Raw genomic sequence first — 228,986 nt, forward strand, 5'->3', positions numbered from 1 at the left:
TCGTCCTGACGCTGTTCTTCGCCTTCGGCGTGGCCTTCGAGATTCCGGTGGCCACGGTGCTGCTGATCTGGATCGGCGTGGTCGACGTCGCCTACCTGCGCAAGATCCGCCCCTATGTGGTGATCGGCTGCTTCGTGGTCGGCATGGTGCTGACCCCGCCGGATATCTTCTCGCAGACCCTACTGGCGGTGCCGATGTGGCTGCTGTTCGAGATCGGCCTGTTCTTCGGCGGCATGATCCGCAAACGCGGCGAGCACCCGGATGATGCCCCAGTCAGCCCCGACGACGGCGACCAACCGCCCGCGACCCAGCCGTGAATCTGCTGCTGCTGGAGGATGCCGACTTCGTCGCGGCGGATCGCGTGATTCTGCAGGGCCGCCGCCTCAAGCACCTGCAGGAAGTGCATCGCGCCGAGTCCGGCGACAACCTGCGGGTTGGCCGCCTCAACGGTTTGATGGGCCGAGGCCAACTGCTGCGCCTCGAGGCCCAGGAGGCCGAGCTGCAGATCAGCCTGGACCAGCCGCCGCCGGCCAAATTACCGCTAACCCTGCTGCTCGCCCTGCCACGGCCGAAGATGCTCCGCCGGGTGCTGCAAACCGTCGCCAGCATGGGCGTGCCGCGGCTGATCCTGCTGAACAGCTACCGGGTGGAAAAGAGCTTCTGGCAGACGCCGTTTCTCGAACCGGCTGCGATCCATGAACAACTGATCCTCGGCCTCGAGCAGGCGCGCGATACGGTGTTGCCGCAAGTGCTGATCGAGAAACGCTTCAAGCCCTTCGTCGAAGATCGCCTGCCGCAACTGGCGGCGGGCAGTCTCGGGCTGGTCGGCCACCCTGGCGACTATCCATCCTGTCCGCGCGCCGTCGAACAGCCGGTGACCCTGGCCATCGGCCCGGAGGGCGGCTGGATTCCCTACGAAGTCGAGAAGCTGCACGCGGCGGGCTTGCAGCCGGTACAGCTCGGCGAGCGCATCCTGCGGGTGGAAACCGCCGTCACCGCGCTCCTCGCCCGGCTGTTCTAATCCACCAAATCGGGCAAACGCGAGACACTCAAGCGATCCGAAGCCCTAGCGGCCAGTTGGTTGGGGCAGGCGGTGGAAGCCCCTCCGGGGATTCCACCCTACTCATCTAATCCGGCAGCGGATCGTGAACAGGTGCTAAGCCCGCGACTTGGCGTGCCAGTGCGCCGGCAGCAACTGGCCCCGCAAGGTCGGCGCCTCGTGCAAATCCACATCCCGCGACGCCAACGGCTCACCACACTCGGAGCACACCAGCACGCCGTGCATGGCCTGCCCGCAGGCCTTGTGCACATGCCGAAGCGGCGCCCCCTCGACACCGCTCATATGCCGGTCGCCCCAGTTCACCAGCGCCAGCACCGCCGGGTACAGCTCGTGGCCCTTGTCGGTCAGCCGATATTCCTCGCGCAGTGGCCGCTGCTGGTACGCCTGTTTGACCAGCACCGCAGCCTCGGTCAGCTTCTTCAGCCGGTCGGCGAGCACATGCCGGGTGATGCCCAGGCGCTTTTCGAAATCATCGAAGCGCCGCACCCCGAGAAAACATTCCCGCAGCACCAGCAGGGTCCAACGGTCCCCCACCACCGACAAGGTGCGCGCCAAAGAGCAGGGTTGTTGATCGAGTTCTTCCCAACGCATGACGAAACCTCTGTAAGCCGGTGGCTCACAATAACTTGACAGGTTCTAAAAAGGAACTGACTATCCGACAAGGTTCCAAAATAGAACTTGGGAGAAAGCCATGACTGAACGCAAAGCGATACTAGTGATGGGCGCCGGCGATGCGACCGGTGGGGCGATAGCGAAACGCTTTGCTCGCGAGGGCTATGTCGCCTGCGTGGCGCGACGCCATGCCGAGAAACTCGAGCCTTTGGTCGATGAAATCGTCGCCGCCGGCGGTACGGCGCGCGCCTTTGGCTGCGATGCGCGGGTGGAAGAACAGGTGCTCAACCTGTTCGAAACCATTGAGCGGGAGATCGGCCCGCTGGAAGTGGTGGTGTTCAACATCGGCGCCAACGTGCAGTTTTCGATCAGCGAAACCACCGAGCGGGTCTACCGCAAAGTCTGGGAAATGGCTGCATTAGCCGGTTTTCTCACCGGCCGCGAAGCCGCACGGGTGATGCTGCCTCGCAAGCGCGGCAGCATTATTTTCACCGGCGCCACCGCCTCCCTGCGCGGCCGCGCGAATTTCTCCGCGTTTGCCGGCGCCAAGTTCGCCCTGCGCGCCCTGGCCCAGAGCATGGCCCGCGAGCTTGGGCCGCAGGGCATTCATGTCGCCCACCCGATCATCGATGGTGCCATCGACACTGCCTTTATTCGCGAGACCTTCCCCGAACTGTATCGGCTCAAGGAACAGGACGGCATCCTCAACCCCGAGCATATCGCCGAGACCTACTGGCAAATCCATTGCCAGCCTCGCGACTGCTGGGTGCATGAAATGGATCTGCGACCCTGGCTGGAAACCTTCTAAACAGCGGCTGCCCGTTTAACCATCCGAGACCAATAAGATGAGCAGATCCGTAGAGTTCTTTTTCGATTTCGGTAGCCCGACCACCTACCTGGCCTGGACCCAGTTGCCGAAAATCGCCGCCGACGCGGGCGCCGAGATCACTTGGCGGCCGATGCTGCTCGGTGGCGTGTTCAAAGCCACCGGCAACCAATCGCCGGTATCCATTCCGGCCAAAGGTCGCTACATGTTGCAAGACCTGGCGCGCTTCGCTCAGCGCTACGGCGTGCCCATGGCCTTTAACCCGCACTTTCCGATCAACACCCTGACGCTGATGCGCGGTGCCGCCGGCTACCTCGGTACGGCGCAGTTCCAGCCTTATCTGAAGGCGGTGTTCGAGGCCCTGTGGGTCGAGCAGAAAAACCTCGGCAAACCCGAGGTGGTGGCCGAGGTGCTGAGTGCGGCGGGGCTGGACCCGGCGGAGTTCGAACGGCTGGTGAATGACGAGGCAGTCAAGCAAAGGCTGAAAAGCATCACCGAAGAAGCGATCCGGCGCGGCGCGTTCGGCGCACCAACCTTCTTCGTCGGCAACGAAATGCACTTCGGCCAGGATCGCCTCGACTTTGTCGCAGAGGCACTGAATAAGACCTGAGATGACCAGTAAGGCCTCGCAGATCAACGCCGCGAGGCCTTACGCATGACCTACAGCACCTGCTTGAGAAACGCCTGCGCCCGCGGGTCTTTCGGCTGGGCGAAGAATTGCGCGGGAGCGGCATCTTCCAGCAGCTTGCCGTGGTCGAAGAACAGCACGCGATCCGCCACCTCACGGGCGAAGCCCATCTCATGGGTGACGCAGACCATGGTCATGCCTTCCAGCGCCAGGGTCTTCATCACGTCGAGCACCTCGCCGACCATTTCCGGGTCGAGCGCCGAGGTCGGCTCGTCGAACAGCATCACCTTCGGCTCCATGCACAGCGCCCGGGCGATGGCCACGCGCTGTTGCTGGCCGCCGGACAGGCGCGAGGGAAACTCGTCGGCCTTCTGCGCGATGCCGACCTTGGCCAGCAGCGCCCGCGCCTTCTCCTCGCGTTCGGCCTTGCCGCGCTTGCGCACCACCTTCTGCGCCAGGCAGAGGTTCTCCAGCACGGTCATGTGCGGGAACAGGTTGAAATGCTGGAAGACCATGCCGACTTCGCGGCGGTAGGCGTTGACGTCGGTCTTCGGGTCGGCCAGGTCGAGGCCGTCGATGCTGACCGAGCCGGAATCGAGCTCCTCCAGGCCGTTCAGGCAGCGCAGGAAGGTCGACTTGCCGGAGCCGGACGGGCCGATCACCACCAGCACCTCGCCCTTGTCCACCCGCGTGCTGACGTTATCCACCGCGCGCACCACCTGCCCACGGGTATCGAAGACTTTTACCAGATCGCGAACTTCAATCACTTTGCGCGAGCCTCCGTTCGAGCCGGCTGGCGATTTGCGACAGCGGCAGGTTGATAACCAGGTACAGCGCGGCCACGCAGAACCAGATCTCGAAAGTCGAGAACGAGGTGGTGATCGCCTCGCGACCGCTCTTGGTCAGCTCGGTGATGGCGATCACCGAGACCAGCGAGGTGTCCTTGACCAGGCTGATGAACTGCCCGGCCAGCGGCGGCAGCACGCGTTTGAACGCCTGCGGCAGGATCACATGGCGCATCGACTGCGGTGCGGTCAGGCCCAGCGAACGGGCCGCCTCGCCCTGGCCCTTGGCGATCGACTGCACTCCGGCGCGCACTATCTCGGCCACATAGGCACCGGTGAACAGCGCCAGCGCCGCGACCCCGGCGAACTCGCGGGAGAGGTTGAGCACGGTGCCGATGAAGAAGTAGAAGATGAAGATCTGCACCAGCAGCGGCGTGCCGCGCACCAGCTCGACATAGACGGTCGACAGGTCGCGCAGAGTCGGGTTGCTCGACAGCCGGCAAAGCCCGGTGAACAGCCCCATCAGCAACCCCAGCGCACCGGAGGCGACGGAAATCCAGAGGGTGGTCCACAGCCCCCACAGCAGCGGCCCGGCCGCCCAGTGCCGGGTCACGCCGATCACATCGCCTTCGGCCACCTCGTCGCCAGCCGCGACCAGCAGGCTGTCCTTGGCCACCTCGAGCAACTGTTTGCCACCGGCGCTATCGAGTAGCGTCACGCGGGCCCGCTCGCCGTCCAGGTCGACCGCCTCGACCTGGGCAAGGTCAGCGGCCCGCTGGGCCTGCTCGGCCTGGTAGGCAAAGTACTGTGGCACGCGACTCCAGCGCCACTCGTAGGAAATCAGGGAGGTGGCGTACCAGAGGCTGCACGCCAGGCCGATCAGAATCAGCCCGGTCAGTACATGCCAGGGCCACAGTGGTTTTTTCCGTTTAGCCACGAGCTTGTTCCACGAAAAGTGTTTCCAAATAACCAACGCGCAGGACAAGCCTGCGCGTTGGGAGTCCAGCTAACAGCGAGCGTAGGCCCTGTTTAAGATCGTCGCGAGCGCAGGTCAGGCAAGGCGAAAATAGGCGAGGAAGCGGAGTTGACTGTAGTCAATGAGCATGACTCCCTTCGGTCGCCCCTCCGGGGCCGCGCTAAAGCGCGTTAGCCGCAAGCGGCTTGCCGACCCCTCAACGCAGCATCACGCGCGAAGCCCGCAGCAGATATTAAGCAGGGACTTACTCCATGTCTTTCAACCAAGCCGTGTTCTTAAACCACTTGGCATGGATACGCTCGTAGGTGCCGTCTTCACGAATCTGGTGCAGGTAGTTGTTGATCCAGTTGAGGCTGTCGTAGTCGCCCTTCTTCAGACCAAACGCCAGCGGCTCGTAGGTGAACGGTTCAGGCAGATACACCAGCTTGCCGGCGCCGGCCTTGTTCACCGCCACCACGTTGTAGGGTGCGTCGTAGATGAAGGCATCGGCCTTGCCGTTGACCACGTCCATCACCGCTTCCTGCTCGTTGTCGAAGCCGTTGTACTTGGCCTGGCTGATCAGCTTCTTGGCGACCATCTCGCCGGTGGTACCGATCTTGGAGGTGATGCGGTACTGCGGATCGTTGAGGTCCTTGTAGGACTTGATCTTGCCTTCCAGTTCCTTGCGGATCAGCAGGGTCTGGCCGACCACGATGAAGGGCTCGGAGAAATTCAGGCGCAGGTTGCGCTCCTGGGTCAGGGTCATGCCGGAGCCGATCATGTCGAACTTGTCGGTCAGCAGGGCCGGGATGATCCCGTCGTAACCGGTGGAAACCAGCTCCAGTTTGACGCCCATGGCTTTCGCCATGTTCTTCAACAGATCGACCTCGAAGCCGATGATCTCACCGCGCTTGTTGGTCATCTCGAACGGCATGTAGGTCGGGTCCATGCCGACCCGCAAGGTGCCGCTCTTCACCGCGTCATCAATGGCACCGGCGTTGGCGCCGAGACCGGTCAGGGCGCAGGCGGAAAACAGCAGTGTCGCGAGAAACTTTTTCATTCGCTCTCCTAGCAATTGGCAGATTGTCTGGGGTGATGCCCAAGCCCGCAGGCCTTGGGCGCTCATGCTAACCGCCGTAAGCGTGGCTGGCGAGTCTGTACTGCGCAAGCAGCAAGCCAGAGATTGGCCCTGTGCCATCAGGTTTCCAGCAGGAAAGTCACCGGCCCATCGTTGATTAGATGCACCTGCATATCCGCACCGAGTTGTCCGCTCGCGACCTGCGGATGCTTGTGCCGCGCCTGCGTGACCAGGTAATCGAACAAGGCCGCGCCTTGCGCCGGTGGTGTCGCACTGGAGTCGCCGGTAACCATTGCGGCCAAAGGTCGTTATATGTTGCAAGACCTGGCGCGCTTCGCTCAGCGCTACGGCGTGCCCATGGCCTTTAACCCGCACTTTCCGCTCAACACCCTGATGCTGATGCGCGGCGCCGCCGGTTACCTCGATACGCCGCAGTTGCAGCCCTATCTGAAGGCGGTGTTCGAAGCCCTGTGGGTCGAGCAGAAAAACCTCGGCAAGCCCGAGGTGGTGGCCGAGGTGCTGAGTGCGGCGGGGCTGGACCCGGCGGAGTTCGAACGGCTGGTGAATGACGAGGCGGTCAAGGAACGGCTGAAAAGCATCACCGAAGAGGCGATCCAGCGCGGCGCGTTCGGCGCACCGACCTTCTTCGTCGGCAACCAAATGCACTTCGGCCAGGACCGTCTCGACTTCGTCGCCGAGGCGTTGGCTCAGCAAGTCTGATAACTGACCTGTAGGAGCGAGCTCTGCTCGCGATTCCGGTCAACGCAGATACCGCCGATCGCCAGCAGAGCTGGCTCCTACAAAAATCCGCCCCATAGCGACGTTGAGGGCAGGCTCTACAGCCCTTCGGCAAACAACTGGGTGACCCGCTCGGTCAGTTCGAGCGCGCTCATTCCGGCCTGGGCCGCCTCGCTCAGCTGGCGATCCAGCAGCAGCTGGGCGAGGCCATGCACCAGACTCCAGGCTCGCCGAGAACATCAGGGCGAAGCGCCCGGGTTGCTCCAGGGCAAAGCGCACATAGCACTGGCCGACCGCCTCGGCGCGCCCGGAGTCGCCAACTGGCCGGCGCGCTGCTGTTCGCCGGCAGCGACCACCTGCTGACGCCGGAACGCTATCTGCCGATGATGCCGGGCTTTCTGCCCTATCCCCTGGAGCTCGTGCTGCTCACCGGCCTCTGCGAGCTGGCCGGCGCCATCGGCCTGCTGCTGCCGCGCTGGCGGCGCTGGGCGGCCATGGCCCTAGCGCTGTATTTCGTCTGCGTGTTTCCGGCCAATATCAAGAACGCCCTGAACGGCCTGAGCGTCGACGGCCTGCCTAGCACCCGGTGGTACTACTGGCTGCGTCCGCCGTTCCAGCTGCTGATCCTGCTCTGGGCGCTGTGTGCCGGCGAGCTGATCGGCCGGCGGACCGCCGGAGAGGCGGCGTCCAAGCCTCGCGAACAAGGGACGCCGGCCCCTAGTTGAGCGGCTGCAGCCGTAAGGCTGGCCGGGCCGAACCGCCGCTAAAAGTCTTGGCACCCGACTGGCTGGCTGTGGTCAGATCAGCAAAGCCTGCCCACGGAGTCGAACGCCATGCGCCCCTTGACCATCGACCTGCTGCGCCTCGAACAGGCCCTGGACAGCCGGGAAGAGCTCGAGCATTACCTTGATCTGGAAACCGGCGCCATTATGGCCATTCCCCCGGGCGAACCCGCGCCGGGGGCCGCCGAGAAGTACGAGGTGCAGCCGGACCGCTACCTGCTGATCGAGCCCCTGGCGCCCGGCCAAGCCCTGGCCATGCGCGAGGCCTTTCTCTTCACCCAGCACGACCCGCATGCCCATGCCGCGCTCAGCCATGCCTTGGCCGGGCGCAAGCCGCTGCGGACCTTTGGCTATGCGCTGGAAACCTTTCCCCAGGCGCGCCAGGCCTGGCTCGAGTACCAGGCCGAGCAACTGCGTGAGTATGCGCTGGAATGGCTGCAGGCCAATGGCCTGGAGGCGACGGCGCGGGACTAGCGCGGCCTGTCCCGCCAGCGGCTGGCGCCGCGCGGGAATGCCGGAGTGGCGTGGCCTCAAGGGCTCAGCCAGCCGCGCTCCAGCGCATATTTCACCAGCCCGGCCGGGGTATCCACGCCCAGCTTGCGGCGGATGCTCAGGCGGTGGGTCTCGACGGTGCGCACGCTAATGTCGAGCGCGCGGGCGATGGCCTTGTTGCTCAGGCCCTGGGCGAGCATCCGCAGCACCTCGCGCTCGCGCGGGGTCAGCTCGCCGTCCTCGGCGGCGGGACTGGCCATTTTGCGCAGGAGATCGGCGCTGTAGTAGCTGCCGCCGGCGGCAATAGCGTCGATAGCCGCGACTATTTCCCGCGAGGCGGCATCCTTCAGCACATAGCCGCGTGCGCCGGCGCGGATCGAGCTGGTCACGTATTCGGGGTGGTCGTACATGCTCAGGATCAGGATCTGGATGCCGGGATACTGGCGACAGAGCGTCTCGGTCAGTTGCAGGCCGGTCATGTCTTTCATGCCGATATCGACCAGCAGCAGGTCGGGCCGGATCTTGCTGACCAGGTTGAGCGCCTCGGCTCCGCTGCCGGCTTCGCCCACCACTTCCAGCTGCGGCATGGCCGCTAGCAGGGCGCGCAGGCCATCGCGCACCAGCGCGTGGTCATCGACGAGGGCGACACGGATGCGCGCGGGATATGGGGCGGTGCTGGACATGGCTAAGGCTCTGTTGACGTATTTTTGCGATCCGCGTTGCTGCGTCAAAACCCGCCAGGCTAGGCGCGGGACGCCGATAATGGTTATCCCTTATCAAGTCCCGCAACGCCGCATGGCGGGTTTTGCCGCGCAACCCGAAGGGACGGGGTCCTCTTGTCGCAGGCCTGCGTTACTCGTCGTTCATTTGGAGCGACCAAACCTCTCTCCTCGCGCCTTGCCCTGCGACAAGAGGGCCGCCGTCGCGGCCGCAGAAATACGTCAACAGAGCCTAATCTGGTAGCGGCAGAATCACCATGAGCTCGGTGCGGCCGGGTGCCGACGATAGCGTAAAACGGCCGCCCAGATGCTCGATTCTTTCCCGGATATTGCGCAGGCCGATGCCACCGCTGTGGGCCTGCTCGATCCGCGCGAGGTCGAAGCCGATGCCGTCGTCGCAGACCCTGAGCTGCACGGCCGGGCCGCTCTGGGCCAGCGCTATGCTGACGCTCTGGGCCTGGGCGTGGCGTTCGATATTGGTCAGCGCCTCCTGCACTATGCGAAACAGCGCGACCGACTCGCGGTCCGGCAGGCGCGCGCCGGCCAGCCGTTCCTGGTACTCGACCGCCAGCCCGCTGCGCCGCTCGAACTCGGCCGCCAGCTGGCCGATGGCGGCCGCCAGGCCGAAGCTGTCGAGCAGCGAGGGGCGCAGGTCGTGGGAGATGCGCCGGACCTCGGCGATGGCCTCGCCGAGGCGCGCCAGCCCGCCGCGCAGCGTGCCCAGCGCCTGGGCCCGGCCGGCCTCCAGCTCGTGGCAGGCCAGTTCCAGCTGGAACTTCACCGAGACCAGCAGCTGGCTGATGCCGTCGTGCAGCTCGCGCGAGACCCGCGAGCGCTCCTCCTCCTGCGAGCTGACGATGCGCTGGGCCAGCAGCTGCAGCTTGCGGTCGGCCAGGCGGTGCTCGCTGAGGTTGAGCGTCAGCCCGCCGGCGAACACCAGCAGCACCGCCACCAGCGCCACCCCGGCGATCGCCCACATGGTGCCGCGGATGTTCGCCGCCACCTCGGCCCGCGCCTGGCCGGTGGCCTGCTCGACGTCGTCGAGGTAGAGGCCGGTGCCGAGCATCCAGCCCCAGCGGTCGAGCATCACCACGTAGGCGAGTTTCTCGGTCAGCTGGCCGGTGGAGGGCTTCTGCCAGTGGTAGCGCTGGAAGCCATCGCCGCTGCGGGCGCTGGTCAGCAGCGCCTGGATCGCGTGCACGCCGTAGGGGTCGGTCATGGTCAACAGGTTACGGCCCACCAGTTCCGGCTGGCGCGGGTGCATCAGGTTGCGACCGGTGCCGTCGTAGACGAAGAAGTAGCCGTCGCTGCCGTAGTCGAGGCCGGCCAGCGTGGCCAGCACCTGCTGCTGGATGGCGGGGTCGTCGCGGCCGCTGCCGTAGAGCGGCGTGATCGCGCTCAGGGCCAGTTCGACGTAGTGCTTCAGTTCGGTCTGCTTGCTGGCGATGATGCTGGTCTCGATCAGCCGCGCCTGCTGTTCGCCCAGCCGCTGGGCATGCAGCAGCACCAGCGCGCCGATCACGGCGCTGGCCAGCAGGAGCGGCAGGATGGCGAGGGCGACGATCTTGTGTTTGAGCTGCATGGGGGGCCGTTAGCGGCGGCGCGGACTATGTAGTTTTACGTAGGCGCTGGCCGGTAGTTCTGCGAATTCTAACAAAGCGGGCGCGGAGTGATAGTGGCCGGGCTCCCCACCCTGGGGATCAGTCCTTATAAAAATTACCGCCGCAGGCCACGCAGCCGACGGCAGGAGACAGCAATGACCCGACTGGCCAGCCATCTCGCTTGGTTTGCCGTCGCAGTGCTCGGCGCATTCGCGCTGGGCACCGTGGCGCTGCACCGTGGCGAAACCATCAATGCCTTGTGGATAGTGGTCGCCGCCGTGGCGGTCTACCTGATTGCCTACCGTTACTACGCGCGCTTCATCGCCACCCGAGTGCTGCAGCTCGACCCGCAGCGCATGACCCCGGCGGTGCGCCACAACGACGGCCTCGACTACGTGCCGACCAACAAGCACGTGCTGTTCGGCCATCACTTCGCCGCCATCGCCGGTGCCGGGCCGTTGGTCGGGCCGGTGCTGGCCGCCCAGCTGGGCTACCTGCCCGGCATGCTGTGGATCCTGGCCGGCGCGGTCGTGGCCGGGGCGGTGCAGGACTTCATGATCTTGTTCATCTCCACCCGCCGCGATGGCCGCTCGCTGGGTGATCTGATCAAATCCGAGCTGGGCCCGGTGCCCGGCGTGATCGCCCTGTTCGGCACCTTCATGATCATGGTGATCATCCTCGCGGTGCTGGCGCTGATCGTGGTTAAGGCGCTGGCCGAAAGCCCCTGGGGCACCTTCACGGTGGCGGCCACCCTGCCCATCGCGGTGTTTATGGGCATCTATAGCCGCTATCTGCGACCCGGCCGCATCGGCGAGGTGTCGATCATCGGCTTCGCCCTGCTGATGCTGGCCATAGTCGGCGGCGGCCAGGTCGGCGCCAGCCCGTACTGGGCACCGCTGTTCACCTTCACCGGCGTGCAACTGACCTGGGCCCTGATCGGCTACGGTTTCATCGCCTCGGTGCTGCCGGTGTGGCTGGTGCTTGCGCCGCGCGATTACCTCTCCACCTTCCTCAAGATCGGCACCATCCTCGGCCTCGCCATCGGCATCCTGATAGTCGCCCCGGAGCTGAAGATGCCGGCGCTGACCCAGTTCATCGACGGCAGCGGCCCGGTCTGGTCCGGCAGCGTCTTCCCCTTCCTGTTCATCACCATCGCCTGCGGCGCGGTGTCGGGCTTCCATTCGCTGATCTCCTCGGGCACCACGCCCAAGCTGCTGGAAAACGAGGCGCACGCGCCCTTTATCGGCTACGGCGGCATGCTGATGGAGTCCTTCGTCGCCATCATGGCGCTGGTGGCGGCCGCCTGCGTCGAGCCTGGGGTGTATTTCGCCATGAACAGCCCGGCCGCGGTGCTCGGCACCAGCGCCGAATCGGCCGCCCAGGCGATCGCCCAGTTCGGCTTCGTGGTGACCCCGGAGATGCTGACCCAGACCGCCCACTCGCTGGGCGAGACCAGCATCATCTCGCGGGCCGGCGGCGCCCCGACGCTGGCGGTGGGCATGGCCGAGATCCTCTCCCAGGTGATCGGCGGCGACGGCATGAAGGCCTTCTGGTACCACTTCGCCATCCTGTTCGAGGCCCTGTTCATCCTCACCGCGGTGGACGCCGGCACCCGCGCCGGGCGCTTCATGCTGCAGGACCTGCTCGGCAGCTTCGTGCCGCGCCTCAAGCGCACCGACTCCTGGGCCAGCAACCTGATCGCCACCGGCCTGTGCGTCTCGGCCTGGGGCTATTTCCTCTACCAGGGGGTGGTCGATCCGTTCGGCGGCATCAACACCCTGTGGCCGCTGTTCGGCATCTCCAACCAGATGCTGGCGGCCGTGGCGCTGATCCTGGCGACCGTGGTGCTGTTCAAGCTCAAGCGCCAGCGCTATGCCTGGGTCACCGTGGTGCCGGCCAGCTGGTTGCTGGTCTGCACCCTGTATGCCGGCTGGCTGAAGGTGTTCTCCGACAATCCCAAGGTCGGCTTCCTCGCCCATGCCGCCAAGTACCGCGCCGCGCTCTCCGAGGGCATGCTGCTGGCGCCGGCCAAGAGCCTGGAGCAGATGCAGCGGGTGGTGTTCAACGACTACCTGGATGCCGGCCTGGCGCTGCTGTTCATGCTGGTGGTGCTGAGCGTGCTGAGCTATGGCATCCGCGCCTGCCGGCAGGCCTGGCAAAGCGCGCATCCGACCGCCCGGGAAACCCCATTCCAGAGCGTGCCGGTTGGCACCGAGGCCTGAGGCGTGTTCGAACAGCTGGAAAAGCTGGGCAAGTACCTGGGGCAGGCCGCCAACCTGATGGTGGGCCTGCCCGATTATGATGCCTATGTCCTGCATATGCAGAGCACCCACCCCGAGCGGGCGCCGATGAGCTACGAGGCGTTCTTCCGCGACCGGCAGGAAGCCCGCTACGGCGGCGGCGAAGGCCGCTGCTGCTAGCGGCCTGGCTGCCGACTACCCACGGTTTTTTAGAACCTGTTCAAGATCATTGAACGGGTTCTTAGGAGTGGCCCGCATGACGACTGCACTTCCCCCCATCCCGGTCACCCTGCTGACCGGTTTTCTCGGCGCCGGCAAGACCACCCTGCTCAACCGGCTGCTGAGCGCGCCCCATGGCCTGCGCATCGCGGTGATCGAGAACGAGTTCGGCCCGGTCAATATCGACAGCGCCCTGCTGGTGCGCGAGACCGCCGAAGTGATAGAGATGACCAACGGCTGCCTGTGCTGCACCATCCGCGGCGACCTGGTCGGCCACCTCCAGGCACTGCAGCGCCGCCGCGCCGCCGGCGAGCTGGCGTTCGACCGCCTGGTGATCGAGACCACCGGGCTGGCCGACCCGACGCCCCTGGTGCAGACCTTTTTCGGCGAGCCGACGCTGCTCGAGGCCTACCAGCTCGACGGCATCCTCACCCTGGTCGACGCCCTGCACGCCGGCCAGCAGTTGGACCGCCACCCGCTGCTGCGCAAGCAGATCGGCTTCGCCGACCGCCTGCTGATCAGCAAGGCCGACCTGGTGTCGAGCGCGGCCCTGGCCGCCCTGGGCGAGCGGCTGGCGGCGATGAACCCGCTGGCCCCACAACTGGTGCTGCGCCCGGGTGAGCTGCCGCTCGCCCAGCTGTTCGAGCTGCGCGGCTTCCATCTCGACGCCGCCGCGCCCGGCCCGGCGCTGGCGGCCGCGACGGGGCGATTCCAGCCGCTCGGGCGCTCCTTCGCCGACGACATCGCCGCGCTGCACTGGCAGCACCAGGGCTGGGTCGACCGCCAGCGGGTCGGCGCGGTGGTGCAGGGCGTGCTGGCCGTGCGTGACGACCCGTGCCGGCTGATCTTCCAGGGCGTACACCGGATCGCCGGCTTCGATTACGGCCAGGCCTGGGCAGCGGACGAGGCGGCCCGCTGCGATATAGTGCTGATCGGCCGCCAGTTGCCGACGGCGCGACTGCAAGCCGAATTGACCGCCTGCGCAGTCATCTGAGCCGGCTGCTTGGGCTGCCGCGCCGCAACAAGCCGGCCGGGCGAGCAAAGGGCGTTCAGACTTCCAGCAGAAAAGTCACCGGCCCATCGTTGATTAGATGCACCTGCATATCCGCACCGAATTGTCCGCTCGCGACCTGCGGATGCTTGTGCCGCGCCTGGGTGACCAGGTAATCGAACAAGGCTGCGCCTTGCACCGGCGATGCCGCACTGGAAAAGCTTGGGCGCAGACCACTGTTGGTGTCGGCGGCCAGGGTGAATTGCGAAACCAGCAGCAAACCGCCGCCGATATCGCTGAGCGACAGGTTCATCTTGCCTTCGGCGTCGCCGAACACCCGGTAGTTGAGCAGCTTGTGCAGCAGCTTGTCGGTACTCGCCTGGGTGTCCTGCGGCTCGACCCCGACCAGCACCAGCAGGCCCTGGTCGATGGCGCCGACGGTCTCGCCAGCCACTTCGACCCGCGCGCCGCGCACGCGTTGAATCAGCCCTTTCATGCTTCTTCGGGCGGCAGGTTGAGCAGACGGCGGGCGATCTGGTTGGCCGCGCGCACCAACGCATCGGTGATGCCCGGCTCGGAGGCCGCATGGCCGGCGTCGCGGATCATCTGCAACTCGCTGTTCGGCCAGGCCTGGTGCAGCTCCCAGGCGTTGTCCAAGGGACAGACCACGTCGTAGCGGCCATGCACGATGATACCCGGCAGATGGGCGATCTTCGGCATGTCGCGGATCAGTTGATCCGGCTCGAGGAAGGCATTGTGGATGAAGTAGTGGCACTCGATCCGGGCAATCGACAGCGCGCGCTGCGGCTCGGAGAAACGGTCGACTACCAGCGGATTGGGCCGCAGCGTCGCGGTGCGCCCCTCCCAGGTCGACCAGGCCTTGGCCGCGTGCATCTGGGCGATCTGATCCGCGCCGGTCAGGCGCTTATAGAAGGCCTGCACCAGCTCGCCGCGCTCTTCCAGCGGAATCGGCGCCAGGTAGTCCTGCCAGTAATCCGGGAACAGCCGGCTGGCGCCCTCCTGGTAGAACCAGTGAATCTCCTGCGGGCGGCAGAGGAAGATGCCGCGCAGGATCAACGCATGCACACGCTCGGGATGGGTCTGCGCGTAGGCCAGCGACAGAGTCGACCCCCAGGAGCCGCCGAACAGCACCCATTTGTCGATGCCCAGGTGCTCGCGGATGCGCTCCAGATCCGCCACCAGATGCCAGGTGCTGTTGTTCTCCAGGCTGGCGTGCGGGCTGGAACGGCCGCAACCGCGCTGATCGAAGGTGATGATGCGATACAGGTTGGGATCGAAGAAGCGTCGGCTCAGCGCGTCACAGCCCGCGCCTGGGCCACCGTGGATAAAGACTACGGGCAAACCATCCGGCGAGCCGCTCTCGTCGACGTAGAGTACATGCGGCGCCTCCACGGCCAACTCGTGGCGGGCGTGGGGCTTAATCTCCGGATACAAAGTCTGCATGGTGCGCTCCCCTGTCTTTGCCTACGGTCCCTGCTGGGCGCCGCTCTGATGCTCTGCCGGGCATCATAACCATGAAAAGGGCGTTCAGCATGTCGGCACGGATATTTAGCCTGCCCCTGTTACTGATTTTCGCCCTGTTGGCCGGCCGCGACGCTCCGCAAGCGGCGCTGGACGCTGCGGTGCAGCCACTGCAGGCCAAGCTCGAGGCGAAACAACCCGGCGCCGCCGGGCGCTCAGCGATGCCCCGGATGGGCTTCCTGGCCCCATGCCAGGTAGGTTTCCAGCAATTTGCGCAGGACCACGCGGGCATCGGCAGCGAGGTCTTCACGGAAGGCGAAGGGCTCGGCCTCGTCCATATAGATGCACTGCGCCAGCTCCAGCTGGACCGCATGGATATGGTTGTCGGGTTTGCCGTAATGGCGGGTGATATGGCCGCCCTTGAAACGCCCATTAAGCACATTGGTGTAGGCCGGCGCTGCGGCGCAGACCTGCTTGAGCCGTTGCGCCAGTTGCGGGTCGCAGCTGGCGCCGTCATGGGTCCCGAGGTTGAAGTCCGGCAGGCGGCCGTCGAACAGGTGCGGCACTCGTGAGCAGATCGAATGGGCATCGAACAGCAAGGCGTAGCCGAACTCGTCACGCAGCCGTGCCAGCTCAGCGGCCAGAGTATGGTGATAGGGCGTCCAGACCTCGGCCAGGTAGCGGGCCCGCTCTTCGCTCGACGGCACGCCCCCTTCGCGAAACAAGGGTGCGCCATCGAACAGCGTCGAGGGATAGAGCCCGGTGGTCGCGCCGGCGTACAAGGGCTGGTCGTCGGCCGGCCGATTGAGGTCGACCACATAGCGCGAATAGCCGGCCGCCAATGTGCTGGCGCCCAGTTCGGCGGCAAAGTCGTAGAGCCTGGGGATGTTCCAGTCGGTGTCCGGCAGGCTGCGCGCCTGCGCAACCAGCCCCGCCTCGACGGCCGGGGTCAGGCGGGTGCCGGCGTGCGGCATGCTGATCAGCAGCGGCACGCGACCACGGCGGAATTCGAAGGCATTGTTGATCTCAGACATCAGTAATTTCCTTGCCATGGCGAACCACGCGTTTGGACAGCTCGCCACCGAGCCAGTAGGACAGTTCCGCCGGCCGGGCGATGTCCCAGGCGACGAAGTCAGCGACCTTGCCCACCTCCAGGCTGCCGTGGCTAGCGGCCAGGCCCAGGGCCTTGGCGGCGTGCAGGGTGACGCCAGCCAATGCCTCCTCCGGGGTCATGCGAAACAGCGTGCAGGCCATGTTCAACATCAACCGCAAGGACAGCGCCGGAGAGGTTCCGGGGTTGAGGTCGCTGGCAATCGCCAAGGTAACGCCGTGTTTGCGCAGCGCCGCCATCGGCGGCAGCTGGGTCTCACGCAGGAAGTAGAACGCCCCGGGCAGCAGCACTGCCACTGTGCCGGCAGCAGCCATGGCCTGGGCGTCTGCCTCGGTCATGAATTCCAGGTGATCGGCCGACAACGCCTGATAGCGTGCCGCCAGGCTGGAGCCACCGAGGGACGACAGTTGCTCGGCATGCAGCTTGACCGGCAGGCCCAGCGCGCGGGCGGCGATAAACACCCGCTCGACCTGCGCCGGCGAGAACGCCAGGTATTCGCAGAAGGCATCGACCGCATCGACCAGCCCTTCCGCCGCCAGGGCCGGGAGCATCTCGGCGCAGATATGCGCGATATAGTCGTCGGCGCGTTCGGCGTATTCCGGCGGCAGTGCATGGGCCGCCAGGCAGGTGCTGCGCACGGTGAGCGGCACGGTCGCGCCGAGGCGGCGGATCACCCGCAGCATCTTGCGCTCGCTGGCCAGGTCGAGGCCGTAGCCGGACTTGATCTCCACGCTGGTCACGCCGTCACGCAGCAGGCTGCGCAGGCGCTGGCTCGCACTGGCCAGCAGCTCGGCCTCGCTGGCCGCACGGGTGGCGCGTACGGTGCTGGCGATGCCGCCACCGGCCGCGGCGATCTCGGCATAGCTGACGCCTTCGAGGCGCTGCTCGAATTCGCCGCTGCGGTTACCGCCGAACACCAGGTGGGTGTGGCAGTCGATCAGCCCGGGGGTGACCCAGGCGCCGCCGAGATCGACGGTCTCGGCATAGTCGCCGGCCGGCAGCTCGGCGCGCGGGCCTATCCATTCGATGCGCTCGCCGCGGGTGACCAGCGCCGCATCCTCGATGCTCGAATAACGCCCGCCGACCATGGTCGCGGCGTGGCAGTGCTGCCAGAGTTTCTTCATTGCAGGCCTCTGATTCATTGCAGCCCTCCAATGCTCGCGCCGAGCGCGGCCAGTGCGGCATCGTCGCGCAACAGCGCGGCGGCGCTGGCGATATCCGGCGCCAGCCAGCGGTCCTGGTCATAGGCCGGCACGCGTTGGCGCAGCAAGCTCCAGGCGCAATCGGTGCCGACGCCAAAACGTTGGCCCTTGAGGAACTCGAAGGCCTGGGCGGCCAGCAGGTACTCGATGGCGAGAATCTGCGTGCAGTTGTCCAGCACCCGGTGCAGCTTCAAGGCGGCGCCGGTGCCCAGGCTCAGGTGATCCTCCTGCAGCCCGGAGGTGACGAAGTTGTCGAGCACCGCCGGCTGGGCCAACTGCCGGTTTTCAGCGCAGAGCGCAGCCGCCACGTACTGCACGATCATCATCCCCGAGTTGACGCCCGGCTGGCTGACCAGAAACGCCGGCAAGCCACTGACCAGCGGATTGATCAGGCGATCCAGGCGGCGCTCGGCGATGCCGCCGAGTTCAGCCACGGCAATCGCCAGCAGGTCGGCCGCCATCGCTACCGATTCGCCATGGGGGTTGGCCTGCGAGACGACCCGGTAGTCGTCCGGAGTCCCCAGCACCATCGGGTTGTCGGTGACCGAGTTGAGTTCGGTCTCGATCTGCAGCGCGGCATGGGCCAGTTGATCGCGGCAGGCGCCATGCACCTGCGGAATCGAGCGGATGCTCAAGGCGTCCTGAGTGCGGATGCCGCGGCTGCTGGCCACCACTTCGCTGCCTTCGAGCAGGGCGCGCAGGTTGCCGCCGACCCGTTGCATGCCCGGGTGCGGTTTCAGCGCGATGATCTCCGCGTCATAGGCGGCGATCTGCCCACGCAGGGCCTCGAAACTCATGGCGCCGATCACGTCGGCCCACTGTGTCAGGCGGGTCGCGTCGGCCAGGGCCAGGCAGCTCAAGCCGGTCATGCACGGCGTGCCATTGACCAGGCAGAGCCCATCCTTGGCACCCAGTTGCAGCGGTTCCAGCCCCTCGGCCGCCAGCGCCTGACTGGCCGGCACGATCTGGCCGCGATAGCTCACCTCACCGACGCCGAGCAGGCAGATGCCGACGTGCGCCATGTGCGTCAGGTAGCCCACCGAGCCCTGCGACGGTACGCGCGGGGTGATGCCGCGGTTGAGCAGGGCCAGCAGTGCTTCGACCACCCGCCGCTGCAAGCCGGACTTGCCGTGGCTGTAGTTGGTGATCGCGGCGCAGATGATCGCGCGGGTCTGTTCGTTCGCCAGCGGCGCACCCACGCCGCAGGCATGGCTGAGCAGGGTATTGCGCGACAACTGGCTGAGCTGCTCGCCCTGCAAGACGACGTTGCACAGCGCACCCAGCCCGGTGTTGATCCCGTAGGCGCGCTCACCACTGGCGACGATGCGCTCGACGATGCCACGGGCGTTGTCGATCCGTGCCCAGGCCGCAGGCGACAGCTCGAGCTGGGCACCGTAGCGGGCCACCGCGACCACGTCCTGCCAGCGCCACGGGCCATTGCCCAGGACGACTTTTTCAACAGACGCCATCTAGCGCTCCTTTAGATTGTGGCCACGCGACGCTGGACGAAACGATCGACGTACTCGTCGGCGGGCTGGTAGAGGATTTCTTTCGGGGTACCGACCTGGATCAGCCGGCCGTCCTTGAGGATGGCGATGCGGTTGCCGATGCGCACGGCTTCGTCGAGGTCGTGGGTGATGAAGACGATGGTCTTGTGCAGAGCCTTCTGCAGTTCGAGCAACTGGTCTTGCATCTCCGCGCGGATCAACGGATCGAGGGCGCTGAAGGCTTCGTCCATGAGGATGATGTCGGTGTCCGCCGCCAATGCGCGGGCCAGGCCAACCCGCTGGCGCATGCCGCCGGAGAGCTGGTGCGGGTAGGATTTTTCATAGCCCTTGAGGCCGACGGTGTTGATCCAGTGCAGCGCCCGCTCGGCGCAATGCGCCTTGCTCTCGCCGCGGACCTTGAGGCCATAGGCCACGTTATCCAGCACGCTCTTGTGCGGCAGCAGGCCGAAGCTCTGGAACACCATGCTGATCTTGCGTCGGCGGAAGTTGCGCAGTGCCTCCATGTCGTAGCGCAGGATGTCCTCGCCATCGACCAGGATTTCACCGCTGGTCGGATCGATCAGGCGGTTGAAGTGGCGCACCAGGGTCGACTTGCCCGAACCGGACAGGCCCATGATGACGAAGATTTCGCCGGCGCCGATGCTCAGCGACAGATCGTTGACCCCGACCACGCAGTCGGTCTCGGCGAGCACCTGATCCTTGCTCTTGCCTTGCTGGATCATCGCCAGCGCGGCATCCGAGCGGGCGCCGAAGATCTTGAAGACGTTCTTGACGACGATCTTGCTCATTTGCTCACCTCGTGCCGCGAACGGCCGTAGGCCTGGGTGATGCGGTCGATGACCACGGCCAGGATGACGATGGCCAGACCGGCTTCGAGGCCGCGTCCGACGTTGAGGGTCTGGATGCCGATCAGTACATCCTCGCCAAGGCCACGGGCGCCGATCATCGAGGCGATCACCACCATCGACAGGGCCATCATGGTGGTCTGGTTGATACCGGCCATGATGCTCGGCATCGCCAGCGGCAGCTGCACGCCGAACAGTTGTTGCCAGCGGTTGGCACCAAAGGCGTTGACCGCTTCCATCACCTCGCGGTCGACCTGGCGGATGCCCAGGTCGGTCAGGCGGATCAGCGGCGGCGCGGCATAGATCACAGTGGCGAAAATCGCCGGAACCTTGCCCAGGCCGAACAGCATCAGCACCGGGATCAGGTACACGAAGCTGGGCATGGTTTGCATGATGTCCAGGAGCGGCATCAACACCGCTCGCAAGCGGTTGCTGCGGGCGGAAAGAATCCCCAGCGGAATGCCGATCAGGACCGAGATCAGGGTCGCCACCAGCATCAGCGCCAGGGTCTGCATCAATTTGTCCCAGAGCCCCACGGCGCCGACCAGGAACAGCAGGCCGACGATCACCAGGGTCGGCAGCGCACGCCGCGTGGCGTGCCAGGCGATACCGGCGACAATCGCCAGCATCAGCCACCAGGGAGTAGCGCGGAGCAGGCCTTCGAGGTTGACGATGGCCCACAGCAGGGTGTCGGAAATCTGCCGGAACACATCGCCGTAATTGGTCACCAGATCATCGACCCAGCCATTGACCCAGTCGGCGATGGAGAAAGTGAAGCGTTCGGGGAACATAGGTTGCTCTCGGTTAAATGGCTCACGCTGTTACGTCCCTTCTCCCTCCGGGAGAAGGTGGCCCGAAGGGTCGGATGAGGGATACGGCGAGCTTATGTCGGCTCGCTGTTTCCCTCACCCCACCCCTCTCCCGGAGGGAGAGGGTGCTAGAGCGCGGCGTCGATCTTCTTCGCCGCATCCTCGCTGACCCAGGCGTGCCAGACTTCCGGGTGCTCCTTGAGGAAGACCTTGGCCAACTTGGGCGAATCGATGCGCTCCTTGGCCATCCGTGCCAGGTTCTGGTTCAGCAGGTCGATCGGCAGGTTGACCTTCTCCAGTACCGCAACCAGTTCCGGCGCCTGCTCATGGAAGACCTTGGACAGGCCGACCTTGATGGTGATGCGCTTGTCGACGCCGGGCTTCTCTTCCAGCTTGACCAGATCGACCTGACCCATCAGCGGCGTCGGCGACCAGTAATAGAACAGGATAGGCTCGCCGCGCTTGTAGCTCGACAGTACGGCGGCATCCAGTGCCGGGCCGGTGCCAGGACGGAAGTTGGTGAACTTGTCTTCCAGGTCGTAGCTTTTCAGCATCGCGCTGTTGTCCAGCTCGCAGGTCCAGCCGGCCGGGCAATTGTAGAAGCGGCCTTTACCCGGCTCTTCCGGGTCACTGAATACTTCGCGGTACTGAGCCAGGTCGGTAATCGCCTTGAGGTTTGGCGCCTTGGCTTCGAGCTTGCGCTTGGCATCGCCTTCGACCACATAACGCGGCACGTACCAGCCTTCGGCCGCGCCGACTATCGGCGAACCGACACCGACGACCTTGCCGGCAGCCGCGGCCTTGTTCCAGACCTCGCTACGCCCCACCCACTCCTCGGCGAACACTTGAATGTCGTTGCTGCTCAAGGCGTTCTCCATGGTGATCGAGTTACCCGGCAGGCTGTCGGTTTCACAACCGTAGCCATTCTTGAGAACGATCTGCAGCACGTCGGTGAGCAGCATGCCGCTCTCCCAGTTGAGCCCGGCGAATTTCACCGATTTACCCGACTCGCACCAACCAGCGGCTTGGCTCGAAGCGCTACCAGCCAGCAGGCCGAGGGAGAGCAGCGAGGTCAGCAGGGTCTTCTTGTATTTCATTATCGGACGCTCCTAAACAGTGAACAGGGTTGTGGTAGTGCAAGTGGCCGCGTACGGCAATTGGGTCACGCCGGGAGTCAGGCTTCCCGGCTTAGGCGCCTGTTTAGAGGCTCGGCAACAGCTGGGCCGGCACTAGCCCGTTCAGGCAGCGCGACACCAGCAGTTGGCTGGCCGCCTCGATATCCGGGGCGAAGAAGCGGTCCTGCTCGTAGTGGGACACCCGCTCGCGCAGCGCCTGCCGCGCCTGCTCCAGCTTCGGCGAGGTCTTGCGGCCTTCGCGGAAGTCCAGCCCCTGGCAGGCGCCGAGCCACTCCACGGCGAGAATGCCGCGCACGTTGTCGGCCATCTCCCACAGGCGTTTGCCGGCAGCCGGCGCCATCGACACATGGTCTTCCTGGTTGGCCGAGGTCGGCAGGCTGTCGACGCTGTGCGGATGGGCCAGCGCCTTGTTCTCGCTGGCCAGGGCGGCGGCGGTGACCTGGGCGATCATGAAGCCGGAGTTGACGCCGCCATTGGCCACCAGGAACGGCGGCAGTTGCGACATGTGTTTGTCCATCATCAGCGAGATGCGCCGCTCGCTCAGCGAGCCGATCTCGGCGATGGCCAGCGCCAGGTTGTCGGCGGCCATGGCCACCGGCTCGGCGTGGAAGTTGCCGCCGGAGATCACATCGCCCTCGGCGGCGAACACCAGCGGGTTGTCGGACACCGCGTTGGCCTCGACGCTCAAGACTTCGGCGACCTGACGGATCTGGGTCAGGCAGGCGCCCATCACCTGCGGCTGGCAGCGCAGGGAATAGGGGTCCTGCACCTTGTCGCAGTCCGCGTGGGACTGGGAGATCTCGCTGCTCGCGGTGAGCAGATCGCGGTAGGCCGCGGCGGCATCGATCTGCCCGCGCTGGCCGCGTGCCGCGTGGATGCGCGGATCGAAGGGCGCCCGCGAACCGAGCATGGCTTCGACGCTGAGGCCGCCACAGACGGTCGCGGCGGCGAACAGGTCTTCGGCCGCGAACAGGCCGCGCAGGGTGTAGGCGGTGGAGACCTGGGTGCCATTGAGCAGCGCCAGGCCCTCCTTGGCCGCCAGGGTCAGCGGCTCGAGCCCGGCCTTGGCCAGCGCCTCGGTGGCCGGCAGCCATTCGCCGCGATAACGCGCCTGGCCCTCGCCGAGCAGCACCAGCGACATATGCGCCAGCGGTGCCAGGTCGCCGGAGGCACCGACCGAGCCCTTGAGCGGGATACGCGGGTAGACCTCGGCGTTGATCATCGCGATCAGCGCATCGATCACCACCCGGCGAATCCCGGAGAAGCCGCGGGCCAGGCTGTTGACCTTGAGCACCATGACCAGGCGCACCAGCGCATCGTCGATCGGCTGACCGACACCGGCGGCATGGGACAGCACCAGGGAACGCTGCAGATTTTCCAGGTCCTCGGTGGCGATGCGGGTCTGCGCCAGCAGGCCGAAACCGGTGTTGATGCCGTAAGCCGTGCGACCTTCGGCCAGGATCTGCTCGACACAGGCCACGCTCCGCTCGATGGCGTCCGCGGCGCTGTCATCCAAGCGGATCTGCACCGGGCCCTGATGGATAAGGCGCAGTTGGGCCAGAGTCAGTTGGCCGGGCAATAGGTTCAGCGTGTTCATGTTTAGGCTCCTTTAACCGAGTTGATCATCGGCAGGTTGAGGCCCTGCTCGCGGGCGCAGTCGATGGCTATTGGGTAACCGGCATCGGCATGGCGCATCACCCCGGTGCCTGGGTCGTTGGTCAGCACGCGGGCGATGCGCGCGGCGGCCTCATCCGTGCCGTCGGCGACTATGACCATCCCCGAATGCTGGGAGAAGCCCATGCCGACGCCGCCACCGTGATGCAGCGAGACCCAGGTGGCGCCGCTGGCGGTGTTCAGCAGGGCGTTCAGCAGCGGCCAGTCGGAGACCGCATCGGAACCGTCGCGCATGGCCTCGGTCTCGCGGTTGGGGCTGGCCACCGAGCCGGAGTCGAGGTGGTCGCGGCCGATCACGATCGGTGCGGACAACTCGCCGCTGCGCACCATCTCGTTGAAGGCCAGGCCGAGCTTGGCGCGCAGGCCCAGGCCGACCCAGCAGATGCGCGCCGGCAGGCCCTGGAAGCTGATGCGCTCGCGGGCCATGTCCAACCAGCGGTGCAGGTGCTCGTCGTCGGCGATCAGTTCCTTGACCTTGGCGTCGGTCTTGTAGATGTCCTGCGGGTCGCCGGACAAGGCGGCCCAGCGGAACGGGCCGATGCCGCGGCAGAACAGCGGACGGATATAGGCCGGAACGAAGCCGGGGAAGTCGAAGGCATTGGCGACGCCTTCGTCCTTGGCCATCTGGCGGATGTTGTTGCCGTAGTCGAAGGTCGGCACGCCCATCTGCTGGAACGCCAGCATGGCTTCGACGTGCACCGCCATGGACTGCTTGGCGGCCTTGACCACCGCGGCCGGCTGCAACTGCGCCTTGGCGCGGTACTCGTCCCAGCTCCAGCCCTTGGGCAGGTAGCCGTTGAGCGGATCGTGGGCGCTGGTCTGGTCGGTGACCAGATCCGGGCGCACGCCACGACGGACCAGTTCCGGGAGAACTTCGGCGGCGTTGCCGCACAGGGCGATGGAGATCGCCTGGCCTGCGGCGCAGTACTTGGCGATGCGCGCCAGGGCGTCGTCGAGGTCGTTGGCCTGCTCATCGACGTAGCGGGTCTTCAGGCGGAAATCGATGCGGCTCTGCTGGCACTCGATGTTCAGCGAGCAGGCCCCGGCCAGGGTGGCCGCTAGCGGCTGGGCGCCGCCCATACCACCGAGGCCGGCGGTCAGCACCCAGCGGCCCTTGAGGCTGCCGGCGTAATGTTGGCGGCCGGCTTCGACGAAGGTTTCATAGGTGCCCTGAACGATGCCCTGGCTGCCGATGTAGATCCAGCTGCCGGCGGTCATCTGGCCGTACATGGCCAGGCCCTTGGCATCCAGTTCGTTGAAGTGTTCCCAGGTCGCCCAGTGCGGCACCAGGTTGGAGTTGGCGATCAACACCCGCGGTGCATTGCTGTGGGTCTTGAACACGCCGACCGGCTTGCCCGACTGCACCAGCAGGGTCTCGTCGTCATTCAGTTCCTTGAGGCTCGCGACTATCTGGTCGTAGCACTCCCAATCGCGCGCGGCGCGGCCGATGCCGCCGTATACCACCAGCTCCTTGGGGTTCTCCGCCACTTCCGGGTCGAGGTTGTTCATCAGCATGCGCAGCGGCGCTTCGGTCAGCCAGCTCTTGGTGTTCAGCTGGGTGCCGCGCGGGGCACGGATTTCGACGTCGCGGTATTTGGTGTGGGTGGTCACGGCAAACTCCTTGGGAAGGTTTGGACTGAGGGCGCGGACGTTATGGCGCCAGAGACAGGCAAGCCTGCGCAGCGCCCTGCAACGCCCGAGCGGGGCTTGGGGCGATCACGGCAAGCAGTTCTTTACTCATGGTGCCCTCCGGCTGGTGAGAGGTTTCCCGCGGAAACACTCGCACATATCTTTACTTGTACATACAAGAGAATGCAAGCGAGAGGCCAAAATTCTTCAAATCTCTTAAGTCGCACTCGCCAAAAACAATAAAGTCGATATATATCAATGATATAAATTTACTTAAGCACTTCCAGTGCAACCGTTTGCGCGCAGCGCTCGCGGCCCAAAAACGCACAGTCATGCAGCAGCCCGCTCGCAATTGAGGCAGAAAGTAACGCCTCTCGCCGCCGCGGCAGCGCAAAACGGAGCAAACCCGCAGCATGGTTTGGGCGTTACCGGCGAGGAATACGCAGGGGCCTGCGGGCCAGCCAGCGACAGACCCTGCGGCCCAAGGCTGGTGCCGCGCGCGGTAACCGGCGGTAACAACGGGCAGCTTGCGCGGCCGCAAGCGCCGCAGTTGAGCGCCGTCGTCGGGTTACTTCACGGCGGCATCGATACGCGCGGCAACGTCCTTCGGCACCCACTGCGACCACAGCTCACGGTGTTCGCGGAAGAACGCCGCGCGCACCACCGCAACATCCGTGTGCTGCTCCGCCATCTTGGCGAGGATGCCGTTGAACAATGGCAGGGGAATCTCCACCCGCTGGAACAGCTCGATCAACTGCGGCGCCTGGTCGTGCAAGGCGCGCGAGACGCCGATGCTGATCTTCGCCGGGAGCGAGCGCGAGCCGATCGGGTTCGGGTTACTCGGGTCGACCAGGGTTGCCCAGGCCTGCTCACTGAACGGCGGCTCTTCCAGCTGAATCAGTGGGTAGCGGCCCATCAGCGGAGTCGGCGACCAGTAGTAGAACAGCACCGGCTGGTGACGGCGGATCGCCGAGCTGATCGCGGCATCCAGCGCCGCGCCAGCGCCGGTGCGGAAGTTGGTGTAGTGGTCCAGCAGGCCATAGGCCTTGAGCTTCTGGCTGTTGACGATCTCGCAGGTCCAGCCGCTCGGGCAGTTGTAGAAGCGGCCTTTACTCGGCTCTTCCGGGTCGCTGAACAGCTGCTTGTAGCGTGGCAGATCGGCGACCGACCTTAGTCCCGGCGCCAGCGGCTTGAGCCCATGCAGCGGATCGCCCTTGATCACATAGGCGGGCACCCACCAGCCTTCGGTAGCCCCCTTGACCGTCTCGCCCACCGCGAAGACTTCCCCGGCCGCTTCCGCATCGCGCCAGATCGGGCTGCGCCCGGCCCACTGCTCGCCGGTGACCTGGATGTCGTTCTGCCGCAGGGCGTTTTCCATGGTCACCGTGTTGCCCGGCAGGGCATCGGTCTGGCAGCCATAGCCCTTCTCCAGCACGAAGCGCAGCACCTCGGTGGTGAACATGCCGCTTTCCCAGTTGAGGCCAGCGAACACCACGGGTTGCGGATACGGGCAGGTGACGGGTGCGGCACCGGCACCCTGCGCGAGCAGCGCGCCGGACAGCGCCAGCGCGGCAAGATTCAGACGATGAAGTGACATGCGGACCTCCAAGCCAACGAGCATTGGCATCGAGAAAGACTAGTCCGCAAATCTGCGCAGGCATTAGAAAGTTAAGGCTCCTCACGGATTAGCGGGGGGCATGACGGCTTAACACCGCCCCGGAATTCCGTGAAGAACCCGAGTTAAGGCTTACTCCTAGCCACACCTTCAGCGGCGCGGCTGCAGCTCGATCAACGCGCAGGCGCCGGCCACTTCGGCCTGCAGGCGCAACTCGCTCAACAGCGGCTTATCACGCTCCAGCACCAGGCAGTCGAAACGATTCAACTCGGCCACGTGCTCGCCCTCGACCTGAACCCGCAACCCGTCCAGCGCACTGAACAGCAACACAACAGAAGCCGAGCTGAACAGCTGCAGTGCCTGTGGCACCGGCTGCAACCACTGCAGGCGAGCGGAGTAACGCGAGGGGGCGTAGATCAGGTTGAAATCGCGGATAGGCCCATCGAGCAAGCGGCACTCGACCCGACTGTCACCGGAGAAAGCAAAAGCATCCAGCGCCAGCAAGGGCCGCGACAGCTGGCCATCGACCGTCAACTGCATGCCGGCACCCTCGAGCACCGTGATGATGCGCTGGTAGCCGTTGAATGCAGAGAACCCGTCGGACTCGCCGACATCGGCGATCGACAGGCGCCAGCCGAAGCCCTCCAGGCCTTCGCCGGCATCGCGGGCAATTTCCAGGGTGCTGCCGGCGCCATTCTTCCAGGGCATGCGCGGGTAATCGGCGGCGCGCAGGATGCGTAACTGAGTCATGAACTGAAACGTCCCTCCAGGCGATGGCGCGAGCCCGGATAAAGCAGGCGCGCGTTGGTGACCGTGTTGCGTCCCGACCACGTGCGTCGACGGATCAACAAGCACGGCTCGCCGCGCTCGATCTGCAGCAGCTTGCACTCGCTGGCATCGGCCAGGATCGCCTCGACCACATGCTCGCCCTCGCTCAGCGGCGCGACCTGGGACAGGTAGGCATAGGGCGTCTGCAGGGTGAAGTTCTGCTTGAGATAATCCGGCGCCACCGCCGCGTTGACGTAACGATCCTCGATCTGCACCGGCACATCATTCTCGTAATGCACGATGATCGAATGGAAAACCCGCTGGCCTTCACGAACATCCAACGCCAGCGCACGCTCGGAACCGGCCTGCTCTTCCTGCAGGCTGACCACCACGCAGTGATGGCGATGACCGCGCGCGGCGATCTCATCGGCGATGTTATGCACCTCGAACAAGGCCGACTGACCCTTGGGTTCGGCAACGAAGGTACCGACCCCCTGCATACGCACCAGCAGACCTTCGGCGGTCAGCTCACGCAGCGCGCGGTTGATGGTCATGCGGCTGAAGCCGAGCTGGCTGACCAGTTCGCTTTCCGAGGGTACGCGGTGATGCGGCGGCCAGGCGCCGGTCTGGATCTGGCCGCTGATCATCTGTTTGACGCGTGCATAGAGCGGCGCGGGGACATCCCCCAACTGCGAGGCCAGCGAAGCGATCTCGGTGTGCGAGGTGGACACGGGGTTCTCCTGGTCATGGCGACGGCGCCGATAAAACACTGCAGTGGTCCAGCGTTGAAGAGGGACATTAAAGAGTCCCGCCAGCGGCATATCAGGCTGTGTGAAAACGTAGCGAGCAAAGGTTAGACAAGGCAAAAACAGGCGAAAAAGCGCAGTTTACGAGTTGTAAATGAGCATTTTTAGCCTGTTTTTAACGCCGTATAACCGAGCGCAGTAGTTCTCACGCAGCCTGATGTCGCGGATTCGACAACACTGGACACGTCCAGTCTGCCAAGAGTTTACGACGCCGCCAAACATCTGTATATGTATATACAAATAATTCAACACCCGCGAGGACCCGGATCATGCCTGTTTTTTTCGCTGAACGTGCGCTGTTGCCACAGGGCTGGGCACGCGACGTGCGCTTCGAAGTCTCGGCCAGCGGGCAGCTCGAACGGGTCAGCAGCAACGCCAGCAGCGCGGGTGCCGAACGCCTGAACGGCCCGGTGCTGCCGGGCATGCCCAACCTGCACTCGCACGCATTCCAGCGCGCCATGGCCGGGCTGGCCGAGGTGGCGGGCAACCCGAACGACAGCTTCTGGACCTGGCGCGAGCTGATGTACCGCCTGGTCGGCCAGCTCGACCCCGAGCAGATCGAAGTCATCGCCCGCCAGCTGTATATCGAGATGCTCAAGGCCGGCTACACCAGCGTTGCCGAGTTCCACTACGTGCATCACGATAGCGCCGGCCGCCCCTACAGCGACCCGGCGGAACTGGCGCTACGCATCAGCCAGGCCGCGGCGGAGGCGGGTATCGGCCTGTGCCTGCTGCCGGTGCTGTATTCCCACGCCGGCTTCGGCGGGCAGCCGCCGAGCGAAGGGCAACGACGCTTTATCCACAGCACCGACAGCTACCTGGCCCTGCAACAACGCCTGCGCCCGCTGCTGGCACAACGGCCGGCGCAGCGACTGGGCCTGTGTTTCCACTCACTGCGCGCGGTCACCCCCGAACAGATTGTCGCGGTGCTGGCCGCAGACGACAGCGATTGCCCGATCCATATCCACATTGCCGAGCAGCAGAAGGAAGTCGAGGACTGCCTGGCCTGGAGCGGCCGCCGACCTTTGCAGTGGCTGTATGAGCATGCGCCGGTGGATCGACGCTGGTGCCTGGTGCATGCGACCCACGCCAGCGCCGACGAGGTCGGCCGCATGGCGCAAAGCGGCGCCGTGGCCGGGCTGTGCCTGACCACCGAGGCCAACCTGGGCGATGGCATCTTCCCGGCCGTGGATTACCTCGCCCAGGGCGGGCGCCTGGGTATCGGCTCGGACAGCCATGTTTCGGTCAGCGTGGCCGAAGAGTTGCGCTGGCTCGAATACGGCCAGCGCCTGCGCGATCAGAAGCGCAACCGCCTGTACCGCAGCGACCAGCCGATGATCGGCCGCACCCTGTACGACGCCGCCCTCGCCGGTGGCGCCCAGGCGCTGGGTCAGCCGATCGGCGCACTCGAAGTCGGCAAACGCGCCGACCTGCTGGTACTGGATGGCAACGATCCGTATATCGCCACAGCCGAGGCAGACGCGATCCTCAACCGCTGGCTGTTCGCCGGCGGCGACCGGCAGATACGCGATGTCATGGTTGGCGGCCGCTGGGTGATCCGCGAAGGCCGGCACGCCGCCCAGGAGCAGACCGGCAGAGCCTTCGCCCAGGTGTTGCGCCAGCTATTGGGTTGAGAGCGGCACGCGCTTCTGTGCGGGGGCTTTAGCCGCGACGGCCTTGTACGGCCCGAGAGGCCAATCGCGGATAAATCCGCTCCTACAAGCGGCGTGTCCGGTCTGGAAAATCGCTGCGGAGCAGGGCTTGTGTAGGAGCGGATTTATCCGCGAAGCGCCGCCGAAGACGGCTCCGCCCCCGAGGAAAGCACAGCGTTCGTGGGCAGGGTCTTAGCCGCGACCGCGGGGTTGGCTGGAGGGTCCCATCGCGGAGCAATCCACCTTACTTCAGCCCTTGCCCGGAAAACATCAGCACCTTGTCGCCGGCGTATTGAATGCTGATAAAGCTCTTCTGATCGCCCCAGGTGCAGCTGGAGAAACCCAGTGCGCCGGAGCAATCGGTCGGGGCTCCGAGCAGGCTTTCCACTTCGGCCTTGGTCATGCCGGTTTTGATCTTCGAGTAGTTTTCCTGATTGATCTTGCTGCACGCAGCTAACAGCACGCAGAACGACAACAGGGCGAAGCGACGCAGGGACATGAAGCGACTCCTAGACGGGACATTGGCGGCAAGCTTGGCACAGCGAACCGCGGGTTGCCCGGTTGGACGTCAGAAGCGCGAGCCCGGTTCCCGCAGGAATGCAACTTCCTCGGCGGTGGAAACCCGGCCGAGGATGCTGTTGCGATGGGGAAAACGGCCGAAGCGGGCGATCACCCGCCGATGCCGCTCGGCGTAATCCAGGTAACCGGCGAAGAGTGCGTCCTCCGAGGCGGCCGCGCCGGCGCGCAACGCGGCAAACCGCGCCAGCGCCTGGGTCTGGCTGGGCAGGTCTTCGGCATGTTCGAGCACCAGGTAGATAAAGACCTGTTGGATCGGCGTTAACGCGGCCTCCCAGCCATGTGCCAAGCCTTCGCGAACCAATTGCTGCGCACGGTGATCGCCGGCAAAGGCCTGCGGCCTGTCGCGATGGATCATCCGCGGCAGCTGATCCAGCAGCAGGATCAGCGCCAACCAGCCCGCGGGCTCGGCCAGCCAGTCCGCCAGACCGCCGCTCAGCGCCTGCTCCACCTGCTCGGCGAAGCGCTCACGCGCCTGGTCATCCTGACTGTCCTGCTTGCCGAACCAGAGCCCGGTGCGCGCGGCAGCCACCTCGGCGGCCGTAGTGGCCGAACCGAACCACCAGTCCAGCAACGGCTGCCAAGGCGCGCCCATGGCTTACTCCTGGTGGTAGGCGGTAACCCGTTCGACTTCCTCTTTCGAACCGAGGAACACCGCGACCCGCTGGTGCAGGGAGGTCGGTTGGATATCGAGAATCCGCTGCGAACCATTGGTCGCCGCACCGCCCGCCTGCTCGACGATGAACGACATCGGGTTGGCTTCGTACATCAGGCGCAGCTTGCCCGGCTTCTCCGGCTCGCGGGAATCGCGCGGGTACATGAACAGCCCACCACGGGTGAGAATACGGTGTACGTCAGCCACCATCGCGGCGACCCAGCGCATGTTGTAATCCTTGCCCAGCGGCCCGGTCTTGCCGGCCAGCAATTCGCCGACATAGCGGCTCACCGGCGCCTCCCAGTGGCGCTGGTTGGACATGTTGATGGCGAATTCCTTGGTCTGCTCCGGCACGCGAATGTTGTCGTGGGTCAGCACGAAGCTACCCAGCTCGCGGTCCAGGGTGAAGCCTTTGACGCCGTCGCCCAGGGTCAGCATCAGCATGGTCTGCGGGCCGTAGATCGCGTAACCGGCAGCGACCTGCTGGGTACCCGGCTGGAGGAACGCCTCTTCGCCGAGGTCGCCGTCGTCGCCATTGCGCTCCGGGCAACGCAGCACCGAGAAAATGGTGCCGACCGAGACGTTCACGTCGATGTTCGAGGAGCCGTCCAGCGGGTCGAACACCAGCAGGTAAGCCCCTTTCGGGTACTTGCCGGGGATCTGGTAGGCGTTATCCATTTCCTCGGAAGCCATGCCGGCCAGGTGACCGCCCCATTCGTTGGCTTCCAGCAGGATTTCGTTGGAGAGGACGTCGAGCTTCTTTTGCACCTCGCCCTGCACGTTCTCGGTTTCCATGCTGCCGAGCACGCCGCCCAGCGCGCCTTTGGAAACCGCATAGCTAATTTCCTTGCACGCGCGCGCCACCACTTCGATAAGGAAACGCAGATCGGCCGGGGTATTATTGCAACGGGTCTGCTCGATCAGATAGCGGCTCAGGGTAACGCGGGACATGGACAGGCTCCGGAGGATGGAAAAACTCGCGCGCAGTTTAACCTGTAACCCGGGTCGGCGCCTCCCGGCACCGACAACCGCGCGCGAGTTCCTGACCGCTACCAGTCCCAGACCAACGACAGGCTGGCGCCTTGCTGGGTTTCGTCCTCGCCCTTATGCAAACTGTAACCACCGCGCAAGGCCAGATCGGCGGCGAGTTTCTGATTGAAGCCGATGCTGGCGCGGGTCAGGCTGTCCTCGGGGGTATAACCCTGCAAGCTAAAGTCGAGACCCGGCAGGCTGTTGAGGGCGATGGTCAGCTCGCTGGCGTCGTCCTCGTACTCCCTCTCGCGGCTCACCTCGACGAACACCTGGGTCGCCGGAGTCACTTCGATACGCCCTTGCAGGCCGGCACCGAGGCGCTTGGAGGAACGCTTCTGATCGTCGAAGCGCAAGGACGTGGCACTGCTGCCCTGCTCCCCATAGCCGTCGACTTCCACCCGCGCGTAATCGGCGCTGATAAAGGGGCTCAGGTGCCAGGTGCTGCCGGGCTGCGCGATGTCGTAGCCGAGCCGGCCGCTCAGCGCCCACAGGTAACCGTCGGTATCGCCTTGCTCGCTGCGCTCGCTGATGCCGAGCTCGAACTTACGCTTGAGGCTGTCGTAGTCGAGGTAGCCGGCGCTCAGCGCGCCATCGGCCCACCAGCGGTTTTGCTGGTATTGGACAAAGGCGCTGCCCAGGTAGCTGCGCAGGTCGTAGTCGGAATCCGCCACCCCCGCCTCGAGCTCTTGCTCGTAGAGGCCCAGGGCGACGCCGGCGCGCCAGGCTTCGTTCAGGCGATAACTGCCGCCCAGGTTCAGGCTGTAGCCATTGCCGTCGGCATTGGCGGAGCTGTCCTGCTCGTCGAAATCCAGACGCTGGCCGCCGCCACTGACGAAGGCGCGCCACTGGCCCTGCGCTTGCCAGGACTCCCAGTCGGCCTGGAACTGGTTACGCAACTGATCCTGATGCGAGCGCAGCGTGCCATGGGCCATTTCCGGCAGCAGGGTCAGCTCCCAGGGCGCGGCCAGCAGAGAAGCGGCATAGTCGGCGAATAGCTGCTGGCCGGTGCTGGTCGGGTGCACGCTGTCGTTGAACAGCAGCCGGGTCGGATCCGCGTTGCCGCTGGTCAGGCCATAGGTGGCGTTTTCCACGCAACCGCCACCGCTCGCATCGAAACAGGTGCCCAGCAAGTTCTGGGTCGGGTCCAACCCGTAGGTTGCCGGGTCGGCAACGACTTCACCGACCAGCAACGGCACGTTCAGCGGAATGATTTCCGCATTCAGACCTTCCAGCTGGCTGACCAACTCCTGATTGAAGTCCCCCACCAGCCCGGAGACTGTCGCAGGCAAGCTCGGGATAAATGTCCCCAAGAAGGCGGCGTTAGGCGTCTTGCCCACATCCCCCAGGAGGGACACCACGATGTAGCGGGCACCGGCGGCTTCCAGCGCACGGACCCCATCCGCCAGGCGGATCGCCGCATCCTGTGCCTGCTGGGTGGCCACGGCGGGAGGCGCGAACGGATTGATGATCACATCGAGAAAGTCGTTACCGCCACCGTTCACATAGAACAGGGTATTGGGGTCGACGCTCAAGCCGCGACTGGCCAGGTCCGCCAGGTAGCCGGGGCGCGTCCGCAGGTTGGTGCCATCGGTCAGTTCGACGACCGAGCCCTCACCTGTGCCTAGGATGGAGTCGGCAATCTGTGCGGTGGTATTGCCACCCACCGCATAGTTGGTGCCATCCGGCAGCCCCAACGCGGCATTCACCGGTGAGGTCGAGCCGGTCAGCGCGCCCAGGCCGAGCTGCTGGCTGAGTAGCTGGGTGGCATTCGAGGCATAAATTTCCCCGCTGCCTCCCTGATAGGTCGGGCCGACCCTGTTGGTAAAGCGCCGGGTCGAACCAGCAGGGCCGCCGGTATCGGGAAACTGCCCGGCATCGCTCAGGCTGTCGCCGAAGACCACCAGGTTGGAATAGGGAGAGGCGGACAGGGGGGCCGCGGCGATTGCCAACAGGCAAGCCGCCGCCAGCGGGGTGAGCGCTCGCATCATCGGGTGAGTCCTTATCGTTGTTATTGGCTCAGGTACGAAGTTGGGACTTTAGCTCTATTTTACCGATACCGCAGCAAGCGCTTGCTGCAAACAGACCGTGACTGCCAGCGCGGGCCTGCATTCAGGGCGTAGAGGTATCCGCTAACGCGCAGACTCGGTTGCGCCCGCTGCGTTTGGCCACATAGAGCGCCGCATCGGCGGCTTGCATCAGCTCGTCCAGCACCTGCCCTTGGGCTGGCCAGAAGGCCAGGCCGGCAGACAGGGTCACCGTCTGTGGGCCACTGCGGGTGGGCAGCGGGCTACCGGCCAATTGCCGGCAAATGAGCGACAGGCGTTGCTGCGCCTCTTGCGTACCAGCACCCGGCAGGATCAGCAGGAACTCCTCGCCGCCGATGCGAAACACCGCATCCGAGCTGCGCAGGCTGTCGGTCAGGTGCTGCGCCACCACCTTGAGCACGTCATCGCCGACCAAATGGCCGTGCGTGTCGTTGAGCCGCTTGAAGTGATCCAGATCGATCAACGCCAAGGCAATAGGCATCTGTTCGCGTTGTGCGCGGGCCAGTTCCCGAGCGAAGAATTCGTCCAGATAACGGCGGTTATAGAGCCCGGTCAACGGATCGCGCAGCGCCTGCTCCTGCAACTGCTCATGCAGGCTGGAGATGGTGCGCAGACGTTCCTCACTGGTCGCCAGGGCCTCGGCCAGCTTGAGTTCGCTGAGGTGGCGCTGGGTCACGTCGCGCAGATAGAGCATCTGCCCGAGGACGAAGGTGTCGTTGCGCGTGACGCGCTCGATGGCGCGGGTGCGCAGCTCGAAATAGCGCGCCGGGCTGGCCAGCGTCAGCAGTCGATCCGGTTCGCTGCTCGGCGATCCCTGGAGCAAGGCGTGCACGTCCACGCCAAATACCGGCCACTCGGCCAGCGCCAGCCCCTGCCAGTCGCCGGGCTGGCCGGCCAGTTGCAGCGCCGCCGGGTTGGCCTCGATCACCCGCTGCTGCGGGTCAAGCACCAGCACCGGATCGGGCAAGGCCTCCAGCAGCAGGTGACGCGCCACCGGCAGCAGGTCGAACAGGCGCACCCCGACTATCAGCCAGGCGAAGGCCATCTGGGTGAAGGCAAAGCTGAAGGGGGTGGGGTCGAAGCCGAAAATGGTCTTATCGAACAGCACATAGCCGATATTCGCCGTCCAGGGCACGCAGGTGACTAGCGCGAAGGCCAGGTAATGCCGCCGGTGCAGGCCCCGGCTGAGCAGCGCCGCGCGAATCACGATAGCCAGGCAGAACGCCATAAAGAGGTAGACGTAGACCGCCGTGGCGTAGAACAGCGGGCCATGCTGGTAATGCACCGGCGCCCCCAGTTCGGCCGAGATCGGTGCGGTGTCCCCCCCATAGAACAGGCCATGCCAGGGATTGCTCAGGGCCAGCAGCCAGACCAGCAGCGGCACCACAGTCAGATCGAGGACGCGGCGCAGCGGCAGCGGCTGGCGCACGCTGTTGACGTATTGCCAGAGGAAGACGGCCCAGAAGGTCGGCACCCCGACTATGCCCGGCCAGGCCATGCTGGCCCAGAACACCTTGCAACTGGCGCCCTGCGCGGCCATCTCGACGCTCGCCGCGAGCATCCACCAGAGACTGGCCAGATGCAGCAGGATAAAACTGTCGCGCCCCGGAAAATAACGCTGGCGGGTGACCCAGCGCGCCAGCAGGATGACGCCGATGCAGACCACGCCGGTGAGGAGGACCGGCGCGCTCAGCGCCCAGCCCGAATTACTGCAGGCGCTCATGACTGCACGCCTGCAGGCGCCTGGGGGCTATCAGAGCCACATGCAAAGTACTCGAAAGGTAGTTACGCAAAAGACTTCCCGACCTGACACCAGGCTGACGAATTGCACAGGGCTGCGTGCCGAGCCAAGGATATGCCAAGGCTTTCAGTGGCCTGATGACTTTCTGCATCTCAGTTGGCCATCAGGGCTTGGCCGCCGGCGCGCGCAGCAGGCTCCAGGCCATCAGCACCAGCAGAGCGACCCCGAGTAACAGCACGCTCCACAATCCGAGACGCTTCCAGTCGAAACTGGCCGCCTGCACCGCACTGGACTCGACGGCCGCCTGCACCTGCGGCTCGGCGCCAGCTTGCGCCACCCCCAGTTTGGCCAAGCGCTCATCGTCATAGCCAGGAATCAGGGTCGTTAGCGGCAGATTAGCCGCTTGCGCCGCCGCATTGCCGATCGCCAGCACATAGGGCGGCGTGCCGCGGGCGAGGAACACCACTTGCGTCGCCCGCAACCCGACCCTCAGCTGCGGCACGGCACTGCCCAACCCGCCACCGCGCTCGTCGACCTGCAAACGCAATTGCTGTACCCGTTGCGCAGGCAGCTCCAGTTCATTGCGGGTCACCTCTGCGCCGTTCTGCGGCAGGCGATAGAGCAGGCCGCGCGCCAGCGGTTGCCACTGCACCTTGCCATCGCGACGGCCACTGAGAATCACCGGCGCCAGGGTATTGGGCTGTGTCAGTTCGACCCGCACACGCTCCAGCGGCAACGCCAGGGGCAAGTCCCAGCGGTACTCGCCCGCTTTCACGCGGCTCGGAGCCAGCGCCGCCGACCAGGCCATCGGCGCCGGCGCGCTGCTACTGGCGCTGAGCAAACGGGCTGCGGTCAGTGCCGGCGCTTGTTGCGGCGCCAGCCAGAGCAGGCGCAGGTAACGCGCGCGCTGCCCCGGCAGGCTGACTTCACGCTGGTCAATGCGCTCATCGGCGAAGGCCAGCCGGGCAATCTGCCCATCGCCCCAGGCTTGCCAGTGCTGCAGGTCATCGCTGGCCTCGATGGAAAAGCGCTGGAAACCGTCACGCTCGGCACTCCAATCGAGGATCAGCTTGTGCAGCGGCGCCTGGATCGCACTGGCGTCCAGCAGCCAGCCACGCAGCACCTCCTCGGCGTTGGCGGTTGCGCCTTCCGGCGTTACCTCCACCAAGGTGCCGCCGGTACTGCGCTGCACCCGAATGCTCGGCAGCGCCTGCGCCGCGTCGGCCTGGCTATACAGCGGGAACCATTTGACCGCGGTTTCCGTGCGCGTCTCGCTGTGCTGGGCACTCCCGAGGGTCAAGGCATAGGCCTGGGCCTCGCCCTCGGCGTTGAACACCCGCAAGTCGCGCAGATCGCCGAAGCGCGCGGCGAAATGCAGCGCCATCGGCAACTCCAGGCGATACCACGGCCCCTCACCGCTGAGCGTCAGCGGCACCTGTGCGGCATAGTCGCCGCGCTGCTCCTGGGCGCCGGCCAGCGCCGTGACCAGCAGCCCGGCAGCCACGAACAGCACCTGCAAACACCGAAAAGAAGAAAAACCACTCATGTACGGCCCTGCTCTGCTTCAGATGCCGGCTGCCGGGGTGGCAACGGGGCGAAATAGCCGACGATCAACAACAACACGCCGACTCCAATAAACGACACGATACGTTCCAGACCGCCGCGATTGCCCAGCTCGACGAAGAACAGTTTGGCCACCACCACGGCAATCAGCACCGCACCCACCAGCCAGAACTCGCGGCGACTGCGCAGATGGCCGGCGATCATCAAGGCCAGGGCGATCAGCGTCCAGACGATGGACAAACCCGCCTGCACCAGCATCGACTCGAGCAGCGCCGCCAGTTGATAAGGCACGCCACCCCAGTGATGCGCCGTGCGGAACACCGCGGCGGTGCACAAGGCAAACAACGAGGCGCCCGCCACCAGTTGTGGCAGCCAGCTCAGCTGGCCGGCGGCGAAGCCCAATTGCGGCAAGCCGCTGCGCAGCCAGTTGCACACGCCGAGCAAGGCGAACAGCAAGCCCAGTTCCAGCGGGTTGATCAGCGGTAGATACGGCAGCGGCTCGGCGCCGCCATCGCTGGCGCTATTCGCCAGCCAGAACCACGCCAGCATCAACAGTGCCAAGGGCCCGGCGGCGAGCACTCGATACTCGCGCGGGTAGGCCCGCACCGGCCACGGCAAGCTACGCGCCGCGGCCATCGGCAGTGGAGCCTTCAGCGGCTGAGCCATCAGCAATAGATAGCCACTTGGCAGCAACGCCCAGCCCAGCCAACGCCAAGCGTTGTAATGCTCGGACAAGACATACAGCAGGTAGCGCAACTCCAACGCCAGCACGCCGATGATCAGCCAGCAGCCAAGCACATGGGCCGCACTCAAGGCGCCCGCGGGCAGCAGCGTGGCCAGGCGCTGCAAGGAGCCTAGATGCACGGCAAACAACAGCCCCCAAGCCAGCCAGCCGAAATTCGCCGCCGGGTGGTAGTCCGCCTGCCAGGCATACAGCAGCGCCACGCCGGCGGCCGGCACCAGCAATGGGCAGAGCAACGCCAGCGCCGGCCAGCGCACCCGCACGGCCAGCAAGGTCCAGAGCGCCACCGTGCCAGCCGCGACCAGCAACAGCAGCGGCACCTGCAAGTCCGCTGCAGCAAAGCGCAGCACCTCGCCGACCAGCGCCAGCGTCCACCAGCCCGCACCCCAGACCAGCAGCAACTGCGACAGCCGCTCCAGGCTCAGCGCGCCCATCGACTCGTCGTCACGCCTGGTCGCCAGGAACAGCCGCCAGGCGCCGATCAGCGCGGCTAGCGCCAGCACCGCTGGGGTCCAGAATCCGGCATGCGCCAGCGGCCGCAGGCCTTGCGCACTCAACTGGCCGAGCAACAGCGGGCTCGCCGCCAGGAAGGCCACCCCACCCAATGCTTGCAGCAGCAGACCGAAGACAAAACTCGCGCGCTGTTGCAGATGCAAACTGAGCCAGATGATCAACAGACCGCTGCCCGCCCACACCGCGCTGGCGGTCTGCCAAGGCAGCACGAACAGCACCGCCAGGTTGATAAACACCAGACCGACCAGCAGCACCAGCGACAAGCCGCGCATCAAGCGCGCATCGCTGCTGACTTGCTTGTCGCGCGCGGCGATCAGCATGCCGCCGATCAGCGCCAGGCCGATCAGCGAGGCAGTGACCAAGCCACGCCAACCGGCGCTGAATACACCGGTCTCGGTCCCCGAGGCGGTTTTCAGCTGCAGCAGGAACAGCGCCCCGCCGAGCAACTGCACGGCAAAGGCGCTAAACAGGAAGCTGCGCGAATGGATGCGCAGCCCGACGAACAAGGTCGCCAAACCGGCCAGCGCCCAGCAAATCGCAGTGGCCTCGGCCAACAGGTTCAACGGCGCCAGGAGATAGAGGAAGGCCAGCCCGGCACAGGCCAGGACCGGCAAGCCACGCCGCTCCCAACTCGTCGCCTGTTCCGGTGCAGCACGACGCAACCGCTCATGGCTGAACAGCAAGGCCGCGCCGAGCAGCAGCGCCCCCAGCGGCGCACCGCTCAGCAAGGTCTCCACGCCCGAGTCCAGCTCGGCCAGGAAGGCCAGCGCCGCCCCCAGTTGCAACAGCAAGGCAAAAGCGCGGGCCAGGGTGCGCTGCTGACGCAGGCCCAGCCAGTAGATGCCCGCACCCTCCACCGCCCAGGCCGCCGCCGTCCAACGCGCATCCAGACCCAAGGGGATCGCCAGCGTGCCAAACACCACCCCCAGCGCCAGGCAGGTTTCCACCAGCAGCAAGGCGCGCCCCGGCGCTCGCCCGGCCAGCAGTCGAGCCAGGCCCAGGTAGAACAGACCCAGCGCCAGCGCACTGAAGGCGGCGGCGAACTCGAGGTGCTGCACCAGCGCGAACTGCAGGCCGAAACCGACTATGGGCGGGCCGAACAGCACGGTGCCATCGACATAGTCGCCCTGGCGCGCCGACCAGCGCAGCAGCGCGGCGCGACTGCCGTCCTCCGGCCCGGTGCCCGCTTCACGCAACCGGCGCCGGGCGAACAACAGGCCGATGGCCAGGTACATCAGGAAGAACAGGATCAGGAACGGCTCGGTGCTCCACAACAGCTCAGGCGTGTAGGAGCGCAGCCCCCAGGCGAAGCCGAGGCCGAAGGTGCCGACGAAGCCGATCAGGTTGAGCAGGTGCCAGGCCTTGAACCAGGCGATAACAAAGATGCCGGCATTCAACAGCGCGAAATAGGCGAACAGCGCGACATGGTTGCCACTGCCGGTCGAGGTCAGGATCGGTGCGGCAAACCCGCCCAAAGCCGCCACCGTCGCCAGGCCCATGGCGTTCTGCGCCACCGCCAGGATCGCCGAACAGAGCGTCACCACCACCAACAGCGACAGCGCCATTCCCGGCGACAGCAGCGGATGCAGGCGCATGGCGGCGAACACCGTCAGGTACAACACGGCAATCCCGGTGCCTTGCAGCATCAGCGCATAGTTCGGATTACGCAGGCGCAACCACCACCCCAGGCCAAGCAAGGCGATCGCACTCGCGGCCACCCCGGCGTAACGCATCTCCACCGGCACCAGCATGCCTTCGGTGGCGTAACGCAGGAGGAAGGCCAGGCCGAGGAACAACAGCAGCACCCCGATCCGCAACACGGTATTGCCACCGAACAGCCAGGCTTGCGCCACGTCGATCGCCCGTTCGATCGGCGAAGGCTCGCGCGGCTGTGGCGGAATAGGTGCGGCGGCTGGGCGCGGCGGCTCGGCGCCCTGGGCTTCGGCGGTCCAGGCACTGGCCGCGGCGGCACGCGGCGCGGGTGCGGGTTCAGCCGGCTCGGCCAGCAATTCGGCAGGCAGCTCCCAACTCAGTTCGGCTTCAGCAAGCGGCTCGGGCTCGACCCTCGCGGTGACCGGCGCCTCGGCGGCCGCCTGCGGCGGCGCTGCCGGCTCGACCGGCGCGGCGGCTTGCGCCGCTTCGGGCGCCTGACCCTGCTCGACCTTGAGCAAGCGCTGATGCATCGCCTCGGTACCGCGCTCGAAGCGCTCGGCGAAGCGCTTCAACTCCTGGCGCAGCTCGGCGTTCTGCGCTTGCAGGCGCTGCAGCTTGAGCGCCTGACCGAGACCCAGACCGAGCAATCCGCCCAAGAACCCGCCAGTAACCGACTCACCCACCGAGGCGCCGACCAGCAGACCGACCAGCATGAAGATCCATTGCATGCACTGATTTCCCCATCGGGTTACGAACACACCACCGGCGGCCCTGCGCTGCAGCCCGCAAGGCCGGCGCAATTAAGCTGCCGGCCAGTATATCGGCCCCGCCACCTCAGCTTATAGCGGCGAATGCGCTGCGCCGCACAGGTTCAAAACAATCCAGCCAGTGCAACCAGCCGGCAGATGGTTGTTCACAAATTCGCCAGCCCCGCTATCATGCCGCGCCCAGAACGCCCTGCAGGTGTGGATAAATGACCAAGCTGTTGATCGTCGGTGCCGAGCTCGATCGCACGGACACCTGGATCAAATACGAAAGAACCATGTGCAGCAGTTGCGTTTCCAGCTGCTGCACCATGCCGGTGGAAGTGCGCTTCACCGATTTGCTGCGCATCGGACTGGTGCAGGAGTTCGAACGCGGCGAGCCGCCCAAGCAGATTGCCAAGCGCCTGATGAAAGAGGGTGTGGTCGAGCGCTTCAACCAGAAATATGGCATCTACACCCTGACCCGCATGGGCAATAACGACTGCCTCTATCTGGATCGCAAGACGCGCCTGTGCAGCATCTACGACCAGCGCCCAGACACCTGCCGCAATCACCCGAAGATTGGCCCACGGCCTGGCTATTGCGCCTACAAGCCGAAGGCCTGAGGACCTGTTCATGATCTGCTGTGCGTCGGCCCTGCGCGATGCCCAGCTCGGCTGAACATCGCGCAGGGCCGCTGGCGGTTTCAGCCTTTGCCGGCCGGGATCAACCGCTTCACCAGGCTCACGCCCGCCAGCACCAGCGCACCCGCGGCGATCCCCACCAGGGCATTCAACAGAGTCGGCAGTACGACTTTCAGCACACCCCCTATCCCCGGCACGGCGCCGGCCATCTGAGCCAGATGCTGGAGCGGCTCATGGGCGCCCGGCATGCCGTGGGTCAGGATGCCGCCGCCGACCAGGAACATGGCCGCCGTGCCGACGACGGACAGGCCCTTCATCAGGTAAGGCGCCGCGCGCAGTAGGCCGCCCCCGATGGCCCGGGCCAGCCCGCTGCCCTTTTGGCTGAGATACAGCCCCAGATCGTCCAGCTTGACGATGCCGGCCACCAGGCCATAGACGCCGACCGTCATGCTCGCGGCGATGCCCACCAGCACCGCCACCTGGGTGCCGAAGGCGGCGCCCGCCACAGTCCCCAGGGCGATCACTATGATCTCGGCGGAGAGGATGAAGTCGGTACGGATCGCGCCCTTGATCTTGTCCTTCTCGAAGGCGAGCAGATCGACCTCGGGGTCGGCCAGCGCCTCGGCATGCGCCGCATGCTCGGTCTGATCCTCCGCTTCGCTGTGCAGCCACTTGTGCGCCAGCTTCTCGAAGCCCTCGAAACAGAGGTAGGCACCGCCCAGCATCAGCAGCGGCGTCACCGCCCAGGGTGCGAATGCGCTGATGAGCAACGCCGCCGGCAGCAGAATCAGCTTGTTCAACGCCGAGCCCTTGGCCACCGCCCAGACCACCGGCAGCTCGCGGTCGGCCTTGACGCCGGCAACCTGTTGGGCATTCAGCGCGAGGTCATCGCCCAGCACTCCCGCGGTTTTCTTCGCGGCCACCTTGGTCATCGCCGCCACGTCGTCCAGCACGCCGGCAATATCGTCAATCAGGGTCAGCAGGCTGACTCCAGCCATGTCGGGATTCCTTGGAAAAGTTGAGGGATGCCATCGGGCATCGACAGGATGCTGGATAGTACACGGCTGCCAAAACGCCAGGGGCACGCCTCAGCGACTATTCGCTTAGCCAAAAAAAATCCCCGCCATCAAGGATGGCGGGGATTCTTACTCACGCGTGCAGCGAGCTAAGGCTTAGCCTTTGCTCGAACGCTTGCGCAGGTTCTCGTCGAGGATCTTCTTACGCAGACGGATCGATTTTGGCGTGATTTCAGCCAATTCGTCGTCTTCGATGAACTCCAGCGACTGCTCCAGGGTGTAGCGGATAGGCGGAACCAGAGCGATGGTTTCGTCTTTACCGGAAGCACGCATGTTGTCGAGCTTCTTGCCTTTGGTGGGGTTGACGCCCAGGTCGTTGTCGCGGCTGTTGATGCCGACCAACATGCCTTCGTACACGTCATCGCCATGGCCGAGGAACAACTTGCCACGCGCTTGCAGAGTTTCCAACGAGTAAGTCAGTGCCTTGCCGGTCGCAGTCGAAACCAGCACGCCATTCTGACGGCTGGACATGTCGCCAGACTTCATCGGGCCGTAGTGGCTGAAGATGCTGGTCAGGATGCCGGAACCGGAAGTCATGGTCAGGAACTGGTTACGGAAACCGATCAAGCCACGGGCCGGAATGGTGTACTCGAGACGAACGCGGCCCTTGCCATCCGGAACCATGTTGCTCAGGTCGCCTTTACGCAGACCCATTTGCTCCATCATGGAACCCTGGTGCTGCTCTTCCAGGTCGATGGTGACGTTCTCGAAGGGTTCCTGCTTGACGCCGTCAACAGTCTTGATGATCACTTCAGGACGGGAAACACCCAGCTCGAAGCCTTCGCGACGCATGGTTTCGATCAGTACCGAGAGGTGCAGCTCGCCACGACCGGAGACCTTGAACTTGTCAGCGCTATCGCCTTCTTCAACGCGCAGGGCCACGTTGTAGAGCAGCTCCTTGTCCAGACGCTCCTTGATGTTACGGCTGGTGACGAACTTGCCTTCCTTGCCGCAGAACGGCGAGTCGTTGACCTGGAAGGTCATGCTCACGGTCGGCTCGTCAACGGACAGCGGGGTCATGGCTTCGACGTTGAGCGGATCGCACAGGGTGTCGGAGATGAACAGTTGGTCGAAACCGCTGATGCAGACGATATCGCCAGCCGCTGCTTCTTCAACGTCAACGCGGTGCAGACCGTGGTGCCCCATCAACTTGAGGATACGGCCGTTACGGCGCTTGCCATCGACGTCGATGGCCACCACCTGGGTGTTCGGCTTGATGCGACCACGAGCGATACGGCCGATGCCGATAACGCCGAGGTAGCTGTTGTAGTCCAGTGCGGAGATTTGCATCTGGAACGGACCGTCACGGTCGACTTTTGGAGCCGGAACGTTGTCGACGATGGCCTGGAACAGCGGAGTCAGGTCTTCAGCCAGATTGTCGTGCTCAAGACCGGCCAGGCCGTTGATCGCCGAGGCGAAGACGACCGGGAAGTCCAGTTGCTCTTCGGTCGCGCCGAGGTTGTCGAACAGGTCGAGCATTTGATCGACGACCCAGTCCGGACGTGCGCCCGGACGGTCGACCTTGTTCACCACCACGATCGGCCGCAGGCCGGCCTGGAAGGCCTTCTGGGTCACGAAACGGGTTTGCGGCATCGGGCCATCAACGGCGTCGACCAGCAGCAGAACCGAGTCGACCATGGACATCACGCGCTCGACTTCGCCACCGAAGTCGGCGTGGCCGGGGGTGTCGACGATGTTGATGTGGTGGCCATTCCAGTTGATCGCGGTGTTCTTCGCGAGAATGGTGATACCGCGCTCTTTTTCCTGGTCGTTGGAGTCCATCAGGCGCTCGGTGTCGAGTTCGTTACGCTCGAGGGTGCCGGACTGGCGCAGAAGCTTGTCGACCAGGGTGGTTTTGCCATGGTCAACGTGGGCGATGATGGCGATGTTGCGTAGATTTTCGATCACTTTTGCATCTCGATCAGAGGATTCGGTTCGCCGCTAAGTTTAGGCGGCCAGTATGAAGAATGAGTGGCTCAACAGCCCCGTCGGTCGGGGGGGCGGTGGCGGATACTGCCGCCAAACAGACCCGGCGTCTTATGCCGGACGATAAACGCGCACATTGGCATGCCCCTCGCTGAGCAAATGGTGGGCATGCAGGCGGCTCATCACGCCTTTGTCGCAATACAGCAGGTACTGGCGGGTATCATCCAGTTCCTTAAAGCGACTGTTGAGTGCGAAGAACGGCAAAGGTTGGACCTCGATACCGTTCAGCTCCAGCGGCAGGTCTTCCTGAGCATCCGGATGACGGATGTCCAGGACGATCTGCCCAGGCAAGGCTTCACTCACTTCCTCAACCTGGATGTCTTCGCCCAACTCGTCGATCACCCGGTCGATCGGCACCAGGCGAGCGCGCTCCAAGGCGCGCTCCAACACGGCCATATCGAACTGGGCCTCTTCATAGACGACGCGTTCGGGCTTGGCGCGGGTGGTCGGGTTCACCGAAATCACCCCGCAATATTCCGGCATATGCTTGGCAAACTCGGCGGTACCGATCTGCGTCGCCATGTCGATGATGTCTTGCTTGTGGCTGGCGATCAGCGGGCGGATCACCAACTTGTCGGTGGCCCGGTCGATCACCGCGAGATTCGGCAGGGTCTGGCTGGACACCTGGGAAATCGCCTCGCCGGTGACCAGCGCGTCGATATCCAGGCGATCGGCGATAGTACTGGCGGCGCGCAGCATCATACGCTTGAGCACCACCCCCATATGGCTATTATCGACCTTGCCGAGAATCTCGCCGAGCACTTCCTCGAACGGCACGCTGACGAACAGCACCCGCTGCGAGCGGCCGTACTTGTCCCAGAGGTAGTGCGCCACCTCCATCACCCCCAGTTCATGGGCACGGCCACCGAGGTTGAAGAAGCAGAAGTGGCTGACCAGCCCGCGGCGCATCATCTGATAGGCCGCTACCGTCGAGTCGAAACCGCCGGACATCAGCACCAGCGCGTGCTCGATGGCGCCCAGCGGATAACCGCCGATGCACTCATGCTGATGATGGATGACGAACAGCCGCTGGTCGCGAATCTCCAGGCGCACCACGACTTCCGGCGCTTTCAGGGAAATCCCGGCCGCCCCGCACTGCTGACGCAGCTGGCTGCCGACATAACGCTCGACATCCATCGAGCTGAAGCTGTGCTTGCCGGCGCGTTTGCAGCGCACGGCAAAGACTTTGCCCGGCAGCAGGTCGGCGTAATGCGCCTTGCATTTCTGCACCATGTCATCAAAATCAGCCAGCGGGTATTCGTTCACCTCGAGGAACTGGCCGATACCCGGGGTACGGGTCAGGCGCTCGATCATCTCGCGCAGCACTTTCGGCTCGGTCAGTTGGGTCTCGACGTCGAGATTGTCCCACACGCCGTCCACCACCAGGTCTGGGTCCAGGTCGCGCAGCACCATGCGAATGTTCTTCGCCAGCTGGCGGATAAAGCGCTTACGCACCGGCCGGCTTTTGATGGTGATTTCAGGGAAGACTTTAACGATAAGTTTCATGAAAACAGCGCGCGTGAGGCCAGCCGAAAAAGAGGGGGCAGGATTATAGCGGAAATTGCTCAAGGTTTAACCAGCTATCGAGCACAAAGATCTGCTGCGCACCAAAACAACGCATAGCGATTCTTTATCGCTCCATATCAGTGCACAAGCCCGGCCGAATTGGCCACACAGCCCCCGTCACGCCTGACTTTCACGGACCAAGCCCACTTCAGGGCACTGGCATGCAATTTGCTCCCTTGTGAGGCAGGTTGCCCTGGCGGAGTATGCCCGCCCGGCTTCACCCGTTTATTTTTGGGGGCTAACCCTGACCCAGCCCCCATCCATCTGGAGGACACCATGTCGAAGTCGCTTCAACTCATCAAAGAACACGACGTGAAGTGGATTGATCTGCGCTTCACCGACACCAAAGGCAAACAGCACCACGTGACCATGCCGGCCCGTGATGCGGACGACGATTTCTTTGAAATCGGCAAGATGTTCGACGGCTCCTCCATCTCCGGCTGGAAAGGCATCGAAGCCTCCGACATGATTCTGCTGCCGGACGACAGCACTGCCGTGCTCGACCCGTTCACCGAAGAGCCGACCCTGATTCTGGTCTGCGACATCATCGAACCCTCGACCATGCAAGGCTACGACCGCGACCCGCGCGCCATCGCCCACCGCGCCGAGGAATACCTGAAGAGCACCGGTATCGGCGACACCGTATTCGTTGGCCCGGAACCTGAATTCTTCATCTTCGACGAAGTGAAATTCAAATCCGACATTTCCGGTTCCATGTTCAAGATCTACTCCGAACAAGGCTCCTGGATGTCCGACGCCGACATCGAAACCGGCAACAAAGGTCACCGCCCAGGCGTTAAAGGCGGCTACTTCCCGGTTCCGCCGTTCGACCATGACCACGAAATCCGTACTGCCATGTGTAATGCCATGGAAGAAATGGGCCTGGTCATCGAAGTTCACCACCACGAAGTGGCGACTGCCGGTCAGAACGAAATCGGCGTGAAGTTCAACACCCTGGTAGCCAAGGCTGACGAAGTTCAGACCCTCAAGTACTGCGTGCACAACGTCGCCGACGCCTATGGCAAAACCGCGACCTTCATGCCGAAGCCGCTGTACGGCGACAACGGTTCGGGTATGCACGTGCACCTGTCCATCGCCAAAGATGGCAAGAACACCTTCGCCGGCGAAGGCTATGCCGGCCTGTCCGATACCGCCCTGTACTTCATCGGCGGCATCATCAAGCACGGTAAGGCCCTGAACGGCTTCACCAACCCGGCCACCAACTCCTACAAGCGTCTGGTTCCGGGCTTCGAAGCGCCGGTCATGCTGGCCTACTCGGCACGCAACCGCTCCGCCTCGATCCGTATCCCCTACGTTTCCAGCCCGAAAGCCCGCCGCATCGAAGCGCGCTTCCCGGACCCGGCCGCCAACCCCTACCTGTGCTTCGCCGCGCTGCTGATGGCGGGCCTGGACGGCATCCAGAACAAGATCCACCCCGGCGATGCCGCCGACAAGAACCTCTACGACCTGCCACCAGAAGAAAGCAAGCTGATCCCGCAAGTCTGCGGCAGCCTGAAAGAAGCGCTGGAAGAACTGGACAAGGGCCGTGCGTTCTTGACCAAGGGCGGCGTATTCAGCGACGACTTCATCGATGCCTACATCGAACTGAAGAACGAAGAAGAAATCAAGGTGCGCACCTTCGTGCACCCGCTGGAATACGACCTGTACTACAGCGTCTAAGCCAGTAGCACCTGCGCAAGCAGCGTGGTTAGAGGCCTCCTTCGGGAGGCCTTTTTTATTTGGCAATTTTTATTTGCTTGGGCGCACAGCTATAGAGGTATGAACTTGCCAGCGCCGCCCGCCAATGCAAGGCTAAGCAACACACCCTCAACGGGAAACCAGCCATGCGCCTCACGCTTACCTGTCTGCTGCTTGCCTTGGCCTTGCCGGCCGCCGCGCAGATCTACAAATACACCGACGCCAACGGCAACACGGTGTACACCAACCAGCCGCCTGACGGCGCCCCGAGCGAGACCGTCAAACTGCCGCCCACCAATAGCGTGGAAATGCAGGCCCCGAGCGCGTCCACCGCCGACACGGCGAATACCCAGGCGCCGAAAGCCGCTTACAGCCTGCTACAGCTGACCGACCTGCCTTCCGAGGAGGCCCTGCGCGCCAATAACGGCACCTTCAGCGTCGGCGTGCAGCTGCAACCGCGCCTGAGCCCAGGCCACCGTCTGCGCCTGCTCCTGGACGGCAAACCCTATGGCCAGGCGAGCAATCTGCCGCGCCTGCAACTGAGTAATATCCCGCGCGGCGAACACAGCCTGGCGGTGGAAGTCCTCAGCGGCGAGCAGTCGCTGCAACAAAGCGCCACCGCGACCTTTACCGTGCAACGCGTCAACACCAGCAGCCCAGCGCTGCGCCCCCCCGTACCCACACCGAAGCCAGCCCCCTAAAACATGCGATTTCTCCTGCTTTGCCTACTGCTGATCGGCCTGCCGGTTGCCGCCGAGGTCTACACCTATATCGACAACGAGGGTAATCGGGTCTTCACCGACCGCCCCAAGCCAGGCAATGCCAAGCGCATCGAACTGGCCCCGTCCAACGCCATGTCGGCCAGCCCTGCCCCTTCGCCACCCGCGCCGGTGCAGGCCGCTCCAGCCGCCGCGCCGCCGGCCTATCAGCTCCTGCGCATCCTGGTCCCCGAGCCGGATGCGACGGTCCGCGACGGCGCCTCCGGCGACCTGATCGTCACCGCCACCAGCGAGCCCAGCCTGCTAGCCGGGCATAACTACCGCCTGCTGCTCGATGGCCAGACGGTGGGCGAACCCAGCCGCAGTCCGGTCTTCCCGTTGAGCAATCTGCCACGCGGCACCCACCAATTGGCCGTGGAAATCCTCGACGGCAACGGCCGCACCCTGGAGCGCACGCCGACCCAACCGGTGCATGTCCTGCGCATTTCCCTGGAACAAAAACGCAGGGTCAAACCCTGCCAGAAAGACGAGTACGGCGTGCGCCCCGAGTGTCCGCTGAAGGACAAGCCGGCGGAGAAGAAGGACATTCCGTACGTCCCCTTCATCTAATCCCACAGGCGATCGCACTGATTTGGTGCGATAGCCCGCACCACTTTCTATACACTCCCCATTTTGGTTCGCCAACCGGCCTGGTTGGCGCAGGAAAGTAGCCCAAGGCCCCCGCCCGGCAGTGTTCGCGCGTCTTTTCGGGGCTTTGGTTTGCTTTTTGCATTTTCAGATCCATTCCTGGGATCCCTACGATGACCATCAACGACGCCCTGCACCGACTGCTGCTGGATAACCTGACCACCGCGACCCTGCTGCTCAACGCCGAACTGCGCCTCGAGTACATGAATCCGGCGGCCGAGATGCTGCTGGCCGTCAGCGGCCAACGCAGCCATGGCCAATTCATCAGCGAACTGTTCACCGAGTCGCCGGAGGCCTTGGCCTCGTTGCGCCAGGCGGTGGAACAGGCGCACCCGTTCAACAAGCGCGAAGCGGTGCTGACGGCCCTGACCGGGCAAACCCTGACCGTCGACTATGCGGTGACGCCGATTCTCAATCGCGGCGAAACCCTGCTGCTGCTGGAGGTCCATCCGCGTGACCGGCTGCTGCGGATCACCAAGGAAGAGGCGCAGCTGTCCAAGCAGGAAACCACCAAACTGCTGGTGCGCGGCCTCGCCCATGAGATCAAGAACCCGCTCGGCGGCATCCGCGGCGCCGCCCAACTGCTGGCCCGCGAGCTGCCGGAAGAGAGCCTCAAGGACTACACCAACGTCATCATCGAAGAGGCCGATCGTTTAAGGAACCTGGTGGACCGCATGCTCGGCTCGAACAAGCTGCCGAGCCTCGCCATGACCAACGTGCACGAGGTGCTGGAGCGCGTCGGCAGCCTGGTCGAGGCGGAAAGCCAGGGCAGCATCACCCTGGTGCGTGATTACGACCCGAGCATCCCGGACCTGCTGATCGACCGCGAACAGATGATCCAGGCGGTGCTGAATATCGTGCGCAACGCCATGCAGGCCATTGGCACGCAGAACGAACTGCGCCTCGGCCGCATCACTCTGCGCACCCGCACCCTGCGGCAATTCACCATCGGCCACACCCGCCATCGCCTGGTGACCAAGGTCGAGATCATCGACAACGGCCCCGGCATCCCCGCGGAGCTGCAAGACACCATCTTCTACCCCATGGTCAGCGGCCGCCCGGACGGTACCGGGCTGGGCCTGGCCATCACCCAGAACATCATTAGTCAGCACCAGGGCCTGATCGAGTGCGAGAGCCATCCCGGCCACACCGTGTTCTCGATCTTCCTGCCGTTGGAACAAGGAGTTACTTCGTCATGAGCCGCAGTGAAACCGTCTGGATCGTCGACGACGACCGCTCCATTCGCTGGGTGCTGGAAAAAGCCCTGCAACAGGAAGGCATGACCACCACCAGCTTCGACAGCGCCGACGGCGTCCTCGGCCGCCTGACGCGGCAACAGCCGGACGTGATCATCTCGGACATCCGCATGCCCGGCGCCAGCGGCCTGGAACTGCTGGCCAAGATTCGCGAGCTGCACCCGCGCCTGCCGGTGATCATCATGACCGCCCATTCCGACCTGGAAAGCGCGGTGGCGTCTTACCAGGGCGGCGCCTTCGAGTACCTGCCCAAGCCCTTCGATGTCGACGAGGCCGTGTCCCTGGTCAAGCGCGCCTTCCAGCACGCCCAGGAGCAGCAGGGGTTCGAAGCCCCGGTCATATTGGCCCGCACCCCGGAGATCATCGGTGAGGCGCCGGCGATGCAGGAGGTGTTCCGCGCCATCGGCCGCCTCAGCCATTCGAATATCACCGTGCTGATCAATGGCGAATCCGGCACCGGCAAGGAGCTGGTCGCCCATGCCCTGCACCGCCATAGCCCGCGCGCAGCCTCACCCTTCATCGCGCTGAACATGGCGGCGATTCCGAAAGACCTGATGGAATCCGAGCTGTTCGGTCACGAGAAAGGCGCCTTCACCGGCGCCGTCAACCAGCGCCGTGGACGCTTCGAACAGGCCGACGGCGGCACCCTGTTCCTCGACGAAATCGGCGATATGCCGGCCGACACCCAGACCCGCCTGTTGCGGGTGCTGGCCGACGGCGAGTTCTACCGGGTCGGCGGCCACACGCCGGTCAAGGTCGACGTGCGCATCATCGCCGCCACCCACCAGAACCTGGAAACCCTGGTGCAGGCCGGAAAATTCCGCGAAGACCTGTTCCACCGCCTCAACGTCATCCGCATCCATATCCCGCGGATGTCCGACCGCCGTGAAGACATCCCCACGCTGGCCCGCCACTTCCTCAACCGCGCCGCCCAGGAGCTGGCGGTCGAGCCGAAGCTGCTCAAAAGCGAGACCGAGGACTACCTGAAGAACCTGCCGTGGCCGGGCAACGTGCGCCAGCTGGAGAACACCTGCCGCTGGATCACCGTGATGGCTTCCGGGCGCGAAGTGCATATCGACGATCTGCCGCCGGAGCTGCTGACCCAGCCGCACGATAGCGCGCCGGCGACCAACTGGGAGCAGGCCCTGCGCCAGTGGGCCGACCAGTCCCTGGCGCGTGGCCAATCGAGCCTGCTCGACAGCGCCGTGCCGGCCTTCGAACGGATCATGATCGAGACCGCCCTCAAGCACACCGCCGGCCGCCGCCGCGACGCCGCCGTGCTGCTCGGCTGGGGGCGCAACACCCTGACGCGCAAGATCAAGGAACTCGGCATGAAGGTGGCCGGCGACGACGACGAAGGCGACGATGCGTAGGCCGCAGACCGTAACCCAGCACCCGGCCCAAAGGGCCGGCCAACAGCTGCGGTAATAAAACTGGCACACCTCATGCTTAGTATCAGGTGACTCCAGTTTCGGGGACCTTGGTACAGGCAGGCCGGGGATTCCCCTCTTTTATTCCGCGCGCAGGCTGATCGTCAGCCGCCACCGCCCCTCCATCGCTGCGCCGTGCCACTCGCCACGCAGCGGGCGGGCAGCGACCAGATTCAACAGCAAACCCCGCTCACTATGAATCAACCGCCAATTCACGCCCTTTCCAGCTAACTGCAGCTGCCCATGCTGGGCGCGTCCTTCTGCCTCAAACAGCAGCATCAGTGCACCATGCAAGTGCTCACCGGACACTTTTGGTTCAGCACTGAACCAAAGTTGCAGGCCATCGGGCAGCACTTAAACCTGCTCCAGGGTTACCGGCTCGGGTGCAGTCAAGCGGCCAAGCATCAGCCCGACCAACAAGCCAAGCAGTACCAACGCCGCGAGGAAGCGCCGCCATAACTTCGGCCGCGGATCCTCTTCAGGAGTAGAATCCTGCCCGTCCTCACGCTCGGAGCCGTGCATGTTTCACGTGATCCTCTTTCAACCGGAAATTCCACCCAATACGGGCAACATTATCAGGCTGTGCGCCAACAGCGGCTGCAGCCTACATCTGATCGAACCACTCGGCTTCGAGCTGGACGACAAGCGCCTGCGCCGCGCCGGGCTGGACTATCACGAGTACGCCAGCTTGAGCCGCCACACCGACCTGGCCAGCTGCCTGGCGAGCCTCGGCCAGCCGCGGCTGTTCGCCTTTACCACCAAGGCCTCACAGCCCTATCACGAAGCCCGCTTTCAACACGGCGACGCCTTGTTGTTTGGCCCGGAAAGCCGCGGACTACCGGCCGAGGTGCTGGAAAGCCTGCCGCCCGAACAGCGCCTGCGCCTGCCGATGCGCCCTGGCTGTCGCAGCCTGAACCTCTCCAACACCGTCGCAGTCGCCGTCTATGAAGGCTGGCGCCAGCTCGGCTTCAGTCTCGACTGAAGCCTGTGTCGAAACCATGGCCCGCTCCTACGGGTTTTGCGCACGCCTGAAAAATACCGTGAATGAAAAAGCGCCCCGCAGGGCGCTTTTTTTTGTGCGGCAATGACTCAGTGCTGAGCCGCAACAGGGGCTTCGCCGGCCGCCTGCATGCGGCTCAGTTCCTGGGCGTAGAGCGCGTCGAAATTCACCGGCGCCAGCATCAACGCCGGGAACGAACCGCGCACGACCAGGCTGTCGAGGGTCTCGCGAGCATACGGGAACAGAATGTTCGGGCAGAACGCGCCGAGGGTGTGGCTCATCGAGGCAGCGTCCAGCCCCTGGATCAGGAAGATCCCGGCCTGCTGCACTTCGGCGATGAAGGCGATCTCTTCGCCGGTCTTGACGGTCACGGAGAGGGTCAGCACCACTTCGTGGAAGTCGCCTTCCAGAGACTTCTGCCGGGTATTCAGGTCCAGCGCCACGCTCGGGCTCCACTCCTGACGGAAGATTTCCGGGCTCTTCGGCGCCTCGAAGGACAGGTCACGCACATAGATGCGCTGCAGGGAAAACTGCGGGTTCTGGTCGCCTTGGGCGGCGCCGTTGGTCACTTGTTCGGTCATGGCAGAGCCTTCTTATCGTTAGGTTTCTACAAAGGTTCAAGCCTTGAGCAACGCATCCAGCTTGCCGGCGCGCTCCAAGGCATAGAGGTCATCACAGCCGCCCACATGGGTGCTGCCGATCCAGATTTGCGGCACCGAGGTGGCGCGCGCCTTGCGGGTCATTTCCGCGCGCACCTCGGGCTTGCCGTCGACGCTGATCTCCTCGAAGGGCACACCCTTTTGCACCAGCAACTGCTTGGCGCGAGTGCAGTAAGAGCACCAATCGCTGGAATAAATGACGACGGACGGCATCTCACTTCACCAAGGGCAGGTTGTCGCCACGCCAGCTGGCAATCCCGCCAGACAACTTGGCTGCGTTGAAACCGGCTTTCTTCAGCTCGCGGCTGACGGTACCGGCATGCTGGCCCAGGGCGTCGACCACGATCAGGGTCTTGGCCTTGTGCTTGTCCAGTTCCGCGACACGGCTGGCGACTTTTTCGTAAGGAATATTCAGCGCACCGACTATATGGCCGCCGGCAAAGTCCTTGTTCGAGCGCACGTCGAGCACCAGGCCCTGCTCGCCATTGACCAGCGCCGTCAGCTCGCGAGTGCTCAGGCTTTGACCGCCTTTTTGCAGTTCGGTGAAGATCAGCAAGGCCAGCAGCACCGCGAACACACCGCTGAGCACATAGTGGGTAGTGGTAAATTCAATCAGGTGAGCGAGCATCAATAGGTTCCAGGACGGTAAAATGTCGGCCAGTATACACAGCCCCAAAGGTCGGCCAAACCCCGCCCGGCGGTGACGCCGCCGAGACTTGGCTTTAAAATGCCCAGCCTTTTTGACCACCACGCCACAAGCGAGCCGGATCTATGACTGCCACGCCCAAACCCCTGGTTCTGATCATCTTGGACGGCTTCGGTCACAGTGACAGCCCCGAATACAACGCCATCTACGCCGCCAACACGCCGGTCTACGACCACCTGCGCGCCACCCAGCCGAACGGCCTGATCTCCGGCAGCGGCATGGACGTTGGCCTGCCGGACGGGCAAATGGGCAACTCCGAGGTCGGCCATATGAACCTCGGCGCGGGCCGCGTGGTGTACCAGGACTTCACCCGGGTGACCAAGGCGATCCGCGATGGCGAGTTCTTCGACAACCCGGCGATCACCCGCGCGGTCGATCAAGCCGTCGGCGCCGGCAAGGCCGTGCATATCCTCGGTCTGTTGTCCGACGGCGGCGTGCACAGCCATCAGGATCATCTGGTGGCCATGGCCGAACTGGCAGCCCAGCGCGGCGCCGAGAAGATTTACCTGCACGCCTTCCTCGACGGCCGCGACACCCCGCCGAAAAGCGCCCAGCCGTCGCTGGAACTGCTCGACAACACCTTCGCCAGGCTCGGCAGAGGCCGCACCGCCTCGATCATCGGCCGCTACTTCGCGATGGATCGCGACAACCGCTGGGATCGCGTCGAAGCCGCCTACAAGCTGATCGTCGACGGCCAGGCCCAGTTCCAGGCGGACAGCGCCCTCGCCGCCCTGGAAGCCGCTTACGCCCGCGGCGAGAGCGACGAATTCGTCAAAGCCACCGGCATCGGCGCCCCGGTAACAGTCGAAGACGGCGACGCCGTGGTCTTCATGAACTTCCGTGCCGACCGTGCCCGCGAGCTGACCCGGGCGTTCGTCGAGGCGGACTTCAAGGAGTTTGCCCGCGCGCGCCAGCCCCAGCTGGCCGACTTCATCATGCTCACCCAGTACGCCGCCAGCATCCCAGCGCCCAGCGCCTTCGCCCCGGCCAGCCTGGACAACGTGCTCGGCGAATACCTGGCGAAACACGGCAAGACCCAACTGCGCATCGCCGAAACCGAGAAGTACGCCCACGTCACCTTCTTCTTCTCCGGCGGCCGTGAAGAGCCGTTCGAAGGAGAAGAGCGCATCCTCATCCCCTCGCCGCAAGTCGCCACCTACGACCTGCAACCGGAAATGAACGCGCCGCTAGTCACCGACCGCATAGTCGAGGCCATCGAACAGCAGCGTTATGACGTGATCATCGTCAACTACGCCAACGGCGACATGGTCGGCCATACCGGCGTGTTCGAGGCTGCGGTCAAGGCCGTGGAATGCCTGGACAGCTGCGTCGGCCGCATAGTCACGGCGCTGGACAAAGTGGGCGGCGAAGCGCTGATCACCGCCGACCACGGCAACGTCGAACAGATGGAGGACGAATGCACCGGCCAGGTGCACACCGCGCATACCTGTGAGCCGGTGCCGTTCATCTATGTCGGCAAGCGTTCGCTGAGCATCCGCACAGGCGGCGTGCTAGCCGACGTGGCGCCGACCATGCTGCATCTGCTGGGCCTGGAACAGCCGGCAGAAATGACCGGCCGCACGATTCTGAATCTGCAGTCCAACGGCGGCTAAAGCGCCGCGCCGTTTATTCGCCCTAGGCCAACTCCAGCTCTAGGGCGAATAACCCACGGCGTTCTGCGCCGCGACCTTTCCCGCGCCAAAAAACCTCCGCCCGCTCAGGCTTGCGGGCGTTTTTTTTGCAGCCCGCCGCGGGCATACTAGGGCGTCGCCCTCCCCCGGTATCGCCCACCCCATGCTCCGCACCTTGATTGCCGTCTTCCTTGCTTGCCTGCTCAGCCCGGTAATGGCCGATCAACGCGCCGAGACCCAGAAGCAGCTGGAGGCTGCGCAGCAGGATATCGGCGAGCTGAAGAAGCTGCTTAAGCAGCTGGCGCAGGAAAAATCCGGCGTGCAGAAAGAACTGCGCGGCACGGAAACCGAGATGGGCCAGCTGGAAAAGCAGGTCGAAGCCCTGCAGGAAGAGCTAGAAAAAAGTGAAGCCGAGATCCAGCGCCTGGATCGCGAGAAAAAAAAACTCGACGGCGCACGCCTTGAACAGCAACGCCTGATTGGCATTCAGGCACGGGCCGCCTACCAGAGTGGCCGCCAGGAATACCTCAAACTGCTGCTGAACCAACAAAACCCGGAAAAATTCTCCCGCACCCTGAGCTATTATGATTACGTCAATCAGGCGCGCCTGGAACAGCTCGACGCCTTCAACGAAACCCTCCGGCAACTGGCCAATGTCGAGCGCGATAGCGCCGCCCAACAAACCCAACTGGCCGAGCAGAAAAGCGCGCTGGAGGGGCGCCGCGAACAACTGGCGCAAGCCCGCAAGGAGCGCCACGTGGCGCTGGCCAAGCTGAACCAGGAATCCAGCGCACGCGGCCAGAAGCTTAAGGCCCGCGAGCAGGCGCACGCCGAGCTCGGCCGCGTGCTGAAAACCATCGAAGAGACCCTCGCCCGCCAGGCCCGCGAAGCCAAAGCCGCCGAAGAGGCGCGCCAACGCGCACTGGCGCAGCAGCAACTGGCGGCACAACAGGCGCGCCCTATGGCCAACAAATCCGTCAGCGGCCCCTTGGTTTCCAGCGCCGGCGCCATCCACGGCGGCCCTTTCGCCAAGAGCCGCGGCCAATTGCCCTGGCCAGTCGATGGCCGCTTGGTCGCCCGTTATGGAACCCCACGCGGCGGCGACGCTCGGACAAGCTGGGATGGTGTGCTGATTGGCGCCTCTGCCGGCAGTCAAGTACGCGCCGTACACGCTGGCCGCGTGGTATTTGCCGACTGGTTGCGTGGCGCCGGGCTTCTGGTCATTCTCGACCATGGCAACGGTTATCTGAGCCTCTATGGCCACAACCAAAGTTTATTGAAAGACGCCGGCGACCTTGTCAAAGCCGGCGAGCCGATCGCGACCGTCGGCACCAGCGGCGGCCAAGACACGCCGGCGCTGTATTTTGCGATCCGTCAGCAGGGTCGCCCTAGCGATCCGGCACAATGGTGTCGCGCGCAAGGATAAGCGCTACGCCACCTATTACTGGAGTCAGTTCGACATGCCGCATTTGTCCCGCCCTATGTTTCCGGCTTTGGCTCTGGCCCTGGCTATCGCGCTGGTGATCGGCGCGCCGTTGCTGCATGCCGCTCAAGCCGACGAGGCCGCCGCGCCAGCAGCTGCGACGAACGGCAAAGCGCCGCTGCCGCTCGATGAGCTGCGCACCTTCGCCGAGGTCCTGGACCGAATCAAGGCGGCCTATGTCGAACCGGTAGACGACAAGACCCTGCTGGAAAATGCCATCAAGGGCATGCTCAGCAACCTCGACCCGCACTCGGCCTACCTCGGCCCGGAGGATTTCGCCGAGCTCCAGGAAAGTACCAGCGGCGAATTCGGTGGCCTCGGCATCGAAGTCGGCCTGGAAGATGGCTTCGTCAAAGTGGTTTCGCCGATCGACGACACGCCCGCCTCCAAGGCCGGCATCCAGCCCGGCGACCTGATCGTGAAGATCGATGGCGAGCCGACCAAGGGCCTGTCGATGATGGAGGCCGTGGACAAGATGCGCGGCAAAGCCGGCGCAAAGATCGTCCTGACCCTGGTACGCGAAGGCGGCCAGCCGTTTGACGTGGAACTGACCCGAGCGGTGATCAAGGTCAAGAGCGTGAAAAGTCTGACGCTCGAGCCGGGCTACGGCTACCTGCGCATCACCCAGTTCCAGGTCAACAGCGGCGATGAGGTGGGCAAGGCCCTGACCAAGCTGAGGAAAGACAATGGCAACAAGAAACTCCGCGGCCTGGTTCTCGACCTGCGCAACAACCCCGGTGGGGTGCTGCAGGCGGCGGTGGAAGTCACCGATCACTTCCTCAAGAAGGGCCTGATCGTCTACACCAAAGGCCGCATCGCCAACTCCGAACTGCGCTTCTCCGCCGACCCGGTCGATGCCAGCGAAGCTGTGCCACTGGTGGTGCTGATCAACGGCGGCAGCGCTTCGGCCTCGGAAATTGTCGCCGGCGCCCTGCAGGATCATAAGCGCGGCATCCTGATGGGCACCGACAGCTTCGGCAAAGGCTCGGTGCAAACCGTGCTGCCGCTGAGTAACGAGCGCGCCCTGAAGATCACCACCGCGCTGTACTTCACCCCGAACGGCCGTTCGATCCAGGCCCAGGGCATAGTGCCGGATATCGAAGTGACGCGCGCCAAGATTACCCGCGAGCAGGATGGCGAAAGCTTCAAGGAAGCCGATCTCGCCGGGCATCTGGGCAATGGCAACGGCGGCGCGGACAAACCGAGCAGCAAGGACAAAGCGCAGAGCAAACAGCCACGCCCGCAGGACGATGACTTCCAGCTGGGCCAAGCGCTCAACCTGCTGAAAGGCCTGAGCGTGACCCGCGGCGAGTAAAGCGGCTCCCCTGTAGGAGCGGATTTATCCGCGATTGGGCCTCTCGCCCCACACAGCTGTCGCGGCCAAAGCCGCTCCTAGCAAAAGCCGCCCTCCGCTTTTGCTAGGAGCTCGCTCTGCTGGCGATCCGCGCGCCACCGCCACCAACACCGACACCATCGCGAGTAGAACTCGCTCCTACGGCGCGGCGCCTTAGGAGCCTGTTCAAGATCGTGCGAGCCACAGCTCAGTGCGGCGCCCGCAGCGGATCGTGAACAGGTTCTTACAGATAGTTGCCGGTGACGCCTTCGATAAAGCCCTCGGCACGTAGCTCGTCCAGGGCCTTCTGCAGGCGCTGCACCACCTCGTCCGGGGTGTCCTTGTTGAGCGCCAGATACAGCTCGGCCTCGTTGAAGCGCAACACCGTGGTCAGGCCACTGACGCCTTCCTGCTTGGCCAGATAGTGACCCACCGGGTTGGTGGTGGCCCACAGGTCGATCTTGCCGCTGGTCAGCTTCTTCACGTTTTCCTGATCACGCAGGGCGTTGATCGGTTGCAACCCCTGGCTTTCCAGGTATTGGCTGACCGCATCGTTCTTGTAGGCGCCGATCCGGTACTGCCCGGCCTCCTTCAGACTAGGCACGCTCAGCGTCTTACCCGGCGCGGCCAGCAGCACCGATTCGGTCTTGGTCAGCGGCCCGACCCATTTGAACAACGGCTGCCGCTCGGGGGTGAGGGTGGTGGAGAACAGCCCGTAGTTGGCCTTGTCCTGGGTCAGCCGATACAGGCGGTCCCAGGGGAAGCGCAGGCTCAGGGTGTAGCCGATCCCGGCGCGCTTGAACATCTCGCGGACGATGTCGGCGTTGATGCCGTCGATACCCTCGTCACGGGCGAAGTTCTTGTCATCCACCGCCATGTTGTACGGCGGTAAATTCTCGGTCAGCAGCACCATCTTGTAGTCGGCCGGCAACTCGGCTCGAGCCGTTGCCGCCGCCAGGATCAGGCCCAGCAACAGGGTGCGTTTGAATAGTTTCAGCATGGTTAGGAGTGCCCGCATGATTTGTTATTGTGGTCGGGGGCATTCCTGCGGGAGCCAAGGCTCAGCCACGGAATGCTCGTCGCGTTGCCATCCTTGGCCATGGCCGCTGCTAAGCCGGCCCGGTGCCGCGTCTAGCTGGCATTACAGATAACTGCTGAGAATTTCGTCGACGAAACCTTCGCCGCGCATCTTGTCCAGCGCACCCTGCAGCTTCTGTACCACTTCATCCGGGACTTCTTTGTTCAGGGCCAGATACAGCTCGGCCTTATTGAAGCGCAGCACCGTCTTCAGCCCGACAACCCCTTCCTGCTTGGCCAGATAACGCCCGGCCGGATCGCCGGTGGCCCACAGGTCGATCTGCCCGCTCTCGAGCTTCTTGGCGTTTTCCTGATCGCGCAGCGCGGTCAGCGGCTCGAGCTTTTGCTGTACCAGGTACTCGGCAATGGCGTCACCCTTGTAGGCACCGACCTTGTACTGCTTCACGTCTTCCAGGCTGCTCAAGGCAATCTTGCTGTCAGACTTGGCCAGCATGATCCAGTCGTCCGGGCCGATCGGCCCGACCCATTTGAACGCTTGCTCACGCTCCGGCAGACGGGCGGTGACGAACACCCCATAGCCCGGCTTTTCCAGCGCCAGTTTGTAGATCCGATCCCAAGGAAAGCGCAGCGTCAGGCTGTACTTGATGCCCGCGCGCTTGAACATCTCCTTGACGATATCCACGGCGATGCCGTCGATATTGTCTTCTTGGGCGAAGTTCTTGCCGTTGATCGACATGTTGTACGGCGGGAAGTTTTCGGTCAGCAGGACGACGCTGTAGCTGGGATCCACTTCGGCGCGGGCGCCGGCGGACAGCACCATCAGGGTTCCGGTGAGCGCAAGTAACAGGCGTTTAAACATAGCGGCTCTCTTCTTTTTTATAGGGTGGACAGACCGTCGCAGCATACCCAACGCCGCTGCCGACGCCCAGCCTTGGCTGGAAAAATGCGACCGACCAGTCAGATACAGACTTGGCGGCAGTCTGCATCGAGCGCCGGCGCCGGCCCTGGGTTTTGCCTGTGCAATTAGCGCACCACAATGCCTCGACTGGCCAGATAGGCCTTGGCTTCCGGCACGGTGTATTCGCCGAAATGGAAGATGCTCGCCGCCAGTACCGCCGAGGCTTTGCCCTCGAGGATGCCCGCCGCCAGATGTTCCAGATTGCCGACGCCGCCGGAGGCGATCACCGGAATCCCGACGCTCTCGCTGACGGCGCGGGTGACGCCGAGGTCGAAACCGTTCTTCATGCCGTCCTGATCCATGCTGGTCAGGAGGATCTCGCCGGCGCCGAGCTCTTCCATCTTCTTCGCCCAGAGCACGGCATCCAGGCCGGTGGGTTTGCGCCCGCCGTGGGTGAAGATTTCCCAGCGCGGGGTCTCGCCAGGTAGCGAAACCTTCTTCGCGTCGATGGCGACGACTATGCACTGCGAGCCGAAACGCTGCGCCGCCTCGCCGACGAACTCCGGATTGAACACCGCCGCGGTGTTGATCGAGACCTTGTCCGCCCCGGCATTCAGCAGATTGCGGATGTCCTGCACGGTTCTCACCCCGCCGCCCACGGTCAGCGGGATAAACACCTGGCTGGCCATGCGCTCGACGGTATGCAGCGTGGTGTCGCGGCCGTCGACGCTGGCGGTGATGTCGAGGAAGGTAATCTCGTCGGCGCCCTGCTCGTCGTAACGGCGGGCGATCTCGACCGGGTCGCCGGCATCGCGGATGTTCTCGAACTTGACGCCCTTGACCACGCGACCGTTGTCGACGTCGAGGCAGGGGATGATGCGTTTTGCCAGTGCCATAAAAAAGCCCTCGTAGGGCGGACTCAGGAGCGAAGCGAACAGTCCGCCGGTTGGCGGGCTCAGCAACGCAGCGAACAGTCCGCCGGTTGGCTATGGCGTACTGCCTGCGGCGAGTACGCCCTACGTATTATTTACCGAAGTTGTCGCAGAATGCCTGCGCCTCGGCCACATCCAGCGTGCCTTCGTAGATCGCCCGGCCGGTGATGGCGCCGATGATCCCGGGCGCCTTGGCCGCCAGCAGGGCGCGGATATCGCCGAGGTTATGGATGCCACCGGAGGCGATCACCGGAATCTGGGTCGCCGCGGCCAGGGCGGCGGTGAAGGGCACGTTACAGCCCTGCATCATGCCGTCTTTGGCGATGTCGGTGTAAACGATGGCGGCCACGCCATCGGCCTCGAAACGCCTGGCCAGGTCGATGACCTGCACGGCGCTGACTTCGGCCCAGCCGTCGGTGGCGACGAAACCGTCCTTGGCGTCCAGCCCGACTATCACCTTGCCCGGAAACGCGCGGCAGGCTTCGGCGACGAACTCCGGCTGCTTCACCGCCTTGGTGCCGATGATCACGTAGCTGACGCCGGCCTTGACGTAGGCTTCGATGGTTTCCAGCGAACGAATGCCGCCGCCGATCTGGATCGGCAGCTGCGGATAGCGCCGGGCTATGGCGTTGACCACTTCACCGTTGACCGGCTGGCCTTCGAAGGCGCCGTTCAGGTCGACCAGATGCAGACGCCGGCAACCGGCGTCGACCCACTTGGCGGCCATGCTCACCGGGTCATCGGAGAACACCGTGGAGTCGTCCATGCGGCCCTGGCGCAGACGCACGCAGGCGCCGTCTTTGAGATCGATAGCGGGAATAATCAGCATCAGTCGAACCTGCTCAAGTCTTGGAATTCAGTTCTTGGAACGGTGAAGGGTCAGCTCTTCTCGAGCGCCCACAAGTCGCTTTCGATGCTCAGGAACCTGTCGGCCAGGTGCGCCTGCACATCGCTAATCGCCTTGTTGTAGAAGTGCGGCGCCACTTCGCGGGTGAACAGCTCGAGCACTTCCTGCGCCTCGAAGGAGCCCAGTTGCAGCTCGAAGCGCTCTTCCAGGAAAGCCTTGATCGCCGCCACCGCCGCAGCCTCCTGCGCGGTGTCGAGGCTCAGGCTGGGCGCCTTGTGCTTGGCCCGGCTCATTACCAGCGACCATCCCAGGCGGCGAAGTTCTGCAGCAGCTGCAGGCCGTGGGTATGGCTCTTCTCCGGGTGGAACTGCACGGCGAAGCGCGGACCATCGGCCAGGGCCGCGGCGAAGTCGACGCCATAGTGACCACGCCCGGCGATCTGCCGTGGGTTGCCCGCCTGGATGTAGTAGCTGTGCACGAAGTAGAAACGCGCCAGGTCCGGAATGTTGTGCCAGAGTGGGTGATCCAGCGTCTGCGCGACCTCGTTCCAGCCCATGTGCGGCACTTTCAACTGCTCGCCATCCTCGACCATGTCCTTGCCGAAGAACCGCACCTGGCCGGGGAACTGACCGATACAGTCGACCCCGCCATTCTCCTCGCTGCGCTCGAGCAACGCCTGCATGCCGACGCAGATGCCGAGGAACGGCCGATCCTGGCTGACTTCGCGCACCAGCTCATCGAAACCGAGACGCCGGATCTCCGCCATGCAGTCGCGAATCGCCCCGACGCCGGGGAACACCACGCGATCGGCTTCGCGAATCACGTTGGCGTCACTGGTGATCTGCACCCGCCCGGCCCCGACGTGTTCGAGGGCCTTGGCCACCGAATGCAGGTTGCCCATGCCGTAATCGATAACCGCCACCGTCTGCATTACAGGCAACCCTTGGTCGACGGCATCTGCCCGGCCATCCGCTCGTCCAGTTCGACGGCCATGCGCAGCGCACGACCGAACGCCTTGAAGACGGTCTCGATCTGGTGATGGGTGTTGTGCCCGCGCAGATTGTCGATGTGCAGGCTGACCTGGGCGTGATTGACGAAGCCCTGGAAGAACTCCTGGAACAGGTCGACATCGAAGCCGCCGACGCTGGCGCGGGTGAACGGCACATGCATCTGCAACCCGGGGCGGCCGGAGAAGTCGATCACCACGCGCGACAAGGCTTCATCCAGCGGCACATAAGCGTGGCCGTAGCGGACTATGCCTTTCTTGTCGCCGATGGCCTTGGCAAAGGCCTGGCCGAGGGTGATACCGACGTCTTCCACCATGTGGTGGTCATCGATATGCAGGTCGCCCTCGGCTTCGATATCCAGGTCGATCAGCCCATGCCGGGCGATCTGGTCGAGCATGTGCTCAAGGAACGGCACGCCAATCGCAAAGCGCGCTTTGCCAGTGCCATCCAGATTGATCGAGGCCTTGATCTGGGTTTCCAAGGTGTTGCGCTCGACGGACGCCGTACGTTCGGCCATCACCAGCTCCACAAAATGCTCACGGAAAAGGCGCCCATTATAGGGCGGCGAGGCTCGATGCGGCTACCGGCGGCGGTCGCTGCGGTTTACACTCGCGCCCGCCCACCCGAACCGCCACCTGGAGCCGCGCCATGCCCGTATTCGTCGAAGTCGTCAGCGCACCGTCGGCCCAGGACAAAAGCGATCTGGTGAAGATCTACGCCGACGCGCCGGCCTGGCTATTGACCCCCTACCGCGATGCCGAGACGCTGCTCGAGAGCGCGATCGAACAGGGCACCTTGATTGCCGGGCGCTTCAATGACCGCCTGCTCGGCGCCGCCCTGCTGGAAAAACGCGACGACTGCTGGCGCCTGTCGCACCTCTGCGTACGCACCATCACCCGCCAGCGCGGGGTTGGCCGGCGCCTGCTCGACGAGGCCCGGCGCCTGGCCCACGAAGCCGGCAAGCCGCTGCATCTGGCGGCACCGCAAGAGCAGCTGGAGTGCCAAGCCCTGGCGGCACGTGCCCATCTGCCACTGGAGCCGCTGTAAGCCTCCAGCTCAGTGCGAGCTGGACACAACAGGCCGACAGCCGGGAACTGCACCCCGACTTCCCCGTCCAACCCTCTGCACGCCTAGCCGCAGAGCCGGCGGCTCGCCAACCGCGCAGCAAACGCAGTAATTTTCGGCCAGTCTGTATACTCGCTACCCACACCTGTATCGCACTCACTACAAGGACTCGTCCATGAAAGCGCTCGGCAAAATCCTGGGTCTGGTTTTCCTCGGGCTGTTGCTGATCCTCGTGGCGTTGGGCTTCGCCCTGACCCACCTGTTCGATCCCAACGACTACAAAGACGAAATCCGCCAGCTCGCCCGCGACAAGGCCAACCTGGAACTGACGCTGAACGGCGATATCGGCTGGAGCCTGTTCCCCTGGCTGGGCCTGGAGCTGCACGAGGCCACCCTGGCCAGCGCCGCCAGCCCCGACCAACCCTTTGCCGACCTGCGCATGCTCGGCCTGTCGGTACGGGTACTGCCGCTACTGCGCCGCCAAGTGCAGATGAGCGACATCAAGGTCGATGGCCTGAACCTGACCCTCAGCCGTGACGAGCAAGGCCGCGGTAACTGGCAAGACATCGGCCATCCGGCCAAACTGGCGGCGCCACCTGCGGCAATTAACCAACCCGCTCCGAGCGCAGCGCCTGCCGGCACCGAGCCCGGCGAAGCGCCGAAGGCACAGCCGCTCAAGCTGGATATCGACAGCCTGACGCTGAACAATGCCCGCATCGACTATCGCGACGCCAAGAGCGGCCAGCAGTTCAGCGCCGAAGGCATTGAGCTGAGCACCGGCGCGATCCGTGAAGGCGCCAGCATACCGCTGAAGCTGAGCGCCCTCTTCGGCACCAATCAGCCGGTACTGCGCGCCAAGACCGAACTGCAAGGGCAACTGCGCTTCGATCGGACGCTCAAGCGCTACCAGTTCGAAGACCTGAAACTGTCGGGCGAGGCGTCCGGCGAACCGCTCAAGGGCAAGACCCTGACCTTCGCCGCCCAGGGCCAACTGCTCCTCGACCAAGCGGCCCAGGTCGCCGAATGGAACGGCCTGAAATTTTCCGCCAACCAGCTACGCGCCCTCGGCGAGTTGAACGTTCGCGACCTGAACAACCAGCCGAAACTGACCGGCGGCCTGTCCATCGCCCAGCTCAACCTGCGCGACTTCCTCGCCGGCCTGGGCCAGGAGCTGCCCGCCAGCGCCGATCCCAGCAGCCTCGGCAAATTCGAGCTGGTCACCCGCCTCAAAGGCAGCCCCACCAGCCTGACCCTGGATGAACTGCACCTGAAACTCGACGACAGCAGCTTCAGCGGCACCATCGCCGTCACCGACTTCGCCAAACAGGCGCTGCGCGCGCAGCTCAAAGGCGACCGTCTGGATCTCGACCGCTACCTGCCACCGCAGACCAAGGCTGCCTCGGCAGCCAGCAGCAGCCGCCAAGCCGAAGTGAAAAGCACCGTCGCGACCGCCAGCCAAAGCGGCAGCAACGAACTGCCCAACGCCCCGACCCAGCAAGCCTGGAGCGAAACCCCGGTGCTGCCGATCGACCAGCTGCGCAAGCTGGATCTGCAACTTAGCCTCGGCCTCGGTCAACTGACCCTCGACAAGCTGCCGATCGAAAACGCCAGCCTGAAAGCCCAGGGCAGAGACGGCCTGCTGACCCTGGAAAATCTGCGCGGCGAGCTCTACGACGGCAACTTCGCCGTCAATGCCACGCTCGACGTACGCCCGACCATCCCGCTACTGAGCGCGCAGAAACGCATCAGCCGCATACCGGTCGAGCAACTGCTCGAGAGCCAAGGGCAAAAACCACCGCTCAAGGGCCTGCTCGACCTGAACGCGGATCTCAGCACCAGCGGCAACAGCCAGAAAGCCTGGGTGGAAGGCCTCAACGGCACCGCCAGCTTTGCCCTGAGCGACGGCGTGCTGCTCGAGGCCAATCTCGAACAACAGCTTTGCCAAGGCATCGCCACGCTTAACCGCAAGTCGCTCAGCGGCCCGGCACGCGGCAAAGACACTCCGTTCGAAGAGCTCAAGGGCAACCTGAGTTTCCGCAACGGCGTCGCCAGCAACCCCGACCTGAAGGCCCGCATCCCCGGCCTGAGCGTGAAGGGCAACGGCGACGTCGACCTGCGCGTGCTCGGCATGGACTACCGCCTGGGCATCGTCATCGACGGCGACAAGAGCGCAATGCCCGACCCGGCCTGCCAAGTGAACCCACGCTACGTCGGCATCGAGTGGCCACTGCGCTGCCGCGGCCCGCTGGAGCTGGGCGCCAAAGCCTGCCGCCTGGACAAGGACGGCATGGGCAAGGTCGCCGGCAAACTGGCCGGCGACAAGCTCAACGAAAAGATCGAAGAGAAACTCGGCGACAAGGTCAGTCCGGAACTGAAAGACGCACTCAAGGGCCTGTTCAAACGATGAGTCCCGAGCAATTCAGTGGCGCCGTGCTGGACTGGTACGACCGCCACGGCCGCAAGGACCTGCCCTGGCAACAAGAGATCAGTCCGTACCGCGTATGGGTCTCCGAGATCATGCTGCAGCAGACCCAGGTCGGCACCGTACTCGGCTACTTCGACCGCTTCATGGACGCCCTGCCCAGCGTTCAGGCGCTGGCCGAGGCGCCGGAAGACGAGGTGCTGCACCTGTGGACCGGTCTCGGCTACTACACCCGCGCGCGCAACCTGCAGAAAGCCGCGATAACGCTGATGGCCGAGCATGGCGGCGAGTTTCCCCGGGATGTCGAGCACCTCACCGCACTGCCGGGCATTGGCCGCTCCACCGCCGGCGCCATCGCCAGCCTGTCGATGGGCCTGCGCGCGCCGATTCTGGACGGCAACGTCAAACGCGTGCTGGCCCGCTACACCGCCCAGGACGGCTACCCCGGCGAGCCGAGAGTCGCCAAGCAACTGTGGGACGCCGCCGAACACTTCACCCCGCACGAACGGGTCAACCATTACACCCAGGCGATGATGGATCTCGGCGCCACCCTCTGCACCCGCAGCAAACCCAGCTGCCTGCTCTGCCCGCTGCAGAGCGGCTGCCGGGCGCACCAGCTGGGCCGCGAAAGCGCCTACCCGACGCCCAAGCCGCGCAAGGCGTTGCCGCAGAAGCGCACCCTGATGCCCATCCTGGCCAACCGCGAAGGCGCCATCCTGCTTTATCGCCGCCCCTCCAGCGGGCTCTGGGGCGGGCTCTGGAGCCTGCCGGAAGTGCCCGCCGCCGATGCGCTGGACGATCTCGCCGCACGCCACGGCCTGACCCTCGGCAACCGCCGTGAACTGCCCGGGCTGACCCACAGCTTCAGCCACTTCCAACTGGCCATCGAACCCTGGCTGATCCAGGTCGAGGCCGCCACCAGTAACGTGGCCGAGGCCGACTGGCTCTGGTATAACCTCGCCACCCCGCCGCGCCTGGGCCTCGCCGCCCCGGTGAAAAAGCTGCTGAAGCGCGCGGCCGACGTATTAAATGCAGGAGAGCCGTCATGACCCGCACCGTACTGTGCCGTAAGCACAAGCAACAACTGCCCGGCCTGGATCGCCCGCCTTACCCGGGCGCCAAAGGCGAAGACATCTTCACCAACGTCTCCAAGCAAGCCTGGGACGAATGGCAGAAACACCAGACCCTGCTGATCAACGAACGCCGCCTGAACATGATGAACGCCGAGGACCGCAAGTTCCTCCAAGCCGAGATGGATAAGTTCCTCTCCGGCGAGGATTACGCCCAGGCGGAAGGCTACGTACCCCCCAGCGATTCCGGCAAAAATCCGTAAGCGCCCGTTATAGCTAAATATTTTTCTGGTTCGCGCTTGACAGGCATAAGCCAAATCCGTCTAATAGCGCCCCGTTGGCCCAGGTAGCTCAGTCGGTAGAGCAGGGGATTGAAAATCCCCGTGTCGGCGGTTCGATTCCGTCCCTGGGCACCATTATTTAAAAGGCTCGCAGCAATGCGGGCCTTTTTTCTATGTGCGGAAAAAGCGCCGGCCCTTGCCGCAGTGGCGGCCGGTCATGCTCAGCAACGTCAGCCCAGGGACGCCCGCTGCCATGCGCGATTTGATTCTCTACACCAGCGACGACGGCCAGGTTTCCCTGCAGTTGCGCGCCGCCGACGGCACTGTCTGGTTGACCCAGCTGGAAATCGCCGAGCTGTTCGCCAACAGCAAGCAAAACATCAGCCTGCATATCCGCAACATCCTCGCCGAAGGCGAGCTGAGCGAGGCAACTGTCAAGGACTCCTTGACAGTTCAAACCGAAGGCAGCCGCCAGGTCAAACGGCTCGTCCAACTCTACAACCTCGACATGACCCTCGCCGTTGGCTACCGCGTGCGTTCGCCACGCGGAATGCAATTCCGCCAGTGGGCCACCACCCAACTGCGCGAGCTGTTGGTCAAGGGCTTTGTCATGGATGACCAGCGCCTGAAGAACCCCGGCGGCTGGGACTATTTCGACGAGCTACTGGAGCGCATCCGTGAGATCCGCGCCAGCGAGAAACGCTTCTACCAGAAGATCCGCGACCTCTACACCACCGCCGTGGACTACCAAGGCAGCAGCGAAGCCGCCCGGCTGTTCTTCCAGAAGGTGCAGAACAAGATGCTCTGGGCCGTTACCGGGCACACCGCTGCCGAGCTGATCAGCCAGCGCGCCAACCCTGATCTGCCCAATATGGGCCTGACCACCTGGGAGGGCGGCCGGGTACGCAAGAAAGACGTCAGCACCGCCAAGAACTACCTCAGCACCGACGAAGTCCGCGAGTTGGACCGCATCGTCGTGATGTACCTGGACTACGCCGACGACCAAGCCCGCCGCGGCAAAACCATGACCATGCAGGACTGGGCCAGCAAGCTCGACGCCTTTCTCAGCTTCAACGAGCGCGACCTGCTCAGCCATGCCGGCAAAGTCAGCGCCAGCGTTGCCGAGCGGTTAGTCGAAGCACTCTACGAGCAGTTCGACGCCAACCGCCGTGAAGCCGAGCGCCAAGCTGCCGACAACGCCGACCTGCACAGCATCGAACAACTGCAGCAGCAACTGCCACGCAAACGCCCCGAATAACCCCACTGAAGCCACCCGCCTTAGCAGCAGACAGAGCCCATGAGCCAGAGCCCGATCAACCAGGACGACATCAACGCCATCATCTGGAAGTCCTGCGATACCTTTCGCGGCAGCGTCGACGCCAGCGACTACAAGAACTACGTGCTGACCATGCTGTTTCTCAAGTACCTCAGCGACGTCTGGCAGGATCACTACGAAGGCTACGTCACCAAGTACGGCAACGAACCGGCGCTGATCGCCGCGATGATGAAGACCGAGCGCTTCGTGCTGCCGCCCATGGCCAACTTCTACACCTTGCACGAGCGGCGCCATCTGCCCGGCAACGGCGAGCGCATCGACGAAGCCCTGCACGCCATCGAAGACGCCAACAGCGCCAAGCTGCGCGGCGTGTTCCAGGACATCAGCTTCAACGCCAACAAGCTCGGCGAGGAAAAGAGCAAGAACAACCTGCTGCGCCACCTGCTGGAAGACTTCGCCCAGGCGGACATGAACCTGCGCCCCTCGCGCATCGGCAGCCAGGACATCATCGGCAACGCCTACGAATTCCTGATTTCGCGCTTCGCCGCCGGGGCCGGCAAGACCGCCGGCGAGTTCTACACCCCGGCCCAGGTCAGCGACCTGCTGGCCGAACTGCTCGACCCGCAACCCGGCGAGCAGATCTGCGATCCGGCCTGCGGCTCGGCATCGCTGCTGATGAAGTGCGGGCGCAAGGTGCTGGAGAAGACCGGCTCGCGCAATTACGCCCTGTTCGGCCAGGAATCCATAGGCGCCACCTGGGCCTTGGCGAAGATGAACCTGTTTCTGCACGGCGAGGAAAACCACGACCTGCGCTGGGGCGACAGCATCCGCCACCCGCAACTGCTGGACGCCAGCGGCGGCCTGATGCACTTCGACGTGGTCACCGCCAACCCGCCCTTCTCCCTGGAGAAATGGGGCATCGAGCAGGCGGAACACGACAGGTACGGGCGCTTCCAGCGCGGCATCCCGCCGAAGACCAAGGGCGACTACGCCTTTATCCTGCATATGATCGAAACCCTGAAACCCGGCACGGGCCGTATGGGCGTGGTGGTGCCCCACGGCGTGCTGTTCCGCGGCGGCAGCGAGGGCAAGATCCGCCAGGCGCTGATCGAGGAAAACCTGCTGGACGCGGTGATCGGCCTGCCGGAAAAACTGTTCTTCGGCACCGGCATCCCGGCGGCGATCCTGCTGTTTCGCAAGACCAAGAGCACCGACGACGTCATCTTTATCGACGCCTCCCGCGACTTCGTCGCCGGCAAAAACCAGAACCAGCTCGGCCCAGAGCAGCTGCAACGCATAGTCCACGCCTACCGCGCCCGCCAGCACCAGGCCCGCTATGCCGAGCCGGTCAGCCTGCAGCGTATTCGCGATAACGACTACAACCTGAATATCCCGCGCTATGTGGATACCTTCGAGGCCGAAGACGAGATCGATCTACTGGCGATCAAGGCCGAGCGCGAGGTGCTGGAGTTGGAGTTGCTGGAGTTAAAGCGGCAGATGGATGGGTATTTGCGGGAGCTTGGTTATGAGTAACGCCGCAAGCATTCTGCCTACTGGTTGGAAGCTTCTCTCGGTCAAAGAGGCTTTCACAATCAGGAACAACCTGAGAAAGCCGATCAACCAAGAAGAGCGAGAAAAAATCAAAGGCGAATACCCTTATTACGGCCCAACCAAGGCGCAGGGTTACATTTCAAGCTACGAGCAAGACGGAAAGTTCGCACTTATCGGAGAAGACGGCGACCATTTCCTGAAATACCAAGACATTTCAATGACCCAGCTGATTACTGGAAAGTGCACTGTAAATAATCATGCTCACGTAATTGAAGGCACAAGCATTTGCACCGCCGAGTGGTTTTACTACTTTTCATGTACAAAGAGCTAACCAGCTTTCTTACTCGACAAGGTGCCGGCAGATTCAAGCTAAACAAAGCTGCGCTAGAAAAGATCCCCGTACTAGCTCCGCCAGCCGCCGAGCAAACCAAGATCGCCCAAATCCTTTCCACCTGGGACAAAGCCATCGCCACCAGCGAGCGCCTGCTTGCCAATAGCCAGCAGCAGAAGCAGGCGCTGATGCAGCAGTTGCTAACGGGGCAAAAGCGCTTTGCAAGGTTCACCGCGGACTGGAAACACTACGCTCTTGGTCAATTATTCAATGAGCGCAATGAAACCAATCGTCCCGATCTGTCGCTGCTTTCCATAACCACGGAGCAAGGCGTAATTGATCGCGCAGACTCCGGCAAGAAAGACACTTCCAGCGAAGACAAAAGCAAATACCGGCGAATCTGCCCAGGCGATATTGGCTACAACACCATGCGCATGTGGCAGGGCGTAAGCGGCCTATCGGACAAAGAAGGCATTGTCAGCCCTGCATACACGATCCTGCAGCCGACTAACTTGACTGACTCAAAATTTGCTTCATACCTTTTCAAGACACCCACTTTGATTCATGTATTTATGCGTCACTCTCAGGGGCTGGTGTCCGACACCTGGAATCTGAAATACGAACACTTTGCCAAAATCAAAGTGCTTGTACCCTCGCTCCCCGAACAACAAAAAATCGCCCAGGTACTCACCACCGCCGATGCCGAAATCGCCAATCTGCAGGCCCAGCTGGCCAAGCTCAAACTGGAGAAAAAGGCCCTGATGCAACAACTGCTCACCGGCCAGCGCCGGGTGCGGGTCGCGGCAGCGGCGGAACAAGAACAGGCCGTGCCGGCGTAGGCTGGGTAGAGGCGGCTTTTTACCGAAACCCAGCGCGGTTATGCACTGGGGCTGGGTTTCGCTGCGCTCTACCCAGCCTACGCATGGCATGGCTGGATAACCCCCCGGGAGGCCCATCCCCCATGCTGATCTTCAACTGCTCGAAAGACGCCGCCCGCCTGCTGGCCGACCCGCCGCAGCAGCCGATAGCGCGGCCCGCCGCCGACACGCCCGTGCCGGAAGATGCGCTGCACTGGCACCTGAGCGCGGTAGCGATCAACGGCATACCCTGCGTGCTGGCCATGGAGGCGCGCAGCCGCTACTGCATGGTGTTTACCGATGTGCCCGAGGGCGGCTGGCGCTATTTATTCGAAGAATTCCACCAACGCTGGTTCAACCAGATGATCGAGATGGCCCTGCACGGCGGCTTTCTCAGCGAGACAGAAATCCCCCCGATGCTTGAGCGCCTGCATCAGGCCCACGGCGAATTCTGCTTTGTGCAGCGCCACGACAACAGCGTCAACACCCACCTCAACCATGCGCTGGATAGCTTCTGCTACTGGTGCGAAGACCTCGGCGACCTACCCTTCGGCCATGGCCAATGCAGCGCCTTCGACGAGCACGTCAACGACACCCTGCGCAAAACCCGCGTACACAAAGATTACTTCGTTCCCATAGAGGAAATGAGCCATTACTGGCTGACCACCTGGCTGGGCGTCAGCGACCAAACCGCCCGCAGCTATATACGGGCCAGCTACCGCGAACGCATGCAACAGCGTTTTGCCGATGCCCCAGGACTGAACATCCCCGCCACTGAAGCCACCTCGGCCGCTCCACCGCCAGCCAACAAAACCCGCCACTGAGGCTGTAGGGTGGATGACGCTTCACCCATCCACCACTACGCGCCGGGCAGTACGCCGCCACTGCGCATTGGCCAAAAATGGCGGACTGTTCGCTGCGCTGTCGAGTCCGCCCTGCACTGCCGGCCGGCTTGCCGGGTGAACGTTTGCCGGATAGACTCACTCCCAAAATGGGAGAATTAAGCAGTGCGAGTGATTGCGCGAGGCACCTTGCGGGCCTTCTGGGAAAGCAGTCCGGCTTATTCGGACGCCATGACACCTTTGGTGGAATGGTATCGGCATATGGAAAAAGCCGTTTATCCCACGCCGCAAGCCGTCAAGGCTGAGCTGCGCACGGCCAGTATCCTGAAAGGCAGCCGGGTGGTGTTCAACATCGCCGGCAACAAGTACCGGGTCATTCTGGCCATCGACTATGAGCGCCAACTGGCGTTCATTCGCTTTGTCGGCACTCACGCCCAGTACGACCTGATCGACGCGGAGACTGTGTGATGAACATCAAACCGATTCGTAATGACGACGACCTGGCCAACGCGCTTGCCCGTATGGAGCAGCTATGGGGGGCGCCAATGGGTTCGCCAGCAGGCGATGAGCTGGAGATATTGGCCGTGTTGATTGAGAAGTACGAAGAGCAGCACCAGCCGCTGCCGGCTTCCGACCCCATCGACGCGATCAAATTTCGCATGGACCAGCAAGGCTTGGTACCTCGTGATTTGGAGCCTTTTATTGGCTCCAGTGGCCGCGTTTCGGAAGTGTTGAACCGCAAGCGCAAGCTGAGCCTGGCCATGATCAAACGCCTGCACGATGGCCTGCGTATTCCCTATGAGAGCCTGCTGGCTGGCGCGGCCTGATAATCTGACGGACCGTTGCGAAATCCTGCGAGTGACGCCCTATTAAGCTCAACACCGATTTAAAGCAGTGCCCCACCCATTGAAGGAAGATCCGTGCAGCTCGCCAAATTTCAGGAAGGAACCTACCCAAGGCTGCACCATCAGCGCCGCCTGCTGGTAAAGGGCGGGGCCGGCCCGTCGACCTACTACCAGCTCGCCGATGCGTCTGCCCTGACATTCTTCGCCAGCCTTGAGGCAAATACAGGTGAGCTCGCGACAAATACGGGTGACCTCAGGACAAATACGGGTGACCTCGACACAAATACGGGTGACCTCCCCATGGCCTTGCGCGACGCGCTGGCGGCGCTGTCACCCAAGGCCCGCAGGGACGCACTCTGGCCGCTGATCCTGTGGCTGTGCGCCATTCGCCCGCACAGTGCCGAGCAACTGGCGCAACAGTTGGGCCGGCAGATGAAAACCTTGAAAAGCAGCCATTTGAATCCGCTACGCGAACAAACCGGGCGCCTGGAATATCTGTACCCCGAAGTAGTCAACCACCCACAACAGGCTTATCGGACGACCGAGGCTGGCCGCACCTGGCTGGCAGAAAAAGGACTTACCCTGTGACCACTCCCACGCCCGTTGAACAACCCACGTTTCAGCACCCCAAGTTCCAAGAAGAGTACAGCGCCAAGATCCCCGCGCTGGCGCTGTTGGCCAACCTGGGGTTTCGCTATCTGAGCCCGAGCGAGGCGCTAGAGCTGCGCGGCAGCAAGGAGCGCGTGGTGCTGGCCCCGGTGCTGCGGGCCGAGCTGGGCAAGCGGCGCTTTTTCAGCAATGGCGTGGAACATGGCCTGAGCGAGGCGGCGCTGAGCAAGCTGGTCGGCGAGATCAGCCATCCGCCGCTGAACGAGGGTTTGCAGGCGGCCAACCAGCGCCTGTCCGATCAGTTGCTGTATGGGGTGAGCGTCGGCGACTTCGTGGCCGGCAGCAAGCTCAACCCGACCATCCCGTTGATCGACTGGCAGAACCCGGCCAATAACAGTTTTCACCTGACCGAGGAGCTGGGCGTGGGCTGCGCCAGCGGCATCGGCCAGCGCATCCCGGATATCGTGCTGTATGTGAACGGCCTGCCGCTGGTGGTGATCGAGGCCAAGCGGCCGGATGCCAATAGCGGCAAGGACCTGATCAAGCAAGGCATCTCGCAGATGCTGCGCAACCAGCGCGCGGATGAAATCCCCCTGCTGTTCACCTTCAGCCAGTTGCTGCTGGTGATCGACGGCAGCAGCGGGCGCTATGGCACGGTGGGCACCACGGAAAAGTTCTGGGCGGCCTGGCGTGAGGAGGAAATCAGCGAGGTCGAGTTCGCTGAATTGAAGAATCGCCCGCTGGACGCCGACCAGGAACAGGCGATTTTCGCCAGCCGCCCGGCGGCCAGCCTGGCCTGGTACCGCAGCTGGCTGGGCGGCGGCCTGGTTGCCAGCCAGCAGGACAAGTTGCTGGCCAGCCTGTGCCGGCCGGATCGCCTGCTGGAGCTGGTGCACTTCTATACCTTCAGCGACAGCAAGCACGGCAAGATTGTCGCGCGTTACCAGCAGGTGTTCGGCATCCGCGCGCTGATCGAGCGGATCAAGCAGCGCGACGCCACAGGCGCGCGCCAGGGCGGGGTGATCTGGCACACCACCGGCTCGGGCAAATCGATCACCATGCTGTTGCTGACCCAGGCGCTGATCTTCCACCCGGATTTGCAGAACTGCCGGGTGCTGGTGATCACCGACCGCACCGACCTGGAAGCGCAGCTGAGCAAGACCTTCGCCAGCGGTGGCGCAATGACCACACGCGATCAGGACGAGGCGCTGACTCAGTCCGGCCGGCATCTGGCGCAGCAGATCGGCAAGGGCACGGCGCGGGTGATGTTCAGCCTGATCCAGAAATTCAATTCGGCGGCCAAGCTGCCGGAATGCCGCAACGATAGCGCCGATTTCATCGTACTGGTGGACGAGGGCCACCGCTCGCAGGGCGGCGAAAACCATGTGCAGATGCGTCTGGCCCTGCCCAACGCAGCCTTCGTCGCCTTTACCGGTACACCGCTACTGCAGGATGAGAAAACCCAGAACAAATTCGGCCCCATAGTGCATGCCTACACCATGCAGCGCGCGGTGGAAGACGGCACGGTGACGCCGCTGCTGTACGAGGAACGGCGCCTGGAGCTGGAGGTGAACGACCGCGCCATCGACAGCTGGTTCGAGCGCCACACCCAGGGCTTGAGCGAGGCGCAGCAGGCCGACCTGAAGAAGAAATTCGCCAAGAAGGGCGAGCTGTACAAGGCCGAGGGGCGGCTGGAGCTGATCGCCCATGACATCAGCGAGCACTTCAGCAAGAGCGTGCTGGATGGGCTGAAGGGCCAGGTGGCCTGTGACAGCCGGGTCTCGGCGATTCGCCTGAAGGGCTATCTGGATGAGATCGGCGAGGTCAGCTCGGCGCTGGTGATGTCCGCCCCGGACAGCCGTGAGGGCAACACCGACAGCGACGAGAACAGCAAGTCGGTGGTGCAGGCCTGGTGGGACAAGCATGTCGGCAAGGAAGACGGCACGCTCTACAAGCAGCGCATGATCGAGGCCTTTGCCAAGGAGGATGGGCCACAGCTGTTGATCGTCATCGACCAGTTGCTGACCGGCTTCGATGAGCCGCGCAACGCGGTGCTGTATATCGACAAGAACCTCAAGCAGCACAACCTGATCCAGGCCATCGCGCGGGTCAACCGCCTGCACCCGCTGAAGAAGCACGGCCTGCTGATCGACTATCGCGGCATTCTCGGCGAGCTGGATACCACCATCGCCCAGTATCAGGACCTGGCCACCCGTACCCAGGGCGGCTACAGCATCGAAGACCTCGCCGGGCTCTACAGCCCGATGAGCACCGAATACAAGAAGTTGCCGGGGCTGTATCGGCAGCTGTGGGCGATGTTCGCCGAGGTGAAGAACACCCAGGACATCGAGCAGATGCTGGCGGTACTGCTGCCCCGGCTGCAGGAGATGAACGGCGAGCAGGTGGATAGCCGGCAGAAGGCCCGCGATGACTTCTATGGGTTGCTCAGCGAGTTCGCCGCCTGCCTGGCGATTGCGCTGCAGTCCCAGGCGTTTTTCCAGGACAAGAGCGTCAGCGAGACCACCCGCCGGCAGTACAAGGAGACCGTCAAGCAACTGTCCAACCTGCGCCAGCGCTTGAAGCAGGCCACCGGCGATACGGTGGATTACGACGAGTACGCCGCGCAGGTGAAGAAGCTGATGGACAAGCACGTGGTCGGTGTGGGCGTGAAGGAGTCCAAGGGCGCCTACCTGGTCGGTGAGATGGGCAAGCATCAGCCGGAGGCCTGGAGCGAGGAGAAAGCCCGCAACGAGAAGGACATCATCCAGACCCGCGTAACCAAGGAGATCGAGCAACTGCTGGATGACCCTTACGCGCAGAAGGCCTTCTCCGAGCTGCTGCGCCAGGTGATCGCCGAGGCCGATGCGCTGTTCGATCACCCGCTCAAGCAGTTCCTGCTGTTCAAGGAGTTTGAGGAGCAGGTGCAGCAGCGCCAGCTCGACGAACTGCCGGACGCGGTGCGCGGCAACCCGCATGTGCAGTCCTATTTCGGCGCATTCAAACTGCTGCTCGATGAGCATGGCGTGCAACCGAGCGAGGCCGATACGACGCAGTGGGTGGAGCTGGCCATGCAGACCGATAGCATCGTCAATACCGCAGTGGCGGAGTTTTCCATCAACCCGCTGAATATCGAGGCGGCAGTGCGGCAGAAACTGCTACCGCTGTACTTCATGGCGCTCAAAGCGCTGGGCCTGGGCATGGATCAGGTGCAGGCGACGGTCGAGCAGGTGGTGCAGATCGTCCGCCGCGGCGTGCATAAACGCTGATGGCCACCCTGCATTACGGCAGCGAACCGATCAGCTATGAACTGCGCACCGCGCGCGGCAGTAGGCGCAAGCTGACCATCAAGGTGCAACCGAACGGCCAGGTGCTGGTGCTGGCGCCGGCAGATGCCAGCACCGAACAGATCAGCGCGGGGGTCAACAAGCGTGCGCGCTGGATCTGGGAGCAGTTGCAGCCGATCCGCGAGCGCCTGGCCGACGTGCGGCCGCGCCAGTACATCAGCGGCGAAACCCATTTCTATCTGGGCAAGCGTTACCCGTTGAAGGTGATCGAGGAGGCTAGCGCACCGCCGCAGGTGAAGCTGCTGCGCGGCATGCTGTGCATCAGCCTGCGCCAGGCCAAGGCCGAAAAGGTCCGTGAGCTGTTATTCGACTGGTACAAGGCGCGCGCCCGCGAGCAGTTCAGCCGACGCCTGGCCAACCTGCTGGCGCAGACTCCCTGGCTCAAAAACCAGCCACCGCTGCGCCTGCTGACCATGCAGACGCAGTGGGGCAGTTGCTCACATTCCGGCACCCTGACGCTCAACCCGCACCTGGTCAAAGCCCCGCCGGAGTGCATCGACTATGTGCTGCTGCACGAGCTTTGCCACCTGGCCGAGCACAACCACTCCGAGGCGTTCTGGCGCCTGCTCGGGCAGGTGATGCCGGACTGGCAGCCGATCAAGGAACGCCTGGACGCCATGGTGGAGTTATACCTGAACGATGTGGGGTAATAGCTGAAGACTGCGTTGCAGGAGGCGGTTCGCCAGCGATCAGCCCAGACCACCTGACCCAAAGTCGCTTATCTGCCCCACCCTTATCAGAGCAGAGATAATCCTTTGCGGGGCTGCATTGAATGTCCACCTGCCGGGTTTCGCTTCGCTCTACACCAGCCGACAGATACCAGAGCGAATCAACAGGCTTTGTAGCGCACGCGCACCATCATCAAACAATATTGTGTCTGCGCGACAGGCAGCTGTAGCGATGCGACAACCTCGCCATCGTGCCCCATTTACCCGTGTTCGCCTGCTTGGCGCCCATCTAAGCGCTATGCTAGCTTGGCGCCTCGCCAGGAAGGCCACCCTAAAGCCTGAGCGCATTCGAATAAGAAAGAGGACACCCCATGGCCGAGGCCACGCCCGCGCTGGAAATTCGCAATCTGCACAAACGCTACGGCGACCTTGAGGTGCTCAAGGGCATTTCCCTCACCGCCCACGACGGCGATGTGATCTCGATCCTCGGCTCTTCCGGTTCCGGCAAGTCCACCTTCCTGCGCTGCATCAACCTGCTGGAAAACCCGCACCAGGGCCAGATCCTGGTGGCCGGCGAAGAACTCAAGCTGAAGCCGCGCAAGAACGGCGAATTGGTCGCCGCCGATAACAAGCAGATCAATCGCCTGCGTAGCCAGATCGGCTTTGTCTTCCAGAACTTCAATCTATGGCCGCATATGAGCGTGCTCGACAACATCATCGAGGCACCGCGCCGCGTGCTCGGCCAGAGCAAAGCCGAAGCCACCGAGGTGGCCGAGGCGCTGCTGGCCAAGGTCGGCATCGCCGACAAACGTCACGTCTACCCGGCCCAACTGTCCGGCGGCCAGCAGCAGCGTGCCGCCATCGCCCGCACGTTAGCCATGCAGCCCAAGGTCATCCTGTTCGACGAGCCCACTTCGGCCCTCGACCCGGAGATGGTACAAGAAGTGCTTAACGTGATCCGCGCGCTCGCCGACGAAGGTCGCACTATGCTGCTGGTCACCCATGAGATGAACTTCGCCCGCCAGGTTTCCAGTGAAGTGGTTTTCCTCCATCAGGGCCTGGTGGAAGAGCAAGGGTCGCCCGCGCAGGTATTTGACAACCCGCAGTCGGCGCGCTGTAAACAATTCATGTCCAGCAATCGCTAATCACGGAGCAACACCGCATGAAGAACTACAAGAAGATCCTGCTAGCCGCCGCTGCCACTTTGGCTTTCGGCACCGGCGCCGTTGCCGCTGACAAACTGAAGATCGGCACCGAAGGCGCCTACCCGCCCTTCAACCTGATCGACGCCAGCGGCCAAGTGGTTGGCTTCGACGTCGAGATCGCCAAGGCCCTGTGCGCCAAGATGAAGGCCGAGTGCGAAGTGGTCACCTCCGACTGGGACGGCATCATCCCGGCGCTGAACGCCAAGAAGTTCGACTTCCTCGCCGCGTCCATGTCGATCACCGATGAACGCAAGCAGGCGGTGGATTTCACCGAGCCCTACTACACCAACAAGCTGCAGTTCGTCGCCCCGAAAGCCGGTGACTTCAAGACCGACAAGGCCAGCCTGAAAGGCAAGGTGATCGGCGCCCAGCGCGCCACCATCGCCGGCACCTGGCTGGAAGACAACCTGGCCGACGTGATCGATATCAAGCTCTACGACACCCAAGAAAACGCCTACCTCGACCTGACCTCGGGCCGCGTCGACGGCGTGCTGGCCGACAAGTTCGTCAACTGGGAATGGCTGAAGAGCGACGCCGGCAAAGGCTTCGAATTCAAAGGCGAACCGGTGTTCGACAACGACAAGATCGGTATCGCCGTGCGCAAAGGCGACCCGCTGCGCGAGAAACTGAATACCGCGCTGAAGGAAATCGTCGCCGACGGTACCTACAAGAAGATCAACGACAAATACTTCCCGTTCAGCATCTACTGACCCGCCTGAGCGGCGGCGCCCATCCGGGCGGCGCCGCTCCTTAGTAGTAGTCTCTCATGACCCTCGATCTCTACGGATTCGGCCCGGCCCTAGCCGCCGGCACCCTGATGACCATCAAGCTGGCGCTTTCGGCGCTCTCGGTGGGGCTGGTGCTCGGCCTGCTCGGCGCGCTCGCCAAGACTTCCCCACAAAAGCCGTTGCAATGGCTCGGCGGCACTTATTCGACCCTGGTGCGCGGCATTCCCGAACTGCTCTGGGTACTGCTGATCTATTTCGGCACCGTCAACCTGATGCGCAGCCTCGGCGAGGTAATCGGCTACCCGGAACTGGAACTGAAGGCCTTTGCCGCCGGCACCATCGCCCTCGGCCTGTGTTTTGGTGCCTACGCCACCGAGGTATTCCGCGGCGCCATCCTGGCCATCCCTCGCGGCCACCGCGAAGCGGGGCAAGCGCTGGGCATGTCCAAACCGCGGATCTTCTGGCGGATCATCCTGCCGCAGATGTGGCGCATCGCCCTGCCCGGCCTGGGCAACCTGTTTATGATCCTGATGAAGGACACCGCCCTGGTTTCGGTGATCGGCTTGGAAGAGTTGATGCGCCGCTCGCAGATCGCCGTGACCGCGAGCAAGGAGCCCTTTACCTTTTTCCTGGTCGCCGCCTTTATCTACCTCGGCCTGACGATCATCGCCATGATCGGCATGCACTTTCTTGAGAAGCGCGCCGGCCGCGGCTTTACCCGGAGCGCGTCATGAACTGGGAAGTCATCCTCAAACACCTGCCTCGCCTACTGGATGGCGCGGCCCTGACTCTCGAGCTGGTCGCCATTGCGGTGGCCGCCGGCCTGATTCTCGCCCTGCCCATGGGTATCGCCCGCGCCTCGCGCCACTGGTATGTGCGCGCCGTGCCTTACGGCTATATCTTTTTCTTCCGCGGCACACCGCTGCTGGTGCAGCTGTTTCTGGTGTATTACGGCGTGGCGCAGTTCGAATCGATTCGCCAGGGCCCGCTCTGGCCTTACCTGCGCGACCCGTACTGGTGCGCGATCCTGACCATGACCATGCACACCGCCGCCTATATCGCCGAAATTCTGCGCGGCGCGATTCAGGCCGTGCCACCGGGCGAGGTGGAAGCCGCACGGGCGCTGGGCATGGCGCGCTGGCAGGCGATGTTCTACATCATCCTGCCCCGGGCCGCGCGTATCGGCCTACCGGCCTACAGCAATGAGGTGATACTGATGCTCAAGGCCAGCGCCCTGGCCAGCACCATCACCCTGCTGGAACTGACCGGCATGGCCCGCACCATCATCGCCCGCACCTACCTGCCGGTGGAGATCTTCTTCGCCGCTGGGATGTTCTACCTGCTGATCGCCTTCCTGCTGGTCAGAGGCTTCAAGCTGCTGGAACGCTGGCTGCGGGTCGACGCTACCCAGGCTCGTTAAACCCTGACCGCCCCTCTCTCCCGCGAGAGAGGGGCGGTCAGGAATCACCGACGCCAGCGCTATAATCGGCAGCCGTTTTCACAGCTACAAAGCCCAGTGCCTAACCCTATCCCACTCCATGGCCCCCAACTGCTAGAGCGCTTCCAGGCACTGGATAGCTTTCTGCTGGCCCATCAATATCTCTGGCGCCCCAGACCCTTCACCCATCTAGATTTGCCGTGGGAAGCCCAGCATCCACAACTGGCGACCTGGCTACGACACCGCTCCCTGGCCGACGCCGAGGCCGCGCACAACCAGCCCGAGCGACTCCAGGCGCCGCCACCCTTTCCCGAGTTGGCCGCACAATCCGCCGCACTCAGCGCCATTGGCGACCTGCCGCATAAGGTTCTGGCGAAGCTGCCCGCACGTTTTGCCGTGGATGTACCGGGACGTAAGTGGGAGCAAATCCAAGCCTTTGCCAGCCGCCTGCAGTTTCGCCAGCAACCGCAGCACTGGCTCGATTGGTGCGCAGGCAAAGGCCACCTCGGCCACCTGCTGGCCCATGACGGTAACGCCCTCACCTGCCTGGAATACAACCCGGCGCTAGTACAAGCCGGCCAGCACCTGAGCCAGCGCCGCGGCCTGCAGACCCAGCACCTGCAGCAGGATGTGCTGGCCATCGATGCCGGGACACAACTGAGCGCCGTGCACACCCCCGTAGCCCTGCATGCCTGCGGCGACCTGCATGTCCGCCTCATCCAACTGGCCAGCGCCGCCGGTTGCGCGCAACTGGCCATCGCACCCTGCTGCTACAACCGGATCAGCACGCTCAGCTATCAACCGCTCTCAGCGGCTGCCCAGGCTTCAACCCTCGCGCTGTCAGTGGACGACCTCGCTCTGCCCCTCAGCGAAACCGTCACCGCTGGCGCACGTGTGCGCCGCCAACGCGACAGCTCAATGGCGCGCCGTCTAGCCTTCGACCTGTTGCAACGCGAGCTGCGCGGGGCCGACGACTACCTGCCCACGCTCTCACTGCCCCCAGCCTGGCTGAACAAAGAGTTCGCCACTTACTGCACCGATTTGGCCGCACTGAAGAACCTGGCAACCCCCACTCCGCGCGACTGGCTACAATTGGAGGCCCACGGCTGGCAGCGCCTGGCCGCGGTGCGCAATCTCGAATTGGTTCGAGGCCTGTTTCGCCGCCCACTGGAACTCTGGCTGCTACTGGATCGCGCCCTCTACCTGGAGCAGCAGGGCTACCAGGTGCAGCTAGGCAGCTTTTGCCCCAGCCAACTCACCCCACGCAACCTCATGCTGCTCGCCGAACGCAATCAAGTTGCCCACACAAACTGTGGATAACTGTGTTGATAGTTTCTGGGCAATCCCACACAAAGCCGGCACAGCAAGGCTCAGCGGCAGTTGATGATTTTTTAACCAGAAGTAAAAATGCAATAAAACCATATAGTTACGAATAACCGAGAAGTACCGCACAAAATTTGAGCACGCCCGTCCTACACACCTCCCCATTGTGCATAAACCTTTTGCTGCTGATGCCAAAGCCCTGCTCAAACTGCTCTGCGCAGGGCCTTTACTCGCGCGAACTAATGGATATAATGGCGGCCCTGAAATGCCGGTATAGCTCAGCTGGTAGAGCAACTGACTTGTAATCAGTAGGTCCCGAGTTCGATTCTTGGTGCCGGCACCATACAAAACAACGACTTAGGCTCACCTCGCGGTGGGCCTTTTTCGTTTCTGGGTAATCCAAGGCAATTTAGTCACAGCTTTGGTCACGGCTTCTCGCGTCGTTGAGCCCTGCACCCGCGGCTCTGGCCATAAGGACCACGCTACTGGTGGCGGCGATTAGCCTCTCGGCAGATCGATACTGGAATCGGCTGCCCTAGCCGAGCCGCTTGACCAAGGAACGCAGTATCGCGACTACCGTAAAAACACCTTTCGGCACTGGGTAAACGGTCCTCCACAAGACGCGCTGGGCGTTCAAGCGGCCGCGCTGCTCGACTGCTTACCAACCCCCGCTAAACACTGAACGTGCATAATGCACCTGACCCACAGGCGCCTTGCACTATGACTCGATCCTCTCCCCATCGCCCGCGCTGGCGCAGCTTGCTGCTGCTGGCCCTGCTGCTGACGCCCTTGCTCTGGCCAGTGCAACAACTGGCCGAGCGTTACTACAGCAGCGAACTGCTCGAACAAAACCGTCAGACCCTCGACCTCTACGCCGCCAACCTGCTCGGCACCCTGCACCGCTTCGAGGTGCTGCCGCAGATTCTCGGCGACCTGCCCGCCCTGCGCGGCATGCTGCTCCAGCCGCAAGAGCCCGCCGCGCTGAACGGCGCCAACCGTTTGCTGAAACGGATGCGCGAGCAGACCGGCGCCGACGTGATCTACCTGATGGACCCCAGCGGCAAGACCCTGGCCGCGTCCAACTGGGATCAGGCCGATAGCTTCGTCGGCCGCAACTTCGCCTTCCGCCCGTATTTCCGCGAGGCCATCGCCGGGCGGCTGGGACGCTTCTTCGGTCTCGGCACCACCTCCGGCAAGCGCGGCTACTTCTTCGCCGCCGCGGTGCAGGACGGCGAGCAGACCCTCGGCGTGCTGGTGGTCAAGGTCGACCTGGACGATATCGAAACGCTGTGGGGCAACACCCCCGAGCAGTTGCTGGTGACCGACGGCAACGGCGTGGTGATCCTCACCTCGCGCCCGGACTGGCGTTTTCGCGCTAGCCGCCCGCTGGATGCGGCCGAGCGCGCGGCCATCGCCATTAACCAGCCCTATCCGAGCCAGGCACCGAGCCCGCTGGCTCTCGACGAGACGGCCTGGATCACCCAGAGCCGCGCGTTGCCAGAGACCGGCTGGACCGTCAGCATCCTCGCACCCAGCGCGCAGGTCGCCCGCCCGGTGCGGACCGCCGTGGCCATAGGCGCGGCCACCCTGCTGGTGCTGATCCTGCTGCTCGGCCTGTTGCTGCAGCGCCGTCGGCATTACCTCGAGCGCATCGCCCTGGACGCCCGCGCCCGCCGCGAGCTGGAAATCCGCGTGCTGGAGCGCACCCGCGATCTCGAGGCGCTGAACAGCCGCTTGAAGGATGAAGTGCTGGAGCGCGAGCACGCTCAGCAGGAACTGCTGCAGGCCCAGGACGAACTGGTACAGGCCGGCAAACTGTCCGCCCTCGGCACCATGTCGGCGAGCATCAGCCACGAACTGAATCAGCCACTGGCGGCCATCCGCAGTTATGCGGAAAACGCTGGGGTGTTGCTCGACCACCAGCGCACCGACGAGGCGCGCGGCAACCTCAAACTGATCGGCGAACTAACCACACGCATGGCCTCGATCATTGCGCACTTGCGCGCCTTCGCCCGCCGCGACCGGCATGCCCCGGAAAGCGTGGCCCTGCAGCCGGCCCTGGATGACGCCCTGGCACTGCTGGCCAAGCGCCGGCGGGCGATGGAAGTGGAACTGATCCGCGACCTGCCGGATGCCACGCTCTGGGTCCAGGCCGGCGAAACGCGGCTGCGCCAGGTGCTCGGTAATCTGCTGGCGAACGCCCTCGATGCGCTGAGCGAAAAGGCCCCGCCACGGCGCATCTGGCTGAGCGCCGCACAGACCGCCGATGGTATCCAACTGACCCTGCGCGACAACGGCCCGGGCTTCTCCGCCGAAGCCTTGAGCCGTGCCCGCGAACCGTTCTTCACCACCAAGACCAGCGCCCAAGGCCTCGGCCTGGGCCTGGCGATTTGCGATACCCTGATGCGCGCCCTCGGCGGTGAGCTGCTGCTGGCCAACCACGCCGAAGGCGGTGCCCTGCTGACCCTATGCCTGCGTGCCGCCGCGCCGGGCGTCAACCTCCAGCCTTCTGAGGATCACTCTGCATGAGTACGGACAACGCCATCGACAGCCGCACCCAGATTCTGCTGATCGACGACGACCCGCACCTGCGCCAGGCGCTCGGCCAGACCCTCGACCTGGCCGGGCTCAAGGTGCTCGCCCTGGCCGATGCGCAAGGTCTGGCCCAACGCATCGAGCGCGACTGGCCGGGAGTGGTGGTCAGCGATATCCGCATGCCGGGCCTCGATGGCCTGCAACTGCTCGAGCAATTGCACGAGCAAGATGCCGAACTGCCGGTGCTGCTGATCACCGGCCACGGCGACGTGCCGCTGGCCGTGCAGGCGATGCGCAGCGGGGCTTACGACTTTCTGGAAAAGCCCTTTCCCAGCGACGATCTGCTCGACAGCGTGCGCCGCGCCCTGGCGCTACGCCGCCTGGTGCTGGACAACCGCAGCCTGCGCTTGGCGCTGGCCGATCGTCAGGCCTTGAGCGCCCGGCTGCTCGGCCAATCGCCGGCGATCCTGCGTTTACGCGAACAGATTGGCGCCCTCGCGGCGATCAACACCGACGTGCTGATCCTCGGCGAAACCGGCAGCGGCAAGGAAGTGGTCGCCCGTGCGCTGCATGATCTGTCCAACCGCCGCAGCGGCCCCTTCGTCGCCATCAACGCCGGCGCGCTGGCCGAATCGGTGGTGGAAAGCGAGCTGTTCGGCCACGAGCCCGGCGCCTTCACCGGTGCGCAAAAGCGCCGCATCGGCAAGTTCGAATTCGCCAATGGCGGCACCCTGTTCCTCGACGAAATCGAGAGCATGAGCCTGGAGGTGCAGGTCAAGCTGTTGCGCCTGTTGCAGGAGCGGGTGGTCGAGCGCCTCGGCGGCAATCAGCTGATTCCTTTGGATATCCGCGTGATCGCCGCGAGCAAGGAGGATCTGCGCCAGGCGGCCGATCAAGGGCGCTTCCGCGCGGACCTGTACTACCGGCTGAACGTCGCCCCGCTGCGTATTCCAGCGCTGCGCGAGCGCGCCGAGGATGCCTTGCTGCTGTTCCAGCACTTCGCCGACGCCGCCAGCACCCGCCACGGCCTGCCGGCCCACCGGCTGCAACCCGGGCAACGCGCCCTGCTGCTGCGGCATACCTGGCCGGGAAATGTGCGTGAATTGCAGAACACCGCCGAACGCTTCGCGCTGGGTCTCGATCTGGGTCTCGATTCGGACCTGGAGCCGGCGCCGAACGGCAACCGGCCCAATCTGCCGGCCATAAGCGGCGGCTTGAGCGAACAGGTCGAGGCCTTCGAGCGCGCCTTGATTGCCGCCGAACTGGCGCGCCCGCACGGCTCGCTGCGCAGCCTGGCAGAAGCCCTGGGCGTTCCGCGCAAGACCCTGCACGACAAACTGCGCAAGCACGGCCTGAACTTCACCGACGCTGGCGGCCCTGCCACAGAAGAGCTGGATTGAATGACCAGATCGCGCCGCCCTCTTGGCTCAGGCAAGGCTATCCGTAGGCTGGGTAGAGCGCGGCGACAAAACGGCAGGAAAGCCGTTTTGCACAGCTTTAGCTGCCCGCAGGGTGAGGTGCATGGATGCACCTCATGAAACCCAGCTCTACCCAGCCTACAGTCTGTTGCTCAAATAGATCCTGAACAGGCTCTAAGAGGCAGCCCTCAACCGGCCTGCAAGGTCGGGCCGCCAAGCGCGATGCGCCAACCTACCACGGCATTACCCCTCTCCCCCGACCTGAACGCTCGCGCTGCCTGCGTAAGGGGTGCGACCGACAGCGGGACTCCGCCTTCCCGCCCGTCGAGAAAAAACCCTAGCCTCTGTAGTGGTCTTGACGCAGCGCGACCTTGGCCGCAACAGTGACTCACAAGTCACTGCTCTCGTCAGCATAGACATCTCGATCATTCGAACGCCCCCCTTAATGCAATGCCACAAACGGGGTCCGGCGCAATTCAGGTTAACCAGCCGACTATCGACAAGCGTCCGCAGCCTCATCTGAGCTTGTTATAGATTTTCTATTTGAAGGAGTTTTTGAGTGATGTCTCGCTTACCTGTGATTGTTGGTTTCGGTGGTTATAACGCCGCGGGCCGCAGCTCCTTTCACCATGGCTTCCGCCGCACCGTGATCGAGTCGATGGATGTCCAGGCCCGCCAGGAAACCTTGGCCGGGTTGGCGGTGATGATGAAGCTGGTGGAAGTCGTGGATGGCGACTACCTCTCGCTCGAGGGTGTGCCGCTGACCCTGGCGGATATCGAGGCGCAGTTAGCCGAGCAAATCCTCGCCTCGACCCTGGTTCGACGCATTGAAAAGCAGCACCTCGACGTGGATGCCGCCCATTGGCAGAAATCCATCACGGTCTACGGTACGGCCGGCAACCAGCTGAGCTTCACCACCCCGCGCAAGCAACTGCCCGAACCGATTCCGGCCAATTGGTCGGTTGAGCCGATTGACGCACTCGATGTTCGCGTGACCCTGCACGACAGCTGTGACTTCAAGGTCGATAGCTATCGCGCCTTGCCGGTGAAGTCGGCCGGGCAGTTACCGACCGGGTTCGAGCCGGGCGAACTGTATAACTCACGCTTTCATCCGCGCGGGCTGCAAATGACCATTGTCGGCGTGACCGACGCCCTGCGCTCCACCGGCCTGGCCTGGAAGTCCATTGTCGATCGGGTCGAGCCGGATGAAATCGCCGTGTTCGCCGGCAGCATCATGAGCCAGCTGGATGAAAACGGCTTCGGCGGCCTGATGCAATCGCGCCTCAAAGGCGGCCGGGTCACCGCCAAGCAGCTGGCACTGGGCCTGAACAGCATGCCCGCCGACTTCATCAACGCCTATGTGCTGGGCAGTGTCGGCACCACCGGCAGCATCACCGGCGCTTGCGCGACCTTCCTCTATAACCTGCAAAAAGCGGTCGATCTGATTGGCTCGGGACGCACGCGGGTGGCCATAGTCGGCAACAGCGAGGCGCCGATCAACCAGGAGTGTATCGATGGCTATGGCGCCATGGGCGCCCTGGCCACCGAAGACGGTCTGCGCCACATCGAAGGCCGCGACGACGTCGACTTCCGCCGTGCCAGCCGGCCGTTCGGCGAGAACTGCGGCTTTACCCTGGCCGAATCCAGCCAGTTCGTGGTGCTGATGGATGATGCCCTGGCGCTCGAACTCGGCGCCGACATTCATGGCGCCGTGCCGGATGTGTTCATCAACGCCGACGGCTTCAAGAAGTCCATTTCTGCCCCCGGCCCGGGCAATTACCTGACCGTCGCCAAAGCCGTCGCCAGTGCCGTGCAGTTGGTCGGGCTGGAAGCAGTGCAGCAGCGCAGCTTCGTTCATGCGCACGGCTCCAGTACCCCGGCTAACCGGGTGACCGAGTCAGAACTGCTGGACCGCATCGCCAGCACGTTCGGCATCGAGCACTGGCCGGTGACTGCGGTGAAGGCCTTTGTCGGCCACTCGCTGGCCACCGCCAGTGGCGACCAGTTGATCTCTGCCCTGGGCTCGTTCAAGTACGGCATCATTCCCGGCATCAAGACCATCGATGCGGTGGCCCATGACGTGCACCAGCAGCACCTGCAGATTGCCACCGAGGATCGGCGGGTCGGAGAAAGCCACCTGGAGGTGTGCGTGATCAACTCCAAAGGCTTTGGCGGCAACAATGCCAGCGGCGTAGTGCTGGCGCCGCACGTGGTCAACAAGATGCTGCGCAAGCGTTATGGCCAGGCCGCCTTCGCCGCCTACTGCGAGCGCCGCGAGAACACCCGCGCGGCGGCGCAGCGCTATGACCAGCAGGCGCTGAAGGGGCAGCTCGATATCATTTACAACTTTGGCCAGGATCAGATCGACGATAAGGCCATCGAGATAACGCCTGAAAGTATTACCGTGCCCGGCTTTGCCCAGCCGCTGATCTTCAAGAAAGATCGGCGCTATCTGGATATGCTCGACTGAAGCGCAGCACCTCCGTGTAGGAGCGGGCCATGCCCGCGAAGCTTGGGCGTTGCCCGCTCCTACGGGATGCGTGAAGCGTTGAGCGGCTAGTCCAGGGCGCGGGCCAGCTGCAGCAATTCGGCGCGCCATTCGGCAGCCGCCGGCAGGGCCAGGAAGGACGGATTGAGGAAGGACTCCCGCGCCTCGTAGGTCAAGGGCATGCCCTTGAGATCCAGCACCTCGCCGCCGGCGCCTTCGAGCACGCCTTGCGCCGCCGCGGTATCCCACTGCGAGGTGGGCGCCAAGCGCGGATAACAATCCGCCGCGCCTTCGGCGAGCAGGCAGAACTTCAACGAACTGCCGACACTGGCCAGTTGCACATCACCGAAGCGCTCGCTCAAACCGGCCAGTAAACGCTCCTGCGCCGGGCTGGAATGCCGGCGGCTGGCAACCAGGGTGAACGCCTCGCTCGGCGCAGTCCGCACCGCGACCGCGGCGACCTCGCCGTCCGCCTCCGCGCGCCAAGCCCCCAGGCCGGCACCGCCGTAATAGTAGCGACCGGTGGTGGGCATGCCGACCACGCCAAACAGCACACGACCGTGCTCGATCAGCGCCACATTGACGGTGAACTCCTCGCTGCCGCGGATAAATTCCTTGGTGCCATCCAGCGGATCGACCAGCCACCAACGCGTCCACTGCCCGCGCTCGCTCAGGGGAATATCCGCCGCCTCCTCGGACAACACCGGAATGCTCGGCTCGAGCGCCGTCAGCCCGGCGACCAGCACGTGATGGGCGGCCAGATCGGCGGCGGTGACCGGCGAGGCATCGGCCTTGGCCGTGACCGCCACGCCCGAACGCCAATGCGGCAGGATGGCCTCACCCGCCCGCCGGGCCAGCTCGATGACGGGCGCTAGATAGGGGTGGCCGAGGTGTGCGGCGCTCATGGTTGCTCTCCCGGCATGAAGTCCCCGCGCTGGGTCAACAGGTCACGCGCCAGGTACAACGCGGCCAACGCCCGGCCTTCGCTGAATTGCGGGTGCTGCACCAGGCTGGAGATTTCCCGCAGGTTGACCCGCTCCACGCCCAGCGGTTCCGGCTCATCGCCCGGCAGGCTTTCCGGGTACAGATCGCGGGCCAGCACCACCTGAATTTTCTGACTCATATAACCCGGCGATAGCGACAGCTCGGTCAGCAGCTCCAACCGCCGCGCGCCAAACCCCGCCTCTTCCTTGAGCTCACGGTTGGCGGCGGCCAGGACGTCCTCGCCCGGCTCGATCAGGCCCTTGGGCAGGGACAGCTGGTAATCGTCGGTGCCGGCGCAGTATTCCTCCACCAGCAACACATGCTCGGCATCCACCAGCGCCACTATCATCACCGCGCCGTAACCCGCACCCTTGCCCACCAACCGCTCGTAGGTGCGCTCGACGCCATTGGCGAAGCGCAACTGCAGCTCTTCGACGCGAAACAGGCGACTGCTGGCGACTATCTCGCGGGCGAGTACGGTGGGTTTCTGACGCATGGGACGGCTCCTTGGCGTGACCTGGCGGGTTATCATACCGCGACCGTTGCGATTATCGCCGTGACAGATTTCGCCTAGGCGACCGTTGCCAGCTCAATCGCGCCACTCGCAAGCAATCCGCCATCAGAACCGCACAAGAAGCCACCATGCCGCAACTGCCTTGGGCCGACATCGACACCGTCCTCCTCGATATGGACGGCACCTTGCTCGATCTGCATTTCGACAATCACTTCTGGCTGGAACACTTGCCGCAGCGTTATGCCGAGCACCACGGCATCCCCCGCAGCCAGGCCGACGCCGAGCTGCTGCCGCTGTTTCGCGAGCACGCCGGGCAATTGAATTGGTATTGCACGGACTTCTGGAGCCGCGAGCTGAGGCTGTCGATTCGCGAGCTTAAGCGCGAGGTCGCCGACTTGATTGCCCTGCGCCCGGATGCCGACACCTGCCTCGCCGCCCTGCGCAGCGCCGGCAAGCGCGTGGCGCTGATCACCAACGCCCACCGCGACTCGCTGTCGTTGAAGCTGGAAAGGATCGAGTTGGCGCCCTACTTCGACCGACTGATCAGCTCCCACGATTATGGCTTTCCCAAGGAAGACCAGCAGTTCTGGTTCGCCCTGCAGCAGGACTTCGGCTTCGAGCCGGCGCGCAGTTTGTTTATCGACGACAGCCTGCCGATCCTGCGCAGCGCCAGGCAGTTCGGCGTGGCCCACCTGCTCGCCGTACGCGAACCGGACAGCCGGAAAGGCCCGAAGGACACCGAGGAGTTCGCCGCGCTCGAAGATTATCGCCGGCTTATCCAGGGGCTGGGCGGAACGATTAACAGCAAGTAGGGCGTACTCGCCGAAGGCAGTGCGCCAGTGGTTTGGCGGGCTGCCGCGGCGCGGCGAGACCGCCCTACCGCAGAAGCTGGCTAACCACCTAGACCCTTAGCCGGATAAATAGCCATGCCGACTGCCTGCGCCGCGGAGCGATGATGGACATCAAACAGCTGAAATTCCTGATCGCCCTGGACGAGACCCGCCACTTCGGCCAAGCCGCGGCGCGCTGTCACGTGACTCAACCGACCCTGTCGATGCGCCTGCGCAGCCTGGAAGACGAACTCGAACTGCCGCTGGTCAAGCGCGCTCAACGCTTCGAGGGTTTCACCGCGCCGGGCGAGCGCGTGTTGGCCTGGGCGCGCAACGTGCTGGCCGCCTACGACGGCCTGCTGGCCGAAGCCGCCGCCTGCCGCGGCAGCTTGATCGGCACCTTGCGCCTGGGCGTGGTGCCGATGTCCAGCTTCGATCCGGTGCCGCTGCTGCAACGCCTGCATCAACGGCACCCGAGTCTGCGCTTCGCGCTGTCGGCACTCAGTTCCGAACAGATTCTCGAACAGCTGGCGAGCAACCGCCTAGACCTTGGCGTGTCTTACCTCGACCGCCTGAACACCGAACACTTCGACAGCCTGCCCTTGGCCGAAACCCGCATGGGCCTGCTGTATGACCAACGTCATTTCAGCTTCGGCGCGGCAGCGCTGAGTTGGGAAGCCTTGATCGAGCTGCCACTGGGTCTGCTGTCCGGCGGCATGCACTTTCGCCAGTCGATCGACCACGGTTTCCGCAGTCGTGGCCTGACCCCGATTCCGCTGCTGGAAACCGATGTCATCCACCAGTTGTTGCAAGCCGTGCATGGCGGCCTGTGCTGCGCGATCATGCCGCTGACCGGTGGCCTCGATGCGCTGACCGAGCACCTGTGTCTGCAACCGATCGAGGATGCCCGCACCCTGGCGCCGCTGGGGCTGATCATGCGCCGCGCCGCGCCGCGCTCGGCACTGGCCGAAGCCTGCTTCGTCGAGGCCAAGAGCCTATTGCTCGATAACCCCTGCGCGTAGGCTGGGTTAGGCGCGCCCCGGCTTGTAGCCGTGCGGCAATCTCTGACGCGCCGTAACCCAGCGATACTCCGGCGCCAATGCCATCGCAATGCTGGGTTACGCGGCGTTTGCAATTACGTTGGTTGTGCGGGTTTACTTGCGCCGCTAACCCAGCCTACGCGTCCCGCCTATCCAAGGGTTATGCGGCCTTGATCGAGCGCATCTATCAAAGCATCAGCACTAGCGATTAGACGCGGCCTGGCAAGCGGCCTAGTCTGGTTAAATAACCACCAGCCGGTGAATCCCGATGAATGCCCCGCGCCCACCCAATGCGCCGGCAGCCAGTGCCGTCACGCCGCTTTCAACAGCCCTGACCTCGCCCCTCGCCGCCGCCAGCCAGACCTATAGCTATTGCGACCTCGAGCAAGCCCAGCCGGCCTGCGCCGAACTGGCCGAGGAGGTCGCGCTGGCCATCGCCTACAACGGCATCAGCCAGGCGGTGATGCTGGTTTCGCCCGCCGATCTGGAAGATTTCGTGGTCGGTTTCAGCCTCGGTAGCGGCATAGTCGAATCCATCGACGAAATTTATGACGTACACCTGAGTGGCACCGGCGCCGCGCGCCAAGCGCAGCTGCAGATCAGCAGTCGCGCCTTCTGGAACCTCAAGCAACAGCGCCGGCAACTGGCGGGCAGCAGCGGCTGCGGCCTGTGCGGTGTGGAAGCCGTGGAACAGGCCCTACCCGCCCTCAAGGTACTCCCCGGCGCGCCGCTGCCGCCGCTCGCTTGGCTGCATGGCCTGCGCCAACGCATCGGCAACTACCAGCCACTCGGCCAGCACTGCGGTGCCGTGCACGCCGCGCTGTTTATGGATAGCCACGGCGAACTGCGTCTGGGCCGCGAAGACATCGGCCGGCATAACGCCCTGGACAAACTGATCGGCGCCATCCAGCGCCAGCAACTGCCGGTCGCCGGCGGCCTGGCCATAGTCACCAGCCGCTGCAGCCTGGAACTGATCCAGAAAGTCCTGCGCGCCGGCATTCAAACCCTGGTCAGCCTCTCCGCCCCCACCGGCCTCGCCGTGCAGTGGGCACGGCGCCACAACCTCAACTTGATCCACCTGCCGCAGCAGAGTGCGCCGCGGGTTTACAGCCCGGAGTTAGCCCAGTGAGCCACCACGCCGACCGCAACCCGACCCAACGCTACAGACCCTACAAGGGCGCGGCCGGCGGTTGGGGCGCGCTACGCAGCGTGGCGCACTTCTGGCTGGAGAGTGACAACGCGCTGAAGAACATCCGCACCCTGCTCAAGACCAACCAGCACGGCGGCTTCGACTGCCCCGGCTGCGCCTGGGGCGAGTCGGCGGAAAGCGGCCTGGTCAAGTTCTGCGAAAACGGCGCCAAGGCGGTCAACTGGGAAGCTACCAAGCGCCGAGTGGATGCCGCCTTCTTCGCCAAACACAGCGTCAGCACCCTGCGCGAGCAGAGCGATTACTGGCTGGAATACCAAGGCCGGCTGACCGAGCCGCTGTGCTATGACCCTGACAGCGACCACTATCGGCCGATCAGCTGGGACCAAGCCTTCGCCCTGATCGCCAAGCACCTGCACAACCTGGATAGCCCGAATCAGGCCGAGTTCTACACCTCCGGGCGCGCCAGCAACGAAGCCGCCTACCTCTATCAATTGTTCGTCCGCGCTTACGGCACCAACAACTTTCCCGACTGCTCGAACATGTGCCATGAGGCCAGCGGCGTGGCGCTCGGTCAGAGTGTTGGGGTCGTCACCGGCAGCGTGACCTTCGAAGACTTCGAACACGCCGATGCGATTTTCGTGATCGGCCAGAACCCCGGAACCAACCACCCGCGCATGCTCGAACCGCTGCGTGAGGCGGTCAAACGCGGCGCCCAGGTGGTCTGCATCAACCCGCTGAAGGAGCGTGGCCTGGAGCGTTTCCAGCACCCGCAGCAGCCGCTGGAAATGCTCAGCAACGGCGATAAGCCGACCAACACCGCCTACTTCCGCCCGGCCCTGGGTGGCGATATGGCGGTGCTGCGCGGCATGGCCAAATTCCTCCTGACATGGGAGCGCGAGGCCCTAGCCAAGGGGCGCTCCGCGGTCTTCGACCATGCCTTTATCGAGCAGCACACCGCCGAGGTCGAGGCCTATCTAGCTGTAGTGGACGCCACGAGCTGGCAGCAGATAGTCACGCAATCGGGCCTGGCAAAAACCCAGATCGAACGGCTCGCCCACCTCTACCGCAAGGCCGAGCGGGTGATCGTGTGTTGGGCCATGGGCATCACCCAGCATCGCCATTCGGTGCCGACCATCCAGGAAATCGCCAACCTGATGCTGCTGCGCGGCAACCTCGGCAAGCCTGGTGCCGGTCTCTGCCCGGTGCGTGGCCACAGCAATGTGCAGGGCGACCGGACCATGGGCATCAACGACCGGCCACCGGCCTTCTTTCTCGATGCGCTGGAGCGGCGCTTCAAATTCCCGGCGCCGCGCGCCGACGGGCACAACACCGTGGAGGCCATCCACGCCATGCTCGAAGGTCGCGCCAAGGTGTTTATCGGCCTCGGCGGCAACTTCGCCCAGGCCACGCCCGACACCGGCCGCACCGCGCAAGCCCTGCAAAATTGCGAGCTGACCGTGCAGATCAGCACCAAGCTCAACCGCAGCCACCTGACCCTGGGCAAGCAGGCGCTGATCCTGCCGTGCCTCGGCCGCACCGACATCGACCAGCAAGCCAAGGGCCCACAAGCCGTGACCGTGGAAGACTCCTTCAGCATGGTGCATGCCTCCCATGGCCAACTGCAGCCGCTAAGCCAACAGATGCGCTCGGAGCCGGCCATAGTCGCCGGCATCGCCGCCGCCACCCTGGGCAAGAAACCGGTGGACTGGCTCTGGCTGATCGAAGACTACGACCGCATCCGCGAACTGATCGCCGACACCATTCCCGGCTTCAACGGCTTCAATCAGCGGGTCCGCGAACCCGGCGGCTTCTACCTCGGCAACGCGGCGGCGCAACGACGCTGGAACACCCCGTCCGGGCGGGCCCACTTCAAAGCCAACCGCCTGCCGGCCGACCTGGTCCACGAAGGCATCCGCGCCCGTGGCGAAGTGCCGGATCTGATCCTGCAAACCCTGCGCTCCCACGATCAGTACAACACCACCATCTACGGCCTCGACGACCGTTACCGCGGGGTCAAAGGCCAACGCAAGGTGGTGTTCGCCAACGAAGCCGACATCCTCCGTCTGGGCTACAAGCCGGGGCAGAAGGTCGACGTGCTGTCGTTATGGGGCGACGGGCGCGAGCGCCGGGTCAGCGGCTTCACCCTGCTGGCCTTCGACATCCCGGCCGGCCAGGCCGCCGCCTACTATCCAGAGACCAACCCCTTGGTGCCGCTGGAAAGCGTGGGGGATGGCAGCTTCACGCCGACCTCGAAGTTCATCGCCATCCGCTTCGAGGCGGCGCGCGATAACGGACGGATTGTCTAAAAACCAGTGCCGTAACTCACGGCCTACAAATATGCGATAGGTAAACGAAGCAACCGCTCAGGCTAGTTAGCAAGCGGCCTCGCGACACACGGGTAAGCACGCGAAAAACTCGTCCTACAAGGCGCCTAAGACCGCCCCAAAACCTGCAAGTTCTCCCCGTAAAACAAATATTTACGAAGCGTGAAAGAACCCGTGCTACTCGTCGGCAAGCGCTTGTCAGAGTGGTTGCGGCACGACAGGATCGCGCCGTCATCCCTACATAGGTTCGTCTGGACATGAAGTACTCCTCGATGCTCTTGCTGTCCCTTAGCCTGGTCGGCGGTGCAGCCCTCGCCGGCGGTAATACCGAAGCCGGCGTTGGTGGCGCGCTGGGCGGGGTGTTGGGTTCGGTGGTTGGCCAACAGGTTGGCGGCAGCACCGGCGCGGCCATCGGTGCCGGCGTCGGCGGTGCTGCCGGCGGTGCGGTCGGCGCACGCCGCGGCAACAAGACCGAAGCGGCAATCGGCGGCGGCCTCGGCGCGGCCGGCGGCAACGTCATCGGCAACAAGATGGGCGGTACCACCGGCGGCCTGATCGGTGCAGCCCTCGGCGGCGGTGCCGGTGGTGCACTCGGCAACAACTACGGCGACAACAACCGTGACGACGATGACGACCGTCGTGGCTACCGTCGCGGCTACGATGACGACGATTGGCATGACAATGGCTACCATCGCGGCCACTACAAGAATCGCCATAAGCACCGCAGACACCACGACGACGACTGATCGGCGCTATGACTTTCTGCTCTGAAACGGAGCTAAGCCCTAGCAGTGGCGGTTTACCCTCGTCCTCCCCTGCGCGATGCGTATCCAGTATTCATCGCGTTTTACCCTGAGATCTCCACCATGCGTAAACCCCTAATACTGCTCGCCTTCAGCCTGATCGCGGCCCAGCCGGCGCTGGCCGGCGACAATACCAAAGCGGCGATCGGCAGCGGTCTCGGCGGCGTGCTCGGCAATGTGGTCGGCCAGCAGCTCGGCGGCAGCACCGGAGCCGCCGTCGGCGCAGGTCTCGGCGGTGCCGCCGGCGGCGCGATCAGCGCCAAAAACGGCAACAAAACCGAAGCCGCGCTCGGCGGTGGCCTCGGTGCTGCCGGCGGCTCGATAGTCGGCGGCAAGCTGGGCGGCAGCACCGGCTCCACCATCGGCGCCGGCCTGGGCGGTGCCGCCGGCGGCGCCCTCGGCAACAACATCGCGGATGACAATAATGGTCATAGCTACAGCTATGGCCACGGCAAGAAACATAAGAAGCACAAACACGACTAAGTGTTAGCTCGCTGAACCAGAAAGCCCGCGGTCTGCTGCGGCACGAGGTCTTCCTTGCCGACGGGCTGCTGGCTGATCCTATCCTCGCCAGCGTCTGACCCAGGTGACGCCCCCGCCCGGGAGCGTTGGCCTCAGGCGCGCTGGGTGGCCGGCCTGACCAACTCGCGGTGGGCCTGCAGCGCGTCGCGGACGATAGCGCTCAGCTCTTCCCCGCCCCCGGCATCGAGGTACCCATAGAGTTCCTCGCGCATCTGCGGGTCCCAGAAACGCTTGAGGTGCTGGGCGAGGTCTTCCCGCGCCTGCAGCGGATCCGGCTGGGAGGCGAAGAAGGCGCCGATCTGGTTGGCCATCTTGATCAGTTGCGCGATGTTCATGGCGATCTACGGACCCCTGTGAGGTTGAGGGCGTTCACAGCTGCACCACCTTGATCGGCGGCAGCAGGTCGAGCTGCTCGCTGGTGAAGGCCTGGAACTCCTGTTGCCAGTCGGACGGGACCTCGACCTTGCGCACCTGCACGGCGGTGACCTTGTACTCGGGGCAGTTGGTCGCCCAGTCGGAGTTGTCGGTGGTGATCACGTTGGCACCGGATTCCGGGTGGTGGAAGGTGGTGTAGACCACCCCCGGTTGGACCCGCTCGGTGATAGTCGCACGCAGCACCGTCTCGCCGGCGCGGCTGTTGATGCCGACCCAGTCGCCGTCGGCGATGCCGCGCTGCTCGGCGTCGAACGGATGCAGCTCCAGGCGGTCCTCCTTGTGCCAGGCCTCGTTGGCGGTACGCCGGGTCTGCGCGCCGACGTTGTACTGCGAGAGGATGCGGCCGGTGGTGAGGATCAGCGGACGCTTGCGCGAGGTGCGCTCCTCGCTGGCGATGTACTCGGTGACCATGAAGCGGCCCTTACCGCGCACGAAGCTGTCGCGGTGCATGATCGGCGTGCCTTCCGGGGCCTCGTCGTTGCACGGCCACTGGATGCTGCCCAGACGCTCGAGCTTGGCGTAGCTGACGCCGCTGAAGGTCGGGGTGAGGCGGGCGATCTCGTCCATGATCTCGGACGGATGCGAGTAGTTCATCGGGTAGCCGAGGGCATTGGACAGCGCCATGGTCACCTCCCAGTCCTCCTTGCCGGCCAGCGCCGGCATCACCTTGCGTACCGGCGAGATGCGCCGCTCGGCATTGGTGAAGGTGCCGTTCTTCTCCAGGAAGGAGGCGCCGGGCAGGAACACATGGGCGAACTTGGCGGTTTCGTTGAGGAACAGGTCCTGCACCACCACGCACTCCATGGCCTGGAGCGCGTCGGTGACGTGCTGGGTGTCCGGGTCGGACTGCGCCGGGTCCTCGCCCTGGATGTACATGCCCTTGAAGGTGCCGGCATGCGCCGCGGCGAACATGTTGGGAATGCGCAGGCCGGGTTCGGCCAGCAGCTTGACCCCCCAGGCCTCCTCGAACAGCAGCCGGCTCACCGGGTCCGAGACGTGCCGATAGCCCGGCAGCTCGTGGGGGAAGGAGCCCATGTCGCAGGAGCCCTGCACGTTGTTCTGCCCGCGCAGGGGGTTCACCCCGACGCCCGGGCGGCCGATGTTGCCGGTGGCCATGGCCAGGTTGGCGATCGCCATCACCGACGAGGAGCCCTGGCTGTGCTCGGTCACGCCGAGGCCGTAGTAGATCGCGGCGTTGCCGCCGCTGGCGTACAGCCGCGCCGCGCCGCGCACTTCCTGGGCCGGCACGCCGGTAGCGGCCTCCAGTGCCTCGGGGCTCTGCCGCGGGTCGGCGACGAAGCTGCGCCAGTGCTCGAAGGCCTCAGCCTCGCAGCGCTCGGCGACGAAGGCCTCGTTGACCAGGCCCTCGGTGACAATGACATGGGCCAGGCTGTTGAGCAGCGCGACGTTGGTGCCTGGGCGCAGCTGCAGATGATGCTGGGCCTTGATGTGCGGCGAGCGCACCAGGTCGATGCCCCGCGGGTCGACGACTATCAGCTTGGCGCCCTCGCGCAGGCGGCGCTTGAGCTGCGAGCCGAACACCGGGTGGCCGTCGGTGGGGTTGGCACCTATGACCAGCACCACGTCGGCGGCCAGCACCGAGTCGAAGTCCTGGGTCCCGGCCGACTCGCCGAGGGTGACCTTGAGGCCATAGCCGGTGGGCGAATGGCAGACCCGCGCGCAGGTATCGACGTTGTTGTTGCCGAAGGCCGCGCGCACCAGCTTCTGCACCAGGTAGGCCTCCTCGTTGGTGCAGCGCGAGGAGGTCAAGCCGCCCACCGAGTCGCGGCCGTACTGCGCCTGGATCTGGCGGAAACGCTCGGCGGCGTAGCCGATCGCCTCGTCCCAGCCGACGGTGCGCCAGGGTTCGTGGATGCTGTCGCGGATCATCGGCGCGCCGATGCGGTCCGGGTGGGTGGCGTAGCCCCAGGCGAAGCGCCCCTTGACGCAGGAATGGCCGTGGTTGGCGTGGCCGTCCTTGTTCGGCACCATGCGCACCACTTGGTTGCCCTTGACCTCGGCCTTGAACGAGCAGCCGACCCCGCAGTAGGCACAGGTGGTGACTACGCTGCGCTCGGCCTGGCCGAGCTCGATCACCGATTTCTCCATCAGGGTGGCAGTGGGACAGGCCTGCACACAGGCGCCACAGGAGACGCATTCGGAGTCGAGGAAGTCCTCGTTCTGCCCGGCGGCGACCCGCGAATCGAAACCACGGCCGTCGATGGTCAGGGCGAAGGTGCCCTGCACCTCCTCGCAGGCACGCACGCAGCGGTTGCAGACGATGCACTTGGAGGGGTCGTAGCTGAAATAGGGGTTGGACTCGTCCTTGCTGTCGGCCAGGTGAGTCTGCACCGGGTCGTAACGCACCTCGCGCAGGCCGACCACGCCGGCCATGTCCTGCAGCTCGCAGTTGCCGTTGGCCGAACAGGTCAGGCAGTCCAACGGGTGGTCGGAGATGTACAGCTCCATGGTGCCGCGGCGCAGTTCGGCGAGCTTCGGGCTCTGGGTGTGCACCTTCATCCCGGCTTCTACCGGGGTGGTGCAGGACGCCGGGAAACCCCGCCGTCCCTCGATTTCCACCACGCACAGGCGGCATGAACCGAACGGTTCCAGGCTGTCGCTGGCGCAGAGTTTCGGCACCGCGATGCCGGCTTCCTGGGCGGCGCGCATCAGCGAGGTGCCGGCGGGCACGGTGATCTGCAGTCCGTCGATTTCCACGCTTACCGGGGCACCGGTGCGGGCGGGGGTTCCGTAGTCGAGGTCGCGCGACAAGGCCATGATTGCGTCTCCGGATCAGCGAGCCACGGTGGTGTCGGCCGACACCCCGAAGTCTTCGGGAAAATGGTTGAGGGCACTCAGCACCGGGTACGGCGTCATCCCGCCGAGGGCGCAGAGCGAGCCGCCGAGCATGGTGTCGCAGAGGCTCTTGAGCAGCTCGATACGGCCCGGCTGCGGACCTTCGGAGCGCGCCACTATGATCTGTTCGAGCAGCTCCTCGCCGCGGGTCGAGCCGATCCGGCAGGGCGTGCACTTGCCGCAGGATTCGATGGCGCAAAACTCCATGGCGTAACGCGCCATCTGGGCCATGTCGACCCTGTCGTCGAACACCACTATGCCGCCGTGGCCGAGCACCGCGCCGAGGGCGGCGAAGGCCTCGTAGTCCAGCGGCGTGTCGAACTGCGACTCCGGCAGATAGGCGCCCAGCGGGCCGCCAACCTGCACCGCGCGGATCGGCCGGCCGCTGGCGGAACCGCCGCCGTAGTCGTAGAGCAGCTCGCGCAGGGTGATGCCGAAGGCCTTCTCGATCAGACCGCCGCGGGCGATGTTGCCGGTCAGCTGGATCGGCAGGGTGCCGAGCGAGCGGCCCATGCCGAAATCGCGGTAATGGGCGCCGCCCTTATCCAGAATGATCGGCACCGAGGCCAGCGAGATCACGTTGTTGATCACCGTCGGCTGGCCGAACAGACCCTCGATCGCCGGCAGCGGCGGCTTCGGCCGTACCGTGCCGCGGCGGCCCTCGAGGCTCTCCAGCAGCGCGGTTTCCTCGCCGCAGATATAGGCGCCGGCGCCGCGGCGCAGGTGCAGGTGGAAGGCGCGGCCGCTGCCGAGCACGTCGTCGCCCAGGTAGCCCTCGGCATAGGCCGTGGCGATGCACTGCTTGAGCGCCGCCTCGGCATGCGGATATTCCGAGCGCAGGTAGATATAGCCCTGGGTCGCACCGACGGCCAGACCGGCGATGGTCATGCCCTCGATCAGCACGAAGGGGTCGTCCTCCATCACCATGCGGTCGGAGAAGGTTCCGGAGTCGCCCTCGTCGGCGTTGCAGACGATGTACTTCTGCGCCGCCTCGCACTGGGCCACGGTGCGCCATTTGATCCCGGTGGGGAAGGCCGCGCCGCCACGGCCGCGCAGGCCGGAGTCGAGCACCTCGGCGACTATCGCCGCGGGCTCCATGCTCAGCGCGCGCCTGAGCCCGCGGTAGCCGTCGTGTTCGAGATAGTCGGCCAGCGACAGCGGATCGGTGATGCCGGCGCGGGCGAAGGTCAGGCGCTCCTGGCGCTTGAGGTAGTCGATCTCCTCGGTCAGGCCGAGGCCCAGCGGGTGGGCGCCGCCCTGCAGGAAGCCGGCGTCGAACAGCCCGGGCACGTCCTTGGCCTTGACCGGGCCATAGGCGATGCGCCCGGCCGGGCTGGCGACTTCCACCAGCGGCTCGAGCCAGAACAGCCCGCGCGAGCCGTTGCGCACCAGGCGCAGCTCGAGATTGCGCGCCTTGGCCTCGGCCACGATGGCGCGGGCCACCGCATCGGCGCCGAGGGACAGGGCGCTGGCGTCGCGCGGCACGTAGACGGTCAGCGTACCCTGGGCGTTCTTCAGCTCGCTCATGGGCGCGCCTCCTGTTCTTGTTCTTGCAGCAGGGCCAACAGCCCCTGGGCATCGACCCGGCCGTGCAGCTCGCCATTGAGCATGGCATTCGGCGCGCAGGCACAGTTGCCCAGGCAGTAGACCGCCTCCAGGGTCAGGCTGCCGTCCGCGCGGGTCTCGCCCAGGGCCAGGCCCAGTTCTTGTTGCAGTTGTTCGCTCAGCGCCTTCGCCCCCATCGACTGGCAGGCCTCGGCCTGGCACAGACGCAGGTGCTGTCGGCCGGGCGGGCTCGCGCGGAAATCATGGTAGAAGCTCACCACGCCATGCACCTCGGCGCGCGACAGGCAGAGGTCCTCGGCGATCAGCGGCAACACCTCCGGCGGCACGGCGCCGAGGCGATCCTGGATGTCATGGAGGATGGGCAGCAGGGCGCCCGGTTCGTCCCGGTGCGCCGCCAACACCTCACGGGTGACGGCCTGGCACTGCTCGGGGTCGAAGCGCTGGGGGAGATTGACCATGTTCGATGCTCCAGCCGGCGGGCGCCGTCGGTGTGGGAGATAACCTGATCCGCTCACGGCGGGCGGACCGATTGTCTCTGGCGCCACTCTGTGGAGGCGCCACATATGAAATGAAGTTCTTATTCTCAGGTTGAAAATCTCCTGATGGCGCAAGCTATCATGGCAACCTCCCCGATCAAATATGAAGCCAAGCACATATGCTCAGAATCGAAATCCAGCCGCGCTGGCGCTTTCACCAGGCCGACGGCAGCAGCCTCGACCCCCAGGGGCTGGCGCTGCTGCAGGCGGTGCACGAGACCGGCAAGCTCACCGAGGCGGCCGCCCGCACCGGCTACTCCTATCGGCATGCCTGGAACCTGCTGGCCAAGTGGGAAGCCTTCTTCGGCAGCCCGCTGATCACCCTGGCGCGCGGCAAGGGCGCCCGCCTGGCGCCGCTCGGGGAAAAGCTGCTGTGGGCCGACCAGCGGATTCGCGCGCGCCTCTCGCCGCAACTGGACAACCTCGCCGGCGAACTGGAAGTCGAGCTGAACCGGGCCCTGCAGGAAACCCGCCCCGGCTTGCGCATCCATGCCAGCCATGGCTTCGCCGTGGCGGCGCTGCGCGAGTGGCTGGAACAGGACACCCGCTGGCAATGGGAGGTGCAGTTCCGCGGCGGCATCGAGGCGGTGGTTGCCCTGCATCGCCAGGACTGCGAGGTGGCCGGCCTGCACGTGCCGGCGGGGCCGCTGGGCAGCCTGAGCATGAGCCGCATCCAGCCCTGGTTGCGCCCGGACCAGCGGGTGATCACCTTCGTCGTGCGCACCCAGGGGCTGATGCTGGCGCCCGGCAACCCGCGCGGCATCGGCGGGCTCGCCGACCTGCTGCGTAGCGATCTGCGCTTCGTCAACCGTGAGAGCGGTTCCGGCACGCGGATGCTGCTGGAGAGCCTGCTGCTGCGCGACAACCTGGACAGCGCGGCGATCGCCGGCTTCCACAACGAGGAGTACACCCACGCCGCAGTGGCGGCCTATGTCGCCAGCGGCATGGCCGACGCCGGCTTCGGCGTCGAGGCGGCGGCCCGGCAGTTCGGCCTGACCTTCATCCCCATGGCCCGCGAACACTACTGCCTGCTCTGCCGCGCAGACAGCCTCCAGCTACCGGCCATGGGCGCCCTGCTCAAGGTGCTGCAGAATCCCGAGTTCCAGGCCCGCATCGCCCGCCTGCCGGGCTATGCCCTGAGCCGCCCCGGCGAGGTGCTGCCGCTGGCGCAGGCGCTGGATCAGTGGCGCAAGGAGAGCCTGCTCTAGGGTGTGTTGACGAAAGCGAGCATGCCGCGGCGGCCAGGGGATGGCCGCGCACCCGCCGCGGGACTGGCTAACAGGCCGTTGAAAAATGTAGGCGAGGCAGCCGAGACAAGGCAAAAACGGCCGAAAAAGCGCAGTTTACGTGTTGTAAATGAGCATTTTGAGGCCGTTTTTAACGCCGTATCGGCAACGTAGGTAGTTTTTCAACGGCCTGCTAACCGCTAATCGGCCCCTCCGTCTCATCCAGTTGCGCCAGCAGCGCCGCCCGCACGGCATCCCGCAGCTTGATCGCCTCCAGCCAGCCCGGCCCTTCCGCCAACAGCGGGGCGCCGACGCTGACGCCGATCGCGCCGTGGTGCGGGAACCACTGGCCGTCGCGCAGCACCATGCGCGTGCCGCGGATGGCCACCGGCAGCAGCGGCACGCCGGCCCGCGCGGCGAGCACGAAGGCGCCCATCTGAAACTCTTGCAGGCCCGGCGCCCGGCTGAGGGTGCCTTCCGGGAAGAACAGCAGCGATTGCCCTTGCGCTATGGCGCCGGCCAGGGCTTCGGCATCCTCGGCGCTGCGCTGCGGGTCGAAGCGTTCGACGAAGTGGGCGCCGATCTTGCGCAGGAACAGCCCGGCGATCCACTGGCCGGCCAGCTCGCGTTTGGCGACGAAGCCGAACTCGGCCGGCAGGGCCGCGCAGAGGATGATGCCGTCCAAATAGCTGGCATGGTTCGCGGCCAGCACGCTCACCGCATTGCCGGGCAGGTGTCCCAGGCCCTCGACGCTAAATGGCACGCCGGCTAGGCGCACGAACAACCGCGCGGCCGCCCGGGTAAAGGCGCGGCACCAGCTCAGACGCGGCAGGGCCGCCACCGCCAGCCAGGTCAGCGGGGTCATGCTCCAGAACAGCAGCCAGATATAGACGGCATAGAGCGCCGCACTGCTGGCCCGCCACCAGCGGCCGAATTGCCCGCGCCCGGCCAACAGCCCCAAGCGCAGCAGTTGCCGCCACACCGCGCGCCGCTGCAGCCCCACCTCACCGCGTTCGTACAGCTCGCGGCTGGCGGCGCGGCGAATCTTGCCACTGGAGGTCTTCAGCACGCTGTGCGGCGGCGCCAGGACTATATCGTCCGGCGGCACGCCGGTGAGATCGACCACTATGCGGTTGATCTCCTGCTGCACCCTTTGCCGTGCGGCGACGTCCTGCTCGTAGCTTTCCGCCAGCACCACCAGGCGCTCGGTGCCCGTGGCCGGATCGCGGCAGCCGAACACCGCGACGCAGCCCCTGCGCAGGCCCGGCAGGTTGCCGACCGCCGCCTCGACATCGTAGGGGTAGATGTTGCGCCCGGCGCGGATGATCAGGTCCTTGGCGCGGCCGGTCAGGTAGACCTCGTCGCCGGCGATGTAGGCCAGGTCGAGCGAGTCCATCCAGTCCCCGTGCAGCACCCGGCGGGTCTCTTCCGGGTTGTGGAAATAGCCGCGGGTGGTGGACGGCCCCTTGAAGTGCAGGTGGCCTTCGCAGCGCTCGGGGAGCTCGACGCCGCTGCCATCGACGATGCGCAGTTGATGGCCCGGCAGCGGTCGGCCGCTGGCGACGAAACGCAGCGCGTTGGCCGCGCCCGGTTCGGCCGGCAGCGCTTTACCCGAGACCTGGAACGGCTCGCGCTGCACCCGATCGATCAGCGGCCCGCGGCCCAAGGGCGGGAAGGCCACGCCCAGGGTCGCCTCGGCCAACCCATAGACGGGTGCCAGCGCGGCGGGCGCCAGGCCGTAGCGGGCGAAGCGTTCGGCGAAGCGCTGCAAGGTATCCGGGCTGACCGGCTCGGCACCGTTGAAGGCCAGGCGCCAGCGGCTCAGGTCCAGGCCCTCGAGGTCGCCGTCGGCGAGTTTGCTCAGGCACAGCTCGTAGGCGAAATTCGGCGCCGCCGACAGCGTGCCGCGGTAGCGGTCGATGGCCCACAGCCAGCGGGCCGGCCGCGCCAGAAACGCCAGGGGCGACATCAGCACCAGCGGATAGGCGTAATACAGGCTGCCCAGCCAGGCACCGATCAGGCCCATGTCGTGGTACATGGGCAACCAGCTGACGAAGACGTCCTCGCTGTCGATCCGCACCGCCTTGCCCATGGCGCGCAGATTGGCCAGCAGGTTGGCGTGGCTGACCATCACCCCCTTGGGCTGGCCGGTGCTGCCCGAGGTGTATTGCAGGAAGGCGAGGTCTTCCGGCTGCCGCAGCGGCGTGACGCACCCGCCTCCCTCGCCGGTCAGCTCGGCCACGCTGGCGATCTCGGTCAGGCTCGGCACCTGCGGCTTGAGCAGGCGGGCGAGCAGTTTCGCTTCCGCCACGGTGATCATCGCCACGGCCTCGGCGTTGCGCAGAATGCCCGCCTGGCGCCGCAGGTGATCCTCGATCTGCGACAGGCGCAACGGCGGGTAGATGGGCACGGGCACGCCGCCGGCCAGCAGGATGCCGATGAAACCATAGAGAAAGTCGCGCCCGGTGGGCAGCATCAAGGCGACGCTCTGGCCGGCGCGCAGGCCGCGCCGCTGCAAGCCCGCCGCCACCGCCAGGGCGCCCTGATGCAAGGCCAGGTAGCTGATGTCTTCCGCCTCGTCGCTTTCGCCCAGGAGGCGGACGTGGGTGTGCTCGGGCTGGGTGCGCAGGTGCCACTCCAGCACCTCGATCAGGGTAAGGGCAGCGTCCGGCGTCAGCCGGCCTGGCGTCGAGGTTTGGGGGGCGTCAGCCGCGGCAAGCGGGCGAGCCGTCCCTGCGCGGCCGTGCATGCGCAGGGCAGGCAACAGATCCGCCGGAGTGTCCGCCGTGGCGAACAGGTCTTCCGGCAAGCGCACGCCGAACTCCTGCTCGATGCGCGACCAGAGCTCGACCCGGGCCAGGCTGCCCATGCCCAGGTCACGGTCGAACACACTCTGCAGCGTGACCCGCAGCCCTTCTGCCGATTGTGGGTGTAGCTCGGCGGCGGTTTGTCGAACTATCCCGAGCAATTTTTCCGCGACCCCATCGGAGCCGGGGTTGGCGCTGGTTTTCTCAGGCAGGCGAGACATCGGCGGCCCCTCTCAAGACAGGCATAAACCCTGCCCTCACAAACGGACACCCGGCATTCCTGGCGGCGGCCGCAGAGCGTTGCGCGACTAGGTCGCTACGCACCGAGCGCCACGCTACCACTACTAGTATTAACTGTAGTTGCTGATCGCGTGCCGGCCTGCGCTTGCAGTGGTTACCCGCGCGGAGCAGCAAGGGGATGGGCTGATCTGCGCGGCGCGAACTGCGGCCAACAGTAGTGATGCCCAGCAGATCCAGCGGCGCCGAGCGGAGACCTTGCCATGCCAGCCAGCCTTGCCCCCGGAGTCACACGCCGAGAAGCCTGGTCTTGGGCGATGTTCGATTTCGCCAATTCCGGCTACACCACAGTGGTGATTACCGCCGTGTTCAACGCCTACTTCGTCGCCGTGGTGGCCGAAGGCCAAACCTGGGGTACGCTGGCCTGGACCAGCGCCCTCGCCCTCTCCTATGCCCTGGTCATCCTGACGGCGCCGCTGGTCGGCGCTTATGCCGACGCCCTCGCCTGCAAGAAGCGCCTGCTGCTGGTCAGCACCGTCGGTTGCGTCGCCTTTACCGCCGCGCTGGCACTGGCCGGGCCGGGTGCGCTCGGCGTCGCGGTCCTCTTCATAGTGCTGTCCAACTTCTGCTTCGGCAGCGGCGAGAACCTGATCGCCGCCTTCCTACCCGAACTCGCCCGCGAGGATGCGTTGGGGCGCGTGTCGGGCTGGGGCTGGGGGTTCGGCTATATCGGCGGCCTGGTCAGCCTGGGCGCCTCCCTGGCCTATGTCGGCTGGGCACAAGCGCAGGGCCAGACCGCGGCGCAGTTCGTACCGGTGTGCATGCTGATCACCGCGGCCTTGTTCGCCGTGGCCAGCGTCCCGACCTTCCTGTTCCTGCGCGAACGCAGCCTGCCGCAACTGCAGCTCGGCACCGCGCCTATCCCGCGGGCCGTGTGGGCGCGCTTTGCGCAGACGCTGCGGGACGCCGGCCGCTATCGCGACCTGCTGCGCTTCCTCGCCTGCACCGTCTGCTACCAGGCCGGTATCTCGGCGGTGATCACCCTGGCCGCCATCTATGCCGATCAGGTCATGGGCTTCAGCACCCAGGACACACTGCTGCTGATCTTCGTGGTGAATATCACCGCCTCCATCGGCGCCGTGCTGTTCGGCTTTTTTCAGGACCGCATCGGCCATCGCGCCACCCTGACGCTGACCCTGCTGGGCTGGCTCGGCATGGTCGGCCTGGTTTGGGCGGCGCGCGGCCCCGAACTGTTTTGGCTGGCGGCCAACCTGGCCGGTCTGTGCATGGGCGCCAGCCAATCGGCCGGCCGCGCGATAGTCGGCCTGCTGGCGCCGCCGACGCGCCTGGCGGAGTTCTTCGGCCTGTGGGGGCAGGCAGTCAAGCTGTCGGCGATCATCGGCCCCATGACCTACGGCCTGACCAGCTGGCTGAGCGGCGGCGATCATCGCCTGGCGATGCTGATCACCGGCGGCTATTTCATCCTCGGCCTGCTGATTCTGCTAAGCGTCGACCTCAAGCGTGGGCGGCAGGCGGCAGTGGCCAGCTAGGCCTAGCCCAGCAACAACTCGGCCAGCGCCTCTCTTAAGCGCGGCGGAATCGACACCGGCCGGTTGCTCGCGCGGTCGACGAACACATGCACGAAGCGCCCGGCCGCACAGGCCTCCTCCTCGCCTTGCTTGAACACCGCCAACTCGTACTGCACCGAGCTATTGCCCAGCTTGCCGACCCGTAAGCCGATTTCGATGCGCTCGGGAAAGGCGATGGAGGCGAAGTAGTCGCAGGACGAACTGACCACGAAACCCACCACCTCGCCGTCATGGATATCCAACCCGCCCTGCTCGATCAGGTAGCCGTTCACCGCGCTGTCGAAGAAGCTGTAGTAGGTGACGTTATTCACGTGGCCGTAGAGGTCGTTGTCGTGCCAGCGGGTGCTGATCGGCTGGAAGTGCTTGTAGTCGGCACGCAGGTGTTGGGCTTGGCTCATGTAGCGTTCCTTGTCGGGTGCGCCCTGCGCACCCGTTCGAGTTGACGGTGCGCGCGGCGCACCCTACGAATGATCAGCACGGCCTGCCCCGCGAGTGGCTCGGCGTAGAGTGCGCCGCGCGCACCACGACCACGAATGATCAGCACGGCCTGCCCTGCGGGTGGCTCGGTGTAGGGTGCGCCGTGCGCACCATGACCGTTGGTTGGTTATTCAATAAGCCGCCTGATAGATCGCCAGCGCATCGGCCTCTTTGACTTCGCGGGGATTATTCACCAGCAGGCGCTGTTGCAGCATGGCCTCGCTGGCCAGTTGCGCCAGCATCGCCTCGGGCACGCCGGCATCCCGCAGGCGGCTCGGCAGGCCATGGCGCGCATTGAGCGCGGCCAGTTCGCCGATGAACTGATCGGTCAGGTTCTGCGCACTGCCCGGCTTGAGTTGGCTACCCAGCAGCAACGGCGCCAGTTCGGCGTAAAGCTCGCTGGCGGCCGGAGCGTTGAAGCGCAGCACATGCGGCAGTACCAGGGCGTTGCTCAGGCCATGGGGAATATGAAAGTGCCCGCCCAGTGGATAGGCCAGCGCATGCACCGCCGCCACCGGCGCGTTGGCGAAGGCTTGCCCGGCGAGGCAGGCACCGAGCAGCATGGCTTGGCGCGCGGCGCGGTTCTGGCCGTGGTGGACCGCCTCCTGCAGATTCGCCGCGAGCAGACGCAAGGCCTCGCGGGCCAGCAAGTCGGACAGCGGGTTCTTCTTCAGGGCGCTGGTATAGGACTCGATGGCATGCACCATCGCATCGATGCCGGTGGCGGCGGTGACCGCCGGCGGCAGGCCGAGCGTCAGGTCGGCATCCAGCAGCGCCAGATCCGGCAACAGCAGCGGCGAAACCACGCCCAGCTTGCTGGTTGCGCCGGTGGTGATGATGGCGATCTGGGTGACTTCCGAGCCGGTGCCGGCGGTGGTCGGCACTTGGATCAGCGGCAGGCGCTGGCCCTTGGCGTTGCCGACACCGTAGAGCTCGGGCAAGGCCTGCGCGCATCGTGGATGGGCCAACAGCGCGACCAGCTTGGCCACGTCCATCGAACTGCCGCCACCGAAGCCGACGATCAGCTCGGCCCGCACCTCGCGCGCCTGCCGTACCGCGCTGAGCACTATGGCTTCCGGCGGGTCGGCGACCACCCGATCGAACACCGCGACCGCCACACCTTCGGCGGCGAAGCCGGGCAGCACCTGGTCGAGCAGGCCGAAACGGGAGATGCCCGGATCGGTGACGATCAACACCGACTGCGCCCCGCGCTCCCGGCACAACGCCGCCAGCCGAGGTGCGGAACCGGACTCGCAGATGATCTGCGCGGTGGTGGCGAAACTGAACGGATGCATGGTCGGTTCCTCGTGTGCGGTGTTGTATTTACCCTCTCCCCCGGCCCCCGCTCCGCGCCCCGGCCTGAACGCGGAGCGTTCAGGCGCTCATCGGCACACGAGCCTGTGCGGCTCTAAAAACATGCCTCCTCGCCCCGTAAACGGGAGAGGGGAGCAGAGCGTATTACCCAGCGGCTTTCGCGATCAGCCCCCTCTCCCACTTGTGGGAGAGGGCTGGGGAGAGGGCAAGACTCAAAACGCGAAGTGCGCCTCCGGCATCGCCATCAGGCAATCCGCGCCGCCTTGCAGGGCTTCGCGGTGGCTGCTGACCCGCGGCAGAATCCGTCGAGTGTAGAACGGCGCGCCGTGCAGCTCGCAATGGGCACTGACGTCGAAGAGTTTGTGCAACACGAAGCGCATATCGCGCAGGGGCGCTTGATAGCTCATGCCCGGCCCTCCTTCACGTCGGCAAAGCGTTTGCCGCTGGCGGCCAGTTGTTCGATCAGTTTGGCCGGCTGCCAATGCTCGCCGAAGCGTGCCTGCAAGGCGCGCAGACGCTCGAGCATGGCGCTGGCGCCCTGGCTGTCGGCCCAGCTGATCGGCCCGCCCTTCTCGGCCGGGAAGCCGTAGCCATTGAGGTAGACCAGGTCGATGTCGTGAGCGTTAGCGGCGATGTTCTCTTCGAGGATTTTCGCGCCCTCGTTCACCAGCGCCAGCAGGCAGCGCTCGAGGATTTCCTCGGGGCCGATCTCGCGACGCTGGAAGCCGAGCTGTTCGGATACCCGCAACACCAGCGCGTCCACTTCCGGGTCGTGCTCGGCCTGGCGGCTGCCTTCGGCGTAGCGGTAGTAGCCCAGCCGCGACTTCTGCCCGAAGCGGCCGAGGCCGCAGAGGCGGTTGTCCACCTGCACCGCCGGGTCGTCCTGGCCAAAGCCTGCCAATTCGCGGGCGCGCCATTCGAGGTCGATGCCGACCACGTCGTACATGCGGAACGGCCCCATGGCGAAACCGAAACCCTGCAACGCGGCATCCACCTGCTGCGGGTAGGCGCCTTCGAGCAGCAGCATCCGCGCCTGGCGCACGTAGGTGTGGAGCATGCGGTTGCCGATAAAGCCATGGCAGTTACCCGCCACCACGCTGACTTTGCCCATGCGCTGGCCCAGCTCCAGGGTGGCCGCCAGCACGTCCGGCGCGGTCTTGGCACCACGCACGATTTCCAGCAGCTTCATGATGTGCGCCGGGCTGAAGAAGTGCAGGCCGAGCACCTGCTGCGGACGGGCGGTAACGGCGGCGATGGCGTCGATATCCAGCGCCGAGGTATTGCTGGCGAGGATCGCACCGGCCTTCAGGGTGGCGTCCAGGGTGCGGAAGATCTGCTGCTTGAGTTCGAGGTTCTCGTACACCGCTTCGATCACCAGATCGGCGCCCTTCAACGCCGCATAGTCGGCCACCGGGCTGACGCAGGCACGCCGGGCGGCCGCCTGTTCTTCCGTGATGCGGCCCTGGCGCACGCTATGGGCGTAGGTGTCGGCGACCACGCTCAGCGCCTGTTCCAGCATCTGCGGGTTGTTGTCCAGCCACAGCACCTGAATGCCGGCGTTGGCCAGGCTCATGACGATGCCGCGGCCCATGGTGCCGGCGCCGATCACGGCGGCTTGCTGAATGGTGAAAGCGGACTGGCTCATGGATATCCCTCTGGCTGGCGATAAAAAAGGCGAGCAAAAAATCGCCAGTCACCATAAGCAAGACGCTACTATTTTTGAAATTTAGTCTTGTGATATTTGACATTCGCCAAATGAATATCTCTAACTTCGACCTCAACCTGCTGCGCGTACTCGATGCGCTGCTACGCGAATGCAACGTCTCGCGCGCCGCCGAGCGCCTGGCGCTGAGCCAACCGGCGGTCAGCAACGCCCTGAATCGCCTGCGGCTATTACTCGACGATCCCCTGTTGGTGCGCGTCGGCCGCGCCATGCAACCGACCCCACGGGCGCTGGCCCTGGAGGCACCGATCCGCGCGGCGCTGCAGCAGATCGAGCAGAGCCTCAGCGCCGGCGAGGTGTTCGAGCCAGCCAGCAGCCGTCAGCGCTTCAGCATCGCGGTAACCGATTACGTCGAGCTGATCTGCATGCCGCGCCTGCTCCAACAGCTCAGCCAGCAGGCGCCGGGCATTCGCATCGATATCCGCGACCTGAGCCCGAGCCTGCCCGCCGAGGCCCTGGATAAAGGCGAGCTGGATCTGGTGTTGGGGCGCTTCGAGGAAGTGCCCGCGCGCTTCGCCCGCCGCCACTGGATGAGCGAAACCCTACAACTGGCGCTACGGCAGAGTCATCCGCAGCTACTCGGCGGCAGCCTGGATCTCGACACCTTTCTGCAACTGCGCCACCTCTGGGTGCACGGCGGGCAGACCCGCGGCATGGTCGACCAGTGGCTCGGCGAACAGGGCCTCAGCCGCGAGATTCTCTACACCACGCCGAACTACCTGCAGGCCGCGCATATAGTCGCCAGCAGCGAACTGGCGGCCGTATTGCCGAGCCAACTGGCCCGCCACTTCGCCGCGCTGCTGCCGCTGCAATTGTACGACCTGCCCTTCACCCTCGGCCCCTTCCACCTGGAAATCGTCAGCCTGGCCCAGCGGCAGCGCGATGCCGCGCTGCAATGGCTGATCGAACAAATCATGCTCATCGGCCAAACGCCAAACCCGTAGGAGTGGCCCATGGCCGCGAAAGCGAACCCGCCACCAACTCAAACCCGCCTGATCCACACAGCCTGGAAAGGCCTCCAACTAATGTCCTAAGTCACCTCCCGCCGAATGCTGGCAAACTGTTGCTTAGCGGTTTAACCTCCGGCGGAATGCGAATGGCTGCACAGTTGTGGGTCTGCTGAGAATGCGCCAGCGCAGGCTCGCCAAGGATGGGTGAAAGGAAGCCATGAAGCACCAGGATTGGGAACGTAACAGCCGAGGCGACCGCCTGAGCGCCGACCAGGATGACGCCGCGCCCAGCGTGCAAGCCTGGCTCCGCCAGCGGCAACGGCCACGACGCAGCGCTTTTTGGCGCTTCGCCACTGTGTTTGGCGCACTCACGCTATTCGGCTTCAGCTTCTACCTGCTGGCTGAGCATTCCGGCCTCAACCAACTGATCAGCAGCAAAACCCACGGCCTGCTCAACCCCGCTGCACCCGCCGCCGCTCAAGTGCCCATTACGCCCAGCGAAGCACCTGACCCTTACCGCACTCCCCAGCACTTCGAGCCCATCGCACCCAAGCAACTGACCAGCGCTCCGCTACCCGCAAGCCAGCCACTCGCCGACTGCATCAAGCCCGGCAACGTCATCGACGAAAACGTGGTGCATTGCCGCTATGGCGAACTGCCGCGCGCCAGCCAGACAGCGCCAAGTCAAGGCATGGTTTCGCCGCAGTATTTGGCCCAATACAAGTCAGACCAAGCCACCCGCACTAGCGCCCCCGCTCGGCAAAACGCGGAGAAGGAAGTCAGCCAAGCCTGGATTCGTAAGTGGGACGGCAATGGCCAGTTCCTGGCCGAATGGCACTCCCTCGACAACCGCATCGACAGCACCAGCGTATGCAGCAACCACCGCCGTGGTTCCATCGACTACCGCGAATGCCGCAAGGCGGCCAAGGTGCATTTCAAGAATGAGTGTCGGCGTTGGAAACAGCGTTGGGATAGTGATCGTAAGAATGTAAGTAAGCGGATGGAAGAGCGGTATTGCAGTGCGGCGAATGGGTTTAGTCCGATGGGGTGAGGGGCCCGTGATAGGAGATGGACGCCAAATTCACTACCGGCCTATCTTCCTAGTGTGCTGTTTTCTAAATAACTTACCCTTCCATCTGCATTTCCATCGCCTCGCGTGCTCGCCGGATCTTGCTCAAAATTTCCTCGCCCTTCGCGTTCCAAACGTACCGGGTCGGTCGCGCGTTCCGTAATGCCAGGAAGGTGGTAATCGAGCTTTCCAACTCACGTACGGAGCCGAAGCTGCCGTCGCGCAAGAACACGGTAATGTCCCTGAAAAACCGCTCGACCATGTTCATCCAAGAGCTGGAGGTCGGTGTGAAATGCACATGGAAGCGCTGATGTTTCGCCAGCCAAGCCTTCACCTTTGCGTGCTTGTGTGTCGCATAGTTATCCACGATCAGATGCAACTGGAGGTGCTTGGGGGTTTCCTTGTCAATTTTCTTAAGGAAAGCCAACCACTCCTGATGGCGGTGCTGGCGCTCGATGCTACTGATCAGTTTGCCCTGGAGATAATCCAGTGCTGCGAACAGCGTGACCGTGCCGTGGCGAGTGTAATCATGGGATTTTGTTTGGATATGACCGATTCCCAGAGGCAGCCCAGGCTGTGTGCGTTCCAAGGCTTGCACCTGACTTTTCTCGTCGCAGCAGAGCACCAACGCCTTGTCTGGCGGGGCCAGATACAGGCCAATGACATCCCAGAATTTTTCCTCGAACTGCTGGTCGTTTGACAGTTTGAAGGTACGTGTCAGATGAGGCTTCAAGTCATTGGCCGCCCACAGCTTATGCACGGTGGTCGCTGATATGCCGGCGGCACGGGCCATGCTTCGGCAGCTCCAACGGGGCTCGCCGATACGAGGTTGAGTGACCTGTTCGAGCACGCGGCGGATCGTGTCGGCAGGCAGAGGGGATTTGCGTCCACGGCCAGGCTTGTCGAGCAGGCCTTCCAATCTGAGCGCCTGAAAACGCTGGCACCAGTCGGTGACCGTAGGGCGAGAGAAACCAGTCAATCGTACGATTTCTTCTCGCGTTGATCCTTGCGCTGCTAGCAAGATGACGCGGGCTCGACGACCATCCCGCTGACTGATGGTGGCGGAACGTACGCGACGGCTCAGTTCGGCAAATTCTTCGGGGCTAAGCGTAATATCCAGAGCGCTCACCAGGAACTCTCCAAGGTAGGAATGGCACCTGAAGTGTAGTGCAAGCATGGAGAAATTTATTTCGCGAACAGCACACTAGTGCCTGTCAAAAATCGTGGTCTGTCCTTTTTTGGTTGCAGGCCCATCTAGTGCTAGAAATTGCGAAGAATGATATAGATGGCGGCGGGAGGCGGGCGGGGTTTTGGGTGGGGTGTTATAGAGCGGCTATTTGCTGTTGAGCCCAGCGACTAATCTTGGCGTAGGGATAGGCTCCAAGCGCCGCGAAGCCCGGAATGCCGCGGGCCTTGAGCATGGTAAACAGCGGCAACGCGGGCATCGCAGCGGCGAAAACTGGGCCGTTATTCGGGCTTAGTCCTAGTGGCAAATACCTTATCGCCAATCTCACTAAGCTCACTGGTTCTCGAGAGTTACACTAAGGTCAGCGTTTACCGCAGGGAGGATTCCATCCAATGATGATTAGTGGCACAACCAACCTATCAACCAGCACCCGCGTCGTCCTGCGCGCTGGCGAAGCCGCTAAAGCACCGGATGTACGTGTAATCATGGAGCCGATCAACCAAGCCGTGGATGCCGGCCAACAGTTTGTAGAGACACAGCACAACGCGCAGAGCGCGCGTGAAGCCGCAGCAGCGTATAGGCAGACGCACTGAGCGAAACCAGTTGAACACCCACCTGGCCGTAAGTCAGGACAGCCACAGAGCTGACAAAGACCCGCTCGAACTGGACAGCATGGCGAAACCTACGCCGCACCCTGGAAACCAACCAGGCGGCCAGCAAGTTTGATCAGGCGCCCGTTACACTGCGCCAACCGGCTTAGGCCGTGACGGTTCATGGTGACAACCAGCAGCCTCCTCGGCCCGAACCACGGACGCAGCAGGCTTGATGCCTTCCCAATAAGGCGCCCTCTACCCATGAGTGATCCACAAAAAAGCCGCCAATAGGCGGCTTTTTCACGAGCGGGGTGCGCCTTACAGCTGCGGACCGGCGCTCTTGATGGCGTCAGACACCTCGAACTTCTTGAAGTTTTCGATGAACTGTTGCGCCAGGCCCTTGGCCGCTTCGTCGTAGGCGTTCTGGTCAGCCCAGGTGGTGCGCGGGTTGAGCAGGTTGGTTTCAACGCCCGGCACCGATTTCGGCACGCTCAGGTTGATGATCGGCAGGTGCTCGGTCTCGGTACCGATCAGCGCGCCGCTCTGAATCGCCGCGATCACGCCACGGGTAGTCGGGATGTTGAAGCGCTTGCCGACGCCGTAGCCACCGCCGGTCCAGCCGGTGTTGACCAGGTACACCTTGGAGCCGAAGCCCTTGATGCGCTTGATCAGCAGCTCCGCGTATTCGCCAGCCGGGCGCGGGAAGAAGGGTGCGCCGAAGCAGGTGGAGAAGGTCGACTTGATGCCGCCGCCGGAACCCATTTCGGTGGAGCCGACCAGCGCGGTGTAGCCGGACAGGAAGTGGTAAGCCGCTTGCTCTTCGCTGAGGATCGACACCGGCGGCAGTACGCCAGTCAGGTCGCAGGTCAAGAAGATCACTGCATTCGGCTCACCGCCGAGGTTCTTCTCGGAACGCTTGTCGACCAGTTCGATCGGGTAAGCCGCACGGCTGTTCTGGGTCAGGCTGTCGTCGGCGTAGTTGGGCAGACGGGTAACCGGGTCGAGCACGACGTTTTCCAGCACCGCGCCGAACTGGATGGCTTTCCAGATCACCGGCTCGTTCTTCTCGGACAGGTCGATGCACTTGGCGTAGCAGCCGCCTTCGATGTTGAACACGCTGCCAACACCCCAGCCGTGTTCGTCGTCGCCGATCAGGTAACGGCTTTCGTCCGCCGACAGGGTGGTTTTGCCGGTGCCGGACAGGCCGAAGAACAGCGTGACGTCGCCTTCTTCGCCGATGTTGGCGGCGCAGTGCATCGGCAGTACGTCGACGGCCGGCAGCAGGAAGTTCTGCACCGAGAACATGGCTTTCTTCATTTCACCGGCGTAGCGCATGCCGGCGATCAGCACTTTCTTGGCGGCGAAGTTGAGGATCACGCAACCGTCGGAGTTGGTGCCGTCACGCTCGGGCACGCACTCGAAATCCGGCACATTGAGGATCTGCCATTCTTGCTTGGCGCTCGGGTTGTACTGCTGCGGGTTGATGAACAGGCAACGGCCGAACAGGTTGTGCCAAGCGGTGCCGGTGGTCATCTTGACCGCCAGGTAGTGCTCGGAATCGGCGCCTACATGGACGTGGGAAACGAAACGCTCACGCTCGCCGATGAAGGCTTCGACGCGCTCCCACAGGGCAGCGAACTTGTCGGCCGGGAACTTGCGGTTGATCGGGCCCCAGGCGATGGCCGCTTGAGTGCTCGGCTCTTCGACGATGAAACGGTCAACTGGCGAGCGGCCGGTACGGTGGCCGGTACGAACGACCAGCGAGCCGTTGGCGGCAAGTTCGCCTTCACCACGACGGATGGCCTCTTCGACCAATTGTGCGGCGCTAATGTCGGTGTACACGGCGGTGTTGGCTTGCGTCATGTGGGGTCCCCGTCGGCCTAGGGCCGAGCCTCCAAACGTTTTGTAGTAAAAGCGAAAGCACTACTACATCGAAAAAAGTGCGCCGGATTATGCCAGAAAAGCACAAGCCGAGTGCAGCCTCTGATCAGATCACTGGGCGGTTAGCGCCCGCCCGCGCTTAGAGCCGGCACAATATCTGCCTGCGTTTGCACATGCTGCGTTGAAAACGAACTCAAAATGCTCATTTACCACGCGTAAACTCGGCTCGGGCATCCTGCTTCGCTCTAACTCCTGTATCCATGCAGTCGTGCGCTTTTTCGCCCGCTTGACTCGCTACGCTCGCCCTGCGGGCCAGCCTTCGGCTGTTACTCCGCTTCGCTGCGTTGCGCCTTGTGACCCACATGGATGTGGGGAATGCCGCTACCCGTAGGGAACGGGTGCGGCCCTGACCGGCGCTCGACTAGATCTTGAACAGGTTCTAGTGCCGGGTATCGGACGGCGTCTGCACGCCGCCACCGGCGAACAATTGCGCGACGTCGGCAGCATCAAATGAATAACGCTGATTGCAAAACTGGCAGTCGATCACCACGGTGCCGTCGTGTTCGCGCAGCAGTTGCTCGGCATCCTGCTGACCGAGGCTAACCAGGGCGTTGGCCGAGCGGTCACGCGAGCAACTGCAACGAAACTTCAGCGCCTGCGGGTCGAACAAGCGTAGCGCTTCTTCGTGATAGAGGCGGTGCAGCAAGGTTTCATTGTCCAACCCGAGCTGTTCTTCGGCGCTCAAGGTATCGGCCAGGACAGTCACATGCTGCCAGCTGGCGGCGCGCGCCTCCGCGTCTTTAATCCGCTCGGCCGGCAACTGCTGCAGCAACATACCGCGGGCGCGCCGACCATCGGCATTCAGCCAGAAGCGCGTCGGCAACTGCTCCGAAGAAGCAAAGTAGTCGGATAAGCAAGCGGACAGGTTGATCCCATCGAGCGCCACAATGCCCTGGTAACGCTGCCCGTTACGCGGGTCGACGGTCAAGGTCAGCATGCCTTCGGGCATCAGTTCGCGCAGACCGGCGTCGGCCGCCACCTGATGGCCGTGGTAGCGGGCGATGCCACGCAGTTCGCGCTCGCTGGAGCATTCGACCATCAGCAAGGGTACCGCACCGGAGGAGCGCGCCTGCAAGATCAGCAAGCCCTCGAACTTCAAGGTGCCAACCAAAAGCGCCGCCGCCGCCAGCATTTCACCGAGCAACTGCGCGACCGGTTCGGGATAAGGGTGTTTGGCCAGCACATGGGTGTAGCTCTCGCCGAGGGCGACCAGCTCACCGCGCACATCGCTGTCGTCGAAGAGGAAACGTTGGGAAAAGTCAGACATGCCAAATTCGCTGAGTGTGGCCAGGGTTGGCGATTTTAGGCGCAAACCCACAGCCGACCAAGCGCCTCTTATCTATCGACTCGGCTGGCAGCCTCTATTGATCCTGATGGCCACGAAACTGGTGGAGTTGGCGGCGCTGCTTCTTGCTCGGCCGACCATCGGTTTCCACACCAAGGGCGCCGGCCTTGCGCTGCTGGGCGGCGTGTTCACGGCGGACGATGCTCTCGGCCGTTTCCGCATACAGCGCCTGCGCCTCGGGCGCGCCACGGCGCACCGCCGACAGCGCCTGCACGACCACCGTGCGCTCATCGAAACCGCTGCGAATCAGCAATTCATCACCGATCCGCGGCTCCTTACTCGGCTTACAGCGCTCGCCACGGCAATGCACCTTGCCGCCCTCGATAGCCGCCTTAGCCAAGGCGCGGGTCTTATAGAAACGCGCGGCCCAGAGCCACTTGTCCAGGCGTACCTTGTCGTCATCTTTTTCGTTCATCGGTGTCCTCTTGGCTTCTGTAGGCTGCGCTTACTGGCGGTCGCGCGATCGGCGCACTCTAACCAATCATCGGCAGATGCGGTTGTCATACGGCCCGGCTAGTGTGCTGTCTGGGAAATACGCTCAAGAATTGGCGAGTGGATTTTGTTGCCAGACAAGGCGCCGCGACGAGTCATAGCCCAGCTATGGTGAGGAGCTGCAACGCGGTATGGCGGCAAAAGACGCCGGCAAAATTGGGCAGTTATTTTTCAGACAGCACACTAAAATGCCGACACGCCTTTCGGAAAGCCGCATTTGAAGACCTTTGACCAACTCAGTGTAATTGGCCTGCGCGAATGGATCGCTCTGCCCGATCTCGGGGTGGCGGGCTTGCGGGCGAAGATCGATACCGGCGCCAGCACTTCTACTCTGCATGCCACCGAGATAGTGCCGTTCGAGCGCAATGGCGACAGCTGGGTACGCTTTACCGCCCACCTCGGCACCCTGGTACAGCTGCGCCACCGCCGCTGCGAGGCGCCACTGGTGGCGGTGAAAACGATCAAAAGTTCCAACGGTCAGACCCAGAGCCGTTATGTGATCCGCACCAGCCTGGCGCTGGGTGATCGGGTGTGGCCGGTCGAATTCACCCTGGCCTGCCGCAAAGCCATGCGCTATCGCTTGTTGCTCGGCTCCAATGCCTTGGTTGACGGCCAGTTGGTGGTCAACCCGGCGCTTTCCTATATCCAAGATAAGCCGGCGTTCCCGGCCTTTTCCTCTTCCGTCACAGGTGTCGCATGAAGATCGCCGTGCTGTCGCGTAACCCGCGTCTGTATTCCACCCGTCGTTTGGTCGAAGCTGGCGAGCAGCGTGGCCATGAGATGGTGGTGATCGACACCCTGCGCGCCTATATGAACATCGCCAGTCACAAGCCACAGATCCATTACCGCGGCAAACCGCTGGAAGGCTTCGACGCGGTGATCCCGCGGATCGGCGCCTCGGTCACCTTCTATGGCTGCGCGGTATTGCGCCAGTTCGAGATGATGGGCGTGTTCCCGCTCAACGAGTCGGTGGCCATCGCCCGCTCGCGGGACAAGCTGCGCTCGCTACAACTGCTGTCGCGGCGCGGCATCGGCCTGCCGGTGACCGGCTTCGCCCACTCGCCGGACGATATCGCCGACCTGATCCAGATGGTCAACGGCGCGCCGCTGGTGATCAAGGTGCTGGAGGGCACCCAGGGCATCGGCGTGGTGCTGTGCGAAACGTCGACGGCGGCCGAGTCGGTGATCGAGGCCTTTATGGGCCTGAAGCAGGACATCATGGTGCAGGAGTACATCAAGGAAGCCGGCGGCGCGGATATCCGCTGCTTCGTGGTCGGCGGCAAGGTGATCGCCGCCATGAAGCGTCAGGCCAAGGCCGGCGAGTTCCGCTCCAACCTGCACCGCGGCGGCACCGCCAGCCTGATCAAAATCACCCCGGAAGAACGCATGACCGCCATTCGCGCGGCCAAGGTCATGGGCCTGAGCGTGGCCGGCGTCGATATCCTGCGCTCCAACCACGGCCCGCTGGTCATGGAGGTGAACTCCTCGCCGGGGCTGGAAGGCATCGAAGTCACCACCTGTAAGGATGTTGCCAGCATGATCATCCAGTACCTGGAAACCAACGGCGGCCCACACCTGACCCGCACCAAAGGCAAGGGCTGAGGCGCAGCCAAGCACGAACAGACCGTAGGCTGGGTAGAGCCGGGCGAAACCCAGCCTACGAATACTGCGGGCCCGCCTTCAACGCTCGGCCAGCCACCGGAGAAACGCCGCTTCGCCGAGTGGCGGACTGAAGTAGTAACCCTGGCCCAGCGAGCAGCCATGTGCGCGCAGACTATCGAACTGCGCCTGGTTTTCGATCCCTTCGGCGACACATTCCAGACCGAGGTTACGGGCGATCACCAGGATGGTCTCGACCAGCATCAGCCCACTGGCCTCGACTTCCAGATCCTTGATAAAGCTGCGGTCGATCTTCAAGCGGTCCAGCGGCAAACGTTTGAGATAGGTCAACGAGGAATAGCCGGTGCCGAAATCGTCAAGCGCGAAGCGCACCCCCAGCCGCTTCAGCGCCTGCATGGCGGCGATACATTGATCGACGTCCTCCAACAGCACCCCTTCGGTGATTTCCAGCTCCAGCACGCTGGCCGGCAGCCCGTGACGTTGCAGGCAGGCACTGACCCGCCGCACCAGATCGAACTGACGCAACTCATAGGGGCTGAGATTGACCGCCAGCATCAGCTGTGGCCAGCGCCAATGCCAGCGCCCCAGTGCCGCGCAGGCCTGCTCCAGCACCCAGACGCCGAGGTCCTGAATCAGGCCGGTTTCTTCCGCCAGCGGAATGAACTGCTCGGGTGAGATCTCGCCGCGCTCTGGGTGCGTCCAACGCAGCAACACCTCGGCGCCGGCCACCCGACCGTTGGCCAGTGCCAGCTGCGGCTGAAACATCAAGTGCAGCTGGCCACGGGCGATGGCCTGGCGCAGCTCGTTTTGCAGCTGCAGGCGTTGATCGATCACCGCCTGCATGGCCGGAGCAAAGAAATGCAGGGCGTTGCGGCCGCCCTGCTTGGCCCGGTACATCGCCGTATCCGCCTGCTTCAGCACGTCCGCGGCGCCCTGCGCGCCGAACGGATGCAAGGCGATGCCCATACTGGCGCTGACCGACAGCTCATGGCCGTCGAGCTGGTAACTGCCGAGCAGGCTCTGCAGCAGTTTCTCGCCGACCTCCGCAGCATGCTCGCCGGCCACTTCCGGGCTATCGCCAAGGGCTTCGAGGAGCACGACGAATTCATCGCCACCGAGCCGGGCCAAGGTATCTTCCGCCCGCAGACAACCGGCCAAGCGCGCGGTGACTGCACGCAACAGGGCATCGCCAACCGGATGGCCGAGGCTGTCGTTGACCGTTTTGAAGTGATCCAGGTCGATAAACAGCAGCGCGCCGAAACAGCCGTCGCGCAACTCGCGGGTCATCGCATGCTGCAGACGGTCGAGCAGCAGGCGGCGATTGGGTAGGCCGGTCAAGTCGTCACTGTAGGCCAGCCGCTCGATCTCGCGCTGATAGCGCTGGCGCTCGGAGATATCGGTGATGCTGCCGCGAATCAGCTGCTGCTCGCCCGGCAGACGGACTAGCCGCACCTCACAGGGCAGCAGGCGCCCGGCGCTGTCGCGGTGCAGCCACTCGAAGACCGGGGTCGCCCCGTCCAGCGCCGCCACTATGTATTCGTTGCCGGCCTGCGCCGAGGTCCGGCCATCCGCCTGACGCAGCGGGCTCAGCTCGATCGTGCTCTTGCCGAGCAACTCGGTGCGATTGAGCTTGAACAGCCGCGCGGCGTTTTCATTGGCATCCAGCATGCCGCCCTCGGCGGTGAACAACACTATGGCTTCCGGGGCGTGCTCGACCAACGCGCGGTAGCGCGCCTCCGCCTCATGGCGCGCGGTGATGTCCTCGATCAGGGCCAGGCAGGCCTCCAGACGCCCTTGCGCATCACGCACCGCCCGCAGGCTGATACGGGTATAGATGACGCTACCGTCTGCCCGCAGAAAGCGCTTATCCAGCTCGTAATCATCGCGGCGGCCGGCTCTGACCGCCTCGAACAACGGCGCCTCCACCGCTAAATCGTACGGATGGGTAATCGCCACCCAAGAACCGGAGCGCAGCTCCTCGCGGCTGCGCCCGAGTACTTGGCAAAGCTTGGCGTTGACCTCCAGCCACCCGCGCTGCGGACTGATCATGGCCATGCCGATCAGCGGCGCTTCAAAGAACAGCCGCAGCCACTCATCGCGCTCGCGCAACTGCTGCTCGGCGCGCTTACGGGCGGTGAGATCCTGGATCGCGCCATAGATGCGGATGACCCGCCCGTCATCCCGCTCGGCCAGCCCCTTGATCCGCAGCCAGCGGTTGTTGCCTCGGGCGGTGAGCGAGCGCACCTCGATGTCGAACGGTTCAGCGAACTCCAGCACCTCGGCCAGGGTCTTCTGCATCAGGGCGACGCTCTCTTCATCGAAATAACCCAGGGTCTGCTTGAGCGTCGGCGGCGCCCCGGACGGGTCGAGCTCATAGATGCGAAAGCTGCCCTCACTCCAGAACATGGTGAAACTCGGCACCTCCAGCACCCAGCCGCCGATATCGGCGATGGCCTCGGTTTGCGAGAGCAAATGCGCTTGGCGCAACAACTCCTCGCGCCGCGTCGCCAGCTCCACCGCCAGCCGCTCACGGGCGCTGACATCGTTTTGCAGGGCGACGTAATGGCTGATGCCTTGCTCATCACACATCGGCGCCAGGGTGACCTCGTTCCAAAACTGGCTGCCATTCTTGCGGTAGTTCCGCAGCACCACCTGGCACGACTCGCCGCGCTGCAAGGCCACGCGCATGCGCTGCAGCTCGGCTTGGTTACGGTCGTCATTCTGCAGGAAACGGCTATTGCGCCCGAGAATCTCCTCGCGGGAATAACCGCTCATGCGCTCAAACACCGGATTGCAGTAGATCAGCGGCAGATCGGCCTGACGCGCATCGGCGATGCTGATGCCGAGCGGGCTGGCCTGCAGTGCCAGGTTGGCCAGCGCCAGTTGCTGCTGCATCTGCGCGCTGCGGCTGAGCGCCAGACGCAGGTCACTCAGGCTGCGGCCAACCAGCAAGGTGGCGAACATCAACAGCAGCACGCTTAGGTGCAGCTCTCTGAGCCGAGGGGCGGACGACTCGGGCACCTCGATATAACCGTACGCCAGCGGCAACGCGAGAATCATCAGACCGCTCAGCGCCGCGCCGCAGAGCGCGCCCGGAAAGCCCCAGAGCATCGCCAGGCTGAGCATGGCCAGGCCCAGCAACGGCAAGGTCAGGGGCAGTGGCAACACACCCAGCAGCCAGGGCAGGCCAAACAACAGCGCCACTAACAGCGGCCACGGCGGTAAGCGCCGCAGCGGTTCGGCCAACGGCGGCGCACTGCTGCCCGGCGGCGACAGCACCCAGCCCCGGCGGCGCAACAACAGGGTGGCATAGGTCAGCAAAGGCGTGGCGATCACCAGCGTGCTCAAGCCGTAGGCCAGCCACAGGCTCAAGCTGGCGACCGCCCAGTTGGCCGCCGTCACGTGCCCCGTCAGCAACAGCGCGCCTTGCCCAGTGATGGCCAGGAGGGTCACCGGCACCAGCACGCCCAGCAGCATAAAGCGCAATAAATGGCCGAGATCGGGGAGCGCCACATCGAAGTCGCGGCGCCGCAGCAGCAACCACGCCAGGCCAATGCAAAGGGTTTCTGGTAGCGCGTACAGCGGACCCCAGTGCCAGTCCAGAGCCCACAGCGGCGTGCTCAGCCAGGCATTCAGGTAAAGCGCCGGCAGTACCCGCGGCCCCCACCAGAAGGTGAACACCAGGCCCAGAGCAAACGGCAGATACCAGGGCGCCATCCCCTCACTGAACTGGGTGGAGAGCGATAACCAGGTCGCCAGATGGAGCAGCGGCAGCGGTAGCCACCAGGTCCATGTGGGTAGGCCCTTGAATTTGGCGAGCATGCTGACCTCGTGCCAATACGCTGAAGTAGCATAGATCAGCACTGCTGCGCCCGTTGCGCAGATTAAATGGCTTTATCCGAGTCAGCTGTTGCAGGGGGAGCATTGGAAATGCGCAAACCCGTAGGCTGGGTAGAACGCAGTGAAACCCAGCTAGACCCTTTGCTGGGTTTCGCCGGAAAACGGCTCTACCCAGCCTACATCAGCCCCCCCTCAGCCAATCAAGCCGCGTCGCGCGGCAACAACAGCCCCAACGGCAAGCACAGCCGCGCTTCCAGCCCGCCACCCGAACGGTTGCGCAACTCGACGCTGCCGCCGTGCTGGGCGGCGATGCGTTTGACAATCGCCAGGCCGAGGCCGGTGCCCTTACCGCCGCGTGCGCGGTCGCCGCGAATGAAGGGATTGAAGATATCGTCCAGCTCCGCCGGATCGATCCCATGGCCACGATCCAGCACGCTGAGCACCACATAGGGCGCGCCCTGATCCCCGGACACGTAAGCCGCCACTTCCACGGCATTGCCGCCGTGGTGCAAGGCATTCTCGATCAGGTTGTTCAGCAGGCGCTTGATCGACACCCGGCGCAGCGGGAAGGGCGGCACCGGTTCGAGGCACAGGCGCACCCGCTCCCGGTCATGATTGAAGGGTGCCACGACCTCGCGCACCAACTCGGCGAGTTCCACCTCTTCCAGCCGCTCATCACGACCGTCGCGGATAAAGGCGAGGAACTGATCGAGGATCGCGTCCATGTCCTCGATGTCGCGCACCATATCTTCGACCAGCTCGGCGTCGCTGTTCAGCAGCTCCAGCGCCAAGCGCAGGCGGGTCAGCGGCGTACGCAGATCATGGGAAACCCCGGCGAGCATCAACTCACGTTCGCGGGCGGCTTGCTCGACGCCCTCGGCCATCTGGTTAAAAGCGCGATACACCTCGGTCATCTCGCTCGGCGTGTCGCTGCTCGGCAGGCGCACGCTGCGCCCCTGGCCGAGTTGGCGGGCCGCGAACACCAGTTGTTTGAGCGGCTGATTGAGCTGGCGCACGAAGATCCAGGCGGCCGCCGTCGACAACAGGCCAATGGCCAGGAACCAACCGAGCACGCTCCAGATCTTCTGCCCGCGCAACGGATGCGGGTACAGCGGCACCTCGACCCAACCGTCACCGAGGTTAGGTGCCCGCACCCACAGCGCGGAAGGTTGATGCACGCGCAGGCGCACTTCGGTATCCGGGCCCAGTTCCATGCGCATCTGCCGCTGGAAGATCCCGGTGTAGGGCCAGTGCTGCTCACCCGGCGGCGCCGCGGCGTCCGGCGTCCAGCGCAGACCGGCGGCCTTGGCGACCAGCGGGCGCGACACCGCGTCGGTCGCCCAGTAGGCGCGCAGGGTCAGCGCCGCGCCGTGGCTGTATTGGCGGTCGACCAGCACGTCCTCGTTCATCATCAGATAAACCAGGGTCAGCGCCTTGGAGAACAGCACCACCCCCAGCACCAGCCAGAGCGTGCGGGCGAAGAAGCTTTGCGGGAACCACAGCGGGGTTTTCATCGGGCAACATCTGCACAGGTCATACGTAGGGTGGGTTAGCCGCGCTAGCGGCGTAACCCACCGTTGATGCCGCCAGGCATCGCGTGGCCGCCCCGACGGGGCGGTTGGTGGGTTACGGCCTCTGGCCTAACCCACCCTACGACTCATTTATTACCATCCGGGACAAACACATAACCGACACCCCAGACCGTCTGGATATAGCGCGGCTTCGACGGGTCCGGCTCGATCAACCGGCGCAACCGCGAGATCTGCACGTCGATGGAGCGCTCCAGCGCGTCCCACTCGCGGCCCCGCGCCAGGTTCATCAACTTGTCGCGGGTCAGCGGCTCACGGGCGTGCTGCACCAGCGCCTTGAGCACGGCGAACTCCCCGGTGGTGAGCATGTGCAGCTGGTCGCCACGCTTCAGCTCGCGGGTGGCGAGGAACAACTCATAGTCGCCAAAGCTGACCGTTTCGTCCTCGCTGCCCGGCGCGCCCGGCACCGGCGCGGTCTGCCGGCGCAACACCGCCCTGATCCGCGCCAGCAGCTCGCGCGGGTTGAAGGGTTTGGCCAGGTAATCGTCGGCGCCCTGTTCCAGGCCCTGGATCCGGCTGCTTTCATCGCCTTTGGCGGTGAGCATGATGATCGGTACCTGATTGTTCGACTCACGCAGGCGCCGGCAGGCCGACAGGCCGTCCTCACCCGGCAGCATCAGGTCGAGCACCACCAACTGGAACAACTCGCGGGCCAGCAGACGGTCCATCTGCTCGACGTTTTCCACCGTCCGTACGCGGTAGCCTTGCTCGTCGAGAAAGCGCTCTAACAAGCGCCGTAGACCGGGATCGTCATCGACGATGAGGATTTTTTCGCCTTCAACCGTGGCCGTGTTGCTCATAGAGGCTCCTAAGGCTCTGTTGACGCTTAATGACGAACCGCGTTGTCGCCTGAAAGCGCGCCAGGCAAGGCGCAGGCCGCAGGGAATGCATTCCCTTGCCAAGGCCTGCAACGCAGCATGGCACGCTTTCAGGCACAACCCGAGGGGCCGGGCCTGCTGTTGCGCAGGGCGGTGTTACTCGTCGTTCATTTGGACTAACCAAATCACACTCCTCGCGCCTTGCCCTGCGCAACAGCAGGCTCCGGCGCGGCCGTCATTAAACGTCAACAGAGCCTAATTCGGCGCACAGTATGGCGCAGACGCCGCGCTAGGCGCGCGCCGCATTCGTTAGCAGATTTTTCCTCGCCTTCCGGCTAAAGCCAGGAGTCTGTCGGACTTAGAACGGCTCTACGGCGAAAGCCTGGATATTGGCCCGACTGACTCCTAGGTATACTGCCGGCCATTTTGCGGCAGGCGCGACTTGCCTTCATTTCTCTGTCAGGTGGTTTTATGGACAGCATCAACAACCGTATCGCCGAGGAACTCGGGGTCCGCCCGCAACAGGTCGCAGCCGCCGTGGCCTTACTCGATGAAGGCTCCACCGTGCCGTTTATCGCCCGTTACCGCAAAGAGGTCACCGGCAGCCTGGACGACACCCAGTTGCGCAACCTCGAAGAGCGCCTGCGCTACCTGCGCGAACTCGACGAGCGCCGCGCCAGCATCCTCGCCAGCATCGAGGAGCAAGGCAAGCTGACCCCCGAACTGGCCCGCGAAATCAAACTCGCCGAGACCAAGACGCGCCTCGAAGACTTGTATTTGCCCTACAAGCAAAAACGTCGCACCAAGGGCCAGCTCGCCCTGGAAGCCGGCCTAGGCGAGTTGGCCGACGGCCTGTTCAACGACCCGACCCTGAGCCCGGAAGGCGAAGCCGCCCGCTTCGTCGACGCGGAAAAAGGCGTCGCCGATGTCAAGGCCGCCCTGGAAGGCGCCAAATACATCCTCATGGAACGCTTCGCCGAAGACGCCAGCCTGCTCGACAAGCTGCGCAGCTTCCTCAAGCACGACGCCACCCTCAGCGCCCGCGTGGTCGCTGGCAAGGAAGCAGAAGGCGCCAAGTTCCGCGACTACTTCGAGCACGACGAACCGCTGAAAAGCGTGCCCTCGCACCGGGCCCTGGCGATTTTCCGTGGCCGCAACGAGGGCATCCTCAGTTCGGCGCTGAAAGTCGGCGACGAGACGCCGGGCACCCTGCACCCCTGCGAACTGATGATCGGCGAGCGCTTCGGTCTGAAAGACCAAGGCCGCGCCGCCGATAAGTGGCTCGGCGAAGTGGTGCGCTGGACCTGGAAGGTCAAGCTCTACACCCACCTGGAAACCGACCTGTTCGGCGAGCTGCGCGAAAGCGCGGAAACCGAGGCGATCAGCGTCTTCGCCCACAACCTGCACGACCTGCTGCTCGCCGCGCCAGCCGGCCCGCGTGCGACCCTGGGCCTCGATCCGGGCCTGCGGACCGGCTGCAAGGTCGCCGTGGTGGATGCCACCGGCAAGCTGCTGGACACCGCGACGGTCTACCCGCACGTGCCGAAGAACCAGTGGGAGCAGACCCTCGCCGTGCTCGCCGCGCTGTGCGCCAAGCATGCGGTCGACCTGATCGCCATCGGCAATGGCACCGCCAGCCGCGAGACCGACAAACTGGCCGCCGAGCTGATCAAAAAGTATCCGGCGCTGAAAATGACCAAGATCATGGTCAGCGAAGCCGGCGCCTCGGTGTACTCGGCATCGGAACTGGCGGCCAAGGAGTTCCCCGATCTCGATGTGTCGATCCGTGGCGCGGTGTCGATCGCCCGGCGCCTGCAGGACCCGCTGGCCGAGCTGGTGAAGATCGAGCCGAAAGCCATCGGCGTCGGCCAGTACCAGCACGACGTCTCCCAGCTGAAATTGGCGCGCAGCCTGGATGCGGTGGTGGAAGACTGCGTGAACGCCGTCGGCGTCGACGTCAACACCGCCTCGGCGGCCCTGCTGGCGCGCATCTCCGGTCTGAATGCGACCCTGGCGCAGAATATCGTCGCCCACCGCGACGCCAACGGCGCGTTCAAGACCCGCGACGCCCTGAAGAAAGTCAGCCGCCTCGGTGAAAAAACCTTCGAGCAGGCCGCCGGCTTCCTCCGCGTGATGAACGGCGACAACCCGCTGGACGCCTCCGCGGTGCACCCGGAAACCTACCCGCTGGTACAACGGATCGCCGCCGATACCGGCCGCGATCTGCGCTCGCTGGTCGGCGACGCGAGCTTCCTCAAACGCCTCGACCCGAAGAAATTCACCGACCAAGCCTTTGGTCTGGTCACAGTCACCGACATCCTCCAGGAGCTGGAGAAACCCGGCCGCGACCCGCGCCCCGAGTTCAAGACCGCCGAATTCCAGGACGGCGTCGAAACCCTCAAGGACCTGCAACTGGGCATGGTGCTGGAAGGCGTGGTGACCAACGTCACCAACTTCGGTGCCTTCGTCGACATCGGCGTGCATCAGGACGGCCTGGTGCATATCTCGGCGCTGTCGGAGAAGTTCATCAAGGACCCGCGCGAAGCGGTCAAAGCCGGCGACGTGGTCAAGGTCAAGGTGATGGAGGTGGACATCCCGCGTAACCGCATCGCCCTGTCGATGCGCCTGGCCGATACCCCCGGCGAGAAGCTCGAAGGCCAACACGGCAGCCGCGCAGCGAACCAGCCGCGCCAGCCAAGCACGCCGCGCACCGAAGCCAAGGCACCGGCCAGCGGCGCCATGGCCGCGCTATTTGCCAATGCCAAACAGTTGAAGAAATAGATGCAGCAGTTCTGCGTCGTTGCCTTGCTCTGGTGACCCATGAAAATTGTGACCTGGAACTGTAACGGCGCACTGCGTAACAAACTGGCCGAGGCGGATGCCTTGCAAGCAGACGTTTTGGTCATTCAGGAGTGCGAAGACCCCGCGCAGTCGACAGTGCTGTACCAAGAGTGGGCCGGACATTACCTGTGGATAGGTGACTCAAAGAACAAAGGCATTGGTGTATTCGCGCGCAACAATCACCGGGTTAAAGCCCTGCCATGGGCTGGCGAGTACAGCATTGATGGACTTTCCAGCCCAAGCGCCGCACTGGCTTGGCGCACGCGGGATCTGAAATATTTCCTGCCGTTCTCCATCAATGACCGCCTAAAGGCACTGGCTGTCTGGACCAAGGGTAGCGATTCACAGGTGTTCTCCTATATCGGGCAACTCTGGAAATATCTGCAGATTCATCGCCACGAATTGGCACAAGACAACACGATCATTCTGGGCGACCTCAACAGCAATGCCATCTGGGATAAAACGGACAGATGGTGGAACCACTCAGATGTAGTACACGAACTGGCCTCTCTGGGCCTAGCAAGCATTTACCATCAGCAGGGCGAACTGCAGGGTAGTGAACAAAGGGCAACTTTTTATCTGCAACGCAATCTGCAAAAGTCCTATCACATTGACTATGTCTTCGCTGCCGCCAACCTTTTGCCAGACTGTCAGCTTGAAATTGGCGCCCCATCAGACTGGCTCGGCATCAGCGACCATATGCCACTTACACTAACCATCCGCAGCGCCGCGTCGCCCTGACGCAAACGCATAGCGCCCAGCTATAACCCTCTTTACCCGCAGCGGGTTATAAAGCGGCATCGACCGGCTCCGTCGGTTTTCTCGCCCCCTTGTAGACCGCTCCGTCCACCCCCATATTGGGGCGACCGACGCGTGAAGGAATACCATTTTGAGCGATCTTCTCTCCCGCCGCCTGGCTCTGCTCGGCGAGCGCGCCAACCTTGCCCTGCTCACCCAGTGCCTGCATGGCATCGAGCGGGAATGCCTGCGCGTCGATGCCCAGGGCCAGCTCGCGCTGACGCCGCACCCGGCCGCCCTGGGCTCGGCGCTGACCCATCCGCAGATCACCACCGACTACTCCGAGTCGCTGCTGGAGTTCATCACCCCAGCCGAGCCGGACCCGGCGATCACGCTGGCGGATCTGGAGCAGATCCATCGCTTCGCCTACAGCAAGCTCGACGGCGAGTACCTGTGGAGCCCGTCGATGCCCTGCCCGCTGCCGGAAGAAGAGCGGATTCCGATCGCCCGTTACGGTAGCTCGCACATCGGCCAACTGAAGTACGTCTATCGCAAGGGCTTGGCGCTGCGTTACGGCAAGACCATGCAGTGCATCGCCGGCATTCACTACAACTTCTCCCTGCCGGAAGCGCTCTGGCCAGTGTTGCAGCAGGCCGAAGGCGATACCCAGAGCCCACGCGATTACCAGTCGGCGCGCTATATCGCCCTGATCCGTAATTTCAGGCGCTACAGCTGGCTGCTGATGTACCTGTTCGGCGCCTCGCCGACGCTGGACGCCGGCTTCCTGCGTGGCCGCCCGCACCAGCTCAAGCAGCTCGATGCGCAGACCCTGTACCTGCCCTACGCCACCAGCCTGCGGATGAGTGACCTGGGCTACCAAAGCAGTGCCCAGGCCGGCCTGACGCCCTGCTACAACGACCTGACCAGCTACACCCACAGCCTGCACCAGGCGGTTTCCACGCCCTACCCAGCCTATGCCGAAATTGGCACCCAGCAAAATGGCGAGTGGCTGCAGCTCAACACCAACATCCTGCAGATCGAAAACGAGTACTACTCGAACATCCGCCCGAAACGCGTGACCGATAGCGGCGAGCGGCCGATCCAGGCGCTGATGGCGCGTGGCGTGCAGTACGTCGAAGTGCGTTGCCTGGACATCAACCCCTTCCTGCCGCTGGGTATCGACCTGACGGAAGCCCGCTTCCTCGACGCCTTCCTGCTGTTCTGCACCCTGCAGGACAGCCCGGAGCTGGCCGGGGCGGAATGCCACGGCTGTACCGACAACTTCCTCAAAGTGGTTAAAGAAGGCCGCCGCCCAGGCCTGCACCTGCAGCGCCATGGCGAACCCGTCGAACTGCACGCCTGGGCCCATCAACTACTCGACAGCATCCAGCCGCTCGCGACTTTGCTCGACCACAGCCACGGCGGTGATAACCACAGCCAAGCGCTGGCAGCGCAGCGGGCCAAGGTCGACGACCCGACGCTGACGCCTTCGGCCCAGGTGCTGGCCAGCCTGCAGGAGCAGGGTGAGAGCTTCACCGAGTTCGCCCTGCGGCAGAGCCAGGCACATGCCGACTACTTCCGCAGCCAACCGCTGAGCGCCACGGAGCAAGCCGCCTTCGAGGAATCGGTACGCCAGTCGCTGGCCGCACAGGCCGAGCTGGAACGCGCGCCGGTCGGTGACTTCGACAGCTTTGTCGCCTCTTACCAGGCGAGCATCCTCGCCCTCGCGGTTTAGTCGACTCCGTCACAAAAGCCCCCAGCGGGGCAAAAGCCGGGATCGGCGGCTCAGTCGCCGCCGACCAGCGGGGCTAGCATAAGTACAGTTTGGTTAATGTGAGCTTGCCCATGGCGCCCCCCGCCGCCCTCCCCGACGAAGACCGGCCCGACGAAGATCGACATTGGAGCCTGGAAAGCCTGAACAAGGCTTACCAACAAGGCTACATGGCCGGCCTCACCGGCCACCCGCTCAGCCAGCAACCGCACCGCGTCGAAGTACTCGCCGCGGCCTGGGAAGCCGGTTGGAATGATGGCGCCGAACAGTACCAGCTGCTGATTCAGAAGACCGCCTAAGCGCCAGCTAGCAGCAGGCTCCAGGCGTAGGGCGTACTCGCGAAGCAGTACGCCATTGCGGCCATTGCAGGCGGCGGAGCAAGCGGCGGACTGTTCGCTGCGCTCCTGAGTCCGCCCTACAGCGCCTTCTCGAAGATCTGTGAATTGCGCTGATAGTTGTACAGCGAGGCCCGCGCCGCCGGCAGGCGATCGACGCCGCTCGGCTCGAAGCCACGCTCACGGAACCAATGGGCGGTGCGGGTGGTGAGCACGAACAAGGTCTTCAAGCCCTGCGCCCGCGCGCGTTCTTCGATGCGCTCCAGCAGCTCGTCGCCGCGGCCACCATGGCGATAGTCCGGATTGACCGCCAGACAGGCCAGCTCGCCCGAGTCCGAATCGGCAATTTGATACAGCGCCGCGCAGGCGATGATCAGCCCGTCGCGCTCGACTATGCTGAACTGCTCGATCTCGCGCTCCAGCACTTCGCGTGAGCGGCGCACCAGGATGCCCTGCTCTTCCAGCGGGCTGATCAGGTCGAGCAGACCACCGACATCCTCGATGCTCGCCTCGCGCAATTGCTCGAACTGCTCCTGGTCGACCAGGGTGCCGCCGCCATCGCGGGTAAACAGCTCGGTGAGCAGCGCGCCGTCCTCGGCATAGCTGACGATATGACTGCGCTGGACCCCGCCGCGGCAAGCCTGGGCGGCGGCATCCAGCAGCTCTGCCTGGTAACAGTTGCCGAGCCGTTGCAGATGGTTGGGCACCTGCTGCGGGCGCAACTCGCGTACCAGCTTGCCGCTCTCATCGAGCAGGCCGCGCTCGGCGCCGAACAGGATCAGCTTGTCGGCGTCCAGATCGATCGCCGCACGCATCGCCACGTCTTCACAGGCGAGGTTGAAGATTTCCCCGGTGGGCGAGTAGCCCAGCGGCGAGAGCAGCACGATCGAGCGCTCGTCGAGCAGGCGGCCGATGCCCTTGCGATCGACCCGGCGGACTTCGCCGGTATGGTGATAGTCGACGCCCTCGAGCACCCCAATCGGCCGCGCGGTGACAAAATTACCGCCAGCCACGCGCAGGCGTGAGCCCTGCATCGGCGAGGCGGCCATGTCCATCGACAGGCGCGCTTCGATGGCAATCCGCAGCTGGCCAACGGCGTCGATCACGCACTCCAGGGTCGGCCCGTCGGTGATGCGCAGGTTGCGATAAAAATGCGGCGTCAGCCCACGGATAGCCAGCCGCGCCTCGATCTGTGGGCGCGAACCGTGGACCAGCACCAGGCGCACGCCAAGGCTGTGCAGCAGCACCAGGTCATGGACGATATTGCCGAAGTTCGGATGCGCCACACCGTCGCCGGGCAGCATGACGACGAAGGTGCAATCGCGGTGGGCATTGATATAGGGCGAAGCGTGGCGGAGCCAGGTGACGTATTCCGGCATAGCGTAATGAGCCTTTGATTCGTGAAGAGAAAGCCTGAGCGAGCAACAGCAACTCCGCGGCGCGGAGCGGTGAAACGTCAGCTTTATCGTCGAAGTTGGGGCTGCAACACGCGTGCTCTCCTTACCGTTCTACCGTTCAATGGGGCGACACAAACAAACGCCGGGTTTCGGCCAGGGCCGCTAGCCGGCCTACGAGGCCGTTGCCGGGCTCAAACAATAGTGCTGAATCAGCTCACGCAGCAGACGCACCGTCGGCTCTAGACGTGACATTTCCAGGAACTCCCCCGGCTGATGGGCACAGCTGATATCGCCGGGGCCGAGAATCAGGGTCTCGCAACCCAGTTGCTGAAGATAAGGCGCTTCGGTGCCGAATGCCACCGCCTCGGCGCTATGCCCGGTCAGCCGCTCGGCCAAGCGCACCAGCTCGGCATCGGCCGCCTCCTCGAACGCGGGCACGCAGGGAAACAGCGGGGCGAAGTCGATCCTGACCTGATGCTGGATGGCCAACGGTTGCAGCTTGTGCCGGATCGCCGCGCGCAGCACTTCCGGGTCCATCCCCGGCAAGGGCCGCAGGTCGAACTCCAGCGAACACTGGCCGCAGATCCGGTTGGGATTATCGCCGCCGTGGATGCAGCCCAGGTTGAGGGTCGGCTGCGGCACGCTGAACTGCGGGTTGCGGTATTCCTGCTGCCATTGCTGGCGCAACTGCAACAGCTCGGCGATCGCACCGTGCATGGCCTCCAAGGCGCTATGGCCGAGGCTGGGGTCGGAGGAGTGGCCGCTCTGGCCGAGGATATCGATGCGCTCCATCATCACGCCCTTATGCAGGCGGATCGGCCGCAGCCCGGTCGGTTCACCGATCACCGCCGCGCGTCCCAAGGGCCGGCCCGCCGCCGCCAGCGCGCGAGCGCCGGCCATCGAGCTTTCTTCATCGCAGGTGGCGAGGATCAGCAGCGGCTGCTGGAACCGCTGGGCGAGCAAGGGTTTAACCGCCTCGATAACCAGCGCAAAGAAGCCTTTCATGTCGCAGCTGCCGAGACCGACCCAGCGGCCGTCGACTTCGGTCAGCTTGAGCGGATCGGTCTGCCACAGGGCCGCATCGAAGGGCACGGTGTCACTGTGTCCGGCCAACACCAGCCCACCGGGGCCACTGCCGTAGCTGGCGAGCAGATTGAATTTGCCCGGCGCGATCGCCTGCACCTCACAGGCAAAGCCCAGGTCGCCGAGCCAGCTGCTGAGCAGCTCGATCACCCCACGGTTGGACTGATCCAGGTTCGGCTGGGTACAGCTCACCGACGGCGTGGCAATCAGCGCGGCAAATTGCTCTTTGAGGGAAAGCTGGGGCATTCGTGGTCTCCACAAGCGAGCCCCATCATAGAGCCATAGCCACCGAGGAATAAACCGCCAAGCGCCGCTGCCGGCGCGGCGCCCCTGCTTGTCCTGTACACTCCACGGCTTCAGCAGCCCGCGCCGACTGGCACTCTGCGGCTGCGCACCCGTTATTAGCGTTTGGATTCCCCGGCCATGCAGAAAGAAACCGAAATCAAACTCCGCGTCAGCCGCGAAACCCTCGCCGCCCTGCGTGAGCACCCGTTGCTGAAAAAGCGCAACAAGGCTGGCTGGGAACGCCGCGAACTGTTCAATCAGTACTTCGATACGCCAGAGCGCGACCTGGCCAAAGCCAAGATCGCACTGCGCATTCGACGTGACGGCGAGGCGTTCATCCAGACCCTGAAAACGCGCGGCCAGAGCGTCGCTGGCTTGTCCGAACGCCACGAGTACGACTGGGCGCTGAGCAAGGCCAAGCTGGATTTGAAGAAGCTCAATGACGAATGCTGGCCAGAAGCGTTGGCGGACCTGGATAAAAAACAGCTACAGGCCATCTTCACCACCGACTTCATTCGCGAACGCGCTGAAATCGCCTGGGGCCGCGGCAAGAGCAAGGTGCTGATCGAAGCCGCCCTCGATCTCGGCAAGGTCATCGCCGCCGGCCAGGAAGAAGACCTCTGCGAACTGGAGCTTGAGCTTAGACAGGGCGAGCCGCAGGCGCTGCTGGAACTGGCCGCGGAGCTGGCGGCGGATCTCGCGCTGATGCCCTGCGATATCAGCAAGGCCGAACGCGGCTATCGCCTGTTCGATGCCAACAGCTACTCGCTAAGCCTGCCACTGCCCGAACTCAACCCCGCGCTGGCGCTCGACCAGGCCTTCGCCGCGCTGGCCTGGCACCTGCTCGGCAGCAGCCAGCGCCTGGCCGAGCAATACCGCTTCAACGGCCACTGGCGCTTGCTGGTCGACTGGGTCGAGCAACTGGTCGAACTCCGGGCGCTGGTCGGCAGCCTCGGCCAGGCCGCGCCGCGGGCCAGCAGCCACGAACTGCGCCTGAACCTCGACGCCCTGCTCGGCGACTGGCGCCCACGGGTACAGGCCGGGCAACTCGACGAAGCGGTGCGCCAAGCCGCCCCCGCGCAGTTCGCCGAAGAACTGCAAGGCAAGCGCTGGGGCCTATTCTCGCTGAACACCTCGCGCTGGCTGCTGACCAACGCCTGGACTGCCGAGCGCAACAACCGCGGCAATCGCCAGGGCGCCGCGGTGCTCGGCAACTGGTTACCGCACCTGCTGGCCGAAGAAGCCGTGGCCCTGCAACTGGGTCGTTATCAGCAGCAGCCGGAAGATCTGGCCGAGCAACTGCCGCGCATCGAGCGTCTGCAGGTCTGGCTGCGCCTGGCCCGCCAGGTGCTGGAAGTGCCGGAAGTCGACCGTCTGTACGGCGAGCTGAACAAGCTGCGCGAGCTGGCCAACCGCCCGCTCGACGAGGAATGCCTCGACGCCCGCGTGCAGCAGGCGCAAACCGTGCTGACCAGCAAAGCCTGGAAAGTCCTGCTGCGCCTGTAATCCGCCATGCCCGCAGCGGCATGGGAAGCTGCGCACAAGAGCCGGCCGGCAGCATCGCGTCGGGCGGCGCAATCGGGCATGCTTAGGGCTATTCTTTGCGAGCCGAGCAGCCCATGGGGCGTACTCGACGCTGCACAGCAGAGCCGCCTGACAAGGAGTTTGCATGTCCGCCTTCGCTTCACCGGCCCAGGATCGCACGCTGGATCTCAATGACCTGCTGCGCGAATTGGTCGCCCAGGGCCACATGGCCCAGGAAACGGCCGAGCAGTGCCTGGCGATCCGCCGCAGTTCGGCGAACACCCAGCTGCATCCCCTGGAGTTTCTCGCCGCGCAGCAGGTCGACGACCTCAGCCGGCCGGGTAAGAAGCTCGATCTGGAGAGCCTGACGGTCTGGCTCGCACAGCATGCCGAGCAGCCTTACCTGCGCATCGACCCCTTGAAGATCAACGTCGCCGCCGTCACGCCATTGATGTCCTACGCCTTCGCCCAGCGCCACAAGATCCTCGCCGTGGCGGCGGACAGCGAAGCGGTGACCATCGCCAGCGCGCAGCCCTTCGTGCGCAGTTGGGAAGCCAACCTGACCCATGTCCTGAAGCGCCCGATCAAGCGCGTAGTGGCCAACCCGGCGGATATTCAGCGCTTCACCGTGGAGTTCTTCCGCCTGGCCAAATCGGTCAGCGGCGCCACCGCCGTCGATATGAAAAACAGCAGCCTCGGCAACTTCGAGCAACTGCTCAACCTCGGTGCCAGCGACCAGGAACCGGACGCCAACGATGCGCATATCGTCAATATCGTCGACTGGCTGTTCCAATATGCCTTCCAGCAGCGCGCCAGTGATATCCATATTGAGCCGCGCCGCGAGCAAGGCAGCGTGCGCTTTCGCATCGACGGCGTGCTGCACAACGTCTATCAATTCCCGCCGCAAGTGACCATGGCCATCGTCAGCCGCCTGAAGAGCCTGGGGCGGATGAACGTTGCCGAGAAGCGCAAACCGCAGGATGGCCGGGTCAAAACCAAGACCCCGGACGGCGGCGAAGTCGAGCTGCGCCTATCGACGCTACCCACCGCTTTCGGCGAAAAGATGGTGATGCGGATTTTCGACCCGGAAGTGCTGCTGAAAAACTTCGATCAGCTGGGCTTCTCCCCCGACGACCTGCGCCGCTGGCTGGACATGACCCGCCAGCCGAACGGCATCATCCTGGTCACCGGGCCGACCGGCTCCGGCAAAACCACCACGCTGTACACCTCAATGAAGAAACTGGCGACCTCGGAGGTGAACCTCTGCACCATCGAGGACCCGATCGAGATGGTCGAGCCGGCCTTTAACCAGATGCAGGTCCAGCACAATATCGACCTGACCTTCGCCAGCGGCGTCCGTGCGCTGATGCGGCAAGACCCGGACATCATCATGATCGGCGAGATCCGCGACCTGGAAACCGCCGAAATGGCGATCCAGGCCGCGCTCACCGGGCACTTGGTGCTGTCCACCCTGCACACCAACGACGCCCCCAGCGCCATCACCCGTCTGCTCGAGCTGGGCGTGCCCTACTACCTGCTCAAGGCCACCTTGCTCGGGGTCATGGCCCAGCGCCTGGTGCGCACCCTCTGCCCGCACTGCAAGGTGCCGGTGGAGCTTAGCGAAGAGGACTGGCAGACCCTGACCAAACCCTGGAGCGCCCCACTGCCCACTGGCACGCATAAAGCCGTCGGCTGCCTGGAATGCCGCGATACCGGCTACCGCGGGCGCGCGGGGGTTTACGAGATCATGCAACTGACGGACGGCGTCAAACCCTTGATTACCGCCGACACCGACCTGCTGACGCTGCGCCGCCTAGCCTTCAAGGAAGGCATGCGCAGCCTGCGCCTGTCCGGCGCGCAGAAGGTCGCCGCCGGCCTGACAACGATTGAGGAAGTGCTCAGGGTCACCCCGCAGAGCGAGCAAAAGTAACGACCACCTCGCGACAAATGTAGGCTGAGTAGAGCGCAGCGAAACCCAGCAAACCAATGACGCTAAAACACCGGATGACTCCGGCACTTATCACAGGGAATCGCTATGGAAATCGGCAGTGTGATCTTTCTTTTCGTCGGCCTCGCCTTGGCGCTGGTCTTTATGGGCTTCAAGGTGGTGCCGCAAGGCTTCGAGTGGACGGTGGAGCGCTTCGGCCGCTACACCAACACCCTGAGGCCGGGGCTGAACATCATAGTCCCAGTGATGGACCGCATCGGCCGCAGGCTCAACGTGATGGAAAGCGTGCTGGATATCCCGCCGCAGGAAGTGATCACCGCGGACAACGCCACGGTGCAGATCGATGCGATCTGCTTCTTCCAGATCATCAATTCCGCGCAGGCGGCCTATGAGGTGAACAACCTCGAGCACGCCATCCGCAACCTGGTGATGACCAATATCCGCACCGTGCTCGGCTCGATGGAACTGGATGCCATGCTCGGCCAGCGCGACGCGATCAACGAGCGCCTGCTCAAGACCGTGGACGAAGCCACCGCGCCCTGGGGCATCAAGATCACCCGCATCGAGATCAAGGACATCAGCCCGCCGGCCGACCTGATGGCCGCCATGTCCGGACAGATGAAAGCCGAACGCATCAAGCGCGCACAAATCCTCGAAGCCGAAGGCCTGCGCGCCGCCGCCATCCTCACCGCCGAGGGCCAGAAGCAGGGCGACATCCTCAAGGCCGAAGGCCAGCGCCAGGCCGCCTTCCTCGAAGCCGAAGCGCGCGAGCGGGCGGCGCAGGCCGAGGCGGAAGCCACGCGCATGGTTTCTGACGCCATCGCCAGCGGCAACGTGCAGGCGGTCAACTACTTCGTCGCGCAGAAATACATCGAGGCCCTTGGCCAACTGGCCAGCGCCAACAACAGCAAGGTGATCCTCATGCCGCTGGAAGCCAGCCAGGTAATCGGCGCGGTCGGCGGTATCGGCGAGATAGTCCGAGCCACCTTCGACAGCAAAAAAGCCTAAGGGGAGCCCGGAGCATGTGGGACTACCTGCAACACCTGTCGTTCTGGGACTGGCTGGCCTTCGGCACCCTGCTGCTGATCCTCGAGGTGTTCGGCGCCGGCGGCTACCTGCTGTGGATTGGCGTGGCCGCTGCCGCAGTCGGCGTGGTCACCTACCTGTTCCCCGAGCTGCCCTGGGCCTGGCAGTTCCTGCTGTTCGGCCTGTTGTCGGTGCTCACCGCGGTGCTCTGGTGGCGCCGCCAGCGCAGCGCCGGCAAAGCCTCCGACCAGCCTGGGCTGAACCAGCGCGGCCAGGAATTCGTCGGCCGCACCTTCCAGCTGCACGAGGCCATCGTCGGCGGGCGCGGCAAGATCAAGGCCGGCGACAGCCTCTGGCTGGTCAGCGGCCCGGATCTGCCGGCCGGCACCCCAATCAAGGTGACCGGCCAGGACGGCGTCTTGCTCAAGGTCGAAGCCGCCGCATGACCGCGCGGCGCCATGAGCGTCGCACTAGCCTGAACCAATTCCTGCTCCAGCGTGGCCGGCCCCGCGACTCGACCTGCCGTCACACCAACTGAACTCCCAACCCGCGCCAGCAGTCCTACTGTTAGCTAGTTACTGCAGGAGTTCTTTCCATGCGTATCAAACTTGCCTTCGTCCCCTTGGCCTTGCTCGCCCTTCCCATCGGCTCGGCGCTGGCCGACGACTTCTGGCGTGATGTGATTTCTTCCGGCGCGACCACCGCCTCGACCTATCTGACGTTCCGCAAACATGATGACAAGCTGATCGTCGCCGCTCGGGATGATGCCGGTAGTTTTGTCGCCAGCAACGGCACCATCCGCGGCCCTTATTTAGCAGCGGCGCTGCAACAGATGCGCACCGAGCAGCCGGGGCTGAGCGCCAGCGATATGGAACTGGCCAGTGCGATTTTGACCGCGGAGGATGCAGCCCAGTAGGGTGCGCGCTGCAGGTGATCGCAGCCTGACGTCCCCGGCGCAGGACTACCGCGCCGGCACCCGCAGCCGAGTCGTAAATGCTGTAGAAACAACTAGGCCGCCCACAGGCGGCCTAGTTGTTTCTGGGTGAAGCTTACTCGCGGTAATCCTCCACCGGCACGCAGGCGCAGAACAGGTTGCGATCACCGTAGACGTTATCCACGCGGTTCACCGTCGGCCAGTATTTGTGCGCACGAGTGTGGGTGGACGGAGTCACCGCCTGCTCGATGCTGTACGGCCGCTCCCAGATGCCGATGACATCGGCCAGGGTGTGCGGTGCACGCTTGAGCGGGTTGTCCTCGGCCGGCCAGTCGCCGCTCTGCACCTTGCCGATCTCCGCGCGGATGCTCAACATCGCCTCGATAAAGCGATCCAGCTCGTGCTTGGACTCGCTCTCGGTCGGCTCGATCATCAGCGTGCCCGGCACCGGGAAGGACATGGTCGGCGCATGGAAGCCGTAGTCCATCAGACGCTTGGCCACGTCTTCCTCGCTGATCCCAGTTTCCGCCTTGAGCGGGCGCAGGTCCAGGATGCACTCATGCGCGACCCGGCCATTGCGACCGCTGAAGAGGATCGGGAAGGCGCCGCCCAGCTGGCTCGCCAGGTAGTTGGCACCGAGGATCGCCACTTCGGTGGCATCGGCCAGTTGCGGGCCCATCATGGCGATATACATCCAACTGATCGGCAGAATGCTCGCACTGCCCCAAGGCGCCGCGCTGACCGCGCCGTTCTGTGGATTCGGGCCTTCCAACTGGATGACCGGGTGGTTGGCGACGAACGGCGCCAGGTGCGCGCGCACGCCAATCGGGCCCATGCCTGGACCGCCACCGCCGTGGGGGATGCAGAAGGTCTTGTGCAGGTTCATGTGCGACACGTCGGCGCCGATGTCCGCCGGCCGGGCCAGACCCACTTGCGCATTCAGATTCGCGCCGTCCATATAGACCTGGCCGCCGTGGGCGTGGATCACCTCGCAGATTTCGCGGATGCCTTCCTCGTACACGCCGTGGGTCGAGGGATACGTCGCCATCAGGCAGCCCAGTTGCTCGCCGGCTTCGGCCGCCTTGCGCTTGAGGTCTTCCAGATCGACGTTGCCTTGACTGTCACACTCGACTATCTGCACGCGCATGCTCGCCATCTGCGCCGAGGCCGGGTTGGTGCCGTGCGCCGAAGCCGGGATCAGGCAGATAGTGCGATGCCCTTCGTTGCGGCTCTCGTGGTATTTGCGGATCGCCAGCAGGCCGGCATATTCGCCCTGGGCGCCGGAGTTGGGCTGCATGCAGATGGCGTCGAAACCGGTGATGGCGCGCAGCCAGGCATCCAGCTCGGCGATCATCAGTTGGTAACCGCTCGCCTGCTCCAACGGCACGAAGGGGTGCAGGTTGGCGAATTGCGGCCAGGTGATCGGGATCATCTCGCTGGTGGCATTCAGCTTCATGGTGCAGGAGCCGAGCGGGATCATCGACTGGTTCAGCGCCAGGTCCTTGTTCTCCAGCTGCTTGAGGTAGCGCAGCATCTCGGTTTCGCTGTGGTGGCTGTTGAACACCGGGTGGCTCAGGTAGCCGCTGCTGCGCTGTAGCGCCTGGGGAATACCGGACGGCACCGCCGTGGCATCCAACTCGGCGACGTCGAGACCGTGGCCGGCGCCGAGGAACACGTCGAACAAGCGCGCAACGGTCTGCGCGTTGCAGGTCTCGTCCAGGCTCAAGCCGAGGTGGCCACGACCGAGGATGCGCAGGTTGATCTGCGCGGCCTTGGCGCTTTCGAGGATCGCCGTCTGGCTGCCACCGACGTCCAGGGTCAGGGTATCGAAGAACTGCCCGTTGACCCGCCGAATGCCTTTCTGCTCCAGGCCGGCGGCCAGGATCGAGGTCAGCCGATGGACGCGCTGGGCGATGTGTTTCAGGCCCTGCGGGCCGTGGTAGACCGCATAGAAGCTGGCGATGTTGGCCAGCAGGACCTGGGCGGTACAGATGTTCGAGTTGGCCTTCTCGCGGCGGATATGTTGCTCGCGGGTTTGCAGGGCCATGCGCAGCGCGACGTTGCCGCGCGCGTCTTTCGACACGCCGATGATGCGCCCAGGAATCGCCCGTTTGAACTCGTCACGGGTGGCGAAGTACGCCGCGTGTGGGCCGCCGTAGCCCATCGGCACGCCGAAGCGCTGCGCCGAGCCGAACACCACGTCGGCACCCAGCTCACCCGGCGGGGTCAGCAGCAACAGGCTCAGCAGGTCGGCGCAGACGCAGGCCAGGGCCTGTTGCGCGTGTAGTTGCTCGATCAGCGGGCGCAGGTCACGGATCTCGCCGTGGGTGTCCGGGTACTGCAACAGGCCGCCAAACACTTGATGCTCGCCGAGGCTCTCGACGGGCGCCACCACCAGGTCGAAGCCAAAGGCTTCGGCACGGGTTTGCACCACGGAAATGATCTGCGGATGGCAGTTCTCGTCGACGAAGAACAGGTTGCTTTTGCTCTTCGCCACGCGCTTGGCCAAAGCCATGGCCTCGGCGGCGGCGGTCGCCTCATCCAGCAAGGAGGCGCTGGCCAGATCCAGACCGGTCAGGTCGATGGTCAACTGCTGGAAGTTCAGCAGCGCTTCCAGACGCCCCTGGGCGATCTCCGGCTGATACGGCGTGTAGGCGGTGTACCAGCCCGGATTTTCCAGCACGTTGCGCAGAATCACCGTCGGCGTCAGCGTGCCGTGGTAGCCCATGCCGATCAAACTGGTCCAGACCTGATTCTGCTCGGCGTAACCGCGCAATTTGGCCAGCGCCGCCTCTTCGTCCAGCGCCGCCGGCAGCTCCAACGGGCGATTCAGCCGAATCGCCGGCGGCACCGTCTGCTCGATCAGTTCGGCGCGGCTGCCGAGGCCGAGCGCCTCGAGCATGGCCTGCTGTTCATTGGCGTCGGGGCCGAGGTGACGACGCAGAAAAGCGTCGGACTGCTGGAGCTGAGCAAGGCTGGGCGTTTGGGACATGGTTTGACTCTCAGAAAAAGACAAAGCCTCGATTCGCAGTCCGTGTGAATCGAGGCTTTTGTAAGGATAGCTAGATATTAAGCGTCGGCGTCGCAGGCGGCTTGGTAACCCGCCGCATCCAGCAGCTTGTCCAGCTCCGCGGCATTGCTCGGCTGCAACTTGTAGAACCAGCTGCCATAGGGGTCGCTGTTGACGTTCTCAGGCGAGTCGGTCAGCGCCTCGTTGATGGCGATGACTTCACCGCTGATCGGCGAATAGATGTCCGAGGCGGCTTTTACCGACTCCACCACACCGGCTTCCTGGCCTGCCGCCAGTTGCTTGCCCAGCTCCGGCAACTCAACGAACACCACGTCACCCAGGGCTTCCTGAGCGTGGTCGGAGATGCCCACGGTCACGCTGCCATCGGCTTCCAGGCGAGCCCATTCGTGGCTGGCGGCGTAACGCAGTTCGCTGGGGATATTGCTCATGTCGGTGTCCTCAAAGACTGGGAGGCGGATGGCCCGCCTAGAAAATTTAGCAGGTTGTTAGAACCGGCCCGAAAATTACTGCGCTCGCTCAGGCGACGTTGAAAACCCCATGGCCGTGGGGCCTGCGGCTCGCCCGCCAGGAGCGAGTGCCGCTTAGATCAAGGCCTTACCGTGGCGCACGAAATTCGGCCGAACCACGCGCACGGGGTACCATTTGCCACGAATTTCCACCTCGGCACGCTCGCCAGTCGCCGCCGGCACGCGGGCCAGGGCAATCGACTTACCGAGCGTCGGGGAGAAGCTGCCGCTGGTGATTTCACCTTCGCCGACGCCGTCGACCCGCACCACTTGGTGCGCCCGCAACACGCCGCGCTCTTCCAGCACCAGGCCGACCAGTTTCGGCTGATTGCCGGCGCTGTATTGCGCCTCCAGCACCTTACGACCGACGAAGCCACGCGCCGGCGGCTCCCAGGCGATGGTCCAGGCCATGTTGGCGGCCAGCGGCGAGACCTCTTCGCTCATGTCCTGGCCGTAGAGGTTCATCCCGGCTTCCAGGCGCAGGGTATCGCGCGCGCCCAGGCCGATCGGAGCGATGCCGGCGCCGACCAGTTCACTGAAAAAGCTTGGCGCCTGCTCGGCCGGCAGCATGATTTCCAGACCGTCTTCGCCGGTGTAGCCGGTCCGCGCGATAAACCAGTCGCCTGCCGGGAAACCCTGGAACGGCTTGAGTTCGCCGATCAACTCGGCGCGCGCCACGGAGACCAGCTCGGCGGTTTTCGCCCGGGCCTGCGGGCCCTGAATGGCGAGCATCGCCAGCTCGGCGCGCTCCTGCAGTTCGACGGCGAAACCGGCGGTCTGCGCCTGCATCCAGGCCAGGTCCTTGTCCCGAGTGGCGGCGTTGACCACCACGCGGTAGCCCTCGCTGGTGAGGTAGACGATCAGGTCGTCGATTACCCCGCCCTGCTCATTGAGCATGCCGCTGTAGAGAGCCTTGCCCACCACCTGCAAACGCTCGATGTCATTGGCCAGCAGGTGCTGGAGATAGGCCTTGGCCTGTGCGCCGCTGACATCGACCACGGTCATGTGCGACACATCGAAGACCCCGCAATCGCGACGCACCTGATGGTGCTCCTCGACTTGCGAGCCGTAGTGCAGCGGCATATCCCAACCGCCGAAATCGACCATCTTGGCACCCAGGGCAAGGTGCTGATCATAGAGGGGCGTGCGCTGTCCCATGGGTTTCTCCTTCCGGGCTTGGCGAAGATGCGGACAGGCACTGAAACGCGGCTGCGCTTGCACAAACAAGACACTGGCGACTACGGATCAGCTGCCCGGTCTGAATGACGGGCCACATCGAATGGCGCGCATTGTAGCCGCAAGACTGGCGGCTGGACACCTCAGCCGACTGCCGTTCGGTCAATGCCCGTGGCGCCGGGCCGAGCGGCGAATCAGGCCGATTACCGGCAACAGCCCGACCAGTACCAGGCTCAGCGCCGGCAGCGCGGCACGCGCCCACTCGCCCTCGCTGGTCATCTCGAACACCCGCACCGCCAGGGTGTCCCAGCCGAACGGGCGCATCAGCAAGGTCGCCGGCATCTCCTTCAAGACATCGACGAATACCAGCAGGGCCGCGCTCAAGGCGCCGGGCACCAGCAGGGGCAGGTAAACCTTGAAGAACAGCCCGGGGCCACTGACGCCGAGGCTGCGCGACGCCTCCGGCAGCGACGGCCGAATTCGCGCCAGGCTGCTTTCCAGCGGGCCGTAGGCCACCGCGATAAAGCGAATCAGGTACGCCAGCAACAGCGCCGCCAAGCTGCCCAGCAGCAACGGCTTACCGGCGCCGCCAAGCCAGCTCGACAGCGGGATCACCAACTCGCGGTCGAGATAGCTGAACGCCAGCATGATCGACACCGCCAGCACCGAGCCGGGCAAGGCGTAGCCGAGGTTGGCCACACTGACCGCCGAACGGATCGGCCGGGTCGGCGCCAAGCGGCGGGCGAAGGCCAGCAGCAGCGCGACCGCGACGGTGATCGCCGCCGCCAGCCCACCGAGATACAGGGTGTGCAGAATCAGCCCGGCATAGCGTTCATCCAGATCGAAACGGCCACGCTGCCAAAACCACAGCAGCAATTGCAGCAGCGGGATGACGAAGGCGCAGGCGAACACCAGGCCGCACCAGGCACTGGCGGCCAATGCCCGCAAGCCGCGCAGGTGATACAGCGCCTTACCCCGAGGGCGCTCGCTGGAAGGCCGGTTGACGCCCCGTGCGCGGCGCTCGCCATACAGCACCAGCATCACCGCCAGCAACAGCAGACTGGCGAGCTGGGTCGCGCTGGACAGGCTGTAGAAGCCGTACCAGGTCTTGTAGATCGCGGTGGTGAAGGTATCGAAGTTAAACACCGAGACCGCGCCGAAGTCGGCCAGGGTTTCCATGATCGCCAAGGCCAAGCCGGCGCCAATCGCCGGCCGCGCCACCGGCAGCGCCACGCGCCAGAACGCCTGCCAGGGCGACTGCCCGAGCACCCGCGCGGCCTCCATCAGGCCCTTGCCCTGGGCGAGGAAAGCGCTGCGCGCCAGCAGGTAGACGTAGGGGTAGAACACCAGCACCAGCACGCTGATCACCCCGCCGGTGGAGCGCACCCGCGGCAGCCGCAGGCCGGCGCCGAACCACTCGCGCAACAGGCTTTGCAGCGGCCCGGCGAAATCCAGCAGGCCGACAAAGACAAAGGCCAGCACATAGGCGGGGATGGCGAAGGGCAGCATCAAGGCCCAATCGAGCCAGCGCCGACCGGGGAATTCGCAGAGGCTGGTCAGCCAGGCCAGGCTGACGCCGAGCAGCGTCACGCCGACGCCGACGCCGAACACCAGCGTCAGCGTGTTACCGAGCAGGCGCGGCATCTGCGTCTGCCACAGATGCGACCAGATCTGCAGATCTAGCGACTGCCAGGACAGCGCCATGACGCTGAGCGGCAGCAACACCAACAGGGCAATGGCAAAGGCGATGGGGTACCAGCGACGCTGGGCAGGATGGGCCACGCAGAATCCTCGGAACTGAAAACACAACGCCCCGGACTAAGCCGGGGCGCCGAGTATAACTGCAGCGTAAAGCGGGAAGCCGAATTGAACCGCCTGCTTCGGCCTCAAGCTGCTGCCTGGATCAATTCCAGCCGGCGCGATCCATCAGCATGGTGGCCTCGGCCTGGCGCTTGCCGGCCACTTCCAGTGGGATGCTGTCGGCCTTGAAGCTGCCCCAGGCAGCCACTTCCGCGGACGCCGGAACTTTCGGGTTGGCCGGGAATTCCTGGTTGAGGCTGGCGAACAGGCCCTGGGCTTCCTCGGTGGTCATCCACTCCAGCAACTTCTGCGCGGCTTCGGCGTGCGGCGCATGCTGGGTGACACCGGCTCCGGAGAGGTTGACGTGCACGCCGCGGTCGGCCTGGTTCGGCCAGAACAGCTTGGCTTTGAGGTTCGGCTGCTGCTTGTGCAGGCGGCCGAAGTAGTAGGTGTTGACCATGCCGACATCGCACTGGCCGGCGTCGATGGCCTGGATCAGCGCGGTGTCGTCGGCGAATACGTCGGTCGCCAGGTTGTTCACCCAGCCCTTGACCAGTTCCTCGGTCTTGGCCGCGCCATGGGTTTCGATCAGGGTGGCTGTCAGCGACTGGTTGTAGACCTTCTTGCTGCTACGCAGGCACAGGCGGCCTTCCCAGTTCTTGTCGGCCAGCGCCTCATAGGTGGACAGTTCCTGCGGCTTGACCCGCTCGGTGGAGTAGACGATGGTCCGTGCGCGCAGCGACAAGCCGGTCCAGGCCCCCGTGCTGGAGCGGTACTGAGCCGGGATATTGGCGTCGATGACGGCAGACTTCAGCGGCTTGAGCACGCCTTCCTGCTCGGCCTGCCAGAGGTTGCCGGCATCCACGGTGATCAACAGGTCGGCCGGGGTGTTCTTGCCCTCGGCTTGCAGGCGGGCCAGCAGCGGCGCTTCCTTGTCGGTGATGAACTTGATCGGCACACCGGTCTTGGCGGTGTAGGCATCGAACACCGGCTTGATCAGCTCGTCGATGCGCGCGGAATAGACCACCACCTCGTCGGCGGCCTGAACGGCGCCGGATAGCGCGGTGAGTGCCAGAGCGGCGAGAAGACGCTTGCTTGCCTGCATGGAGCCATACCTGTGCTAGAGAATTTGGAAACGAATAGTAGTGAATACCATTTAGCTTCTCAACGTAAATTACATAACAGCCATTCTCACCAAGGCGCATACCACGGTTCGCCGTAAGGCGTGGGAGTTCTCGGGTAGTGGGGCCGTGCCTGGCGGCACCGCTGATGGGTTACGGTCGCTGACCTAACCCACCCTACGCCCGCGCCAACTCCGGCAGGTCACCGGACAGGCCCAGCGCCTGGCGAACGAACAGCGCCTTGGCCTCGGGCAAACCATCGACCCAGTTGAGGCCAGTGTTACGCAGCCAGCGCAGCGGCAGCGGATCGGCCTGGAACAGTCGCTCGAAGCCCTCCATCGCCGCCATCATCGCCAGGTTATGCGGCATCCGCCGCCGCTCGTAGCGGCTGAGTACCCGCTCATCGGCCAGGCTTTCGCCACGCTCGAGCGCATGGCGCAGCACCTCGGCCAGCACGGCGGCATCGAGGAAGCCGAGGTTGACCCCCTGCCCCGCCAGCGGATGAATGCTGTGCGCGGCATCGCCGATCAGCGCCAGCCCAGGTTCGACATAACGCTTGGCATGCCGTTGGCGCAGCGGGATACACAGGCGCGGATCGGCTTCCAGCACCTCGCCCAGGCGCCACTCGAAGGCCTTGCCCAGCGCCTGGCAAAAATCCGCGTCGGCCAGCGCCATCAGGCGCTCGGCCTCCAGCGGGGTGGTCGACCAGACGATCGAGCACCAGTCTTGCTCGTCCTGCCCCTCTTGCGCCGTGGCGTCCAGCGGCAGAAAGGCCAGCGGGCCATCGTCGGTGAACCGCTGCCAGGCGGTGCGCTGGTGTGGCTGGCGGCAGCGCACGCTGGTAACTATGGCGTGATGCAGATAATCCCACTCACGGGTTGCACAGCCGGCCAGCCGGCGCACCGCAGAGTTGCCGCCATCCGCCGCAATCACCAACGGCGTGCGCAGTTGCCGGCCGTCGGTCAGGCTCAGCAGCCAGTCATCGCCAGAGCGGCGCAGTTGTTCCAAGCGGGCATTCGGCATCAAGCCCAGATCGCTGTCATGCAGACGTTCGAGCAGGGCGTCCTGAATCACCCGGTTCTCGACGATATGACCGAGCACCTCGGCATGCACGCTGGCCGCGGAAAAATGGATCTGCCCAGTCCCCGAGCCGTCCCACACCTGCATCTCTGCATAGGGACTGCTGCGCCGGGCGGTGATCCCGGGCCACACGCCGAGGCGCTCGAGCACCCGCTGGCTGGCCGCCGACAAGGCACTGACGCGCGGCTCAAAGGCGCCGGCGCGGTCGAAGGGTTTGACGCTGAGCGGGCCGCCGTCCAACAGCAAAATGTCCAGGCCGCTGTCCTGCAAGGCCAACGCCAGAGCGCTGCCAACCATGCCAGCACCGACTATTATCAGATCCGCACGCATGTCCATGCTTTGAGCCTATCTCGCTTGCGGCTTGCGCCACATCTAAAGGGTTTTATTCCGTCGCCGCAGCCTGCCACGCGCCCTTAACGGTCGGCACGGGTGCCGAGGCCCATGGCCTGGCGGGCGAACCAGCGCTTGGCCGGCGGCACCAGATCGAGTCCGAGCAGGCCGAGGTTGCGCCCGGTGGCGAGCAAGGGTTCGGCATTGCTGAACAGTCGGGTAACGCGATCGGAGAAGCCCACCGTGAGGTGCTGATCCAGCCGCTGGCGCGCGTAATAGCGCTGCAACGTGGCGAACTCACCAGGCGCCGCCGGGCTGGCCAGCAGTGCCTCGGCCAAGGCCAGGGCATCGCGCAGCGACAGGTTGTAACCCTGCCCGGCAATCGGATGCAGGCTGTGCGCCGCATTACCGAGCACGACCAAGTTGGGCCGCACCTGCTCTTGCGCCTCGATCAGCGCCAGCGGATAGACATGCCGCGCACCGACCTGGCGCAAAGCCCCCAGGCGATAACCAAAGGCCTGCTGCAACTCGGCCAGAAAGCTGCGCTCATCCAGCATGGCCAGACGCTCGGCATCCTGGCCCGGACGGGTCCAGATCAGCGCGCAGCGGTTGTCCGCCAACGGCAGCAAGGCCAGCGGCCCATCGTCGGTAAACCGCTCGAAGGCTTGGCCCGCATGGGCCTCGCCCGGGGTGATATTGGCGATCAACGCGCTCTGCTGGTAAGGCGTGTGCTTCACGCCGATCCCGAGTTGCTCACGCAGACCGGAACGCCCGCCGTCGGCCAGCACCGCCAGATCGCAATCCAGGATCGACTCGTCATTCATGGTCAGCCGGTAGCCGTCGCCCAGCGTCTCCAGGCCGCCGACTTCCGCCGGACAGCGCCAACTGACCACCTCATGATCCAGCGCCTGCCAGAGGCAGTGACCGAGCCAGGCGTTCTCGGCCACATAACCGAGCGCCGGCACGCCCTCTTCCTCGGCGCTCAGCCGCGCCGCGCCGAAGCGCCCGCGATCAGACACATGGATATGCAAAATCGGCTCGGCGTGTGCGGCGATGCTCTGCCACAGGCCCAGGCGCTGATAAATCTGCTGGCTGCCGAAGGACAGCGCGGTCGAGCGCGCGTCATAGCTGGGTTGGTAGCCGTCGCCCGGGGCGAACGGCTCGATCAGCACGATCGTCCAGCCCCGCGCCTTGGCGCCCGCCTGCAGGGCCAGAGCCAGGCTGGCGCCGACCAGGCCGCCGCCGATGATCGCCAGATTCGCCCGATTCACCGGCTCAAGCCGCCTGGATTCGTGCGGCAGCCATCAAGGCCTCGATCTCGGCAACCGTCTTCGGCGCGTGGCTGGTCAGAATCTCGCAGCCAGTCTTGGTCACCACCACATCGTCTTCGATCCGCACGCCGATGCCGCGCCACTTCTTCGCCACGTGCTGATTGTCCACGGCGATGTAGATGCCCGGCTCGACGGTCAGCGCCATGCCCACCTCCAGCACGCGCCACTCGCCGCCGACCTTGTAGTCGCCGACGTCATGCACGTCCATGCCCAACCAGTGCCCGGCGCGGTGCATGTAGAAGGCCTTGTAGGCTTCGCTGGCGATCAGCTCGCTGACCTCGCCTTCCAGCAGACCCAGCTCGACCAGCCCGGCGGTGATCACCTGCACTGTGGCTTCGTGGGCTTCGTTCCAGTGCTTGCCGGGGGCGATCACGGCGAACGCCGCTTCCTGGGCTTTCAGCACCAGCTCGTAGATGGCCTTCTGTTCCGTGGAAAACTTGCCGCTGACCGGAAAGGTGCGGGTGATATCGCTGGCGTAGCAGTCGATCTCGCAACCGGCGTCGATCAGTACCAGCTCGCCGTCCTTGAGCGGCGCATCGTTCTCGCGGTAATGCAGGATGCAGGCATTGCGCCCGGTGGCGACTATCGAGCCATAGGCCGGCATCTTCGCCCCGCCCTTGCGAAACTCATAGTCCAGCTCGGCTTCCAGGTGATATTCGCTCAAACCGGCGCGGCTGGCCTGCATCGCGCGGATATGCGCGCGGGAAGAAATCTGCGCGGCTTCGCGCATCACCTTCACTTCATTGGCCGACTTGTACAGGCGCATGTCGTGCAGCAGGTGGTCGAGGGCGACGAACTCGTTGGGCGGCTGCGCACCCTGGCGGGCCTTCGAGCGGATCACGTTGATCCACTCCATCAGGTGCCGATCGAACTCCTGATTGGTGCCCATGGCGTAATAGACCCGTGAACGACCTTCGATCAGGCCCGGGAGGATGTCGTCGATATCGCCGATGGGGAACGCATCGTCGGCGCCGAAGGTGCCGATCGCACCATCCTGACCGGCACGCAGGCCATCCCAGAGTTCGCGCTCGGGGTCACGCTCGCGACAGAACAGCAGGTACTCGCCATGTTCGCGCCCCGGAATCAGTGCGATCACCGCTTCCGGCTCGGGGAAGCCGCTGAGGTACTGGAAGTCACTGTCCTGACGGTAGACGTGCTCGACGTCGCGGTTGCGGATATACACCGGCGCCGCCGGCAGAATGGCGATGCTGTTGGGTTCCATCTGCGCCATCTGCGCCATCAGCGCCTTGCGCCGACGGGCGTATTCCGACTTAGGGATGCTGATCATGGGCAGACTTGACCTACTTAGATAACGGCTGAATAACGGCTGAAAAAATCAGTGCAGGGACGGCTTAGCTGCCGGCGCAGGCGCTTTCGCGCACTCGGTAAACAGCAGCAAGGGCGCGACTCGCAGGTATTCCATGACTTCCATATAGTCGCTTTCGCCGTCCTCGGACTCTTCCAGTGCGCTCTGCACCTGGGCAATCGCCGCCAGATCCTGCAGCACTTCGACCGCTTCGCCGCTCAACGCCGCATCACGTGCGGTCAGACCGAAGCCGCCGAGGAAGCCCTGGCACCATTGGCCAAGCGCCACGGCGCGTTCAGCCAGCGGCGCCTCATCCGACGGCAGCAGCAACACCACGGCCATGTCGTCGCCGGTCAGCTCGCCCTTGACCAGCTCCTGCAGGCCGATCAGCGCCTGCCGCACATTGTCCTGCGGCGCGCCGCCGAGCAGTTCGGCGGCATCCACCAGCCAGGGATCGATCTCGAAGCCGGCACCGGCACAACTACGGCCCAGCAACAGGCCATGCAGTTCGGCGGGCGAGACGGGTTGGCCACTGCTGGCGAGCAGGGCGGCGAAAGCGCTATACGGGGAATTTTGAGTGGGCATCGGCAACTAGGCGCCAGAGGGCGCAATGACTAGAATGAAGGCCTCGTATCCTAGCACCGGCAGGCGCGCCAAGACCATCAAGGCCGCCGACAGGTTTGCCCTTTCACCGAACTGATCCTATATAGTTCTGGTTATTCAACGCCCTAGTGAGAGCCCATGGAAGACGCCGATCTGCACGCGCTTACCACCAAGCTGGAGCTGCTAATCCAGCGCGTCGAGCAGCTTAAAGCCGACAACCGCGTCTTACGTGCGCATGAACAGGCCTGGCGCGAGGAACGCGCCCATCTGATTGAAAAGAACGAAATGGCCCGGCACAAGGTCGAATCGATGATTTCGCGCCTGAGAGCCCTGGAGCAGGACTAATGACCTCGAATACCGTTACCGTGCACATCCTCGATAAAGACTACTGCATCGCCTGCCCGACGGATGAGCGCGCCAATCTGGAAAGCGCCGCGCGCTATCTGGATGGCAAGATGCGCGAGATCCGCAGCGGCGGCAAAGTCATAGGTGCCGACCGAGTCGCCGTGATGGCGGCACTGAACATCACCCACGATCTGCTGCACAAACAACAGCGCCTGGATCAGGACGCCAGTTCGACCCGCGAGCATGTGCGCGACCTGCTGGAGCGCGTCGATCACGCCCTGGCCACCGATCCGGATGCCGGCCATAGCTGATTGCAGTGCGGCGGATTGGGGTATACTGGCCCCCGCTCCCTGGAGTGTGCGCCAGTTGGTGATGTCCCTGAGCCGATACGCACAAACCCGGGGGTTGCAAGTTGGAGCCGGTGTGCATGTCCGCCTGACGGAAAGCCTTAACGCTCCCTGCAACCTCCACCTTGAACTTTCGGGTTCAAGGGCCAAGCCGACAGCGGCACGTCGGGGGGTCTTATTTCTACCGTCATTGCCAGCCATCAAGGGTGGCAGTGGTGCTATCGACTGTACTCAGCGACAGTCGCTAGCGACTGAGGTTGTCGCCCTTCGATGATGACTTCAGCCGCACTTTCCCGCCCGCAACTTCGCCGCTTGCTGCGCACAGCCCGCCGCGCGCTTAGCCCGCACGAGCAGCGCCAGGCCGCCCAGCGCCTGTATCGGCAACTCGCACAAGATCCACGCTTTCGCCGCGCCCGGCATATCGCGCTGTATCTGCCGACCGACGGTGAGATTGACCCACGCCTGTTGCTGCGCGCCGCCCAGCGCCGCGGCAAGGCCACCTACTTACCGGTCTTGAGCGCCTGGCCGCGCACCAAGATGGTGTTCCAACGCATCCGCCCACACGAGCGCCTGATGCCTAACCGCTTCCGCATTCAGGAACCGCGCGCCAACCGCAAGCAGCAGCGCAAAGTCTGGGCCTTGGACTTGGTCTTGTTACCACTGGTGGGTTTCGATAGCGCCGGCGGCCGCCTCGGCATGGGCGGCGGTTTCTATGACCGCAGCCTGGCGTACCTGAGCCTGCGCAAAAATTGGCACAAACCGACCTTGCTGGGGCTGGCGCATGAATGTCAGAAGGTCGATCGACTGACGCTGGCCAGCTGGGATGTGCCGCTGCACGCGACGGTCACGGATCGGGCGTGGTACCCCGGCGGGGGTTGCGGCACCGCGATCCCTGCGGTGCCCACTGGTGCCTTCAATCCGCGTTAAGGTTGTTGCGACAGATTGACTGGAGCATCGCTTTGACGCTCCCACAAGCTCTGGGTGTACCCCGTAGTTACCACACCCAGGCCGAACAGAATGACCAATACCCACAATAGATCTGGTTTACGTTTCATCGATTGCCTCCCCCTTCAAGGCAAACCTCGCACGATGACCGGCGGCGGTTGTTGTTGTTATTAGGCCGTACGGCGGCGTCACTTAAAACCGCGACATTCTCCAGCAAGGTGGAGGCTCGCGCAATTTCTGAGGCCAACCGGCTGTCGTCTGCCTGTACGATAGCGAACCCGCTAGACTGACCGACAGCCAACAGCAAAGTTCATACCGAGCAAAGTTCATGCCTCATTGGTTAATGAAGTCCGAGCCCGAAGAGTTATCCATCCACGCCCTACAACGCCTCGGCCGTGCACGCTGGGACGGCGTGCGCAACTATCAGGCGCGCAACTTTCTGCGCAGCATGGCCGTCGGCGACCTGTTCTTCTTTTATCACTCGAGCTGCCCCGAGCCGGGCATCGCCGGAATCGGCCGGATTATCGCCGCGGCTTACCCCGATCCGACCGCGCTCGACCCGCACAGCCCTTACTACGACGCCAAAGCCAGTGCCGAGAAAAACCCCTGGAGCGCCCTCGACGTGGAGTTCGTCGAAGCCTTCCCGCGAGTGCTCTCACTGGCGCGACTGAAGACCGCGGCAACGCTGGCCGAACTACCCTTGGTACAGAAAGGCAGCCGCCTCTCGGTGATGCCCGTCGGCGCTAACGAATGGGCGGCAGTCTGCGCCCTGCGTTGAGCAACACGGGCCATGGGATGCGAGCAGCAACCTTGCACGACACTCAGCGGCCATCCGCACGCTCCGCTTGGCCGGCCCGACTAGCCGTTGCGATCCGATAGGTTGGTCATCCCGCCCAGGCATAACGATAGCGCGGCGCCGGCCCAAGCCCGACGCTTATACGCCCCTATCAAGCCCGACCATGCTCGTTGACCGGCCGCCCCGTGCACCTACACTGTTTGGCCATAACTCTCTGAGGAATGCCCCCGATGAAAGCCATGTTGTGCAAAGCCTTCGGCCCAGCCGAAACGCTGGTACTGGAAGAAGTCGCCAGCCCCGAAGCGAAGAAGAACGAAATCCTCCTCGAGGTGCATGCCGCCGGAGTCAACTTCCCGGACACCCTGATCATCGAGGGCAAATACCAGTTCAAGCCGCCATTCCCGTTCTCCCCGGGCGGCGAAGCAGCGGGCATAGTCGCGGCGGTCGGTGAGAAAGTCAGCCACGTCAAACCCGGTGATCGAGTGATGGCGCTGACCGGCTGGGGCAGCTTTGCCGAGCAGGTCGCCGTACCCGGCTACAACGTCATGCCGATCCCGGCCAGCATGGACTTCGCCGTCGCGGCTGCCTTCGGCATGACCTATGGCACCTCGATGCACGCGCTCAAGCAACGCGCCAACCTGCAAGCGGGCGAGACCCTGTTGGTGCTCGGCGCCTCCGGCGGCGTCGGCCTGGCCGCGGTGGAAATCGGCAAGGCCATGGGCGCCAAAGTCATCGCCGCCGCCAGCAGCGCGGAGAAACTGGCGGTCGCCAAGGCCGCCGGCGCCGACGAGTTGATCAACTACAGCGAAGTCAGCCTGAAAGACAAGGTCAAAGAACTGACCGGCGGCCAAGGCGTGGACGTGATCTACGACCCGGTCGGCGGTGACCTGTTCGACCAGGCCATTCGCGCCATCGCCTGGAACGGCCGCCTGCTGGTGGTCGGTTTCGCCAGCGGGCGCATCCCAGAATTGCCGGTCAACCTGACGTTGCTCAAAGGCGCAGCGGTGGTCGGCGTATTCTGGGGCGCCTTCGCTCAGCGCCAACCGCAGGACAATGCCGCCAACTTCCAGCAGTTGTTCCAATGGCACGCGGAAGGCAAGATCAAACCACTGATCTCGCAAAGCTTCCCGCTGACCCAGGCCGCCGACGCGATCAACGCGCTGGGGCAGCGCAAGGCGGTGGGTAAAGTCGTGGTGCAGGTGCGTTAAGCACCGCCCACGCCAACGCAAAGGCCGCCCTCGGGCGGCCTTTGCGTGTCCGGATTCGTTCAATCGCGCGGCGCGTAAGCGAACACATCCGCCCGCATCTGGCGGGCATCCATCCCGGCCGCCACCAGGGCATCCAGCGTTGCGTAGACCATCGCCGGCGAGCCGCTGACATAGACATGCAGCGGCTTGAGATCGCTGAAGTCTTCGCGCACCGCCTCATGCAAAAGACCGCAGCGACCTTCCCAAGCGCAGACGTCACTGACGACTTTATGCAGGTGCAGATTGGGCTGCCGTTGCCAGTCCGCCCACTGCGGCAGTTGGTAGAAATCTTCGGGGCGCCGCGCACCCCAGTACAGATGCACCGGATGCTTGAAACCCGTCGCGCGGCAATGCTCGATCAGGCTGTGCATCTGCGCCATGCCGGTACCGGCGGCGATCAGGATCAGCGGCCCGTCCGGCAACTCATCCAGGTGCGCATCGCCGAACGGTAGCTGCACCTGAACCATGGGCTTGCTGCGCAGCTGTTCGAGCAGGGTCAAAGCGCTCGTCTCGCGCCCGAGAATATGCAGTTCCAGATCACGACCCTGGTAAGGCGCCGAGGCCAGGGAGAAAGCCGCCTGCTCGCCATCCTCGCGCTGCAACAGCAGGTACTGCCCGGCGTGGTAGCGCGGTGGCTTGCCCGCTGGCGCGCGCAGGATCACGCGCCAGACATCGCCGCCCACCTCCACGCACTCACTGACCTGACAGCTGAGGGTGCGCAGCGGCAACTCGCCCGGCGCCAGCACCCCATCCCAATGCAGCACGCAGTCCTCCAGCGGCTCGGCCAGACAGGTGAACAACTCGCCGTGGTCGCGTGCATCGCCATTTTGGCGCACTCGGCCCTCGACCAACAGCGCCGCGCAGATATGACAGTTGCCATTGCGGCAGCTCTGCGGGCAGTCGTAGCCGAGCCGGCGTACGGCGTCGAGAATCCGCTCGCCGGGGAGCATCTCGAGCACCGCACCTGAGGGTTGCAGGGTGACTTTCATCAATCTATTCCAAGATCCTTCCACAGCTCATCGACCCGGCGCTTAACCGCCTCGTCCTGCACTATCACCCGACCCCATTCCCGCGTGGTCTCACCCGGCCACTTGTGGGTGGCATCCAGGCCCATCTTCGAACCGAGGCCGGAGACTGGCGAGGCGAAATCCAGGTAGTCGATCGGTGTGTTGTCGATCAATACCGTGTCGCGCGCGGGGTCCATGCGTGTGGTGATGGCCCAGATCACGTCGTTCCAGTCGCGCGCATTGACATCGTCGTCGGTGACGATAACGAACTTGGTGTACATGAACTGGCGCAGAAACGACCAGACCCCGAGCATGACGCGCTTGGCGTGGCCCGGGTACTGCTTTTTCATGGTCACCACCGCCATGCGGTAGGAACAGCCTTCCGGCGGCAGGTAGAAGTCGGTGATCTCCGGGAACTGCTTCTGCAGGATCGGCACGAACACTTCGTTCAACGCCACCCCGAGAATCGCCGGCTCATCCGGCGGACGCCCGGTGTAGGTGCTGTGGTAGATCGGCTTCTGCCGGCGGGTGATGCGCTCGACGGTGAACACCGGGAAACGGTCGACCTCGTTGTAGTAGCCGGTGTGGTCGCCGTAGGGCCCTTCATCGGCCATCTCGCCGGGATGTATCGAGCCCTCGAGGACGATCTCGGCACTGGCCGGCACCTGCAACTCACTGCCACGGCACTTGATCAGCTCGGTGCGGTTACCGCGCAGCAGGCCGGCGAAGGCATACTCGGAGAGGCTGTCCGGCACCGGGGTGACCGCGCCGAGAATGGTCGCCGGGTCGGCGCCCAGCGCCACGGCCACCGGAAACGGCTGCCCCGGATGCTTGTCGCACCATTCCTTGAAGTCCAGCGCGCCGCCACGATGACTGAGCCAACGCATGATCACCTTATTGCGGCCGATCACCTGCTGGCGATAGATGCCGAGGTTCTGCCGCTCCTTGTTCGGCCCCTTGGTAATGGTCAGGCCCCAGGTGATCAGCGGGCCAACGTCACCCGGCCAGCAGGTCTGCACCGGCAGCTTGCCGAGGTCGACCTCCTCACCCTCTTCGATCACTTCCTGACAGGGCGCATCCTTGAGCACCTTGGGCGCCATGGCGATGATCTTCTTGAAGATCGGCAGCTTCGACCAGGCATCCTTCAAGCCCTTGGGCGGCTCGGGCTCTTTCAGAAAGGCCAGCAGCTTACCGATCTCACGCAGCTCGCTGACCGCCTCGGCCCCCATGCCCAGGGCCACACGCCCAGGCGTGCCGAACAGGTTGCCGAGCACCGGCATGTCGAAGCCGGTCGGGCTCTCGAACAGCAGTGCCGGGCCCGCACGCCGCAGGGTGCGGTCGCAGATTTCGGTCATTTCCAGGACGGGCGAAACCGGGGTGCTGATACGCTTCAGCTCGCCGCGCTGTTCCAGGCCACGGATAAAGTCGCGCAGGTCGCGATACTGCATGCTTGAGCCTCATAGCGGCGTGCGAGTCGGGCGCAAAGTTTAGCGCCGAACCCGGTCACTCAGAAGGGCGTATCTGCTCGCGGAGTAGATACGCAGGTAGCAAAAAGCCGGGTTGCCCCGGCTTTCGCAAGACTTCCAGCGCTTACTTGCGCCTCATCGACTGGAAGAATTCATCGTTGGTCTTGGTCGCCTTCAGGCGATCGAGGAGGAACTCGATGGCGGCGATCTCGTCCATCGGGTGCAGCAGCTTGCGCAGAATCCACATGCGCTGCAGCTCGTCCTCGGCAGTCAGCAACTCTTCGCGGCGGGTGCCGGAGCGGTTGATGTTGATGGCCGGGAACACCCGCTTCTCGGCGATGCGACGATCCAGAGGCAGCTCCATGTTGCCGGTGCCCTTGAACTCTTCGTAGATCACTTCGTCCATCTTCGAGCCGGTTTCCACCAGCGCGGTAGCGATGATGGTCAGCGAACCGCCTTCCTCGATGTTGCGCGCGGCGCCGAAGAAACGCTTGGGCTTCTCCAGGGCGTGGGCGTCGACACCACCGGTAAGCACCTTGCCGGAGCTTGGGATCACGGTGTTGTAGGCACGCGCCAGACGGGTGATGGAGTCGAGCAGAATCACCACGTCCTTCTTGTGCTCGACCAGGCGCTTGGCCTTCTCGATCACCATCTCGGCGACCTGCACGTGGCGGGTCGGCGGTTCGTCGAAGGTCGAGGCGACCACTTCGCCGCGCACGGTGCGCTGCATCTCGGTCACTTCTTCCGGGCGCTCGTCGATCAGCAGAACGATCAGGTGGCACTCGGGGTTGTTGCGGGTGATGTTGGCCGCGATGTTTTGCAGCATGATGGTCTTGCCGGCTTTCGGCGGTGATACGATCAGGCCACGCTGGCCCTTGCCGATCGGGGCACAGAGGTCGATGACCCGGGCGGTCAGATCCTCGGTGGAACCATTACCGGCTTCCATGACCAGGCGCTTGGTGGGGAACAGCGGCGTCAGGTTCTCGAACAGGATCTTGTTCTTGGCGTTCTCGGGACGGTCATAGTTGATCGTGTCGACCTTGAGCAACGCGAAATAGCGCTCGCCTTCTTTCGGCGGGCGAATCTTGCCGACAATGGTGTCGCCGGTGCGCAGGTTGAAGCGGCGGATCTGACTCGGCGAGACGTAGATGTCGTCCGGGCCGGCCAGGTACGAAGCGTCCGCGGAGCGGAGGAAGCCGAAGCCGTCCTGGAGAATCTCCAGCACGCCATCACCGGAAATTTCCTCGCCGCTTTTCGCGTGCTTTTTCAACAGGGAGAAAATCACATCCTGCTTGCGCGAACGGGCCATATTTTCTAGGCCCATCTGTTCGGCCATTTCTAGCAGTTCGGTAATCGGCTTTTGCTTGAGTTCAGTCAGATTCATATAGGAATGACGTAGTCGTGAAGGAGGGGAAATAAGCGTTTAGCTTAAGAGGCCGCGCCGCGGAGAAGGCGACAGGATCGCCTGCTTGTTTATCGAAAGTATTCGAGTAGGAGTGCGTCGGCGACGGCTTGCAGAGGGCAACGGAGGAACCGTTGCGAGGCCGAATGTACCACCGGCTTAGCGGAGCGTCTAGTCTCGCACCATGAAAAAAGCCCCGCAGTGTGCGGGGCTCTTTAACCAAGACTCAAATTCTCTGACAGCAGCTTAGATATTGCTGTCGAGGAAGGCGGCCAGTTGCGATTTGGACAGAGCACCGACCTTGGTGGCCTCGACGTTGCCGTTCTTGAACAGCATCAGGGTCGGGATGCCACGCACGCCGTACTTCGGCGGGGTGTCTTGGTTTTCATCGATATTCAGCTTGCAGACTTTCAATTTGCCTTGGTAGGTCTGGGCGATTTCGTCCAGTACCGGGGCAATCATTTTGCACGGGCCGCACCACTCAGCCCAGTAATCGACCAGCACCGGGCCATCAGCCTGGAGCACGTCCTGATCAAAGCTGGCGTCGCTGACGTGGGTGATGAATTCGCTCATGGAAACTCTCCGTGGTCGGAAGCATAAAAAGTGGCCGCCATCATAGCCCGGCTTTGCAGTGACCGAAAGCCGCGGCCGATTGAGCTTTGCTATAGCGTGCCAGGCAAAAGCTGATCGATCCATTAGTTACGAGGCAATTGTTGCCAGGCCACTTAGCGGCTGGCGCCACCCGCGCCTTGAGCGCAGCAAGACGCCGGTCACACAGCACCCGGCATAATTTAAAACCTGGATAAGAATGCTCGCCAGCAGCCGCTTCAGCAAGCCACGCCGGCCCGACAGTAGCGCGTATAACGAAATAATCATTAACCCAGTCATAGGCCACCAGCCATCATCAGCCGACTGCCGCGTACCATGCTCCGCGTTGGCGTGGCCGCCCTATCGTGGCAGGATGACGCGCTCAAGCATCGAGACTCTTAGACCATGCCGCTAACGCCTGCCAAGCACTTCTCCATGATCGCCGCCATCGACCTCGGCTCGAACAGCTTCCATATCGTGCTAGCCAAAGTCGATCACGGTGAAATCCGTATTCTTGAGCGGCTCGGTGAAAAGGTTCAGCTGGCGGCCGGGATCGATGAGCAGCGCCAGCTCACCGAAGAGTCGATGCAGCGCGGCCTCGATTGCCTGCGCCGCTTTGCCCAACTGATCAACGGCTTGCCGCCGGGCGCCGTGCGGGTCGTCGGCACCAACGCCCTGCGCGAGGCGCGTAACCGCACGGCGTTTATCCGCCGCGCGGAAGAAATCCTCGGCCACCCGGTGGAAGTCATCTCCGGCCGCGAAGAGGCCCGCCTGATTTACCTGGGCGTCTCGCATACCCTCGCCGACACCCCCGGCAAACGCTTGGTGGCGGATATCGGCGGCGGCAGTACCGAGTTCATCATCGGCCAGCGCTTCGAACCGCTGCTGCGGGAAAGCCTGCAGATGGGCTGCGTGAGTTACACCCAACGCTATTTCCGCGACGGCAAGATCACCCCGGCGCGCTATGCCCAGGCCTATACCGCAGCACGCCTGGAGCTAATGGGGATCGAGCACGGCCTGCACCGCCTCAGTTGGCAGGAGTCGGTGGGCGCCTCGGGCACCATCCGCGCCGTCGGCCTGGTGATCAAAGCCGGTGGCCATGGCAGCGGCGAAGTGAATGCCGAAGGCCTCGCCTGGCTGAAGCGCAAGGTGCTCAAGCTCGGCGAGGTGGACAAGCTGGAGATGGACGGCATCAAACCGGATCGCCGGGCCATCTTCCCGGCCGGCCTGGCGATTCTCGAAGCCATCTTCGATGCCCTGGATCTGCAGCGCATGCAGCACTCCGAAGGCGCGCTGCGCGAAGGTGTGCTCTATGACCTGCTCGGCCGCCATCACCACGAGGACGTCCGCGAACGCACCCTCAGCGCGCTGATGGAGCGCTACCACGCCGATCTGGAGCAGGCTTTGCGGGTCGAAGTCAAAGCGCTGCAAGCGCTGGAGGACGTGGCCGAGGCCTGGGAGCTGGACGACGACTGGCACCGTGAGCTGCTGAGCTGGGCGAGCAAGGTGCATGAGATCGGCCTGGACATCGCCCACTATCAATATCACAAGCACGGCGCCTACCTGATCGAACACTCGGACCTGGCCGGCTTCTCCCGTGAAGATCAGCTAATGCTGGCGCTGCTGGTGCGTGGCCACCGGCGCAACATCCCCAAGGACAGGTTCGCCGAGTTCGGCGATGAAGGCGTCAAGCTGATGCGCTTATGCGTACTGCTGCGCTTCGCCATCCTCTTCCACCACATCCGTGGCACTCAAGAAATGCCGCAGGTGCAGTTACAGGTCGGAGAGCAGAGCCTGGATGTGCTGTTCCCCGAGGGCTGGCTGGCCGCCAACCCCTTGACTCAGGCTGACTTCGAGCAGGAGGCCGAATGGCTGAAGCGCATCGGCCTCAGCCTTAGCGTACGCTGAGCGGCAGGTTAGTCAGCCGCTCCAGCAGCCCCGCCTGCGCATTGCGCGGGTTCTGATTGCCGGTTGGGCTCACCCGCAGGTAGCGCCCGTCGGGCTGCAGCACCCAGCTCTGGGTGTTGTCGCTGAGGTAGGACTCCAGCTCCTTCTTCACCCGCAGGATCAGCTTCCTACCTTCCACCGGGAAACAGGTCTCGACCCGCTTATCCAGGTTGCGTTCCATCCAGTCGGCACTGGAGAGGTAAATCCTCTCGTCGCCGTCATTCAGGAAGTAGAAGACCCGCGTGTGCTCGAGGAAGCGCCCGATGATCGAGCGCACATGAATGTTGTGCGACACCCCCGCAATGCCCGGACGCAGGCAGCACATGCCGCGCACCACCAAGTCGATCCGCACCCCGGACTGGCTGGCCTTGTACAGCGCCCGGATGACCTTCGGGTCGGTCAAGGAGTTGAACTTGGCCATGATGTGCGCGGACTTGCCCTCGCCGGCCAACTGCGTTTCCCGCGCGATCATGTCGAGCAAGGCTTTCTTCAGGGTGAAGGGCGCGTGCAGCAGCTTCTTCATCCGCAGCGTCTTGCCCATGCCGATCAACTGGCTGAACAGCTTGGAGACATCCTCGCAGAGCGCATCATCCGAGGTGATCAGGCTGTAGTCGGTGTACAGGCGGGCGTTACCGGCGTGATAGTTGCCGGTGCCGAGGTGGGCGTAACGGACGATCTCGCCGCTCTCGCGCCGCAGGATCAGCATCATCTTGGCGTGGGTCTTGAAGCCGACCACCCCGTAGATCACCACCGCCCCCGCCGCTTGCAGACGGCTGGCCAGCTGTAGGTTGGACTCTTCGTCAAAGCGCGCCCGCAACTCGATCACCGCGGTGACTTCCTTGCCGTTGCGCGCCGCGTCCACCAGGGCGTCGACGATCTCGGAGTTGGCGCCGCTACGGTACAGCGTCTGTTTGACCGCCAGCACCTGCGGATCTTTAGCCGCCTGGCGGAGCAAGTCGACCACCGGGGTGAAGGACTCGAAGGGGTGCAGCAGGAGGATGTCCTGCTTGCTGACCACGTTGAACAGGTTGTCGCTGTTTTGCAGCAGCTTGGGGATCGCCGGGGTAAACGGCGTGTATTGCAGCTCCGGGTGACTAGCCAAACCGGTGATGCTGAACAACCGCGTCAGGTTGACCGGACCGTTGACCCGATACAACTCGCTCTCGCTCAGGGTGAACTGTTTGAGCAGGTAATCGGACAGGTGCTTCGGACAGGTGTCGGCCACTTCCAAGCGCACCGCATCCCCATAGCGGCGCGAGAACAGCTCGCCGCGTAGGGCGCGCGCCAGGTCTTCGACATCCTCGGTATCCACCGACAGGTCGGCGTTGCGGGTCAGACGGAACTGGTAGCAACCCTTGACCTTCATGCCCTGGAACAGGTCGTCGGCATGCGCGTGAATCATCGAGGACAAGAACACGTGGTTATCGCCGGCCCCACCGACCTCCTCGGGCACCTTGATCACCCGCGGCAGCAGGCGTGGCGCTGGGATGATCGCCAGACCGGAGTCGCGCCCGAAGGCATCCACCCCTTCCAGTTCGACGATAAAGTTCAGGCTCTTATTCACCAGCAGCGGGAACGGGTGGGTGGGGTCGAGGCCGATCGGGGTGATGATCGGCGCGATCTCATCGCGGAAATAGCGGCGTACCCAGGCCTTGAGCTTGGCCGTCCAATGCCGGCGGCGGATGAAGTTGATGTGGTGCTTGGCCAGCTCGGGAAACAGCACGTCGTTCAGAATGGCGTACTGGCGGCCGACCTGCTCATGCACCAGCTCGCTGATCCGCGCCAGCACCTGGTGCGGCTGCAGGCCGTCGGCACCGGCCTGCTCACGGGCGAAGGTGATCTGTTTCTTCAGGCCGGCGACGCGAATTTCGAAGAACTCATCCAGGTTGCTGGAGAAGATCAGCAGAAACTTCAACCGCTCCAACAACGGATAGGACTCATCCAGCGCCTGTTCCAGCACGCGGATATTGAATTTCAGCTGCGACAGCTCGCGGTGGATGTACAGGCTGCTGTCATCCAGGCTCGGCACGCTGATCGGTGCTGGCGCAGGGATCGGCTCCGGCAGCGCCTCCACCGGCGGCGGGACTAGCGCCACCGGCGCCACTACGGTCGGCGCCACTACAGGCAGCGCTTCAAGCAATTCAGTACTGCTGAGTCCTTGGGTATTCATCGCGTCTTCCCTGGGGCTTACTGCCCCCGTTTTAACAGTTCTGCCGCACGGACGGCGAAATAGCTGAGGATGCCATCGGCGCCGGCACGTTTGCAGGCGGTGAGGGATTCCAGAATCACCGCCTCACTCAGCCAGCCGTTCTCGATCGCCGCCATATGCATGGCGTACTCACCGCTCACCTGATAGACAAAGGTCGGCACGCGAAATTCCTCTTTGACCCGCCAGAGGATGTCCAAGTAGGGCATGCCCGGCTTGACCATGACCATGTCCGCGCCTTCGGCCAGATCGGCGGCGACTTCGTGCAAGGCCTCGTTGCCATTGGCCGGGTCCATTTGGTAGGTGGCCTTGTTGCCCTTGCCGAGGTTGGCGGCCGAGCCCACCGCATCGCGGAACGGGCCGTAGTAGGCGCTGGCGTACTTGGCCGAGTAGGCCATGATCCGCACGTTGCTGTGGTCGGCCAGCTCCAGCGCTTCGCGAATGGCCTGAATGCGCCCATCCATCATGTCCGACGGCGCAACCACCTGCGCACCCGCCGCGGCATGCGAGAGGGCCTGCCGGACCAGCGCATCGACGGTGATGTCGTTCTGCACATAGCCCTGCTCGTCGAGGATGCCGTCCTGGCCATGGGTGGTGAACGGGTCGAGCGCCACGTCGCTGATCACCCCCAGCTCCGGGAACCGCTCACGCAACGCGCGGATGGCGCGCTGGGCAATGCCCTCCGGGTTCCAGGCCTCGCTGCCATCCAGGGACTTCTTCTCCAGCGGCGTCACCGGGAACAGCGCCAGCGCCGGAATGCCCAAGGCGACCCAGGCCTGCGCCTCTTGCAGCAGCAGGTCAATCGACAGGCGTTCGACGCCGGGCATCGAGGGTATGGCCTCGCGGCGGTTGTCGCCGTCCAGCACGAAGACCGGCAGGATCAAATCGTCGACCGTCAGGACAGTTTCCCGCACCAGGCGCCGGGAAAAATCGTCACGGCGGTTACGCCGTAGGCGGGTAGCAGGAAACAGACGATTGGCAGGGGTAAAGCTCACGGCAGACTCCAGGGCCCGCGCAGACGGGCGAGTGTGACAGTTATAGGCCGCTATTATGACCAAAGAATGACGACCCGGGCGCCGCTGCGACGGCACGCCGCAGCTATTCTCGGCGCCCGGGGGAATCACGTCGAGAGCCATCGCCAAGCTTTCCCCTGACGCCCAAGCGAGTTAGGCTGCGCGTTCATTTCGCCTCGCAAACTGACGATGCTCCAACAATTCCTGCAGGACTTCGGCTACTTCGCCCTATTTCTCGGCACCTTTTTCGAAGGCGAAACCATCCTGGTTCTCGCCGGCTTTCTCGCGTTCCGCGGTTATATGGACATCAACGCGGTGGTCGCCACGGCCTTTTTCGGTAGCTATGCCGGTGACCAGCTCTGGTACTACCTCGGCCGTAAACACGGGCGCAAACTGCTCGCCCGCAAGCCGCGCTTGCAACTGATGGGGGTCAAGGCGCTGAGCTACGTTCAGCGCCATCCGGATATCTGGGTGCTGAGCTTTCGCTTCGTCTACGGCCTGCGCACCGTGATGCCGGTCGCCATCGGCCTGTCCGGCTACCCGCCATTGCGCTATCTGCTGCTGAACGGCATCGGTGCGGCGGTCTGGGCTGCCGCGCTGGGCTACGCGGCCTTCCACTTCGGCGCGGTGCTGGAGGGGATGCTCGGAAATATCAAACGCTACGAGCTGTGGGTGCTCGGCGGCTTGCTCCTGCTCGGTGCAACCCTCTGGCTGCGCCGGCGTTTGAAGACGCCGAAGCTCTGATCAGGCCGGGTTGCCGGCCCCGCGCCAGCGCTCGGCGAGCAGTTCCAGCGCGATCAGCAGGAAGAAAAAGGCCACGGCGTAAAGGGCGTAATTCCTGGCTCACCCATATCGTTATGCCTGGCCGAAGGCTAGGATTGTGGCAGTGGACCAAGCCCCGCGTTCCTCTGCGGGCGTGGCGTGACAACCTCAGCGGCATTTGACGACTGCCTGCGCCAGGGTGCAGGCAGTGCAATACGGCAACGCCGATCAGCTATTCGCCCCCAGCAGCGGTCTAACTATTTACCCATCTCGGCTAGCCAGGGATGCCCGACCAGGAACTTCCGGCGTGAGGTTCTTGGCCACCAGCCCATCGAGTGACGAGGCGTCGCCATGCACAAAAAAGTTGCTGTAATCCTCTCCGGCTGCGGTGTCTATGACGGCGCCGAAGTCTACGAGAGCGTGATCACCCTGTTACGCCTCGACCAACGTGGTGCCCAGGTGCAGTGCTTCGCACCGAACATCGCCCAGCACCAGGTGATCAACCACCTCAGCGGCGAGGAGATGCCCGAATCACGCAACGTGCTGGTGGAAGCCGCGCGAATTGTCCGCGGCCAGATCAAGGACGTGCGCGAAGCCAAGGTCGAAGATTTCGATGCGTTGATCCTGCCCGGCGGCTTCGGCGCGGCGAAGAACCTCTCCGACTTCGCCAGCCAGGGCGCCCACTGCAGTGTGCAGCCAGACGTGCTGGCGCTGGCCAAAGCGTTCGCCGCCGCGCAAAAACCAGTGGGGCTGATCTGCATCGCCCCGGCACTGGCGGCGAAAATCTATGGCCCCGGTGTGACCTGCACCATCGGCAACGATGTCGACACCGCCGCGGCGCTGAGCGCGATGGGCGCGCAACATGAAGCGTGCACGGTCGGCGAGATCATCGAAGACCCCCAGCACAAACTGGTGAGTACCCCGGCCTATATGCTCGCGCAATCGATCAGCGAGGCCGCCTCCGGTATCAACAAGCTGGTCGACCGCGTGCTCGAACTAACCGTCCCCCAGAGCTGAACTCAGGGTGGGCCGCACCGCGGTGTAACCCAGCAGCGGTGCCGAGAGGCGCCGCCACCCGATAACTCTCGGGGTCGGGTTGCGGCCTTTGTCCCCCATATCGGCTCCGAAGCAGGCCGATCCGGCCAATGTTCGCGGCACTCGCGCCGCGCCTCTGGCCAAGCCAGCGCGCGTGCCGCAGCGTACTAAGCCAACCCCGCCGACGCAGAATCAGCATGCCCAAGCCGCCCTTCGAACTCACCGCAGAACTGCAGCAGGCGGTGAGCAGCTTTTTCCAGCGCATTCCCTTCAACCAGGTGCTCGGTATCCAACTCGGCGAGCTGTCGCCCGAGCGGGTGGTGATGTCTCTACCGATGAAGCCAGAGCTGATCGGCAACTTCGTCCACGGCATTCTGCACGGCGGCGTGATCGCCTCGTTGCTGGATGTGGCCGGCGGTGCCATGGCGCTGATCGGCGCCTTCGAGCGCCATCAACACTTGCCCAGCGCCGAGCGCATGGCGCGGCTGTCCAAACTCGGCACCATCGATTTGCGCATCGACTACCTGCGCCCCGGTCGTGGTCAGCACTTCACCGCGCAGGCCGTGCTGCTGCGCTCAGGCAATAAAGTCGCGGTGGTGCGTTCAGAACTGCATGCCGACGACGGCACCCTGGTGGCGGTCGGTACCGGCACCTATCTCTGTGGTTAAGCCGGGAAACCCGGCCTAGCGGGTTGAGGCTCGGGCCAGACGGGTGAGGATGCGATCCAGCGCATTGGCGAAGGCCTGTTTCTCGCGCTCGCCATAGGGCGCCGGACCGCCACCGACCTGGCCTTGTTCACGCAAATCGGTAAACAGATTACGCACCGCCAGACGCTCGCCCATGTTTCCCGCGTCGAACTCACGCCCGCGCGGATCGAGCGCCGCCACCCCTTTTTTGATCAGCCGATCGGCCAGCGGCACATCGCTGCAGATCACCAGTTCGCCGGGCAGCGCATGCTCGACCAGATAGTCATCGGCGGCATCCGGGCCGCTCGGCACCACGATCAAGCGCACACAGGCGAAGGCCGGCTTGATCTGACTCTGCCCGGCCACCAGCAGCACCTCGAACCGGCGCTTCAAGGCGAACTTGATCAATTGATCCTTGGCGGCCTTCGGGCAGGCATCCGCGTCGATCCAGACTCGCATGGGGAAATTTCCTAGGGGTGTTTGCGCCAACGGGCGAGCAGTATGCCACTGCTCGCCCGCTCAACCTCAGCTGGCGCCGAGCCGCTGACGTTCGGCCAGGCGGCTGGCCGCGGCGGCCTACCTATTACTCAGGTCGACGCCCGCCGCACGGTGGCCAAAAGCGCGGCCGCGCCGACGAACAAGGTGGCGAAGGTCCGATTCATCAGCCGTTGCTGGCCTGGCGTACGCAGCACGCGCAGGACCCGCGCGGCCAAACCGGTGTAACCGGCCATGACGATCAGGTCGACCGTGATCATGGTCACGCCCATGGTCAGGTACTGCGCCAGCAGCGGCGCATGCGGGTCGATAAATTGCGGCAGCACCGCCAACATGAACACCACGGCCTTGGGGTTGCTGACGTTGACCAAAAAGCCCCGCAGCACCAAGGTCAGCGGCCGGCCCAGCGGTCGCTCGGCAGAGCCACTGGCCAGATCGCTGGGCAGCGCACGCCACTGCTTCACCGCCAGATAGACCAGATAGCCCACGCCGAACCACTTGATCAGGCTGAAGGCCAGTGCCGAAGTCGCGAGAATCGCGCCGACCCCGGCCGCGACTATGGCAATCTGCAGAGCCAGGCCCAGTTGCAGGCCGAGGGCATTCCAGTAGCCACGCCAGAAGCCGTATTGCAGGCCACAGGACATCGAGGCAATCGCGCCGGCACCCGGCGACAGGCTGATCACCCAACAGGCAACGAAGAAGGCGAGCCAGGTCTCTAGCAGCATGACGCTGACCTCAGGAAATTTGCGAAGGGACGTTTACCTTACGCCGCCCCGCGCCGGCTGACTAGCAGCCGGAACGGACGGTCGTCAGCCTCTGCGCGGATCAGGCGTCCGGGCCGTGCTTGCGCAGATGTACCGGTTCACTTTGCTTGGCTTTGCCGGTGCGCATGCGGATATTGATCGCTTCCACCGCCAGCGAGAAGGCCATGGCGAAGTAGACGTAACCCTTGGGTACATGCACCTCGAACGCCTCGGCGATCAGCACGGTGCCGACTACGATCAGGAACGACAGCGCGAGCATTTTCAGCGACGGATGCCTGTCGATGTAAGCGCTGATGGTGCCGGCCGCCAGCATCATCACGCCGACCGAAATCACGATCGCCGCAATCATCACCGGTACGTTCTGCACCAGGCCGACCGCGGTGATCACCGAGTCGAGGGAGAAGATGATATCGATGATCGCGATCTGCGTGATGATCCCCATAAAGCCATAGGCCTTGCCGCCCGCCTGCTGCGCCTCCTCGGCGCCTTCCAGGCCGTGGTAGATCTCCGCGGTGCTCTTGAACAGCAGGAACAAGCCGCCGAAGAACAGGATCAGGTCACGCCCGGAAATCCCCTGCTCCAGTGCCGTGAACAAATCACTGGTCAGGCGCATGACCCAGGTGATCGAGAGCAACAGCAGAATCCGCGTACCCATCGCCAGGGCCAAGCCGAAGAAACGCGCCCTGGCTTGCTGCTGCAGCGGCAGACGGCTGACCAGAATCGAGATGAAGATAATGTTGTCGATGCCGAGGACGATTTCCAAAGCCGTCAGGGTCAGAAAGGCGACCCAGATCTCCGGGCTCATTAGCCATTCCATGCGTATGCCTCAATAAAGGGGGGGGGTGAGTAAGAGCCTGTTCAAGATCGTCGCGAGCGCAGGTCAGGCAAGGCGAAAACAGGCGAGGAAGCGGAATTTACGCGTGGTAAATGAGCATTCCGAGCCGGTTTTCAACGCAGCATGGCCAAGCGCAGCAGATATTGAACAGGTTCTAAGGGTTAATCGACCTGGGCCAACTGTTGTTCCAGGCTTTCCAAGTGTTCCAGCGCCGCCATCCAGGCCTCTTCCAGCTCGCTTTCGCGGACTTTCAGTTTGGCCTGCTCGGCGAGCAAGTCCCGCAGTTCGTCTTTGCGCGCCGCTTCGTAGATCGCCGCATCGCCGAGGCGGGTTTCCAGGCTGGCGAGCCGTGCATGCAGGACACCGAGCTCCTTCTCCAGCTTCTCGGCCTCACGCTTATACGGAGCCAACTGCTGACGCAGCGCCGCCGCGGCCTGGCGCTGGGCGCGCTTGTCGGTCTTGTCCGCCGCCGGTACCGCCGAACTGGCCGGCGCCTGACGCGCGCGATAGTCAACCAACCAGCGCGCATAGTCTTCGAGGTCGCCCTCGAATTCCTGGATGCGCCCATCGGCGACCAGCAGGAACTCATCGGTGGTGCTTTTCAGCAGATGACGGTCGTGGGAAACCACCAGCACCGCCCCGGCAAAGTCCTGCAGGGCCATGGTCAGTGCCAGGCGCATTTCCAGGTCGAGGTGGTTGGTCGGTTCATCCAGCAGCAACAGGTTGGGTTTGCCCCAGGCGATCAAGGCCAGGGCCAGCCGCGCCTTCTCGCCGCCGGAGAAATTCAGCACCGGCTCATCGCAACGCGGGCCGCGGAAATCGAAACCACCGAGAAAATCCCGCAGCGTCTGCTCACGCTCGGTCGGCGCCAGGCGTTGCAGGTGCAGCAGCGGGCTGGCCTTATCGTCGAGCGAGTCCAATTGATGCTGGGCGAAATAGCCGACCACCAGATTTTCGCCGCGCACCAACCGGCCGCTGAGCGGCTCCAGTTCACCGGCCAGGGTCTTGATCAGGGTCGATTTACCCGCGCCGTTGGGGCCGAGCAAGCCGATCCGCGCACCGGGTGCCAAGCCCAGTTTGACCTTCTCCAAGACTGCTCTCTCGCCATAGCCGAGACGGCCTTCGGCCAGATCGAGCAGCGGGCTGGAAATTTTATCCGCCTCGCGGAAGGTGAAATCGAACGGCGAATCGACATGCGCCGGCGCCAGCTCTTCCAGCCGCTCCAGTGCCTTGATCCGGCTCTGCGCCTGGCGGGCCTTGGTCGCTTGCGCCTTGAAGCGCGCGATGAATTTCTCCATGTGCGCACGCTGCGCCTGCTGCTTGTCGAAGGCCTGCTGTTGCTGCGCCAAGCGTTCGGCACGGGCCCGCTCGAAGGCCGAGTAGCCGCCGCGATAGAGCGTCAGCTTGCGCTGCTCGACATGCGCGATGTGATCGACCACGGCATCGAGAAAATCTCGGTCATGGGAGATCAGCAGCAAAGTGCCGGGATAGCTTTTCAGCCAGTCCTCTAACCACAAGATCGCATCGAGATCCAAGTGGTTGGTCGGCTCATCCAGTAGCAACAGGTCCGACGGACACATCAGCGCTTGCGCCAGGTTCAGGCGCATCCGCCAGCCACCGGAGAAGCTGCCGACCTGGCGATCCATCTGCTCGTTGCTGAAGCCAAGGCCGGCCAGCAATTTGCGCGCGCGCGCATCGGCGGTGTAACCGTCGGCGCTGTCCAGTTCCGCATGCAGGCGCGCTTGCGCGGCACCATCATGGGCGGCTTCCGCTGCGGCCAAATCACGCTGTACTTGGCGCAGGCGAATGTCGCCATCGAGCACGTAATCCACCGCCACGCGCTCGAGGGTATCGACCTCTTGGCGCATATGGGCGATCCGCCAATCGGCGGGCAGCTGACAATCGCCGGAGTCCGGGCTCAGCTCGCCACGCAGCAGGGCGAATAGGCTGGATTTACCGGCGCCGTTAGCGCCGATCAGGCCGGCTTTTTGACCGGCGTGCAGGGTCAGCTCGGCGTCTTCTAACAAACGCTGCGGACCACGCTGTAGAGTGAGGTTTTGTAGTCGAATCATAATGGCGGCGGAGTCTATCAGCTTCGCCCACGCATCGCCCGGAAAGCACCATGCCCTCTGACCTGTGGAGTTTTACCATTCGTGTCTACGCCCGCCCCGGAGTCGAGCAGGCCTGCCTGCAGTTGCAACAGGCGGGCGCGGATGTCTGCCTGCTGCTCTGCGGTGCCTGGCTCGGCCAGCGCGAAGTGAGCTGTACCGCAGAACGTCTGCAACAGCTAACGGCGCTGGCTCAACCCTGGCAAAGCACGGTGATCATGCCACTGCGGCAATTGCGCCAAGGCTGGCGCGCAGCGGCCACTGTGGATAGCGCGTTGGCCACGCTGCGTGAACAGCTGAAGGGCTTGGAATTGGCAGCCGAACAGCAACTGCTGCTGAGGCTGGAGGCTGCGGCGCAGATCTGGCCGACGGGTGATGCCAAGGACTTGTCGGCTTGGCTGAGCGGCCTCGCTGCGCAAGCTGGAGAGCAAGGCCGCGACGCGCTGCAGGTGCTGCGCGTCGCGGTCAGCCAAGCTTAGGACGCGCTGCTCGGTGCACTACCGCCATTGCTGGCCGGGGTGGCCACTGCGGCTGGCGCCGCTGGAGCAGCCGGTTTAACCGGTGCCACACTGGCTGCCGGCGTGGCGACGGCGGGCTTGGCCGCCACAGGTTTTGCCACAGCCGGCTTAGCTGCAGTCGGTTTAGCCGCAACTTTGACTGCCGGCTGAGTGGCGGCTTTAGCCACTGGCTTGCTCGCAGCTTTCACTGGCGCTTTTGCCGCAGCCGGTTTAGCCGCTGCTGGCTTAGCCGGAGCTTTTGCCGGTGCTTTAGCAGCGGGCTTCGCAGTCGGTTCCACGGCAGGCTTGGCGCTGCTAGCGGCGACTGGCTTCTTCACCGCCGGCGAGGCGGCCGGTTTTGTCGCGGGCTTCGCAGCAGGTCTGCTCGCAACCTTGGCCGGAGCTTTTGCCGCTGCAACTTTAACCGGCGCTTTGCTCGCCAGTGGCTTGGCCGCAGGTTTAGCGCCAACAATTGGTTTTGGCTTAGCGGCACGGCTGCTGAGAACCTTGCTCACCGCTTCCTTAACCTTGCCGACCCCCTGAGCCAGCTTCAGGCTTTCCTGAGCGTCGCGCTTGAGCTGGACGATATAGCCACGGGTCTCGGTTTGGCGAGCCTTGAGACTGTCGAGCAACTCTTCTAGCTCGGCAACCGCCGCCTTGGCTTTGGCTTGCGCTTTGGCCTTACCGGCCGCGGCGGCATCCTGCAGTTTGCTGCGGGCGTTGTGCAACTTTTCTTGGGCTTTGCCGCGCTGTTTCTCCAGCTTGGCCAGCAGTTTTTCTGCATCGACCAACGCCTGGGAACAAGCACTTTCGAGATGTTCGAGCAGGCTCTGAGAAAGCTGCTGCAGCAGATGCAAGGGAGTAGTAACCGACTTCTTATTGGCCGACATAACGCGCCTCCTGGCGAACGTAGGTGCGGCCCATACTAGCCCCCCGATTCGCCGCTCGCCAGTTCCGCCATTCAGCTGCCACAGATGACTGGCATAATCGCCGGCCAGCGCAGATCGCGCGATCAGGGCGCCGAGGCGCTTTCTCGCCACCGAAAAAGCTCAAGCCGAGGTGCGCGAATTGCCTGGCAGCGTGCTGCGCATCGAGTTACAGCGCGAACACGGCGACAAGCCAACGGCAACCAGCAAAGTGCAGGTACTTTATGTCGGCCGCTTGGCCGATGACAGCGTGTTCGATGAGAGTGCCGAACCACAGTGGCTCCGCCTGGACAGTGCGATCACGGGTTGGCGCACAGCGCTGCAAGAGATGCTAATCGACGCGAAGTGGCGCCTGGTGACTACGTCAACCCGGGCCTAGGGTGCCGAAGGCACTGGCGATCCGATCCCGTCCTATGCGCCACGGGTATTCGAACTGGAGTTGCTCGGAACCGCCGACTGAGCAGCGGTTCCGCCAACGGCCATTCAGACGGCTGGAACAGTCTGTTGTTGATGCGCGTTGTGCAGGACTTCGATCAGGCAATCTTCCAACTCGAAGCGCTCATGCAAGAGCTGACCGAGACGCTCGAGCTCGGCCCCCAAAGACACGCTGTCGCGGCAGTCGCCGTTATCGCAACGGTCGTTGAACGACAGCGCGGCTTCGGTGATGGCTTCAATCCGTGGATAGATCTGCTTGGCCAACTCGAGCCCCCGCTGATCGCCGAAGGCTTTCGCCTCGCCGGTCAGTTGTTCGTAGACCTCAAAGTGTCCGGCCGAGACATAGTCGACCAGCACCTCACAGAACCTCAGTAGGACTTGCGCATTGGCGGCAGGCGGCTGCGGACTGTCGTTGAGAACATCGTAGGCGCGCACCAGTTCATGGCGCTCTTGCAACCAACGGTCGATTAGCAGATGAACCCCACCCCAGCGTTCTTGGGCGTTCTGGCAGCTCTCGAGCATGATGACCTCACTTCCCTTATCGATAATGCTGTTATACGTCTGCTCCGCGACGATTTTTTGTCAATCGGTGCTTGGTCCTGGGAAGGCAACGCCGAAACGGCAATATTCCGGCGGCACGTGCAGGCCAGATTAAGCTCGCCAGACAGCGCCTTCAAGGCACCCGCGGAGAAGAATTCATACGAGCGTTTAATCGGCACCCCGCACACGGCTTGGCTTGCAGAAACTCAACCGAATCGACCCACGTCCAACACCGCAGTGCGGCGGGCCTGCGGCTTCAGGATAACGCGCCCGCCCGCGAGCGCAATGGCCCTGCACCTGCTCAAGCGCGCCGGAGCAATTGGAACAAGGCGAACACGAGCATGCCGGCGAAGGCCAGCAAGCTCCACTCTGGAATGCTCATACCAAACAGTGTCCAGCTGACTTCGGCGCAATCGGCGGAGCCGTGCAGCACCAGGCGCACGATATCCTGAAACGGCAGGGCTTCCATCATGTAATCCAGGCTCGGCAGACAGGCCGGCAATTCCTCGGCCGGGACGTTCTGCAGCCACACCTGACGCCCAGCAGTCGCTGCACCCGCCAGCGCACTGAGCAGTGCCAATACCGAATAGGTCCGCACCCCGGTCCGCCCGGGCGCATGCAGTGCGGCAATCAGGCAGATCACTCCGAAAGCCATTACGCAGACGCGCTGCACGATGCACAGCGGGCAAGGTTCGAGCCCCAGCACATGCTCCAGATACAGCGCCCCGCCCATCAAGGCGACGCAAGCAAGAAAGGCGAGAAGAAACAACGAACGCGGACTGGCCAGCGGCATGACGACTCCAATGGAGGCAGGGAAAGGCGGTTACGGTAGTGGAAAGCGCCAGGGGCTTACAAGCCAAGCCGCTCGGCCAGAGGGGGCAGCCATCCGGCGCAAGCCACCATGCGTCAGTTACCTTAGGCACTTTGGCTCAGCCGGCGCGAACCTGCCGGATCACTCGCAGAGCGCAAACACTCTGGCGTTCCGCGGGCCAGGCGCTCTGCGACGCAACGCCCGATCGAGTCCCACAAGCACCGAGACACTACAGCGCAGGCACAAGGTGGATTGCCGTGGCAGCGCGCTCCACCTCCAGCACTTCAGACGCGCACCGGCTCCGGCAAGGGCAAGAGCGGCAAACGCTGATCCAGCAGGCCGAGACCTTCCTGAAACAGCTGATTGCTGCGTTCGACTTCGCCCTGCTGAGCCAGCAACCGAGCCAGTTCCGCGCAGGCTTGCGGGTCGCGCGCAAAGCTCAGGCTGCTCTCGAAGTATTTCTTGGCCTTGTCCCACAGGTGGTTCTGCAGGCACAGACGACCGAGACTCAGCAGCAGGCCGGCATCACTGGGTTGCTGTTTCAGCCAGCTTTCGGCCGTTTGCAGCTGGCGCGCCGGGTCACGACCACGCACCAGACCATAGAGACCCGCCAGGCGGCTGTCGTAGTTGCGCTGCAATGCAGTGCGCAGCACTTCTTCGGCCTCTTCCTGGGCACCTAAGGCCCGCAACTGTTCGGCATACACGGCAATCAGCTGCGGCTCGCCGCGTTGCGCCTTGGACAGCTGCTGCCAGGCCTGCGTCAGCGGCTGGAGCGCCGTTTCACCGCCGTTCAAACCATCCTGCCCGGCAGTCACCAGCCGCGCGCTCCAGGCTTGGCGTTCGAGCGCCACCAACTCGGACTCCGCTAGCGCCTTGTCCTTACGCAACTCCGGCAACAAGGCAAGCAGTGCCGACCAGTCGCCGCGCTGCCGATACAGCTGCTGCAGCTGGCGCAGCACTTGTCGATGATGGGGATGGCGCTCACGCATGACCTGCAAGGTTTCCAGCGCCGCATCGGCCTGCCCGCGCGCCTTCTGCAGCTCGGCATGGGCCAAGGCAATGGCCAGCTCGGCCTGCGGCTGGCGTTCCAGGGCCCGCTCCAACAGTGCATCGCTGTCTTCATGCTGGCCCAGTTCATTGGCCGCCCGCGCAGCACCGAGGTAATAGGTCAGCGGCTGCCGCTCGCCTTCTGCGGCCCGCTGCAAGTGCCGCATGGCACGAGCCCAGCGACCTTCGGCGAGATCCAGCAGGCCCTGCTGCGCCGCCAGTTGCACACGGCGATTACGATTGCGACGCGACCAGGGATTGACCACGCCCCCCGAGACAAACACCAGGCCGAACAGCCCGCGCACGCCGTAAACCAACAGCCAGAGCAGCGCCACCACTGCCACTGCCGCCCATAGGCTCGACTCGTAGCGGAAGCCCTTATAGGCGATCAGCACATAGCCCGCGTGCTCGGCGATCGCCAAACCAAGCAACGCCGCCGCAGCGATGAACACGAGGAGAATCAGCAACAGACGCTTCATGGACTGGCTTCCTCCAGCTCGTCGCTCGTGGGCTGCTGCAAAGCTTTTGCCGGCGCCTGGCGCTGTTGCAGATAGGCTTGCACCGCGCTCAACGCGGGAGCCAGATCCGGCATCTCGACGGCCACCGGCTGGCTGCTCAGCTCGTCGATGCGCGCAAGCAGGGCCTGACTATCCGGGTTGTCCTGATTGAAATGACTCGCCAGCACGCTGCGCGCTTGCTTCAGCGCCTGCTGATAAACCTCTGGCTGACCGTTCAACGCGGCCCACTGCGCTTGCTCCAGCGCCAGCGTCAGCGCCAGGCGGACCTGCGTCAGGCTCTGGCCGGCCAGCAGCGGACGGATGTTCCGGTCGGCATTGAAGTCGATGCGGATGTAACGCGAAATCTTTTCCCACCACTGCGCCCAACGGCTGCTGCCATCGCCTTCGGCGGCCAGCCCGAGCTGCTCGCCAGTGCTGGCGAACACCGGCGCCAGGGCACTCAGTTGCGCGGCCTGGGCGCGCAACGCGCCAAGCTGCAGGAACAGCCCGGTGCGATCCAGGGCCGCCAGGCTACGCAAGGCTGCCAGGCTCTTCGCCAGTTGCTCACGGGCCGCGAAGGCGGCAGGGTCATCCTGATCGCGGAGAATCTCATCGGCGCCCTGCACCAGCACCTTGGCGCTATTGATGTCCTGCAGCGCCGACAGGCGCAGACTGGCCAGGCGCAGCAGGTGTTCGGCTTCGGCCAGCCGCCAGTCCTGACGGCTGGCGCCGAGCACGCTTTCGAGGCGCTGGCTCAAGTGCTGTTGATCGCCCTGCAACTGGGCCAGCAGACGTCGGCGGGCCTCCAGCTCCTCGGGCAACGGCAGCTCGGCCAGGCGTGCAGCCAGGCTTTGCTCACGCAGGGTCAGCGCCTGAGTCTGGCCACGAGCATCCTCCAGCTGGGCGAGTTGCTCCTGGTCATGCGCCTGCAAGCTACGCACCTGCCACAAGCCCCAGCCGCCAGCCGCCACGCCCGCGGCGCCGAGAAACAGGGCCAGCACGGCCAGACCATTACCCCGGCGCGTGGGGGCTGTGGCAGTCGAAGTGGGCGCATCAAGCGCGGGCTGGGTAGCGTCTTTCGGGGAGGTTGCTTCGCTCACGTATCCTTCCTGTGTCTTAGGCTCGGGGCAGGCGCGGACTGCGTCCGCAAGGCTGCCAGCAACGCCGCGGCACTCGCGCCACGACAGTCCACAACCGTTCGAGCGCCGGCGGCGCGCGCCAACTCGGCGACCCGCGGGCTCGGTACAAACAAGGGCAGTCGCGCCAGCTCGGGCCAGGCATCCGCAGCCAGCTGGCGCAGGCGCGCAAACCCCTCGCCACTGCTGACCACCAGGCCATTCAAACGCTCCGCGGCGACCCGCTCCAGCAGGGCTGCCGCCGGGTAGTCCGGCAGGCGACGCCGATAGAGTTGCAAATAATCGACCGTCACACCTTGGCCGCGCAAGCACTCGGCAAGGGTTTCTCGGCCACCTTCGCCACGCAGGATCAGCACCCGTGGCGTAGGTACCGCCAAGGCCGCGCGCAACTGCGGCAGCGCCAGCAGGGCCTCGCTGTCGTCACCGCCTGAAGGGCAGGTCACGGGCAAGCCGTAGTCTTCGAGAATCTGCGCCGTGGCGGCGCCGACGCTGAACCACGGCTGATCCGCCAAGGGCTGCGGCCAGTAACGGTCGAGCAGCTCAAGCCCCAAACGCGCGGCCGGCTTGCTGACCACGATCACCGCGCAATAGCGATCCAAATCGAGGATGGTCGCACGCTGCTGCGGGGTCTCCGCCAACGGCTCGATTTCCAGGAGTGGCAGGCTGCTGCTGAAGATCGCCTGCTCGGCCAGGCTGGCGGCCAGCGCCGCGCACTCCTCGGCGGGACGGGTCAACAGCAACCGCCAGGCGGTCACGGGTGATCGACCTCGCCGTAGACGCCCTCGAGGATGGCCGCCGCGCCCTGCGCCAAGAGGTCTTCGGCGACCCGCACACCCAACTCTTCCGGCTCGGCAAGCGAGCCACGGGCTTCGGCGCGCAGGAGCAGGCCACCATCCGGCTGGCCGACCAAACCGCGCAGCCACAGCTGTTCGCCGTCCAGCTCGGCGTAGCAGGCGATCGGCACCTGACAGCCACCGTTGAGGCGCTTGTTCAGCGCGCGCTCGGCGCTCACCCGCAGGGCGGTCTCGCGATGGTGCAAGGGCGCCAGCAGGGCCTGAATCTCGCTGTCTGCGCTGCGGCATTCGATGCCGACCGCGCCCTGGCCGCCCGCCGGCAGGCTGTCGAGCACACTGATACTGGAACGGATACGCTCGCCAAACCCGAGGCGAATCAGGCCCGCCGCGGCGAGGATGATGGCGTCGTACTCATCGGCATCCAGCTTGGCCAGCCGGGTGTTGACGTTGCCACGCAGGAAACGAATCTGCAGATCCGGCCGCAACGCCAGCAGTTGAGTCTGGCGACGCAAGCTGGAGGTGCCGACCACGCTGCCGACCGGTAGTGCCGCCAGGCTGTCGTAGCGATTGGAGACGAAGGCATCGCGCGGGTCTTCGCGCTCGCAGATGCAATAGAGACCGAGACCTTCTGGGAAGTCCATCGGCACGTCTTTCATCGAATGCACGGCGATGTCCGCTTCATGCTCCAGCAGTGCGGTTTCCAGTTCTTTAACGAATAGGCCTTTGCCGCCAATTTTCGACAACGGCGAGTCGAGCAGCTTGTCGCCGCGACTGACCATCGGCACCAGGCTGACGTTCAGCCCCGGGTGAAATGCTTCTAGACGTGCTTTGACGTACTCGGCCTGCCAGAGGGCCAAGGCACTTTTGCGGGTGGCAATGCGGATTTCGCGGGGCGGCATGGCGACTCTCGAACGTAGGGAACCTACCTATCTTAAGTCAGCCCGGCGGGTGACGCACGATCAGAGGTTGTTCATCAGCTTGCGCACGCCGGCCACATGCCGGCGGCTGACGATCAGCGCATCGCCGTTAAGGCCTTTGAGGAACAGCTGGAAATGCCCGAGCGGCGTGCGTTGCAGGCGCTCGATGCGCTCGCGGGCGACCAGGGCATTGCGATGGATACGCACGAAACGCTCACCGAATTCGTCTTCCAACGCCTTCAGCGGTTCATCCAGCAACACTTCGCCGCCTTCATGGCGCAAGGTGACGTATTTGTGGTCGGCGATAAAGAAGATCACCTGATCCAACGGAATCAGCTCGATACCTTTGCGGGTGCGCGCGCTGATATGGCTGCGCGGGCCGTTGCCGCTTTCTGCCGCCGGCCGAGTCAACGCCACCAGCTGCACGCGGTTGGGCCGCTCGGCCTTCTTCAAGGCCTCGATCAAGCTTTCCGGGCGCACCGGCTTGACCAAATAGCCGACCGCACTGACCTGAAACGCCTCGATCGCAAACTCATCGTGGGCGGTGCAAAAGATCACCGCCGGCGGTGCCTCGCGCTCGCAGAGTTTGGCCGCCACTTGCAAACCATCCAGCCCCGGCATGCGGATATCGAGTAACACCACATCGGGTTTCAGGCTGTCGATCAGCGTCAACGCCTCTTCGCCATTGCTGGCGCTGGGCTCCAGGACACGATAGCCATCGAGCTCACTGACCATTCGGCTCAGGCGCTCACGGGCGAGGGGTTCATCATCGACGATCAGGACGTTCATATTGCGCTGGCTTCCTGCGTAGGTCTCGCACAAGGATAGCGTAGACAGGTGAAGTGGCGCCCGTCACGGCGCTCCACGCTGAGACTCGCGCGCGAGCCAAAAAGTGCCGCGAGACGCGCATCTATATTCACCAACGCCTGCTGAGTACCCCGCGAGGGTTTTTGCTCACCGCCCTCGTCATAGGGATTGCTGACACACAGCTGGAACACCCCCTCGTTATAGTCGGCCTCAACCCGCACCATGCCCCCCTCGATGCGCGGCTGAATGCCATAGATCAAGGCATTCTCCAGCAGCGGCTGCAAGGTCAGTTGCGGGATCGGCAAATCTTCCGGCACCCCCGCCACCAGCCACTCCAGCTGGAGACGCTCGCCCAGGCGATAGTGCTCGATCGACAGGTAACGTTTGCTCAGCTCCAACTCCTCACTCCACGGCACCAGGCTGCCGGGCTTGGCCAGGCTGGCGCGAAACAGATCGGACAGATCCAGCACCGCCTGCTCGGCCTTATAGGGATCGATCACCACCAGGCTGGCGATGCTGTTCAAGCTGTTAAACAAGAAATGGGGGCGGATCCGCGCTTGCAACGACTCGATGCGCGCCTTGAGCTCCGCCTGTTGCTGCCGACGCCATTGGCTCTGCAGATAGAAATAGCGTAGCAGCAGCGCCGACATGATCAGGCTGATCAGTGCATGACGCAGGTACAGGTTGACCTCGCCACTGCGCGGCAAGGGTCCGCCCAGATCGTAATAATCGGCGACCGCGGTGCAGCCCAGCGCCAGCCCGACCACGATCAGGCAACACAGAATGCCCGCAATGGCGGCGGGCAATCGCGCCAGCAACGGTCGTAGGCGGCAGAGCAAGGCGGCCGAGAGCAGCACTATCCACTGCACGAACAGGGAGGTCAGGGCCAAGCGCACCCAGTTGAACCCCGGCTGCATCGGCTCGGCCAGCACCAGCACCAGCACCAGCAGCTCGGCGAGCAGCACCAGCACCAGCAAGGCTTCGGGCAGGCACAGCTCGGGCAGGAAGAATTCGCCATGGGCGGCCGTGTTGTTGTTATTTTTGAACCAGTCGATACGCATCGGCACAGTTTCCGTGGAGGCCGGCATGACGGCAAGCGAGCTCGCGCCGCTCGAGCTAAATAAAGCACTGAAAAGCCGGGCAGCACGAAAAACTGTGACCGGCGCAACAGTGCCCCGTCAGCCAGGCGCGGCGCAAGACGACAAAGCGCCGCGGCGAATTTGCCTTTTACCCTGTTATTATCGACACACTTTGTCCGCCATGCAGGCCGCCCCTCGCGGCCCGCCCGTTTTTGCGCATCAGCCGAGCGAATCCCATGAGCATTGAGAAGACCAACCAATCCTGGGGCGGCCGCTTCAGCGAGCCCGTCGACGCCTTCGTCGCCCGCTTCACCGCCTCCGTCAACTTCGACCAGCGCCTCTACCGCCACGACATCATGGGCTCCATCGCCCACGCCAGCATGCTGGCCAAGGTCGGCGTACTGACCATGGAAGAGCGCGATGCCATCGAGGCCGGCCTCCAACAGATCCAGGCCGAAATCGAGGCCGGCAGCTTCGACTGGCGCGTCGATCTGGAAGACGTGCACATGAATATCGAAGCGCGCCTGACCGACCGTATCGGCGTCACCGGCAAGAAACTGCACACCGGCCGCAGCCGCAATGACCAGGTCGCCACCGACATCCGCCTGTGGCTGCGTGACGAGATCGACCTGATCCTGGGTGAAATCACCCGCCTGCAGCAGGGGCTGCTGGAACAGGCCGAGCGCGAAGCGGCAACCATCATGCCCGGCTTCACCCACCTGCAAACCGCCCAGCCCGTCACCTTCGGCCATCACCTGCTGGCCTGGTTCGAGATGCTCTCGCGTGACTACGAGCGCCTGGTCGATTGCCGCAAACGCACCAACCGTATGCCGCTCGGTTCCGCCGCCTTGGCGGGCACCACCTACCCGATCCAGCGCGAGATCACCGCTGAACTTCTCGGTTTCGACGCCGTTGGCGGCAACTCCCTCGATGGCGTCTCGGATCGCGACTTCGCCATCGAGTTCTGCGCCGCCGCGAGCCTGGCGATGATGCACCTGTCGCGTTTCTCCGAAGAGCTGGTGCTCTGGACCAGCGCGCAGTTCCAATTCATCGACCTGCCGGATCGCTTCTGCACCGGCAGCTCGATCATGCCGCAAAAGAAAAACCCCGACGTGCCGGAGCTGGTGCGCGGCAAATCCGGTCGCGTGTTCGGCGCGCTGATGGGCCTGCTAACCCTGATGAAAGGCCAGCCGCTGGCCTACAACAAGGACAACCAGGAAGACAAGGAGCCGCTGTTCGACGCCGCCGATACCCTGCGCGACAGCCTGCGCGCCTTCGCCGACATGATCCCGGCGCTCAAACCCAAGCACGCCAGCATGCGCGAAGCGGCCCTGCGCGGCTTCTCCACCGCCACCGACCTGGCCGACTACCTGGTACGCAAAGGCCTGCCCTTCCGCGATTGCCACGAAATAGTCGGCCATGCGGTGAAGTACGGCGTGGAGTCCGGCAAAGACCTGGCCGAGATGAGCCTGGAAGAACTGCGCAAATTCAGCGACCAGATCGATCAGGATGTGTTTGCCGTGCTGACCCTGGAAGGCTCGGTGAATGCCCGCGACCATATCGGCGGCACCGCGCCGAACCAGGTAAGGGCGGCGGTGGTATGCGGTAAAGAGTTACTGGCCGGCCGTTAACCTGACACCCTACGCCCAGCTAATCCGTACGGTGCAATGAGCAACAGGCATTGCACCGTATAACCACCCCTTACTTGCCGCCGCGCGCCTTCGCCAAAAACCCCGCCATCTCGGCAGCCCTGTCCGCCGCCACCCGCTGCACATGCGGGCTCTGGTTGAGCAGAGCGAACAACGCTTCGGCTGCTGGAAAGTCGGCCAGCAGGTCGATTTCAAACATCTTCTTCGCCACCGTACAGGCCAGATCGAAGCTGTAGAGGAAGTAGATATCCGCCAGGCTAAAACGCTCGCCGGCCGCATAGGGACCGAACTTGCCGTGGCGCTTGAGGGTGGCGACCCCCGCCAGCAGATCGCCTTTGGCCTTGGCCTTGATCGCCTCATCGACCCGTCCACCGAAGAACACTTCGAGGTAGCAGGCGCGCGCCGGCAGCTCGATATACAGCTCGATCTCGCGCATCAATGAGCGCACATAGGCGCGCGCGTCAGGCTCGGCCGGCAGCAGGGATTGGCCAGCCTGGCGGTCTTCCAGGTAATCGAGGATCACGCTGGTTTCGTTGATAAAGCCCTGCTCAGTCTGCAACACCGGCACCTTGCCGCGCGGGCTGATGGCGAGGAACTCGTCGCTCTGGCCGCCATGGACGTGGACCACTTCGAAGGGCACGCCCTTCTCCAGCAGCGCCAGTTTGACCATGTTGAAGTAGTTGCTGACCGCGAAGCCGTAGAGCTTGAGCATGGGAACCTCCGATCCGTGTGGGGTGGGCGTGCGTTCTTAGAAGCTGTTCACGATCCAAGCGAGCGAAGGTCAGGCAAGGCAAAAACAGGCGAAGAAGCGCAGTTTACGAACTGTAAATGAGCATTCTGAGCCTGTTTTTAACGCAGCATCACCGATGCGCAGCGGATCGTGAACAGCTTCTTATAAACCGACGTCGTGCTGGCGCCCAGCAGCATCAGAGCCGTGAATGCTCGCGCCACAGCATCCAGCTGCCGCTCGTGGCAAACTGCCGGTTCATTCCGCAGGAGTCCGCCCATGAGCGAGCACGATGAGAGCGAAGAAGCCTTCGCCGAAGCTACCCTGACCCAGGCCATCGAGAACCAGATCGAGACCGATAACCCGCCGGCGGCCAAAGCCATCTTCAATAAACTGACCCTGGTCGGCTACCCGCGCGAAGAGATCCTGCAATTGATGGCGCTGGTGCTGGCCCACGAAATCGACGCCATGCTGGACGAGGATCGCCCCTTCGACAGCGCCTGGTATGAGCAAGCCTTGCGTGCGCTACCGGGACTGCCGGAAGAGTCCTGAGAGTCTGGCCCAACAGCCTACGGTCTTATTCAGCGTAACGGCCGCTATCGGCATCTTGCAACCTGGCGGCAGTCGCAAAATCCAACACAACGAGCGACTCCTCGCTACACTGGCAAAACCCCCTGCCCGATGCTGACGGGGCTACTCCAGCCGGACATCGCGGATGGCCGGCGTACTACTACAAGAGCCTGGAGCGAACATGTCCTTTACCCCTGAGCTGATTGCCGAACTGGAAATTCTTGCGCTGTTCAACCTGGCCAACACCCTGGAGGGTCTCAAGGTTCATCAGAATGCCTCACCCGAGGCGGCTGCCGCCGCGCAACGACTGCACGATAAAGGTCTGATCACCCAGCGGGACGGCGGTTACCTGACCAGCCTCGGCCTGGATGCCGCAGAGCATGCGCAAGGCCTGTTGACCATTCTGGCGGTCGAAGAACCCGCCTAAACGCCACCCATCTCCCGTCGTCGCAGCCCTCAAGCTGCCGGCGACGCGGGCGCTAGTAGACCCTGCCAGCGGTATTCGTGGGCCAATAGCCTTAATGAGTTGGCGATGACGCGCACCCAGGAACTGCTGGAGTTGCGCAAGAACTGCGACCCGCTCGAAGCCTGAGCCACGGTGCCGAGGCGCACTCTTCCTGATCGACCCGGCACGCTTCAGCGGCGGCGACCGTGAGGCGCGGCTGACCTCCGACGACGGCGACACCACCCAGCACTATCTGCTGCCCGACGAGCTTTACCGCACCGACTCCGGCTGCCTCAACGGCTGTATTCACCGGCGGCTTGCGGCTGATACTCGACCGCCAGCAGGGTCAGTTTGATCAGCTTGCCCGCGGGCGTCGGCCAATCGATATGCTGGCCAACCGTCAGGCCGAGCAGCGCGCTACCGACGGGCGCGAGGATCGACACCGTACCGTCGCTGCCGGAGTCCTGCGGGTAGACCAGGGTCAGGTGGTATTCCCTGCCGTTGCCTTCGTCGCGGCAAAACACCCGCGAATTCATCGTCACCACACCCGCCGGCACTTCGTCGTGACCGACCACCTGGGCGCGCGCCAGTTCCTGTTCCAGGGCCTCGGCGCCGGGGCCGAAATCTTCCAAGCTCTCGAGCAAACGCTCCAGGCGCTGCAAGTCCAGACGGGTGATAGTGATCGACGGTGTGCTCATGATGGCGGCGACTCTCCTGACGACGGACGCAGAAAAAGCAAAACCCCGACCGAAGACGGGGTTTTGACGAACCTCGGCTGGGCGAGGTGTAGGCCGACCGTATCACAGCCGAACAAATAAACAAGACTGGTTGTGGTCAGCCCCCACTCAGCGGCGACGGACGCACACGGGTCTGTGCGACCCGGCAGATTTCCCGCCGGCGGCCGTTGTCGGCCGCCCTCCATTCGCGGATTTCCGCGAGCAGGCGACCGCAGCCGATGCAGATGTCCTGCTCGTCCAGGCAACACTTGCGGCGGCAGGGCGAGGCCACCGCCTCATCCGCCGCTGGCGCCGTAACGCTCACCGCTGCCGCTGTCATGGCGGAATCAGAGCTCTTCAAACTCAAGCGCCTCGCCCGCCTGTTCCAGAGCAATACGCGCCAACATCTCACCCAGCAGCTCATCGCTGCTATCGCAGATCCAGCGGTCGCTGGCCTGATCGTAATCGAAGTGGAAACCGCCCGAACGCGCCGCCACCCAGAGCTGACGAATCGGCGCCTGACGACTGAGGATCAGCTGGGTACCGTTCTCAAAGCGCACGGTAAGAATGCCCGCCGAGTTCTCCAGGTCGAGATCCAGGCCGCTGTCATCGAAAATGTCTTCCACGGCCTGCTGGGTGGCATCCACCAGATCGTGGAAGCGGGCTTCGGTCAAACTCATTACGCGTTACCTCGGGAAAAGGGTTGGCAGCACCCGCTCCCGGCGGGCTTGCTGCATCGGCCACGGCATGTGGGTCACAGGTGACGAGGGTATTCTGTCCGGTCCATCGGCGGAACGCGCAGCCCAGCGAGCCGGGCTCGCTGAAATCGGGCAAAGAGGCGATATCCGCCAGCTCCAACGTCGGGCCCCGCAGATAGTGCAACACCAACTGCCGGCACGTTTCATCGACGAGTGGGCTGAATGATAACCCGGCCTCGCGCAGACGGCGCTGCAAGGTGCGCGGAACCAGCGCTAAAACCTGGGCGCGGCGACTCATCGGCCAGGGTCGCCGGGGGCCAGCGGCGCGCCGGGCTCGATACCCTGCCGGCCCAGGTAATCCAGCAGGCCCTGCAGATAGGCGAGCGAAACCGAGCTGGCGAGTGGCGCGGGATTCTCCAGCGAGGCGCCTTTTTAGTCCGCAATTCTAGCCACAAGCCCCGCCGGACGGGAATCTTGGCGCATAGGCAAGGCGTCGGGGGGCCGGTATACTCCGGCGCAATCACTGCTTTTACAAGGAATCCGCCATGAAGCGGCTACTTACTGCCCTTATTGCGCTTGTCGCCGTCTCTTCGCTGCTCACCGGGTGTGGCCAGAAAGGCCCGCTGTACCTGCCAGACGAAGATCAACCCGCTGCTGAACACACCCACTAAGGAGGCGGTATGCACGCCTTCAATTACCGCGCAGGTCAGCTGTTCGCGGAGGGTGTGGCGCTGTCCGCCATCGCCGAGCGCTTTGGCACGCCGACCTATGTCTACTCACGGGCGCATATCGCCGCGCAGTACCACGCCTATGCCGATGCCTTGAACGGCGTCCCGCACCTGGTCTGCTACGCGGTAAAAGCCAACTCCAACCTCGCGGTACTGAATGTCCTGGCGCGTCTCGGCGCGGGTTTCGACATCGTCTCCCGCGGTGAGCTGGAACGCGTCCTGGCCGCCGGTGGCGAGCCGAGCAAGATCGTCTTCTCCGGCGTCGGCAAGACCCGCGACGACATGCGCCGCGCCCTGCAGGTCGGTGTGCACTGCTTCAACGTCGAATCCACCGACGAGCTGGAGCGCCTGCAACTGGTCGCCGCCGAACTGGGCGTGCAGGCCCCGGTGTCGCTGCGGGTCAACCCGGATGTCGACGCCGGCACCCACCCGTACATTTCCACCGGCCTGAAAGAAAACAAATTCGGCATCGCCATCGCCGATGCCGAGGCCGTGTACGCCCGCGCGAACGAACTGGCGAATCTGCAGGTGATCGGCGTCGACTGCCATATCGGCTCGCAACTGACCAGTCTGCCGCCGTTCCTCGATGCCCTGGATCGCCTGCTGGCGCTGATCGACCGCCTGGCCGAGCGCGGCATCCGCATTCGCCATCTGGATCTCGGCGGCGGAGTCGGTGTGCGCTACAAGGACGAAAAGCCGCCCCTGGTCAGCGACTACATCCAGGCCGTGCGCGCGCGTACCGCCGGGCGCGATCTGGCCCTGGTGTTCGAGCCGGGCCGGTATATCGTGGCCAACGCCGGGGTGCTGTTGACCCAGGTCGAATACCTCAAACACACCGAACACAAAGACTTCGCCATCGTCGATGCGGCGATGAACGACTTGATCCGCCCGGCGCTGTATCAGGCCTGGATGGACGTGGTCGCCGTGCAGCCGCGCGACGGCCAGAGTCGCCTGTACGACATAGTCGGGCCGATCTGCGAGACCGGCGACTTCCTCGCCAAAGGCCGCGAACTGACGCTGGCCGAAGGCGATCTGCTGGCCGTCTGTTCGGCCGGTGCCTACGGCTTTGTCATGGGCTCCAACTACAATACCCGCGGCCGCTGCGCCGAGGTGCTGGTGGATGGCGAGCAGGCTTTCGAAGTGCGGCGCCGCGAGACCGTGCAAGAACTCTACGCCGGCGAAAGCCTGCTGCCGGAGTGACGGTCATGTTGCTGCGTTTCACCAAGATGCATGGCCTGGGCAACGACTTCATGGTCCTCGACCTGGTCAGCCAGCACGCGCACATCCTGCCCAAGCACGCCAAACAATGGGGCGACCGCCATACCGGGGTCGGCTTCGATCAGTTGCTGCTGGTCGAGCCACCGACCAACCCGGAGGTGGATTTCCGTTACCGCATCTTCAACGCCGACGGCTCGGAAGTGGAGCAATGCGGTAACGGTGCCCGCTGCTTCGCCCGTTTCGTGTTGGACAAGCGCCTGACCATGAAGCGGGAAATCCGCGTCGAAACCTCGGCCGGGGTCATCGAACTGAATGTCCGCACGGACGGGCAGATCAGCGTCAACATGGGCGCCCCGCGCCTGGCGCCGGCGCAGATTCCGTTCCAGGCCGACAGCCAAGCCTTGAGCTACCAGGTCGAAGTCGACGGCCAAAGCGTCGAGCTGGCCGCCGTGTCCATGGGCAACCCGCATGCGGTGTTGCGGGTGGAGGATGTCGGCAGCGCGCCGGTGCATAGCCTGGGGCCGAAACTGGAACAGCATTCGCGCTTTCCGCAGCGGGTCAATGTCGGCTTCCTCGAGGTCCTCGACCGCCAGCAGGCCAAATTGCGCGTCTGGGAGCGCGGCACCGGCGAGACGCAAGCCTGTGGCACCGGTGCCTGCGCCGCGGCAGTCGCGGCCATCAGCCAGGGCTGGATGGACTCGCCGCTGCAGATCGAGCTGCCCGGCGGGCGCCTCTCCCTCGAGTGGGCAGGGCCTGGGCAGCCGGTTATGATGACCGGACCCGCCGTCCGGGTTTACGAAGGACAGGTTCGTCTATGACCGAGCATCTATGAGCGAGCAGCGCCCATGACCGACCAGCGCCAGGACCCGCCGCAGCCCCTCAACTCCGAGGCGGTCGCCGCCTATCTACGGGCCCATCCGGAGTTCTTCGTCGATCACGACGAGCTGCTTCCCGAGCTGCGCATCCCGCATCAACGCGGTGAAGCGGTGTCGCTGGTCGAGCGCCAGGTCAAACTGCTGCGCGAGCGCAACATCGAGATGCGCCATCGCCTGTCACAACTGATGGACGTGGCGCGCGACAACGACCGACTGTTCGACAAGACCCGCCGGCTGGTGCTCGATTTGCTCGACGCGGTAAGCCTGGAAGAAGTGGTCGGCGCGGTGGAAGACAGCCTGCGTCATGAGTTCCAGGTGCCTTTCGTCAGCCTGATTCTGTTCAATGAAACGCCGCTGCCGGTCGGGCGCTGGGTCAGCAGTGCCGAGGCCCATCAAGCCATCGGCGGGCTGTTGGCCGGCGGCAAGACCATCTGTGGCGTGCTGCGCAGCCATGAACTGGCCTTCCTGTTCGGCGAGGAAGAGCGCGAGAACGTCGGCTCCGCCGCCGTGGTCGCCCTGGCTTATCAAGGCCTGCATGGCGTCCTGGCGATTGGCAGCCCCGATCCGCAGCACTACAAAAGCTCCCTCGGCACACTGTTTCTCGGCTACATCGCCGAAGTCCTCGCCCGCGTCTTGCCGCGCTTCGCCACGCCGCTGCGCTCGGTACGCTGAAAGCAGCCTGAGGTTGTAGGGTGGGTTAGCCCGCAGGGCGTAACCCACCAACCGGTGCACCGCACCGCCAGCGCCGGAGTCTTCATGCAAGCCTGTCTCGACGCCTACCTGGAACACCTGCGCAGCGAGCGGCAGATGTCGCCGCATACCCTCGCGGCCTATCGACGTGATTTGCTCAAGTTGCTCGAGCTCTGCGACCAGCAGGCCATCACCGAATGGGCCAAGCTCGATGTGCGCAGCCTGCGCAGCTTCATCGCCCGCCTGCATCAGCAAGGCCTGTCCGGCCGCAGCCTGGCGCGGCTACTCTCGGCAACCCGAGGCCTCTACCAGTTTCTGATCGGCCAGGGTGTTTGCCAGCATGATCCCGCCAACGGCGTGTCCCCCCCTAAACGCGAGCGCCGTTTGCCGCGCACGCTGGATGCCGACCGCGCCCTGCAATTGCTCGACGGCGCGGTGGAGGACGACTTTATCGCCCGTCGCGACCAGGCCATGCTCGAACTGTTTTATTCCTCCGGCTTGCGCCTGTCCGAGCTGACCGGCTTGGATCTGCAGCAACTCGATCTCGCCGCTGGCCTGGTGCAGGTGCTCGGTAAAAGCGGCAAGGTCCGCGTGCTGCCGGTCGGCCGCATGGCCCGCCAGGCCCTGGAAAGCTGGCTGCCGCTGCGCGCCCTGGCCAAGCCCGTGGATGCTGCGGTCTTCATCAGCCAGCAGGGCCGCCGTCTGGGCCCGCGGGCGATTCAGCTGCGGGTGCGCCAAGCCGGGGTCCGCGAACTGGGCCAGCATCTGCATCCACACATGCTGCGGCACTCATTCGCCAGCCATATGCTTGAGTCCTCGCAGGATCTGCGTGCGGTGCAGGAGCTGCTTGGGCATGCCGATATCGCCACCACGCAGATTTACACCCATCTGGACTTCCAGCACTTGGCCGCGGTCTATGATGGCGCACACCCACGGGCCAAACGGAAAAGTACCGACCCATGAGCATTCAACTGCTGACCTTCGACCTCGACGACACCCTCTGGGACAACCGCCCGGTGATTGAAGGCGCGGAAGCCGCGATGCGTGACTGGCTGATACTGCACGCACCGCAGCTGGGCGCATTGCCGGTCGAGCACCTGTGGGCCATCCGCAGCAAGCTGCTGGCAGGCGAGCCGACGCTGAAGCACCGCCTGAGCGAGCTGCGCCGACGCACGCTGTTCCACGCTCTGGAAGGTGTCGGCTACCCTCATCAGGAGGCCTTGACGCTGGCCGAGGGCGCCTTCCAGGCGATGCTCCATGCCCGCCATCGCATCACCTTGTTTGCCGAAACCGTGCCGACCCTGGAGCTCCTCGCCGGCCGCTTCATCCTCGGCGTAATCACCAACGGCAACGCCGACGTGCGTCGCCTGGGCCTGGCCGACTACTTCCAGTTCGCGCTGTGCGCCGAAGAGTTGGGGGTCGGTAAACCCGATCCACGCCCGTTTCTTACCGCCTTGCAGCGCGCCGGCGTCGTCGCCAGCGCCGCTGTGCATATCGGCGATCATCCCGGTGACGACATTCAAGGCGCCCGTGAGGCCGGGATGCGAGCGATCTGGTTCAACCCTGAGCGCAAGGACTGGAGTGCCGCAGAGCGCCCTGATGCCGAGATTCATAGCCTGGCCGAACTACCGGCCGTGTTACATGGATGGACCAAGACGTAGGCTGGGTAGAGGCGCTTTGCGCCGAAACCCAGCTCTGGTCACCACCGGGTTTCATGAGGTGCATCCATGCACCTCGCCCTGCGGGCAGCTAAAGCTGTGCAAAACGGCTTCCCTGCCGTTTTGTCGTTTCGCTTTACCCAGCCTACAAAGCTTGCGATGCCCGGGCCTGCGCGTCCCCCCCCCCCCAAAAAAAAAGCCCACCAAACGGCGGGCTTTTTCGTCAGCATCCGGGCACTTGCACTTAAATAGGCCGGCTGCCGTACTTGCTGTCCGGCTTCTTCGGCGGGTCGGCTACCACGTTCGGCTCGACTTCCTGCACCTTGCCGCCACGCGAGAGAAACTCCTGCATGGCACGCTCTAGAGCATCACGCTCCTTCTGCTTAGCCTCGATACTCGGCAGCTCTTCGATGTCGACCGCCGCCTTGGCTTTCTTGCCCGACTTGACCAGCCGCTCACCGTCGCTATCGCCGTCATCATCAGCGCCGTCATCCGCGGCAGCCAACTCCTCACCTTCATCCTCGGCGCCACCTTCCAGCTCGTCTTGTTCCAGATCTTCGTCGCTCATGTTTAACCTCATGACTTGCGAAAAGCAGGTTAGTTATAGCCCAGCTACGCCCGCTTTCGAACGTTGCCGGGAAAAATTCAAAGAGCCTCACCCTGCAAGGTGGCGAGCACTCGACGCGAACCCGTGTGATCGCGATGCTCGCCAAGGTAAATTCCTTGCCAACAGCCCAGCGCCAAGCGCCCATTCGCCATCGCCATCGGCAGACTCAGCTGACAGCCGAGCAAACTGGCCTTGAAGCGCGCCGGCAGGTCATCCTGGCCTTCATCATCGTACTCATAACCACTCGCACCTTGCGGCACCAGACAGTTGAAGAACCGTTCGAAGTCGCGGCGCACCGCCGAGGCGGCATTCTCGTTGCGGCTCAACGAGGCCGAGCCGCGCGGCCGTGATGCAAGCTGATCGGGCTCTGCTGCCACCTACGGATCTGCGCAGTTTCGGCGCGCATTCTAGCGCGCTGCGAGAAAAAGCAAAGAGTGCTTGTTAGAGGCTTTTGTCTTATTGCTGTAGTCCGTTATGCGGCAACCGCGGCTAGACGCGAAGGCTGTCCCCGGGCTGGCCGCAAAAAGCAAAATGCCCGGCAATGCCGGGCATTTTTTGCAGCGCCGAACGCTTACAGGTTATAGCCGCGCTCGTTGTGCTGAGCCAGGTCGAGACCGACGGTCTCTTCCTCTTCGCTGATGCGCAGGCCGATCACCAGGTCGATCACCTTGAGGATCACGAAGGTGACGATAGCGGTGTAGACCACGGTGAAGCCAACACCTTTGAACTGGATCCAGACTTGTGCGGCGATGTCTTCTACAGTGCCGAAGCCACCCAGTGCCGGCGCCGCGAACACGCCGGTCAGCAGCGCGCCGACGATGCCGCCGATACCGTGCACGCCGAAGGCATCCAGGGAGTCGTCATAGCCGAGCTTGCGCTTCAGACTGGTGGCGCAGAAGAAGCAGATCACCCCAGCCGCCAGACCGATTACCAAGGCGCCCATCGGGCCCACGGTGCCGGCCGCCGGAGTGATGGCCACCAGACCGGCCACCACACCCGAGGCGATGCCCAGAGCGCTCGGCTTATCGTGAGTGATCCATTCGGCGAACATCCAGCCCAGGGCAGCCGCCGCGGTGGCGATCTGCGTCACCAGCATGGCCATGCCGGCGGTGCCGTTGGCGGCAACGGCGGAACCGGCATTGAAGCCGAACCAGCCGATCCACAGCATGGCCGCGCCCATCAGGGTGTAGCCGAGGTTGTGCGGCGCCATCGCCGTGGTCGGGTAGCCCTTGCGCTTGCCCAGCACCAGGCACGCCACCAGACCGGCGATACCGGCGTTGATATGCACCACGGTGCCACCGGCGAAGTCCAACACGCCCCAGTCCCACAGCAGGCCGCCGTTGCCGCTCCAGACCATGTGGGCGATCGGCGCGTAGACCAGGGTGAACCAGATAGCCATGAAGATCAGCATGGCGGAGAACTTCATGCGCTCGGCGAAAGCCCCGACGATCAACGCCGGCGTGATGATGGCGAAGGTCATCTGGAAGACGATGAACACGCTTTCCGGGATGGCATAACTCAGGCTCGCTGGCGTGACGCCGGCGAGGAAGGCCTTGGACAGGCCGCCGACGAAGGAGTTGAAGTTAACCACCCCCTGCTCCATACCGGCGGTGTCGAACGCGATGCTGTAGCCGTAGATGACCCACAGAATGCTGATCAGGCCGGTGATGGCGAAACACTGCATCATCACCGAGAGGATGTTCTTCGAACGGACCATGCCGCCGTAGAACAGGGCCAGGCCGGGGATGGTCATAAACAGTACGAGTGCGCTGGCGACGAGCATCCACGCGGTATCACCGCTATTCAACACAACCTCGTCAGCGGCCATGGCCAGACCGGGGGTAACGAGGGACAACAGGGCTCCTAGCCCTGCGAGCTTACGCAGAGTCATATTGTTTTCTCCTGGGGCGTTGGGTTCGGCGGCTTAGATTGCGTCGGTGCCGGTTTCGCCGGTACGGATGCGGATGGCCTGTTCCAGATTGACCACGAAGATCTTGCCGTCACCGATCTTGCCGGTGTTGGCGGCCTTGGTGATGGCCTCGATCACGCGATCCAGTTGGTCGTCGGCGATGGCCACGTCGATCTTCACCTTGGGCAGGAAGTCGACCACGTATTCGGCGCCGCGATACAGCTCGGTGTGGCCCTTCTGCCGCCCGAAGCCTTTGACTTCGGTGACGGTGATGCCCTGCACGCCGATCTCCGACAGCGACTCGCGCACATCGTCCAGCTTGAACGGTTTGATGATGGCAGTGACTAACTTCATGAAACTCTCTCCCGTATTGGTGGACTTGCCCCAGGAAAAACGAACCCGGCTCAAGTCTAAGCGCAGTGTCTGGCTTTGTAACGCATCGGGCACCCTCGCTGTGGCCACTCCGACAACAACCAATCGCTCTTGGCGAAACAACTCCCCGCTTCGCCTTACGCACCGAACTGCATCGGTGCATGCGTCATAGGCCACCAAGCAGAAAGCTTGCCAGCTCTGTGAAAAGCTTGGTTTTCAGGCATTTATCATCTGAAAGCCGCACTGTGACCGGATTGCGCAAGCGAGTCACGCACAACAACAGTGCGCACTGCGCCCCACTAGCGCCCTAAAACCGTGCAAAACGTCGCCCCCGTTCAGGCGCGATGCTGCGTGTTACACTGCCGGCCGTCTTATCCGGAACCCCGCCATGCTGCCGCCCAAAGCCTTGCTCGATGCCCTCAGCGCTCACGCCTCCCGTCTGTTCAACGGCGATAGTCCGTTGCCGCGTAGCGAGTTCGAAACACAGTTCAAAGCCCTGTTGCAGAGCGGTTTCAGCAAGCTGGACCTGGTCAGCCGGGAAGAATTCGACAGCCAGATGGCCGTGCTGGCGCGCACTCGCGCGCGCCTGGAGGCCCTGGAAGCCAAAGTCACCGAGCTGGAAGCCAAACTGTCGCCGCCCACCGAGTAACGCACTCGGCGTGAGCGGCATGTGATCAAGGAGTGATCCATGTCTCTGGCCATCGTCCATAGCCGCGCGCAAGTCGGCGTCGAAGCCCCGGCGGTCACAGTCGAAGCCCATCTGGCCAACGGCCTGCCGTCGCTGGCACTGGTCGGTTTGCCGGAAACTGCGGTCAAGGAAAGTAAGGACCGGGTGCGCAGCGCCATCCTCAATTCCGGCTTCGACTTCCCGCCACGGCGCATCACCTTGAACCTGGCGCCCGCCGACCTGCCCAAGGATGGCGGCCGCTTCGACCTGGCCATCGCCCTCGGCATTCTCGCCGCCAGCGGCCAACTGCCGGGCGCCGCGTTGCTCGAAGTCGAGTGCCTCGGCGAGCTCGCGCTATCCGGCGCCCTGCGGCCGGTGCAGGGCGTGCTGCCCGCCGCGCTCGCCGCCCGCGCCGCCGGGCGCGCCTTGGTGGTGCCGCGCGCCAATGCCGAAGAAGCCTGCCTGGCCTCGGGCCTCGTCGTGATCGCCGCCGACCACCTGCTGGAGCTGGCGGCGCACTTCAACGGCCAGACTCCGCTGGCGCCCTACCAGGCCCAGGGCCTACTGCGGCAAACCGCGCCCTACCCCGACCTCGCCGAGGTGCAGGGCCAGGTCGCGGCCAAGCGCGCCCTGCTGGTGGCGGCCGCCGGCTCGCACAACTTGTTGTTTAGCGGCCCGCCCGGCACCGGCAAGACCCTGCTGGCCAGCCGCTTACCCGGGCTGCTGCCGCCGCTGAACGAGCAGGAAGCCCTGGAAGTCGCCGCCATCCAGTCGGTGGTCAGCCATACGCCGTTGCATGCCTGGCCGCAGCGGCCGTTTCGTAATCCGCATCACAGCGCCTCGGGACCGGCGCTGGTCGGCGGCGGCAGCCGGCCGCAGCCGGGAGAAATCACCCTGGCGCACCAAGGCGTGCTATTTCTCGATGAGCTCCCAGAGTTCGATCGCAAGGTCCTGGAAGTGTTAAGAGAACCGCTGGAAAGCGGCCAGATCGTCATTGCCCGGGCGCGGGACAAGGTGCGCTTCCCCGCCCGTTTTCAACTGGTCGCGGCGATGAACCCCTGCCCGTGCGGCTATTTGGGTGACCCGAGCGGCCGTTGCCGCTGCAGTTCCGAGCAGGTCCAGCGCTACCGCGCCAAGCTCTCCGGACCGCTGCTCGACCGCATCGACCTGCACCTCACCGTGGCGCGGGAAACCACCGCGCTGCATGTGCCGAGCGCGGCCGGCGCCGACAGCGCGAGTGCCGCCAGCCTGGTCGCCCAGGCACGCGAGCGGCAGCTACAGCGCCAGGGCTGCGCCAATGCCTTTCTCGATTTGCCCGGCCTACGCCAGCATTGCGCGCTCGACCGCAGCGACCAGGCCTGGCTGGAAAGCGCCTGTGAACGCCTAGGCCTGTCCCTGCGCTCGGCCCATCGAGTGCTCAAGGTCGCCCGCACCCTGGCCGATCTGGAACAGATCGAGGCCATCGGCCGCGCGCATCTGGCCGAAGCCCTGCAGTACCGGACGAATTTGTCCTGAAGCGGCTGTCGGCGGCAGAGCGCGATAAAGCTGAAGGCTGCCTGGCCCAAACGTCCACCGCAGGCAACGGCAACGTCGCCACGGCCTCACACAAGCGCTCCTGCTTGGATCTGCCGGGCTCCTTGGGGCACCCACCAGGCAATCGTCTAGACTACTTGCCAGCGCGGCCGGCGTAAGCAGAGCGCGGCGCCCCGCAGCAATGTCCTCGGCCAGCAGCACCAATGCTGATGGACAGTCCATAGATTAAAAATAAATCTGCCCCCCTTTTCCTGTGACACGCGGAAAGTCGGGGCGACCGAAATAAGCTGCAAAGTCAGAGTCTGGCTTGTTGTTCTAGAAACCAGGGATCCCCTATTTCTCTACTTTGCCCCTTCTGCCACGACAGACGGGATCAAAGCGAATCGGCTATGCACAGATGAAACCGCGCGGGATCCGCAAAGGATGCTGCCATGTCAGGCATTTCAGTCTTGGGGGCGTAAATGAAAAATCTTAAAATCTGGCAAAAACTAGCATTGATGGGTGCCGTTTTTATGCTTCCTTTTGCCGTGGTGACCTACAAGATGGCGTCCTCCATCGACGCCCTGGGGGTCGAATTCGCCCGGCAAGAGCTTCGTGGCGTGGAATATTACACCCCGTTACTTGGCCTCCTGACGCATCTGCAACAGCACCGCGGCATGACCAACGCCTGGTTGAGCGGCGATAGCTCCTTCAAGGACAGGGTGGCCGGCAAGAGCGCCGAGATCGAGAACGATCTCAAGCGCATGGACGAGGTCGACCAGCGCCTGGGCAGCGCGTTACGAACGAGCCAGCAATGGGCGGCCTTGAATGCGGCCTGCCGCGACCTTCTGAACCAAACGACCAACCTGTCTCCTGAGGATGGTTTTGAGCTACACACCAAGGTGATCGGCGACACCATCGCCCTGATCACCGATGTCGGCGATGCTTCCAACCTGACCCTCGATCCCGATCTCGACAGTTACTACCTGATGAATGTGCTCATTTTTCAGGGGCCCGAGTTAGGTGAACTGCTGGCCCAGGCGCGTGGTCTGGGCAGCGGCATGGCGGCCCAGCAGAAAGGGACAGCCGAACAGTTCGAAAGACTGAACCGCCTGTCCATCCTGGTGGCGTTTCTGCAGAAAAAAATGCAGGAATCACTGAGCAAGTCCTTGCAGGCCAATGCGGCGCTTGGACCGCAACTCGAAACGCACACGCAAACCACCATGAACTCTGTCCAGGACGCGGCGAGCTACGTCAGAAGTCTGGCCGTAAGCCGCAAGCTGGATACCAGCGAGGATTATTTCGCGGCGATGAGTCGGAGCGTCGACGCGGTTTTTGACGTGGAGGCTGACACCGCCAAGGCCCTGAAGGGCCTGCTCGACAAGCGCATCGAGAAACTCCGGGGCGAAGTGCTCTTGACGCTGGCAGGGGCCGCGCTCGGCCTGCTGGTGGTTTCCTGCATCGGCGTCTTCATCGTCCGCGACATCACGGTTAGCCTCCGGCAGGTCGTGGGAATCGCCAACCAGATTGCCTCCGGGGATCTCACGGTGCAGACGACCGCCGGGGCGCGCAAGGATGAAGTCGGGGTATTGGCGCATGCGTTTGGGCGAATGGTCGCCGGCCTGAAGGAGACGGTCGTCGCCGTGCAGAAGTCTGGCATCCAGGTCAACACTTCGGTCATGGGGATCTCGGCTACGGCCAAGCAGCAACAGGCCACGGCCAGCGAGGTCGCCGCGACGACGGCCGAAATCATGGCCACTTCCAAGGAGATTTCCGCCACCTCCCGGCAACTGGTCAAGACCATGAATGAGGTTTCCGTGGCTGTCGAGCAAACCGCGACGCTGGCGGGCAATGGGCAAAGCGGCCTCAGCCGCATGGATGAAACCATGCAAAAAGTCATGGCCGCCGCCGGCCTGATCAATACCAAGCTGGTGGTGCTTAGCGAAAAGGCCGGCAACATCAATCAGGTGGTCACCACCATTACCAAGGTCGCCGATCAGACCAACCTGCTGTCGCTGAACGCCGCCATCGAAGCCGAAAAAGCCGGTGAATATGGCCGCGGTTTTGCCGTCGTGGCGACGGAGATCCGGCGCCTGGCCGACCAGACCGCGGTGGCGACTTACGATATCGAGCAAATGGTGCGGGAAATCCAGTCGGCGGTGTCGGCGGGCGTGATGGGCATGGACAAATTTTCCGAAGAGGTCCGCCGTGGCATGCAGGACGTGCAGCAGGTCGGCGATCAGTTGTCGCAGATCATTCACGAGGTACAGACCCTGGCACCCCGTTTTGAAGCGGTCGGTGAAGGCATGCAGGCCCAGGCAGCGGGAGGGGAGCAGATCAGTGAGGCACTGACCCAGCTTGGCGAGGCCTCGCAGCAGACCGTGGAATCACTGCGCCAGTCGAGCAGGACGATAGGCGAACTTAATCAGGTGGTGGGCGGACTGCGCGACTCGGTGTCCCGTTTCGGGCTGCAGGAGTTAGGGGCAGGCGCGGTCTGATCTGCATTGCTACCGGGTTTAATCGGGGAACACTCAGGAACTGGTTTATTTCTGCTGGCTGAACGTCTGCGATGGGTCGACAGTTTTGTAGGGCGGGGCAACCCGCGCGGAAGTGGATTAATCATTTGGCGGGCTTCACCCGCCCTCGGCCTAAAGGGGTCGTAGTGGTTAGACATCAAGCAATGCAACTAAAGGGGTCGGAGTGATTTATTTTTAACCAGCGGTCTTCCCCGCTTGCATTGCCCAACCACGCGACCCAAGTGCCGCTCTACCGACTCACGGAAGCGGTCATTACCCAGCGGATAATTGTGGGTTAATGCCTCACGCATGACCTGCAACGCTGAAGCCTCAAGATGCCCCCTGAACAATTGCCGATAGGCATGTTGTCGCAGAGGCATGTCTGCGCCCAACTGCTGATAGAGAAAATGATCGGCCACCAAGCCATTCGGTACCCCCCAAGCATGCCAACCATAGCTCGACCACGGGTATTCCTCCGGAGCTGCGACCATGCCGGCTCGCACGGGGTTCAGCTCGATGTAGCGATAGCAGCTCAGCAGATACTCGGCAGCGTTGACCAGGCTCGCCTTGTGCCGTCCCTCCCATAGCGTGCCGGTGCGCCTATAGGTGCGGTTGATGTACAGCACATACAGGCGTCCCACATGCTGCATCACCCGCGAAATCCCCTCGGTATCTGCCGGCGTCATCAACAAATGGACGTGATTGGTCATCAGCACATAGGCATGCAACTCCACCCGATGGCGCTTCAGCGCATCGGCCAACACCGCGAGATAAAAACGGTAGTCGTCTTCGTGAAAAAAGCAGGCGTTGCGATTATTTCCGCGCTGCACGACATGGGCCGGTACACCCGGCAGATACATCCGCTGTTTACGTGGCATGGCAAACTCCTTTTGCCCAATCGACACGACCAACAGCTTAGCTGATCAACAATAAATCACTCCGACCCCTTTTGAAGCGGATACTGCAGGCGTGGAGAGCGCAACATGACTAAGACCTTTACCGAATTTGACCCCGCGCAATATCTGACCAGTCCTGCCGCTATCGCGGAGTTCATGACTGACGCGTTGGAAACCGGCGACGCTTCCTATATCGCCAAGGCAATGGGGGTGGTCGCTCGCGCCAAAGGCATGACCGAGTTGGCCAGAGAGACCGGCCTCTCTCGCGAACAGCTGTATCGTTCCTTCAGCGAGCGCGGTAACCCCACCCTGAAAACCATGCTGGCGGTGATGAAGGCGCTCGGCGTCGATATCACTGCCCGCCCCCACACCGCTGACGGCCGCAACTAAAGGGGTCAACTAAAGGAACTAAAGGGGTCGGAGTGATTTATTTTTAACCAAAGGCGTCCCCGATGGCATTGCCCAACCACCCGACCCAAGTGCCGCTTGTGGGCCGGCTCAGCTGGCAGATACATCCGCCGTTTACGTGGCATGGCAAACTCCTTTTGCCCAATTGACACGACCAACAGCTTAGCTGATCAACAATAAATCACTCCGACCCCTTTAGTCGCTTTAGTTATAGTTATTGTTTCTATTTAGCCGCAAACAACACTGGCTCCAGTCTATCAACAACCGCTTTTAAAACCTCCGGATTATAGGCATCACCTGATAAAGGCGCTGACTTAAGCCACTGCAAATACTCCCTAAAAGCCTGCGCTTTTTCTGGTGTTACTAACCACTCATCAAGTTCTATGTCTCTTAGTCCAGGCGGCATGTTTTCATGATCATCAATCCATGAGGCACACGCTTTGACGAGCCACTCGAATCCAGAGTCCACTCTAATTTTGTCAGGCAAGTAAAAAGCTACTGCTTTTATAAACTCACGCAAGTCAGAATCTCTAACAAATACAACGGCATCACCAAGCCTAATAGCACTTGTCGTCATTTATTTGCTCCCGTTGTAAATAATACGAACTTTCGAGTTTTGCAGAGCTTGCTGCATCGCCTTCAATGCCTGATCCGACAGCCCCATCGTGTCAATGATATGGGTATGAACTAAAGGGGTCGGAGTGATTTATTTTTAACCAAAGGCGTCCCCGATGGCATTGCCCAACCACCCGACCCAAGTGCCGCTTGTGGGCCGACTCAGCTGGCAGATACATCCGCTGTTTACGTGGCATGGCAAACTCCTTTTGCCCAATTGACACGACTAACAGCTTAGCTGATCAAAAACAAATCACTCCGACCCCTTTAGTTCCGACCCCTTTAGTTATTTTTGAGTTCGTTTCTGTGAGAACAAAATTCCCCATACACTTTCTTATCAATTGCGACTTCAAATGTATGACTACCCCGTTGAATTACAGGGGAAATCGCACGAATCCGCTTAAATTCCACGGGCTCGCCACATAAATTTATTCTCACTGGATCGTACGCTGCAGGGTCAACCATATCCTTCGTTGATCTCGCACGATAATATTTCTTGGCTTTTTCTCCACTTTTTACTTCCAGCTTGCACTCGGGAAGCTCATAACTATCACAGTAACTAACAGCACCTGACAATTCATTTCTGATCTCAAGCACGTATATGAAGTCAGACTCAATGGAACAGCCAGCTAACGCTGCGCATACCAATATCAGTTTAATTGCGTTTGGATTTGAAAATGAGATTTTTGACATCTTCTTCGCTCGCTTTAGTTCGGTTGTATTCAGTGCGTGTATCAAGCCCCTTGTAGTACTTCATCAGGTCCAACTCCCCTTGAGGCGGAACGGTCGATCGACCACCATTCTCTCCTCCCCACGTTCCAGACGTACCCTTATGCCCCCAAGAATATTTCTTCCCTTCCGCGTCCAACAACAAAGGATGACCAATCTCGTGTGCAGCGACCACCAAACAGTTAAAGGGGTAACAGTTAAAGGGGTCGTAGTGAATTAGGAGAAATAAATCACTACTCCCTTAGTTCGCAAATTCACTCCAGCCGCTCCACATCCGGCAGAACCATGGCCTGCACCTCCGCCTGCAAGAACTCGCTGAGCCGACGCAAACGCTCCTGGCCGCGCCGCGCCTTGGGCCAGACCAGGTAATAGCTGGCACCGCTGGCCACCGCGCTCGGCCACGGCAGGGCCAGCCGCCCTTGCTCGACATCCTCGGCGACCATGACCAAATCGCCGATGGACACCCCGTAACCGCGTGCGGCGGCGACCATGCCCAATTCCAGGGTATCGAACACTTGCCCGCCCTTGAGCGAGACCTGCGCACTCAGGCCCATCCGCTCCAACCATTGCCGCCAGTCGCGACGGTCCGGGGTCGGGTGCAGCAGTTCTTCACGGGCCAAGCGCGCGGCATCCCAGGGTCCCTCCTCGAGCAGGGTCGGCGGCCCCACCGGGATCAGCCACTCGCGAAACAACAGCCGGCTCTCCCATTCCGCCGGGAAGTGTCCGTCGCCGAGCAGTACGGCGCAGTCGAAGGGCTCGTTGAGAAAATCCACCTTGTCCACGTCCATCCAGGCGCTGGTCAGTTGCACCTCGTTGTCTGCCTGCAAATGCCGGAAGCGGCTGAGCCGCGCCAGCAGCCAGCGCATGGTCAGGGTGGAGGGCGCCTTCAGCCGCAGCGTTTCATCTTCCGCGCGCAGGCTATTGCAGGCCCGCTCCAAGGCCGCGAAGCCCTCGCGCACGCCCGGCAACAGCAGCCGTGCCGCCTCGGTCAGCTGCAGGTTACGCCCCTGACGCTGGAACAGCCGGCAGGCGAAGTGTTCCTCGAGGGTGCGGATATGCCGGCTCACCGCGCTCTGGGTGATGGCTAACTCCTCCGCCGCCCGGGTGAAGGAGGCATGCCGGGCGGCAGCTTCGAAGGCACGCAGGGCGTACAGCCCTGGAAGACGCTGCGACATGGCCATCTTACCTATGAGTTCTAATCATGCTTAGCATCGTTTTTATCCCTTTGTGCCCGGCCTGCCGACTCCCGAGAATAGCGACATTCCACGTCGGCGCAAGAAAGCCCGGCAAGTCACCTTATTGAGCCTGACTCATCATGCCATACACCACCCGCGACGAACTCTGGGCCATCTTGCGCCTCGCCGGACCGCTGATTGCCGCGCAGCTGGCGCATGTCTTGATGGTCTTCACCGACACCCTGATGATGGGCCTGCTCGGCCCCGCAGCATTGGCCGGCGGCGGTTTGGGCGCGGCCAGTTATTCCTTCGTGTCGATTTTCTGCGTCGGCGTGATCGCCGCCGTCGGCAACCTGGTCGCCATCCGCCATGGCGCCGGGGATGCGGCCAGCGCCGCGCGCCTGACCCAGAGCGGTCTCTGGCTCGGCTGGGGGCTGGCACTCGGCGCCGGGCTGCTGCTGTGGAACCTCGGCCCTGTGCTGTTGCAGTTCGGCCAGGCGCCGGACAGCGTGGCCGCGGCAACCCGCTTTCTCTCCACCCTGGTGCTCGCCCTCCCCGGCTATATGAGCTTCATGGCGTTACGCGGCTTCACCAGTGCCATCGGCCGCGCCGGCCCGGTGATGGCGATCAGCATCAGCGGGGCGCTGGCCAACTTGCTCCTCAACTATGGGCTGATCCACGGCCTGTTCGGCCTGCCGCGCCTGGGCCTGGCCGGGATTGGCCTGGTCACCGCGCTGGTGATGAATGCCATGGCGCTGCTGCTCGCGCTGCATGTGCTCCGCCATCCGGCCTATGCCGCCTACCCGCTGCTGCGTGGCCTGCTGCGCCTCTCGCGGGCGGCGCTGGCCGAGTTGCTGCGCCTGGGCCTGCCGATTGGCGGCACCTACGCGGTGGAGTCCGGCTTGTTCGCCTTCGCCGCGCTGTGCATGGGTGCGCTGGGCGGCACGCAGCTGGCGGCGCACCAGATCGCCCTGCAGTCGGTGACCGTGGCTTTTATGGTGCCGGTGGGCATTTCCTACGCGGTGACCTTCCGCATCGGCCAACATTTCGGCGCCGGGCGCCTGGCGGATGCGCGGCGCGCCGGACGCCTGGGTATCGCCCTGGGTGCCGGCGGCATGCTCGGCTTCGCCCTGCTGTTCTGGCTGGCGCCTGGCTGGGTGGTTGGACTGTTTCTCGACCACGACGATCCGGCCTACGCCGAGGTGATCGCGCTGGCCGTCAGCCTGCTGGCCATCGCCGCCTGGTTCGAGCTGTTCGACGGCATCCAGACCATCGCCATGGGCGCTATCCGCGGCTTGAAAGAGGCCAAGACCACCTTCCTGGTCGGCCTGGTCTGCTACTGGCTGGTGGGCGCACCGGCGGCCTGGTGGCTGGCCTTCCCGCTCGGCTGGGGCGCCGCGGGAGTCTGGTGGGGACTGGCGCTGGGCCTGGCCTGTGCGGCGCTGGGGCTGTGCCTGGGCTTCGAATGGAAAACCGCGCGGCTGCTGCGCCGCGACACGACTGATCCCGCCTACGCGGTCGGCAAACCCGCCAGCAGCGCCTGACGGCGGTCGAACACCAGGAAGCGCGCCAACTCGACCAGCGGCAAGGGTTTGCTGATCAGGTAGCCCTGCACCTGATCGCAACCGAACTGGCGGAGCAGGGCCAACTGCTCGGCGTTCTCCACCCCTTCGGCCACCACCTGCAGATTGAGGTTATGCGCCAGGTTGATCATCGCCCGCACCAGTTGGCGGTTCTCCGGGCGTTCACCCATGCCCGCGACGAAACTCTTGTCGATCTTCAGCAGGGTGATCGGCAAGCTGTTGAGGTGCACGAAGGAGGAGAAACCGGTGCCGAAATCGTCCAGCGAGAAGCGCACGCCGAGCCGCCCGAGCGCCTGCATGGTCAGCTGCACCTGGTCGCTGCGGCGCATCACGGCGGTCTCGGTCAGCTCGAATTCGAGCCACTGAGCATCCACCCCGCGCTCGCTGATCAGGCGGCTCAGGGTCGCCAGCAACTGGCTGTCCTGAAACTGGCGGAAGGATAGATTGACCGCCATGTGCAGCGCCGGCAAGCCGCGTCCACGCAGCCACTGCATATCGCGTAACGCCCGCGCTATGACCCAATAGCCGAGCGGCACGATCAGCCCACCCTCTTCGGCCAGCGGTACGAACTCATCCGGCGCCAGCAGTCCACGTTCGCCGTGCCGCCAGCGCACCAGTGCCTCCAGGCCGAGAATCCGCCCGCTCTGCAGGCACAGCCGCGGCTGATAGTGCAGCTCCAGCTCATCCCGGCGCAGGGCGCGACGCAGCTCGGCGTCCAGGTCGGCGCGGCTGCGCGCATTGCGGTTGATCCGCTCGTTATAGACATGGAAGGTGCAGCCCTGGGCGCTCTTGGCCTGTTGCATGGCGATATGCGCATGCCACATCAAGGGGTCGGCGCCCACCTCGGCGCTGGCATGGGCCAGCCCCAGGCTGCAGCCGATCAGCAAACTCTCGCCATCCACCCAATAGGGTTCGGACAGCGCCTCGCCGATGCGCTCGGCAATCCGCTCGGCGCGCGCCGGGTCACGGCGGATGTCCAGCAGCAGGGCGAACTCGTCACTGCCCAGGCGCGCCAGTTGATCGCCGGCCTCCAACTGCGCCTTCAGCCGCGCGACCACCTGCAGAATCAAGCGATCGCCGGCTTGGTGGCCGAGGGTATCGTTGGCGTGGCGAAAGTTATCCAGATCGAGATGGCCGAGGGCCAGACCACGCCCCTCGAACTCGGCCAGGCGTGCCGCCAGCAGCGTCTGGAAACCTTGGCGGTTGGCGATGCCGGTCAGCGGGTCCTGCTCGGCCAAGCGCTGCAAGGTAGCTTTTAGCGTGCCGTGTTCCCGCACATAACGCAGGCAGCGGCGTAGCACCCCGGCACAGAGGCTGTCGCGCACCAGCCAATCGCTGACCCCGATCGGCGACTCGGTCGGCTCTTGCTCCAGCAGCAACACAGTCGGCAGCGAGCAACGCCCGGGGGCCGGCTGCAAGGCCTGGGTGGTCAACAGCAAACCGTTGCCGCCTTCATCGAACAGGCCGCTGGCGGCCTCCCAGGACGGCGCGGTAATCAGCGGGGACAGGTTGCCCAGCGCGGCCAGATGCTCACGCAATAACACCGCCCATTCCGGCGCCTCGGCCAGCAGGACTATACGTAAGGGTTCGACAAGCGCAGACAAGCAACCTCCCCAAGAATCAGACAGCGGCGGTTATATTCCGCCTGAACGCGCCATTGCAGGCGTCTATTCCGCACGTCCTGTGCAGTTTGCTCACGCATCCTGCGGGAAAGCCCAAGCACCGGCAAGTCCGGCACTAGGTACAAGCGTACTGGACTACAACAAATAACCAAGCCCGACATGCAACCAGTAGGTGCTGCGTCACAGTCTCCAGACGGTTACGGCAGAGTCGCCCGAGCCTGCTAAAATGCGCGCCCATTCCCTTCGATAGCCGACCATGTCCCGACTCAATCCCCGGCAGCAAGAAGCCGTGAACTACGTCGGCGGCCCACTTCTGGTGCTCGCCGGCGCCGGCTCCGGCAAGACCAGCGTAATCACCCGCAAGATCGCCCATCTGGTGCAGCAGTGCGGCATCCGCGCCCAGCACATAGTCGCGATGACCTTCACCAACAAGGCCGCGCGGGAGATGAAGGAGCGCGTCGGCAGCCTGCTCAAGGGCGCCGAAGGCCGCGGCCTGACGGTGTCGACCTTCCACAACCTGGGCCTGAACATCATCCGCAAGGAGCACGTGCGCTTGGGTTTCAAGCCCGGTTTCTCGATTTTCGACGAGACCGACGTGAAGGCCTTGATGACCGACATCATGCAGAAGGAGTACGCCGGCGACGACGGCGTCGACGAGATCAAGAACCTGATCGGCGCCTGGAAGAACGATCTGATCCTGCCGCCGCAAGCTTTGGACAATGCCCGCAACCCCAAGGAGCAGACCGCCGCCATCGTCTACCTGCACTACCAGCGCACCCTGCGAGCCTACAACGCGGTGGATTTCGACGACCTGATCCTGCTGCCGGTGAAGCTGTTCCAGGATCACCCTGACATCCTCGAAAAATGGCAGAACAAGGTGCGCTACCTGCTGGTGGACGAATACCAGGACACCAACGCCAGCCAATACCTGCTGGTGAAGTTGCTGGTCGGCCAGCGCAACCAGTTCACCGTGGTCGGCGACGACGACCAGTCGATCTACGCCTGGCGCGGCGCCCGCCCGGAAAACCTGATGCTGCTGAAGGACGACTACCCCTCGCTGAAGGTGGTGATGCTCGAGCAGAACTACCGCTCCACCAGCCGCATCCTCAAGTGCGCCAACGTGCTGATCGCCAACAACCCGCACGCCTTCGAGAAGCAGCTGTGGAGCGAGATGGGCCACGGCGACGAGATCCGCGTGATCCGCTGCCGCAACGAAGACGCCGAGTGCGAGCGCGTGGCCATGGAGATCCTCAGCCTGCACCTGCGCACCGACCGCCCCTACAGCGATTTCGCCATCCTCTACCGCGGCAACTACCAGGCCAAGCTGATGGAGCTGAAGTTGCAGCACCACCAGATTCCCTATCGACTGTCGGGCGGCACCAGCTTCTTCGGCCGCCAGGAGGTGAAGGACCTGATGGCCTACTTCCGCCTGCTGGTCAACCCGGATGACGACAACGCCTTCCTGCGGGTAATCAACGTACCGCGCCGCGAAATCGGCTCGACCACCCTGGAGAAGCTCGGCAACTACGCCACCGAACGCAAGGTTTCGATGTACGCCGCCAGCGACGAACTGGGCCTCGGCGAACACCTGGACAGCCGCTTCAGCGAGCGCCTGCAGCGCTTCAAGCGCTGGATGGACGGGGTGCGCCAGCAGTGCGCGCAGCACGACCCGATTGCCGCGCTTCGAAGCATGGTGATGGACATCGACTACGAGAATTGGCTGCGCCAGAACGCCTCCAGCGACAAGGTGGCCGAGGCGCGGATGGGCAACGTCTGGTTCCTCATCGAAGCGCTGAAAAACACCCTGGAGCGGGACGAAGACGGCGACATGACCATCGAGGAGGCCATCGGCAAGCTGGTCCTGCGCGACATGCTGGAACGCCAGCAGGAAGAGGAAGACGGCGCCGAAGGCGTGCAGATGATGACCCTGCATGCCTCCAAGGGCCTGGAGTTTCCCTACGTGTTCATCATCGGCATGGAAGAGGAGATCCTCCCGCACCGCTCCAGCATCGAAGCCGACACCATCGAGGAAGAGCGCCGCCTGGCCTACGTCGGCATCACCCGTGCGCGGCAGACCCTGGCCTTCACCTTCGCCGCCAAGCGCAAACAATACGGCGAGATCATCGACTGCGCGCCGAGCCGCTTCCTCGATGAGCTGCCCACCGCTGATCTGCAATGGGAAGGCCTGGAAGACACCCCGGTGGAGGTCAAAGCCGTACGCGGCAACGCGGCCCTGGCGGATATCCGGGCGATGATGAAGCGCCCGTAAGCGCCGCGCCAATGAACTCCGGGGCCAACTAAAATCACGGCCCGCTCCTACGCCATAACAACGAGGGTAACCACGTGGAAGCGCTAAAAAAGAAGATTGTCGCAGAGGGCATCGTGCTGTCCGACCAGGTGCTCAAGGTCGATGCCTTCCTCAACCACCAGATCGACCCGCTGTTGATGCAGCAGATTGGCCAGGCCTTCGCCGAGCTGTTCCGCGATCAGGGCATCACTAAGATAGTCACCATCGAAGCCTCGGGTATCGCCCCGGCGGTGATGGCCGGGCTGGAGCTGGGCGTGCCGGTGATCTTCGCGCGCAAGTATCAGTCACTGACGCTGACCGACAATCTGCTGACCGCCAAGGTGTTCTCCTTCACCAAACAGAGCGAAAGCACCATCGCCGTTTCCGCCAAGCACCTGCTGGCCAGCGACCGCGTATTGCTGATCGACGACTTCCTGGCGAACGGCCGCGCGGCCCACGGCCTGATCGACCTGATCAAGCAGGCCGGCGCGACCATAGTCGGCATCGGTGTGGTGATCGAGAAGTCCTTTCAGAAGGGTCGCCAGGAACTCGACGAGCAAGGCTACTGGGTCGAGTCGCTGGCGCGCATCCAGTCCCTGGAACACGGCACGGTGCGCTTTCTCGACTGAGAACCTGCTCAATATCTGCTGCGCTTGGCCATGCCGCGTTGAAAACAGGCTCGGACTGCTCATTTACAACTCGTAAACTCCGCGTCCTCGCCTGTTTTCGCCTTGCCTGACCTGCGCTCGCGACGATCTTGAACAGGTTCTAAGCGCCTGGCTCGCCGTGGCGCGGCCCAGGTTCAGCCGCTGGCCGCAGGAGCAACGAAAAAGCCGCCCGAAGGCGGCTTTTTTGATCGATGGCGGCGCCGTTACAGGCCGGACATCTTCTGGATCGCGCCTTTCAGCTCGTCATCCGAGCAGTCGGCGCAGGTGCCCTTCGGCGGCATGGCGTTGACCCCGGAGATGGCATGCTTGAGCAGCCCATCGAGACCACCGGCCGCACCGGCACGGGCTTTCCAGGCCGCGCCGTCGCCAATTTTCGGCGCACCCAGCACGCCCGCGGTGTGGCAAGCGCCACAATGCTTGGTGATGATGTCGTCGGGGGTTTTCGCCCCGCCGCCGGCCGCTGCGGCCACGGCTTCAATGCCTTTGCACTCTTCGCCTTGCACGCAGACTTCACCGACCGGCTTCAGGCGCGCGGCGATGTCGTCGTTAGTCGTAGCCTGAGCGCTGACCGCCCACAGGGCCAACACGGCAGCATGGGCCGCCAGCATTTTCTTAATTAGGTTCACGCTTACACCCTCATCGTGGCTAGTACGCCCGCGGCCACGGTTTCGCGAGCGGGCGCCAGTATAACGGTTAGCCCGCCAGGCCGAAACAACCCAACTTGTCGCAGGGGCTTATGCCTAGCGTCGTTGAAACACTAGAAGTTCGCCGGTGTGGTGGCGCTGATCAGTCGCGCCGGGGCATCGAAGGGGTTACGGAAACGATGCGGCTTGCTGCTTTCGAAGTAATAGCTGTCGCCGCTTTCGAGGATATAAATCTCGCTGCCGACGGTCAGCTCCAGGCGCCCGTCGACCAACACGCCGGACTCCTCACCCTCATGGGTGAGCATCTCGTCGCCGGTATCGGAACCCGGTGGGTAGGTCTCATCGAGGAAGGCAATCGCCCGACTGGGGTGCGCTTTACCCACCAGTTTCATGCTTACCGCACCACTGGAGAGGTCGATCAGCTCACTCGCTTTGTAGACCACCTGGGTGTGGTTGTCTTGCTCCACTTCGAGGGAGAAGAACTCCACCAACGACATGGGAATGCCCGCCAACACCTTTTTCAACGAACTGATCGAGGGGCTGACGCTGTTCTTCTCGATCATCGAAATGGTGCTGTTAGTGACGCCCGCGCGTTTGGCGAGTTCACGTTGCGATAGGCCTTTAAGCTTGCGAATGGATTGCAGTCGAACGCCGACGTCCAATGATGGAGTCCCCCTCGGGAAGATACGGAAATGTAGCCGTATCATGGCAACAGCGTTCAGTATTTACAACAGCTTGACTGCAATCCTCTTCAGTCTTGCTGCTAAGCCCCGGAATAGACTAATGGCACCCGGCGCAAATTGCAGAATAGTTGGTAGGGAATAGTCCCGGCCAAGGCGGCAACGTCGCTGGCCAGCACGTTTTTACCCCAGAGTTCGACGCGGCTGCCGAGCCCGGCCTGGGGCAAGTCGGTGAGATCGACCGTGAGCATGTCCATCGACACCCGACCAATCAGCCGACTCGGCTGACCATCGATCAGCACCGGCGTGCCGGTTGGCGCATGACGCGGGTAGCCGTCGGCATAGCCCATGGCGACCACGCCGACGCGGGTCGGCCGCTCGGTGATGAAGCGCGCGCCGTAGCCGATCGGCTCGCCGGCCGGCAGTTCACGCACACCGATGACCTTCGATTCCAGGGTCATCACCGGCTGCAAGCGCGCCGCCAGAGCCTGCTCCTGCTCGAACGGCGTCGCTCCGTAGAGCATGATGCCGGGGCGTACCCAGTCACTGGGCTGCTGTTGCGGGACAAGCTGCGGCCAACCGAGCACGGCCGGCGAGTTGCGCAGGCTGACTTCGCCCTCCAGGCCCGCGCGAGCCTGTTCGAACACCGCGACCTGCTCGGCACTGCGGCCGCAATCCAACTCGTCGGCGCGGGCGAAGTGGCTCATCAGCACTATCTTGCCGACCTTGCCGCTGGCCTGCAGGCGCCGATAGGCCGCCTGATAATCCGCCGGATGCAGACCGACCCGATGCATGCCGGAGTCGAGTTTCAGCCAGACCGTCAGCGGCCTGCCCAGTTGCGCGCGTTCAATCGCCTCGATCTGCCAGGTCGAATGCACCACGCACCACAGGTCGTGCTGGTCGATCAGCGCCAGCTCTTCGGCCTCGAAGAAGCCCTCGAGCAGCAGGATCGGCTTGCCAATCGCGGCATCTCGCAGCTCCAGCGCCTCTTCGATGCAGGCCACGGCGAAACCCTCGACTTCGGCCTCCAGCGCCTTGGCGCAGCGCACCGCGCCATGCCCGTAGGCATCCGCCTTGACCACGGCGAGGGCCTTGGCGCCGCTGACGGTGCGGGCCAATTGGTAGTTGTGACGCAGGGCATCGAGATCGATCAGGGCGCGGGCTGGACGCATGGTGACAGACTTCTGCTGAGGAATAAAAAAACCCGGTGTGAAGCCGGGTAAACAGGATTTAAGGCCGTGCGGCGACGACCGACATCTCTACCAGCACTTCCGGCGCATATAGCTTGGCCTCGACGCAGGCGCGGGCCGGCGCAGCGCCCTTCGGCACCCAGGCATCCCACACCTCGTTCAGACCGGCGTAATCGCGCTCCATGTCCTTGAGGTAGATGGTTACCGAGAGGATGCGCGTCTTGTCGGTGCCGGCCTCATCGAGCAGGCGGTCGATATTGGCCAGGGTCTCGCGGGTCTGCTGCACGATATCGCCGCTGTAATCGTCCGCCAGCTGACCGGCCAGGTAGACGGTGCCGTTGTGGATGACGATTTCGCTGTAACGCGCTTCAGTGTGCAGACGCCGGACGGGCATGTTGGTCGGTCTCCTGAGAATTGTCGTAGCGAGTGATATCGAGGCCTTCGGCGCTGATTTGCGGGCGCTTCTTCGCCATCAGATCGGCCAGCAGGCGACCGGAGCCACAGGCCATGGTCCAGCCCAAGGTGCCGTGACCGGTATTGAGGAACAAATTGCGCACCGGAGTGGCGCCGACAATCGGCGTGCCGTCCGGCGTGGTGGGGCGCAGCCCGGTCCAGAAGTCCGCCCGGCTCAGATCGCCACCTTGCGGGTAGAGATCGCCGACTATCATCTCCAGCGTCTCGCGCCGAGGCGGGTTCAGCACCAAATCGAAGCCGGCGATTTCCGCCATGCCGCCGACCCGGATGCGCTTGTCGAGGCGGGTGATGGCGACCTTGTAGGTCTCATCGAGGATGGTCGAGGTCGGTGCCATCGCCGGGTTGGTGATCGGCACGGTCAGCGAGTAACCCTTCAGCGGATAAACCGGCGCCTTGATGCCGAGCGGCTTGAGCAGTTGCGGCGAGTAGCTGCCGAGCGCCAAGACGTAGCGATCGGCGGTTTCCAGCTTGCCATCGATCCACACCCCATTGATCCGGTCGCCGGCGAAGTCCAGGCGCTCGATGCTCTGGCCGAAACGGAACTCCACCCCCAGTTGCACGGCCATCTCGGCCAGGCGGGTGGTGAACAGCTGGCAGTCGCCGGTCTGGTCATTCGGCAGGCGCAGGGCGCCCGCCAGAATATTGGTGACGCTGGCCAAGGCCGGCTCGACGCGGGCGATGCCCTCACGGTCGAGCAACTCATAGGGCACACCGGACTGTTCCAGCACGGCGATGTCCTTCGCCGCGTTGTCCAGCTGGGCTTGGGTGCGGAACAATTGCGTGGTGCCGAGGCTGCGGCCTTCATAGGCGATGCCGGTTTCCGCGCGCAGTTCGTCGAGGCAGTCGCGGCTGTACTCGGACAAGCGCACCATGCGCTCCTTGTTCACCGCATAACGGCTGGCCGTGCAGTTGCGCAACATCTGCAGCATCCACAGGTATTGATCGACGTCGGCGGTGGCTTTGATCGCCAGCGGCGCGTGCCTTTGCAGCAGCCACTTCATCGCCTTCAGCGGCACGCCAGGGGCCGCCCAGGGCGAGGCGTAGCCGGGGGAGACCTGGCCGGCGTTGGCGAAGCTGGTTTCCATGGCCGGCGCAGCCTGGCGGTCGACTACCACCACCTCGAAGCCGGCACGGGCCAGATAATAGGCGCTGGTGGTACCGATCACACCGCTGCCAAGCACCATCACTCGCATGTTCGTCTCCTCGCCGCGACTTTACGCCAACGTTTGTTATCTTGAGCGTTAATGCGCGCAGTATAGAAAGCTATAGCCAGTGCATTTCACTATATTGAAGGCTATATTTGGCGAGAATTCTTGGCAAAAACCCTATTAGCAGAGGCGGATTCCCCATGAGAACCCAGCATCAGACCCGTCGCGAGCTGGATAAGATCGACCGTAATATTTTACGCATCCTGCAGGATGACGGCCGCCTGTCCTTTACCGAGCTGGGCGAACGGGTCGGCCTCTCCACCACGCCCTGCACCGAGCGGGTGCGGCGTCTGGAGCGCGAGGGGATCATCATGGGCTACACGGCACGGCTGAACCCGCAGCACCTGAAGGCCAATTTGCTGGTGTTCGTCGAGATCAGCCTGGACTACAAGTCCGGCGACACCTTCGAGGAGTTCCGCCGCGCGGTGCTCAAGCTGTCGCACGTGCTGGAATGCCATCTGGTCTCGGGCGACTTCGACTACCTGGTGAAGGCGCGGATCTCGGAGATGGCCTCCTACCGCAAACTGCTCGGCGACATCCTCCTCAAGCTGCCGCATGTGCGCGAGTCGAAGAGCTACATCGTCATGGAGGAGGTGAAGGAGAGCCTGCATCTGCCGGTGCCGGAGTAGGGTCCCAGGCGTAGGGCGTCAATCTGGCCATAGACCGCATTGCGCCCGAGGAATCACACCAGCACTTGCCGCGTGGTCGCAATCAGGTGGTGGATCTGCTGCTCGATGCGTGGCTCGATCATCTCCTCCGGGCGCCGGCCATTCGGGCACGGCAGGCGCGGGGTGGTGCCGAACAGCCGGCAGATCAGCGGGCGCTCGGCATAGACCTGGCAGCCGTTCGGCCCCAGGTGCACGCAATTCAACTCGGCCAACGCAGCCTCATGCTCCGCGTCGCTTTTCACCGGTAGCCGGGACATTTCCTCCGACGAGGTGGTCACCGGCCCACAGCAGTCGTGACAGCCGGGCACGCACTCGAACGCGGGAATCCGCTGGCGCAAATACTCGATTTTCCGACTGTTGCAGCTCATGGGCTGGGCCCCTTGGGAATCTGACGCAGACAGAATGGCCTGCGCGGCGGTGCGCGACGCAGTGCATCACTTCGCCAGGCGCGCGCATGCTAACAAAGATACCCGTGCAGCACCCACCTCGGCCGATACCAGGCGCTCGGCGGCACTTTTTCCCCTGCGGCACAAGGTTTTTTCCTGCGCCCCCTTGGCGTCGGCGCGAGGTCAGGCTTATTCTGCGTAAAATTTACCAAACACAATAATCAGGATTTCGCACATGAACGCCCGCGTTCAGCCTTCGGCCCAGAACCACCAGCACGCCCCGTCCTACTACGCCGCCAGCGTCAACCGCAGCCTCAGCTACCCGGCCTTGGCGGGCGAGGTGCGCGCCGACGTGTGCATTGTCGGCGGGGGCTTTTCCGGCCTGAACACGGCTATCGAGCTGGCCGAACGCGGCTTCTCGGTGGTGCTGCTGGAGGCGCACCAGATCGGCTGGGGCGCCAGCGGGCGTAACGGCGGTCAGTTGATTCGCGGCGTCGGCCATGGCCTCGAACAGTTCGCCGGGGTGATCGGCAACGACGGCGTGCGCGAACTGCAATTGCTCGGCCTGGAAGCGGTGGAGATCGTCCGCCGGCGGGTCGAGCACCATGGCATCGACTGTGACCTGACCTGGGGTTACTGCGACCTGGCCAACAAGCCACGCGATCTGGCCGGCTTCGCCGCAGACCTGGACGAACTGAAGAGCCTCGGCTACCGCCACGAACTGCGCCTGCTGCAGGCGGATGAGATGCACCAGGTGGTCGGCTCCAACCGCTACGTCGGCGGCCTGATCGACATGGGCTCTGGCCACCTGCACCCGCTCAACCTGGCCTTGGGCGAGGCCGCGGCGGCGCAGTCACTCGGCGTGCAGCTGTTCGAACAGTCGGCCGTCAGCCGCATCGACTACGGCCCCGAGCTCTGCGTGCAGACCGCCAACGGCAAAGTCCGCGCGAAAAACCTGGTACTGGCCTGCAACGCCTACCTCAACGGCCTCAACCCGCGCCTCGGCGGCAAGGTGCTGCCGGCCGGCAGCTACATCATCGCCACCGAGCCACTGAGCGAAGCCCAGGCCAGAACCCTGATTCCGCAGAACATGGCGCTCTGCGACCAGCGCGTGACCGTGGATTACTACCGCCTGTCCGCCGACCGCCGCCTGCTGTTTGGCGGCGCCTGTCACTACTCCGGGCGTGATCCGCAGGACATCGCCGCCTATATGCGACCGAAAATGCTGGAAGTCTTCCCGCATCTGGCCCAGGTGAAAATCGCCTACCAATGGGGCGGCATGATCGGCATCGGCGCTAACCGCCTGCCGCAGATCGGCCGCCTCAAGGAGCAGCCCAACGTGTTCTACGCCCAGGCCTATGCCGGCCACGGGCTGAACGCTACCCACCTGGCCGGCAAGCTGCTCGCCGAAGCCATCAGCGGGCAGGAAAGCCGTGGCTTCGATCTGTTTGCCCAGGTGCCGCACCTGACCTTCCCCGGCGGTAAGCACCTGCGCTCACCGCTACTGGCCCTCGGCATGCTCTGGTATCGCCTGAAAGACGCCCTGGGCTGAGACAACCCGCTGTAGAGTCCAGTCGCCAAGCGACGGAGGACGTACTCGCGCGTAGGGCGTACTCGCGAAGCAGTACGCCATTTCGAACGGCGGACTGTTCGCTACGCTCCTGAGTCCGCCCTACGCCCTGAAGGATGCCCTGGGCAGCGCCAACCCGCTTTAGTCCAGACAAAACCAAGGGCGCGCGGCGCCCTTTTCGTTCAGTCAGCCTCCAGCGCCGCGTCAGTGTCGCCGAAGTCCGGCCGCTGCCAGGCCAGCCAGACGAAACCGGTCGCCCCCAGGGCCATCAGCAGCGGCAACGCATGGCCGCTCAGCCACTGGCTGGCCGCACCGCTCAGCAGTGGCCCGAGCAGGCAACCTATGCCCCAGAGCTGCGCGACATGCGCGTTGGCGCGCACCAGCTGATCGTCGCGGTAGCGCTCGCCAATCAAAATCAGCGAGAGGGTGAACAGCCCGCCGGCGCTGGCGCCGAACAGCACCCACAGCGGCCAGATCAGCGGGGTGTGCAGCAGCAGTGGAATGCCCAGGCTGGACAACAGCAGGGTCACGCCACAGCCGCGGAACAGCGTGCGCCGCGGCATGCGGTCGGCCAGCCAGCCGATCGGCAACTGCAACAGCGCATCGCCGACCACCACCACGCTGGCCATCAGCAGCGCGACCTCCTGAGTGAAACCCTGGCGCAGCCCATAGATCGGCAGCAGGGTCAGCATCATCGCCTCGAACGCGGCGAACAGACTCACCGCCCAGGCGATCGTCGGCAGCTGGCGACAGAACGCCGCCAGGCCACGTCCGGATGCGCTCTGCGCATCCGCCGTCGGCGCGCCCGTGCGGCCAAGCAACAGCAACGAGCCAGCGATCAGCAGCCCCGTACCGGTCCAGAAACCCAGATCGGTCGCCGTCCCCAACAGGCTCAGCAGCAAGGGCCCGGACAGCTGGCTGAGCGCATACCCGGTGCCATACAGCGCCACCAGCCGACCACGCCATTTATCCACCACCAACTGATTGATCCAGCTTTCGCCGAGGATAAACACCACGGTCAGCGCCACGCCGAGCAGTAAGCGCAGCAGCAGCCAGACCGCATAGCTAGGCACCAGCGCCTGCAGGCCCACCGACACGGCGCCAGCCAACAGGCACAGCTGCATCAACCCGGTGGTGCCGCAACGGGCCGCCAGGCGCCCGGCCAACGCGGCGCCGAGCAGCACGCCGATGGCCGGTGTCGCGGCCATCACGCCGATGGCGAACGAGTCATAACCCCAGCTCTCCAGGCGCAGCGACACCAGCGGCATGCTCACCCCGAGGGCCAGGCCGATACTGATCACCGCCGCGCAGACGGCGAAGTAAGTTCCCCAACGCATGTCCCACGCTCCCCCGGTTGCAATGCAACGCGGCCGGGCTCCCGAGGGAGCCCGGCCGCGTAATTTATTAACCGTAGGGCGTACTCGCCGAAGGCAGTACGCCGCTGCTTGGTGGGCTGTCGCACCATCGAGCCCGCGGTTTGGCGGACTGTCGTTCCTCCGAGTCCGCCCTACGGTTCAGGATCAGCCGCTTACAGCTTGATCCAGGTGGCTTTCAGTTCGGTGTACTTGTCGAAGGCGTGCAGCGACTTGTCGCGGCCGTTGCCCGACTGCTTGAAGCCGCCGAAGGGCGCGGTCATGTCGCCGGCGTCGTACTGGTTGACCCACATGCTGCCGACGCGCAGGGCCTTGGCCGCCAGGTGCGCCTTGGACAGGTTGCTGGTCCAGATCGCCGCGGCCAGGCCGTAGATGCTGTCGTTGGCGATACGGATGGCTTCCTCGGTGCTGTCGAACGGAATCACCGTCAGCACCGGGCCGAAGATCTCTTCCTGGGCGATGCGCATGGCGTTGTGCGCCTCGTCGAAGATGGTCGGCTCGACATAGACCCCGCCGGTCTCCTCCAGGGTGCGCTTGCCGCCACACAGCAGCTTGGCGCTGTCGGCACGGCCGGCGTCGATATAGGCCAGCACGCTATTCAGGTGCTGGGCATCGACCAGCGCGCCGACCTTGGTCGCCGGGTCCAGCGCGTGGCCGGCCTTCCAGCCCTGCATGGCCTCCAGCAGCAGCGGCATGAACTGCGCCTTGACCGAACGCTCGACCAGCAGGCGCGAGCCGGCGGTGCACATCTCGCCCTGGTTGAAACAGATCGCCGCGGCGGCTGCTTCGGCGGCCGCCTTGAGGTCCGGGGCATCGGCGCAGACGATGTTGGCACTCTTGCCACCAGCTTCCAGCCAGACGCGCTTCATGTTCGATTCGCCGGCATAGATCATCAGCTGCTTGGCGATCTTGGTCGACCCGGTGAACACCAGGGTGTCGACGTCCATATGCAGCGCCAGCGCCTTGCCGACGGTATGGCCATAGCCCGGCAGGACGTTCAGCACACCGGCCGGAATACCGGCCTCGATGGCCAGCTGGGCCATGCGGATGGCGGTCAGCGGCGACTTCTCGGACGGCTTGACGATCACCGAGTTGCCGGTGGCCAGCGCCGGGCCGAGCTTCCAGCAGGTCATGATCAGCGGGAAGTTCCACGGCACGATGGCCGCGACCACGCCTACCGCCTCACGGGTCACCAGGCCCAGCTCGTCGTGCGGGGTGGCGGCCACTTCGTCGTAGATCTTGTCGACCGCCTCGCCACTCCAGCGGATCGCCCGCGACGCACCTGGCACGTCGACGCCCAGCGCATCGCCGATCGGCTTGCCCATGTCCAGGGTTTCCAGCAGGGCCAGCTCTTCGGCATGCGCGTCCAGCAGATCGGCGAAGCGGATCATGGCTTGCTTGCGCTTGGCCGGCGCCAGGCGCGACCACAGGCCAGACTCGAAGGTGGCGCGGGCGTCGGCCACCGCACGCTCGGCATCGGCCAGATCGCAGCTGGCGACCTGGCCCAGCAAACGCCCATCGACCGGGCTGATGCAGTCGAAGGTGGCGCCGGAGACGGCGGCGGTGTATTCGCCGTGGATAAAAGCGCGGCCTTCAATCACCAGGGCCTGGGCCCGTTGCTCCCAGTCGGCGCGAGTCAGAGTAGTCATGCGAGCGTCCTCATTATTAGTAGAAGAGTGCGGCGTGCTCGACGCGCGCACTGTCAAAAATTCTGCAAGGCCAGGTGCTGGCCCATCATGCCGGCAACACTAAACCAGCGGGCCCCAGCTTTTCAATATTTTTTACATATCGGCAGAAAACACCCTTGTCATGTTCGTTTTATTAAACATAGACTGCAACGCAACCCTGTATAGATCTCTCCCCGCTCGCCCGGATGCCCCAATGACGACCGACAATACGCCGCAACTGAGCAGAAAAACCAACACCCTCGACGATTTCTGGATGCCTTTCACCGCCAACCGCCAGTTCAAAGCCAAGCCGCGCTTGCTGGAAAGTGCCGAAGGCATGTATTTCACCGCCAGCGACGGCCGCCAGGTGCTGGATGGCACCGCCGGGCTCTGGTGCTGCAACGCCGGCCACGGCCGCCGGGAAATCACCGAGGCGGTGAGCAAGCAGATTGCCAAGCTGGATTTCGCCCCGACCTTCCAGATGGGCCACCCGCTGCCCTTCGAGTTGGCCGAGCGGCTGGCGGCCATCGCGCCGGCGGGGCTGAATAAACTCTTCTTCACCAACTCCGGCTCGGAGTCGGCGGACACCGCCCTGAAGATCGCCCTGGCCTACCAGCGCGCGATCGGCCAAGGCACCCGCACCCGTTTGATCGGCCGCGAACTGGGCTATCACGGCGTCGGTTTCGGCGGCCTCTCGGTCGGCGGCATGGTCAACAACCGCAAAGCCTTCTCGGCCGCGCTGCTGCCGGGCGTCGACCACCTGCCACATACCCTGGACATCCAGCGCAACGCCTTCAGCCGCGGCCTGCCGGAACACGGTGTGGAAAAAGCCGACGAGCTGGAACGCCTGGTGACCCTGCACGGCGCGGAAAACATCGCCGCGGTGATAGTCGAGCCGATGTCCGGCTCCGCCGGCGTGGTGCTGCCGCCGCTTGGCTACCTCAAACGGCTGCGCGAGATCACCCGCAAACACGGCATCCTGTTGATCTTCGATGAAGTCATCACCGGTTTCGGCCGGGTCGGCGAGGCCTTCGCCGCGCAGCGCTGGGGCGTCACCCCGGACATCCTCACGACCGCCAAGGGCCTGACCAACGGCGCGATTCCAATGGGCGCGGTGTTCGTCCATGAAGACCTCTACCAGGCCTTTATGAGCGGCCCGCAGAGCGCCATCGAATTCTTCCACGGCTACACCTACTCCGGCCACCCGGTGGCCTGCGCCGCGGCCCTGGCGACCCTGGACATCTACCAGCGCGAGCAGCTGTTCCAACGCAGCATCGAGCTGGAAGGCTACTGGCAGGACGCGCTGCTCAGCCTGCGGGATCTGCCCAACGTGATCGACATCCGCGCCATCGGCCTGGTCGGCGGCGTGCAGCTGGCGCCGAATGCCGAAGGCGCCGGCAAGCGCGGCTACCAGGTGTTCGAGCAGTGCTTCCAGGACGACCTGCTGGTGCGCGTGACCGGCGATATCGTGGCCATGTCGCCGCCGCTGATTATCGAGAAAGCGCAGGTCGACACCCTGGTCGACAAGCTCGCCAGCTCGATCCGCAAGGCCAGCCAAGCCCTCTGAATCTGGAAAAGCCCATGAACATCACACAAATCGTCGACTTCGCCCACGCCAGCACCGCACCTGCGCATTACCGCCCGGCACCGGAAAAGATCCTCAAAGGCGACCCCGAGCAAAGCGTGCGCAATCACTACGCCAGCCCTTGCAGCCAGTTCAACGCCGGCACCTGGGAAGGCGCGGTCGGCCAGTGGACGGTGAATTACAGCGAGCACGAATACTGCGAAATCCTCCAAGGCGTCTCCGTGCTGCGCGATGCCGAGGGCAACGCCAAGACGTTACGGGCGGGCGACCGCTTCGTCATTCCGGCCGGCTTCGCCGGCACCTGGGAAGTGCTGGAAGCCTGCCGCAAGGTCTACGTGCTCTTCGAGCAAGCGTCGAGCTGATCCCAGCCAGTCTTCATGCGTGACCTGTTCGCCCGCTCTCCAGCGGGCTTTTTTATGCCGCGAGCAAAACCCCGCCAGCGCGCCCGACCCGGACTAAATCGCCGGCAAGAAAAAGCCCGCCAAGGGGCGGGCTTTTTCGGCAAGGGCCGGATCAATTACTTGATCTTGGCTTCCTTGTAGATCACGTGCTGACGCACAACCGGATCGAATTTTTTGATTTCGATTTTGTCCGGGGTGGTGCGCTTGTTCTTGTCGGTGGTGTAGAAGTGGCCAGTACCGGCGCTCGACACCAAACGGATTAGTTCACGCATGATTAGCTCCTTAAACCTTTTCGCCGCGGCTGCGGATTTCGGCCAGCACAACATCAATGCCGCGCTTGTCGATGATACGCATGCCTTTGGCAGTTACGCGCAGACGCACGAAGCGCTTCTCGGACTCGACCCAGAAGCGGTGATGCTGCAGGTTCGGCAGGAAACGGCGACGGGTTTTGTTGTTCGCGTGGGAAATGTTATTCCCGGTTACCGGACCCTTACCGGTAACTTGACAGACTCTCGACATACCTCAGCCCTCTAAAACCACATGCCCAACCCGGCATGGGTTGGCCGCTTAAACTCAAAGTCATTTGGCGCTCGGCGCCACGTTTCTTCAGGGTCTTACCGGCCACACCTACAAGCGAAGGAACCGGGCCCCTAGAAAAGAGCGCTGCTTTATACCAGAAAGCCCCCCAGGCAACAAGGATAACTGCGCTTTTCCACAAGCCCGACAGCCCGCGCCCGCGCTGCAACCGGCAGCGCCACGGGCAGCGCAGGCCCCGACCGCTCGTCACTCCAACTGTATTGCCCTAGGCTCTGTTGACATAAGCGCGCCAGCCCTGCGACAAGACGGCCCCGTCCCTTCGGGTTGCGTGCCAAAGCCGCGCTATCCGCCCTACAGCCAACCGTATTCGGCCAGCGACAGCGGCTCACCGTCGCCAACGATAAAGTGATCGAGCACCCGCACATCCACCAGTGCCAGCGCCTCCTGGAGACGCTGGGTCAGCACCCGGTCAGCTTGACTGGGCTCGGCGACGCCGGAGGGATGATTGTGGCAGAGGATCAAGGCCGCGGCGTTATGGGCCAGGGCGCGCTTGACCACCTGCCGCGGGTAGACGCTGGCGCTGTCGATGGAGCCCTGGAACAGCGCCTCGAACGCCAGCACCCGATGCTTGGAGTCGAGAAACAGGCAGCCGAACACCTCATGGGGCTCATGCCGCAACAGCGCTTTCAAGTAGTCGCGCACCGCCTGCGGGCTCTCCAAGGCCGAATCGCGGCGCAGGCGCTCGGCCAGATGCCGGCGTGCCATCTCCAAGACCGCCTGCAACTGAGCGAATTTGGCCGGCCCCAGCCCGAGGTGCTGGCTGAAACTCGCCTGATCCGCCTCCAATAGCGGCCGTAGCCCGCCGAAGGATGCGAGCAAGTGCCGCGCCAGATCCACCGCGCTCTTGCCGGTGACCCCGGTGCGCAGAAAAATGGCCAGCAGTTCGGCGTCCGTCAGGGTCGCCGCCCCCTGGTCCAGCAGCTTCTCTCGCGGGCGTTCTGCCGCGGGCCAATCGCGAATGCTCATAGCACCTCCATGTCGAGCGGGGCCCGCTGTTCCAGTGCGGGCGCTGTGCTATCTTAGCCCAAATTTTTTGCGCGGCGATTGGCCAGGGGCGGCGGCGTCGCCGCTGCGCACCTCCACTCTCTAGATAAGGCAGGCCTATGCAGCGGCTGTATCGGAAACGCATCGTCCTCGGCGTGGGTGGCGGCATTGCCGCGTACAAGAGCGCCGAACTGGTTCGCCGCCTGCGCGACCAAGGTGCGGAAGTCCGCGTGGTGATGACCCAGGGCGGCCGTGAATTCATTACCCCGCTGACCCTGCAGGCGCTGTCCGGCCATCCGGTCCACCTCGACCTGCTCGACCCGGCTGCCGAAGCCGCCATGGGCCATATCGAACTGGCCAAGTGGGCCGACCTGATCCTGATCGCCCCCGCCACCGCCGACCTGATGGCCCGCCTGGCGCAAGGCATCGCCAACGACCTGCTGACCACCCTGGTGCTGGCCACCGACGCCCCGGTCGCCCTGGCTCCGGCGATGAACCAGGCGATGTGGCGCGACCCCGCGACCCAGGCTAACAGCACGATACTCACCGAACGCGGCCTGCACCTATTCGGCCCGGCCGCCGGTAGCCAAGCCTGCGGCGACGTGGGCCTGGGCCGCATGCTCGAAGCCGATGAGCTGGCGCAATGCGCCGCCGATTGCTTCAAGCGCAGCAGCCTGACCGGCCGGCATGTGCTGATCACCGCCGGGCCGACCCAGGAAAACATCGACCCGGTGCGCTACATCACCAACCACAGCTCCGGCAAGATGGGCTTCGCCCTGGCCGAAGCCGCCGCCGAAGCAGGCGCCAAGGTGACACTGATCAGCGGCCCGGTGCATCTGCCGACGCCTGAGCGGGTCAACCGGATCGACGTGGTCAGCGCCCGCGACATGCTGGCCGCCTGTGAGGCCGCGATGCCCTGCGACCTACTGATCGCCGCCGCCGCGGTGGCCGACTACCGCCCGGAAGTGGTGGCCCAGCACAAGCTGAAGAAAGACCCGACCAGCGGCGACGGCCTGCTCCTGCAGATGGTCCGTAACCCGGACATTCTGGCAACCCTCGCGCAGCGCGCCGATCGCCCGTTCAGTGTCGGCTTTGCTGCCGAGACCGAGAAGCTGCTCGACTATGCGGCGCGCAAGCTGAAAGACAAAAACCTCGACCTGATCGTCGCCAACGATGTCGCCAACCCGAGCATCGGCTTCAACAGCGAAGAGAACGCGATCACCATCATCGATCGCGAACTGCAGCAAAATAGCCTCGCCCAGACCAGCAAGGGCAAGATTGCCCGGCAACTGATCGCCTTTATCGCCGAGCGCCTGAACCGGGCCTAAGGCTCGCACCCGATCACTCACAGAGCCTGACATGCACGCACTGCAAGCCAAGATTCTCGACCCTCGCATCGGCCGCGACTTCCCGCTGCCACAGTACGCCACCCCAGGTTCTGCCGGCCTCGATCTGCGCGCCATGCTGCCCCAAGACCGCGTGCTCGAGCCCGGTCAAACCCTGCTGATCCCCACCGGCCTGTCGATCTATATCGGCGACCCAGGCCTGGCCGCCTTGATCCTGCCACGCTCGGGCCTCGGCCATAAACACGGCATCGTGCTCGGCAACCTGGTCGGCCTGATCGACTCGGATTATCAGGGCGAACTGATGGTGTCCTGCTGGAATCGCGGGCAGACGGCCTTCACCATCGCCGTCGGCGAGCGCATCGCACAGCTGATCCTGGTGCCGGTGGTACAGGCGCACTTCGAGCTGGTCGAACAATTCGATGAAAGCCAGCGCGGTGCCGGCGGCTTCGGCCACTCCGGCAGCCACTGAAGTGCCTGACTGCATTTCAGGATGAATCGCCGAGGAGACGCCCCGTGAAACTCTTCCAGCGCACCGCCCAGGACGCCGACAACCTGACCCGGCCCAGCGCACCGCCCGCGGCCAGCACCAGCCAGGAGCACGGCCTGCCGACGCTATTCCCAGGCCTGGGCGCCGCGCTGGTCGGCCTGCTCGCGGCCGCGGCAGTGCTTTGGTTTGGTCTGCTCAACAACGCCCAGCAGCAAGCACAGGCGCAACTCGGCCAGACCTGGGGAGGCAACCAAGCCGCCGCCTTGCAGCAAGCGCTGCACCAGTTGAGTGCCGACACCCAGGCCGCCGCGCACAATCCGCAACTGCTCCAGGCCCTGCAGAGCCAAGACAGCGCACAGTTGCAGACCGCCGAGCGCAGCCTCGGTTACTGGGACGCCGTGGTCGACGCGCACCTCAACCTACCCGGCCAAGCCACCCAGAACGCCAGCCGCGCCGCGCCAATGAACTTTGCCGCCCTGGATCTGCTGCGGCGGGTCGAAGGCGGCCAGTCCCCAGCGCCGGAGGCCTACAAGATCGGCCAGCGCTGGCTGGTCTACAGCGCCACGCCGCTGCGCTTGGCCGACAGCCAACCGCTACAAGGCACCCTGTTGCTGGTGGTCGACCTGCAGCGCTTGCTGGCCGCGCTGCCACCCTTGCCGGCAGGCATTGGCCAACTGCAACTGACCCAACAATTCGGCAACGGCCCCGCGCAACTGTTGGCACAACTTGGCCACGCCCCCCAGGGCAGCGCGCTGGCGTTTAGCAGCGGCAACCCCAACTGGAAACTCGACTTCATTCCCGGCCCGGCCCTGACTCAATCCGCCTTCTCTGCGCTACCCTTGCTCTTGGCCGCGCTACTGGCGCTGGGCGGCGCGCTGTTCGGCCTACTCCTGCTGCACAACGCCATGCAGATCCGTCTGCGCCGAGATGCCGAGCAACTGGGTCAACTGGTGCAAGAACTCTCCGCCGGAAAAGCCGTCAAAGCCTTCAGCCTGCGCTTGCCCGCACTCAATGCCCTGGCGCAGAACCTCGCTCGCCTGCCACGCCGGCAAAGCGAGCCCGCAACTGAACATGGCGACAATCCAGCGAGCACCGCCCCCGGCGGCGCAGCTCGCCCGGCCCCGCGCGCGGCCAAACCGGCGGAGCCGATCGATCCACTGTTTCAAGACACCGATATTTTCGATATCGACATCCTCGACGAAGACCAGGATCTCCTGGGATTGGAGCAAGCCTCAGCTATGAGCAACACCCCGCACACCGCACCCAACTTGCCCGCCAGCATTTTCCGCGCCTATGACATCCGCGGCGTGGTCGGCGATACCCTGACCCCGGAAACCGCCTATTGGGTCGGCCGCGCCGTTGGTTCCGAGAGCATTGCCTGCGGCGAGCCAAATGTTTCCGTCGGCCGCGACGGCCGCCTGTCTGGCCCCGAGCTGGTGCAATCGCTGATCCAAGGGCTGGTCGAATGCGGTTGCCAGGTCAGCGACATCGGCATGGTGCCGACCCCGGCGCTGTATTACGCCGCCAACGTCTTGGCCGGCAAATCCGGCGTGATGCTCACCGGCAGCCACAACCCGCCGGATTACAACGGCTTCAAGATAGTCGTCGCCGGCGACACCCTGGCCAACGAACAGATCCAGGCCCTGCGCCAGCGCATCGAAACCAATGACCTGGTCAGCGGCCTGGGCAGTGTCGAGCAGGTCGAAATCCTTGAGCGCTACTTCAAGCAGATCCGCGATGACATCGCCCTGGCCAAACCGCTGAAGGTGGTGGTCGACTGCGGCAACGGCGCCGCCGGCGTGATCGCCCCGCAGCTGATCGAAGCGCTGGGCTGCAGCGTGATTCCGTTGTTCTGCGAGGTCGACGGCAACTTTCCCAACCATCACCCGGACCCGGGCAAGCCGGAAAACCTGGTGGATCTGATCGCCAAGGTCAAGGAAGAGAACGCCGACCTCGGCCTGGCCTTCGACGGTGACGGCGACCGCGTCGGCGTGGTGACCAACACCGGCACCATCGTCTACCCCGACCGCCTGATGATGCTGTTCG

207 protein-coding genes, 2 tRNA genes, 1 other RNA gene and 6 pseudogenes (2 of these 216 only partly in view) are annotated in these 228,986 nt (G+C 64.0%); 102 read left to right on the forward strand and 114 right to left on the reverse strand.

Annotated features, from left to right (window positions below):
• Positions 1-317, forward strand: partial view of a twin-arginine translocase subunit TatC gene (gene tatC, locus FFS12_RS07595; protein WP_137886288.1) — the 3' end only. 484 nt of this gene lie to the left of the window's left edge; the window shows 317 of its 801 coding nt (coding positions 485-801); its start codon lies off the left edge, out of view; its stop codon occupies positions 315-317.
• Positions 314-1,021 (forward strand): 16S rRNA (uracil(1498)-N(3))-methyltransferase, encoded by a 708-nt coding sequence (locus FFS12_RS07600; protein ID WP_137886289.1) that lies wholly within the window; start codon positions 314-316, stop codon positions 1,019-1,021. The genes tatC and FFS12_RS07600 overlap by 4 nt, the downstream gene beginning before the upstream one ends.
• Before the next feature lie 135 nt (positions 1,022-1,156).
• Here the strand turns inward: FFS12_RS07600 and FFS12_RS07605 are convergent, their stop codons facing one another.
• Positions 1,157-1,651 carry a helix-turn-helix domain-containing protein gene (locus FFS12_RS07605; RefSeq protein ID WP_137886290.1) on the reverse strand — a complete coding sequence of 165 codons (495 nt, stop codon included), beginning with the start codon at positions 1,649-1,651 and terminating at the stop codon, positions 1,157-1,159.
• A 100-nt stretch (positions 1,652-1,751) separates the two neighbouring features.
• Between FFS12_RS07605 and FFS12_RS07610 the strand changes: the two genes are divergently transcribed.
• Both FFS12_RS07610 and FFS12_RS07615 read left to right on the forward strand, forming a co-directional pair.
• Entirely contained in the window at positions 1,752-2,480 is a 729-nt protein-coding gene (locus FFS12_RS07610) for an SDR family oxidoreductase (RefSeq protein ID WP_137886291.1), read from the forward strand.
• A gap of 37 nt (positions 2,481-2,517) precedes the next feature.
• Entirely contained in the window at positions 2,518-3,108 is a 591-nt protein-coding gene (locus FFS12_RS07615; protein ID WP_137886292.1) for a 2-hydroxychromene-2-carboxylate isomerase, read from the forward strand.
• Positions 3,109-3,158: 50 nt separating this feature from the next.
• Here FFS12_RS07615 and FFS12_RS07620 read toward each other — a convergent pair whose 3' ends face one another.
• The 4 genes and pseudogenes from FFS12_RS07620 to FFS12_RS07635 form a co-directional block, all read right to left on the reverse strand.
• Positions 3,159-3,893, reverse strand: a complete 735-nt coding sequence (locus tag FFS12_RS07620) for an amino acid ABC transporter ATP-binding protein (RefSeq protein WP_137886293.1) — start codon at positions 3,891-3,893, stop codon at positions 3,159-3,161.
• Positions 3,886-4,848 (reverse strand): amino acid ABC transporter permease, encoded by a 963-nt coding sequence (locus tag FFS12_RS07625; RefSeq protein ID WP_137886294.1) that lies wholly within the window; start codon positions 4,846-4,848, stop codon positions 3,886-3,888. The genes FFS12_RS07620 and FFS12_RS07625 overlap by 8 nt, the downstream gene beginning before the upstream one ends.
• 283 nt (positions 4,849-5,131) lie before the next feature.
• Positions 5,132-5,926 (reverse strand): transporter substrate-binding domain-containing protein, encoded by a 795-nt coding sequence (locus FFS12_RS07630; RefSeq protein ID WP_137886295.1) that lies wholly within the window; start codon positions 5,924-5,926, stop codon positions 5,132-5,134.
• A gap of 137 nt (positions 5,927-6,063) precedes the next feature.
• Positions 6,064-6,222, reverse strand: a pseudogene (locus FFS12_RS07635) (D-aminoacyl-tRNA deacylase); the annotation flags it as partial.
• Position 6,223: 1 nt separating this feature from the next.
• On the opposite strand from FFS12_RS07635, the pseudogene FFS12_RS07640 reads away from it, so the two are divergent.
• The 3 genes and pseudogenes from FFS12_RS07640 to FFS12_RS07655 form a co-directional block, all read left to right on the forward strand.
• Positions 6,224-6,664 (forward strand): annotated as a pseudogene (locus tag FFS12_RS07640) (2-hydroxychromene-2-carboxylate isomerase); the annotation flags it as partial.
• A 227-nt stretch (positions 6,665-6,891) separates the two neighbouring features.
• Complete coding sequence (locus FFS12_RS07650; protein WP_137886299.1) at positions 6,892-7,407, forward strand: DoxX family protein; 516 nt, start codon at positions 6,892-6,894, stop codon at positions 7,405-7,407.
• A gap of 108 nt (positions 7,408-7,515) precedes the next feature.
• Complete coding sequence (locus tag FFS12_RS07655) at positions 7,516-7,938, forward strand: UPF0158 family protein (RefSeq protein WP_137886300.1); 423 nt, start codon at positions 7,516-7,518, stop codon at positions 7,936-7,938.
• Between the two features lie 56 nt (positions 7,939-7,994).
• Here FFS12_RS07655 and FFS12_RS07660 read toward each other — a convergent pair whose 3' ends face one another.
• Both FFS12_RS07660 and FFS12_RS07670 read right to left on the reverse strand, forming a co-directional pair.
• Positions 7,995-8,639: a response regulator transcription factor gene (locus FFS12_RS07660; RefSeq protein WP_137886301.1), complete on the reverse strand. Its 645-nt coding sequence runs from the start codon at positions 8,637-8,639 to the stop codon at positions 7,995-7,997.
• A 268-nt stretch (positions 8,640-8,907) separates the two neighbouring features.
• Entirely contained in the window at positions 8,908-10,257 is a 1,350-nt protein-coding gene (locus FFS12_RS07670) for a cache domain-containing protein (protein WP_137886303.1), read from the reverse strand.
• A 174-nt stretch (positions 10,258-10,431) separates the two neighbouring features.
• Between FFS12_RS07670 and FFS12_RS07675 the strand changes: the two genes are divergently transcribed.
• The 3 genes from FFS12_RS07675 (at position 10,432) to FFS12_RS07685 (ending at position 13,729) form a co-directional block, all read left to right on the forward strand.
• The gene (locus FFS12_RS07675; RefSeq protein ID WP_137886304.1) at positions 10,432-12,498 is read left to right on the forward strand and encodes a carbon starvation CstA family protein; all 2,067 of its coding nucleotides are present in this window, start codon (positions 10,432-10,434) and stop codon (positions 12,496-12,498) included.
• A gap of 3 nt (positions 12,499-12,501) precedes the next feature.
• On the forward strand, positions 12,502-12,696 hold the full coding sequence (locus FFS12_RS07680) for a YbdD/YjiX family protein (RefSeq protein WP_137886305.1): 195 nt from the start codon (positions 12,502-12,504) through the stop codon (positions 12,694-12,696).
• Between the two features lie 76 nt (positions 12,697-12,772).
• Positions 12,773-13,729, forward strand: a complete 957-nt coding sequence (locus FFS12_RS07685) for a GTP-binding protein (RefSeq protein WP_137886306.1) — start codon at positions 12,773-12,775, stop codon at positions 13,727-13,729.
• A gap of 55 nt (positions 13,730-13,784) precedes the next feature.
• On the opposite strand, the gene dtd is transcribed toward FFS12_RS07685, so the two are convergent.
• The 13 genes from dtd to hutC all read right to left on the reverse strand — a co-directional run bounded on the left by dtd (position 13,785) and on the right by hutC (position 28,236).
• Positions 13,785-14,222: a D-aminoacyl-tRNA deacylase gene (gene dtd / locus FFS12_RS07690; protein WP_137886307.1), complete on the reverse strand. Its 438-nt coding sequence runs from the start codon at positions 14,220-14,222 to the stop codon at positions 13,785-13,787.
• A complete protein-coding gene (pip, locus tag FFS12_RS07695; RefSeq protein ID WP_137886308.1) occupies positions 14,219-15,190 on the reverse strand; it encodes a prolyl aminopeptidase in 972 nt (323 codons plus the stop codon). Before pip ends, dtd begins: the two co-directional genes overlap by 4 nt.
• Before the next feature lie 233 nt (positions 15,191-15,423).
• Positions 15,424-16,242: an N-formylglutamate deformylase gene (hutG, locus tag FFS12_RS07700; RefSeq protein WP_137886309.1), complete on the reverse strand. Its 819-nt coding sequence runs from the start codon at positions 16,240-16,242 to the stop codon at positions 15,424-15,426.
• On the reverse strand, positions 16,235-17,443 hold the full coding sequence (hutI, locus tag FFS12_RS07705) for an imidazolonepropionase (protein WP_137886310.1): 1,209 nt from the start codon (positions 17,441-17,443) through the stop codon (positions 16,235-16,237). Before hutI ends, hutG begins: the two co-directional genes overlap by 8 nt.
• A 14-nt stretch (positions 17,444-17,457) precedes the next feature.
• Positions 17,458-18,990 carry a histidine ammonia-lyase gene (hutH, locus tag FFS12_RS07710; RefSeq protein ID WP_137886311.1) on the reverse strand — a complete coding sequence of 511 codons (1,533 nt, stop codon included), beginning with the start codon at positions 18,988-18,990 and terminating at the stop codon, positions 17,458-17,460.
• A gap of 11 nt (positions 18,991-19,001) precedes the next feature.
• A complete protein-coding gene (locus tag FFS12_RS07715; RefSeq protein ID WP_137886312.1) occupies positions 19,002-19,817 on the reverse strand; it encodes a glycine betaine/L-proline ABC transporter ATP-binding protein in 816 nt (271 codons plus the stop codon).
• On the reverse strand, positions 19,814-20,665 hold the full coding sequence (locus tag FFS12_RS07720; protein WP_137886313.1) for a proline/glycine betaine ABC transporter permease: 852 nt from the start codon (positions 20,663-20,665) through the stop codon (positions 19,814-19,816). The genes FFS12_RS07715 and FFS12_RS07720 overlap by 4 nt, the downstream gene beginning before the upstream one ends.
• Positions 20,666-20,811: 146 nt before the next feature.
• Positions 20,812-21,780 (reverse strand): ABC transporter substrate-binding protein, encoded by a 969-nt coding sequence (locus tag FFS12_RS07725; RefSeq protein ID WP_137886314.1) that lies wholly within the window; start codon positions 21,778-21,780, stop codon positions 20,812-20,814.
• Positions 21,781-21,883: 103 nt separating this feature from the next.
• Positions 21,884-23,416 (reverse strand): histidine ammonia-lyase, encoded by a 1,533-nt coding sequence (gene hutH / locus FFS12_RS07730; protein WP_137886315.1) that lies wholly within the window; start codon positions 23,414-23,416, stop codon positions 21,884-21,886.
• Positions 23,417-23,418: 2 nt separating this feature from the next.
• The gene (gene hutU / locus FFS12_RS07735) at positions 23,419-25,104 is read right to left on the reverse strand and encodes a urocanate hydratase (protein WP_137886316.1); all 1,686 of its coding nucleotides are present in this window, start codon (positions 25,102-25,104) and stop codon (positions 23,419-23,421) included.
• A 586-nt stretch (positions 25,105-25,690) separates the two neighbouring features.
• Positions 25,691-26,719 carry an ABC transporter substrate-binding protein gene (locus FFS12_RS07740; protein ID WP_137886317.1) on the reverse strand — a complete coding sequence of 343 codons (1,029 nt, stop codon included), beginning with the start codon at positions 26,717-26,719 and terminating at the stop codon, positions 25,691-25,693.
• 168 nt (positions 26,720-26,887) lie between these two features.
• Positions 26,888-27,487 (reverse strand): HutD family protein, encoded by a 600-nt coding sequence (locus FFS12_RS07745; protein WP_137886318.1) that lies wholly within the window; start codon positions 27,485-27,487, stop codon positions 26,888-26,890.
• Positions 27,484-28,236: a histidine utilization repressor gene (gene hutC, locus FFS12_RS07750; protein ID WP_137886319.1), complete on the reverse strand. Its 753-nt coding sequence runs from the start codon at positions 28,234-28,236 to the stop codon at positions 27,484-27,486. Before hutC ends, FFS12_RS07745 begins: the two co-directional genes overlap by 4 nt.
• 344 nt (positions 28,237-28,580) lie before the next feature.
• On the opposite strand from hutC, the gene FFS12_RS07755 reads away from it, so the two are divergent.
• Positions 28,581-29,945 carry a formimidoylglutamate deiminase gene (locus tag FFS12_RS07755; protein ID WP_137886320.1) on the forward strand — a complete coding sequence of 455 codons (1,365 nt, stop codon included), beginning with the start codon at positions 28,581-28,583 and terminating at the stop codon, positions 29,943-29,945.
• Between the two features lie 262 nt (positions 29,946-30,207).
• Here the strand turns inward: FFS12_RS07755 and bamE are convergent, their stop codons facing one another.
• The 7 genes from bamE to FFS12_RS07790 all read right to left on the reverse strand — a co-directional run bounded on the left by bamE (position 30,208) and on the right by FFS12_RS07790 (position 41,211).
• Positions 30,208-30,462: an outer membrane protein assembly factor BamE gene (gene bamE / locus FFS12_RS07760; protein ID WP_137886321.1), complete on the reverse strand. Its 255-nt coding sequence runs from the start codon at positions 30,460-30,462 to the stop codon at positions 30,208-30,210.
• Between the two features lie 69 nt (positions 30,463-30,531).
• On the reverse strand, positions 30,532-31,134 hold the full coding sequence (locus FFS12_RS07765; RefSeq protein WP_137886322.1) for a DUF924 family protein: 603 nt from the start codon (positions 31,132-31,134) through the stop codon (positions 30,532-30,534).
• A gap of 3 nt (positions 31,135-31,137) precedes the next feature.
• Entirely contained in the window at positions 31,138-32,145 is a 1,008-nt protein-coding gene (locus tag FFS12_RS07770) for a class 1 fructose-bisphosphatase (RefSeq protein ID WP_137886323.1), read from the reverse strand.
• A gap of 98 nt (positions 32,146-32,243) precedes the next feature.
• Complete coding sequence (locus FFS12_RS07775; RefSeq protein WP_137886324.1) at positions 32,244-34,214, reverse strand: autotransporter domain-containing SGNH/GDSL hydrolase family protein; 1,971 nt, start codon at positions 34,212-34,214, stop codon at positions 32,244-32,246.
• 121 nt (positions 34,215-34,335) lie between these two features.
• On the reverse strand, positions 34,336-35,994 hold the full coding sequence (locus tag FFS12_RS07780) for a histidine kinase N-terminal 7TM domain-containing protein (protein WP_137886325.1): 1,659 nt from the start codon (positions 35,992-35,994) through the stop codon (positions 34,336-34,338).
• A gap of 181 nt (positions 35,995-36,175) precedes the next feature.
• Positions 36,176-37,558, reverse strand: coding sequence for a DUF3999 domain-containing protein (locus FFS12_RS07785; RefSeq protein ID WP_137886326.1), 1,383 nt, complete (start codon positions 37,556-37,558; stop codon positions 36,176-36,178).
• Positions 37,555-41,211, reverse strand: coding sequence for a DUF2339 domain-containing protein (locus FFS12_RS07790; protein WP_137886327.1), 3,657 nt, complete (start codon positions 41,209-41,211; stop codon positions 37,555-37,557). Before FFS12_RS07790 ends, FFS12_RS07785 begins: the two co-directional genes overlap by 4 nt.
• A gap of 245 nt (positions 41,212-41,456) precedes the next feature.
• On the opposite strand from FFS12_RS07790, the gene FFS12_RS07795 reads away from it, so the two are divergent.
• A complete protein-coding gene (locus FFS12_RS07795; protein WP_137820512.1) occupies positions 41,457-41,852 on the forward strand; it encodes a YkgJ family cysteine cluster protein in 396 nt (131 codons plus the stop codon).
• A gap of 80 nt (positions 41,853-41,932) precedes the next feature.
• On the opposite strand, the gene FFS12_RS07800 is transcribed toward FFS12_RS07795, so the two are convergent.
• The 3 genes from FFS12_RS07800 to thiI all read right to left on the reverse strand — a co-directional run bounded on the left by FFS12_RS07800 (position 41,933) and on the right by thiI (position 46,438).
• Complete coding sequence (locus FFS12_RS07800; RefSeq protein ID WP_137886328.1) at positions 41,933-42,868, reverse strand: DUF808 domain-containing protein; 936 nt, start codon at positions 42,866-42,868, stop codon at positions 41,933-41,935.
• Between the two features lie 174 nt (positions 42,869-43,042).
• Positions 43,043-44,854 (reverse strand): translational GTPase TypA, encoded by a 1,812-nt coding sequence (typA, locus tag FFS12_RS07805; protein WP_137886329.1) that lies wholly within the window; start codon positions 44,852-44,854, stop codon positions 43,043-43,045.
• A gap of 129 nt (positions 44,855-44,983) precedes the next feature.
• Positions 44,984-46,438 (reverse strand): tRNA uracil 4-sulfurtransferase ThiI, encoded by a 1,455-nt coding sequence (gene thiI, locus FFS12_RS07810; protein WP_137886330.1) that lies wholly within the window; start codon positions 46,436-46,438, stop codon positions 44,984-44,986.
• 336 nt (positions 46,439-46,774) lie between these two features.
• On the opposite strand from thiI, the gene glnA reads away from it, so the two are divergent.
• The 5 genes from glnA (at position 46,775) to ntrC (ending at position 52,231) form a co-directional block, all read left to right on the forward strand.
• Positions 46,775-48,178 (forward strand): glutamate--ammonia ligase, encoded by a 1,404-nt coding sequence (gene glnA / locus FFS12_RS07815; protein WP_137886331.1) that lies wholly within the window; start codon positions 46,775-46,777, stop codon positions 48,176-48,178.
• A 164-nt stretch (positions 48,179-48,342) separates the two neighbouring features.
• Complete coding sequence (locus FFS12_RS07820) at positions 48,343-48,897, forward strand: DUF4124 domain-containing protein (protein ID WP_137886332.1); 555 nt, start codon at positions 48,343-48,345, stop codon at positions 48,895-48,897.
• A gap of 3 nt (positions 48,898-48,900) precedes the next feature.
• Positions 48,901-49,524 carry a DUF4124 domain-containing protein gene (locus FFS12_RS07825; protein WP_137886333.1) on the forward strand — a complete coding sequence of 208 codons (624 nt, stop codon included), beginning with the start codon at positions 48,901-48,903 and terminating at the stop codon, positions 49,522-49,524.
• Between the two features lie 191 nt (positions 49,525-49,715).
• Complete coding sequence (glnL, locus tag FFS12_RS07830) at positions 49,716-50,801, forward strand: nitrogen regulation protein NR(II) (RefSeq protein ID WP_137886334.1); 1,086 nt, start codon at positions 49,716-49,718, stop codon at positions 50,799-50,801.
• Positions 50,798-52,231, forward strand: a complete 1,434-nt coding sequence (gene ntrC, locus FFS12_RS07835; protein ID WP_137886335.1) for a nitrogen regulation protein NR(I) — start codon at positions 50,798-50,800, stop codon at positions 52,229-52,231. Before glnL ends, ntrC begins: the two co-directional genes overlap by 4 nt.
• Positions 52,232-52,369: 138 nt before the next feature.
• Here the strand turns inward: ntrC and FFS12_RS07840 are convergent.
• A pseudogene (locus tag FFS12_RS07840) lies at positions 52,370-52,810 on the reverse strand (hypothetical protein).
• On the opposite strand from FFS12_RS07840, the gene FFS12_RS07845 reads away from it, so the two are divergent.
• Positions 52,809-53,270: a tRNA (cytidine(34)-2'-O)-methyltransferase gene (locus FFS12_RS07845; protein ID WP_137886336.1), complete on the forward strand. Its 462-nt coding sequence runs from the start codon at positions 52,809-52,811 to the stop codon at positions 53,268-53,270. The pseudogene FFS12_RS07840 and the gene FFS12_RS07845 overlap by 2 nt on opposite strands.
• Positions 53,271-53,377: 107 nt before the next feature.
• Here the strand turns inward: FFS12_RS07845 and secB are convergent, their stop codons facing one another.
• Genes secB through FFS12_RS07860 form a run of 3 tightly spaced genes read right to left on the reverse strand, consistent with a single transcriptional unit; the run spans position 53,378 to position 54,575 of the window.
• Positions 53,378-53,869 carry a protein-export chaperone SecB gene (secB, locus tag FFS12_RS07850; protein ID WP_137886337.1) on the reverse strand — a complete coding sequence of 164 codons (492 nt, stop codon included), beginning with the start codon at positions 53,867-53,869 and terminating at the stop codon, positions 53,378-53,380.
• Between the two features lie 36 nt (positions 53,870-53,905).
• Positions 53,906-54,160, reverse strand: a complete 255-nt coding sequence (gene grxC, locus FFS12_RS07855) for a glutaredoxin 3 (RefSeq protein WP_137886338.1) — start codon at positions 54,158-54,160, stop codon at positions 53,906-53,908.
• Between the two features lies 1 nt (position 54,161).
• Positions 54,162-54,575, reverse strand: a complete 414-nt coding sequence (locus FFS12_RS07860; RefSeq protein WP_137886339.1) for a rhodanese-like domain-containing protein — start codon at positions 54,573-54,575, stop codon at positions 54,162-54,164.
• Between the two features lie 143 nt (positions 54,576-54,718).
• Here FFS12_RS07860 and gpmI point away from each other — a divergent pair, with 143 nt between their 5' ends.
• From gpmI to FFS12_RS07875, 3 genes are all read left to right on the forward strand, one after another.
• Positions 54,719-56,266 carry a 2,3-bisphosphoglycerate-independent phosphoglycerate mutase gene (gene gpmI / locus FFS12_RS07865; protein ID WP_137886340.1) on the forward strand — a complete coding sequence of 516 codons (1,548 nt, stop codon included), beginning with the start codon at positions 54,719-54,721 and terminating at the stop codon, positions 56,264-56,266.
• Positions 56,267-56,447: 181 nt separating this feature from the next.
• Positions 56,448-57,710: a murein hydrolase activator EnvC gene (locus FFS12_RS07870; protein WP_137886341.1), complete on the forward strand. Its 1,263-nt coding sequence runs from the start codon at positions 56,448-56,450 to the stop codon at positions 57,708-57,710.
• 34 nt (positions 57,711-57,744) lie between these two features.
• Positions 57,745-59,082, forward strand: coding sequence for a S41 family peptidase (locus tag FFS12_RS07875; RefSeq protein ID WP_137886342.1), 1,338 nt, complete (start codon positions 57,745-57,747; stop codon positions 59,080-59,082).
• Between the two features lie 262 nt (positions 59,083-59,344).
• On the opposite strand, the gene FFS12_RS07880 is transcribed toward FFS12_RS07875, so the two are convergent.
• From FFS12_RS07880 to hisB, 7 genes are all read right to left on the reverse strand, one after another.
• On the reverse strand, positions 59,345-60,100 hold the full coding sequence (locus FFS12_RS07880) for an ABC transporter substrate-binding protein (protein WP_137886343.1): 756 nt from the start codon (positions 60,098-60,100) through the stop codon (positions 59,345-59,347).
• A 141-nt stretch (positions 60,101-60,241) separates the two neighbouring features.
• Entirely contained in the window at positions 60,242-60,997 is a 756-nt protein-coding gene (locus tag FFS12_RS07885; protein ID WP_137886344.1) for an ABC transporter substrate-binding protein, read from the reverse strand.
• 164 nt (positions 60,998-61,161) lie between these two features.
• Positions 61,162-61,932 (reverse strand): imidazole glycerol phosphate synthase subunit HisF, encoded by a 771-nt coding sequence (gene hisF / locus FFS12_RS07890; RefSeq protein ID WP_137886345.1) that lies wholly within the window; start codon positions 61,930-61,932, stop codon positions 61,162-61,164.
• 127 nt (positions 61,933-62,059) lie between these two features.
• Positions 62,060-62,797 carry a 1-(5-phosphoribosyl)-5-[(5-phosphoribosylamino)methylideneamino]imidazole-4-carboxamide isomerase gene (gene hisA, locus FFS12_RS07895; protein WP_137886346.1) on the reverse strand — a complete coding sequence of 246 codons (738 nt, stop codon included), beginning with the start codon at positions 62,795-62,797 and terminating at the stop codon, positions 62,060-62,062.
• 50 nt (positions 62,798-62,847) lie between these two features.
• Entirely contained in the window at positions 62,848-63,108 is a 261-nt protein-coding gene (locus FFS12_RS07900) for a DUF2164 domain-containing protein (RefSeq protein WP_137886347.1), read from the reverse strand.
• The gene (hisH, locus tag FFS12_RS07905; protein ID WP_137886348.1) at positions 63,108-63,746 is read right to left on the reverse strand and encodes an imidazole glycerol phosphate synthase subunit HisH; all 639 of its coding nucleotides are present in this window, start codon (positions 63,744-63,746) and stop codon (positions 63,108-63,110) included. The genes FFS12_RS07900 and hisH overlap by 1 nt, the downstream gene beginning before the upstream one ends.
• Positions 63,746-64,339: an imidazoleglycerol-phosphate dehydratase HisB gene (gene hisB, locus FFS12_RS07910; RefSeq protein WP_137819405.1), complete on the reverse strand. Its 594-nt coding sequence runs from the start codon at positions 64,337-64,339 to the stop codon at positions 63,746-63,748. Before hisB ends, hisH begins: the two co-directional genes overlap by 1 nt.
• A gap of 131 nt (positions 64,340-64,470) precedes the next feature.
• Here hisB and FFS12_RS07915 point away from each other — a divergent pair, with 131 nt between their 5' ends.
• From FFS12_RS07915 to FFS12_RS08030, 24 genes are all read left to right on the forward strand, one after another.
• A complete protein-coding gene (locus FFS12_RS07915) occupies positions 64,471-64,869 on the forward strand; it encodes an acetyl-CoA sensor PanZ family protein (protein WP_137886349.1) in 399 nt (132 codons plus the stop codon).
• A 193-nt stretch (positions 64,870-65,062) separates the two neighbouring features.
• Positions 65,063-67,294 (forward strand): AsmA family protein, encoded by a 2,232-nt coding sequence (locus tag FFS12_RS07920; RefSeq protein ID WP_137886350.1) that lies wholly within the window; start codon positions 65,063-65,065, stop codon positions 67,292-67,294.
• A complete protein-coding gene (mutY, locus tag FFS12_RS07925; protein WP_137886351.1) occupies positions 67,291-68,358 on the forward strand; it encodes an A/G-specific adenine glycosylase in 1,068 nt (355 codons plus the stop codon). The genes FFS12_RS07920 and mutY overlap by 4 nt, the downstream gene beginning before the upstream one ends.
• Positions 68,355-68,642 carry an oxidative damage protection protein gene (locus tag FFS12_RS07930; protein ID WP_137886352.1) on the forward strand — a complete coding sequence of 96 codons (288 nt, stop codon included), beginning with the start codon at positions 68,355-68,357 and terminating at the stop codon, positions 68,640-68,642. Before mutY ends, FFS12_RS07930 begins: the two co-directional genes overlap by 4 nt.
• 77 nt (positions 68,643-68,719) lie before the next feature.
• Positions 68,720-68,795, forward strand: a tRNA-Phe gene (locus FFS12_RS07935).
• Between the two features lie 118 nt (positions 68,796-68,913).
• A complete protein-coding gene (locus FFS12_RS07940) occupies positions 68,914-69,918 on the forward strand; it encodes a virulence RhuM family protein (RefSeq protein WP_137886544.1) in 1,005 nt (334 codons plus the stop codon).
• 39 nt (positions 69,919-69,957) lie between these two features.
• Entirely contained in the window at positions 69,958-71,469 is a 1,512-nt protein-coding gene (locus FFS12_RS07945) for a type I restriction-modification system subunit M (RefSeq protein ID WP_137886353.1), read from the forward strand.
• Positions 71,462-71,818, forward strand: coding sequence for a hypothetical protein (locus tag FFS12_RS20020; RefSeq protein ID WP_137886354.1), 357 nt, complete (start codon positions 71,462-71,464; stop codon positions 71,816-71,818). The genes FFS12_RS07945 and FFS12_RS20020 overlap by 8 nt, the downstream gene beginning before the upstream one ends.
• Entirely contained in the window at positions 71,803-72,657 is an 855-nt protein-coding gene (locus FFS12_RS07955; RefSeq protein ID WP_137886355.1) for a restriction endonuclease subunit S, read from the forward strand. The genes FFS12_RS20020 and FFS12_RS07955 overlap by 16 nt, the downstream gene beginning before the upstream one ends.
• Positions 72,658-72,779: 122 nt before the next feature.
• The gene (locus FFS12_RS07960; RefSeq protein WP_137886356.1) at positions 72,780-73,499 is read left to right on the forward strand and encodes a hypothetical protein; all 720 of its coding nucleotides are present in this window, start codon (positions 72,780-72,782) and stop codon (positions 73,497-73,499) included.
• Positions 73,500-73,682: 183 nt separating this feature from the next.
• Positions 73,683-73,985 carry a type II toxin-antitoxin system HigB family toxin gene (locus FFS12_RS07965; protein ID WP_137886357.1) on the forward strand — a complete coding sequence of 101 codons (303 nt, stop codon included), beginning with the start codon at positions 73,683-73,685 and terminating at the stop codon, positions 73,983-73,985.
• Complete coding sequence (locus FFS12_RS07970) at positions 73,985-74,344, forward strand: type II toxin-antitoxin system HigA family antitoxin (RefSeq protein WP_137886358.1); 360 nt, start codon at positions 73,985-73,987, stop codon at positions 74,342-74,344. Before FFS12_RS07965 ends, FFS12_RS07970 begins: the two co-directional genes overlap by 1 nt.
• Before the next feature lie 93 nt (positions 74,345-74,437).
• Positions 74,438-74,950, forward strand: coding sequence for a hypothetical protein (locus tag FFS12_RS07975; protein ID WP_137886359.1), 513 nt, complete (start codon positions 74,438-74,440; stop codon positions 74,948-74,950).
• On the forward strand, positions 74,947-78,237 hold the full coding sequence (locus tag FFS12_RS07980; RefSeq protein WP_137886360.1) for a type I restriction endonuclease subunit R: 3,291 nt from the start codon (positions 74,947-74,949) through the stop codon (positions 78,235-78,237). Before FFS12_RS07975 ends, FFS12_RS07980 begins: the two co-directional genes overlap by 4 nt.
• Positions 78,237-78,965: a M48 family metallopeptidase gene (locus FFS12_RS07985; protein WP_137886361.1), complete on the forward strand. Its 729-nt coding sequence runs from the start codon at positions 78,237-78,239 to the stop codon at positions 78,963-78,965. The genes FFS12_RS07980 and FFS12_RS07985 overlap by 1 nt, the downstream gene beginning before the upstream one ends.
• A gap of 389 nt (positions 78,966-79,354) precedes the next feature.
• Entirely contained in the window at positions 79,355-80,128 is a 774-nt protein-coding gene (locus tag FFS12_RS07990; protein WP_137886362.1) for an ABC transporter ATP-binding protein, read from the forward strand.
• Positions 80,129-80,145: 17 nt separating this feature from the next.
• Positions 80,146-80,898, forward strand: a complete 753-nt coding sequence (locus FFS12_RS07995; RefSeq protein ID WP_137886363.1) for an ABC transporter substrate-binding protein — start codon at positions 80,146-80,148, stop codon at positions 80,896-80,898.
• A 56-nt stretch (positions 80,899-80,954) separates the two neighbouring features.
• Complete coding sequence (locus FFS12_RS08000; protein ID WP_137886364.1) at positions 80,955-81,650, forward strand: ABC transporter permease; 696 nt, start codon at positions 80,955-80,957, stop codon at positions 81,648-81,650.
• The gene (locus tag FFS12_RS08005) at positions 81,647-82,336 is read left to right on the forward strand and encodes an ABC transporter permease (protein ID WP_137886365.1); all 690 of its coding nucleotides are present in this window, start codon (positions 81,647-81,649) and stop codon (positions 82,334-82,336) included. Before FFS12_RS08000 ends, FFS12_RS08005 begins: the two co-directional genes overlap by 4 nt.
• Before the next feature lie 96 nt (positions 82,337-82,432).
• The gene (locus tag FFS12_RS08010) at positions 82,433-83,674 is read left to right on the forward strand and encodes a methyltransferase (RefSeq protein ID WP_137886366.1); all 1,242 of its coding nucleotides are present in this window, start codon (positions 82,433-82,435) and stop codon (positions 83,672-83,674) included.
• Positions 83,675-83,944: 270 nt separating this feature from the next.
• Positions 83,945-84,020 (forward strand) — tRNA-Thr (locus tag FFS12_RS08015).
• A 377-nt stretch (positions 84,021-84,397) separates the two neighbouring features.
• A complete protein-coding gene (locus FFS12_RS08020; RefSeq protein ID WP_137886367.1) occupies positions 84,398-86,206 on the forward strand; it encodes an ATP-binding protein in 1,809 nt (602 codons plus the stop codon).
• Complete coding sequence (locus FFS12_RS08025; protein WP_137886368.1) at positions 86,203-87,612, forward strand: sigma-54 dependent transcriptional regulator; 1,410 nt, start codon at positions 86,203-86,205, stop codon at positions 87,610-87,612. Before FFS12_RS08020 ends, FFS12_RS08025 begins: the two co-directional genes overlap by 4 nt.
• 580 nt (positions 87,613-88,192) lie before the next feature.
• Positions 88,193-90,100 carry a beta-ketoacyl synthase gene (locus FFS12_RS08030; protein WP_137886369.1) on the forward strand — a complete coding sequence of 636 codons (1,908 nt, stop codon included), beginning with the start codon at positions 88,193-88,195 and terminating at the stop codon, positions 90,098-90,100.
• Between the two features lie 86 nt (positions 90,101-90,186).
• On the opposite strand, the gene cysQ is transcribed toward FFS12_RS08030, so the two are convergent.
• Together cysQ and nudE are read right to left on the reverse strand one after the other, a co-directional pair.
• A complete protein-coding gene (cysQ, locus tag FFS12_RS08035; RefSeq protein ID WP_137886370.1) occupies positions 90,187-91,023 on the reverse strand; it encodes a 3'(2'),5'-bisphosphate nucleotidase CysQ in 837 nt (278 codons plus the stop codon).
• Complete coding sequence (gene nudE / locus FFS12_RS08040; RefSeq protein ID WP_137886371.1) at positions 91,020-91,598, reverse strand: ADP compounds hydrolase NudE; 579 nt, start codon at positions 91,596-91,598, stop codon at positions 91,020-91,022. The genes cysQ and nudE overlap by 4 nt, the downstream gene beginning before the upstream one ends.
• 146 nt (positions 91,599-91,744) lie before the next feature.
• On the opposite strand from nudE, the gene yrfG reads away from it, so the two are divergent.
• The 6 genes from yrfG to FFS12_RS08070 all read left to right on the forward strand — a co-directional run bounded on the left by yrfG (position 91,745) and on the right by FFS12_RS08070 (position 98,246).
• The gene (yrfG, locus tag FFS12_RS08045; protein WP_137886372.1) at positions 91,745-92,428 is read left to right on the forward strand and encodes a GMP/IMP nucleotidase; all 684 of its coding nucleotides are present in this window, start codon (positions 91,745-91,747) and stop codon (positions 92,426-92,428) included.
• Positions 92,429-92,571: 143 nt separating this feature from the next.
• Positions 92,572-93,468 carry a LysR family transcriptional regulator gene (locus FFS12_RS08050; protein WP_137886373.1) on the forward strand — a complete coding sequence of 299 codons (897 nt, stop codon included), beginning with the start codon at positions 92,572-92,574 and terminating at the stop codon, positions 93,466-93,468.
• Positions 93,469-93,754: 286 nt separating this feature from the next.
• Positions 93,755-94,615 (forward strand): formate dehydrogenase accessory sulfurtransferase FdhD, encoded by an 861-nt coding sequence (gene fdhD, locus FFS12_RS08055; protein ID WP_137818942.1) that lies wholly within the window; start codon positions 93,755-93,757, stop codon positions 94,613-94,615.
• Positions 94,612-96,942: an FdhF/YdeP family oxidoreductase gene (locus FFS12_RS08060; protein WP_137886374.1), complete on the forward strand. Its 2,331-nt coding sequence runs from the start codon at positions 94,612-94,614 to the stop codon at positions 96,940-96,942. Before fdhD ends, FFS12_RS08060 begins: the two co-directional genes overlap by 4 nt.
• A 275-nt stretch (positions 96,943-97,217) precedes the next feature.
• Positions 97,218-97,706, forward strand: coding sequence for a hypothetical protein (locus tag FFS12_RS08065; protein WP_137886375.1), 489 nt, complete (start codon positions 97,218-97,220; stop codon positions 97,704-97,706).
• A gap of 120 nt (positions 97,707-97,826) precedes the next feature.
• Positions 97,827-98,246: a glycine zipper domain-containing protein gene (locus FFS12_RS08070; RefSeq protein ID WP_137818945.1), complete on the forward strand. Its 420-nt coding sequence runs from the start codon at positions 97,827-97,829 to the stop codon at positions 98,244-98,246.
• Between the two features lie 131 nt (positions 98,247-98,377).
• On the opposite strand, the gene FFS12_RS08075 is transcribed toward FFS12_RS08070, so the two are convergent.
• The 4 genes from FFS12_RS08075 to FFS12_RS08090 are packed head-to-tail and all read right to left on the reverse strand — an operon-like array spanning position 98,378 to position 103,600.
• Complete coding sequence (locus FFS12_RS08075; RefSeq protein ID WP_218568610.1) at positions 98,378-98,620, reverse strand: formate dehydrogenase subunit delta; 243 nt, start codon at positions 98,618-98,620, stop codon at positions 98,378-98,380.
• Between the two features lie 34 nt (positions 98,621-98,654).
• Positions 98,655-101,498, reverse strand: a complete 2,844-nt coding sequence (gene fdhF / locus FFS12_RS08080; RefSeq protein ID WP_137886376.1) for a formate dehydrogenase subunit alpha — start codon at positions 101,496-101,498, stop codon at positions 98,655-98,657.
• A gap of 15 nt (positions 101,499-101,513) precedes the next feature.
• The gene (locus FFS12_RS08085) at positions 101,514-103,103 is read right to left on the reverse strand and encodes an NADH-quinone oxidoreductase subunit NuoF (RefSeq protein ID WP_137886377.1); all 1,590 of its coding nucleotides are present in this window, start codon (positions 103,101-103,103) and stop codon (positions 101,514-101,516) included.
• Positions 103,100-103,600: a formate dehydrogenase subunit gamma gene (locus FFS12_RS08090; protein WP_137818949.1), complete on the reverse strand. Its 501-nt coding sequence runs from the start codon at positions 103,598-103,600 to the stop codon at positions 103,100-103,102. The genes FFS12_RS08085 and FFS12_RS08090 overlap by 4 nt, the downstream gene beginning before the upstream one ends.
• A 197-nt stretch (positions 103,601-103,797) precedes the next feature.
• Between FFS12_RS08090 and FFS12_RS08095 the strand changes: the two genes are divergently transcribed.
• The gene (locus tag FFS12_RS08095; protein ID WP_137886378.1) at positions 103,798-104,886 is read left to right on the forward strand and encodes a substrate-binding domain-containing protein; all 1,089 of its coding nucleotides are present in this window, start codon (positions 103,798-103,800) and stop codon (positions 104,884-104,886) included.
• Positions 104,887-105,097: 211 nt separating this feature from the next.
• On the opposite strand, the gene FFS12_RS08105 is transcribed toward FFS12_RS08095, so the two are convergent.
• Positions 105,098-107,932 carry an AMP-binding protein gene (locus FFS12_RS08105; protein WP_137886379.1) on the reverse strand — a complete coding sequence of 945 codons (2,835 nt, stop codon included), beginning with the start codon at positions 107,930-107,932 and terminating at the stop codon, positions 105,098-105,100.
• Between the two features lie 279 nt (positions 107,933-108,211).
• Here FFS12_RS08105 and FFS12_RS08110 point away from each other — a divergent pair, with 279 nt between their 5' ends.
• Positions 108,212-109,498: an MFS transporter gene (locus FFS12_RS08110; protein ID WP_137886380.1), complete on the forward strand. Its 1,287-nt coding sequence runs from the start codon at positions 108,212-108,214 to the stop codon at positions 109,496-109,498.
• Positions 109,499-109,500: 2 nt separating this feature from the next.
• On the opposite strand, the gene FFS12_RS08115 is transcribed toward FFS12_RS08110, so the two are convergent.
• The 4 genes from FFS12_RS08115 to FFS12_RS08130 all read right to left on the reverse strand — a co-directional run bounded on the left by FFS12_RS08115 (position 109,501) and on the right by FFS12_RS08130 (position 112,973).
• Positions 109,501-109,935, reverse strand: coding sequence for a thioesterase family protein (locus FFS12_RS08115; RefSeq protein ID WP_137886381.1), 435 nt, complete (start codon positions 109,933-109,935; stop codon positions 109,501-109,503).
• 210 nt (positions 109,936-110,145) lie between these two features.
• Positions 110,146-111,309 carry an iron-containing alcohol dehydrogenase gene (locus FFS12_RS08120; protein ID WP_137886382.1) on the reverse strand — a complete coding sequence of 388 codons (1,164 nt, stop codon included), beginning with the start codon at positions 111,307-111,309 and terminating at the stop codon, positions 110,146-110,148.
• A gap of 231 nt (positions 111,310-111,540) precedes the next feature.
• Positions 111,541-111,735 (reverse strand): acyl-CoA dehydrogenase N-terminal domain-containing protein, encoded by a 195-nt coding sequence (locus FFS12_RS20435; protein WP_137886383.1) that lies wholly within the window; start codon positions 111,733-111,735, stop codon positions 111,541-111,543.
• On the reverse strand, positions 111,732-112,973 hold the full coding sequence (locus FFS12_RS08130) for a 3-hydroxyacyl-CoA dehydrogenase (protein WP_137886384.1): 1,242 nt from the start codon (positions 112,971-112,973) through the stop codon (positions 111,732-111,734). Before FFS12_RS08130 ends, FFS12_RS20435 begins: the two co-directional genes overlap by 4 nt.
• Positions 112,974-113,083: 110 nt before the next feature.
• On the opposite strand from FFS12_RS08130, the gene FFS12_RS08135 reads away from it, so the two are divergent.
• Together FFS12_RS08135 and FFS12_RS08140 are read left to right on the forward strand one after the other, a co-directional pair.
• Positions 113,084-113,995 carry a LysR substrate-binding domain-containing protein gene (locus tag FFS12_RS08135; RefSeq protein WP_137886385.1) on the forward strand — a complete coding sequence of 304 codons (912 nt, stop codon included), beginning with the start codon at positions 113,084-113,086 and terminating at the stop codon, positions 113,993-113,995.
• A gap of 223 nt (positions 113,996-114,218) precedes the next feature.
• Positions 114,219-115,052 (forward strand): hypothetical protein, encoded by an 834-nt coding sequence (locus FFS12_RS08140; RefSeq protein WP_137886386.1) that lies wholly within the window; start codon positions 114,219-114,221, stop codon positions 115,050-115,052.
• Between the two features lie 73 nt (positions 115,053-115,125).
• On the opposite strand, the gene FFS12_RS08145 is transcribed toward FFS12_RS08140, so the two are convergent.
• From FFS12_RS08145 to FFS12_RS08160, 4 genes are all read right to left on the reverse strand, one after another.
• Entirely contained in the window at positions 115,126-116,199 is a 1,074-nt protein-coding gene (locus tag FFS12_RS08145; protein WP_137886387.1) for an IS630 family transposase, read from the reverse strand.
• A 968-nt stretch (positions 116,200-117,167) separates the two neighbouring features.
• On the reverse strand, positions 117,168-118,712 hold the full coding sequence (locus FFS12_RS08150; RefSeq protein ID WP_137886388.1) for a phosphoenolpyruvate carboxykinase: 1,545 nt from the start codon (positions 118,710-118,712) through the stop codon (positions 117,168-117,170).
• Positions 118,713-119,169: 457 nt separating this feature from the next.
• Positions 119,170-120,057 (reverse strand): Hsp33 family molecular chaperone HslO, encoded by an 888-nt coding sequence (hslO, locus tag FFS12_RS08155; RefSeq protein WP_137886389.1) that lies wholly within the window; start codon positions 120,055-120,057, stop codon positions 119,170-119,172.
• Between the two features lie 94 nt (positions 120,058-120,151).
• Positions 120,152-120,550, reverse strand: a complete 399-nt coding sequence (locus FFS12_RS08160) for an RNA-binding S4 domain-containing protein (RefSeq protein WP_137886390.1) — start codon at positions 120,548-120,550, stop codon at positions 120,152-120,154.
• Between the two features lie 360 nt (positions 120,551-120,910).
• On the opposite strand from FFS12_RS08160, the gene FFS12_RS08165 reads away from it, so the two are divergent.
• Positions 120,911-121,327 (forward strand): ATP-dependent zinc protease, encoded by a 417-nt coding sequence (locus FFS12_RS08165; protein ID WP_372239455.1) that lies wholly within the window; start codon positions 120,911-120,913, stop codon positions 121,325-121,327.
• Positions 121,324-122,229, forward strand: coding sequence for a 30S ribosomal protein S6--L-glutamate ligase (rimK, locus tag FFS12_RS08170; RefSeq protein WP_137818961.1), 906 nt, complete (start codon positions 121,324-121,326; stop codon positions 122,227-122,229). The genes FFS12_RS08165 and rimK overlap by 4 nt, the downstream gene beginning before the upstream one ends.
• Positions 122,230-122,307: 78 nt before the next feature.
• On the opposite strand, the gene FFS12_RS08175 is transcribed toward rimK, so the two are convergent.
• The 3 genes from FFS12_RS08175 to ompR form a co-directional block, all read right to left on the reverse strand.
• On the reverse strand, positions 122,308-126,069 hold the full coding sequence (locus FFS12_RS08175) for an EAL domain-containing protein (protein WP_137886392.1): 3,762 nt from the start codon (positions 126,067-126,069) through the stop codon (positions 122,308-122,310).
• Between the two features lie 218 nt (positions 126,070-126,287).
• Positions 126,288-127,601: an ATP-binding protein gene (locus tag FFS12_RS08180; protein WP_137886393.1), complete on the reverse strand. Its 1,314-nt coding sequence runs from the start codon at positions 127,599-127,601 to the stop codon at positions 126,288-126,290.
• A 143-nt stretch (positions 127,602-127,744) separates the two neighbouring features.
• Positions 127,745-128,476, reverse strand: coding sequence for a two-component system response regulator OmpR (ompR, locus tag FFS12_RS08185; protein ID WP_137886394.1), 732 nt, complete (start codon positions 128,474-128,476; stop codon positions 127,745-127,747).
• 489 nt (positions 128,477-128,965) lie between these two features.
• On the opposite strand from ompR, the gene FFS12_RS08190 reads away from it, so the two are divergent.
• The 4 genes from FFS12_RS08190 (at position 128,966) to rmf (ending at position 134,143) form a co-directional block, all read left to right on the forward strand.
• Complete coding sequence (locus FFS12_RS08190) at positions 128,966-131,275, forward strand: Tex family protein (RefSeq protein ID WP_137886395.1); 2,310 nt, start codon at positions 128,966-128,968, stop codon at positions 131,273-131,275.
• A 39-nt stretch (positions 131,276-131,314) separates the two neighbouring features.
• Entirely contained in the window at positions 131,315-132,076 is a 762-nt protein-coding gene (locus FFS12_RS08195; RefSeq protein ID WP_137886396.1) for an endonuclease/exonuclease/phosphatase family protein, read from the forward strand.
• A 148-nt stretch (positions 132,077-132,224) separates the two neighbouring features.
• Positions 132,225-133,808: a glutamate--cysteine ligase gene (gshA, locus tag FFS12_RS08200; protein WP_137886397.1), complete on the forward strand. Its 1,584-nt coding sequence runs from the start codon at positions 132,225-132,227 to the stop codon at positions 133,806-133,808.
• 110 nt (positions 133,809-133,918) lie between these two features.
• A complete protein-coding gene (gene rmf / locus FFS12_RS08205) occupies positions 133,919-134,143 on the forward strand; it encodes a ribosome modulation factor (RefSeq protein ID WP_137886398.1) in 225 nt (74 codons plus the stop codon).
• A 116-nt stretch (positions 134,144-134,259) separates the two neighbouring features.
• On the opposite strand, the gene argA is transcribed toward rmf, so the two are convergent.
• On the reverse strand, positions 134,260-135,558 hold the full coding sequence (gene argA, locus FFS12_RS08210; RefSeq protein WP_137886399.1) for an amino-acid N-acetyltransferase: 1,299 nt from the start codon (positions 135,556-135,558) through the stop codon (positions 134,260-134,262).
• 189 nt (positions 135,559-135,747) lie between these two features.
• The gene (gene argE, locus FFS12_RS08215; RefSeq protein WP_137886400.1) at positions 135,748-136,905 is read right to left on the reverse strand and encodes an acetylornithine deacetylase; all 1,158 of its coding nucleotides are present in this window, start codon (positions 136,903-136,905) and stop codon (positions 135,748-135,750) included.
• Between the two features lie 177 nt (positions 136,906-137,082).
• Here argE and FFS12_RS08220 point away from each other — a divergent pair, with 177 nt between their 5' ends.
• From FFS12_RS08220 to FFS12_RS08240, 5 genes are all read left to right on the forward strand, one after another.
• On the forward strand, positions 137,083-138,450 hold the full coding sequence (locus FFS12_RS08220; RefSeq protein WP_137886401.1) for an inorganic triphosphatase: 1,368 nt from the start codon (positions 137,083-137,085) through the stop codon (positions 138,448-138,450).
• A gap of 163 nt (positions 138,451-138,613) precedes the next feature.
• Entirely contained in the window at positions 138,614-140,398 is a 1,785-nt protein-coding gene (locus tag FFS12_RS08225) for a GspE/PulE family protein (protein WP_137886402.1), read from the forward strand.
• 105 nt (positions 140,399-140,503) lie between these two features.
• On the forward strand, positions 140,504-141,424 hold the full coding sequence (locus FFS12_RS08230; protein ID WP_137886403.1) for an SPFH domain-containing protein: 921 nt from the start codon (positions 140,504-140,506) through the stop codon (positions 141,422-141,424).
• Between the two features lie 14 nt (positions 141,425-141,438).
• Positions 141,439-141,888, forward strand: a complete 450-nt coding sequence (locus FFS12_RS08235; protein WP_137886404.1) for an NfeD family protein — start codon at positions 141,439-141,441, stop codon at positions 141,886-141,888.
• A 149-nt stretch (positions 141,889-142,037) separates the two neighbouring features.
• A complete protein-coding gene (locus FFS12_RS08240) occupies positions 142,038-142,358 on the forward strand; it encodes a DUF2388 domain-containing protein (RefSeq protein ID WP_137886405.1) in 321 nt (106 codons plus the stop codon).
• Between the two features lie 133 nt (positions 142,359-142,491).
• On the opposite strand, the gene gcvP is transcribed toward FFS12_RS08240, so the two are convergent.
• From gcvP to FFS12_RS08285, 9 genes are all read right to left on the reverse strand, one after another.
• Positions 142,492-145,368, reverse strand: coding sequence for an aminomethyl-transferring glycine dehydrogenase (gcvP, locus tag FFS12_RS08245; protein WP_137886406.1), 2,877 nt, complete (start codon positions 145,366-145,368; stop codon positions 142,492-142,494).
• A gap of 77 nt (positions 145,369-145,445) precedes the next feature.
• Positions 145,446-145,835 (reverse strand): glycine cleavage system protein GcvH, encoded by a 390-nt coding sequence (gene gcvH, locus FFS12_RS08250; RefSeq protein WP_137818980.1) that lies wholly within the window; start codon positions 145,833-145,835, stop codon positions 145,446-145,448.
• Between the two features lie 153 nt (positions 145,836-145,988).
• Complete coding sequence (gene gcvT, locus FFS12_RS08255; RefSeq protein ID WP_137886407.1) at positions 145,989-147,071, reverse strand: glycine cleavage system aminomethyltransferase GcvT; 1,083 nt, start codon at positions 147,069-147,071, stop codon at positions 145,989-145,991.
• A 180-nt stretch (positions 147,072-147,251) separates the two neighbouring features.
• Positions 147,252-148,871 (reverse strand): iron ABC transporter permease, encoded by a 1,620-nt coding sequence (locus FFS12_RS08260; protein ID WP_137886408.1) that lies wholly within the window; start codon positions 148,869-148,871, stop codon positions 147,252-147,254.
• Between the two features lie 121 nt (positions 148,872-148,992).
• Positions 148,993-149,994 carry an extracellular solute-binding protein gene (locus tag FFS12_RS08265; RefSeq protein ID WP_137886409.1) on the reverse strand — a complete coding sequence of 334 codons (1,002 nt, stop codon included), beginning with the start codon at positions 149,992-149,994 and terminating at the stop codon, positions 148,993-148,995.
• A 193-nt stretch (positions 149,995-150,187) separates the two neighbouring features.
• Complete coding sequence (locus tag FFS12_RS08270) at positions 150,188-151,420, reverse strand: 2-octaprenyl-3-methyl-6-methoxy-1,4-benzoquinol hydroxylase (RefSeq protein WP_171011845.1); 1,233 nt, start codon at positions 151,418-151,420, stop codon at positions 150,188-150,190.
• An 83-nt stretch (positions 151,421-151,503) separates the two neighbouring features.
• Positions 151,504-152,691, reverse strand: a complete 1,188-nt coding sequence (gene ubiH, locus FFS12_RS08275) for a 2-octaprenyl-6-methoxyphenyl hydroxylase (RefSeq protein ID WP_137886411.1) — start codon at positions 152,689-152,691, stop codon at positions 151,504-151,506.
• Positions 152,692-152,695: 4 nt separating this feature from the next.
• Positions 152,696-154,039: a Xaa-Pro aminopeptidase gene (gene pepP, locus FFS12_RS08280; RefSeq protein WP_137886412.1), complete on the reverse strand. Its 1,344-nt coding sequence runs from the start codon at positions 154,037-154,039 to the stop codon at positions 152,696-152,698.
• A gap of 48 nt (positions 154,040-154,087) precedes the next feature.
• A complete protein-coding gene (locus FFS12_RS08285) occupies positions 154,088-154,642 on the reverse strand; it encodes a YecA family protein (protein ID WP_137886413.1) in 555 nt (184 codons plus the stop codon).
• A 156-nt stretch (positions 154,643-154,798) separates the two neighbouring features.
• Between FFS12_RS08285 and FFS12_RS08290 the strand changes: the two genes are divergently transcribed.
• The 6 genes from FFS12_RS08290 (at position 154,799) to FFS12_RS08320 (ending at position 158,301) form a co-directional block, all read left to right on the forward strand.
• Entirely contained in the window at positions 154,799-155,005 is a 207-nt protein-coding gene (locus FFS12_RS08290) for a TIGR02449 family protein (protein WP_137886414.1), read from the forward strand.
• Complete coding sequence (locus tag FFS12_RS08295; protein WP_137886415.1) at positions 155,005-155,316, forward strand: cell division protein ZapA; 312 nt, start codon at positions 155,005-155,007, stop codon at positions 155,314-155,316. The genes FFS12_RS08290 and FFS12_RS08295 overlap by 1 nt, the downstream gene beginning before the upstream one ends.
• Positions 155,317-155,349: 33 nt before the next feature.
• A non-coding RNA gene (gene ssrS, locus FFS12_RS08305) (6S RNA) lies at positions 155,350-155,528 on the forward strand.
• Between the two features lie 94 nt (positions 155,529-155,622).
• A complete protein-coding gene (locus tag FFS12_RS08310; RefSeq protein ID WP_137886416.1) occupies positions 155,623-156,279 on the forward strand; it encodes a 5-formyltetrahydrofolate cyclo-ligase in 657 nt (218 codons plus the stop codon).
• A gap of 346 nt (positions 156,280-156,625) precedes the next feature.
• Entirely contained in the window at positions 156,626-157,075 is a 450-nt protein-coding gene (locus FFS12_RS08315) for an EVE domain-containing protein (protein WP_137886417.1), read from the forward strand.
• 248 nt (positions 157,076-157,323) lie between these two features.
• Positions 157,324-158,301: an NADPH:quinone oxidoreductase family protein gene (locus FFS12_RS08320; RefSeq protein ID WP_137886418.1), complete on the forward strand. Its 978-nt coding sequence runs from the start codon at positions 157,324-157,326 to the stop codon at positions 158,299-158,301.
• A 59-nt stretch (positions 158,302-158,360) separates the two neighbouring features.
• Here the strand turns inward: FFS12_RS08320 and FFS12_RS08325 are convergent, their stop codons facing one another.
• From FFS12_RS08325 to trxA, 4 genes are all read right to left on the reverse strand, one after another.
• Positions 158,361-159,329 (reverse strand): CDP-6-deoxy-delta-3,4-glucoseen reductase, encoded by a 969-nt coding sequence (locus FFS12_RS08325; RefSeq protein ID WP_137886419.1) that lies wholly within the window; start codon positions 159,327-159,329, stop codon positions 158,361-158,363.
• Positions 159,329-160,795: a 4-hydroxy-3-polyprenylbenzoate decarboxylase gene (gene ubiD, locus FFS12_RS08330; protein ID WP_137886420.1), complete on the reverse strand. Its 1,467-nt coding sequence runs from the start codon at positions 160,793-160,795 to the stop codon at positions 159,329-159,331. Before ubiD ends, FFS12_RS08325 begins: the two co-directional genes overlap by 1 nt.
• A 142-nt stretch (positions 160,796-160,937) precedes the next feature.
• Positions 160,938-162,197, reverse strand: coding sequence for a transcription termination factor Rho (gene rho, locus FFS12_RS08335; RefSeq protein WP_137886421.1), 1,260 nt, complete (start codon positions 162,195-162,197; stop codon positions 160,938-160,940).
• Between the two features lie 264 nt (positions 162,198-162,461).
• Positions 162,462-162,788 (reverse strand): thioredoxin TrxA, encoded by a 327-nt coding sequence (gene trxA, locus FFS12_RS08340; RefSeq protein WP_119953307.1) that lies wholly within the window; start codon positions 162,786-162,788, stop codon positions 162,462-162,464.
• Between the two features lie 420 nt (positions 162,789-163,208).
• On the opposite strand from trxA, the gene ppx reads away from it, so the two are divergent.
• On the forward strand, positions 163,209-164,711 hold the full coding sequence (ppx, locus tag FFS12_RS08345; RefSeq protein WP_137886422.1) for an exopolyphosphatase: 1,503 nt from the start codon (positions 163,209-163,211) through the stop codon (positions 164,709-164,711).
• Here the strand turns inward: ppx and ppk1 are convergent.
• Complete coding sequence (ppk1, locus tag FFS12_RS08350) at positions 164,698-166,920, reverse strand: polyphosphate kinase 1 (RefSeq protein WP_137886423.1); 2,223 nt, start codon at positions 166,918-166,920, stop codon at positions 164,698-164,700. The genes ppx and ppk1 overlap by 14 nt on opposite strands.
• A gap of 17 nt (positions 166,921-166,937) precedes the next feature.
• On the reverse strand, positions 166,938-167,951 hold the full coding sequence (hemB, locus tag FFS12_RS08355) for a porphobilinogen synthase (protein ID WP_137886424.1): 1,014 nt from the start codon (positions 167,949-167,951) through the stop codon (positions 166,938-166,940).
• A 207-nt stretch (positions 167,952-168,158) separates the two neighbouring features.
• Here hemB and FFS12_RS08360 point away from each other — a divergent pair, with 207 nt between their 5' ends.
• The 3 genes from FFS12_RS08360 to FFS12_RS08370 all read left to right on the forward strand — a co-directional run bounded on the left by FFS12_RS08360 (position 168,159) and on the right by FFS12_RS08370 (position 170,434).
• Entirely contained in the window at positions 168,159-168,713 is a 555-nt protein-coding gene (locus FFS12_RS08360; protein ID WP_137886425.1) for a DedA family protein, read from the forward strand.
• Between the two features lie 369 nt (positions 168,714-169,082).
• Entirely contained in the window at positions 169,083-169,748 is a 666-nt protein-coding gene (gene elbB / locus FFS12_RS08365; RefSeq protein WP_137886426.1) for an isoprenoid biosynthesis glyoxalase ElbB, read from the forward strand.
• 215 nt (positions 169,749-169,963) lie between these two features.
• Entirely contained in the window at positions 169,964-170,434 is a 471-nt protein-coding gene (locus tag FFS12_RS08370) for a thioesterase family protein (RefSeq protein WP_137886427.1), read from the forward strand.
• Between the two features lie 15 nt (positions 170,435-170,449).
• On the opposite strand, the gene FFS12_RS08375 is transcribed toward FFS12_RS08370, so the two are convergent.
• The 4 genes from FFS12_RS08375 to FFS12_RS08390 all read right to left on the reverse strand — a co-directional run bounded on the left by FFS12_RS08375 (position 170,450) and on the right by FFS12_RS08390 (position 174,618).
• Entirely contained in the window at positions 170,450-170,911 is a 462-nt protein-coding gene (locus FFS12_RS08375) for a YaiI/YqxD family protein (protein WP_137886428.1), read from the reverse strand.
• Between the two features lie 128 nt (positions 170,912-171,039).
• Positions 171,040-171,672 carry a LysE family transporter gene (locus tag FFS12_RS08380; RefSeq protein WP_137886429.1) on the reverse strand — a complete coding sequence of 211 codons (633 nt, stop codon included), beginning with the start codon at positions 171,670-171,672 and terminating at the stop codon, positions 171,040-171,042.
• A gap of 100 nt (positions 171,673-171,772) precedes the next feature.
• Complete coding sequence (locus FFS12_RS08385) at positions 171,773-172,528, reverse strand: TerC family protein (RefSeq protein ID WP_137886430.1); 756 nt, start codon at positions 172,526-172,528, stop codon at positions 171,773-171,775.
• Positions 172,529-172,707: 179 nt separating this feature from the next.
• The gene (locus FFS12_RS08390; RefSeq protein WP_137886431.1) at positions 172,708-174,618 is read right to left on the reverse strand and encodes an ATP-binding cassette domain-containing protein; all 1,911 of its coding nucleotides are present in this window, start codon (positions 174,616-174,618) and stop codon (positions 172,708-172,710) included.
• Positions 174,619-174,668: 50 nt separating this feature from the next.
• Here FFS12_RS08390 and FFS12_RS08395 point away from each other — a divergent pair, with 50 nt between their 5' ends.
• Positions 174,669-175,133, forward strand: coding sequence for a TIGR02444 family protein (locus FFS12_RS08395; protein WP_137886432.1), 465 nt, complete (start codon positions 174,669-174,671; stop codon positions 175,131-175,133).
• Here the strand turns inward: FFS12_RS08395 and FFS12_RS08400 are convergent.
• Positions 175,130-176,041 (reverse strand): AlgP family protein, encoded by a 912-nt coding sequence (locus FFS12_RS08400; RefSeq protein ID WP_137886433.1) that lies wholly within the window; start codon positions 176,039-176,041, stop codon positions 175,130-175,132. The genes FFS12_RS08395 and FFS12_RS08400 overlap by 4 nt on opposite strands.
• Before the next feature lie 169 nt (positions 176,042-176,210).
• On the opposite strand from FFS12_RS08400, the gene FFS12_RS08405 reads away from it, so the two are divergent.
• On the forward strand, positions 176,211-176,456 hold the full coding sequence (locus FFS12_RS08405; protein ID WP_171011840.1) for an FKBP-type peptidyl-prolyl cis-trans isomerase: 246 nt from the start codon (positions 176,211-176,213) through the stop codon (positions 176,454-176,456).
• A 104-nt stretch (positions 176,457-176,560) separates the two neighbouring features.
• On the opposite strand, the gene rsd is transcribed toward FFS12_RS08405, so the two are convergent.
• The 8 genes from rsd to FFS12_RS08445 all read right to left on the reverse strand — a co-directional run bounded on the left by rsd (position 176,561) and on the right by FFS12_RS08445 (position 184,122).
• Entirely contained in the window at positions 176,561-177,034 is a 474-nt protein-coding gene (gene rsd / locus FFS12_RS08410) for a sigma D regulator (RefSeq protein WP_137886435.1), read from the reverse strand.
• A 319-nt stretch (positions 177,035-177,353) separates the two neighbouring features.
• On the reverse strand, positions 177,354-177,845 hold the full coding sequence (locus tag FFS12_RS08415) for a disulfide bond formation protein B (protein WP_137886436.1): 492 nt from the start codon (positions 177,843-177,845) through the stop codon (positions 177,354-177,356).
• A gap of 302 nt (positions 177,846-178,147) precedes the next feature.
• Positions 178,148-179,389: a heme biosynthesis HemY N-terminal domain-containing protein gene (locus FFS12_RS08420; RefSeq protein WP_137886437.1), complete on the reverse strand. Its 1,242-nt coding sequence runs from the start codon at positions 179,387-179,389 to the stop codon at positions 178,148-178,150.
• Positions 179,386-180,507: a uroporphyrinogen-III C-methyltransferase gene (locus FFS12_RS08425; RefSeq protein WP_137886438.1), complete on the reverse strand. Its 1,122-nt coding sequence runs from the start codon at positions 180,505-180,507 to the stop codon at positions 179,386-179,388. Before FFS12_RS08425 ends, FFS12_RS08420 begins: the two co-directional genes overlap by 4 nt.
• Positions 180,504-181,298: a uroporphyrinogen-III synthase gene (locus FFS12_RS08430; protein WP_137886439.1), complete on the reverse strand. Its 795-nt coding sequence runs from the start codon at positions 181,296-181,298 to the stop codon at positions 180,504-180,506. The genes FFS12_RS08425 and FFS12_RS08430 overlap by 4 nt, the downstream gene beginning before the upstream one ends.
• The gene (hemC, locus tag FFS12_RS08435; RefSeq protein ID WP_137886440.1) at positions 181,295-182,236 is read right to left on the reverse strand and encodes a hydroxymethylbilane synthase; all 942 of its coding nucleotides are present in this window, start codon (positions 182,234-182,236) and stop codon (positions 181,295-181,297) included. The genes FFS12_RS08430 and hemC overlap by 4 nt, the downstream gene beginning before the upstream one ends.
• Positions 182,237-182,296: 60 nt before the next feature.
• Positions 182,297-183,043, reverse strand: coding sequence for a LytTR family DNA-binding domain-containing protein (locus FFS12_RS08440; RefSeq protein ID WP_137886441.1), 747 nt, complete (start codon positions 183,041-183,043; stop codon positions 182,297-182,299).
• Complete coding sequence (locus tag FFS12_RS08445; protein ID WP_137886442.1) at positions 183,040-184,122, reverse strand: sensor histidine kinase; 1,083 nt, start codon at positions 184,120-184,122, stop codon at positions 183,040-183,042. Before FFS12_RS08445 ends, FFS12_RS08440 begins: the two co-directional genes overlap by 4 nt.
• Positions 184,123-184,376: 254 nt before the next feature.
• On the opposite strand from FFS12_RS08445, the gene argH reads away from it, so the two are divergent.
• Positions 184,377-185,771, forward strand: coding sequence for an argininosuccinate lyase (gene argH / locus FFS12_RS08450; protein ID WP_137886443.1), 1,395 nt, complete (start codon positions 184,377-184,379; stop codon positions 185,769-185,771).
• Between the two features lie 70 nt (positions 185,772-185,841).
• Here argH and FFS12_RS08455 read toward each other — a convergent pair whose 3' ends face one another.
• Positions 185,842-186,501 (reverse strand): glutathione S-transferase family protein, encoded by a 660-nt coding sequence (locus FFS12_RS08455; RefSeq protein ID WP_137886444.1) that lies wholly within the window; start codon positions 186,499-186,501, stop codon positions 185,842-185,844.
• 294 nt (positions 186,502-186,795) lie between these two features.
• On the opposite strand from FFS12_RS08455, the gene FFS12_RS08460 reads away from it, so the two are divergent.
• The 3 genes from FFS12_RS08460 (at position 186,796) to FFS12_RS20140 (ending at position 187,886) form a co-directional block, all read left to right on the forward strand.
• Positions 186,796-187,068, forward strand: coding sequence for a hypothetical protein (locus FFS12_RS08460; protein ID WP_137886445.1), 273 nt, complete (start codon positions 186,796-186,798; stop codon positions 187,066-187,068).
• Positions 187,069-187,267: 199 nt separating this feature from the next.
• Entirely contained in the window at positions 187,268-187,513 is a 246-nt protein-coding gene (locus FFS12_RS08465; protein WP_137886446.1) for a TIGR02647 family protein, read from the forward strand.
• 235 nt (positions 187,514-187,748) lie between these two features.
• Positions 187,749-187,886, forward strand: coding sequence for a hypothetical protein (locus FFS12_RS20140; RefSeq protein ID WP_256657333.1), 138 nt, complete (start codon positions 187,749-187,751; stop codon positions 187,884-187,886).
• Here FFS12_RS20140 and rnk read toward each other — a convergent pair.
• The 4 genes and pseudogenes from rnk to FFS12_RS20440 form a co-directional block, all read right to left on the reverse strand.
• Positions 187,825-188,232, reverse strand: a complete 408-nt coding sequence (rnk, locus tag FFS12_RS08475) for a nucleoside diphosphate kinase regulator (RefSeq protein WP_137886447.1) — start codon at positions 188,230-188,232, stop codon at positions 187,825-187,827. The two genes, FFS12_RS20140 and rnk, sit on opposite strands and share 62 nt — an antisense overlap.
• Before the next feature lie 133 nt (positions 188,233-188,365).
• Positions 188,366-188,587, reverse strand: coding sequence for a DUF1289 domain-containing protein (locus tag FFS12_RS08480; RefSeq protein ID WP_137886545.1), 222 nt, complete (start codon positions 188,585-188,587; stop codon positions 188,366-188,368).
• Between the two features lie 7 nt (positions 188,588-188,594).
• Positions 188,595-188,927 carry an iron donor protein CyaY gene (gene cyaY / locus FFS12_RS08485; RefSeq protein ID WP_137819021.1) on the reverse strand — a complete coding sequence of 111 codons (333 nt, stop codon included), beginning with the start codon at positions 188,925-188,927 and terminating at the stop codon, positions 188,595-188,597.
• A gap of 97 nt (positions 188,928-189,024) precedes the next feature.
• A pseudogene (locus tag FFS12_RS20440) lies at positions 189,025-189,231 on the reverse strand (AraC family transcriptional regulator); the annotation flags it as partial.
• Between the two features lie 259 nt (positions 189,232-189,490).
• Between FFS12_RS20440 and FFS12_RS08495 the strand changes: the two are divergent.
• From FFS12_RS08495 to FFS12_RS08520, 6 genes are all read left to right on the forward strand, one after another.
• A complete protein-coding gene (locus FFS12_RS08495; protein ID WP_137819022.1) occupies positions 189,491-189,616 on the forward strand; it encodes a lipoprotein in 126 nt (41 codons plus the stop codon).
• Between the two features lie 9 nt (positions 189,617-189,625).
• Positions 189,626-190,873, forward strand: coding sequence for a diaminopimelate decarboxylase (lysA, locus tag FFS12_RS08500; RefSeq protein WP_137886448.1), 1,248 nt, complete (start codon positions 189,626-189,628; stop codon positions 190,871-190,873).
• A 5-nt stretch (positions 190,874-190,878) separates the two neighbouring features.
• The gene (dapF, locus tag FFS12_RS08505; protein WP_137886449.1) at positions 190,879-191,709 is read left to right on the forward strand and encodes a diaminopimelate epimerase; all 831 of its coding nucleotides are present in this window, start codon (positions 190,879-190,881) and stop codon (positions 191,707-191,709) included.
• 27 nt (positions 191,710-191,736) lie between these two features.
• Positions 191,737-192,438 (forward strand): DUF484 family protein, encoded by a 702-nt coding sequence (locus FFS12_RS08510; protein ID WP_137886450.1) that lies wholly within the window; start codon positions 191,737-191,739, stop codon positions 192,436-192,438.
• Between the two features lie 84 nt (positions 192,439-192,522).
• Complete coding sequence (gene xerC, locus FFS12_RS08515) at positions 192,523-193,419, forward strand: tyrosine recombinase XerC (RefSeq protein ID WP_137886451.1); 897 nt, start codon at positions 192,523-192,525, stop codon at positions 193,417-193,419.
• Positions 193,416-194,117, forward strand: coding sequence for an HAD family hydrolase (locus FFS12_RS08520; RefSeq protein ID WP_137886452.1), 702 nt, complete (start codon positions 193,416-193,418; stop codon positions 194,115-194,117). Before xerC ends, FFS12_RS08520 begins: the two co-directional genes overlap by 4 nt.
• A gap of 241 nt (positions 194,118-194,358) precedes the next feature.
• Here the strand turns inward: FFS12_RS08520 and sutA are convergent, their stop codons facing one another.
• The 4 genes and pseudogenes from sutA to glnK all read right to left on the reverse strand — a co-directional run bounded on the left by sutA (position 194,359) and on the right by glnK (position 196,984).
• Positions 194,359-194,682, reverse strand: a complete 324-nt coding sequence (gene sutA / locus FFS12_RS08525; RefSeq protein WP_137886453.1) for a transcriptional regulator SutA — start codon at positions 194,680-194,682, stop codon at positions 194,359-194,361.
• A gap of 77 nt (positions 194,683-194,759) precedes the next feature.
• Positions 194,760-195,056: pseudogene (locus FFS12_RS08530) on the reverse strand (secondary thiamine-phosphate synthase enzyme YjbQ); the annotation flags it as partial.
• A gap of 236 nt (positions 195,057-195,292) precedes the next feature.
• A complete protein-coding gene (locus FFS12_RS08535) occupies positions 195,293-196,612 on the reverse strand; it encodes an ammonium transporter (RefSeq protein ID WP_137886455.1) in 1,320 nt (439 codons plus the stop codon).
• Between the two features lie 33 nt (positions 196,613-196,645).
• On the reverse strand, positions 196,646-196,984 hold the full coding sequence (glnK, locus tag FFS12_RS08540) for a P-II family nitrogen regulator (RefSeq protein WP_003457590.1): 339 nt from the start codon (positions 196,982-196,984) through the stop codon (positions 196,646-196,648).
• Between the two features lie 406 nt (positions 196,985-197,390).
• Here glnK and FFS12_RS08545 point away from each other — a divergent pair, with 406 nt between their 5' ends.
• The 3 genes and pseudogenes from FFS12_RS08545 to FFS12_RS20445 all read left to right on the forward strand — a co-directional run.
• Positions 197,391-197,651, forward strand: a complete 261-nt coding sequence (locus tag FFS12_RS08545; protein WP_119953263.1) for an accessory factor UbiK family protein — start codon at positions 197,391-197,393, stop codon at positions 197,649-197,651.
• A gap of 39 nt (positions 197,652-197,690) precedes the next feature.
• A complete protein-coding gene (locus FFS12_RS08550; protein WP_137886456.1) occupies positions 197,691-199,184 on the forward strand; it encodes a YifB family Mg chelatase-like AAA ATPase in 1,494 nt (497 codons plus the stop codon).
• Between the two features lie 1,418 nt (positions 199,185-200,602).
• Positions 200,603-201,679: pseudogene (locus tag FFS12_RS20445) on the forward strand (methyl-accepting chemotaxis protein); the annotation flags it as partial.
• A gap of 188 nt (positions 201,680-201,867) precedes the next feature.
• Here FFS12_RS20445 and FFS12_RS08560 read toward each other — a convergent pair.
• A complete protein-coding gene (locus FFS12_RS08560; protein WP_137886457.1) occupies positions 201,868-202,575 on the reverse strand; it encodes a transposase in 708 nt (235 codons plus the stop codon).
• 105 nt (positions 202,576-202,680) lie between these two features.
• On the opposite strand from FFS12_RS08560, the gene FFS12_RS08565 reads away from it, so the two are divergent.
• Positions 202,681-202,983 (forward strand): addiction module antidote protein, encoded by a 303-nt coding sequence (locus FFS12_RS08565; RefSeq protein WP_137886458.1) that lies wholly within the window; start codon positions 202,681-202,683, stop codon positions 202,981-202,983.
• Between the two features lie 241 nt (positions 202,984-203,224).
• On the opposite strand, the gene FFS12_RS08570 is transcribed toward FFS12_RS08565, so the two are convergent.
• The 3 genes from FFS12_RS08570 to FFS12_RS08580 form a co-directional block, all read right to left on the reverse strand.
• Entirely contained in the window at positions 203,225-203,578 is a 354-nt protein-coding gene (locus FFS12_RS08570; RefSeq protein WP_137886459.1) for a hypothetical protein, read from the reverse strand.
• Between the two features lie 320 nt (positions 203,579-203,898).
• The gene (locus tag FFS12_RS08575; protein WP_137886460.1) at positions 203,899-204,309 is read right to left on the reverse strand and encodes a hypothetical protein; all 411 of its coding nucleotides are present in this window, start codon (positions 204,307-204,309) and stop codon (positions 203,899-203,901) included.
• 290 nt (positions 204,310-204,599) lie between these two features.
• A complete protein-coding gene (locus tag FFS12_RS08580; RefSeq protein WP_137886461.1) occupies positions 204,600-205,520 on the reverse strand; it encodes a LysR substrate-binding domain-containing protein in 921 nt (306 codons plus the stop codon).
• 140 nt (positions 205,521-205,660) lie between these two features.
• Here FFS12_RS08580 and FFS12_RS08585 point away from each other — a divergent pair, with 140 nt between their 5' ends.
• Positions 205,661-207,064 (forward strand): NorM family multidrug efflux MATE transporter, encoded by a 1,404-nt coding sequence (locus FFS12_RS08585; RefSeq protein ID WP_137886462.1) that lies wholly within the window; start codon positions 205,661-205,663, stop codon positions 207,062-207,064.
• Here FFS12_RS08585 and FFS12_RS08590 read toward each other — a convergent pair.
• Complete coding sequence (locus tag FFS12_RS08590; RefSeq protein WP_137886463.1) at positions 207,031-208,707, reverse strand: bifunctional diguanylate cyclase/phosphodiesterase; 1,677 nt, start codon at positions 208,705-208,707, stop codon at positions 207,031-207,033. The genes FFS12_RS08585 and FFS12_RS08590 overlap by 34 nt on opposite strands.
• A gap of 274 nt (positions 208,708-208,981) precedes the next feature.
• On the opposite strand from FFS12_RS08590, the gene rep reads away from it, so the two are divergent.
• Entirely contained in the window at positions 208,982-210,994 is a 2,013-nt protein-coding gene (rep, locus tag FFS12_RS08595; protein ID WP_137886464.1) for a DNA helicase Rep, read from the forward strand.
• A 74-nt stretch (positions 210,995-211,068) separates the two neighbouring features.
• Positions 211,069-211,641, forward strand: a complete 573-nt coding sequence (locus FFS12_RS08600; protein WP_137886465.1) for a xanthine phosphoribosyltransferase — start codon at positions 211,069-211,071, stop codon at positions 211,639-211,641.
• 242 nt (positions 211,642-211,883) lie between these two features.
• Here FFS12_RS08600 and FFS12_RS08605 read toward each other — a convergent pair whose 3' ends face one another.
• From FFS12_RS08605 to dadA, 5 genes are all read right to left on the reverse strand, one after another.
• The gene (locus tag FFS12_RS08605) at positions 211,884-212,306 is read right to left on the reverse strand and encodes a cytochrome c5 family protein (protein WP_137886466.1); all 423 of its coding nucleotides are present in this window, start codon (positions 212,304-212,306) and stop codon (positions 211,884-211,886) included.
• A gap of 131 nt (positions 212,307-212,437) precedes the next feature.
• Positions 212,438-212,986 carry a cupin domain-containing protein gene (locus FFS12_RS08610; RefSeq protein ID WP_119953220.1) on the reverse strand — a complete coding sequence of 183 codons (549 nt, stop codon included), beginning with the start codon at positions 212,984-212,986 and terminating at the stop codon, positions 212,438-212,440.
• Between the two features lie 101 nt (positions 212,987-213,087).
• Positions 213,088-214,176, reverse strand: coding sequence for an alanine racemase (gene alr, locus FFS12_RS08615; protein WP_137886467.1), 1,089 nt, complete (start codon positions 214,174-214,176; stop codon positions 213,088-213,090).
• A 58-nt stretch (positions 214,177-214,234) separates the two neighbouring features.
• Positions 214,235-214,588 (reverse strand): RidA family protein, encoded by a 354-nt coding sequence (locus FFS12_RS08620; RefSeq protein ID WP_137886468.1) that lies wholly within the window; start codon positions 214,586-214,588, stop codon positions 214,235-214,237.
• Positions 214,563-215,861 (reverse strand): D-amino acid dehydrogenase, encoded by a 1,299-nt coding sequence (gene dadA, locus FFS12_RS08625; protein WP_137886469.1) that lies wholly within the window; start codon positions 215,859-215,861, stop codon positions 214,563-214,565. The genes FFS12_RS08620 and dadA overlap by 26 nt, the downstream gene beginning before the upstream one ends.
• A 155-nt stretch (positions 215,862-216,016) precedes the next feature.
• Here dadA and FFS12_RS08630 point away from each other — a divergent pair, with 155 nt between their 5' ends.
• A complete protein-coding gene (locus FFS12_RS08630; protein WP_137886470.1) occupies positions 216,017-216,505 on the forward strand; it encodes a winged helix-turn-helix transcriptional regulator in 489 nt (162 codons plus the stop codon).
• Positions 216,506-216,558: 53 nt separating this feature from the next.
• On the opposite strand, the gene FFS12_RS08635 is transcribed toward FFS12_RS08630, so the two are convergent.
• The gene (locus tag FFS12_RS08635; protein ID WP_137886471.1) at positions 216,559-216,912 is read right to left on the reverse strand and encodes a YkgJ family cysteine cluster protein; all 354 of its coding nucleotides are present in this window, start codon (positions 216,910-216,912) and stop codon (positions 216,559-216,561) included.
• A gap of 253 nt (positions 216,913-217,165) precedes the next feature.
• Between FFS12_RS08635 and FFS12_RS08640 the strand changes: the two genes are divergently transcribed.
• Positions 217,166-218,482: an FAD-binding oxidoreductase gene (locus tag FFS12_RS08640; protein WP_137886472.1), complete on the forward strand. Its 1,317-nt coding sequence runs from the start codon at positions 217,166-217,168 to the stop codon at positions 218,480-218,482.
• 200 nt (positions 218,483-218,682) lie between these two features.
• Here the strand turns inward: FFS12_RS08640 and FFS12_RS08645 are convergent, their stop codons facing one another.
• Positions 218,683-219,837: an MFS transporter gene (locus FFS12_RS08645; RefSeq protein ID WP_137886473.1), complete on the reverse strand. Its 1,155-nt coding sequence runs from the start codon at positions 219,835-219,837 to the stop codon at positions 218,683-218,685.
• A gap of 191 nt (positions 219,838-220,028) precedes the next feature.
• A complete protein-coding gene (locus FFS12_RS08650) occupies positions 220,029-221,522 on the reverse strand; it encodes an aldehyde dehydrogenase (protein WP_137886474.1) in 1,494 nt (497 codons plus the stop codon).
• A 232-nt stretch (positions 221,523-221,754) separates the two neighbouring features.
• On the opposite strand from FFS12_RS08650, the gene FFS12_RS08655 reads away from it, so the two are divergent.
• Both FFS12_RS08655 and FFS12_RS08660 read left to right on the forward strand, forming a co-directional pair.
• Positions 221,755-223,107 (forward strand): aspartate aminotransferase family protein, encoded by a 1,353-nt coding sequence (locus FFS12_RS08655; protein ID WP_137886475.1) that lies wholly within the window; start codon positions 221,755-221,757, stop codon positions 223,105-223,107.
• Between the two features lie 14 nt (positions 223,108-223,121).
• The gene (locus FFS12_RS08660) at positions 223,122-223,487 is read left to right on the forward strand and encodes a cupin domain-containing protein (RefSeq protein ID WP_137886476.1); all 366 of its coding nucleotides are present in this window, start codon (positions 223,122-223,124) and stop codon (positions 223,485-223,487) included.
• Between the two features lie 155 nt (positions 223,488-223,642).
• Here FFS12_RS08660 and rpmG read toward each other — a convergent pair whose 3' ends face one another.
• From rpmG to radC, 3 genes are all read right to left on the reverse strand, one after another.
• Positions 223,643-223,798 (reverse strand): 50S ribosomal protein L33, encoded by a 156-nt coding sequence (rpmG, locus tag FFS12_RS08665; RefSeq protein ID WP_108095062.1) that lies wholly within the window; start codon positions 223,796-223,798, stop codon positions 223,643-223,645.
• 10 nt (positions 223,799-223,808) lie between these two features.
• Entirely contained in the window at positions 223,809-224,045 is a 237-nt protein-coding gene (rpmB, locus tag FFS12_RS08670) for a 50S ribosomal protein L28 (RefSeq protein WP_084303647.1), read from the reverse strand.
• A gap of 369 nt (positions 224,046-224,414) precedes the next feature.
• The gene (gene radC / locus FFS12_RS08675; RefSeq protein WP_137886477.1) at positions 224,415-225,089 is read right to left on the reverse strand and encodes a DNA repair protein RadC; all 675 of its coding nucleotides are present in this window, start codon (positions 225,087-225,089) and stop codon (positions 224,415-224,417) included.
• 137 nt (positions 225,090-225,226) lie between these two features.
• Here radC and coaBC point away from each other — a divergent pair, with 137 nt between their 5' ends.
• The 3 genes from coaBC to algC all read left to right on the forward strand — a co-directional run.
• On the forward strand, positions 225,227-226,435 hold the full coding sequence (gene coaBC, locus FFS12_RS08680; protein WP_137886478.1) for a bifunctional phosphopantothenoylcysteine decarboxylase/phosphopantothenate--cysteine ligase CoaBC: 1,209 nt from the start codon (positions 225,227-225,229) through the stop codon (positions 226,433-226,435).
• A 31-nt stretch (positions 226,436-226,466) separates the two neighbouring features.
• The gene (gene dut / locus FFS12_RS08685; RefSeq protein ID WP_137886479.1) at positions 226,467-226,922 is read left to right on the forward strand and encodes a dUTP diphosphatase; all 456 of its coding nucleotides are present in this window, start codon (positions 226,467-226,469) and stop codon (positions 226,920-226,922) included.
• Positions 226,923-228,178: 1,256 nt separating this feature from the next.
• Positions 228,179-228,986, forward strand: the 5' portion of a protein-coding gene (gene algC, locus FFS12_RS20025; RefSeq protein ID WP_218568968.1) for a phosphomannomutase/phosphoglucomutase. It continues 590 nt past the right edge of the window; only the first 808 of its 1,398 coding nucleotides appear in the window; its start codon is at positions 228,179-228,181; its stop codon lies off the right edge, out of view.

It is taken from the genome of Pseudomonas sp. 2FE (assembly GCF_005503735.1).
Lineage (GTDB): Bacteria > Pseudomonadota > Gammaproteobacteria > Pseudomonadales > Pseudomonadaceae > Aquipseudomonas.

Coding starts and splice junctions, on each gene's coding strand:
- FFS12_RS08180 (WP_137886393.1), bottom strand. CDS start 127,601: ATGAAAACCCCGCTGTGGTTCCCGCAAAGCTTCTTCGCCCGCACGCTC.
- FFS12_RS08455 (WP_137886444.1), bottom strand. CDS start 186,501: ATGCTCAAGCTCTACGGCTTCGCGGTCAGCAACTACTTCAACATGGTC.
- FFS12_RS08175 (WP_137886392.1), bottom strand. CDS start 126,069: ATGCTCGCCAAATTCAAGGGCCTACCCACATGGACCTGGTGGCTACCG.
- alr (WP_137886467.1), bottom strand. CDS start 214,176: ATGCGTCCAGCCCGCGCCCTGATCGATCTCGATGCCCTGCGTCACAAC.
- elbB (WP_137886426.1), top strand. CDS start 169,083: ATGCACAAAAAAGTTGCTGTAATCCTCTCCGGCTGCGGTGTCTATGAC.
- thiI (WP_137886330.1), bottom strand. CDS start 46,438: ATGAAACTTATCGTTAAAGTCTTCCCTGAAATCACCATCAAAAGCCGG.
- ppk1 (WP_137886423.1), bottom strand. CDS start 166,920: ATGAATACCCAAGGACTCAGCAGTACTGAATTGCTTGAAGCGCTGCCT.
- FFS12_RS08635 (WP_137886471.1), bottom strand. CDS start 216,912: ATGAGCTGCAACAGTCGGAAAATCGAGTATTTGCGCCAGCGGATTCCC.
- FFS12_RS07800 (WP_137886328.1), bottom strand. CDS start 42,868: ATGGCTGGAGTCAGCCTGCTGACCCTGATTGACGATATTGCCGGCGTG.
- FFS12_RS08460 (WP_137886445.1), top strand. CDS start 186,796: ATGAGCGAGCACGATGAGAGCGAAGAAGCCTTCGCCGAAGCTACCCTG.
- FFS12_RS08120 (WP_137886382.1), bottom strand. CDS start 111,309: ATGCATCCGTTCAGTTTCGCCACCACCGCGCAGATCATCTGCGAGTCC.
- FFS12_RS20435 (WP_137886383.1), bottom strand. CDS start 111,735: ATGAGCTATCAAGCGCCCCTGCGCGATATGCGCTTCGTGTTGCACAAA.
- hisB (WP_137819405.1), bottom strand. CDS start 64,339: ATGGCCGAACGTACGGCGTCCGTCGAGCGCAACACCTTGGAAACCCAG.
- hutH (WP_137886315.1), bottom strand. CDS start 23,416: ATGAACACGCTGAACCTATTGCCCGGCCAACTGACTCTGGCCCAACTG.
- FFS12_RS08510 (WP_137886450.1), top strand. CDS start 191,737: ATGACCGACCAGCGCCAGGACCCGCCGCAGCCCCTCAACTCCGAGGCG.
- cyaY (WP_137819021.1), bottom strand. CDS start 188,927: ATGAGTTTGACCGAAGCCCGCTTCCACGATCTGGTGGATGCCACCCAG.
- dapF (WP_137886449.1), top strand. CDS start 190,879: ATGTTGCTGCGTTTCACCAAGATGCATGGCCTGGGCAACGACTTCATG.
- FFS12_RS07920 (WP_137886350.1), top strand. CDS start 65,063: ATGAAAGCGCTCGGCAAAATCCTGGGTCTGGTTTTCCTCGGGCTGTTG.
- FFS12_RS08115 (WP_137886381.1), bottom strand. CDS start 109,935: ATGAGCCAAGCCCAACACCTGCGTGCCGACTACAAGCACTTCCAGCCG.
- FFS12_RS07995 (WP_137886363.1), top strand. CDS start 80,146: ATGAAGAACTACAAGAAGATCCTGCTAGCCGCCGCTGCCACTTTGGCT.
- FFS12_RS08240 (WP_137886405.1), top strand. CDS start 142,038: ATGCGTATCAAACTTGCCTTCGTCCCCTTGGCCTTGCTCGCCCTTCCC.
- FFS12_RS08310 (WP_137886416.1), top strand. CDS start 155,623: ATGATGACTTCAGCCGCACTTTCCCGCCCGCAACTTCGCCGCTTGCTG.
- FFS12_RS08085 (WP_137886377.1), bottom strand. CDS start 103,103: ATGAGCGAGCTGAAGAACGCCCAGGGTACGCTGACCGTCTACGTGCCG.
- FFS12_RS08645 (WP_137886473.1), bottom strand. CDS start 219,837: ATGCGTTGGGGAACTTACTTCGCCGTCTGCGCGGCGGTGATCAGTATC.
- fdhF (WP_137886376.1), bottom strand. CDS start 101,498: ATGGCCTTGTCGCGCGACCTCGACTACGGAACCCCCGCCCGCACCGGT.
- FFS12_RS08140 (WP_137886386.1), top strand. CDS start 114,219: ATGAAGCACCAGGATTGGGAACGTAACAGCCGAGGCGACCGCCTGAGC.
- grxC (WP_137886338.1), bottom strand. CDS start 54,160: ATGCCGTCCGTCGTCATTTATTCCAGCGATTGGTGCTCTTACTGCACT.
- FFS12_RS08290 (WP_137886414.1), top strand. CDS start 154,799: ATGGAAGACGCCGATCTGCACGCGCTTACCACCAAGCTGGAGCTGCTA.
- hutG (WP_137886309.1), bottom strand. CDS start 16,242: ATGTCTGAGATCAACAATGCCTTCGAATTCCGCCGTGGTCGCGTGCCG.
- rpmB (WP_084303647.1), bottom strand. CDS start 224,045: ATGTCGAGAGTCTGTCAAGTTACCGGTAAGGGTCCGGTAACCGGGAAT.
- FFS12_RS08325 (WP_137886419.1), bottom strand. CDS start 159,329: ATGAAAGTCACCCTGCAACCCTCAGGTGCGGTGCTCGAGATGCTCCCC.
- FFS12_RS08360 (WP_137886425.1), top strand. CDS start 168,159: ATGCTCCAACAATTCCTGCAGGACTTCGGCTACTTCGCCCTATTTCTC.
- FFS12_RS07825 (WP_137886333.1), top strand. CDS start 48,901: ATGCGATTTCTCCTGCTTTGCCTACTGCTGATCGGCCTGCCGGTTGCC.
- FFS12_RS08050 (WP_137886373.1), top strand. CDS start 92,572: ATGGACATCAAACAGCTGAAATTCCTGATCGCCCTGGACGAGACCCGC.
- pip (WP_137886308.1), bottom strand. CDS start 15,190: ATGCAGACTTTGTATCCGGAGATTAAGCCCCACGCCCGCCACGAGTTG.
- FFS12_RS08315 (WP_137886417.1), top strand. CDS start 156,626: ATGCCTCATTGGTTAATGAAGTCCGAGCCCGAAGAGTTATCCATCCAC.
- FFS12_RS08195 (WP_137886396.1), top strand. CDS start 131,315: ATGAAAATTGTGACCTGGAACTGTAACGGCGCACTGCGTAACAAACTG.
- FFS12_RS07900 (WP_137886347.1), bottom strand. CDS start 63,108: ATGAGCCGGGCCAAGCACAAGGCGCCCAGCCTGAGCCTCGACACCGCG.
- FFS12_RS07610 (WP_137886291.1), top strand. CDS start 1,752: ATGACTGAACGCAAAGCGATACTAGTGATGGGCGCCGGCGATGCGACC.
- fdhD (WP_137818942.1), top strand. CDS start 93,755: ATGAATGCCCCGCGCCCACCCAATGCGCCGGCAGCCAGTGCCGTCACG.
- hslO (WP_137886389.1), bottom strand. CDS start 120,057: ATGTCTGACTTTTCCCAACGTTTCCTCTTCGACGACAGCGATGTGCGC.
- FFS12_RS08320 (WP_137886418.1), top strand. CDS start 157,324: ATGAAAGCCATGTTGTGCAAAGCCTTCGGCCCAGCCGAAACGCTGGTA.
- FFS12_RS08570 (WP_137886459.1), bottom strand. CDS start 203,578: ATGACGACAAGTGCTATTAGGCTTGGTGATGCCGTTGTATTTGTTAGA.
- FFS12_RS07930 (WP_137886352.1), top strand. CDS start 68,355: ATGACCCGCACCGTACTGTGCCGTAAGCACAAGCAACAACTGCCCGGC.
- FFS12_RS07770 (WP_137886323.1), bottom strand. CDS start 32,145: ATGTCCCGCGTTACCCTGAGCCGCTATCTGATCGAGCAGACCCGTTGC.
- ppx (WP_137886422.1), top strand. CDS start 163,209: ATGCCGCTAACGCCTGCCAAGCACTTCTCCATGATCGCCGCCATCGAC.
- FFS12_RS07820 (WP_137886332.1), top strand. CDS start 48,343: ATGCGCCTCACGCTTACCTGTCTGCTGCTTGCCTTGGCCTTGCCGGCC.
- rep (WP_137886464.1), top strand. CDS start 208,982: ATGTCCCGACTCAATCCCCGGCAGCAAGAAGCCGTGAACTACGTCGGC.
- FFS12_RS07885 (WP_137886344.1), bottom strand. CDS start 60,997: ATGTTTAAACGCCTGTTACTTGCGCTCACCGGAACCCTGATGGTGCTG.
- FFS12_RS07780 (WP_137886325.1), bottom strand. CDS start 35,994: ATGAGCGCCTGCAGTAATTCGGGCTGGGCGCTGAGCGCGCCGGTCCTC.
- FFS12_RS07970 (WP_137886358.1), top strand. CDS start 73,985: ATGAACATCAAACCGATTCGTAATGACGACGACCTGGCCAACGCGCTT.
- FFS12_RS07725 (WP_137886314.1), bottom strand. CDS start 21,780: ATGAAATACAAGAAGACCCTGCTGACCTCGCTGCTCTCCCTCGGCCTG.
- gcvP (WP_137886406.1), bottom strand. CDS start 145,368: ATGTCCCAAACGCCCAGCCTTGCTCAGCTCCAGCAGTCCGACGCTTTT.
- FFS12_RS08575 (WP_137886460.1), bottom strand. CDS start 204,309: ATGTCAAAAATCTCATTTTCAAATCCAAACGCAATTAAACTGATATTG.
- trxA (WP_119953307.1), bottom strand. CDS start 162,788: ATGAGCGAATTCATCACCCACGTCAGCGACGCCAGCTTTGATCAGGAC.
- FFS12_RS07765 (WP_137886322.1), bottom strand. CDS start 31,134: ATGGGCGCGCCTTGGCAGCCGTTGCTGGACTGGTGGTTCGGTTCGGCC.
- radC (WP_137886477.1), bottom strand. CDS start 225,089: ATGAGCATTCGCGATTGGCCCGCGGCAGAACGCCCGCGAGAGAAGCTG.
- FFS12_RS07960 (WP_137886356.1), top strand. CDS start 72,780: ATGCTGATCTTCAACTGCTCGAAAGACGCCGCCCGCCTGCTGGCCGAC.
- FFS12_RS08545 (WP_119953263.1), top strand. CDS start 197,391: ATGCTGCCGCCCAAAGCCTTGCTCGATGCCCTCAGCGCTCACGCCTCC.
- FFS12_RS08400 (WP_137886433.1), bottom strand. CDS start 176,041: ATGTCGGCCAATAAGAAGTCGGTTACTACTCCCTTGCATCTGCTGCAG.
- FFS12_RS07670 (WP_137886303.1), bottom strand. CDS start 10,257: ATGCAGCTCAAACACAAGATCGTCGCCCTCGCCATCCTGCCGCTCCTG.
- FFS12_RS07880 (WP_137886343.1), bottom strand. CDS start 60,100: ATGCTGAAACTATTCAAACGCACCCTGTTGCTGGGCCTGATCCTGGCG.
- dut (WP_137886479.1), top strand. CDS start 226,467: ATGCACGCACTGCAAGCCAAGATTCTCGACCCTCGCATCGGCCGCGAC.
- cysQ (WP_137886370.1), bottom strand. CDS start 91,023: ATGAGCGCCGCACACCTCGGCCACCCCTATCTAGCGCCCGTCATCGAG.
- pepP (WP_137886412.1), bottom strand. CDS start 154,039: ATGATCAGCATCCCTAAGTCGGAATACGCCCGTCGGCGCAAGGCGCTG.
- bamE (WP_137886321.1), bottom strand. CDS start 30,462: ATGTCCCTGCGTCGCTTCGCCCTGTTGTCGTTCTGCGTGCTGTTAGCT.
- FFS12_RS07660 (WP_137886301.1), bottom strand. CDS start 8,639: ATGTCCAGCACCGCCCCATATCCCGCGCGCATCCGTGTCGCCCTCGTC.
- FFS12_RS08270 (WP_171011845.1), bottom strand. CDS start 151,420: ATGCGTGCGGATCTGATAATAGTCGGTGCTGGCATGGTTGGCAGCGCT.
- FFS12_RS08095 (WP_137886378.1), top strand. CDS start 103,798: ATGCTCAGAATCGAAATCCAGCCGCGCTGGCGCTTTCACCAGGCCGAC.
- FFS12_RS08480 (WP_137886545.1), bottom strand. CDS start 188,587: ATGACAGCGGCAGCGGTGAGCGTTACGGCGCCAGCGGCGGATGAGGCG.
- FFS12_RS08535 (WP_137886455.1), bottom strand. CDS start 196,612: ATGACTCTGCGTAAGCTCGCAGGGCTAGGAGCCCTGTTGTCCCTCGTT.
- FFS12_RS08235 (WP_137886404.1), top strand. CDS start 141,439: ATGTGGGACTACCTGCAACACCTGTCGTTCTGGGACTGGCTGGCCTTC.
- FFS12_RS07685 (WP_137886306.1), top strand. CDS start 12,773: ATGACGACTGCACTTCCCCCCATCCCGGTCACCCTGCTGACCGGTTTT.
- dtd (WP_137886307.1), bottom strand. CDS start 14,222: ATGAAAGGGCTGATTCAACGCGTGCGCGGCGCGCGGGTCGAAGTGGCT.
- FFS12_RS08005 (WP_137886365.1), top strand. CDS start 81,647: ATGAACTGGGAAGTCATCCTCAAACACCTGCCTCGCCTACTGGATGGC.
- FFS12_RS07985 (WP_137886361.1), top strand. CDS start 78,237: ATGGCCACCCTGCATTACGGCAGCGAACCGATCAGCTATGAACTGCGC.
- FFS12_RS07915 (WP_137886349.1), top strand. CDS start 64,471: ATGCCCGTATTCGTCGAAGTCGTCAGCGCACCGTCGGCCCAGGACAAA.
- FFS12_RS07720 (WP_137886313.1), bottom strand. CDS start 20,665: ATGTTCCCCGAACGCTTCACTTTCTCCATCGCCGACTGGGTCAATGGC.
- sutA (WP_137886453.1), bottom strand. CDS start 194,682: ATGAGCGACGAAGATCTGGAACAAGACGAGCTGGAAGGTGGCGCCGAG.
- FFS12_RS07775 (WP_137886324.1), bottom strand. CDS start 34,214: ATGATGCGAGCGCTCACCCCGCTGGCGGCGGCTTGCCTGTTGGCAATC.
- rmf (WP_137886398.1), top strand. CDS start 133,919: ATGGCGCCCCCCGCCGCCCTCCCCGACGAAGACCGGCCCGACGAAGAT.
- FFS12_RS07715 (WP_137886312.1), bottom strand. CDS start 19,817: ATGAGCAAGATCGTCGTCAAGAACGTCTTCAAGATCTTCGGCGCCCGC.
- FFS12_RS07795 (WP_137820512.1), top strand. CDS start 41,457: ATGACCAAGCTGTTGATCGTCGGTGCCGAGCTCGATCGCACGGACACC.
- gcvH (WP_137818980.1), bottom strand. CDS start 145,835: ATGAGCAATATCCCCAGCGAACTGCGTTACGCCGCCAGCCACGAATGG.
- hisH (WP_137886348.1), bottom strand. CDS start 63,746: ATGCAGACGGTGGCGGTTATCGATTACGGCATGGGCAACCTGCATTCG.
- glnL (WP_137886334.1), top strand. CDS start 49,716: ATGACCATCAACGACGCCCTGCACCGACTGCTGCTGGATAACCTGACC.
- FFS12_RS08560 (WP_137886457.1), bottom strand. CDS start 202,575: ATGCCACGTAAACAGCGGATGTATCTGCCGGGTGTACCGGCCCATGTC.
- FFS12_RS08225 (WP_137886402.1), top strand. CDS start 138,614: ATGTCCGCCTTCGCTTCACCGGCCCAGGATCGCACGCTGGATCTCAAT.
- FFS12_RS07745 (WP_137886318.1), bottom strand. CDS start 27,487: ATGACTCAGTTACGCATCCTGCGCGCCGCCGATTACCCGCGCATGCCC.
- FFS12_RS07790 (WP_137886327.1), bottom strand. CDS start 41,211: ATGCAATGGATCTTCATGCTGGTCGGTCTGCTGGTCGGCGCCTCGGTG.
- FFS12_RS08130 (WP_137886384.1), bottom strand. CDS start 112,973: ATGAGCCAGTCCGCTTTCACCATTCAGCAAGCCGCCGTGATCGGCGCC.
- FFS12_RS08110 (WP_137886380.1), top strand. CDS start 108,212: ATGCCAGCCAGCCTTGCCCCCGGAGTCACACGCCGAGAAGCCTGGTCT.
- FFS12_RS08620 (WP_137886468.1), bottom strand. CDS start 214,588: ATGCCCGTCCGGCGTCTGCACACTGAAGCGCGTTACAGCGAAATCGTC.
- FFS12_RS08650 (WP_137886474.1), bottom strand. CDS start 221,522: ATGACTACTCTGACTCGCGCCGACTGGGAGCAACGGGCCCAGGCCCTG.
- FFS12_RS08090 (WP_137818949.1), bottom strand. CDS start 103,600: ATGGTCAATCTCCCCCAGCGCTTCGACCCCGAGCAGTGCCAGGCCGTC.
- FFS12_RS07785 (WP_137886326.1), bottom strand. CDS start 37,558: ATGAGTGGTTTTTCTTCTTTTCGGTGTTTGCAGGTGCTGTTCGTGGCT.
- argE (WP_137886400.1), bottom strand. CDS start 136,905: ATGCCCCAGCTTTCCCTCAAAGAGCAATTTGCCGCGCTGATTGCCACG.
- FFS12_RS08065 (WP_137886375.1), top strand. CDS start 97,218: ATGAAGTACTCCTCGATGCTCTTGCTGTCCCTTAGCCTGGTCGGCGGT.
- mutY (WP_137886351.1), top strand. CDS start 67,291: ATGAGTCCCGAGCAATTCAGTGGCGCCGTGCTGGACTGGTACGACCGC.
- glnK (WP_003457590.1), bottom strand. CDS start 196,984: ATGAAGTTAGTCACTGCCATCATCAAACCGTTCAAGCTGGACGATGTG.
- gpmI (WP_137886340.1), top strand. CDS start 54,719: ATGACTGCCACGCCCAAACCCCTGGTTCTGATCATCTTGGACGGCTTC.
- FFS12_RS07675 (WP_137886304.1), top strand. CDS start 10,432: ATGACCCGACTGGCCAGCCATCTCGCTTGGTTTGCCGTCGCAGTGCTC.
- FFS12_RS08000 (WP_137886364.1), top strand. CDS start 80,955: ATGACCCTCGATCTCTACGGATTCGGCCCGGCCCTAGCCGCCGGCACC.
- FFS12_RS08495 (WP_137819022.1), top strand. CDS start 189,491: ATGAAGCGGCTACTTACTGCCCTTATTGCGCTTGTCGCCGTCTCTTCG.
- FFS12_RS08580 (WP_137886461.1), bottom strand. CDS start 205,520: ATGTCGCAGCGTCTTCCAGGGCTGTACGCCCTGCGTGCCTTCGAAGCT.
- FFS12_RS08420 (WP_137886437.1), bottom strand. CDS start 179,389: ATGAAGCGTCTGTTGCTGATTCTCCTCGTGTTCATCGCTGCGGCGGCG.
- gcvT (WP_137886407.1), bottom strand. CDS start 147,071: ATGGGACAGCGCACGCCCCTCTATGATCAGCACCTTGCCCTGGGTGCC.
- FFS12_RS08020 (WP_137886367.1), top strand. CDS start 84,398: ATGACTCGATCCTCTCCCCATCGCCCGCGCTGGCGCAGCTTGCTGCTG.
- FFS12_RS07845 (WP_137886336.1), top strand. CDS start 52,809: ATGTTTCACGTGATCCTCTTTCAACCGGAAATTCCACCCAATACGGGC.
- FFS12_RS08030 (WP_137886369.1), top strand. CDS start 88,193: ATGTCTCGCTTACCTGTGATTGTTGGTTTCGGTGGTTATAACGCCGCG.
- lysA (WP_137886448.1), top strand. CDS start 189,626: ATGCACGCCTTCAATTACCGCGCAGGTCAGCTGTTCGCGGAGGGTGTG.
- ntrC (WP_137886335.1), top strand. CDS start 50,798: ATGAGCCGCAGTGAAACCGTCTGGATCGTCGACGACGACCGCTCCATT.
- FFS12_RS08150 (WP_137886388.1), bottom strand. CDS start 118,712: ATGACGCAAGCCAACACCGCCGTGTACACCGACATTAGCGCCGCACAA.
- FFS12_RS08070 (WP_137818945.1), top strand. CDS start 97,827: ATGCGTAAACCCCTAATACTGCTCGCCTTCAGCCTGATCGCGGCCCAG.
- FFS12_RS08465 (WP_137886446.1), top strand. CDS start 187,268: ATGTCCTTTACCCCTGAGCTGATTGCCGAACTGGAAATTCTTGCGCTG.
- FFS12_RS08285 (WP_137886413.1), bottom strand. CDS start 154,642: ATGCCCACTCAAAATTCCCCGTATAGCGCTTTCGCCGCCCTGCTCGCC.
- argA (WP_137886399.1), bottom strand. CDS start 135,558: ATGCCGGAATACGTCACCTGGCTCCGCCACGCTTCGCCCTATATCAAT.
- FFS12_RS08585 (WP_137886462.1), top strand. CDS start 205,661: ATGCCATACACCACCCGCGACGAACTCTGGGCCATCTTGCGCCTCGCC.
- glnA (WP_137886331.1), top strand. CDS start 46,775: ATGTCGAAGTCGCTTCAACTCATCAAAGAACACGACGTGAAGTGGATT.
- nudE (WP_137886371.1), bottom strand. CDS start 91,598: ATGCGTCAGAAACCCACCGTACTCGCCCGCGAGATAGTCGCCAGCAGT.
- FFS12_RS07605 (WP_137886290.1), bottom strand. CDS start 1,651: ATGCGTTGGGAAGAACTCGATCAACAACCCTGCTCTTTGGCGCGCACC.
- FFS12_RS08655 (WP_137886475.1), top strand. CDS start 221,755: ATGACGACCGACAATACGCCGCAACTGAGCAGAAAAACCAACACCCTC.
- FFS12_RS08025 (WP_137886368.1), top strand. CDS start 86,203: ATGAGTACGGACAACGCCATCGACAGCCGCACCCAGATTCTGCTGATC.
- FFS12_RS08440 (WP_137886441.1), bottom strand. CDS start 183,043: ATGAACGTCCTGATCGTCGATGATGAACCCCTCGCCCGTGAGCGCCTG.
- FFS12_RS08385 (WP_137886430.1), bottom strand. CDS start 172,528: ATGGAATGGCTAATGAGCCCGGAGATCTGGGTCGCCTTTCTGACCCTG.
- FFS12_RS07870 (WP_137886341.1), top strand. CDS start 56,448: ATGCTCCGCACCTTGATTGCCGTCTTCCTTGCTTGCCTGCTCAGCCCG.
- FFS12_RS08375 (WP_137886428.1), bottom strand. CDS start 170,911: ATGCGAGTCTGGATCGACGCGGATGCCTGCCCGAAGGCCGCCAAGGAT.
- FFS12_RS07860 (WP_137886339.1), bottom strand. CDS start 54,575: ATGCTCGCTCACCTGATTGAATTTACCACTACCCACTATGTGCTCAGC.
- rho (WP_137886421.1), bottom strand. CDS start 162,197: ATGAATCTGACTGAACTCAAGCAAAAGCCGATTACCGAACTGCTAGAA.
- FFS12_RS07875 (WP_137886342.1), top strand. CDS start 57,745: ATGCCGCATTTGTCCCGCCCTATGTTTCCGGCTTTGGCTCTGGCCCTG.
- FFS12_RS07615 (WP_137886292.1), top strand. CDS start 2,518: ATGAGCAGATCCGTAGAGTTCTTTTTCGATTTCGGTAGCCCGACCACC.
- FFS12_RS08565 (WP_137886458.1), top strand. CDS start 202,681: ATGACTAAGACCTTTACCGAATTTGACCCCGCGCAATATCTGACCAGT.
- FFS12_RS07990 (WP_137886362.1), top strand. CDS start 79,355: ATGGCCGAGGCCACGCCCGCGCTGGAAATTCGCAATCTGCACAAACGC.
- FFS12_RS08550 (WP_137886456.1), top strand. CDS start 197,691: ATGTCTCTGGCCATCGTCCATAGCCGCGCGCAAGTCGGCGTCGAAGCC.
- FFS12_RS08390 (WP_137886431.1), bottom strand. CDS start 174,618: ATGATTCGACTACAAAACCTCACTCTACAGCGTGGTCCGCAGCGTTTG.
- FFS12_RS08380 (WP_137886429.1), bottom strand. CDS start 171,672: ATGCTGCTAGAGACCTGGCTCGCCTTCTTCGTTGCCTGTTGGGTGATC.
- FFS12_RS07630 (WP_137886295.1), bottom strand. CDS start 5,926: ATGAAAAAGTTTCTCGCGACACTGCTGTTTTCCGCCTGCGCCCTGACC.
- FFS12_RS08265 (WP_137886409.1), bottom strand. CDS start 149,994: ATGCAGGCAAGCAAGCGTCTTCTCGCCGCTCTGGCACTCACCGCGCTA.
- yrfG (WP_137886372.1), top strand. CDS start 91,745: ATGCCGCAACTGCCTTGGGCCGACATCGACACCGTCCTCCTCGATATG.
- FFS12_RS08295 (WP_137886415.1), top strand. CDS start 155,005: ATGACCTCGAATACCGTTACCGTGCACATCCTCGATAAAGACTACTGC.
- FFS12_RS07955 (WP_137886355.1), top strand. CDS start 71,803: ATGTACAAAGAGCTAACCAGCTTTCTTACTCGACAAGGTGCCGGCAGA.
- FFS12_RS07650 (WP_137886299.1), top strand. CDS start 6,892: ATGCACCAGACTCCAGGCTCGCCGAGAACATCAGGGCGAAGCGCCCGG.
- FFS12_RS08190 (WP_137886395.1), top strand. CDS start 128,966: ATGGACAGCATCAACAACCGTATCGCCGAGGAACTCGGGGTCCGCCCG.
- hutH (WP_137886311.1), bottom strand. CDS start 18,990: ATGGCGTCTGTTGAAAAAGTCGTCCTGGGCAATGGCCCGTGGCGCTGG.
- FFS12_RS08630 (WP_137886470.1), top strand. CDS start 216,017: ATGAGAACCCAGCATCAGACCCGTCGCGAGCTGGATAAGATCGACCGT.
- hutI (WP_137886310.1), bottom strand. CDS start 17,443: ATGAAGAAACTCTGGCAGCACTGCCACGCCGCGACCATGGTCGGCGGG.
- ubiD (WP_137886420.1), bottom strand. CDS start 160,795: ATGCAGTATCGCGACCTGCGCGACTTTATCCGTGGCCTGGAACAGCGC.
- ompR (WP_137886394.1), bottom strand. CDS start 128,476: ATGAGCAACACGGCCACGGTTGAAGGCGAAAAAATCCTCATCGTCGAT.
- FFS12_RS07655 (WP_137886300.1), top strand. CDS start 7,516: ATGCGCCCCTTGACCATCGACCTGCTGCGCCTCGAACAGGCCCTGGAC.
- FFS12_RS08520 (WP_137886452.1), top strand. CDS start 193,416: ATGAGCATTCAACTGCTGACCTTCGACCTCGACGACACCCTCTGGGAC.
- FFS12_RS08395 (WP_137886432.1), top strand. CDS start 174,669: ATGCCCTCTGACCTGTGGAGTTTTACCATTCGTGTCTACGCCCGCCCC.
- FFS12_RS07945 (WP_137886353.1), top strand. CDS start 69,958: ATGAGCCAGAGCCCGATCAACCAGGACGACATCAACGCCATCATCTGG.
- argH (WP_137886443.1), top strand. CDS start 184,377: ATGAGCATTGAGAAGACCAACCAATCCTGGGGCGGCCGCTTCAGCGAG.
- rsd (WP_137886435.1), bottom strand. CDS start 177,034: ATGCTCGAGAGCTGCCAGAACGCCCAAGAACGCTGGGGTGGGGTTCAT.
- FFS12_RS08105 (WP_137886379.1), bottom strand. CDS start 107,932: ATGTCTCGCCTGCCTGAGAAAACCAGCGCCAACCCCGGCTCCGATGGG.
- xerC (WP_137886451.1), top strand. CDS start 192,523: ATGCAAGCCTGTCTCGACGCCTACCTGGAACACCTGCGCAGCGAGCGG.
- FFS12_RS08220 (WP_137886401.1), top strand. CDS start 137,083: ATGCAGAAAGAAACCGAAATCAAACTCCGCGTCAGCCGCGAAACCCTC.
- FFS12_RS08370 (WP_137886427.1), top strand. CDS start 169,964: ATGCCCAAGCCGCCCTTCGAACTCACCGCAGAACTGCAGCAGGCGGTG.
- FFS12_RS07940 (WP_137886544.1), top strand. CDS start 68,914: ATGCGCGATTTGATTCTCTACACCAGCGACGACGGCCAGGTTTCCCTG.
- hisF (WP_137886345.1), bottom strand. CDS start 61,932: ATGGCACTGGCAAAACGCATCATCCCCTGCCTCGACGTCGACAACGGT.
- FFS12_RS08640 (WP_137886472.1), top strand. CDS start 217,166: ATGAACGCCCGCGTTCAGCCTTCGGCCCAGAACCACCAGCACGCCCCG.
- hisA (WP_137886346.1), bottom strand. CDS start 62,797: ATGCTGATTATTCCCGCTATCGATCTCAAAGACGGCGCCTGCGTGCGT.
- FFS12_RS07740 (WP_137886317.1), bottom strand. CDS start 26,719: ATGTCACTTCATCGTCTGAATCTTGCCGCGCTGGCGCTGTCCGGCGCG.
- dadA (WP_137886469.1), bottom strand. CDS start 215,861: ATGCGAGTGATGGTGCTTGGCAGCGGTGTGATCGGTACCACCAGCGCC.
- FFS12_RS20020 (WP_137886354.1), top strand. CDS start 71,462: ATGAGTAACGCCGCAAGCATTCTGCCTACTGGTTGGAAGCTTCTCTCG.
- FFS12_RS08160 (WP_137886390.1), bottom strand. CDS start 120,550: ATGAACGAAAAAGATGACGACAAGGTACGCCTGGACAAGTGGCTCTGG.
- FFS12_RS08445 (WP_137886442.1), bottom strand. CDS start 184,122: ATGCGTATCGACTGGTTCAAAAATAACAACAACACGGCCGCCCATGGC.
- FFS12_RS08660 (WP_137886476.1), top strand. CDS start 223,122: ATGAACATCACACAAATCGTCGACTTCGCCCACGCCAGCACCGCACCT.
- FFS12_RS07755 (WP_137886320.1), top strand. CDS start 28,581: ATGCCTGTTTTTTTCGCTGAACGTGCGCTGTTGCCACAGGGCTGGGCA.
- rimK (WP_137818961.1), top strand. CDS start 121,324: ATGAAGATCGCCGTGCTGTCGCGTAACCCGCGTCTGTATTCCACCCGT.
- secB (WP_137886337.1), bottom strand. CDS start 53,869: ATGACCGAACAAGTGACCAACGGCGCCGCCCAAGGCGACCAGAACCCG.
- FFS12_RS08415 (WP_137886436.1), bottom strand. CDS start 177,845: ATGCCGCTGGCCAGTCCGCGTTCGTTGTTTCTTCTCGCCTTTCTTGCT.
- FFS12_RS08075 (WP_218568610.1), bottom strand. CDS start 98,620: ATGAACATCGCGCAACTGATCAAGATGGCCAACCAGATCGGCGCCTTC.
- coaBC (WP_137886478.1), top strand. CDS start 225,227: ATGCAGCGGCTGTATCGGAAACGCATCGTCCTCGGCGTGGGTGGCGGC.
- FFS12_RS08230 (WP_137886403.1), top strand. CDS start 140,504: ATGGAAATCGGCAGTGTGATCTTTCTTTTCGTCGGCCTCGCCTTGGCG.
- FFS12_RS08135 (WP_137886385.1), top strand. CDS start 113,084: ATGAATATCTCTAACTTCGACCTCAACCTGCTGCGCGTACTCGATGCG.
- hemC (WP_137886440.1), bottom strand. CDS start 182,236: ATGCCGCCCCGCGAAATCCGCATTGCCACCCGCAAAAGTGCCTTGGCC.
- rpmG (WP_108095062.1), bottom strand. CDS start 223,798: ATGCGTGAACTAATCCGTTTGGTGTCGAGCGCCGGTACTGGCCACTTC.